188 protein-coding genes, 2 tRNA genes and 36 pseudogenes (2 of these 226 running past the window's edge) are annotated in these 230,686 nt (G+C 61.6%); 116 read left to right on the top strand and 110 right to left on the bottom strand.

The window, feature by feature from the left end; genetic code table 11:
* Window positions 1-810: the 3' portion of an ATP-binding protein gene (locus tag K307_RS03390; RefSeq protein WP_042876303.1), read on the top strand. It extends 327 nt beyond the left edge of the window; only the last 810 of its 1,137 coding nucleotides appear in the window; its start codon lies beyond the left edge, outside the window; it ends in the stop codon at window positions 808-810.
* 903 nt (window positions 811-1,713) lie between these two features.
* Here the strand turns inward: K307_RS03390 and K307_RS44115 are convergent.
* Window positions 1,714-2,241: pseudogene (locus K307_RS44115) on the bottom strand (IS4 family transposase); the annotation flags it as partial.
* Between the two features lie 50 nt (window positions 2,242-2,291).
* Between K307_RS44115 and K307_RS03395 the strand changes: the two are divergent.
* The gene (locus K307_RS03395; protein ID WP_230625434.1) at window positions 2,292-2,996 is read left to right on the top strand and encodes a LysR substrate-binding domain-containing protein; all 705 of its coding nucleotides are present in this window, start codon (window positions 2,292-2,294) and stop codon (window positions 2,994-2,996) included.
* A 620-nt stretch (window positions 2,997-3,616) separates the two neighbouring features.
* On the opposite strand, the gene K307_RS03405 is transcribed toward K307_RS03395, so the two are convergent.
* The 5 genes from K307_RS03405 to K307_RS03425 all read right to left on the bottom strand — a co-directional run bounded on the left by K307_RS03405 (window position 3,617) and on the right by K307_RS03425 (window position 10,275).
* Window positions 3,617-4,954 (bottom strand): FAD-dependent oxidoreductase, encoded by a 1,338-nt coding sequence (locus K307_RS03405; protein ID WP_042876306.1) that lies wholly within the window; start codon window positions 4,952-4,954, stop codon window positions 3,617-3,619.
* Window positions 4,955-5,036: 82 nt separating this feature from the next.
* The gene (locus K307_RS03410; protein WP_042881223.1) at window positions 5,037-6,464 is read right to left on the bottom strand and encodes an NAD-dependent succinate-semialdehyde dehydrogenase; all 1,428 of its coding nucleotides are present in this window, start codon (window positions 6,462-6,464) and stop codon (window positions 5,037-5,039) included.
* 62 nt (window positions 6,465-6,526) lie between these two features.
* Complete coding sequence (locus K307_RS03415) at window positions 6,527-8,203, bottom strand: thiamine pyrophosphate-binding protein (RefSeq protein ID WP_042876308.1); 1,677 nt, start codon at window positions 8,201-8,203, stop codon at window positions 6,527-6,529.
* Window positions 8,204-8,347: 144 nt separating this feature from the next.
* On the bottom strand, window positions 8,348-9,265 hold the full coding sequence (locus K307_RS03420; RefSeq protein WP_230625435.1) for a tripartite tricarboxylate transporter substrate binding protein: 918 nt from the start codon (window positions 9,263-9,265) through the stop codon (window positions 8,348-8,350).
* 104 nt (window positions 9,266-9,369) lie between these two features.
* Window positions 9,370-10,275 carry a TauD/TfdA dioxygenase family protein gene (locus tag K307_RS03425; protein ID WP_042876312.1) on the bottom strand — a complete coding sequence of 302 codons (906 nt, stop codon included), beginning with the start codon at window positions 10,273-10,275 and terminating at the stop codon, window positions 9,370-9,372.
* A gap of 176 nt (window positions 10,276-10,451) precedes the next feature.
* Here K307_RS03425 and K307_RS03430 point away from each other — a divergent pair, with 176 nt between their 5' ends.
* The 3 genes and pseudogenes from K307_RS03430 (at window position 10,452) to K307_RS03440 (ending at window position 12,876) form a co-directional block, all read left to right on the top strand.
* Window positions 10,452-11,171 (top strand): GntR family transcriptional regulator, encoded by a 720-nt coding sequence (locus K307_RS03430; protein WP_042876314.1) that lies wholly within the window; start codon window positions 10,452-10,454, stop codon window positions 11,169-11,171.
* A gap of 799 nt (window positions 11,172-11,970) precedes the next feature.
* Window positions 11,971-12,198 (top strand): annotated as a pseudogene (locus K307_RS48995) (HNH endonuclease); the annotation flags it as partial.
* Window positions 12,199-12,405: 207 nt separating this feature from the next.
* Window positions 12,406-12,876, top strand: coding sequence for a lysozyme (locus K307_RS03440; RefSeq protein ID WP_042881227.1), 471 nt, complete (start codon window positions 12,406-12,408; stop codon window positions 12,874-12,876).
* A 51-nt stretch (window positions 12,877-12,927) separates the two neighbouring features.
* Here K307_RS03440 and K307_RS03445 read toward each other — a convergent pair whose 3' ends face one another.
* The 7 genes and pseudogenes from K307_RS03445 to K307_RS03475 form a co-directional block, all read right to left on the bottom strand.
* Window positions 12,928-14,079, bottom strand: coding sequence for a S1C family serine protease (locus K307_RS03445; protein WP_042876316.1), 1,152 nt, complete (start codon window positions 14,077-14,079; stop codon window positions 12,928-12,930).
* A 20-nt stretch (window positions 14,080-14,099) separates the two neighbouring features.
* Window positions 14,100-15,062 carry a zinc metalloprotease HtpX gene (locus tag K307_RS03450; RefSeq protein ID WP_042876317.1) on the bottom strand — a complete coding sequence of 321 codons (963 nt, stop codon included), beginning with the start codon at window positions 15,060-15,062 and terminating at the stop codon, window positions 14,100-14,102.
* Window positions 15,049-15,543, bottom strand: coding sequence for a phosphate-starvation-inducible PsiE family protein (locus tag K307_RS03455; protein ID WP_042876319.1), 495 nt, complete (start codon window positions 15,541-15,543; stop codon window positions 15,049-15,051). The genes K307_RS03450 and K307_RS03455 overlap by 14 nt, the downstream gene beginning before the upstream one ends.
* Window positions 15,544-15,578: 35 nt before the next feature.
* Window positions 15,579-16,016: a thioredoxin TrxC gene (trxC, locus tag K307_RS03460; protein WP_042876321.1), complete on the bottom strand. Its 438-nt coding sequence runs from the start codon at window positions 16,014-16,016 to the stop codon at window positions 15,579-15,581.
* Window positions 16,013-17,893, bottom strand: a complete 1,881-nt coding sequence (gene ftsH / locus K307_RS03465; RefSeq protein ID WP_042876322.1) for an ATP-dependent zinc metalloprotease FtsH — start codon at window positions 17,891-17,893, stop codon at window positions 16,013-16,015. The genes trxC and ftsH overlap by 4 nt, the downstream gene beginning before the upstream one ends.
* A 177-nt stretch (window positions 17,894-18,070) precedes the next feature.
* Window positions 18,071-20,914: a heat shock survival AAA family ATPase ClpK gene (clpK, locus tag K307_RS03470; protein WP_042876324.1), complete on the bottom strand. Its 2,844-nt coding sequence runs from the start codon at window positions 20,912-20,914 to the stop codon at window positions 18,071-18,073.
* 98 nt (window positions 20,915-21,012) lie between these two features.
* Window positions 21,013-21,365 (bottom strand): annotated as a pseudogene (locus K307_RS03475) (Hsp20/alpha crystallin family protein).
* Between the two features lie 346 nt (window positions 21,366-21,711).
* On the opposite strand from K307_RS03475, the gene K307_RS03480 reads away from it, so the two are divergent.
* The gene (locus K307_RS03480) at window positions 21,712-23,049 is read left to right on the top strand and encodes an IS110 family transposase (protein WP_042876326.1); all 1,338 of its coding nucleotides are present in this window, start codon (window positions 21,712-21,714) and stop codon (window positions 23,047-23,049) included.
* Between the two features lie 193 nt (window positions 23,050-23,242).
* Here K307_RS03480 and istA read toward each other — a convergent pair.
* Window positions 23,243-24,280 (bottom strand): annotated as a pseudogene (gene istA, locus K307_RS48460) (IS21 family transposase); the annotation flags it as partial.
* 399 nt (window positions 24,281-24,679) lie between these two features.
* On the opposite strand from istA, the gene K307_RS03490 reads away from it, so the two are divergent.
* On the top strand, window positions 24,680-25,867 hold the full coding sequence (locus K307_RS03490) for a hypothetical protein (RefSeq protein ID WP_042876328.1): 1,188 nt from the start codon (window positions 24,680-24,682) through the stop codon (window positions 25,865-25,867).
* Window positions 25,868-26,294: 427 nt separating this feature from the next.
* Here the strand turns inward: K307_RS03490 and K307_RS03495 are convergent, their stop codons facing one another.
* A complete protein-coding gene (locus K307_RS03495) occupies window positions 26,295-26,648 on the bottom strand; it encodes a DUF7668 domain-containing protein (protein ID WP_155301051.1) in 354 nt (117 codons plus the stop codon).
* A gap of 643 nt (window positions 26,649-27,291) precedes the next feature.
* Between K307_RS03495 and K307_RS03500 the strand changes: the two are divergent.
* From K307_RS03500 to K307_RS03510, 3 genes and pseudogenes are all read left to right on the top strand, one after another.
* A pseudogene (locus K307_RS03500) lies at window positions 27,292-27,813 on the top strand (Tn3 family transposase); the annotation flags it as partial.
* A gap of 267 nt (window positions 27,814-28,080) precedes the next feature.
* Window positions 28,081-28,344, top strand: a pseudogene (locus K307_RS03505) (chromate resistance protein ChrB domain-containing protein); the annotation flags it as partial.
* A 34-nt stretch (window positions 28,345-28,378) separates the two neighbouring features.
* Window positions 28,379-29,005, top strand: coding sequence for a hypothetical protein (locus K307_RS03510; RefSeq protein ID WP_042876332.1), 627 nt, complete (start codon window positions 28,379-28,381; stop codon window positions 29,003-29,005).
* Between the two features lie 173 nt (window positions 29,006-29,178).
* Here K307_RS03510 and K307_RS50865 read toward each other — a convergent pair.
* Together K307_RS50865 and K307_RS50870 are read right to left on the bottom strand one after the other, a co-directional pair.
* Window positions 29,179-29,671: pseudogene (locus tag K307_RS50865) on the bottom strand (efflux RND transporter permease subunit); the annotation flags it as partial.
* A 1,638-nt stretch (window positions 29,672-31,309) separates the two neighbouring features.
* Window positions 31,310-33,255, bottom strand: a pseudogene (locus K307_RS50870) (Tn3 family transposase); the annotation flags it as partial.
* Between the two features lie 409 nt (window positions 33,256-33,664).
* Here K307_RS50870 and K307_RS03525 point away from each other — a divergent pair.
* The 3 genes from K307_RS03525 to K307_RS47390 all read left to right on the top strand — a co-directional run bounded on the left by K307_RS03525 (window position 33,665) and on the right by K307_RS47390 (window position 37,329).
* Window positions 33,665-33,994, top strand: a complete 330-nt coding sequence (locus K307_RS03525) for a diguanylate cyclase domain-containing protein (RefSeq protein ID WP_230625809.1) — start codon at window positions 33,665-33,667, stop codon at window positions 33,992-33,994.
* Between the two features lie 269 nt (window positions 33,995-34,263).
* Window positions 34,264-36,183 (top strand): kelch repeat-containing protein, encoded by a 1,920-nt coding sequence (locus tag K307_RS44130; RefSeq protein WP_080744867.1) that lies wholly within the window; start codon window positions 34,264-34,266, stop codon window positions 36,181-36,183.
* A gap of 888 nt (window positions 36,184-37,071) precedes the next feature.
* Window positions 37,072-37,329, top strand: a complete 258-nt coding sequence (locus K307_RS47390; RefSeq protein ID WP_155301053.1) for a hypothetical protein — start codon at window positions 37,072-37,074, stop codon at window positions 37,327-37,329.
* 625 nt (window positions 37,330-37,954) lie between these two features.
* Here K307_RS47390 and K307_RS47395 read toward each other — a convergent pair.
* Window positions 37,955-38,116, bottom strand: coding sequence for a hypothetical protein (locus K307_RS47395; RefSeq protein WP_155301054.1), 162 nt, complete (start codon window positions 38,114-38,116; stop codon window positions 37,955-37,957).
* An 88-nt stretch (window positions 38,117-38,204) separates the two neighbouring features.
* Between K307_RS47395 and K307_RS49015 the strand changes: the two are divergent.
* A pseudogene (locus tag K307_RS49015) lies at window positions 38,205-38,415 on the top strand (IS5/IS1182 family transposase); the annotation flags it as partial.
* 401 nt (window positions 38,416-38,816) lie between these two features.
* On the opposite strand, the gene K307_RS03545 reads toward K307_RS49015, so the two are convergent.
* Together K307_RS03545 and K307_RS49020 are read right to left on the bottom strand one after the other, a co-directional pair.
* Window positions 38,817-39,167, bottom strand: coding sequence for a hypothetical protein (locus K307_RS03545; protein ID WP_042876341.1), 351 nt, complete (start codon window positions 39,165-39,167; stop codon window positions 38,817-38,819).
* Between the two features lie 292 nt (window positions 39,168-39,459).
* A complete protein-coding gene (locus K307_RS49020; protein WP_230625439.1) occupies window positions 39,460-39,615 on the bottom strand; it encodes a hypothetical protein in 156 nt (51 codons plus the stop codon).
* A 242-nt stretch (window positions 39,616-39,857) separates the two neighbouring features.
* Between K307_RS49020 and K307_RS03550 the strand changes: the two genes are divergently transcribed.
* The 10 genes from K307_RS03550 (at window position 39,858) to K307_RS03590 (ending at window position 55,426) form a co-directional block, all read left to right on the top strand.
* The gene (locus K307_RS03550) at window positions 39,858-40,103 is read left to right on the top strand and encodes a hypothetical protein (protein WP_042876342.1); all 246 of its coding nucleotides are present in this window, start codon (window positions 39,858-39,860) and stop codon (window positions 40,101-40,103) included.
* 571 nt (window positions 40,104-40,674) lie between these two features.
* Window positions 40,675-42,150 carry a hypothetical protein gene (locus K307_RS50875; protein WP_155301055.1) on the top strand — a complete coding sequence of 492 codons (1,476 nt, stop codon included), beginning with the start codon at window positions 40,675-40,677 and terminating at the stop codon, window positions 42,148-42,150.
* Window positions 42,151-42,281: 131 nt separating this feature from the next.
* The gene (locus K307_RS47405; protein ID WP_155301056.1) at window positions 42,282-42,545 is read left to right on the top strand and encodes a hypothetical protein; all 264 of its coding nucleotides are present in this window, start codon (window positions 42,282-42,284) and stop codon (window positions 42,543-42,545) included.
* A 187-nt stretch (window positions 42,546-42,732) separates the two neighbouring features.
* Entirely contained in the window at window positions 42,733-43,434 is a 702-nt protein-coding gene (locus K307_RS03560) for an AfsR/SARP family transcriptional regulator (protein WP_042876346.1), read from the top strand.
* A gap of 222 nt (window positions 43,435-43,656) precedes the next feature.
* Window positions 43,657-46,080 (top strand): hypothetical protein, encoded by a 2,424-nt coding sequence (locus tag K307_RS03565; protein WP_042876349.1) that lies wholly within the window; start codon window positions 43,657-43,659, stop codon window positions 46,078-46,080.
* Window positions 46,077-47,342, top strand: a complete 1,266-nt coding sequence (locus K307_RS03570) for a hypothetical protein (protein ID WP_042876350.1) — start codon at window positions 46,077-46,079, stop codon at window positions 47,340-47,342. The genes K307_RS03565 and K307_RS03570 overlap by 4 nt, the downstream gene beginning before the upstream one ends.
* A gap of 18 nt (window positions 47,343-47,360) precedes the next feature.
* Window positions 47,361-47,696, top strand: coding sequence for a hypothetical protein (locus K307_RS03575; protein WP_042876352.1), 336 nt, complete (start codon window positions 47,361-47,363; stop codon window positions 47,694-47,696).
* A complete protein-coding gene (locus K307_RS03580; RefSeq protein WP_042876355.1) occupies window positions 47,693-48,838 on the top strand; it encodes a hypothetical protein in 1,146 nt (381 codons plus the stop codon). The genes K307_RS03575 and K307_RS03580 overlap by 4 nt, the downstream gene beginning before the upstream one ends.
* Window positions 48,839-48,864: 26 nt before the next feature.
* A complete protein-coding gene (locus K307_RS03585) occupies window positions 48,865-54,372 on the top strand; it encodes a D-alanyl-D-alanine carboxypeptidase family protein (RefSeq protein ID WP_042876357.1) in 5,508 nt (1,835 codons plus the stop codon).
* A 142-nt stretch (window positions 54,373-54,514) separates the two neighbouring features.
* Window positions 54,515-55,426 carry an NlpC/P60 family protein gene (locus tag K307_RS03590; protein WP_051974623.1) on the top strand — a complete coding sequence of 304 codons (912 nt, stop codon included), beginning with the start codon at window positions 54,515-54,517 and terminating at the stop codon, window positions 55,424-55,426.
* Window positions 55,427-56,054: 628 nt separating this feature from the next.
* On the opposite strand, the gene K307_RS03595 is transcribed toward K307_RS03590, so the two are convergent.
* A complete protein-coding gene (locus K307_RS03595) occupies window positions 56,055-56,930 on the bottom strand; it encodes a hypothetical protein (RefSeq protein ID WP_063771655.1) in 876 nt (291 codons plus the stop codon).
* A 157-nt stretch (window positions 56,931-57,087) separates the two neighbouring features.
* Window positions 57,088-57,756 (bottom strand): PAS domain S-box protein, encoded by a 669-nt coding sequence (locus K307_RS03600; RefSeq protein WP_230625441.1) that lies wholly within the window; start codon window positions 57,754-57,756, stop codon window positions 57,088-57,090.
* A 208-nt stretch (window positions 57,757-57,964) separates the two neighbouring features.
* Here K307_RS03600 and K307_RS03605 point away from each other — a divergent pair.
* From K307_RS03605 to K307_RS50890, 8 genes and pseudogenes are all read left to right on the top strand, one after another.
* Window positions 57,965-58,978: pseudogene (locus K307_RS03605) on the top strand (Tn3 family transposase); the annotation flags it as partial.
* A 503-nt stretch (window positions 58,979-59,481) separates the two neighbouring features.
* On the top strand, window positions 59,482-62,409 hold the full coding sequence (locus tag K307_RS03610; RefSeq protein ID WP_042876361.1) for a hypothetical protein: 2,928 nt from the start codon (window positions 59,482-59,484) through the stop codon (window positions 62,407-62,409).
* Between the two features lie 2 nt (window positions 62,410-62,411).
* Window positions 62,412-62,651 carry a hypothetical protein gene (locus tag K307_RS03615; RefSeq protein ID WP_042876363.1) on the top strand — a complete coding sequence of 80 codons (240 nt, stop codon included), beginning with the start codon at window positions 62,412-62,414 and terminating at the stop codon, window positions 62,649-62,651.
* Window positions 62,652-62,899: 248 nt separating this feature from the next.
* Window positions 62,900-65,956 carry a DNA polymerase III subunit beta gene (gene dnaN / locus K307_RS44135; RefSeq protein ID WP_051974625.1) on the top strand — a complete coding sequence of 1,019 codons (3,057 nt, stop codon included), beginning with the start codon at window positions 62,900-62,902 and terminating at the stop codon, window positions 65,954-65,956.
* 101 nt (window positions 65,957-66,057) lie between these two features.
* Complete coding sequence (locus tag K307_RS03625; protein ID WP_042876365.1) at window positions 66,058-66,567, top strand: zinc ribbon domain-containing protein; 510 nt, start codon at window positions 66,058-66,060, stop codon at window positions 66,565-66,567.
* 79 nt (window positions 66,568-66,646) lie between these two features.
* Window positions 66,647-66,901, top strand: a complete 255-nt coding sequence (locus K307_RS50880) for an ankyrin repeat domain-containing protein (protein ID WP_051974626.1) — start codon at window positions 66,647-66,649, stop codon at window positions 66,899-66,901.
* Window positions 66,901-67,002: a hypothetical protein gene (locus tag K307_RS50885; protein ID WP_419187139.1), complete on the top strand. Its 102-nt coding sequence runs from the start codon at window positions 66,901-66,903 to the stop codon at window positions 67,000-67,002. Before K307_RS50880 ends, K307_RS50885 begins: the two co-directional genes overlap by 1 nt.
* Window positions 67,003-67,089: 87 nt before the next feature.
* Window positions 67,090-67,257, top strand: coding sequence for a zinc-ribbon domain-containing protein (locus tag K307_RS50890; protein ID WP_419187102.1), 168 nt, complete (start codon window positions 67,090-67,092; stop codon window positions 67,255-67,257).
* Between the two features lie 79 nt (window positions 67,258-67,336).
* Here the strand turns inward: K307_RS50890 and K307_RS45425 are convergent.
* Window positions 67,337-67,465: pseudogene (locus tag K307_RS45425) on the bottom strand (IS4 family transposase); the annotation flags it as partial.
* Between the two features lie 73 nt (window positions 67,466-67,538).
* Here K307_RS45425 and K307_RS03635 point away from each other — a divergent pair.
* The 3 genes and pseudogenes from K307_RS03635 to K307_RS44780 all read left to right on the top strand — a co-directional run bounded on the left by K307_RS03635 (window position 67,539) and on the right by K307_RS44780 (window position 71,110).
* Window positions 67,539-68,147, top strand: a complete 609-nt coding sequence (locus K307_RS03635; protein WP_196251517.1) for a plasmid pRiA4b ORF-3 family protein — start codon at window positions 67,539-67,541, stop codon at window positions 68,145-68,147.
* 90 nt (window positions 68,148-68,237) lie between these two features.
* A complete protein-coding gene (locus K307_RS03640; RefSeq protein ID WP_042876367.1) occupies window positions 68,238-69,374 on the top strand; it encodes an IS110 family transposase in 1,137 nt (378 codons plus the stop codon).
* 343 nt (window positions 69,375-69,717) lie between these two features.
* Window positions 69,718-71,110 (top strand): annotated as a pseudogene (locus K307_RS44780) (ISKra4 family transposase).
* An 81-nt stretch (window positions 71,111-71,191) separates the two neighbouring features.
* Here the strand turns inward: K307_RS44780 and K307_RS03650 are convergent.
* From K307_RS03650 to K307_RS49035, 4 genes are all read right to left on the bottom strand, one after another.
* Window positions 71,192-71,632 (bottom strand): cupin domain-containing protein, encoded by a 441-nt coding sequence (locus K307_RS03650; RefSeq protein WP_042876370.1) that lies wholly within the window; start codon window positions 71,630-71,632, stop codon window positions 71,192-71,194.
* Window positions 71,633-71,924: 292 nt separating this feature from the next.
* On the bottom strand, window positions 71,925-72,590 hold the full coding sequence (locus K307_RS47415) for a hypothetical protein (protein ID WP_051974630.1): 666 nt from the start codon (window positions 72,588-72,590) through the stop codon (window positions 71,925-71,927).
* 487 nt (window positions 72,591-73,077) lie between these two features.
* On the bottom strand, window positions 73,078-73,341 hold the full coding sequence (locus tag K307_RS49030; protein WP_051974631.1) for a DNA cytosine methyltransferase: 264 nt from the start codon (window positions 73,339-73,341) through the stop codon (window positions 73,078-73,080).
* Between the two features lie 9 nt (window positions 73,342-73,350).
* Entirely contained in the window at window positions 73,351-73,494 is a 144-nt protein-coding gene (locus K307_RS49035; RefSeq protein ID WP_230625443.1) for a hypothetical protein, read from the bottom strand.
* 375 nt (window positions 73,495-73,869) lie between these two features.
* Here K307_RS49035 and K307_RS03670 point away from each other — a divergent pair, with 375 nt between their 5' ends.
* The 3 genes from K307_RS03670 (at window position 73,870) to K307_RS03675 (ending at window position 75,650) form a co-directional block, all read left to right on the top strand.
* On the top strand, window positions 73,870-74,118 hold the full coding sequence (locus K307_RS03670; protein ID WP_042876374.1) for an H-NS family nucleoid-associated regulatory protein: 249 nt from the start codon (window positions 73,870-73,872) through the stop codon (window positions 74,116-74,118).
* A gap of 376 nt (window positions 74,119-74,494) precedes the next feature.
* Entirely contained in the window at window positions 74,495-74,596 is a 102-nt protein-coding gene (locus K307_RS50895) for a hypothetical protein (RefSeq protein ID WP_230625445.1), read from the top strand.
* A 370-nt stretch (window positions 74,597-74,966) separates the two neighbouring features.
* Complete coding sequence (locus K307_RS03675) at window positions 74,967-75,650, top strand: hypothetical protein (protein ID WP_042876376.1); 684 nt, start codon at window positions 74,967-74,969, stop codon at window positions 75,648-75,650.
* Between the two features lie 104 nt (window positions 75,651-75,754).
* Here the strand turns inward: K307_RS03675 and K307_RS47420 are convergent, their stop codons facing one another.
* Entirely contained in the window at window positions 75,755-76,024 is a 270-nt protein-coding gene (locus K307_RS47420; RefSeq protein ID WP_155301057.1) for a hypothetical protein, read from the bottom strand.
* 451 nt (window positions 76,025-76,475) lie between these two features.
* Between K307_RS47420 and K307_RS49045 the strand changes: the two genes are divergently transcribed.
* The 5 genes and pseudogenes from K307_RS49045 to K307_RS03705 form a co-directional block, all read left to right on the top strand.
* On the top strand, window positions 76,476-77,279 hold the full coding sequence (locus K307_RS49045) for a hypothetical protein (protein ID WP_230625447.1): 804 nt from the start codon (window positions 76,476-76,478) through the stop codon (window positions 77,277-77,279).
* A gap of 389 nt (window positions 77,280-77,668) precedes the next feature.
* Window positions 77,669-77,923: a type II toxin-antitoxin system Phd/YefM family antitoxin gene (locus K307_RS45445; RefSeq protein WP_080744870.1), complete on the top strand. Its 255-nt coding sequence runs from the start codon at window positions 77,669-77,671 to the stop codon at window positions 77,921-77,923.
* A complete protein-coding gene (locus tag K307_RS03695; RefSeq protein WP_230625811.1) occupies window positions 77,920-78,348 on the top strand; it encodes a type II toxin-antitoxin system VapC family toxin in 429 nt (142 codons plus the stop codon). Before K307_RS45445 ends, K307_RS03695 begins: the two co-directional genes overlap by 4 nt.
* A gap of 127 nt (window positions 78,349-78,475) precedes the next feature.
* Window positions 78,476-79,612 carry an H-NS histone family protein gene (locus tag K307_RS45450; RefSeq protein ID WP_230625449.1) on the top strand — a complete coding sequence of 379 codons (1,137 nt, stop codon included), beginning with the start codon at window positions 78,476-78,478 and terminating at the stop codon, window positions 79,610-79,612.
* 15 nt (window positions 79,613-79,627) lie between these two features.
* Window positions 79,628-79,840, top strand: a pseudogene (locus K307_RS03705) (DNA-binding protein); the annotation flags it as partial.
* A gap of 525 nt (window positions 79,841-80,365) precedes the next feature.
* Here the strand turns inward: K307_RS03705 and K307_RS03710 are convergent.
* The 4 genes and pseudogenes from K307_RS03710 to K307_RS03725 form a co-directional block, all read right to left on the bottom strand.
* The gene (locus tag K307_RS03710; protein WP_196251518.1) at window positions 80,366-81,274 is read right to left on the bottom strand and encodes a hypothetical protein; all 909 of its coding nucleotides are present in this window, start codon (window positions 81,272-81,274) and stop codon (window positions 80,366-80,368) included.
* 328 nt (window positions 81,275-81,602) lie between these two features.
* Window positions 81,603-82,441 (bottom strand): annotated as a pseudogene (locus tag K307_RS03715) (ferritin-like domain-containing protein).
* Between the two features lie 104 nt (window positions 82,442-82,545).
* Window positions 82,546-83,457 (bottom strand): NAD-dependent epimerase/dehydratase family protein, encoded by a 912-nt coding sequence (locus K307_RS03720; protein WP_042876388.1) that lies wholly within the window; start codon window positions 83,455-83,457, stop codon window positions 82,546-82,548.
* 184 nt (window positions 83,458-83,641) lie between these two features.
* Window positions 83,642-85,054: a PLP-dependent aminotransferase family protein gene (locus K307_RS03725; protein ID WP_042881247.1), complete on the bottom strand. Its 1,413-nt coding sequence runs from the start codon at window positions 85,052-85,054 to the stop codon at window positions 83,642-83,644.
* A gap of 87 nt (window positions 85,055-85,141) precedes the next feature.
* Here K307_RS03725 and K307_RS03730 point away from each other — a divergent pair, with 87 nt between their 5' ends.
* The 8 genes and pseudogenes from K307_RS03730 to K307_RS49060 form a co-directional block, all read left to right on the top strand.
* The gene (locus K307_RS03730) at window positions 85,142-85,558 is read left to right on the top strand and encodes a cupin domain-containing protein (RefSeq protein WP_042876390.1); all 417 of its coding nucleotides are present in this window, start codon (window positions 85,142-85,144) and stop codon (window positions 85,556-85,558) included.
* Window positions 85,559-85,567: 9 nt separating this feature from the next.
* Window positions 85,568-86,023: a carboxymuconolactone decarboxylase family protein gene (locus tag K307_RS03735; RefSeq protein ID WP_042876392.1), complete on the top strand. Its 456-nt coding sequence runs from the start codon at window positions 85,568-85,570 to the stop codon at window positions 86,021-86,023.
* A 361-nt stretch (window positions 86,024-86,384) separates the two neighbouring features.
* Complete coding sequence (locus tag K307_RS03740; protein WP_042876394.1) at window positions 86,385-86,954, top strand: TetR/AcrR family transcriptional regulator; 570 nt, start codon at window positions 86,385-86,387, stop codon at window positions 86,952-86,954.
* A 53-nt stretch (window positions 86,955-87,007) separates the two neighbouring features.
* On the top strand, window positions 87,008-87,853 hold the full coding sequence (locus K307_RS03745) for an SDR family NAD(P)-dependent oxidoreductase (protein ID WP_042876396.1): 846 nt from the start codon (window positions 87,008-87,010) through the stop codon (window positions 87,851-87,853).
* 108 nt (window positions 87,854-87,961) lie between these two features.
* Window positions 87,962-88,054: pseudogene (locus K307_RS49050) on the top strand (short-chain dehydrogenase/reductase); the annotation flags it as partial.
* A gap of 28 nt (window positions 88,055-88,082) precedes the next feature.
* A pseudogene (locus K307_RS49055) lies at window positions 88,083-88,208 on the top strand (NAD-dependent epimerase/dehydratase family protein); the annotation flags it as partial.
* Window positions 88,209-88,220: 12 nt separating this feature from the next.
* On the top strand, window positions 88,221-88,751 hold the full coding sequence (locus K307_RS03750; RefSeq protein ID WP_230625956.1) for a hypothetical protein: 531 nt from the start codon (window positions 88,221-88,223) through the stop codon (window positions 88,749-88,751).
* 5 nt (window positions 88,752-88,756) lie between these two features.
* Window positions 88,757-88,972: pseudogene (locus K307_RS49060) on the top strand (LysR family transcriptional regulator); the annotation flags it as partial.
* A 377-nt stretch (window positions 88,973-89,349) separates the two neighbouring features.
* Here the strand turns inward: K307_RS49060 and K307_RS03760 are convergent.
* Window positions 89,350-90,471 (bottom strand): J domain-containing protein, encoded by a 1,122-nt coding sequence (locus tag K307_RS03760; protein ID WP_042876400.1) that lies wholly within the window; start codon window positions 90,469-90,471, stop codon window positions 89,350-89,352.
* A 303-nt stretch (window positions 90,472-90,774) separates the two neighbouring features.
* On the opposite strand from K307_RS03760, the gene K307_RS47425 reads away from it, so the two are divergent.
* The 3 genes and pseudogenes from K307_RS47425 to K307_RS03770 all read left to right on the top strand — a co-directional run bounded on the left by K307_RS47425 (window position 90,775) and on the right by K307_RS03770 (window position 94,223).
* Window positions 90,775-91,908: a hypothetical protein gene (locus tag K307_RS47425; RefSeq protein WP_155301058.1), complete on the top strand. Its 1,134-nt coding sequence runs from the start codon at window positions 90,775-90,777 to the stop codon at window positions 91,906-91,908.
* 444 nt (window positions 91,909-92,352) lie between these two features.
* Window positions 92,353-92,708 (top strand): annotated as a pseudogene (locus K307_RS49065) (transposase); the annotation flags it as partial.
* Window positions 92,682-94,223: a sensor domain-containing diguanylate cyclase gene (locus K307_RS03770; protein ID WP_419187140.1), complete on the top strand. Its 1,542-nt coding sequence runs from the start codon at window positions 92,682-92,684 to the stop codon at window positions 94,221-94,223. The pseudogene K307_RS49065 and the gene K307_RS03770, both read left to right, overlap by 27 nt.
* Window positions 94,224-94,694: 471 nt before the next feature.
* On the opposite strand, the gene K307_RS03775 is transcribed toward K307_RS03770, so the two are convergent.
* From K307_RS03775 to K307_RS03785, 3 genes are all read right to left on the bottom strand, one after another.
* A complete protein-coding gene (locus K307_RS03775) occupies window positions 94,695-94,877 on the bottom strand; it encodes a hypothetical protein (protein ID WP_042876405.1) in 183 nt (60 codons plus the stop codon).
* Between the two features lie 711 nt (window positions 94,878-95,588).
* Entirely contained in the window at window positions 95,589-96,098 is a 510-nt protein-coding gene (locus K307_RS03780; protein WP_042876407.1) for a YkgB family protein, read from the bottom strand.
* Between the two features lie 146 nt (window positions 96,099-96,244).
* Entirely contained in the window at window positions 96,245-96,784 is a 540-nt protein-coding gene (locus K307_RS03785) for a carboxymuconolactone decarboxylase family protein (protein WP_042876409.1), read from the bottom strand.
* 139 nt (window positions 96,785-96,923) lie between these two features.
* Here K307_RS03785 and K307_RS03790 point away from each other — a divergent pair, with 139 nt between their 5' ends.
* Complete coding sequence (locus K307_RS03790; RefSeq protein WP_042876411.1) at window positions 96,924-97,871, top strand: AraC family transcriptional regulator; 948 nt, start codon at window positions 96,924-96,926, stop codon at window positions 97,869-97,871.
* A gap of 378 nt (window positions 97,872-98,249) precedes the next feature.
* On the opposite strand, the gene K307_RS03795 is transcribed toward K307_RS03790, so the two are convergent.
* On the bottom strand, window positions 98,250-99,008 hold the full coding sequence (locus K307_RS03795; protein WP_042876414.1) for a sulfite exporter TauE/SafE family protein: 759 nt from the start codon (window positions 99,006-99,008) through the stop codon (window positions 98,250-98,252).
* Between the two features lie 183 nt (window positions 99,009-99,191).
* On the opposite strand from K307_RS03795, the gene K307_RS03800 reads away from it, so the two are divergent.
* Window positions 99,192-99,626 carry a MarR family winged helix-turn-helix transcriptional regulator gene (locus K307_RS03800; RefSeq protein ID WP_042881251.1) on the top strand — a complete coding sequence of 145 codons (435 nt, stop codon included), beginning with the start codon at window positions 99,192-99,194 and terminating at the stop codon, window positions 99,624-99,626.
* A gap of 31 nt (window positions 99,627-99,657) precedes the next feature.
* Here K307_RS03800 and K307_RS03805 read toward each other — a convergent pair whose 3' ends face one another.
* The 5 genes and pseudogenes from K307_RS03805 to K307_RS47430 all read right to left on the bottom strand — a co-directional run bounded on the left by K307_RS03805 (window position 99,658) and on the right by K307_RS47430 (window position 101,618).
* Window positions 99,658-100,434, bottom strand: a complete 777-nt coding sequence (locus K307_RS03805; protein WP_042876415.1) for an enoyl-CoA hydratase — start codon at window positions 100,432-100,434, stop codon at window positions 99,658-99,660.
* Between the two features lie 200 nt (window positions 100,435-100,634).
* Window positions 100,635-100,835 (bottom strand): annotated as a pseudogene (locus K307_RS45455) (GntR family transcriptional regulator); the annotation flags it as partial.
* Entirely contained in the window at window positions 100,789-101,019 is a 231-nt protein-coding gene (locus K307_RS50565; protein ID WP_196251597.1) for a hypothetical protein, read from the bottom strand. The pseudogene K307_RS45455 and the gene K307_RS50565, both read right to left, overlap by 47 nt.
* A 123-nt stretch (window positions 101,020-101,142) precedes the next feature.
* Window positions 101,143-101,373, bottom strand: a complete 231-nt coding sequence (locus K307_RS03810; protein WP_042876418.1) for a hypothetical protein — start codon at window positions 101,371-101,373, stop codon at window positions 101,143-101,145.
* The gene (locus K307_RS47430) at window positions 101,370-101,618 is read right to left on the bottom strand and encodes a hypothetical protein (protein WP_155301059.1); all 249 of its coding nucleotides are present in this window, start codon (window positions 101,616-101,618) and stop codon (window positions 101,370-101,372) included. Before K307_RS47430 ends, K307_RS03810 begins: the two co-directional genes overlap by 4 nt.
* On the opposite strand from K307_RS47430, the pseudogene K307_RS03815 reads away from it, so the two are divergent.
* Window positions 101,609-104,550, top strand: a pseudogene (locus K307_RS03815) (Tn3 family transposase). The gene K307_RS47430 and the pseudogene K307_RS03815 overlap by 10 nt on opposite strands.
* Window positions 104,551-104,818: 268 nt before the next feature.
* Here the strand turns inward: K307_RS03815 and K307_RS45465 are convergent.
* Window positions 104,819-104,971, bottom strand: a pseudogene (locus K307_RS45465) (SDR family NAD(P)-dependent oxidoreductase); the annotation flags it as partial.
* Window positions 104,972-105,209: 238 nt separating this feature from the next.
* Here K307_RS45465 and K307_RS03820 point away from each other — a divergent pair.
* The 5 genes from K307_RS03820 to K307_RS03840 all read left to right on the top strand — a co-directional run bounded on the left by K307_RS03820 (window position 105,210) and on the right by K307_RS03840 (window position 110,211).
* Window positions 105,210-106,055, top strand: a complete 846-nt coding sequence (locus K307_RS03820) for a TauD/TfdA dioxygenase family protein (RefSeq protein ID WP_042876420.1) — start codon at window positions 105,210-105,212, stop codon at window positions 106,053-106,055.
* Between the two features lie 35 nt (window positions 106,056-106,090).
* Complete coding sequence (locus tag K307_RS03825) at window positions 106,091-107,149, top strand: 3-keto-5-aminohexanoate cleavage protein (RefSeq protein WP_042876421.1); 1,059 nt, start codon at window positions 106,091-106,093, stop codon at window positions 107,147-107,149.
* Window positions 107,150-107,251: 102 nt separating this feature from the next.
* Entirely contained in the window at window positions 107,252-108,244 is a 993-nt protein-coding gene (locus K307_RS03830) for a Bug family tripartite tricarboxylate transporter substrate binding protein (protein WP_042876423.1), read from the top strand.
* A 27-nt stretch (window positions 108,245-108,271) separates the two neighbouring features.
* Window positions 108,272-109,207 carry a 3-keto-5-aminohexanoate cleavage protein gene (locus K307_RS03835; protein WP_042876425.1) on the top strand — a complete coding sequence of 312 codons (936 nt, stop codon included), beginning with the start codon at window positions 108,272-108,274 and terminating at the stop codon, window positions 109,205-109,207.
* Between the two features lie 29 nt (window positions 109,208-109,236).
* Window positions 109,237-110,211, top strand: coding sequence for a quinone oxidoreductase family protein (locus K307_RS03840; protein ID WP_042876427.1), 975 nt, complete (start codon window positions 109,237-109,239; stop codon window positions 110,209-110,211).
* Here K307_RS03840 and K307_RS03845 read toward each other — a convergent pair.
* Window positions 110,198-111,277 carry an AraC family transcriptional regulator gene (locus tag K307_RS03845; RefSeq protein ID WP_051974633.1) on the bottom strand — a complete coding sequence of 360 codons (1,080 nt, stop codon included), beginning with the start codon at window positions 111,275-111,277 and terminating at the stop codon, window positions 110,198-110,200. The genes K307_RS03840 and K307_RS03845 overlap by 14 nt on opposite strands.
* Window positions 111,278-111,566: 289 nt before the next feature.
* Between K307_RS03845 and K307_RS03850 the strand changes: the two genes are divergently transcribed.
* Window positions 111,567-111,761 carry an alpha/beta hydrolase gene (locus K307_RS03850; protein ID WP_051974634.1) on the top strand — a complete coding sequence of 65 codons (195 nt, stop codon included), beginning with the start codon at window positions 111,567-111,569 and terminating at the stop codon, window positions 111,759-111,761.
* 385 nt (window positions 111,762-112,146) lie between these two features.
* Here K307_RS03850 and K307_RS03855 read toward each other — a convergent pair whose 3' ends face one another.
* Window positions 112,147-113,370, bottom strand: a complete 1,224-nt coding sequence (locus K307_RS03855; protein WP_042876429.1) for a M20/M25/M40 family metallo-hydrolase — start codon at window positions 113,368-113,370, stop codon at window positions 112,147-112,149.
* 189 nt (window positions 113,371-113,559) lie between these two features.
* The gene (locus K307_RS03860; protein WP_042876431.1) at window positions 113,560-114,471 is read right to left on the bottom strand and encodes a LysR family transcriptional regulator; all 912 of its coding nucleotides are present in this window, start codon (window positions 114,469-114,471) and stop codon (window positions 113,560-113,562) included.
* 109 nt (window positions 114,472-114,580) lie between these two features.
* On the opposite strand from K307_RS03860, the gene K307_RS03865 reads away from it, so the two are divergent.
* The 3 genes from K307_RS03865 to K307_RS03875 all read left to right on the top strand — a co-directional run bounded on the left by K307_RS03865 (window position 114,581) and on the right by K307_RS03875 (window position 117,768).
* Entirely contained in the window at window positions 114,581-115,747 is a 1,167-nt protein-coding gene (locus K307_RS03865; protein WP_042876433.1) for a mandelate racemase/muconate lactonizing enzyme family protein, read from the top strand.
* A gap of 35 nt (window positions 115,748-115,782) precedes the next feature.
* Window positions 115,783-116,775 (top strand): tripartite tricarboxylate transporter substrate-binding protein, encoded by a 993-nt coding sequence (locus K307_RS03870; protein WP_155301060.1) that lies wholly within the window; start codon window positions 115,783-115,785, stop codon window positions 116,773-116,775.
* A gap of 483 nt (window positions 116,776-117,258) precedes the next feature.
* Window positions 117,259-117,768: a hypothetical protein gene (locus tag K307_RS03875; protein WP_042876436.1), complete on the top strand. Its 510-nt coding sequence runs from the start codon at window positions 117,259-117,261 to the stop codon at window positions 117,766-117,768.
* Here the strand turns inward: K307_RS03875 and K307_RS03880 are convergent.
* A pseudogene (locus tag K307_RS03880) lies at window positions 117,735-118,941 on the bottom strand (IS630 family transposase). The gene K307_RS03875 and the pseudogene K307_RS03880 overlap by 34 nt on opposite strands.
* A 48-nt stretch (window positions 118,942-118,989) precedes the next feature.
* On the opposite strand from K307_RS03880, the gene K307_RS03885 reads away from it, so the two are divergent.
* Window positions 118,990-119,304, top strand: coding sequence for a LexA family protein (locus K307_RS03885; protein WP_022540044.1), 315 nt, complete (start codon window positions 118,990-118,992; stop codon window positions 119,302-119,304).
* Window positions 119,305-119,913: 609 nt separating this feature from the next.
* Here K307_RS03885 and K307_RS03895 read toward each other — a convergent pair.
* The 8 genes from K307_RS03895 to K307_RS03930 form a co-directional block, all read right to left on the bottom strand.
* The gene (locus K307_RS03895; RefSeq protein ID WP_042881258.1) at window positions 119,914-120,633 is read right to left on the bottom strand and encodes an SDR family oxidoreductase; all 720 of its coding nucleotides are present in this window, start codon (window positions 120,631-120,633) and stop codon (window positions 119,914-119,916) included.
* Between the two features lie 27 nt (window positions 120,634-120,660).
* On the bottom strand, window positions 120,661-122,217 hold the full coding sequence (locus tag K307_RS03900; protein WP_051974636.1) for an MFS transporter: 1,557 nt from the start codon (window positions 122,215-122,217) through the stop codon (window positions 120,661-120,663).
* Between the two features lie 92 nt (window positions 122,218-122,309).
* Window positions 122,310-123,860: an efflux transporter outer membrane subunit gene (locus K307_RS03905; protein ID WP_051974637.1), complete on the bottom strand. Its 1,551-nt coding sequence runs from the start codon at window positions 123,858-123,860 to the stop codon at window positions 122,310-122,312.
* 19 nt (window positions 123,861-123,879) lie between these two features.
* Window positions 123,880-127,083: an efflux RND transporter permease subunit gene (locus tag K307_RS03910; RefSeq protein ID WP_042876441.1), complete on the bottom strand. Its 3,204-nt coding sequence runs from the start codon at window positions 127,081-127,083 to the stop codon at window positions 123,880-123,882.
* A 26-nt stretch (window positions 127,084-127,109) separates the two neighbouring features.
* Window positions 127,110-128,294 carry an efflux RND transporter periplasmic adaptor subunit gene (locus K307_RS03915; RefSeq protein WP_042876443.1) on the bottom strand — a complete coding sequence of 395 codons (1,185 nt, stop codon included), beginning with the start codon at window positions 128,292-128,294 and terminating at the stop codon, window positions 127,110-127,112.
* Between the two features lie 198 nt (window positions 128,295-128,492).
* Entirely contained in the window at window positions 128,493-129,287 is a 795-nt protein-coding gene (locus tag K307_RS03920) for an alpha/beta hydrolase (RefSeq protein WP_042876445.1), read from the bottom strand.
* 142 nt (window positions 129,288-129,429) lie between these two features.
* Window positions 129,430-130,401 (bottom strand): LysR family transcriptional regulator, encoded by a 972-nt coding sequence (locus tag K307_RS03925; RefSeq protein ID WP_042876447.1) that lies wholly within the window; start codon window positions 130,399-130,401, stop codon window positions 129,430-129,432.
* Window position 130,402: 1 nt separating this feature from the next.
* Window positions 130,403-131,065 carry a gamma-glutamylcyclotransferase gene (locus K307_RS03930; RefSeq protein WP_042876448.1) on the bottom strand — a complete coding sequence of 221 codons (663 nt, stop codon included), beginning with the start codon at window positions 131,063-131,065 and terminating at the stop codon, window positions 130,403-130,405.
* 98 nt (window positions 131,066-131,163) lie between these two features.
* Between K307_RS03930 and K307_RS03935 the strand changes: the two genes are divergently transcribed.
* On the top strand, window positions 131,164-132,075 hold the full coding sequence (locus K307_RS03935) for a LysR family transcriptional regulator (protein WP_051974638.1): 912 nt from the start codon (window positions 131,164-131,166) through the stop codon (window positions 132,073-132,075).
* A gap of 244 nt (window positions 132,076-132,319) precedes the next feature.
* Window positions 132,320-133,594 carry an epoxide hydrolase family protein gene (locus K307_RS03940; RefSeq protein ID WP_419187141.1) on the top strand — a complete coding sequence of 425 codons (1,275 nt, stop codon included), beginning with the start codon at window positions 132,320-132,322 and terminating at the stop codon, window positions 133,592-133,594.
* 167 nt (window positions 133,595-133,761) lie between these two features.
* On the opposite strand, the gene K307_RS47435 is transcribed toward K307_RS03940, so the two are convergent.
* Both K307_RS47435 and K307_RS03950 read right to left on the bottom strand, forming a co-directional pair.
* Window positions 133,762-134,196, bottom strand: a complete 435-nt coding sequence (locus K307_RS47435) for a DUF2721 domain-containing protein (protein ID WP_155301061.1) — start codon at window positions 134,194-134,196, stop codon at window positions 133,762-133,764.
* 58 nt (window positions 134,197-134,254) lie between these two features.
* Entirely contained in the window at window positions 134,255-134,962 is a 708-nt protein-coding gene (locus K307_RS03950; RefSeq protein WP_230625453.1) for a glutathione S-transferase family protein, read from the bottom strand.
* Window positions 134,963-135,682: 720 nt separating this feature from the next.
* Between K307_RS03950 and K307_RS03955 the strand changes: the two genes are divergently transcribed.
* The 4 genes from K307_RS03955 to K307_RS03970 all read left to right on the top strand — a co-directional run bounded on the left by K307_RS03955 (window position 135,683) and on the right by K307_RS03970 (window position 137,559).
* Window positions 135,683-135,767, top strand: a tRNA-Leu gene (locus K307_RS03955).
* A 258-nt stretch (window positions 135,768-136,025) separates the two neighbouring features.
* Entirely contained in the window at window positions 136,026-136,469 is a 444-nt protein-coding gene (locus tag K307_RS03960; protein ID WP_042876456.1) for a hypothetical protein, read from the top strand.
* A gap of 182 nt (window positions 136,470-136,651) precedes the next feature.
* A tRNA-Ile gene (locus tag K307_RS03965) sits at window positions 136,652-136,739 on the top strand.
* Between the two features lie 385 nt (window positions 136,740-137,124).
* Entirely contained in the window at window positions 137,125-137,559 is a 435-nt protein-coding gene (locus tag K307_RS03970; RefSeq protein WP_042876457.1) for a hypothetical protein, read from the top strand.
* Window positions 137,560-138,018: 459 nt separating this feature from the next.
* On the opposite strand, the gene K307_RS49075 is transcribed toward K307_RS03970, so the two are convergent.
* Window positions 138,019-138,897 (bottom strand): hypothetical protein, encoded by an 879-nt coding sequence (locus K307_RS49075; protein ID WP_042876460.1) that lies wholly within the window; start codon window positions 138,895-138,897, stop codon window positions 138,019-138,021.
* A gap of 277 nt (window positions 138,898-139,174) precedes the next feature.
* Entirely contained in the window at window positions 139,175-139,549 is a 375-nt protein-coding gene (locus tag K307_RS03980; protein WP_042876461.1) for a hypothetical protein, read from the bottom strand.
* 628 nt (window positions 139,550-140,177) lie between these two features.
* Here K307_RS03980 and K307_RS03985 point away from each other — a divergent pair.
* From K307_RS03985 to K307_RS03995, 3 genes are all read left to right on the top strand, one after another.
* The gene (locus tag K307_RS03985) at window positions 140,178-140,483 is read left to right on the top strand and encodes an H-NS histone family protein (RefSeq protein WP_042876463.1); all 306 of its coding nucleotides are present in this window, start codon (window positions 140,178-140,180) and stop codon (window positions 140,481-140,483) included.
* 67 nt (window positions 140,484-140,550) lie between these two features.
* Window positions 140,551-140,868, top strand: coding sequence for a hypothetical protein (locus K307_RS03990; protein ID WP_042876465.1), 318 nt, complete (start codon window positions 140,551-140,553; stop codon window positions 140,866-140,868).
* A 304-nt stretch (window positions 140,869-141,172) separates the two neighbouring features.
* Window positions 141,173-141,586, top strand: a complete 414-nt coding sequence (locus K307_RS03995; RefSeq protein ID WP_230625455.1) for a GNAT family N-acetyltransferase — start codon at window positions 141,173-141,175, stop codon at window positions 141,584-141,586.
* Window positions 141,587-142,031: 445 nt separating this feature from the next.
* On the opposite strand, the pseudogene K307_RS04000 reads toward K307_RS03995, so the two are convergent.
* From K307_RS04000 to K307_RS04025, 6 genes and pseudogenes are all read right to left on the bottom strand, one after another.
* A pseudogene (locus K307_RS04000) lies at window positions 142,032-142,925 on the bottom strand (Ku protein).
* Between the two features lie 31 nt (window positions 142,926-142,956).
* A pseudogene (ligD, locus tag K307_RS04005) lies at window positions 142,957-145,492 on the bottom strand (DNA ligase D).
* Between the two features lie 129 nt (window positions 145,493-145,621).
* A complete protein-coding gene (locus K307_RS04010; RefSeq protein WP_042876469.1) occupies window positions 145,622-145,843 on the bottom strand; it encodes a DUF2188 domain-containing protein in 222 nt (73 codons plus the stop codon).
* Between the two features lie 181 nt (window positions 145,844-146,024).
* Window positions 146,025-146,375, bottom strand: a complete 351-nt coding sequence (locus K307_RS04015; RefSeq protein WP_063771656.1) for a hypothetical protein — start codon at window positions 146,373-146,375, stop codon at window positions 146,025-146,027.
* A gap of 20 nt (window positions 146,376-146,395) precedes the next feature.
* Window positions 146,396-146,650 carry a hypothetical protein gene (locus K307_RS04020; RefSeq protein ID WP_051974639.1) on the bottom strand — a complete coding sequence of 85 codons (255 nt, stop codon included), beginning with the start codon at window positions 146,648-146,650 and terminating at the stop codon, window positions 146,396-146,398.
* Between the two features lie 8 nt (window positions 146,651-146,658).
* Complete coding sequence (locus K307_RS04025) at window positions 146,659-146,949, bottom strand: DUF2471 family protein (RefSeq protein WP_042876472.1); 291 nt, start codon at window positions 146,947-146,949, stop codon at window positions 146,659-146,661.
* A gap of 242 nt (window positions 146,950-147,191) precedes the next feature.
* Here K307_RS04025 and K307_RS04030 point away from each other — a divergent pair, with 242 nt between their 5' ends.
* The 3 genes from K307_RS04030 (at window position 147,192) to K307_RS04040 (ending at window position 150,268) form a co-directional block, all read left to right on the top strand.
* Window positions 147,192-147,767 (top strand): hypothetical protein, encoded by a 576-nt coding sequence (locus tag K307_RS04030; protein WP_042876474.1) that lies wholly within the window; start codon window positions 147,192-147,194, stop codon window positions 147,765-147,767.
* A gap of 9 nt (window positions 147,768-147,776) precedes the next feature.
* The gene (locus K307_RS04035) at window positions 147,777-148,361 is read left to right on the top strand and encodes an RES family NAD+ phosphorylase (RefSeq protein WP_042876476.1); all 585 of its coding nucleotides are present in this window, start codon (window positions 147,777-147,779) and stop codon (window positions 148,359-148,361) included.
* A gap of 380 nt (window positions 148,362-148,741) precedes the next feature.
* The gene (locus K307_RS04040; RefSeq protein ID WP_042876478.1) at window positions 148,742-150,268 is read left to right on the top strand and encodes an ISNCY family transposase; all 1,527 of its coding nucleotides are present in this window, start codon (window positions 148,742-148,744) and stop codon (window positions 150,266-150,268) included.
* A gap of 240 nt (window positions 150,269-150,508) precedes the next feature.
* On the opposite strand, the gene K307_RS04045 is transcribed toward K307_RS04040, so the two are convergent.
* Entirely contained in the window at window positions 150,509-151,204 is a 696-nt protein-coding gene (locus K307_RS04045; RefSeq protein ID WP_042876480.1) for a nucleotidyl transferase AbiEii/AbiGii toxin family protein, read from the bottom strand.
* Window positions 151,201-151,704 carry a helix-turn-helix domain-containing protein gene (locus tag K307_RS04050; RefSeq protein ID WP_042876482.1) on the bottom strand — a complete coding sequence of 168 codons (504 nt, stop codon included), beginning with the start codon at window positions 151,702-151,704 and terminating at the stop codon, window positions 151,201-151,203. Before K307_RS04050 ends, K307_RS04045 begins: the two co-directional genes overlap by 4 nt.
* Window positions 151,705-153,668: 1,964 nt before the next feature.
* On the opposite strand from K307_RS04050, the gene K307_RS04055 reads away from it, so the two are divergent.
* On the top strand, window positions 153,669-154,769 hold the full coding sequence (locus tag K307_RS04055) for an IS5 family transposase (protein WP_042876485.1): 1,101 nt from the start codon (window positions 153,669-153,671) through the stop codon (window positions 154,767-154,769).
* Between the two features lie 136 nt (window positions 154,770-154,905).
* Here K307_RS04055 and K307_RS45480 read toward each other — a convergent pair whose 3' ends face one another.
* The 12 genes and pseudogenes from K307_RS45480 to K307_RS04105 form a co-directional block, all read right to left on the bottom strand.
* Window positions 154,906-155,073: a DUF1016 N-terminal domain-containing protein gene (locus tag K307_RS45480; RefSeq protein WP_329955787.1), complete on the bottom strand. Its 168-nt coding sequence runs from the start codon at window positions 155,071-155,073 to the stop codon at window positions 154,906-154,908.
* 133 nt (window positions 155,074-155,206) lie between these two features.
* Entirely contained in the window at window positions 155,207-156,448 is a 1,242-nt protein-coding gene (locus K307_RS44165) for an SAM-dependent methyltransferase (RefSeq protein WP_155301062.1), read from the bottom strand.
* A 20-nt stretch (window positions 156,449-156,468) separates the two neighbouring features.
* Entirely contained in the window at window positions 156,469-156,765 is a 297-nt protein-coding gene (locus tag K307_RS04065; RefSeq protein WP_042876487.1) for a hypothetical protein, read from the bottom strand.
* Between the two features lie 180 nt (window positions 156,766-156,945).
* Entirely contained in the window at window positions 156,946-157,347 is a 402-nt protein-coding gene (locus K307_RS04070) for a hypothetical protein (protein ID WP_042876490.1), read from the bottom strand.
* 68 nt (window positions 157,348-157,415) lie between these two features.
* Window positions 157,416-158,825: a hypothetical protein gene (locus tag K307_RS04075; RefSeq protein WP_196251519.1), complete on the bottom strand. Its 1,410-nt coding sequence runs from the start codon at window positions 158,823-158,825 to the stop codon at window positions 157,416-157,418.
* A gap of 284 nt (window positions 158,826-159,109) precedes the next feature.
* Window positions 159,110-160,261: a hypothetical protein gene (locus K307_RS04080; RefSeq protein ID WP_155301063.1), complete on the bottom strand. Its 1,152-nt coding sequence runs from the start codon at window positions 160,259-160,261 to the stop codon at window positions 159,110-159,112.
* Window positions 160,262-160,363: 102 nt separating this feature from the next.
* On the bottom strand, window positions 160,364-161,314 hold the full coding sequence (locus K307_RS04085) for a hypothetical protein (protein WP_230625457.1): 951 nt from the start codon (window positions 161,312-161,314) through the stop codon (window positions 160,364-160,366).
* Between the two features lie 161 nt (window positions 161,315-161,475).
* Window positions 161,476-161,718, bottom strand: a pseudogene (locus K307_RS49080) (SNF2-related protein); the annotation flags it as partial.
* A gap of 88 nt (window positions 161,719-161,806) precedes the next feature.
* Window positions 161,807-163,207: a class II fumarate hydratase gene (gene fumC, locus K307_RS04090; RefSeq protein WP_042876492.1), complete on the bottom strand. Its 1,401-nt coding sequence runs from the start codon at window positions 163,205-163,207 to the stop codon at window positions 161,807-161,809.
* A gap of 67 nt (window positions 163,208-163,274) precedes the next feature.
* Entirely contained in the window at window positions 163,275-164,519 is a 1,245-nt protein-coding gene (locus K307_RS04095) for a complex I 51 kDa subunit family protein (RefSeq protein WP_042876494.1), read from the bottom strand.
* A gap of 20 nt (window positions 164,520-164,539) precedes the next feature.
* Window positions 164,540-166,189: an FAD-binding protein gene (locus K307_RS04100; RefSeq protein WP_042876495.1), complete on the bottom strand. Its 1,650-nt coding sequence runs from the start codon at window positions 166,187-166,189 to the stop codon at window positions 164,540-164,542.
* 14 nt (window positions 166,190-166,203) lie between these two features.
* Window positions 166,204-166,842, bottom strand: a complete 639-nt coding sequence (locus tag K307_RS04105) for a 2Fe-2S iron-sulfur cluster-binding protein (RefSeq protein ID WP_042881275.1) — start codon at window positions 166,840-166,842, stop codon at window positions 166,204-166,206.
* Between the two features lie 150 nt (window positions 166,843-166,992).
* Here K307_RS04105 and K307_RS04110 point away from each other — a divergent pair, with 150 nt between their 5' ends.
* The 5 genes from K307_RS04110 (at window position 166,993) to K307_RS04125 (ending at window position 172,504) form a co-directional block, all read left to right on the top strand.
* Window positions 166,993-168,372 (top strand): anion permease, encoded by a 1,380-nt coding sequence (locus K307_RS04110; protein ID WP_329955788.1) that lies wholly within the window; start codon window positions 166,993-166,995, stop codon window positions 168,370-168,372.
* 198 nt (window positions 168,373-168,570) lie between these two features.
* Window positions 168,571-169,464 carry a DUF2950 domain-containing protein gene (locus tag K307_RS04115; protein ID WP_042876497.1) on the top strand — a complete coding sequence of 298 codons (894 nt, stop codon included), beginning with the start codon at window positions 168,571-168,573 and terminating at the stop codon, window positions 169,462-169,464.
* A complete protein-coding gene (locus K307_RS04120; protein WP_042876498.1) occupies window positions 169,461-170,609 on the top strand; it encodes a DUF3300 domain-containing protein in 1,149 nt (382 codons plus the stop codon). The genes K307_RS04115 and K307_RS04120 overlap by 4 nt, the downstream gene beginning before the upstream one ends.
* A gap of 226 nt (window positions 170,610-170,835) precedes the next feature.
* Complete coding sequence (locus K307_RS45490; RefSeq protein WP_230625820.1) at window positions 170,836-171,039, top strand: hypothetical protein; 204 nt, start codon at window positions 170,836-170,838, stop codon at window positions 171,037-171,039.
* A complete protein-coding gene (locus K307_RS04125; RefSeq protein ID WP_042881277.1) occupies window positions 170,999-172,504 on the top strand; it encodes a DASS family sodium-coupled anion symporter in 1,506 nt (501 codons plus the stop codon). Before K307_RS45490 ends, K307_RS04125 begins: the two co-directional genes overlap by 41 nt.
* Window positions 172,505-172,677: 173 nt before the next feature.
* Here K307_RS04125 and K307_RS04130 read toward each other — a convergent pair.
* The 3 genes and pseudogenes from K307_RS04130 to K307_RS49085 form a co-directional block, all read right to left on the bottom strand.
* A pseudogene (locus K307_RS04130) lies at window positions 172,678-173,234 on the bottom strand (N-acetyltransferase family protein).
* A gap of 125 nt (window positions 173,235-173,359) precedes the next feature.
* The gene (fabI, locus tag K307_RS04135; protein WP_042876499.1) at window positions 173,360-174,142 is read right to left on the bottom strand and encodes an enoyl-ACP reductase FabI; all 783 of its coding nucleotides are present in this window, start codon (window positions 174,140-174,142) and stop codon (window positions 173,360-173,362) included.
* Between the two features lie 76 nt (window positions 174,143-174,218).
* A pseudogene (locus tag K307_RS49085) lies at window positions 174,219-174,356 on the bottom strand (acetate kinase); the annotation flags it as partial.
* Here K307_RS49085 and K307_RS04140 point away from each other — a divergent pair.
* From K307_RS04140 to K307_RS49090, 3 genes and pseudogenes are all read left to right on the top strand, one after another.
* A pseudogene (locus K307_RS04140) lies at window positions 174,354-174,569 on the top strand (acetate kinase); the annotation flags it as partial. The pseudogenes K307_RS49085 and K307_RS04140 overlap by 3 nt on opposite strands.
* 126 nt (window positions 174,570-174,695) lie before the next feature.
* Window positions 174,696-175,283 (top strand): hypothetical protein, encoded by a 588-nt coding sequence (locus tag K307_RS04145; protein WP_042876501.1) that lies wholly within the window; start codon window positions 174,696-174,698, stop codon window positions 175,281-175,283.
* Between the two features lie 155 nt (window positions 175,284-175,438).
* Window positions 175,439-175,552 (top strand): annotated as a pseudogene (locus K307_RS49090) (phosphate acetyltransferase); the annotation flags it as partial.
* On the opposite strand, the pseudogene K307_RS04150 reads toward K307_RS49090, so the two are convergent.
* The 4 genes and pseudogenes from K307_RS04150 to K307_RS45495 all read right to left on the bottom strand — a co-directional run.
* Window positions 175,545-175,799: pseudogene (locus tag K307_RS04150) on the bottom strand (acetate kinase); the annotation flags it as partial. The pseudogenes K307_RS49090 and K307_RS04150 overlap by 8 nt on opposite strands.
* Window positions 175,783-175,986 carry a hypothetical protein gene (locus K307_RS04155; RefSeq protein WP_042876503.1) on the bottom strand — a complete coding sequence of 68 codons (204 nt, stop codon included), beginning with the start codon at window positions 175,984-175,986 and terminating at the stop codon, window positions 175,783-175,785. The gene K307_RS04155 and the pseudogene K307_RS04150, both read right to left, overlap by 17 nt.
* A gap of 82 nt (window positions 175,987-176,068) precedes the next feature.
* Entirely contained in the window at window positions 176,069-176,986 is a 918-nt protein-coding gene (locus K307_RS04160; protein ID WP_042881280.1) for a DUF2950 domain-containing protein, read from the bottom strand.
* Between the two features lie 16 nt (window positions 176,987-177,002).
* Window positions 177,003-178,385, bottom strand: coding sequence for a DUF3300 domain-containing protein (locus K307_RS45495; RefSeq protein ID WP_080745104.1), 1,383 nt, complete (start codon window positions 178,383-178,385; stop codon window positions 177,003-177,005).
* Window positions 178,386-179,029: 644 nt separating this feature from the next.
* Between K307_RS45495 and K307_RS44170 the strand changes: the two genes are divergently transcribed.
* Window positions 179,030-179,611 (top strand): helix-hairpin-helix domain-containing protein, encoded by a 582-nt coding sequence (locus K307_RS44170; protein ID WP_051974641.1) that lies wholly within the window; start codon window positions 179,030-179,032, stop codon window positions 179,609-179,611.
* 112 nt (window positions 179,612-179,723) lie between these two features.
* On the opposite strand, the gene K307_RS04180 is transcribed toward K307_RS44170, so the two are convergent.
* Window positions 179,724-179,978: an AAA family ATPase gene (locus K307_RS04180; RefSeq protein ID WP_230625459.1), complete on the bottom strand. Its 255-nt coding sequence runs from the start codon at window positions 179,976-179,978 to the stop codon at window positions 179,724-179,726.
* Here K307_RS04180 and K307_RS45500 point away from each other — a divergent pair.
* A complete protein-coding gene (locus tag K307_RS45500) occupies window positions 179,938-180,195 on the top strand; it encodes an ATP-binding domain-containing protein (RefSeq protein WP_042876507.1) in 258 nt (85 codons plus the stop codon). The two genes, K307_RS04180 and K307_RS45500, sit on opposite strands and share 41 nt — an antisense overlap.
* Window positions 180,196-182,177: 1,982 nt before the next feature.
* A complete protein-coding gene (locus K307_RS50280; RefSeq protein ID WP_268989172.1) occupies window positions 182,178-182,306 on the top strand; it encodes a hypothetical protein in 129 nt (42 codons plus the stop codon).
* A 452-nt stretch (window positions 182,307-182,758) separates the two neighbouring features.
* On the opposite strand, the pseudogene K307_RS04200 reads toward K307_RS50280, so the two are convergent.
* Window positions 182,759-183,274 (bottom strand): annotated as a pseudogene (locus tag K307_RS04200) (DNA-binding protein); the annotation flags it as partial.
* A gap of 248 nt (window positions 183,275-183,522) precedes the next feature.
* On the opposite strand from K307_RS04200, the gene K307_RS04205 reads away from it, so the two are divergent.
* Entirely contained in the window at window positions 183,523-184,686 is a 1,164-nt protein-coding gene (locus tag K307_RS04205) for a porin (RefSeq protein WP_042876510.1), read from the top strand.
* Window positions 184,687-185,406: 720 nt separating this feature from the next.
* On the opposite strand, the gene K307_RS04210 is transcribed toward K307_RS04205, so the two are convergent.
* From K307_RS04210 to K307_RS04225, 5 genes and pseudogenes are all read right to left on the bottom strand, one after another.
* A complete protein-coding gene (locus K307_RS04210; RefSeq protein WP_042876511.1) occupies window positions 185,407-186,435 on the bottom strand; it encodes a YeiH family protein in 1,029 nt (342 codons plus the stop codon).
* Window positions 186,436-186,744: 309 nt separating this feature from the next.
* On the bottom strand, window positions 186,745-187,014 hold the full coding sequence (locus tag K307_RS04215) for a hypothetical protein (RefSeq protein WP_042876514.1): 270 nt from the start codon (window positions 187,012-187,014) through the stop codon (window positions 186,745-186,747).
* Window positions 187,015-187,418: 404 nt separating this feature from the next.
* Window positions 187,419-187,564: pseudogene (locus K307_RS50900) on the bottom strand (addiction module antidote protein); the annotation flags it as partial.
* 100 nt (window positions 187,565-187,664) lie between these two features.
* Window positions 187,665-188,063, bottom strand: a complete 399-nt coding sequence (locus tag K307_RS04220) for a type II toxin-antitoxin system VapC family toxin (RefSeq protein ID WP_042876518.1) — start codon at window positions 188,061-188,063, stop codon at window positions 187,665-187,667.
* On the bottom strand, window positions 188,060-188,302 hold the full coding sequence (locus tag K307_RS04225) for an antitoxin (RefSeq protein ID WP_042876520.1): 243 nt from the start codon (window positions 188,300-188,302) through the stop codon (window positions 188,060-188,062). The genes K307_RS04220 and K307_RS04225 overlap by 4 nt, the downstream gene beginning before the upstream one ends.
* 788 nt (window positions 188,303-189,090) lie before the next feature.
* Here K307_RS04225 and K307_RS04230 point away from each other — a divergent pair.
* Window positions 189,091-189,519, top strand: coding sequence for a hypothetical protein (locus tag K307_RS04230; RefSeq protein ID WP_042876522.1), 429 nt, complete (start codon window positions 189,091-189,093; stop codon window positions 189,517-189,519).
* 214 nt (window positions 189,520-189,733) lie between these two features.
* Window positions 189,734-189,856, top strand: a pseudogene (locus K307_RS49100) (integrase); the annotation flags it as partial.
* 421 nt (window positions 189,857-190,277) lie between these two features.
* Here the strand turns inward: K307_RS49100 and K307_RS04240 are convergent.
* The 3 genes from K307_RS04240 to K307_RS04250 all read right to left on the bottom strand — a co-directional run bounded on the left by K307_RS04240 (window position 190,278) and on the right by K307_RS04250 (window position 193,891).
* The gene (locus tag K307_RS04240) at window positions 190,278-191,225 is read right to left on the bottom strand and encodes a VOC family protein (RefSeq protein ID WP_155301064.1); all 948 of its coding nucleotides are present in this window, start codon (window positions 191,223-191,225) and stop codon (window positions 190,278-190,280) included.
* A gap of 205 nt (window positions 191,226-191,430) precedes the next feature.
* Window positions 191,431-192,285, bottom strand: coding sequence for a fumarylacetoacetate hydrolase family protein (locus K307_RS04245; RefSeq protein WP_042876526.1), 855 nt, complete (start codon window positions 192,283-192,285; stop codon window positions 191,431-191,433).
* Between the two features lie 100 nt (window positions 192,286-192,385).
* Window positions 192,386-193,891: a CoA-acylating methylmalonate-semialdehyde dehydrogenase gene (locus tag K307_RS04250; RefSeq protein ID WP_042876528.1), complete on the bottom strand. Its 1,506-nt coding sequence runs from the start codon at window positions 193,889-193,891 to the stop codon at window positions 192,386-192,388.
* 215 nt (window positions 193,892-194,106) lie between these two features.
* Between K307_RS04250 and K307_RS04255 the strand changes: the two genes are divergently transcribed.
* Window positions 194,107-195,033, top strand: a complete 927-nt coding sequence (locus K307_RS04255; protein ID WP_042881289.1) for a LysR family transcriptional regulator — start codon at window positions 194,107-194,109, stop codon at window positions 195,031-195,033.
* Window positions 195,034-195,601: 568 nt separating this feature from the next.
* Here K307_RS04255 and K307_RS45515 read toward each other — a convergent pair.
* The 4 genes and pseudogenes from K307_RS45515 to msrB all read right to left on the bottom strand — a co-directional run.
* A pseudogene (locus K307_RS45515) lies at window positions 195,602-196,034 on the bottom strand (GAF domain-containing protein); the annotation flags it as partial.
* Between the two features lie 137 nt (window positions 196,035-196,171).
* Complete coding sequence (msrA, locus tag K307_RS04260; RefSeq protein WP_042876530.1) at window positions 196,172-196,906, bottom strand: peptide-methionine (S)-S-oxide reductase MsrA; 735 nt, start codon at window positions 196,904-196,906, stop codon at window positions 196,172-196,174.
* A 24-nt stretch (window positions 196,907-196,930) separates the two neighbouring features.
* The gene (locus tag K307_RS04265; RefSeq protein ID WP_042876532.1) at window positions 196,931-198,775 is read right to left on the bottom strand and encodes a cytochrome c biogenesis protein DipZ; all 1,845 of its coding nucleotides are present in this window, start codon (window positions 198,773-198,775) and stop codon (window positions 196,931-196,933) included.
* A 28-nt stretch (window positions 198,776-198,803) separates the two neighbouring features.
* Window positions 198,804-199,322: a peptide-methionine (R)-S-oxide reductase MsrB gene (msrB, locus tag K307_RS04270; protein WP_042876533.1), complete on the bottom strand. Its 519-nt coding sequence runs from the start codon at window positions 199,320-199,322 to the stop codon at window positions 198,804-198,806.
* Window positions 199,323-199,498: 176 nt separating this feature from the next.
* Between msrB and K307_RS04275 the strand changes: the two genes are divergently transcribed.
* Window positions 199,499-200,248, top strand: coding sequence for a response regulator transcription factor (locus tag K307_RS04275; RefSeq protein WP_042876536.1), 750 nt, complete (start codon window positions 199,499-199,501; stop codon window positions 200,246-200,248).
* The gene (locus K307_RS04280; RefSeq protein WP_042876538.1) at window positions 200,248-201,708 is read left to right on the top strand and encodes a sensor histidine kinase; all 1,461 of its coding nucleotides are present in this window, start codon (window positions 200,248-200,250) and stop codon (window positions 201,706-201,708) included. Before K307_RS04275 ends, K307_RS04280 begins: the two co-directional genes overlap by 1 nt.
* Before the next feature lie 90 nt (window positions 201,709-201,798).
* Here K307_RS04280 and K307_RS47455 read toward each other — a convergent pair.
* Window positions 201,799-202,187: pseudogene (locus K307_RS47455) on the bottom strand (IS110 family transposase); the annotation flags it as partial.
* Window positions 202,188-202,717: 530 nt separating this feature from the next.
* Between K307_RS47455 and K307_RS04285 the strand changes: the two are divergent.
* Window positions 202,718-203,759, top strand: a pseudogene (locus K307_RS04285) (IS630 family transposase).
* 42 nt (window positions 203,760-203,801) lie between these two features.
* Here K307_RS04285 and K307_RS04290 read toward each other — a convergent pair.
* The 3 genes from K307_RS04290 to K307_RS04300 all read right to left on the bottom strand — a co-directional run bounded on the left by K307_RS04290 (window position 203,802) and on the right by K307_RS04300 (window position 205,588).
* Complete coding sequence (locus K307_RS04290) at window positions 203,802-204,089, bottom strand: pentapeptide MXKDX repeat protein (RefSeq protein WP_042876540.1); 288 nt, start codon at window positions 204,087-204,089, stop codon at window positions 203,802-203,804.
* 65 nt (window positions 204,090-204,154) lie between these two features.
* A complete protein-coding gene (locus K307_RS04295) occupies window positions 204,155-204,928 on the bottom strand; it encodes a molybdopterin-dependent oxidoreductase (protein ID WP_042876542.1) in 774 nt (257 codons plus the stop codon).
* A 21-nt stretch (window positions 204,929-204,949) separates the two neighbouring features.
* A complete protein-coding gene (locus K307_RS04300) occupies window positions 204,950-205,588 on the bottom strand; it encodes a cytochrome b/b6 domain-containing protein (protein WP_042876544.1) in 639 nt (212 codons plus the stop codon).
* Between the two features lie 441 nt (window positions 205,589-206,029).
* On the opposite strand from K307_RS04300, the gene K307_RS04305 reads away from it, so the two are divergent.
* Entirely contained in the window at window positions 206,030-206,368 is a 339-nt protein-coding gene (locus K307_RS04305; protein WP_230625460.1) for a c-type cytochrome, read from the top strand.
* 480 nt (window positions 206,369-206,848) lie between these two features.
* Here K307_RS04305 and K307_RS49105 read toward each other — a convergent pair whose 3' ends face one another.
* The 3 genes from K307_RS49105 to K307_RS04315 form a co-directional block, all read right to left on the bottom strand.
* Window positions 206,849-207,178, bottom strand: coding sequence for a hypothetical protein (locus K307_RS49105; protein ID WP_230625461.1), 330 nt, complete (start codon window positions 207,176-207,178; stop codon window positions 206,849-206,851).
* A 47-nt stretch (window positions 207,179-207,225) separates the two neighbouring features.
* Complete coding sequence (locus K307_RS49110) at window positions 207,226-207,513, bottom strand: hypothetical protein (RefSeq protein ID WP_230625463.1); 288 nt, start codon at window positions 207,511-207,513, stop codon at window positions 207,226-207,228.
* Between the two features lie 658 nt (window positions 207,514-208,171).
* Window positions 208,172-209,440 carry a Fic family protein gene (locus tag K307_RS04315; protein WP_080744875.1) on the bottom strand — a complete coding sequence of 423 codons (1,269 nt, stop codon included), beginning with the start codon at window positions 209,438-209,440 and terminating at the stop codon, window positions 208,172-208,174.
* A 637-nt stretch (window positions 209,441-210,077) separates the two neighbouring features.
* On the opposite strand from K307_RS04315, the gene K307_RS04320 reads away from it, so the two are divergent.
* From K307_RS04320 to K307_RS04330, 3 genes are all read left to right on the top strand, one after another.
* The gene (locus K307_RS04320) at window positions 210,078-210,536 is read left to right on the top strand and encodes an antitoxin Xre/MbcA/ParS toxin-binding domain-containing protein (protein WP_042876546.1); all 459 of its coding nucleotides are present in this window, start codon (window positions 210,078-210,080) and stop codon (window positions 210,534-210,536) included.
* Entirely contained in the window at window positions 210,536-211,009 is a 474-nt protein-coding gene (locus tag K307_RS04325) for an RES family NAD+ phosphorylase (RefSeq protein WP_042876547.1), read from the top strand. The genes K307_RS04320 and K307_RS04325 overlap by 1 nt, the downstream gene beginning before the upstream one ends.
* 499 nt (window positions 211,010-211,508) lie before the next feature.
* Complete coding sequence (locus K307_RS04330; protein WP_042876550.1) at window positions 211,509-212,018, top strand: hypothetical protein; 510 nt, start codon at window positions 211,509-211,511, stop codon at window positions 212,016-212,018.
* 156 nt (window positions 212,019-212,174) lie between these two features.
* On the opposite strand, the gene K307_RS44175 is transcribed toward K307_RS04330, so the two are convergent.
* The gene (locus K307_RS44175) at window positions 212,175-212,480 is read right to left on the bottom strand and encodes an HNH endonuclease (RefSeq protein ID WP_230625467.1); all 306 of its coding nucleotides are present in this window, start codon (window positions 212,478-212,480) and stop codon (window positions 212,175-212,177) included.
* Window positions 212,481-212,991: 511 nt separating this feature from the next.
* On the opposite strand from K307_RS44175, the gene K307_RS04340 reads away from it, so the two are divergent.
* From K307_RS04340 to K307_RS04365, 10 genes are all read left to right on the top strand, one after another.
* Window positions 212,992-216,666: an ATP-binding protein gene (locus K307_RS04340; protein WP_042876552.1), complete on the top strand. Its 3,675-nt coding sequence runs from the start codon at window positions 212,992-212,994 to the stop codon at window positions 216,664-216,666.
* Complete coding sequence (locus tag K307_RS04345; RefSeq protein ID WP_042876554.1) at window positions 216,663-217,310, top strand: condensin complex protein MksE; 648 nt, start codon at window positions 216,663-216,665, stop codon at window positions 217,308-217,310. Before K307_RS04340 ends, K307_RS04345 begins: the two co-directional genes overlap by 4 nt.
* A complete protein-coding gene (locus K307_RS04350) occupies window positions 217,303-218,523 on the top strand; it encodes a hypothetical protein (protein ID WP_042876556.1) in 1,221 nt (406 codons plus the stop codon). Before K307_RS04345 ends, K307_RS04350 begins: the two co-directional genes overlap by 8 nt.
* Window positions 218,520-219,347 carry a DUF7281 domain-containing protein gene (locus K307_RS04355; protein ID WP_042876558.1) on the top strand — a complete coding sequence of 276 codons (828 nt, stop codon included), beginning with the start codon at window positions 218,520-218,522 and terminating at the stop codon, window positions 219,345-219,347. Before K307_RS04350 ends, K307_RS04355 begins: the two co-directional genes overlap by 4 nt.
* A 69-nt stretch (window positions 219,348-219,416) precedes the next feature.
* A complete protein-coding gene (locus K307_RS47460) occupies window positions 219,417-219,668 on the top strand; it encodes a hypothetical protein (RefSeq protein WP_155301066.1) in 252 nt (83 codons plus the stop codon).
* Between the two features lie 375 nt (window positions 219,669-220,043).
* Window positions 220,044-220,370 (top strand): hypothetical protein, encoded by a 327-nt coding sequence (locus K307_RS47465; protein WP_155301067.1) that lies wholly within the window; start codon window positions 220,044-220,046, stop codon window positions 220,368-220,370.
* The gene (locus tag K307_RS47470) at window positions 220,363-220,713 is read left to right on the top strand and encodes a hypothetical protein (RefSeq protein WP_155301068.1); all 351 of its coding nucleotides are present in this window, start codon (window positions 220,363-220,365) and stop codon (window positions 220,711-220,713) included. The genes K307_RS47465 and K307_RS47470 overlap by 8 nt, the downstream gene beginning before the upstream one ends.
* 51 nt (window positions 220,714-220,764) lie before the next feature.
* On the top strand, window positions 220,765-221,799 hold the full coding sequence (locus K307_RS04360; RefSeq protein ID WP_042876560.1) for an IS630 family transposase: 1,035 nt from the start codon (window positions 220,765-220,767) through the stop codon (window positions 221,797-221,799).
* Between the two features lie 51 nt (window positions 221,800-221,850).
* Window positions 221,851-222,342 (top strand): Kiwa anti-phage protein KwaB-like domain-containing protein, encoded by a 492-nt coding sequence (locus K307_RS45520; RefSeq protein WP_080744876.1) that lies wholly within the window; start codon window positions 221,851-221,853, stop codon window positions 222,340-222,342.
* A gap of 200 nt (window positions 222,343-222,542) precedes the next feature.
* Window positions 222,543-224,519, top strand: coding sequence for a hypothetical protein (locus K307_RS04365; protein ID WP_155301069.1), 1,977 nt, complete (start codon window positions 222,543-222,545; stop codon window positions 224,517-224,519).
* A gap of 362 nt (window positions 224,520-224,881) precedes the next feature.
* On the opposite strand, the gene K307_RS04370 is transcribed toward K307_RS04365, so the two are convergent.
* Both K307_RS04370 and K307_RS04375 read right to left on the bottom strand, forming a co-directional pair.
* Window positions 224,882-225,202: a ferredoxin family protein gene (locus tag K307_RS04370; protein ID WP_042876563.1), complete on the bottom strand. Its 321-nt coding sequence runs from the start codon at window positions 225,200-225,202 to the stop codon at window positions 224,882-224,884.
* A gap of 62 nt (window positions 225,203-225,264) precedes the next feature.
* Window positions 225,265-225,681 (bottom strand): cupin domain-containing protein, encoded by a 417-nt coding sequence (locus tag K307_RS04375; protein WP_013959202.1) that lies wholly within the window; start codon window positions 225,679-225,681, stop codon window positions 225,265-225,267.
* Between the two features lie 259 nt (window positions 225,682-225,940).
* Here K307_RS04375 and K307_RS04380 point away from each other — a divergent pair, with 259 nt between their 5' ends.
* The 4 genes from K307_RS04380 to ltrA all read left to right on the top strand — a co-directional run.
* Window positions 225,941-227,281 carry an MFS transporter gene (locus tag K307_RS04380; RefSeq protein ID WP_042881298.1) on the top strand — a complete coding sequence of 447 codons (1,341 nt, stop codon included), beginning with the start codon at window positions 225,941-225,943 and terminating at the stop codon, window positions 227,279-227,281.
* 145 nt (window positions 227,282-227,426) lie between these two features.
* Complete coding sequence (locus K307_RS04385) at window positions 227,427-228,128, top strand: helix-turn-helix domain-containing protein (RefSeq protein ID WP_148271766.1); 702 nt, start codon at window positions 227,427-227,429, stop codon at window positions 228,126-228,128.
* 76 nt (window positions 228,129-228,204) lie between these two features.
* Window positions 228,205-228,858 (top strand): DJ-1/PfpI family protein, encoded by a 654-nt coding sequence (locus tag K307_RS04390; RefSeq protein WP_013959199.1) that lies wholly within the window; start codon window positions 228,205-228,207, stop codon window positions 228,856-228,858.
* Window positions 228,859-229,790: 932 nt separating this feature from the next.
* Window positions 229,791-230,686, top strand: partial view of a group II intron reverse transcriptase/maturase gene (gene ltrA, locus K307_RS04395; RefSeq protein WP_042876565.1) — the 5' portion only. The gene runs 604 nt beyond the window's last position; 896 of the gene's 1,500 nt are visible here — the first part of the coding sequence; it begins with the start codon at window positions 229,791-229,793; its stop codon lies off the right edge, out of view.

A 230,686-nucleotide genomic window follows, 5' to 3' on the forward strand; every position in this document is an offset into this window, starting at 1 on the left:
AGCGCGAAAATTCCAGGTGGGGTAGAGGGTTCATTGGAAGCCGAGCTAGGAAAGGCTGGCCTAGACAGGACCGCGGCGCTGCATGAAGTACTCAAGCAACTCGACCGCACCAAGAAGCCGCTGCTCCTCGTGATTGACGAAGCCCAAGTCCTGGCCGGCGCGGACCACAGCGATTTCGCTCACGCCCTGCGCGCCGCGCTCGATATCCGCAAGGATCGCATCAAAGTCATCTTTGCCGGCAGTTCCGAGACGACCCTTCGCGCCATGTTCGCGAGGGCGTCGGAGCCGTTCTTCAACTGGGCACCTCTCGAGCCGTTCCCCTTGCTTGGCGATGAGTTCGTTGCCTTCACGGTCAAGCTCCTGAACAGCATGGCGCGTCAGAAGCTAACGCTGGAGCAGGGTATGCGCGCGTTCGACGAACTGCATCGCACCCCGGAGTTCTTCAAACGGTTTATCGAAAGGTACATGCTCTATCAACCGCAGGGAGACGTCGCAGCGCTTGCCTACACAAAGGCTTCAGTCTTCTCAGACGAACACTCGCTCGCTCAGTGGCGCCAGCTTAAGCCCGCTGACCGGGCAATTCTATACCTGCTAGCACGCGGCGAGTCCGATTTGCACTCCAGCGCCACACTCGAAAAGCTGAGTACCATGCTTGGCAAGCCTGCCACCCGGAACACCACGGCCCATGCACTGCGCCGTTTGCTTGCCGATAACGTCGTGACCCGTCTGGCCATGGGCGACTACCGCATCGAAGACGAAGCGTTTGCCGAGTGGATTCGCAAGCGTCGGGAGCCTGCGCCGGAGAACTGATTCCGGTAAGCTTCAACGAAGGGGGCATACCTAACGGGCTGAGGCTTAGCCGCGTACTTTTGCACATAACGCCCGTACTCGGTTTTTGGTTGTTGCTGGGAGTGTTATGTTGGATGCGTAGGGCGTTCAGATGTCTGTCCCTGCTCGGACTTCAGCCGGGCGTCGAGGCACAGGCGTAGGGCAGGGCAGAAAAGTCGAGATGGGTGGCGGCCATACACCGCGTTGCACGCCCAGACTTCTTCCCCCGTCTTTGTAGAAGGTAGCCCACTTCCCGTCGCTAACGCAGTGGGCGCCGGGGAAGACCTCATCGTGGCCGTTGCTATCGTCCAGCGGGAAAGAGTCGTGGGGCACGGCCCAGTAGTGGCCCGTTCGGTAAGGCTTTGGATCGATTTCCGGGACATACTTTTCACCACCGGCGTGCGTTCAGCGCACAAGTCCGCCACCGCGCCAAAACGGTTCGTGTCAATCCTGCAAAGGCGTGACACCGTCGCGAGAAACAGCCTCGTGTACGCTCACAGCTTATCGCCTCTGGTTTATCCAGTGTAATTTCGCCATGGCGCCATACCTCCGCATCGCCGTCCGAGCGCTCGGCGTCGGCGCGATCATTGTGACCATCGCCGTTGTCTCACGGCAAGTCTATCTGCGAGTCGCCGCGGAAGCTGACTTAGTCGGGGCGGATGAGGAACCCGCGGCAATGATGTTGATCCGATGTGAAACGATGCATTTCCGCCTTCAGAATCGGTACAGGTCCGCCGACACGGCGGCTGCAGACGAGCCGCCACGCGCTCGTTGTGAGAGTCTTGAACTCGGCGGACGCTCGATCCAGCCGCTAGTTCACCTCCGACAAGCGGTCCGGCAACGGGAGGGAGTTGAGCAGCTTCGGCCCATCTCGTTTTACAGAAGTCATGCGCCTTCGTTGCGTAGAGCCAGAATTGTGGCTGCAGCATTCATGGTTCTCTGCAAGCCGATCCAGAGCGTCTTTGCGCCGGGTTCGCCGTCGCTCTTGCGGCCCAAGAAGCCACCCAGTGATGCAATCAGGCGAATTATTTGATTGAGCGTGGGTGGCTTTGGAGGGCGCGGCTTCTTCGACAGCAGATAGGCACCCCGTATCTCGTCGGCATCAAAGAACAGCGACGCGTCCAGTTCGGGGCAGGTTCTCCCCAGGCGCATCAGTCGCGCAATACGCCACGAGACCACCATGTAAAACACGAGCGCACGTTCGACTCGGTCCATGTGCGAGAGCTGTAACGCTTCCACCTTGCAAGCGTTTTTCAGCACATGAAAGAACATCTCGATCTCCCATCTGGCCCGATACCAATCGATTAGCTCGATCACCGCATCAAGATCTTGCGCGTCCCGATTAGTCAGTAATCGCCACACCACAGGCTTCACGCCGGCCGGCGCGCCGCGTTCCTCGGCCACCAGGCAGGTGAGCCAGCGCGTCAAGCAAAGGCTGGTGCTGACCGATGCAGGCCATACTTATGTGCGCGACATTCGCGCGGCGCTGGAGCAGATGCAGGCGGCCACGGTCAACCTGCTGGCCCACCAGGCAAGGCGGAATCCTGAACCTGGCGACGCCGCCCGCGTTCTGTGTCAAGTGGCTTATCCCCCGGCTGGAACGCTTCAGCAACGAGCATCCGGAAATCCTGGTCAACCTCGCCACGCGGGCGAGGCCCTTCGATTTCGATACGGATGCCGAGCCACTGGATGCGGCGATTCACTATGGCAACAACGACTGGCCCTCGGTGCTGTCGCACCGCCTGGTAGGGGATGAGGTGGTACCGGTCTGTTCCGCCGCCTACCTCGCCAGCCAGCCCCCGTTGAATGCCCCGAAGGATCTCCGTCGACATGCGCTGTTGCAGCAGACCCGTCGGCCTAACTGGTGGCGCGATTGGCTCGACGCCAAGCTCGTGCAAGACGTCAACGCCTGGGCGGGCCCGCGCTTCGAACACTTCTACATGATCATGCAGGCCGCCGTCGCCGGCCTGGGCGTGGCTCTTCTGCCGCGCCTGCTAGTCAACGACGATGTCCTGCTCGGGCGGCTGCTTATCCCCTTCGACGAGCCGTTCACCACCGCCGACGCCTATTGCCTGGTCTATCCGGCCGCCAAGCGGAACGACCCCAAGCTGGAAATGTTGCGCCGCTGGCTGTTGCGAGAGGCCGACGAAGCCAGGCAAGTCGTTTAGCCTGGCCGGCTGGTTCTATCGTCGAGCAGGGCGAACCTCTCGCGCGTAGCCATATCGCACCGGACAGGCCGCTATCCGGCCGGCATGCCATCCCGCCAAGGCAAGGGCGTGCGGCCTGCCTGATGCAAGCGGCGAGTGGACGCCCAGTACAGGGAACGCAAGGCAGGGTCGCGCGAGATCGCGACCTTGCTTGCGCAACGTTCAAGCAGTAACGGGGCTAGCGGCAGCGCGAATTCAGCCGCGCAAGCCACCAGCACCACTGCTTCCCGAACCGCATCGCGCTCAAGGCATCGCCGCAGGTCCAGGTGTACGGCGGCACGGTAAGCTTCCAGCGGAAAGGCAGAGTCGCGACGGGCCACGTTCCACAAGTGCCGCGACCGCGCTCTGACTTCGAGCAGCAATACGCTGCTGGGGCAAAGGAGGCGCCGCGCGCCATCCCGCTGGCGCGTCTGTTTCATCGTGGAGTTCGCGGCAATGGCATGCACCTCGAAGTGTAATCCGCTCCGGGCGAGCCACGCGTTTGCAACCGCTCGCATGCCTGCCTTGCTGGTAACGAGCCGCTCATGCCTTGTATATCTGGTCGCCTCGCGGGGCCTTGGATTGGCAAAGTGACGCGGTGCCTAGGCGCGCGGCGTCAGGATCGCACCCTCGCTTTCCAGCCGTGCCTGCAAGGGCTTCACCTGCACTGCCCGGGGATTGGCATCATGCGCCAGGCACATGGCAGCTGCCGTCCCGGCCGCCTCGCCCATGGCGAAGCAGGCGCCACCGATTCGCGCGGAAGCCTGCGCCATATGGGAGGCAGACAGGTTCCTGCCAGCCACAACAAGGTTGTCGGACCCCTTCACCAGCAGGCAGCCATAGGGGATGCCGTACCACTCGCCGTCGGGCAGGAAGTCCCAGACGGTGTCGCGGCCGGCACCGTGTTTCTCGAGAGCCCACGAGGAACAGGCAATGCGGTCGTCCGGTTTCACGCACCCGCGCACATCGGCTTCCGTCAGTGTTATGTCTCCACGGATGCGCCGGCTCTCGCGGATGCCGACGCCGGCACCGATATCGATGACCCGGGCCTTGCCGAATCCAGGCACGTACTTGCGGAATACCTCCTCGTACATTGATACCTGGCGTCGACCGGTGCGCTCGGCCTCGGTCAGCTGGGCCGGGTCGAGCAGGTTGAACGGCAGTCCGTCGCCATCGCCCAACTTGGTCACATTGAGATGGAACACGCCGTCGATCGGGTTGATATGCATGCCGATAGTGGTGCGGGGCAGAGGATAGCCTTCGGCGACGGCGCTTTCCAGCAAGTCGCGCATTTGCGGGCGGGTCAGGCGCGCGGCGCGCGCCACGTCCACGTTGACGAAGCGGAACATCGACGATCCGAACTGCCTCTCGTCGCCTTTGCCGACTTCGAAATCCGCGCCGGCATGCGCAGCGACATCGCCGTCGCCGGACGCGTCGATCACCACGCGCGGCACGATGGCGCCGCGGCCCGCCTTGGACTCCACGATCACGGCGGTGACTCGCTGGCCGTCCTTCTGCACGCCGACGGCATAGGTGTGGAGCAGCACGTCTACGCCATGGGCCGCTGCCATGTCATCCGCGACCATCTTGAATGCGACGGGTTCATACGGCGAGCCGACGATTTTTCCGTGGCGCAGCGGATCGAGGAAGCCATCGCGTTGCTTCAACCTATCTTCCAGTTCGAGATAGATGCCGCCTACCACGCGCGCCAGCCGCTGTTCGTCAACGATCATATGCGTACCGCAGATGCCGCCGAGCGTCACCGCGGCGAAAGTCCCGCCAAGAAAGCCGTAGCGTTCGATCAGCATCGTCCGCGCGCCGCCGCGCGATGCAGCGCAGGCGGCGGCAAGGCCGGCGGAGCCTCCCCCAACGACGAGGACGTCGGGTTCGGCGATGACCGGGATTTCCCGGGGAATCTCCTGAATGGTCTTGAGTGCCATGGGTCGTTCTCCTTTACTCTTGTGTAGTTGTTTTGCGGCGCCGGTCAATGAATGCGCAAGGTGCTTGCGCGGCACTTGCCCGCTAGCAATGCGTGATGTATTTGATAACCAGGTAGCCGTCGAAACTCTCCGTACCACCTTCGCTGCCGACACCGCTGTCCTTGACACCGCCGAACGGCGTTTCCGCCAGGGCGCTGCCGAAATGGTTGATGTTGACCATGCCGGCCTCCAGCGCGCCGCTCGCGTACGTCGCCGTCTTCAGTGATTCGGTAAAGACATAGGACGACAGCCCGAAGGGCAGGGCGTTGGCTCGCGCGATAGCCTCCTGTGGATCGCTGAAGCGCAGCAGTGGCGCGATGGGGCCGAACGGCTCGTTGGTCAGGAGACGAGCATCTGCTGGTAGGTCGGTAACGACGGTCGGTGCGAAGAAATGGCCGGTGTGACCTAGCCGGGCGCCGCCGGTGGCAATCTTTCCCCCGCGGGCAAGCGCGTCGTCCACGAAGGCTTCCATTTCCACCACGCGGCGGGCGTGGGCGAGTGGGCCCATCTCCACACCGCTGTCCAGGCCATTGCCAACCTTGATCGATGCCAGTGTTTCCGTAAACCGCGCGGCGAAGCGGTCGTACACTTTGCTCTGCACGAAGAAGCGGGACGGCGATACGCAGACCTGCCCTGCATTGCGGACCTTGAAGCGCGCAAGCATGGTGGCCGCGGTGTCCACATCCGCATCGTCGAAGACTAGCACCGGCGAATGGCCCCCGAGTTCCCATGTGCCCCGCTTCATGTGGGCACCGGCCAGCGAGGCGAGCTGTTTGCCGACACCGACTGAACCCGTGAAGGATACTTTCCGCACGCTCGGCGAGCGAATCAGGTAATCCGAAATTTCAGACGGCACGCCCCACACGATGTTGAGGCAGCCAGGAGGCAGGCCGGCATCGTGGAACAACCTCGCCAGCGCCACGACGGCGCTGGGCGAATCTTCCGGTCCCTTGAGGATCAGCGTGCAACCGCTGCCCAGCGCGGCCACCATCTTTCGCAGGGCCTGGTTGAACGGGAAATTCCATGGGGTGAACGCGGCGCAAACACCCACTGGCTCCCGCACCACGATCTGACGCACATTTGGCTGGCGCGGCGGAATCACGCGGCCGTAAATGCGGCGGCATTCCTCCGCATGCCACTCGGCATGCTCCGCGCAGCTCAGGACTTCGGCGATGGCTTCACTCAGCGGCTTGCCCTGGTCTCGCGTGATGTTCCTGCCAATCTCGGAGGCCCGCTCACGCGCGAGCTCGGCGACCTTGCGCAGGATGCGCGAGCGATCCAGCGGAGAGCTCTTGCTCCAGGATACGAAGGCGCGTTCGGCCGCGGACAGCGCGCGGTCGAGATCCGCACGGCTGGCGTGCGGCAAGTGCGCAAGGACCTCGCCCGTGGCGGGATTGCGCACCTCCTCAGTCCGGCGGCCATCGGATTCGACAAATTCTCCTTCGATATAGAGCGCAAGTGTTTCGTAGATATCGGACAAGTTGAGTCCTTTCATCGGAGACTGGCTGAGTTGGCGGTGCCCGCCACCCGGCCTTACTGAGGGAGGCTCGCCTGAAGGTCGGCGAGAGTGCGGCGCGACGTCACCGCGCGGACATCGGTACGGACTTCGATCAGTGCTGCCTTGCCACTCGATCGTGCGCGTTCGAATGCGGCCGCGAAGTCCTGGGTGGAGGTCACGGTTTCGCCGTGCGCGCCATAGGCGCGCGCCAGTGCGGCGAAGTCCGGATTCACCAGCTGCGTGCCGGATGGCCGCTCGGGGTAGTGCATCTCCTGGTGCATGCGAATGGTCCCGAACACGCCGTTGTTAACAACGATGAAGATCACGGCAGCGTCATGCTGGATAGCCGTGGCCAATTCCTGGCCATTCATCATGAAGCAGCCATCGCCCGCGAAACAGACCACGGTTCTCTTCGGCGCAGCCAGCTTGGCCGCCACTGCTGCCGGCACCCCATAGCCCATCGCTCCGTTGGTGGGCGCCAACTGGGTTCGCCAAGGCTTGTACTGGAAGTAGCGGTGGACCCAGCCGGCATAGTTGCCGGCGCCATTGGTGATGATGGCGTCTTGCGGCAGGGCTTGCGCGAGCCCCTTGACGATCAGGGCGAGGTCGACGTCAAACGGTTGCGCCTGTGGCTCGATGTCGGCCAGATACTCGCGGTTGCTGTCGAGGGTCCATTGCCGCCAGGGGCCGCACGGGATATCTTCCAGTTCGGCCAGCTGGCTGGCGAAGCGTGGCATTGCTGCGTTGATCGGCAGGGCCGGCTGGTAAAGGATACCGAGCTCTTCGGCGGCCGCATGGACATGCACGAGCGTCTGGCGCGCGTCAATGGGATCGACCAGGGTGTAGCCATTGGTGGTGGCCTCGCCCAGCCGGGCACCAACCACCAGTAGCAGGTCTGCCTGTTTCACGCGTTCGGTCAGTTGCCGACTCATGCCTAGCCCGATGTTGCCGGCATAGTTGGGATGGCGGTTGTCGAACAGGTCCTGACGGCGGAATGCGGTAGCAACGGGCAGGCCGGCCGCTTCGGCGAAGCGCTGGATGTCGCGGCAGGCTTCGGCGGTCCAGCCGCTTCCGCCGAGAATCATCAGGGGGCGTTGGGCGTTGCAGAGCAGGCTGCGCAGCGTCCGCAGGTCCTTGCTGCTCGCCGATGGTTGGGCAATCTGGCATGGCGCGGTGTCCCTCACCGTGGCGCTTGCGGTCAGCATGTCTTCCGGCAGCGCCAGAACGACCGGTCCGGGCCGGCCAGACATGGCGATCTGGAAGGCGCGGTTGACGTATTCGGGAATGCGTTGCGCCGAGTCGATACTGGCAACCCATTTCGTCATCTGGCCGAACATACGCCGGTAGTCGATCTCCTGAAATGCTTCGCGGTCGACGAAATCGCTGCCGACCTGGCCAACGAACAGGATCATCGGCGTCGAGTCCTGGTAGGCGGTGTGGACGCCGATGCTGGCATTGGTCGCGCCAGGCCCGCGGGTGACAAAGCAGATGCCCGGCTTGCCAGTCAGCTTGCCGTAGGCTTCGGCCATGAATGCGGCGCCGCCTTCCTGGCGGCAGGTGACCAGGCGGATCGTGTCTTGCGTGTCGTGCAGTGCGTCCAGCACGGCCAGGTAACTTTCGCCCGGCACACAGAAGGCCATATCGGTGCCTTGCACCTTGAGGGCATCAACCAGGATTTGACCGCCGGAGCGGGTACTCGCGTTGTCAGGCATCGCTTCGATAGATAAAGAGTGGCCATCGGGCACCGCGTAGGGGCCCGGCCTGTAGTCAGGATTCGAGGGGAGAACCCGGCCGAGACCGGCACAGGTCGTGGGAGCTGTCCGGCCGCTATTCGGTTCTGTTCAGTACTGTTCAGCTCAGTTGAGGGTGATCTTGGCTTCCCGGATCACGGCGCGCCATTTCCCGATTTCATTGCGCACGAAGGTATCGGTCTTCTGCGGCGTGCTGCGCACGGCCTCAGCGCCCAGTTCGGCAAGCTGCTTCCTGAATGCCGGCTCCTCGGCCGCCGCATTCAAGGCGGTGCTCAAGGTGCCGATCACCTGAGGCGAGGTCTTCGCCGGCGCGAACAGCCCGAACCATCCCAGCACTTCGTAGTCACGCAAGCCTGTCTCGACCACCGTTGGCGCGTCGGGCAACAGCTGCGAGCGTTTGCGGCTGGTCACCGAGAGCGGGCGCAGCGAGCCGCTTTTGATGTGCGGCAGCATCACGGCGATGTTGTCGAACATGATTGGCGTGCGGCCGGCGAGCAGGTCGGGCAGGGCGGCGGAACTGCCTTTGTAGGGCACGTGGAGCATGTCGACATCCGCCGCCTTCTTGAACAGTTCGCCGGCCAGGTGCTGGCCCGTTCCCGGGCTCGACGAAGCATAGGCCAGCTTGCCGGGGTGTTCCTTCAGATAAGACACCAGTTCGGGAACCGAGTGTACCGGCAGCTTGGGATTGACGACGAGCACATAGGGCGTGGTTGCCACCAGGCCGACCGCCGCGAAATCCTTCTCGGTGTCGAAGGGCTGGTTGGCGTAGAGCGTCGCGTTGGTCGCGTGACTGCTCGGCGCGAACAGCAGCGTATCGCCATCAGCGGGGGCCTTGGCAACCATGCTTGCGGCGATCGACCCGCTCGCGCCAGCCCGGTTTTCCACAATCACGGTCCGGCCCAGCCTGGCGCCCAGGTTATTGGCAACCAGGCGCGCGATGACGTCTGTCGTGCCGCCCGGCGGAAATCCCACGACGATCCGCACTGGCGGTTCGGCGCGAACCGGCCTCGCCACGCCAGCCATGGCAGCCATCCCAGCCAGCAAGGAAAATACCACGGCGCGTCTGGCCGCTTTGTCGATGTATCGCTTCATGTCTCCTCCTTATTCGATGGTGCCGGGCTTGCAGTTCAGGACACCGCGACCAGTGCGCTCTTGGCCGAGCCTTCCTCGTGCTCATCGGGCAGGACGTAGCCGGATTTTTCGCCCAGCATGGAGCAACGCATCATGTGGCGCGGCTGGGACTGGTCGAAATCCTTCAGCGCGATATGCAGCGTGCAGCGGTTGTCCCACATCACCACGTCGTTGAGATTCCAGCGGTGCCGATAGACAAACTCCGGCGAGGTCGCATGCATGTTGAGGAAATCGAGAATAGGCTGGCTTTCTTCCTCGGTCATGCCGACGAAGTTGCGGACCCGCTCGCTGACGAACAGCGACTTGCGACCGGTATCGGGATGGACTCGCACCAGGGGATGGACGATGGGTGGGTTCTTGGCCTTCAGGTCAGCGACCTGGGCGGGGTCGCGTCGGTTGAAACCCTTGATCAGCGTGATGTCGTGCACAGCCTCCAGGCCGTCGACGAACTTTTGCATGATTGGGCTGAGCGTCTCGTAAGCCATGTACATATTGGCAAACATCGTATCTCCCCCGACATCCGGCTTTTCTTTGCACATCAGCACGGACCCTTTAGCGGGGCGATCGGTGTAGGAGAGGTCGGCGTGCCAGTTGCGGCCGGTGTTCCGCGTCTGCGACGGCTTGCCGTTGACCTGTTTATTGGTGACCAGCAGCACCTCGGGATACTCCGGGTGTCTGTAATAGGGCACATTTTCATTGCGCTCAATGTCACCCAGCTTGCCCGTGAATTCGATCAGTTGCGGCGGCGTCAGATCCTGGCCAGGAAAGACCAGCACGAGGTGTTGGTGCCATGCGGCGTTCACCTGATCCACCTCGGTGCTTGACAGGGGCTTGCGCAGGTCCAATCCAAGAACCTCTGCGCCGGCTGCGTAGCCAAGCGGACGCACTTCGATATTGCTCATCGTTATCTCCGGGACGATTGTTCGATTCCACCTCGCTGGAGGGGTGCAGTCAGTATAGTTTGTCGACTGTCGTATGTCGACAAAAAACATTGATGAGGAGAGGGGCATTCCGCGGCATTCGGGCGCGGAGGGTCTGGACGGATATACTTGGCCTCACAAATTCTTCAGCTTTCCTTATGTCCGGCCCCAATTCCTTCTTTGAATCCCAGACGGTCCAAGTCGGCCGCCTGGCCAAGTCGCTTCCCGAGCAAGTAGCGGAACAGTTGCTTGCGGCTGTTGCCGAAGGTGCGTTGGAACCAGGCGAGCGCCTGAAGGAGGAGACGTTCGCGGAACGCTTCGCCGTGAGCAGGAGCACCATCCGGGAAGCCATTGCCCTGCTAGAGCGGCGTGGCATCGTCGAGCGCGTCGCCCGCTATGGGGCCCGCATCGTGATGGTTGACGCCGGCGAGATCGAAGAGATCTTCAATATACGGGCGCAGTTGCTCGGCCTGGCTGCCCGCCTTGCCGTCGAGAAAGGATCGGATGAACTGATCACAACGCTGCAGGCGCAGGCCGCGAAACTGCGTACTCTGGCCAATGACCCGACCACGGAGCCAGCCGACTACGCTAGTACCTCGATCGAAACGCAACGCCTGCTCGTGGCTGCCAACGGGCGCAAGCGGCTAGTCTCGATCTATGAGGATCTGAGCAACCATGCGGTGTGGCGGTATGCCATCCGGGAAAAATCGATCAGCTTCCGCACCGCTCAACGCCGCATGGAGTCGGCGGACGACTGGGAGAGGCTGGTGGCTGCTATTGCTGCGCGCGACGCCGATGGCGCTGAGCGCAACGCGAAGGCTTTGCTGCAGGCGTCATACGTAGCTGTGAAAGATCAGTTGGAAGGCAATGACGCTTGAAACGGTGGGTAAGCTTGGCGCCGAGGATGCGAGCCGGCACGTTAGAGGCGCCACCCGGCGGTAAGGAACCACGAACCGGATTGGCTGCTTGCCCGGCCATGCCTGTGCCTGCGCGGCTGCCGGGATTGCTAGCGCGGCTGTCGACGCCAGGCCGATCCTTTGCAGGATTGCCGCCAACGTCCTGTTTTTACCTCCGTGAGTCCTATGCCCAAGGGCAGTGCCAGAGCTTGGCTGCGACGCTCCGCGCAGCAGCTTTGCTTGGGCTCCCCGCACGGGAAAGCCGCTGGTGGTGAACAGGGGCTCAACCAGAGGGGTGACCGGGATTCGCAAATATGTGAGGCTTCGCATATTTGCGAATCGCGGTCAACCCTCTTCACCGACCTGGGCGAGCGGGCCCCTTGGTCTGGCAGCCGCACGGTCAATCCCGTCGATCGCGCTGCCGGCATCAGCGACGGGAGACCGCGCCAAACCGGTGGCTGACTAAGCGGCAAGGCGGTAGCCTTCCGTCAATCCACGATCCGTACCCATTTCTCGTAGCGGTGTTCAAAGCACTGCCTCTGGCAGTGACTGCCGACGACTACGAGGCCTTTGGTTTGAAATTGAGCGATGTAAAGGGCTTCTTGGCGGGATGTATGCGGCTTCGTCGCGGATTTCTAGCCAACGATGAGTTACTCGAAGTCAGGAAACCCTCAGCTGGCTGCATGAATTAGGGCGACATCTATTCTGCCGCGGGGGGGTTGCTCGAGGGCATCCTGAACTACTGGTTCCTGTCGCGCACTTTGGAAAAGGGGCTGCGGTGATGTGGCGGCGAAACGATTCGGCGCGGTCGTGGAGCCGCAAACGCCGCCCGCTCTCCGAGCGTTACTGGGAAAAAGTCGATGTGCGCGGGCCGCAGGAGTGCTGGCCGTGGCTCGCATCGACGAAGCAGGGTGGTTACGGCAAGATCGTTGATGACAGCGGGCACTTGCGTCTGGCGCACCGCGTGGCCTATTGCCTCGCCTTTGGGGAGATTCCGACTGGACTGGTTGTGTGCCACCGTTGCGACAACCCTGGATGCGTGAACCCGCAACATCTCTTCCCGGGACAACCCGCCTCGAGGAAGCAGCCATCCCAAGGCTCAGATCAACGAGGCCTTGGCTGCGTCCATTCGCGCCGATGCCCGCAGCCATCGGCGCATTGCCATGGAATACGGCATTGGCAAGTCGACAGTTGGCATGATCAAGTCGGGGATGACATGGACGCACGTGTAATCCGCGTTCCGCCACAAGCAGTTGAGCTTGCCAAGCGCTTCGAGGGCTTCCACAGGGTGCCAAAGCACGACCCGACCCGGGCTCACCCTTACATCTGCCCTGCGGGGTATCCTACGATCGGCTACGGGCATCTCTGCGATCCGAGGCACCCACCGATCACGGAGGCCGAGGCAGAGCGCTACCTGGCGCACGATCTGCAAACAGCGCTCGCCGCCACGCTGCGCTACTGCCCGGTGCTGGCCACCGAGCCAGAGGGACGGCTCGCGGCCATTGTGGACTTCACGTTCAACCTTGGGGCTGGACGCCTGCAGACGTCGACGCTGAGGCGACGGATCAATCAGCGGGATTGGACCGCTGCAGGACAGGAACTGCGGCGCTGGGTCTATGGTGGCGGGAAGGTGATGCCGGGACTCGTCGCCCGTCGAGAAAGCGAAAGTATTCTTCTCCTGAAGTAACGTGACAATCAGCCAAGACTGGTTACACATAGAGCACTGATCATCCCGAATTCAGATGCCCGGCTGCAACTCAATCCGCACCTCGCGAGCCTTCCCCTCTCGCTCAACAGATAAAACGACAATGTCGCCCACCCGACGATCATCCAGTTGCGCCAAGAGGCCAGCAACACCGTCAATGGACTTCCCGTCAACAGCGGTGATAAGGTCGCCGGGCACCATCCCTTCCTGAGTAGCGCGTATCCCGACCAGCCCGGCTCGCTGCGCTGCCGAGCCGGGCTGTATCAACAGGACAAACACGCCACGGCGGCCGGTGACCATCTGCAAGCGCGCATTGAGTTGCTCGTCCACTTCAATACCCAAAGCCGGGCGTACGTACTTGCCGGTCTTGATCAGCTGCGGCACCACCCGCATGACGGTGTCCACCGGCACAGCGAAGCCAATGCCAGCCGACGCGCCGGACGGACTGTAGATGGCGGTGTTGATGCCAATGAGACGCCCGGCGGAATCGAGCAGCGGCCCGCCGGAGTTGCCGGGGTTGATGGCGGCATCGGTCTGGATCAGATGCTCGATGGCAGGGCCGCCGGCATCACCGGGCAGGGAACGATCGAGTGCTGAAGTGATGCCCGTGGTTAGGGTCCAGTCCAGGCCAAAGGGGTTGCCAATGGCGAAGACCTTTTGCCCCACTTTGAGGTCGGCGCTGGTGCCAACCGGTACGGCCGGCGGACGCTTGAAGCCAACGCCGATCTTGAGCACTGCGATGTCGTGAGCCGGACTTGCGCCGACCAGGGAGGCCTGATAGTCGCGACCATCGGCGAGTTTCACCGTCGCTTGTGAAGCGCCCTGGATGACATGAAAGTTGGTGACAACGTGTCCCGCGTCATCCCAAATGAATCCGGAGCCGGTTCCGCGCGGTACGGAGAAGACGTTACGGGTCCAGACATCCCGAACCAGTTGGGCCGTGGAGATGTACACCACCGAATCGCGTGATTTCTCGAAGAGTTCGATGGTCGAACGTTCATCGGCAGCGAGATCTCCGCGAGGGGTGACCGTTCTCTCGGTGGCCTGTCGGGGGCTGAACCACGCCTCGATCGCGGGCAGGAACTGCCACAACAGCATGAGCGCTGCGATACAGGCGGTGATGACCAGCCAGCGTCGGAGAAAATGGTCTGGTGCGAGGCGGCCGTAAGGGTCGTGGTAAGCCATGGGATGTCTCCTGGTTCGAATCAGCGCCAGAGGCCGCCGGGATACCAGCGCGGTGAGCGCATCGCCTTGACGGATTCCGGAACGGAGTAGATGGAATCAGGCCGCAGCGTCACAGGCTGGGGCACGAGTTCAAGTAGCCGGGCGATGCGCTCCGACGTCGCCGGATGCGTGCGCAACCAGGACGGTTCCGGATTGCCCCACCCCGGCATGAGCCACGCGCGCCAGGAGCGACTCACCCGCTCGATCTTTGCCAGGGCCGATGCCAGACCGTGCGGGTCGCCGGTCAATTGCGCGGCCAATAGATCGGCATCGAATTCACGTACGCGGGACAATCCAAGCTGAGCGAGCAGTGCCAGCTGTGGCGAAGCCGCCAACAAGAACAGACCGAACCAATTCACGTCTGCGACTCCGACGAGCAATGCAGGCAGGCTGAGAACAATCGCAACCTGCCCCAGCATGGCCAGCACGCTGGTGAGGCGGCTGATGTAATCGGCCAAACCCATGACACGCAGATCGTCATTGGCGATATGCGCCATCTCGTGTGCAATGACCCCTTCCAACTCACGCGGTGTGAGGTTGCGTAACAGGCCCTCGGTGAGCGCAATGGCTGAATGGCGCTTCGAACCGCTTGCAAAGGCATTGACGACGGTGCTGGGCACATAGTGTGGAGTCGGGACGGCAGGCAAGCCCGCGCGGTTGGCCAACTCGCGCACCATCGCCCAGATTTCGGGTGCCTCACCCGGCCGGATGACACGCGCGCCATACAACTTCAGCGTCAGCGCCGAAGCTGCCGCCGGTTCGAGTAACAAGGCGAATAGGCTTGCTCCCAGGGCGACCCAAAGACCCGTTTCGCCGAATAATAGGCCACCGGCGAGTGCGGCGATACCGATCAAAGTCAAAACCAGCAGCGCTGTCTGCAGGCGGTTGCTCAAGCGATGCTGTGGCCAGAATTGACGTTCGTCGCGTGGGTCACTCGCTGCCATGCATGGCGTCCTCGGCAATTCGGTCATCGCGCTCACGCAGCAGCCAATAGGTCAGACCCAGGGCCAGGGTGGCACCAGCCAGCGCTGCGACTTTGGCCGGGCTGACATCGGGATCGAGGATCACGAACTTGCGGGACAGCGCGATCAACCCGATCAGGATGACCGTCTTGACCTGAATGATGCTGTCACGGCGCAAGACCACGCGCACGATGGAATGCTTGAATTCCATCGCGATCAGGAGCGTCATGATCATGCCGAACACACTCTGGAAGATCTTGTGGTCGAGCGGATTGAATGCATCGATGATCAGCAGGCTGAAGACAATTTGGATCAGCTGCACCAACGACACCACGACAATCACCGCGATCACCACTGAAAGGATGAGGGCGACGGTCTGCTCGAAGCGTTCGTAAAACGTCATCACCGCCCATTCACGACGGAGTCGTTCGAGTGTCGTCCCGGTCTGATTGCTGTTATTCATGCGCCACTCCTCCAGAAACAGGCCATTCCAACCATTCAACGCAGTTGCGCGGATACCCACCGCACGATATCCTGCGCCCCCATGGCGCCGGCCTGGCGCGTGACTTCACGCCCACCTTGAAAAAAGACCAAGGTCGGAATGCTGCGAATACCGAACTGGGCGGCCAAATGAGGCTCTGCCTCGGTATTCACCTTGGCTAGCCTGATCTTGGGTTCAAGCAAGCGCGCCGCCTGCTGAAACTGCGGGGCCATCATCTTGCAGGGCCCGCACCACGGTGCCCAAAAGTCGATCAGCAAGGGAATGTCGCTGCGCTCCAGGTGGCGCGGGAACGTCGCCGCGGTCAGTTCAATGGGCTCGCCGGTAAAAAGGGCACGCTGGCATCGGCCACAGTTGGGCTGGTCATTGAGCTTTGCTGCTGGCACGCGGTTGATGGATTGGCAGTGCGGGCAGACGATATGGGCGCTGTCGCTCATGACATGGCTCCTTTGGGGTTGAGTTGTTGTGAACCCACCGTCGGGGCCGATATTTCGCTCGTCTCGCACTTCAGCCCTTGGGTCAACTGGCGGGTGTCGATTTCGTCGAGCGTTTCTCGCGAAAGCAGCTCGCGAGCGCATCGCTCAAGCACGTCGCGATTGCTTTCAAGAATTCGGTAGGCGCGTTCGAATACCCCCATTACGATGTCACGAATCGCCTGATCGATGCGCGCCTGGGTCGATTCGGCCACCCGGCAGCCCCCCTGCGCCAGTTCGGGCGCATCGAGAAATCGCGGCCGCTGCGCCTCGTACGCGATGTAGCCCAGGCCTTCGTCCATGCCGAAGCGCGTGATCATGTCGCGGGCGATGTCGGTAGCCCGCGCAAGGTCGTCTGCCGCGCCGGTGGAGAGCTCGCCGAAGACGAGCTTCTCGGCGGCGCGTCCTCCCAGCAGGACGGCGATCTTGTGCTCCAGATCGGCGCGCGTCATCAGGAACCGATCCTCGGTGGGGCGTTGCAGCGTGTAGCCCAGCGCGCCGATGCCGCGAGGGATGATCGAGATCTTGTGGACCGGGTCGGTTCCCGGCAACGCCAGCGCCACCAGTGCGTGCCCCATCTCGTGAAAGGCCACGGTCTCGCGCTCCTTCGGGTTGAGCACGCGATTCCTCTTCTCGAGACCGGCGACGATGCGTTCGATGGCGGCGGTGAAGTCCTGCAGCTCAACGGCCGATGCCTTGCGCCGTGTCGCGGTCAGTGCCGCCTCGTTGACCAGATTCGCGAGATCGGCGCCGGAAAAGCCGGTCGTCAGCGCGGCGACCTGTTCGAGATCGACGTTTGCCGCAAGAGTGATTTTCTTGGCATGGACCTTCAGGATATCGAGCCGGCCTTTCTTGTCGGGTCGGTCCACCAGCACCTGGCGGTCGAAGCGGCCGGCGCGCAGCAGTGCCTGGTCGAGAATCTCCGGGCGATTGGTCGCGGCGAGTATGATCAGCCCCACCGAGCTGTCGAAGCCGTCCATTTCGGTGAGCAGCTGATTGAGCGTCTGCTCGCGTTCATCGTGGCCGCCGATGGGCCCGCCCACACCCCGCGCCCGGCCGAGCGCATCGAGCTCGTCGATGAAGATGATGGCCGGCGCCTGACCGCGCGCCTGCTCGAACAGGTCACGCACGCGCGCCGCCCCCGCGCCGACGAACATCTCGACGAACTCCGAGCCGGAGATGGAGAAGAATGGCACGCCGGCCTCGCCGGCTACCGCCTTGGCCAGCAGCGTTTTGCCCGTGCCGGGTGGCCCGACCAGCAACACGCCCTTGGGAATCCGGGCGCCCAGACGACCGTAGTCTTGCGGGTTTTTCAGGAAATCGACGATCTCGACCAGTTCCGCCTTGGCCTCATCCACGCCCGCAACATCCGCGAACGTCACACCGGTGTTCTTTTCCACGAAAACCTTGGCGCGGCTCTTGCCGATGCTCAGGAATCCGCCCATGCCTTGCTTCTCGGCGAAGCGGCGAAACAGGAAGAACCAGACGCCGAAGAACACCACGGCAGGCAGAATCCACGACAGGATGTCGCGCAGCCAGGTGCTCTCCACCACGCGCGCATAGGGGACGTCGTACTTGGATAGGCGTTCGGCCAGATCGGGCTCGACCCGAGTCGCAACGATCATGGTCTTGCCCCGGCCGTCCGGCGACTTCAGGCGCCCGGTCACCGTGCGATCCGACACCAGCACTTCGGCGACGCGGCCTGCGGCCAGCGCTTTCTCGAATTCGCTGTAGGGCACGGGCTCGACGGTCTTCGCCGCTTGCCAGTAGTTCTGCAGCATCAGCAGCAACATGAAGGCGACGATCCAGTAGCCGATGTTCCATTGATCTTTCTTTTCCATGGCAGGGAATCCTCGAAACCGCTATTTCGACGAAAGGCCGCCAACGTGGCAGCAATTCAATGCGCCACCTGAATCAAGCCACAGGTCACGCCCGTTCATGAGGAGGTGCCCGGCCGCATCAAAGAGAAAGCACGGGCTGCCCGTCTCGAATTTTCAGGATTAGGGCAGCCCCGCGCTTCATGCTTTGTCACTTTCGGACTTCTTCTTGCGCGCCCCCTTGTTCGACTCCTTGGACGAGCCCGGCGGTTGCGCAGATTCGGCGGACGCTTCGTCGCTGGCCAGAGCGGGTTGCTTTCGGTCGAACTCGACCCGCTCCGCCTTGTCGTCCCAACGTGCACAGGCGTGATCACCCTTGCCGATGCCGCCGCCGAGCATCTCGCGCGCCAGTGCCGTTTCCAGCTCGCTGCGGATCAGTCGTTTGAGCTCGCGGGCACCGAATTCGGGCTTGTAGCCTTCTTCCGCGAAGTGATCGACCAGCGTCCCATCGAACGTCAGCGTCACGCCCTGGCTCGCGGCATTGCGGGCCACGCGATCGAGTTGCAGGCCGACGATGTGGCGGATCTCCTCCTTGCCCAGCGCATGGAAGACGATGATCTCGTCGATGCGGTTGAGGAACTCGGGGCGGAAGTGCCCGCGCAGCACGTCCATCACCTCTGTCTTGGTCTTCTCGTACTCCTCGCCGGCCGCTCCGCGCGCCTTCAGCCGGCGCTGAATGATGTCGGATCCCAGGTTGGACGTGGCGATGATGATGGTGTTGGTGAAGTCCACCACGCGACCCTTGCCGTCGGTGAGCCGCCCGTCGTCGAACACCTGCAGCAGGATGTTGTAGACGTCGGGGTGGGCCTTCTCGATCTCGTCGAGCAGCAGCACGCTGTAGGGCTTGCGACGGACCTTCTCCGTGAGCTGGCCGCCTTCGTCATAGCCGACGTAGCCCGGGGGAGCGCCCACCAGCCGTGCCACGGTATGGCGCTCGCCGTACTCCGACATGTCGATGCGCAACAGGGCGCCCTCGTCGCCGTAGATGGATTCGGCCAGCGCCTTGGCGAGCTCGGTCTTGCCGACGCCGGTGGGGCCCAGGAACAGGAACGTGGCCACGGGCTTGCTGCCTTCGCGCAGACCCGCGCGCGACAGCCGCACCGCATCCGCCACAGCGCGTACCGCCTCGTCCTGCCCCACCAGGCGCTCGTGCAGCCGCTGCTCCAGGTGCAGCAGCTTCTCGCGCTCCTCCACCGTCAGCTCATTGACGGGGATGCCGGTCAGGCGCGAGACGATCTGCGCCACGTGTTCCGCCTTGACTTCGGCGCTGCCCGAGCCGCGCTCGCGTTCCCAGTCCTCGACCAGCTTCTTGAGTTCGGCCTCCTTGGCTTCGATGCGCTTGCCGATCTCCGCCGCCTTGTCGTATTGCTTGCGGGAAGCCACGTAGTCCTGCTCCCGGCGCAACTGGTGCAGTTCGGACTCCAACTCCTGCACCGCAACGGGGCGGGCCGTCGCCGATAGCTTCACGCGGGCGGCAGCCTGATCGAGCAGATCGATGGCCTTGTCCGGCAGGAAGCGCGCGGTGACGTAGCGGTCGGAAAGCTCGGCGGCCGCGATGATCGCGTCCTCGGTGATGCTGACCTTGTGGTGCGCTTCGAAGGTATCGCGCAGGCCGCGCAGGATCATGATGGTCTGCGCCACCGTTGGCTCGGGCACCATGACCGGCTGGAAGCGCCGCTCCAGCGCGGCGTCCTTCTCGATGTACTTCTGGTACTCGTTGAGCGTCGTCGCGCCGATCAGGTTCAGCTCACCGCGCGCCATCATCGGCTTGAAGACGTTGGCCACGTCCAACCCGCCTTCGCCACCGCCCTGGCCGGCACCAACAATGGTGTGCACCTCGTCGATGAAGAGGATCAGCTCGCCCTGGTGCTCGGAGATCTCCTTCAGCACCTTCTGCACGCGTTCCTCGAACTCGCCACGGTACTTCGCGCCGGCCACCATGGAATTGATGCTCAGCTCTACCAGGCGCTTGTCGCGCAGCGTCTCGGGCACCTCGCCGGCCACCATGCGCTGTGCCAACCCCTCGACGATGGCGGTCTTGCCCACGCCAGGCTCGCCGATCAATACGGGGTTGTTCTTCTTGCGCCGCGCCAGCACCTCGATGGTGGTTTCGATTTCCTGCGCGCGTCCGATGACCGGGTCCAGCTTGCCCTCACGCGCCATCTTGGTGAGATCGCGCGAATACTTGTCGAGCTCCGGCGTATTGGTCGGCGTCTCGGCGCGGCCATCCTCCGCACCTTTGCCGACCACCTTGTTTACTTGCTGGCGCAGGGCCTGCGGCGTGAGGCCATAGCGGCGCAGCAAGTTGGCGGCCAGCCCTTCGCCCTCTTCGGCCAGACCGATCAGGAAGTGCTCGGGCCCGACGTAAGAGTGTCCTAATTCATTGGAGGCGACGAAGGCGCGACTAAGCGCATCCTTCACGCGTGGCGACACGCCGATCTCGCCTTCAAACGGCTTGTCGCCGCGCTTGGCTTCGGCTTCAATCTGGCGTTTGAGGTCATCGACCTTGATCTTAAACTGGCTCAGGATGGTCTTGACCACGTCGCTGTCGGCCAGCGCCAGCAGCAGGTGTTCCGTATCGACTTCGGAGCGACCGAACTCCGCGGCACGCCTGGCAGCTTCCTGCAACAGGGCCTCGGAGTGTTCGCTGATGCGGCTGGCCAGCCCGCTGCCGCGACGGCGCGGCGTGCCAGCCCCTGCGGAGGCTGGTTCGCCAAACGACGCATCGACCACTTCATCGGCATCGGCCGCAACTGGTGCCGAGTCTTCTCCGATGCGGAAGAAATCGCTGCCCAGAAAATCTTCGAACAAGCCGCTGCGCGAGCCGAAAAGGGCTTCCAGCGGGGAAATGGTGCGCTTTTGCTGCCGCACCAATTGGCGGTAGTGATCGTCACACAACAGCATGGTGCTGTGGCGACCATTGAGATTGGCTTCCACCCGCGCCGTGGCGGGTTGGCCGCAGACTTGGCATTGTTTTCTGGCCATGCTGGCGCTCCTTGGGTCATTGAGATGACGAGGTGCAGCATGCCGCGGCACCTGATCTCTTGGTTGGTCTTCGTGGCGACCGCAACGGAATTTCCGAGTTAGCTTTCAAGCGGAATCGAACGGCCGTGCTTCGGTGCACTCGCTTCGCGCTTGTCCATGGTGATCGTGAGCACCCCATTCTTGAATGAGGCCTTGATCGCATCCTGGTTGGCATCGTCAGGCAGGTTCAGTGCACGCTGGAAACTGCCGTAGGAGCGTTCGACACGATGGAAGCCGCCTTCCTTCTTCTCCTGCTCCTGGCGCTTTTCACCTCGCACCATCAGCACGTCGTTGTCGAGCGTGAAGCCGGCAAGCCACTGCGCTGTACCGGCAGCGAAGATGCTGTCTGCTGCTCTTCTTGCTCCTTCTTGAACCAGTTCCAGGGAGCCCACTTTTTGAGATCAAGATCCATGTGTAACCGTCCGCTGAAGGCCGTGTGGGTAAGGTGAATGTATCCAGAGTAGTCACCATCAGAATTTGGTGGGGACTACTTTGGAGCATTTCAAGGCCCTTCCGGCCCCGGCGTGGGCGGAGAAACCGAGATGAGCTATACCGGTGAACGGCAGCGCCGCGATGACCGACAGGCCAATGGTGCGCGCTCGCGGCATGCACGCCGTGGAGTGAGCCCGCTTTGGAGCATGGTCCGGGATTCGTCGGCGACAGTGGTGAGCGGCGCGAGCCGCATCCCGTTCAGGAGATCGAGTCGAATTCGACGCATCCCATGGCGCTGCCGTTCATCAACGATGGTGGAGCAAGCCATGGCTATGCGCAAGCAAGAAGAAGACGTGGTATTCCCCAACGCGGCGGGGATCGACGTGGGCGCGTCGAGCCACTGGGTGGCGGTGCCGCGGGATCTGGCCGAGCAAGCCGGCTGCGAGCCGGTGCGCGAAGTCGGCGCGATGACCGACGACCTGCATGCGCTGGCCGACTGGCTACTGACGTGCGGCGTGGACACGGTGGCGCTGGAATCCACCGGGGTCTACTGGATCCCCGTCTATGAAGTGCTGGAGCAACGCGGCTTGACGGTCTGGCTGGTCGATGCGCGGCAGATGAAATACGTGCCCGGGCGCAAGAGCGACGTGCTCGACTGCCAGTGGCTGCAGAAGCTGATGAGCCTGGGGCTGCTGCGCGCGGCCTGGCGCCCCGGCGATGAAGTCTGTGTGGTGCGCGCGGTGGTGCGTCAGCGCGAGGTGCTACTGGCCGCGCAGGCCGAATGGGTGCAGCGTATGCAGAAGGCGCTGGTGCAGATGAACCTTCAGCTCGGCGAAGTGCTCAGCGACGTGATGGGCATGACCGGACAGGCCATCGTGCGGGCCATTGTGGCGGGCGAGCGTGACCCCAACGTGCTGGCGCGCCATCGCCATGCACGCGTCAAGGCCAGCGAGCGCGACATCGCGCGGGCGCTGACGGGTAACTGGCGTGAGGAGCACCTCTTCGTGCTCGGGCAGGCCCTGGCGATGTTCGACAGCCTGGCCCAGCGCATCCTCGAGTGCGACGCCAAGATCGAGGCGTTGCTTGCGCCGCTGGGCCGTCATGAGGTCGAACTCGGCGGGCCGGGCAAGCGGCGTGGCAAGAATACTCCGGAGTTTGATGCGCGCACCGCGTTGGCGCGCTGGTCTGGCGTGGACCTGACGCGCATCAATGGCCTGGCCGTTACCTCGGTGCTGACGATCCTCTCGGAGATCGGCCCGGACCTGCGCCGCTTTGGCAGCGTCAAGCACTTCTGCTCGTGGCTCGGGCTGTGTCCCGGCACCAAGGTCAGCGGCGGCAAGGTCCTGTCGGCGCGCACCCGGCGCTCCACCAACCGGGTGCGCCAGGCGCTCAAGCTCGCGGCCATGAGCCTGTCGCATAACGACTCCGCGCTCGGCGCGTTCTACCGACGGCTGTGTGCCCGCATGGACAAGCCGCGCGCGAATACCGCCGTCGCCCACAAGCTGGCGCGCATGGTGTACTTCATGCTCACGCGCGGCGAGACCTTCGTCGACCAGGGCCAGCAGCGCTACGAAGAACAACAGCGCGAGCGCAGCATCGCCGCGCTCAAACGCCGCGCCGCTGCACTCGGCTATCAGATCTATCCCGTGGCGGTGGCGCCCTGACCCCAGCCGCCCTCAGTTTGGTTTCTCAGGAGGGTCACATCATGCAACCGACCCGCATCGATCATTTTATGCCGGCTGGCGAATTTTTGGCTGTAGCACTGGAGCTATCGAGCGGATCCTGGAAGATCGGCTTGCATGACGGCAAACGCGAGAAACCTGCAATCCACACGGTATCGGCTAATTCTGCGGCATGTCGCTTGCAGCAGGCGGTGCAGCAGATCGAGAAGTCGCTGTATTGCTGTGCGAACCGCAACAGGCCTTGGACAGCACGCAGCTTGATCAGAACTCGATCGCCGAACAGCACGAGCACCAGGGCGGAACAGGACGGACCGACGCGCTTGGCCTCGCGCAAGCACCACTGGACATCGTGCAATTGCCAAGCCTGTGCCTCGGGTGGCAGATGGTCGGTGACGGTACTGCGGGCGCCGGGCGCACCCTGTCGCAAGTGTGTGGCAACCAGGATGTGTTCCTCATACAGATGCACCATCGTCGCCGTAGCCTTGAGCCACAGCGACTTGCCGGCCAGCCGGAACGGCGCCGAGTAATAGGCCCGCTCGAACTGAACGTGGCACCGGTGCACCTTCACTCGGCCCCAGGTCGCCAACTCGGGCGCCACTGCCGGTAACGGTAGCAAAGGCCTTGTTCAGTGCCGGTGAAGCTGACCAGAGGCTGCTGGCGCGTAGTGCCGTGGATACGAATGCCGGCCTCAGCCATGACCCAGGCGCGCACCTGACGGTTGGCATCGGCAAGTTCGCGGAAGTCGCGTAGGGGCCCGAAGCTGTTCTTTACGTACTTGACTCCCGATTCCACGATGCCCTTCTTCTGTGGGTCCCGTGGCGGACAGAGATCAATGCGGAAGCCATAGCCCTCGGCACATTGGGCGTAGGCCCGCTGGACGTTCGGCTCATACAGGCAGGCCCTGATGATGGCGCACTTGGGGTTGTCGATAATGAGCCGCGCCGGCACCCCATGGAACCATTCGAAGGCATGTCGGTGACACTGCAGCCAGGTGGCAATGGTCTGGTCGCGCACGAGCTCGACGTACTGATGCCGGGACCAGCACAGCGTCATGACGAAGTACCAGGTCTTGTGGATCTCGCCGGTGTACACATCGGTGAGCGTCGGACCGGCACCGAAGTCGGATCTGGGCGGCCTCGCCGGGCCTGAACTCCAGCCGCATGGGCACGTCCGGGACCTCCGCCGCCTTGGGTCTTAGGAGGCATCGCGTGACGCACGGTTCGATGCAGCCTCGCGCGCGTCACGCGCGGCTTTTTCCCCTTGGACTAGACTTAAAGCATCGTCGGCGCATGCTCAGGCAGGAGGAACGTATGCGCCATTCAGTCACGATCCGGACGTGCGACCGAAGGGAGGCAGACCGATGCCGAAGACCGTTCGAACCGCTGAGCAGATTCGCTCCTCTCGGCCCTCTATGCGCGCGAAATTCAAGCGCACCTGCGAAGGCATTGACGGCGACCTGCCGGGATGTTGTGCACCTCAGAATGCGCCTACTCGATCTCGTCGAGCAGCAAACCGCTTGGCCGCGCTCGCCGCATCCTGTTCCTGGCGCGTGCGGCGGCCCTACACCGGAGGGGACTAACTATGATGCCCTGACTAACTATACGAGGCGACTATGGACGCGATCACAGATCCTGTGCAATTAAGCGACCCCCAACTACTTGACTGGGTCTGCCAACCGCGTAGGAACGGCGATACTTTTAGCTTGGCACCGGATCCATCACAGCTGTCAGCGCGTGGACTCACTACAGGCTCACAGCATCCTCTGCCGGGATCACTCGGCGAGGTCCAAATAGTCTCGGCGATTCGCCGGCAATACCGTATTGAGCGCTTTAGGCAGCCTCTCTCTGATTGCTTCGTCCTGATTCCAATGCGGACCACCTTGGCTGCCCACGCAAACACGGTCCTCGGACTGCAGGGCTCGCTTAATGTCGGCGTGCGCCAGACCATTGCTGATACCTTTCAAGCCTACTCCCCTGCTCATTACGGCGCGGCGCTGGCCTATATGGCGGCACGGCTTAGCGAATTCAACCGTGATCATCCGCCGGGACTGAACGGCGAGGAGTTCGGTCTCTTTCTGGATACCACTTTCACTTGGCGCGGCGTACAGAAAAAGTTGGACGAGGTTGAATGGCTTCATGCCGTCTATGAAGGCAATGCCCACTCACGGATCCCTGAGCTGTGTCCGGAACGGGAACGAAATCTTGGCCATGATGGCTACCGACTCGTTTATATCGGCGAGGAATACTTACAAGCGATTCCCCCATTAAGAGAGTCGAGAAATGTTGTGATTTTTCGGCAAGGCGAGCCCGAGGATCGGGCCGTGGTTGAACGAGCGAAGGAGCTAGCTCGCGCGCAAAATAGAGATTGCCAATTCTTGGAGACTCACAAAATCCGTATCACATCAATTAAGCTTCTTGATGAAACAAAATTGGTGCTTGAATGGGTGTATTTAAGAGATAAAAGCTGTGGCTTCCATATGTTAATGCCGGTGCTACACACGCGGTCAGCTCATAACGTTCTCTATGCGACTGTCATGTGGTCGCACCCGCATGATGTCATGAAGAGAATCTTTACGGAGAGCGCTCACGAGGCGGCCATCCTAGCTGCGCCCGTTGCGTTGAACAATTTTGAGGAGGGGCTTGCAATCTTCAAAGCCGAGTTTTGGAGACTCATCAAGGAACGGGCTCTCCAGAGCTTCGAATGCTTGATTCCAGAACTAATTATGATCAAGGAAGTAGGCGGATGGCGGCCTGCGGGTTGGCCGGAACCCAAAGAGCCCGAAGAGGTTGAACGCCACTGAGAGGCATACCATGGACATCACCGTACGACAGTGTGAGCGCCGCTGGCTTCGGCGTCGTGTCGCATCTGATCGAGGAGAACCGTTTTCCCAACTCCCCGAAGACCAACCATCAATACGCTCTTCGCATGCCTGCCGCGCCGGAGCCGTTCTATGCAAATACGGACCGACAGAGGGGCGGCTGGCAGAGGTCCCTTCCCGGCCAGTTTCGGTCCTTGGCAAAATTCGGCGCGGGCATCTGGTGTTCACGCCGAAGCAGCCGTCTGGCTGACCGCCAGCCGCCACACGATCACTCCCACCGACTGACTTAAGATTCTGGAAGGTACCGGATTGGGGCCAAGGAGTGGTTACTCAATCGAGCGGCTCAGACATCATTGCAGTAAACGGCCGTGGCGTACGCGAACTACACTCGTTGACCAGATCCGAAAAGCTAGAGTACATGAATGCCGTCGATCTCAATTTCAAACACTTCCCCTCCCTTGTCGATGACGGTGCATTCGAGCGTCAAATCAGAGCGCCCTTCTTCGATTGTCCAAAGATCCAAGCGGATAGACAAGGTGGGCATGTCAGCGTTGGCTACGCGAATAGCGTCGAGGTTGCTAAATACCGAGTCCGGGGGAACAATCAGCGATCGACCATATTCCTCTATGGTCTGGCGCATCATATCTGCTGATAAACGGATACTTCTTGACCGAACTTCAATTGCGAAATAATCCCCCTTGACGAGCCAGGTAACGACCTGCTTGAGTAGTGGGACAATTCGATTCTCTAGTGAGCGCATCATCTATTTGCAGGATACTTGAGCTGAGTCTGGTGAGACGTCGAGCCTTGGCGGACAAATGACCGCCCTGCGTGGGCGACTGCGGCGGTGAATCCGGCCCTGCTCTACCGTATATGGGACCGACCCCATCGCGGCATACTGGAGGAAGAGCCGTAGCCGTGTTGGACTGACGGTGTTCTTACCGCTCATACACCTATTTTGGATACGCGTCATTCTCCGCGTAGAACAATAGCAAGGCGCGGCGCTCGCCTATGGTTGCTTCGTATGTTCCGAACACTTCCAGCGCCTCATTTGCAACACTAGCTTCCAAAAAGTAGGCAAATCCTCGTGCAGTCACCGAGAGGGTACACGTAGGTCAGCATCTAATGCTCCGATTTCTGCATCGGATTCGAGTGTCCAGGGCTTCCGGGCAAATATCACATCGTCGTTACCCATTTGCTCAACCCTGTCAAGGGCCTCTTGGAGTTTCATTGCAATGCTCCCCGAGAATCGTCGGTCAAACTCTTACACAGTTCCTCGTTTTTGGAAACTATGCTACGTCAGTCGCGGTGCATGTCGCGAGTGGCAGAGAGGGGTCGCGGATTCACCTGCGGCGGCTGGGCTATCACGACTTCCTGGCGTTCGCGGAATTCGTCTCCGAAGGCAACGGGTGCTGGCATCGATCCGTATCGGCCGCATTAGCGCTGAGCTCGCCATGCAAAGGTTGGGCAGCGCCGCCAGGACCAACAAAGCGCACAAAGCTGCCGAGCATCTCGGCCGGCTGTTGCGTAGCATCTTCCTGTGCGACTACGTGACCATTGAAGACTTCCGCCGCGAAATCCATACGTTGCTCAGCCGAGGGGAGTCGGTGCACCAGTTGCAGCGCGCGATCCATGCTGGCCGGGTACCACACGAACGCGGCCGGCGAGGCGATGAGCTGACGGCGATCTCGGGGGCGCACGCGCTTCTGACCAACATCGTTCTGGCGTGGAATACGAACCGCATGAACGATGTCGTCGAGCGACTTCGCAAGGGGGGCACGAACATCGAGGACGCTTGGCTGCGCCGCATGGGGCCGGGGCATTCCGGGCACATCAACTTCCGGGGGATTCTCAGCTTCGGTGTCGAGCGCTACATTGACGCGCTGATCCAAGGCCGTGGCGCAACAATCCGACAGGCTATGGCATAACTGCAACATCAAACGCCGCAGAGCAAAATCTGCCACAGATTGGCACCGCAGTGGCTCGAGGCCGAAATACGGCAGTACCTTCGCAGCGGCAGCTACGACAGCAGCTTCGCAGGCTGGCCAGGCATACTTTGCCAGACAGCGCCTGCTAATCGCGTACCAATCCGCAAAGAAAGGACGGTGCAGCGCGAAACGAAGAACTACTAAGTCATTGTTCTCGAACGTCTTTTTAAGCCTGACCGTATCAATCTGCTGCAAAACGATTACCCCAGCTTCGATGCGTTCCTGGACAAATACCATCTGGCCGATCCGGCCCTGCAACAACTTGCCGGTATCGTGCGTGGCGCCGACACGTCGAAGCTGGACCTGACGCCTCAGTCTGGCGGCCTCTACGCCATCTCGCTGGGTTCGCAGGTCTTTACGGACGATCACGAGATGCTCAGGCACGGCATGGTGATCTACGACGCGCTGTATGCATGGTGCCAGTACTGCCAGGCGGAAACGCACCGGTGGCCACCCAAGATATCGGCATGAAAAGGCGAACGGAGTCGTCACCGCGGAGGTGCACATGAATCGAATCATGCTCATTTCATGGTTGCTGCTGATGGCGATGCCGGCCATCGGGGAAACGCTAATGTTCAACCAGGACAAACAAGGTGCATTGCCTGCCGGATGGGTGGCAGGTGTCACTGGCCACGGCACGCCGAAATGGACCGTCGAGGCGGACCCGACTGCGCCGAGCAGCACCAACGTGCTTAAGCAATCGGGTTCCGGGGATTTTCCCTGGTGCGTGAGGCAAGCCGTTTCCATCACCGATGGCTTCGTGGAGGTGAAGTTCAAGCCTATCGCCGGCCGGGAAGACCAGGCCGCCGGTGTCGTCTGGCGCTGGAAGGACGGCGACAACTACTATGTCGCACGGGCCAATGCGATGGAGAACAATGTCTCGCTGTATTACACGACGAGCGGCCGCAGGCACACGATCCAGTATCGGAATGCCCCTGTCGCCGCTCGCGTCTGGCATACGCTGCGCGTGGACTTCGGGGGGAACCGCGTCCAGGTGGCGCTGGACGGCAAGCGTTACATCGATGTGGCAGACGACCACATCAGCGGGGCTGGCGCCGTCGGCGTTTGGACCAAGGCGGACAGCGTGACCTTGTTCGACGCCTTCTCATTCGGAAGCTCCAGCGCGAAATAACGCAGCAACACAGCAGAGAAGCAAAAGAGAATGATCACATCAAAGCAAACCTGGGACGGAGCCAGTAATCCGGAGTGGCGGGCGATTGCACGCGTGCCGCCTCCCGCAGCGGCAGCGGCAGCGGCAGGATCCGGTAACCGTCGGAAGCGGATCTCGCGCGCCAACATCTGGAACGGCTTCATGATGACGAAGTTATCGGCCACGCTGGGCGGTACCGGGTCCGTCGCGATCTCGGCGGTCCCGATCTTGGCAATGACGCGATCCACCTCCGGAAACGCCTTGATGCGCTTCTCCAGCGCCTCCTGCATCTGAATGGCCTGCGACAGGCTGGTGCCGGGAATCCGCAGGGCATGCAAGGCAATGTCCCCTTCGTTGAGACTGGGAATGAACTTCGAACCCATCGTTGCAGCAAGCACCGCACTTCCGGCAAGGACGGCGCCAGCGATCCCGAGGGTAAGAACTGGCCTACCCAAGCGCGATCGAGCTGTCGCGCATAGAAACGCTTGATCGCGGCGTAGGCTCTGCCCTGATGCTCCCGGTCAGGAACATGGCGATGGCGGCGGGCAAAAAGACCACCGACAGAATGATGGCGCCGACGCGCGCCAGCACCGCCGTGAGCGCCATCGGATGGAACATCTTGCCTTCGACGCCGGTCAAGGCAAAGATGAGGGTCGGCCGGGATTCGTGAATATCTTAAGCTTCAGATATTTTCGAATCCCGGCCGACCCTCATATTCGGCGCAACGAGCTTCTCATAGTTCGATGGCCTCGGATGTCAGGCTGCACAGGGTGATGGCGCTACGCGGAAGCCATCAAGCTGGCGCATGTCGATGCGGAATAGAGCAGGACCGGTCGAAAGTTCTCGCCAGCCGAGCTCACATCCACGAACTTTGAGCAGGAGGTCGAGTAGGGGACTATGGGCACCCGCCGACCGCACTCAGTCATCCGCCGGCTTGCCGACTATTCAGCCTTACTGAGGCCACTCCACACTACAGGTGCATTTGACGAGTTGCGTCACCACAACGGGCATTGCGCGTGCTGAGCGCATCCGCGCTCTTACAAACGACGATCATCCCGCAAGCTGGTACCGGGGGACTTACTTTCCAGATACGTGAGGTCGTGTATTTGTCTATGAGGTCTGCACGCGTTCAGCGTGGACGGCACAATTTGTCGCCCTCCCGCTTTGCGAACATTCGAATCCTAGTCATTTGGCACTTCCCATTGCCGGGTTGGCAGCCCTTGCGCCACCCGGCTCAACTCTTCTCTCCAAAGCCGGCGAATATTTTCGGCTATCAATTAGGTTCCGCGATGGACGACTACTTCTTTCTACATTCCCGGCTCGAGATCGGAGCACCGTAATCTACGCCAGTGATCGGCACCAGCACCTGCCCATATCACGCCCGTTTGGCACCCAGTTCACATCCCTTCAAAAGACAGGCGTAAGACAGCGGCATCTCGGTCCATCGATTGGGGGGCCATCCGACGCCGAACGGATCGTGCCCAAAGAAGTACAGCCACACTGCTTGTCCATCCCAAAATGCCACGCCCATCAGCCTTGGTTTTTGATGAGCCCCCGACGGTGCCGCACGCCGCGCGCGCATCATTGGCCACTATGCAGACTCGCCGGCAATACAGCCACGATTACCGCTGAACGACATACGGTGCTCGGGTGCCCAGCTTGCCGTCCATGCACAATGCCAGGCAGGTTCCCTGCCGGACTAGCGCGCGTCCGCACACTGACGAAATTAAAGCCATGCATCGCGTTGCTATCGACCTAACACGTGGAGAAGAGCAATACTTGTTATCGCCATTTTCTCGCTGCTCTGATGGTCTCGCGGGCGTCGTTGCGGTCACGGTCCCATCGAGCGATTCGGCCCGGGGCAGTAGTCCGTGATCCGAAGGTTAGCGCGGAATAGCGCAGCACATGCCCCAACCAGTGCCGCGGTGCGGCCCTGTTCCATGGTCGACAGGACTTGAACTGTCCCATCCCGAAGCGAGATTTGGTTCTACGGGCGCCCTGCTACGACTCCCGTAGCTTAGCGGCTCGAGACTCCTTGGACACAAGCGAACAATGCTTTGGGCACGGGGCCGTCCAATGGGAATCGACTGTGCCGGTAGATACTCATAACCCTTGACATAAAACAAGCAGGAAAGCGTAGTGCGGGAAAACCGCATGCTGCGTTTGACGTGGCGGGAGCTGGAAACGTGACTACGGTAGCCGGATTGCGGGCCATCGCGAAAGCGGGGGAATTCCCACCGGAACCTAAGGTGCGCGCGCCAGTTCTCGACCCTACCTGTGGGCGGCTGGTGGTGAAATTCCACCGGCCGACCCGGCGTCCTGCCAATGAAGGGCGATCAGGTCCCAGTCCACCGCGCCCGAAAAGAGGCGATCAATGTGACGATACCTGGAGCTGGGGTCGGCTCGGTAAAGTTTCAGGTCCTGCCAATTGCGAATCCGCGGCATCAGGTTGATGCTAAGCAGGTAGGTAAAGGCAAAAACGGCGGCCGACTGCCCCTGGGTGTCCGCATGCACCGTGTCGGCTTCCACGCTCAAACCTGCCTTGAGCAGACCCTCGATGACGTAGACAGCCTCCCAGACGCCGGGCGGGATGAAGTGCCGGAATACGGCGATGTAGTTGTCGGCAACATGCCGGTAAGCCACCGTTCCCATCTTGCGGTAGCGGAAGTGGTAGCCCGCGAGCAGATTGTTGTCGTAGAAGTCGTATTGCGTGCCGTCGGCCGCCACGGTCTTGCCGTCGCCCCAATGCTTGGGCAGATCGAGCCGGAGATACAAGTCGGCAAATGCGTCTGAGCCGACGACGCACAGGTCACCGGAGCGCAGCTCGCCGACCATATGCGAGAGCACGCAGAGCTCCAGATAGCGTCGGTTGGTGGGCGGCCCCAGATTGTCTGGGCGACGCACGAGCTTGCGCCAGCGCTCCGAGGCGAAGTTCAGATCGACGTCGGCGGCGATCCACTCGCGGTGCAGGGCTTCGTTCTTCAACACCACTGCCAAGGCGGCAAGAAGTGTGCACGACTGGCTGGTCGACTCCCATTTCAGCCCTTCGGCCAGACGAAGCATGACCGAGCGGTGTGCGCGGGAATGCCGCCACAGCAGCGGCAAGTAGTTGTTGCCACTGAAGGCACGGACCTCCGCGCAGCTCTCGCGTAGGGGCTCCAAATTGCCCGAGGGAGCAAGAAAGCGCCGCACTTGTCTACCGATCTGCGCATCGTCCTCGCCCTCGGCGACGATATCGACCACACCGTCGAGCAGCGTGACAAGCTTTTCCATCTGCGCGCGCCAGCGGGACTGGATTTGCTCCAACTCTTCCCGTGCCCGCTTGTGGATAGCACTCATGCGTCGGATGAACATTTCGGCGAAGTCGTCCCGCACCCGCACGCGCGTGGTTGAGCAGCGCTACCATCAGGGTATAGCGTTTCTCCGGCAAGATCTCCTTGAGATTGGCCGCGTCCAGACTCATCGCCTGGCTCGCCAAGGACCGCAGCTTCGAAGCGGGCACACCAACCAGCGTCTTGGAAAAATCGCCAATGGTGTCCAGCCAGGTCAGATGTTCGATCAGCAAGGTCAGGTGCTTGCGCGAGGGCCGCTGCGCGTGGTGTTTGATGTTGTGATACGCGGTCTGGCGGCTTGCGAAGTCTCGGGTCAGCAGCCGGTCAAGCCGGTGCTGCTCCTCCTGGGACAGGCGTCGTGCGATGCGGCGAAATAGGGCGGTTTGCGTGCGAGCATGGACCTGTTCGGCGATGGTATCCAGCGTGGAGAAGGCTGGCAGTTCGATCTGACGCAGGACCAGCGCATCGATGGTCGCATTGATGATGTCAACCGGCTGGTCCATCGTTTCGGCGGCGTCGCGTGCCGCGCGGACAGTTATCTCATTGGCATCGGTACCGATGTAGGTCTGGATGCCGAGGAACTCTCGCACGGCCGTGTAGTGCCGGAACAAGGTCGGCGACACCTTACGGTCGTAGCCGACCCTGGTACCTGGGCTGAGCCCGGCGCTGATGCGCACCAGTTCAGTCACGCTTGCGGGAATCGTGTCGAGGGTTTGGGAAGTGGTGTAGCTGCTGGAAGACCTTGAGGAGAACCAGCAGACCAAGCCGTGATTCCTGCCCGCGTGTGGATCGGGTAGCCCAGTCCAGTTCTTCCGTGCTTGGTGAGTAGCAAGCCCGCGATTCCTTGATGGAGAAGACCTTCGGGAAACGCGGGTAGGCGGTACGCTCGATGGTGCCCATACAGGATCTCGGCAATCGCTGAAGGGCCAGCCAGTCTAGCGGCGGTTCGGTGACAATCCCGTGTTATATCCTGAGGTAATGATTATTAATTTCTTTATAACCTGAGGGCTTATGATAGCGTTTTGGGCGTATCTTGGTCGTAGGCTTGTACGCGCGTTGCACCGCCAGGATGAGCATTTCTTCAAGCGTGTTGTGAGCCAGGCTGCGACCATCCCGTTTCATGAGCGCTCCCTTCAATGACTTTCGCTCAAGCATAGACTATTTGTCCGCTAAGTTACTGACTTATGAGTAAGATATTTGCGAATCCCGGCCGACCCTCTATCCAGGCACCGCGGTGACTCAGATAGTCGGGGAATGCCGTCCTCATGATTTCTATATGAGGAGCAGAGGAGCCGGTCAATTGTTGGTGATGTTTGCGCAGCGGCTTTCGGCTTGCGTCCGCCATGGCGATGCCGTCGCCCGGATCGGTGGCGACGAGTTCGCAATTGTGCTGAATGGCGCAAACGAACCCACGATTCTCGAGTGGGTTGCGAGGGCCATCGTCGATGCAGCCAGCAAGCCTTACGCCATCGGAGATCGCCTCGTTGTCGCCGGCGCAAGCGTTGGCACAGCAATGCGCTGCGTCGAAGATGAGCAGACCGCTGGAGGGTTGTTTGCGCAGGCGGATATGGCGCTCTACGAAGCGAAGCGGGCTGGAAAGGGTCAGTACACGCCGCCCGCGTTGGGATTTTCCGCGTAACCCCGCTTGTTTGGATAGGCGCAATTGGCAAGTGCGAAGTCCGCAGCCTTGCATGAAACGCCTAGCCAACTATGCTTCGAGAACAGAATGCCACTCCGGAAAAGCGCCAGTAGGATGTGAATGGAAAGGGGATAGAGGGCGCATTCCGGCTAATGAGCAGCATTCGTATTCGCCCCGGGCTGCATGAGCCTACAGACGGTGACAGTCGGCAATAGTGACGGGCAAAGCCTGAGGGTCGCCGCCGAATTGACGGCGAGAAGCGATTGACAATGTTGAGAATCAAGGCCTTATTGCTCCCTGCGTCTTTGTTTTTCATCCTCACACTGGGCGGCTGCAGCGACGGCGCATCGAACACGATCGCGCCGCCCGCCGGGCTCACATACCGGGACGCGGCGGTGCTCTATGTCGTGAATGAGCCCATCGTGCCCGACACGCCCAGTAGCAGCGGAGGTGCCATCACGCTGGAGAGTGTGCAGCCGCCATTGCCTGCGGGACTGCATCTCGACCCAGTGACCGGCGTGATCAGCGGCACGCCAACCTCCGTGACCGATGCCGGTATTTATGAGATCACCGGAAGCAATAGCGCGGGCAGTACGACTACACGCGTGGAGATCGAGATTAGTGAGGAGCCGGTCCCGCCGGAAGATCTCAGCTACCACGAAGAATCCGTCGTCTATATGACTGGCGCGGCAATCACACCAAACATGCCCATTGCGCACGGCGGCGAGATCCGGGAATTCAGTGTGTCGCCCGCCCTGCCGGCGGGGCTCGTGCTGGACTCCCAGACCGGCGTCATCAGCGGCGCGCCCGAGGCCGCCGCGGCCGCCGCGCTCTACACCGTTACCGGCAGCAATGCTGCGGGCAGTGATACGGCGGAACTAAGCATCGAAGTGCAATTGCAGGAGATGCCGCCGACTGGCCTGCAATACACGACGCCGAATCCGGTCTATGTTGTCGGCACGCCTATCGCCGTCGACATCCCGCAAAGCGCCGGCGGCCTGATTACCTCCTACACGATCGCACCTGCCTTGCCTCCTGGCCTGAGCCTGAATACGGGGTCAGGCGCGATTACCGGCACGCCCCGCACCCCCCAGGGGCAGGTCGCCTATACCGTCACGGGCGGCAACGGCGCCGGCTTCGTCTCCACGCAGGTCTTGATTTCGATCGCGGCTGCCAGTTTCTGGCGACCGGCGGACAATTTGGCGATCGCGCGAAGCGACCACACGGCGACGCTGCTGCCGAATGGCAAGTTGCTGGTCGCGGGCGGGGCCAATAACTCCGGCCGCCCCAATGCCACCGGCAAGCCCTTGGCCACGGCCAAACTCTATGACCCGGCCACTGGCCGATGGGCAGCCACGGGCAGCATGGCCACGCCACGCGAGTTCTGCCCGGCCACCCTTCTGGCAAACGGCAAGGTGCTGGTCGCCGGGGGCTACGATGGCCTGCTCGGCACCGCGACGGCCGAACTGTACGACCCGGCCAGCGGTACCTGGTCAGGCACCGGCAGCATGGGCACCGTGCGGCAAAACCACACGGCCACGCTTCTGCCGGACGGCAAGGTGCTGGTTGCGGGTGGCAACCCCGGCGGAGCCACGGCCGAACTGTACGATCCGACCACCGGCACCTGGTCACCCACAGGCAACATGGCGCGGGTACATGCGGCCGGTGCCGCCGCCTTGCTCCCCGATGGGCGGGTATTGGTGGTGGCGGGTACCGGCGCCGCCGTGGCGGAGTTGTACGACCCGGCCACCGGTACTTGGTCGGACGCGGGGACGATGACGACGCCAAGGTTCTTCCTGACGGCGACCCTGCTGGCCAACGGCAAGGTGCTCGCAGTCGGCGGCAGCGATGCTCGCAACCGCGAGCAAGCCACTGCCGAGTTGTTTGACCCGGGCAGCCGCACCTGGCAGGCGACGGGCAGCATGGAAACGGCGCGTGCCTTCCACACTGCCACCTTGCTAGCGACTGGCGACATATTGGTGGCAGGAGGATTTGTCAGCACTGCCACCGCGGAACGGTACAACTCGGCCAACGGTACCTGGACAAGTGTTGACAGCATGACGGGGCCACGCCTGAGTCACACGGCGACGCTGCTGACTAGTGGCGTGGTACTCGTTGTGGGCGGCAGGGATATCCATGGCAGAAATGGCCGCAACAGTTACTTGGCGTCCGCAGAACTGTTTCAGTAACGCCATGAGTCGTAGGAGACAAACGGTACGGCCAGCCTGAAACTCACAAGGCTACCTTTGCCGTAGCCGGTGTGCTGGCAGATTCGTACGAGCAGTAGCCCGCTCAACGCAGCATGCGGCAGCGGTCCCGGGCACCGCTATGTGCCCGAAAATGCAGGGAGCGCTGAAGATAGGGGCGAGCTCTCAATTCTTGATTCGCCGATCTGCGGGTCGAGAGCGGCTCTCTAGACGCGCCTTCTCGTCTTCAGCTGCCCTCCGTGACCGACCGAAGTTCAACCAATTCGAACTTCCCACCGATGTGAGCGTCGGGGTCTGACACCCGCAACCTGCGCGGCGCTGTCGAGATCGACGAGGACCGCGTGCCGATGGCGTACCACAGCCGCGAGGCGGAGCCGAACGACAGGCGCGTCGCCAGTCGCCGAAAGTTCGGCATCGTGAGGTTCATTGTGCCGCTAGTTGCGAGTCGCTACCGCGCGCTAGCGCTGCGCACCGGCGTGGCCTCCTTTGATGCCACCTGGGCCGACGGCTGTCGAACCCTTACCAAGCGATGCGAGCGCCCACCACACGGTCGCGGCACAGGTTGATGTCGCTGTCCCGGCGACCGTATCCACGGCAGCCAGTTGCCCATTTCCTGGGCAAGCCAGTTCGCCGCTCGTACGGGAAGACATACGGGGCCCCTGCGAGCGGCATGCCTCGCAGAGTCGCGCCAGCGCGCGCACGCCTTGACACTGGATGATGCACGGGCAAGTTCGGCCCATGATCGGTTGCCCGTTGGCGTCCAGGATCACGGCCATTTCACTCCTCAAACTGAGTTTGCGAACCTTTGAGGAGGATCGCGTCGCAACTATCCTCGAATCTCACGGCAGCCCAGGCCAATGGAGGTTCGCCATGAACACCGGCAAAACAGTGAGGCATCCGCCACCGGATACCAGTGCGCTTTACCCGGCCACCGCGCTCTATGCGCGCGTCGATTCGGTGGAGCTGACGGGTAAGGTCGCGTACGGCAATTGGTCTCCCGATGCCGCAATCGCCACCCGACTCGAATGTCCGATTCTGGCGCTCAACCCCTTGGACTATCACTTCTTTGTCATGCCGTCAGAGGCCACCATCCACGGCCAGAGCCTCGTGCGCGCCGTACCAAAATAGACATGCCGACCCTAGACATCATGTTGGCCATCACGGCCATCGGGATCGGGCTACCACTTGTAGGGCGGCTATGGCGCTATCGCCGGCATCGCTACCACCATTACCCTCGCCTCAGACAAATCCGACCAGTTGAGCGGCTGCGGCTGTCACCGCCGCAGGCCGCTGGCGCCGTTGTTCTAATGGCGGTAATGCGATCTGCGTTTCACTGCAAGGATGGACTGCACCAGGTCCGCCGAGTTGGCCTGTTATACAGGGAGATCCACTGCGGCATCGAAAGAGGGTGGGGCCGCGGCCCATTCGATACCTCGAGCGCTTCGCCGTGCGCGCAGTCCAAGGCCTGGATAATGTCGCTGAGCAACGGCGCTGCAGGCCAGCGCGCGGCAATCGCCGCAGATCGCTGAGCGTATTAAACCCAAGTCCTTCCAGCCATTCGCCGGAATGGCCGCGCCGCCGGCAGCATAGCAACCGGCACGTCAGCGAGCTGGCGTCACAACGAGGGCATGCGCAGTCACCGCCCGCACGGTCCAGTCCCGGTCGACACCGAGACTGCGGCTGGCGTCTTCATCGGCAACCAGGGCCCGACGCACGGCGGGATTGCGCAGGCTGGCCTGGACGTTGTCGCGTGTCACACCCAGTGCAGCCCGGTCTTCACCATCGCCTCCACAAGACAGAAGATGCTGGCCAGGAATACCAACGTCTTCCAGTCCACATCGCGCAGCACGCTGTCCGTCGGCTCGACGATGTGGAAGCCGCTCCCTTTGAGCGTCCCGAGAATTGTGCCGACCAACGGCCCTTCAGGTCGAAATTTTCACCCTATTCGTGAAATCGCGGTAGCCGGTTCAGGTTCGGCTTGCCGTAATCGTGATCTGTAAGCAGACGCAATGATGCTGAGACGGCGAACGGTCGAGCATGTGTTTGGCACGCTCAACCATTGGATGGCTCGACGCACTTTCTCACACGTAGACTAGACTAGGTAACGTCTCTACCGAAATGAGCTTGCAGGTGCTCGCCTACAATCTGAGGCGAGTTATCAGGATACTGGGATTCGCGAGGGCGATGCGCGCAATGAGGTTGGCCAGCGCCTGATAAGGTGCGCCGATTCCAAACTCCTTCCTACGGTCACGATCCGGTTCCCGGCTCGGCTCCATGGATGATTGTCACTTGAAGGCCGATTCAACTGATTCAACGCGGCATTCTTGTCAACATCCCACCCCCAAATGGCCTAAGCTGTGTGTGACACGGCCTCGGCCGAGAGCTGCCGATAGCCGTCCGGCGCGGTTAAACGTTGGCACGACCGGGCGCTATGTCTGACTGGCTCCCGTCGGGCAGTGGTGCTGGACCGACCCGGCAGCGGCACGAGCTAGAAGCCCCAGATTTGGGGACGGGACCCTGAGCTGCCTTGATTTCATTGCTTCCCTGTTTGAATTCGGGTGAGCGTCTAAGCTGACCTACTGGGTTGAGAAGAATTTCCTGACTCAAAATTTGTTTTAACTATTTGGGCATGTCGCAGGCATCTTGAGCGTCAGAGTCAGCTTGCTTCCCTTAGTTACGGAAATGGTCTGTCCGTAGCTGACAGTCGGCATGAACTGAATGTCGGGTGCCACAGCCACCGGCGGGTTCTTTGCGCCATCGATGGTCAGGTCGAGCTCCACAGTGACCGAGTCAAAGGACCCCTGCTTTCTTGTCTCGGCGTCCTTCTTGAATGCGCACAGTCCGGCGGAGACTTGCTGCAAGGCGGTGGGGATATCAACCGGCTTGCCTGGTGGGATCGGTGCTGTGTTACACCCGGCAACCATTAGCGCAGCGAAAGCTGGAAGGAAGGAGAGGGGGGTGCGCATTAGAATTCCCCAAGGGCCCAGTAGGCAGATCAGTCTACGTCAGCCTCACCGTCGCTTCCGTTCGCTTCCGAACTGACTTCCGTCGATGTGCGCAGACTCCCGTTGCGGCACGCTTTTGAGTGTAGGTTTCTGCAAAAACCAAGAACAATATTATGCAAACCAACGTCTGAGCACGTGCGGGTCCGCAAAAATCTTCTGATTTGACATAACGCCAGTAGAGCGAAATTTTGCGGGTTGCTGGGGGTATGTTGAACGGGGCAGGGCGGACGATCTGTCGGCGACCGGCGGTAACTCAGTCGGCCGTCGACTCGCTGGCGCTCGGTACGGCGGCAAAGTCGAAATGGGCGGCGGCACAGATGCCATTACATGCCCGGACTTCTTCGCCGTCTTTGTAAAAAGTGACCCATTTGCCGTCGCTGATGCAATGGGCGCCAGAAGACTTCATCATGGCCGTTCGGACCGTCCAGCGGAAACGGCGCATGCGGCGTGGCCCAGTAGTGGCCGCGCGGAAGAGGGACGATCGTCTTTGCCATGCTCGTCAAGCCCGTACCGTGTCCCAGAAAGGCGAGCTCCAGGCCCCGCTACGGTGAAGCGGAGGCGGTGTCAATCCTTCAACGGCATAGCACCGCTTTGTGGCATCTTCGTGCAATCTCGCCAGCAAATCACCTCCTGATTTCCGGTGCGACTTTCATGGCACGATACCTTCAGATTGTGGCCCGGGCCTTCGGCGTCGGCGCCGTCATCGTGATCGCCGCCATCGTCTCCCGGCAAGTATATCTGCGCAGCGCCGCGGAGGCTGCCCACGCAGGCGCAGACGAGGAGCCTGCGACAATGATGTTGATCCGCTGCGAGATGGTGCACGAACGTCTGCACAGCCGGCACAGGTTAGCTGCGGAGGCTGACGAGCGGTCACGCGCTCGTTGTCGGGAGTCGTGATTTTCGAAGACTCTTGCAGATCGCTCCGCAGAGGACAGGGGATCGAGGCAGCGGAACTGGCAGACGACCGCAGCGAAAGCGCAATTTCGATCAATACTTTCACGATCACGAAATTATCGGGTTGTGACGAGGGACCCCGCGGACGGTCATGATCGTCGTCTCTATCCGACCCGTTGGCGCCTGCCGTGCCGTCACAGTCTAAACGACAGGTATCCGACCGAAGCAGCCGTCTGAAAGGCCAGCCATCATTTCGGATATACGTCGATTTATGGTGTGCCCAGTTCAAGTGTGAGAATCCCGAACGAATGAAAGGAATGGCTTACATTTTTGGGTAGGTAAAACGGCCATATGGAAGCCTACTGTTTCCATACTGAAACAGACATCGTTACTGCCACGTGCGATCGACTGACTGTCTCGAATGTCGGCGGCGTTCTGGATCGTGCCCTCGCAGTACAGGGGCGGCGCTTTTGATGAGAAAGTCGACCTATAGTAGTCCAGAATTCGGCGTGTTTCATATTTGTTATTGAATCCCGCTACCACCTGAATTGCAAAAAGCTTTCGACGGATTCACTTGATTCCCAAATGGGCATCTCCTAGCCTTGCCTTCGAAGCCGGGCACATCTTCTTTCCCATTCGGATGGCGAAAAACTGGACGGCGGCGCATTTCAGTCACGACGTTGAACGCCACCAGAACATCAGGCTAAGGGGGCCCACACATTTCAGGAGAGAAGGAGTCGTCGCTGTCCGCCGCAACGCCACCGCGCAGGGCGACTATGGTGCGATGACCGCGCAAGCCCGCAGCAGGCAGCGCCGCCAGGCAAGGCGTCCGGCACTCAAGCTCGCTGCCGACAGCGTGCTGTGTGGCGTGGTTCGCGTCGCGGAGCATTGTGGAAGAGGACTCGCCATGAGGTCGATGCACGCTTCGCTGGTCCTGCTGGTTGGAGCGTTCGCGGCTACCAGCCTCAACGCGTGGGCCCAGGCCTCGGCGCCTGCCGTGTCCGCCGTGGTCGCAGGCCCGGCGGTGGAGTTGGTGAAGGCGCTCGCATGGCCCGTCGTCGCGCTGGTCATGGCCTTCACGTTCCGCCGGCCGATTGCCGCGTTCGTGAGTGCGCTCGGCAGTCGAATCACCAAGCTGTCGATGTTTAAGGTCGAACTGGAGCTGGTGCCGGCCTCTCCTGCCACCGTGACACCGCTGCTCGACGACATCCGCACGGCCACCAACCCGGCTACGATCAACGATTCGACGCACAGGATGCTCGTCGACGTGCAGGCGGGGGCGCCGGCCGACTACGCACTCGTGTCGCTGGGCGATGGCGGCGAGTGGCTCACTTCGCGCCTGTACGTTGCCACCGTCATGCTGGAGCGCATGCGTGGTGTGAAGGTCGTGGTGTTCGTCGAGCAGACGCCCGCCAGCCCGCAGCGCTTCGTGGCCGTGGTGCCGGTGGGCCAGCTTCGCTGGGCCATGGCGCAGCGCTATCCCTGGCTCGAGGCGGCATGGACGCGCGCACTGGTGTCGCTGTATCCGCAGGTGTGGCCGCCAAGGCCTGAGGGCTTGACTCCCACGCAGACGTGGCCGCCTGCCCTGCCGCCCGGCGCACAGTGGCCGACCGATCCGAAGACGCTCGCCACCCCGACCAGAGTCATCGTCTCGGACAGCGGCGGCTTCGAACCGAACACGGCGCGGCAGCTCGTGAGCGGCTTCATCGAGTCGCTGCAGCGGCTCAAGCCCGCACTGCCGGCCGGCGGCGGCTTTGCGGCCGACAGCGCCGAATGGGTGGAGATCCGCGCCGACACACAGGAGCGGGCGACCTGGGTGACTCGTCGCCTGCTGGAATCGCTTCTGCCGCCGAACGTGTTCGAAGCCTGGGCCGACGCGCTGCGCAACTCGCCGCGTGCGCGGCGCACTCGTGCGGTGCTGCGTCGAGTCGCACCTTTTGTTGCCCTTGTCGAAGGCGAGCGTGAATTCGTGCGCCTGGTGAATCGCCAGTCGCTTCTCGAGGACATTGCCGCACCCCTGGGCGAGGAGCCTGAAGGCAGCGCGCCGTGACCTGCTCCACTGCGCATCGGAGGTCATCATCCCGACAAAACGCTGCCATCGTGGGTGGGTTTCGACTGGAATATCTGAGATGGGCGTAGGTAGTTCTGGCTTGGATTTGCATCAAGAGGGGGGAAGAGTCAATGACCGACTTTCTGTCACTGCGTCCGCAGCACCTAGGAATCTTCGTCTCCCATCCTGTTAGCGGTGCGCCTACTGCGCGCCTGCCGATCTATGGCGTCATGCATAAGCGAGTTTTCGCGGCGCTACTCTTGGTAAGCGGTGGTCTCACCGGTGTTTCAGCTCAGTCGGACGGCAGGGAGCCAGCAACAAATCAGGGCGCACCTAAGTTCACCATTGCTCCAACCGACAGTCATGTGGCGTTCTTCAGGGAGTTGGAGGGCTAATGACGAAGTATCCCGCTTCGGCCACGCGATTCGCCGTAGCGGACCGACAGGTTCGCGCGCCGAGGCTCAGCAAGTTGGCGCAGCGAGCCCACCAATGTCCGAAAGGACAGGGCTGCGCGTCGCCGGGCACTTTCGAGTGTTGTGAGCGCAACTTCCGCCCGAAGTAACGCTCCGTCGAGTCGAAGGGATGGAACAACCCCATGACAACGTCAAACGCCGAATCGCGATCGTCGGACGCCTCGGCGTGTACCCGATGATGCGGCTTTCCTTGCCCGGCCGCCGCCTCCTGGCATATCTGGCGCTTCACAGGCAACCCGCTGTACGCGGGTTGGCTTCGGCCCAACTTTGGCCAAGTGTGCCGGACGACGTAGGACGCGCGAACCTTCGCCGTGCGTTATGGCACGTGCCACGCGGCTGGGTGACGACGATAGGCGACGAGCTGATGCTCAATGCGGAATGCGACCTGGAAGAGGCGCACCGCAGCGCGGCGCGCGCGCTGGCCGGTGAGCCCCTGTCGCTCGATGAGATCGAACTCCTGTCCAATGACATTCTTCCCGGATGGTACGAGGAATGGGTACTGCCTGAGCAAGACGCGTTCCACATGCTGCGTACGCATGCGCTGGAGGCGGCCTGCCGCACGATGGCGTTATCGGGCCTGTACGGCCTGGCCGTACAGGCGGGCACTGCCGCCGTCGCCGCCGAACCGCTGCGCGAATCCGCGGCGGAAGCGCTGATCGACGCGCATCTCGCGCAGCGCAACCGCTATCAGGCGATGCAGTGCTACCAGATGCTTTCGCAGCGACTCGCTCACGCGTTGGGTGTCGAGCCGGATCCCGCGCTGGCTGCGCGTGTCGTCGGAATCAACCACACCAAACGGCGTTCGAGCTAACCACAGTCACCATTTTCACCGCGCCCGCGCCCGCGCCGGCTGGGCGTCGGCTCACGCGTGGACGCAATACGGACGCATGCGCGACGCTGGGCGGTCAGACCCGCGTCGCCCCGGCAACGAAGCCGCTACCCGGCAGGCATGCTGGCGCGACGCTACGGGCGACGTCCGCGGACGGCCCACATGCTTTGCTTCCACCACGAACCACCGACGCGGAGTCGTGACATGACGATCGTCCAGGAAGCGTACGAACGCGAATGGAGCGTTCGGTCCGACCAGAACCCCTTTGCCGAGGCGATGTCCGAAACCGAAGCCTCTCCGGCCACGGCCAATCGCGTCGCCTTCTTCAGCGAGAGTTCCACCCCATTCGCTGAAGCCGCAGGCGGCATGCTCTCCGAAACCGAATCCGATCGCCTGCTCGCACAAGCATTCGCCGAGCTGCGCGACGAAGCGTTCGACGAAGCGATCGCCTTCCTCACGGAAGAGACCGAACTGGCTGTCGCTGACCGCTTCACCGACGAATCGCCATCCTCGAGCGCCGAACGGGAGCGCTACGCGGAAGCCCAGCTGTCATCCGTAAGGTTCGAAGCACATCAATACCTGGAATCGCTCGAAGCCGGCCTCAGCGGCAAAGACATCGAGTCGCTGACCGATGAGCAGCTTGACGAGGTGCTCGATCGCCTTGACCCACAATCGGGTGAACTGACACCGGCCGGCGAGGAGTTTATAGGCTCGCTCGTGCGCAAGGCGAAGAAGGTGGTCAAGTTCGTCGCCAAGACCGCAAAGAACGTCGGCAAGGCCGTGGGCAAGGTCGCCGGTGCCGTGCTCGGGCCGATCCTCAAGAAACTGCGTGGCTTGATCAATCCATTGCTCAAGCGTGTGCTGTCGTTCGCGATCGGCAGGCTCCCGACGCCCTTGCAGCCGGCTGCAAGGGCGCTGGCGGCACGCATCACATCGGAAGCGTCTGAAGAAGAGGGCTATCTCTACGAAGGCATGCTGTACGAAGGTGCTGTTTCGCCGACCAATCTGACCGATGTCGAAGCATTGGCCGAATCATTCGACGCCGCTCTCGCCGAAGCGATGACCAGCGATACCGAGGGCGAATTTGTCGGCGAGTCATACGAGGAGCGCGACAGCGAGTCAGGCGCGGGCGGTCGTGAACTCGAGCGCCTGGCCGAGGCACGCGGCGTGCTGATCGATCGCTTTCGGACCGCGAGCGATGAAGAAGACCTTGCCCCCGCAATCGAGCAATTCGTACCGGCCCTGCTCGGCGCGCTACGCATTGGCATCAATCTGGTCGGGCGTCCCAAGGTCGTCCGCTTTCTCGCCGGCTACCTCGGTCAGCTGATCAAGCGCTGGGTCGGACCCAACCTGTCGGGCCCCTTGTCGAACGCGATCGTCGACACTGGCTTGCGCCTGATCGCGCTTGAAGCTGAAGGAGATGCCGCGGAGGCGCGCAACGACGAGGCTGCGCCGATCGCGCTGGCAAGCGTCGTCGAAGACACCGTGCGACGCCTGGCCGAGAACGAGAACTACATACTGGAGAACGAGGACCTGATGCAGCTCGCCGCGGCGAATGCGTTCGGCGAGGCGGTGGCGAGCCATTTCCCACAGCGCTTCGTACGTCCTGCCCTTCGCCAGGCCCCCTCGATCGGTGGGACCTTCATCGCGCGTCGCCCGCGCAGCGTACGCACGTACCGCAAATATAGCCGAGCGCCCGAAGTGGAACTCACCGCGCAGATCGCCGACGCGCTGCCGACGTTCGGCGGGAGCACCGTAGGTGCAGTGCTTCGCGCCGCCGGCGCGACCTTCCCGATCCGCGCGCGCATGCACATCTATCAAGCCGCTGTCGGCACTACGCTGCCACGCATGATCCGGGTGGATCGCGCCAATGGCGGTGGACGCGTTCGTGCAGCTTCGTCGCAGGTGCATCCGTTGACGCCACAAGCCGCCGGCCTGCTGCTGCGCGAGCCGAAACTGGGCGTCGCGATCGCGCCGGCATACCTGCGTTCGCGCAACCGCATCGCGGTGGGTCAGCGCTTCTACCTGCTCGAACCGCTCGGCGCGGCGGGCGCGCTGGCGCTGTCCGGCGCCGCTAATGCGGCGGCTGCACGACTGACACCGAGCCGTGCCTGGACGGTGGTCAACTTGCGACGCTCCAAGATAACAGTTGGGTTGTACCTGTCCGAGGCCGATGCGCAGGCCGCTGCCGAAGGCATACGCCAGGGCCGCGGAAGTGCCGCGCTGCTGCAGGCGCTGACGAGCGTGTACAAGACCGCCTCGCAACCGACCGCCGCGGCACCCAACGGCCACCTGCGCATCGTGCGCGAAGATAGCGAGGACCACGAAGAGCTCGCTCCCGCCAGTCCTGCGCTACCACCCGCCACAACCGCAGTGCTGCGCCGGCGGCTCGATGCCTGGGTGCTGCCTGCTCTCGCTGTCTGGGCGCGCGACAACGGCGAAGCGTTCGCGCGTGCCGCCGCGCATCCGGATCCGGGCGTTACCGTGCGCATCCGGCTGACATCGGTGCCCGGACTGGACGCAATCGCAGCAAGCCCGGGCGGCGCGAGCGCGGCGGCCGCGAAGAACGCATTGCGCGGCACGCCAACGATTTCGATCAGCGTCACGTCGGGCGGGCCCCGGAAATGAACCAGGTCGCGTCCCTCGACCATGCCCTCGTCGTCGCCGACCTCGAGCGACAGGTCGCGCATTGGTTGGCCGCCTCGCGCACATTCCGCGATGCGGAGGAGTTCGCTTCGCTGGCGGCGTGGAAGTCGGTCGAACGCGAGACTGGCGCACCGTTGCGCAAGCAGTTGCACGTCGCCGTCGAGGAATTGATTGCGCTTGGTGATGCCACCGCGGCGCTGATCGTGAAGGCGCGCCAGGATCCCACGCTGGTTGAGCAGGCCGCGACCGCCGTGCAGCGCTTCCGTCGTCGCTACGGGCAGGTCGACACGACCCTGGACTTCCTGGGCGACGCGGTCAATTCGCGTACCAGCCCGCTGCTGTGCGCAGCGCTGACGACACTGGACCAGCTGGCCGTGGCGAGCATGGCACCGGTCCTGCAGCGCGCGAGGAAGCCGGTGCCGCGCGTGCTGGTGTACCAAGACAAAGGCACGGGCGCATCGATCCTGCGCGCAGGTGTGCGCCTGTGGGCACCCGGCACGATCATGCCTGTCGCGGCAATCAAGATTGTGCGCCACAATCTGTACAGACCGACCTCCCTCTTCCACGAGACAGGACACCAGGTTGCGCACCTCACCGGGTGGGTTCCCTCGGTGCGCGCCGCTCTCGGGCGTGCCCTGGCCGACGACAGGCAACTGCAGGGGATGTGGATGCCGTGGGCCTCGGAGATCGCGGCCGACGTCTATGCCTTCCTCCTCACCGGCTATGCCTCGGTCGCCGCGCTCTACGACGTGGTAGGCGATGCGCAGACCATCCTGCGCTGGCCGATCGGCGACCCGCATCCGATCGGCTGGCTGCGAACGGCACTGGGTTGCGCGTTCTCGACGCAATGCTTCGGTCTCACGGGGCCGTGGGTGCAACTGCAGCGCGCGATGGAAGCACGCCATCCGTTGTCGGCCGCCGACGAGAGCATGCAACCGCTGCTCGTGCGCTCGCTGGCCGCGATGCCGCGCATAGCCGCCGCGTGCCTGTCAGCGCCCGTGCCCGCACTGCAGAGCCGGCCGATGACCGACGTCCTCGATCCGCAACGCGTGTCGCCGAAGGCGCTTGCCGTACTGGAAACCAGTGCCGCCGCGGCACTGTGGACCTCGCCGCACTGGCGCCTGACCGAGGGCATCCGGATCGTCGCGCTGGCGGGCCTTCGCGAAGCCGAACATCCCGAAACCGCGTCGCTCTGGATCGATCGGGCGAGAACGTGGTTGACTACCGAAGTCAAAGCAGCCTGATAGAAGAGGGCAATCACCATGGCAACCGATACACAGTCAGGCCCGAGCAGCGCAGCGCTCGAAGCGCGCATCGCGGTACTGGAGGAGCTGTTCGTTCGCCTTGCACAGGCCGGTGCGACGGAAAGCATCCTCGACAACGGATTCAAGACCATCGCCGAACGCCTGGAAACCATCGCCCAGCAGATGATGCCCTTGCGCGCACTCGGCCCCGAAGAGCCAATACTGACGGAGGATCAGGACCTCCGTGTGCGGAATCTCACGGCTGCGTTGGTATCGCCGGACTGGAAGGCAAAGCCGACTCCGCGTGAACAAGACGGTGCCGCCAGCTTTCAGCAAATGAGGAGTGAGTCATGATCCGCCAACTCGTCAAGGGCATCTTCACCCTGGGGCTTCCTGCTGCACCGTCGTACCCGGCCGTTCTGCCAGGCGATCTGGATAAAGCAACAGAAGCCATCCTGATCGCCGATCCGCTCGATTTGACGCTCTACATCGAGCAGTTCTGGGACTCCTACAGCCTTTCTGCCGGGCCGGCACGCCGAAATCTGTGGACGTCGGGTCGATTCTCCACGATCAACCCGCCTGCGCCCATCGCCCTGCCCAATCCCCCGGGTGACCCGGGTGTTCCGAGTTGGGACCACCTGGCCTACAGCTATGTGCTCGAGAACACGCGGGCAAGCCAGATCCTGCGTCGTGTGGTCCGCGAGTATCGTTCAGGCGAAGGCCTGGGCGTTCCTTCGCCCCAGACACGTCGATGGCTGGAAGCTACAGAGGCGTTGCTGCATGGTGCGGGCAACCTGATCGCGCCCTGGCTCTCCACCAGCGCCGCCCGTCAGGACGCGGAGGGCGTCCGCCGCAACGCCTACTGGCGTCTGCTCGGCATGGATCTGGCCTTTGGCACAGAGGACAATCGCCCAGCCGAATACGTCAAGGCGAGCGCAGCCAATACGGACTTCGTGAGGTTGTTCGAAGAACTTCTGTACGAGTTGTGGCGTGCGATCTCCAACATCAAGAACCTCGTCGCTGGCAACGAAACCGACCAGGACCGCATCTTCCGCATTGCTCAGGAACTCCAGTTCGTACTGAGATCCCGACGCCTTGGCGAAATGCTCGATCGCGAAGAACTGGCGGCCGCCACCGTTCTGGGCTGGATCGAGCTCACCCTGAGCAATGACAACTTCGTCGTCACCGACCTCAAGGCGCAATCCACTTCATCGGCCAATCGCTTGAGACTGATCGGCAATCGGGTCGGACTGCAAGCGCACAGCAAATCCGCCGCGTTGCTGTCCATGAGCGAACACATCTCGATCCTGCTCAGGACAATCGAATCCGCGGTGATCACCGAGACTACCGTCGCGAAGCTGTATCAACCCGGTACGCCCATCGGCGAGGCCACGCGTCGTGTCATCACCGAGTGGTCTGCTGCGACCGGCAGGGACCTGAAAGCGCGCGCCAAACCCGTCGAAATGAGCCGACCGCGGCTCGTCAGCGTGCAATGACACTGCGCCTCTTCTGAGGAAAGACCATGTCCGCCGTAGCCCCGACCGTTCCGTACGACCCGCTTGGACTGGATGCTCCGTTCGCGCAAGGCAATGACGAGACGGACCGTTATGAAGCCGTGCCGGCATGGCACGAGCTGGGCGAGTCGCCGTACGCGGAAGCAACAGAGACCGCCGGTGCATACGAAGATCTGCCGCGCACCCGCGTCAGCGAAGAGGACCTGGCCTGGCTCGACGTGGAGGCGAAGAGCGACGGCTCGGAGACGTCCGCCGAAGACATCGCGGTGGACGGTGAGGAACTGGATGAACGCGAATACGAGCACGCTCGCGAATGGCAGCGCGACGCAACGGCAAGCGAAGCGGAATACTTCGACGACGAGGAGCGGGACGCATCCGAATCAAGCAATGGGTACACACAGAAGGATTCATTCGAGCCTGAAGGCGAGTCGTTGGCCGCTAGCCCAAGCGCGCGGCCTGCGCTGAAGCGCGCCACCGTCGGCGGGTTTGGCCGCTACCGCAGCGATGTTGCGTCGCTTGCGCCTTCCGAGCGTGCAAAGATCGTCGCGCTCGCGAAGTACGTGCTTTGGAGTTTCGGGCCAGGCCGAACGGCGGTACGATCGATCGAACTGGTGGGACATGCGGACAGAGACGTCGCGCGCGGGTCCGAGTTCGAGAAAAAAATGAGCCGGAACCGTGCTCTGCAGATGCGTGCGGTTCTCGCAGACACGATCGACCGGCAGAGCGCGGCGCACCAGCCTGCCGAGCCACCGTGGCCGCCGTTCTCCGCCCGCCTGGCCTGGAGCATCGTCCCACAAGGCGCCCGGCAGTTGTTGGTGGCGAACCCGCGCACGGAGCGGGAGCGAGCACGGAATCGTCGCGTGGACATCGCGCTGCGTGCGATCGATGTGGCGCCGGTGCGCAGCCTTGCCTTCGAGGCAGAAGACTCGGGTGCGTCCATCGAATGGACGTTTCCCATAATGCTCCGCTTCAGCAAGATTGTGCCGGCGGGCATCAACGCGACGAACTGTTGCAGGGCGGTCCAGACCGCGAGCCGGCTGCTTGAAGCGGCGAACCCACCGAAGTCGCGATGTGGGTCCTTCAACTTCTACGGTTCGCAGCTGATCACCGCGCGGGACTACCAGGCGCCGTTTTCGGCCACCCGCAAATGCTGTCAATGGACCGACTCATATTGGCGGAATTGCCGATCCGAACCGCACCAGACAGGCTGTGCGCACTGCGGCGACGTCCCGGGACCGCACCTGGTCCTGAAGTACGCGAAGCAGGATCTGCAAAATGCGGTGGATCGCATCAAGCGGGCGCTCGACCAGGGCTGCACGGTCGCGGCCGGCGTTCTGAGCGGAATCTGCGACGACAAGCCCGAAGTGGGATGCGCCCGCGTCGCGAAGGCGGACGTGTGGCGTCAGTGTCCCGAGCATTGGGTGCTGATCATTGCCTACCACCAGGACACGTTCCTGTTCTGGGATTCGTCGCAAGCCAGCGCTATGCAGACGCGCGAGCGACACCACTTCGGGCTGCTCGAATACGACCGGGATACGCCGCGGTTGTCCACGGCGCGATCCGTGGCAGGCGCCGACAAAATGGTGGTGGACGCAAGCGGTTTCCACACCCGGGGCTACCCAAGTGCGCATTCCCAGAAGCGCTTCCAGGTGCTGGACTTGCGAAATTTGGCGCCATGCCCCGCCTGGGAAGCGAACAAGCGGTGCGGCGAATTCACCGAGGACGGACGCTTCGCACCAGGCTCGTGCTCCTCGCTCGACACGTTTCACGAGAACTACGACGCGCAGGAAGCAGAATTCTTCGACGACGAGGAGCGCGATGCCAGCGAATCCTCCAGCCAGAACGCGCAGCAGGAGTGGTTCGAGCCCGAAGACGATGCGGGCGGCGCTGCACGACCGACGGCGCAGCTGCCTGCGCAACAGCGGGAGTGGGTCCTCGCGCTCCACCGCTCCGCACTCGAGCGGCTGCCGGATCCGGCACAACGGACGCGCTTCCTGCAACAGGACTGGTCCGACATCGAGTTCCCCGGCAACGTGCCCCGGGGGCAGTCCGCCACCGTCGAGATCAAGCGCAATTGGGCCCTCGCCCGCGAGCTGTTCGGCGCCATGGCCGGCGTCGTGCCCGAGCGCCGGGTGCCGAAGACGATCCGCTTCCGCGATCGCCCCGTCCGGCCCGTTCCCGGCCAACCTAGGCAGCAGCTCTTCGGCGAAGCGCGCGACGCGTTCGTGCGGATGTGCGAGGCCGCGCGGCAGGACGGCGTTGAGCTCTCCATCCTGTCGTCGTGGCGCAGCCGTGCGCGGCAGGCGGCGGCGAGCGCGAATCAACCCAACCCCAACGCTGTCGCGCGCAAGGCATCGGCGCACATGTATGGGCTCGCGATCGACCTACGCATGGGCGTCGCGGGCCTACCGGTCAAAGAGATCAACACGCGGGTCGATCGCGCCACTGCCGCGAAGGCGGGCACTGCCGCAAAGATGGGCAACCTGGTGCGCATGTATCGCTCGCCGGTCTACAAGTGGATGTCGCTGCGCGCGCGCGAGTTCGGCTGGTACCCCTATCGCAACGAACCCTGGCATTGGGAGTACAACCCACCCGGCCTGAAAGCGCGCTTCGAAGGCGACGCGAGCCACGAGTTCGAACAGGCCGCGGGCACCGACGAGTCGCGGGACACCGAGGCCGCATCGGAGGAATACGTCTACGAAGACGCGCTCCATGCCGAAGCGCGATGCCATTGCCAGCACGAAGAAGCGGCCTCGCCGTCGCTGCTGCGCACATTCACGGCGAAGGCGCTCGGCGTGAAAATCGCCATCCTGGTGACGCAGGCTGCGCAGACGTTGCGCCAGGTCGAGATGCTGGTGTTCGCGCACGGGCTGGATCTTTGCCGCCCGGTACGCAAGAATCGCCCGGCGACGTTCATTACCGACCCCCCATTCCACCTCGGCAACCTGGTCGAAGCGTCGGGCCGTCCCATCGTGCTGCTGGTTCCGTTCCTGGACTGGGAGCATATGGATGCGAATGGCATGGCGTTCGGCCGAAAGTGGCACCGGCTGGCCCAGCCTGCCGTCTTCAACCAAGTCGCAGCCGAAGCGTTGGAACAGGTTCGCACGCTAACGGGGAGCGCCTCTGCGCCGGCATTGCAGCGCTTAATCCTGTCGGGACACTCGCGTGCCTACGGCTTCTTCGACGCTCTGGCGCACGCGAGCGCTTCGCCGCAGATGCATTCGGGCGCACTGGGTCGCCCGTTACACGTCTGGGCGCTGGACACGACCTACTCCGCACCGATCGCCGACTGGAACGCATGGCTGCAGTCGCGCGACGATCTGCAGGCCACCGTGGTTTATCGACACGGCACGTACAAGCCCAGAGGCTCGACCGTCCCGCGCGAACTGACGACCGGAATCCGTGGCAAGCAGTTCGGCAGGCTGGCCGCCACCAGCCAGGGACGGCTGAGTGTGCTGCCAGTGGCCGCCAACAAGGTTTCGCATTGCTCCATACCGAACGCTTACCTGCCCCGCCTGCTCGCCGCGCTGCCGGCGTTGCCCACTACGGGCGAACTCGAGGCCGAAGCGGATGAGTTCGGATACGAAGACGGCGAGGATCTCGCCGGCCTCGCGACTGAAAGGGAGGCATTGTCGTACGGCAGCGAGGCGATCGAGGGCGAATGGAGCGAGGGGATCGCCAACGAGGAGGAAGACGTAGCGACGCGCTTCGATGCGCGCTACGAGTCGGGCGAGGATCTCGCCGGCTTCGCGGCCGAAGCGGAGGCGTTGGGGTCTGGCGACGAGGCGGTCAGCGGCGAATGGGGCGAAGGCGTCGCCGGCGAAGAGGAAGGCGCGCCCGCGCGCTTCGATGCGTTCGGCGATGAGCGCGATTCGGAGTGGTCATCCGAGTCCAGCGAAGAACTCCAATCGCGCGACAACGTTGACGAAGAAGCCGAGCAGCCACTATCGTTCGAGTACGAGGAGCAGGAAACCAGCTTGGCCGGCAGCGGCCTGACGCCGGCCGAACAGAAGGCCGTGGAGATCACCAGCTTGTTCGAAACCGGCAAGCGCGGGGGCTTTTACGGACTAAGCGGAAACTTCGATGGACAGGGCCTGTCGTTCGGTCTGGTCAACTGGACGATCGGCACCGGTAGCCTGCAACCGCTGCTACGCGACTTCGCGAGGGAGCATCCCGCGCACTGGGCGTGGGTCTTCGGCGCCGACGCCTCGAGCTTCCTGCAGTTGATCGCACGCAAGGGCGAGGACGCGCGCAAAGAGCAGCACCGCTTCGCCGTCGAACAGATGAATACCGTCTCGACCGGATCGCACGGCAAGCGCATCTGGACCGTGCGCCAGCCGTGGGTCGGCTATTTCAGGCGCCTGTCGGAGGATCCCGCCTTCCAGCAGATCCAGGTGCGCTATGTGCGCGACCTGCTGGCGTCCGCAGCGAACTACTGCCGCCGCTTCCACTTCAGCAGCGAACAGGCGTTCTGCTTCATGTTCGACGCGGTGGCGAGCCACGGGAAGTGGTGGCTGCATAAGCAGTTCGACGGCGTGAAGAGGCGTCGTGCGCTGCTCGAGCAGGCCCTGTCGGCACTGGCGGCACGGCATGGCGCTGGCCGGGTGCCGGAGAGCGAGGCACTGCTCGCGATCGCGGACGTACTCGCCACCACCTCCGCGCAGCGCTGGGCCGACAAGGTGCGCCGGCGCAAGCGCTGGTTCGTCACCGGGCAGCATCCACGCGGACGTGAGCTTGACGGGTTGAGGCCGCGCGCGGATGTTCCCTATTCCACGTCAACCTCGACAACGCGCGTGCACGAGTCCGGTGAGGCCGACATCGCCAGCGACTCGGAACTGGCGGACGACGCCCAGGCGATCCTCGGCAAGTGGACGGTCCGGGTAAAAGACTGGGTCTGGGAGTATGAGTTCTCACCCGAAGGAAAGGTCGTGTGGCGCGATACACGCAGTAACGAGAAAGGTGTGGGCCGTTGGTCGCTCGCGCCCAAGGTCATCAACATCAGCTGGTTGAATTCGGCCACTAAGGAAACCTGGCTCCGCTCCTCCCTGACGTCTGCGCAGCAGACGGGCTGGTACGAGTCGAGTTACTACACCGGAGCCTATGAAGCCAAGAAGGTCATTGGCACGGCCGATGCGGGCGTGGGCAGGTCCATCCCGCCCGGTGGCCTCACGCTCCCCATAGACACCCAGGCGGTTGAAGTCGACCTGGGTTGGATCCGCATGACCAAACGCCATCTCTTCGTCCACGGCAATCTCCACCTGGAACCAACGACGTCGGACGTCGAGACGCCTTCGGGCGTTACCCTCACGCCGCTGAACAGACTTGGCTTCCCGGTGCAATCCGAGCAAAGAGGAGGGTTTCCAAACGTGAATATGCGCTGGTGGAATCTCGGGCCGTCTATGCACAGATGGAGATTCTTGCGCCTGCCCCCTTCGTACCGGCCGCCAAACCCGGTTCGCCCGAGCGTGGTGGGCACCCTGACATTCACCGAGAGCGACACCTGGCCCGGCGACTAGTTGCCGCTTAAAGCAGGAGGGCGCATCAGCCGGAGGGGCAATGTGGCCGGATGCACTCATCTCCGGAGCCTCGTGCCATTTGCATCGAACCCCAGCTTTGAGTCCCTGCCCGACTTCATGCCAACCAAGGACACATCGAGCGATGCTGAATTCGGCTTACAAAATCAGAACCGGATCCCATGACGGCGAGATCCAACAGGTGGCGATGTTCAACCCCTGCACCGCCCGGTGGCTCGCGTCATTCACCGTCGGCGCGCATACCGTGATACTTCGCGGCCCGTTCCGGACATTCAGGGAGGGGCAGCATGTCGTCAGGCATGCGACCTGGGTGCGCACCTACCCGCAATCGTTCCGCGACGAATCCTTCGACCCGGACTGGCTTGCATCGGCACTCGAGGCAAACGCGCGTAATGAGCCCGACATCCTCGCGGTTGCCATGCAGTACATCGCCGGCAGCGCCCCCATCCACGCCGACGATGATCCCCAACTCCAGATCGCGGGCGATGCCAGTTACGGGCCGGAAATCGGAGACACGCGAGCAGAGGGCTCGGACTTCAACGACTACCTTGGGATCGCATGGCCTTACGTGGATGAAGGCACGGATCATCCGGAAAGCCGGCAATACCGCTGCCTGGACTGCTCCGGCTACGTACGCATGGTCTTCGGCTATCGCCGCAACCTGTCGGGGCGCGATCCCGGAAACATCGCGTTATGTCGGCACCCTCGCGAGGACAGAGCGGCGATTCCGCGACGCGCCCATGAAATGGCAAGCCACGCCCCCGGCGTGCTCATCCTGCGCATGGCCACGCATCAGGCGACGGATTTTCTCTACCTCGCTGCGGGCGACCTCGTGTTCTTCGATGCCGATCCGGACGACGGTCCGCAGATCGACCACGTCGGCATCTATCTCGGACGCGACACCAGAGGACATCACCGTTTCATTTCCAGTCGGAAGCGGAGGGACGGTCCGACCATGAGCGACATCGGAGGGCGTTCGACCCTGGACGGCGACGGTCTGTATGCCCAGGCGTTTTGCGCTGCGCGACGTCTATAGGAATGCGTTCGGTGAAGAACCCCATCCGGAGGCGGGTCAGGTCCAGGTGATTGATGCCGCATTTAACGCACTACAACATGGTGGCGCTGGCTCATAGAAATCATAGCAAGCGTCGGCGCGTTCCTCGCACCGACCTATGCCCACTCGGAGGTGACCAGCTACAGCTACAACGCCTTCGGTGCGACCACGACGGGGGCAAACGACAGCAGCCAGCAATTCACGGAGCGAGTGGACGACTGAACAGGGCTGTAGTTCTATCGGGCGAGCTACTACATTCTGCTAAAACCATGGCTAGCCGCACGGGTCGCGAAGCGACGGTCGCCCTCAGAGATCCGTTGACCGTTGATCGGCCTGAGGCGACGTTCGAAAGTCCGCGTTTGCCGCGAGGCAGCGTCCGGAGATGGCAACTGTCGTTGCGCCTCCTTCAACCTCGCCAGCAGGCGTAGGCTGGAGCGCGCGGAGGCCGGGAAGAACGTGACGGGCCTCCGTCGATAAGGCACGATAACGAGCCCTTGTCGATCTATATGGAACAAGCCGCTGGGTCTCGTCATGACTCCGACTCCTCTACCTCTTTGGCCATGCTTGCCGCGCAGTCTGCCGCCCTTGGCAGGCGGCCACGCATCAGCTGTTAGGCGGCGATCGCTGCTTCGGTCAGTGCGAGCTCACAGGTTGCTGGCAAAGCCATGCTGGCCGGCTCCGCATCGCACGACTGTTCGGCGACGCTCAGGCGCGGCGGAAAGTCTGTCGGGCGAAGCCACTGCGCCAAAAAGGCGCCCAGCGCGTCGAGTTGCACGTCGGAACTCAGCCCATGCGCCCCAGCAAACGGTGGACTAAGTACCAGCGTCGTCTGATCGTGCTCGAAAACCTGCAAGCGCCGCGCCAAATCGGCCGGCTTCAAGAACAAATCGTTTCGCTCCACGTCCTCGAAACCGAATGCACGCTGATAATCGTGCGCGTGACGTTCGCCCAAGCACAATACCACGCGGGGGCAATACTGGCGGCGCAGCGACGAGATGAAGCGGAAACGCCCGCCGAGGCGGCACAGACGAAGATATTCCGACTTGAGGCGCAATACTGGCTGCTCACGGAAAACCTTGCGCCAAGGCAAGGCTTGATCTGGTCGTTCAGGCAGCGGGAAAAGACTTAGCTTGAAGTCCCAGCCGCGCGGCGCATAGAGATAGCCGTCAAAGTACTCCTGTGCAGTGATCGGCGTGCGCCCTGGCGGCAAGGCGGCTCCCCGCGCGGCAGCCAACACCCGTGCAATGCGGTAATGCGTTTGCCACCGCGGCAGCAGATGCGCATGGCGCCAACGGAACGCCTTATCCCATGTCCCGGGTATCGGCTGCCGCTGCAACGCAACTGACAGCGGTACGTAGCCATTCAGGGGGGCCGCATCGCACACCCAGATCGCGGCGGCCGGGTTGCCGCCATCCATACCCGCAAACGACGAAAATGCAATGTCCAACTCCGCCTGACTCAGTGCAGGAAGCTGGATCTGCTGCATCCGATTCAATCTCTGATGGTCCGCGAGCAAGATCAGAGGACGAATGTTCGTCCGGCTTGATGGTCAAGCCTGAAATAATAAGAGTGCCGTCCCCGACGTTGTCTGAGCAAATCTGAGCAGACCGGCCCGACGAGGCGGCACTGGGGAGCTCCCTGCCCTAGCCGTCGATCTCGATCCGCTGATAGACCCGGAAACCTTTGCCTCGCACCGTCGACACCGGCAACTCCAGGCCGCACGCCTGCTCAACTTTGCGGCGCAGGCGGCGCATCTGGGTATCCAGCCGGCGCTGGTCATAATGGAGGAAATCCTCTCCAAGCGCCCGCACAATGGCCTTGCGTGTCACGCATTCGTCGCCGCTGGCAAGTGCATGCAGGACCGTGTAATCCTGCGCCGACAGCGGAATGGGCGCGAACCCAGGCGGAATCAGGGTAGGGGGTGCATCCGATAATCGCCAGGGTGCCTCTGCCGACGAGCTATCCGACAGCAGCCGCTCCTCCGGCAGCACCTGTGCACGGTCCGAAATATCGCGGGCGACGGCCACCCGCTGGTTCTTGCATTCTGACAAGCGCGCCGACCACATGATGTGCACGATACTGCCGTCCTTGCGCACATAGCGATTCTCGAACTGACGCTGCAGATAACCAGCCTCGATCCGTTCGACAGCCTTCAGGGTTCTCTCCCGATCCTCATGAAAGACGAAGTCAATCATGGGCTTGCCCAGCATTTCCTCCGTTCTGTAGCCAAAGATGCTTTCGCAAGCCCCTGTGATGGACAGGAAACGGCCTTCGCGGTCGACGACGCAGATCGCGTCGAGCAGCAGGTCCATGACGTGCATGAGTGGCAGTGTTGCCATATTTGTTATTAATGTTGGGGGCGCCCCGCCCTGGACGCCAGAGGTGCTTGCGATTTTACCTCGTGGATATCTGTGGGCAGACGAGCTTGCACCATCCGGTTGAGCAGATGACTGCACTGCAAGTACACGCGGTGGATACACGGTGGGTGAACTTGTCGAGCGTGCGGACTTCCAGATAGCTGTCTGCTTTCTACGGATGAGTTTGCTGGAACTCACCGATACCGCGATGCACCAGACCAGCCGACGCAGCCAGGATCTGTTCCGACGCGCGGCCAGCACGGCGCAGTCGACGCACATCCGCTCCGCCGTGGAAGACAGGCAGCAGGCGCTCAAGGCCAAGGCCGTCCTGCAAGACAAGAGCAAGTCGACCGAGCAGCGAGTGGATGAAGCCCTGGAGCACCTGGCCGTCGTCACCGACGCGGCGCATTCGAGCTTTGCGTCACACGTGCGCGCGGCGCTGACCGGTGACCATCAGCGGATTCACGCTCTGCTGTCGGGCCTGGAAGGCCTGGAATTCGGCGGCAGGGAGGACGATCCCGGCTTTGCGAACCTCAAGGCGTGGCGCGACCTGCAAACAAGGAAGCTCAATGCTCTGCCAGAAGACTTTACGGAGACCGGCGTTGGCACGGCGTGGCATGACCTCGTCCATGATCCTGACCCCAAGCGCGGCTATCAGGCCTTCTCTGCCTGCACGATGATGTCGCTACGAAATAGCCTGCGTCGGGGCAGCGTATGGATTGACCACTCGATGCGCTTTCGTGATGGCGACCAAATGCTCATCCCTGCCAAGGAGTGGGAGCGCGACCGTGTCAAGTATCTCGGGCTATTGGGCCCGCCAGTCGCGGCTGATACCTTCATCGAACAGCTACGGGATACGCTTCGTGCTGGCGTGGCTGCTGTGGCCGAGGCCTCCGCTCAAGGCAAGATCGAAATAGGAGACGATGGCATGCTTCACCTGCCGGCGATTGTGCCGCTGGAGCAGGACGATGAGCCGCGCCGCACACGCGACTTGATCTACAAGACAATCGGCGATGTGCAGTTGCCGGACCTATTGCTGGAGGTCGACGCCTCGACCAATTTCAGCGAGGTGCTGCTCGGGCACCGGGCGAAGTCCGTGGCCGAACTGCTGTCGACCTACGCGGCCTTGCTCGCCCATGGCACCGAGATCGATGCCAAGGGCATTGCTGCGATGATCGAGCACGGGGCGCCTACCGGCTCGAACCCGGAAGATGGCAGCGACAGCAGCGACGGCAACGACAACCAAAACGATGACAGCAAAGACTGAGCGGGCGGCGGCGATCCGCTGGATCCAAGACGAGGGCTGGCCGGGATTCGCAAATATGTGAAGCTTCAGATATTCACGAATCCCGGCCGGCCCTCGTATGGTCTATCTTTGCTTTATGGCTTCTTTTCTCACGGAGGTATTGCTGTCGCCCAGTGCGCGTGGACTGAGCCAAAGCTTGCTGCCTGATCCTTTGTACTTCGAACCTCCCACGCAACGTGGGCTTGCCTTCATGAAACAAATTGCAGCCGTCCTTTTTCTCAGCCGGGTCCTGTACAGCCTCGAAGCACTTCGCGATTCACTGGGTACGGATTGTCCGCCGACAAAGGAAATGGTCGTCATGCGGCATTGTGTCTCGTCGCTGACAGTCGGACGAGACGACACGGCCACCGCGACCACCTGATCGGAGAAGACGCATGGGCATGACAGGCAAGCAGCCTGCGCACCTTGCCCAGGCCCCGGAGAGTCTGGGTGCTTTCGTTCGCCTAGTCACCGAGTGGCTGCGCCGGAATTCCAAGACGGCATTCCTCTCCGCCGTGGTTGGCGCCGCATTCGGTTACGCAGCGAACGCGCTGCTGCTCCTCTTCGTCTACGGTAGCCACCAGGTGGACCCCGGCGTTCTGGCGTTCGGGCAGGGCAATGCCTGGTGGGGCTCGCTTAGCTTCGCGCTGGGCGGCATGGTGATCGGCGGACTCGCTGGCTATTGGCGCTCGGTCGGTACCCAGCGCTTCTGTCAGGAGTTGGGGGAATTCCCTGCCGCACTCGGCCTCATTTTCAAACGAGACGGCGAGGCCGCTCGCGTTCATCTGCTGTGGGGAGCGGCCGTCAGTCTGGTTGCCGCCAACCTGGTCTCCCCATGGGTCGGCCTCTTCCTCGCCGCGGGCTTGATGTCGTCGCTGCCCTCGATGCTGGGGCGGCTAGTTTCGGCGCTGCTGCTCCACCTGTGGTCGGAGCTCGTCCAGCACGTTGCCCCCTCCCGAGAACGGCGCCCGGTGGGCGTGTCGGGAATGACGGTCGGGGTGCTTGGAGGCGCACTCGCCCTGTGCGTCGGCTTCGTCCTTCCCGGTGTCTTACCTAAGCTCGCTTTTGCCGGGGCCTGCGTGATCGCGGCGCTGATATTGTCCCGCCGGATTCCGCCCAGCGCCGCCGCGCTGTTGGCGTTCGTGGAACTCGCATGGCTTGCGCTCGGCGACTCCCGGCTCGGCCTGATTGACCATGCGTTCGCCCAACGGTGCGTGCCGGGCGAATGCGTGCCGGGCGAGATGGGGGGCTGGACCGGCGAGGCGCATCATCACGGCGCAGCTGCCGACGTCCCGGCGGTGCTCGGGCAGTCGGTCGGCGGCGGTCTCGCGGCCGGCTTAGGCGCCGGGCTCGGTGCCGGAGTCGGTGGCGTGCTCGGTGCGCCGATTGCGGGCGCCGGCGGCGGCAGCGGTCCGGAGCCCAAAGTCCTCCCTCCGCGAGGCGAGGCCAGGTCTGCGCCGCCGGACGGGTTGGCGACCCCGCCGACAGTCTCCGAGCATGACAACACGATGCCTCCGCCCGACCTGCCGTGGACAGCCGACGCGCCGTTCACCACCTCCGCCGTAATCGATGGCGTGGGTGACTTGCCCGATCCCAACCTGCCTTGGTGCATGCCCGGCACGACGGTTACCGATGGTGATGTCACGATGCCTCCGCCCGATCTTCCGTGGACGGGCGACGCGCCGCTCACCACCTCCGCCGTGCTCGACGGTTCCGGCGATCTGCCCGACCCCAACCTGCCGGGGGCGTCCGGACTGCCGCCGGCACCGCCCGGGGCACAGGCCGCAGATTCATTCCCGCAGCCGACCACGGCCATTGAAGACGCCTATAAAGTGCAAGCCGCGGCGGCGCAGCAAACGCTCGACGCGCTTAGCGACATGCCACGGGTAATGCTCGACACGGCTGGCGGCGTGTTGACAGACGTTTTCTGGAATATCCCGAAGGGGCTGGGCCAGCGGGCGATCGCCGGGGCACAGGCGGGGGGCGAGTTTTTGACCTCTCCCGGTCAACAGGTTCGCGCCGTCATCGCGCTTGCAAGAGGCGGCATCGCATTGGGACGCTCGGCCTACTCGGCCGCTCGCACAATAGAGGCTGCGATTGATGACGCCCTAACACCCAGCACCTGGACGAATCTCAAAGACGACCTCTCGCGTAGCCCCGGAGAGACCGTAGGCATTATTGGCAGCACGATAGGCGGCACGGTAACAGATACCGCCGCCATGGTGTGGCAAGGCCTGCGCGGCGCCGTCGAGACGTCGTGGGACCACCTGAAAGCCGCCGGCGACCGGACTCATGGGCGGGACGTCATCAACGGTCTCTGGGATGGGCTCGTCGGCGCGACGATCGGCGTTACCACGGTCGCGGGCGTCGTCGAAGGTGGCGCCGCGATCAAGGCCGGAGTAACCAAGCTCGCCGGCGCGGCCAAGGGTACCGCCGGGATTGCCGAGGCAGTGGTTCCGGCTCCAGCTTCCGGCGTGCTGGGGGAAGGTGTGGCGGCGGCCTCCGCTGCCGACGATACCGCGCGGGCCGCGGCGCAGGGTTCCGGCCGTGGCGCCCAATTTACGCAAGGTGCCGACGACGTCAGCGCCTCCACAGCAGCCAGCGCGTTCGACGATACGGTGCCCCAGAGGCTGCCGGACAGCCCAGCCCCCTCCACCCCCCAGGCGGAAGCGCCAAAGGTCCCCGAGATCAAGCATCTCACCGACCAACAACAGATCGACCTGTTGGACAAAGCTAACGCCTTGCTGGCGAAAGCAGAGGCCGCGGAACCGGCCATGACCAAGAGCATCCAAACCACCACGGACGCGATGGGGGGCCAGATGGAGGGCTTGAAGGACCGCTTGAAGAGGCCGGGGTCCTTGGTGGAAAAGGTTGCCAAGGATGTCACCCGAAAAGGCCTCAGTGTTGAAGCCGCGGGGGACAACATCGCTGACACGGTCCGTTATACCTCAACCTTCCCACCGGAAAAGCTCGCCGACGGCACGGTGGCAGTCTTGAAGAAATTTGCAGACGAGGGATACCAGATTGTCGAATTGAAGAATACCTGGCCGGACGCAATGAAATCCTACAAGGGGATCAATGTCCAACTGCGTAGCCCAACCGGGCAGTTAATGGAAGTGCAATTCCATACGCCGGAAAGTTTGTGGGCCAAGGGCCCGGGTACTCACCACCTATTCGAAGAGATGCGAAAGCTTACTCCTGCTGATCGCTCTAATCCCGCTTGGGCGCTACTTGATGATGAGCAAATGAGGATCGCTAAATCGCTGCGCGTCCCGGACAACATTGACAAAATCCCGTCGATCCCGAAGAAGCAGGGGCCCTGACCATGTGGACATACTACAAGCAAGACTACCCCCGGGGTGAGTGGGTGATCTTCCGGGAAGATAACGGCGTCAACCCGCAGGTCTACCATCGCCAAAAAGGCTGGACGCCTGACAGCGAACTGCTCATCGATCTTCGCATGGGCGGAATCGACGAGAGCAACATCATCAGCAAGGAGGAGGCTTTTGTGCTGATCGGGTCACTCATCAGCAGCCGGGGCCCGAGCGGCGATGAGAGTCTCTAGGGCGCGGCCGATGGAGAAGGGTTAACTGATCGGAAACGCTGAATGCCCCCGCCCCAAATGGTCACGGCCTCGAGATGGTCTATTGTCCAAATTGCGGCGCGGCGGGTCCCGCGGGCAAAAAATGCTGCGCGGAGCCAAAGCCATCGGCTGCACGAGAGTATGGCAAAAGCCGCAGCAGCGCGCGCGACGACCGCCTTTGCGGTAATTGGCCGGTGAGTGCAACTCCCTGATCGAGGATTAACCGTCTCATGATCACCAAAAAGCAAGCGCGACGGTTGGTTGAAGCCGAGGTGTGCAATGACGAGATTGTCATTGTCGATGAGGCAACCATTGAAAGGCCCTGGGGGTGGGTATTCTCATATGCCTCCAAAACGTGGCTGGAAACAAAAGATCCCCGATACGCGATTGCGGGCAACGCACCCATTATCGTCGAGCGGCAAAGTGGGAAGCTCATTGACACAGGCACCGCAATGCCCATCGAGCACTACATCGCGAACTATGAGCGTTGCGGCGAGCCATACGGCCTGGACGCGCCCGAAGAGTGGAACGGTGAGTTCAGCAAGGATGAGCTTTGCGATGGTCTATTGAACGGCGCCGGGTCTTGGAACGCGCTGTCTCCCTTCGCCGAGGACCTGGATGCGTTGGTACGCTCAGGCGGCATGCCGGGCGGTCGGCCGGTCTCATTGCTACCGGCGCGCATCGCCGCGATCCTCGCGAGCCCTGACCTGTGCATCACGCATCGGTTTGCCGGTGCATCTGTGCCCCAAGCCGCATTCTTCGCCTGCGTGAGCCATGCCGAGGGGCAGACCTTTGTCGTCGTCGCTCCCGAGCGGAACGACCGATACGCCGCCCATGCCTTCGGTTCGGCGGAGGCGTATCTGGGCTGGTGGCTGTTCCGACTCTCGAGTGCATCGGATCGCGCTATTCCCAGCGACCTGCCGCCGACGCTGCCATTGCCGGCGCTCATCTATGCGCTACATGCCGTCGACGGGTACCGGCGGGCGAAATACCAGAGTGCGCTGAGCTACGGCGCTACGGATTCGCTTCGCATCGGGCAGCCGGAGTTCATCGCCACCATGCGCGAAGCGATTACGCGCCGCGATCTGCGCTGGTTACTTCCCGCCTTTATTCAGCTCGCACCTGGCGTCGCCACGCTGCTCAAGGAGCCGCCAATCGAACAGCTGACCGTCCTGCAAGACGCCAAATTCCTGCTTGCACAGCATGATCAGGATGCCGGTCAGGATTTTTTCTGCTTCGGTGACGCGGCCCAGAGGATGGGGAACGAGTTCATCGACGGCATCGGTGTCGCAGTCGGCTTCAGGTTCGAGGTGCTGACCGAGCTCGGGGCTTTGCCGCTGATCGAGGCGTTCCTGGCACCGACGAGACTCTCCAATCATCTGATTGAGCTCGAACCGGACGGCAGCGGTCTCGGCATTGCCATGCATCGGACGCTGACGCAGCGAGAACTCTACATCGCCCTCGCCGAGATGATCGCCGCGGCGCTGCTCCCTGCCGCGCCCAAGGTCGCGCTGAAGCGCGCAATACTCACGACGGCCTCGACGCAAGAACAGCGCGACGAGGTCCTCGGCATTTCAAACGAACAGCGGGTGGTGGCGCCGGACGCTCAGCAGACATCGTCGCAGATCGTTTGTAGCCACTGCGGCCAAGTGAACCCGGCGACGATGAAGTTCTGCGGCCAGTGTGGAAACCGGCTTCTTGTGGAGCCGAGCGTGTCCTCGCTCTCCCCGCAGCAGGGTGCGTCGCCAGTCGAGCAAAGCGGGAAGTCGTGGGCAATCGATAATGCAGATCCCGCGCGAGTGGTCCGGTCGGCGGCCCGCGAGTCGTCACCGGCCCCTGCCTCTCCCGCCCCAGCGGTCATGCCGCAAGGTCCGACGGTCACGGTGAGACGGTGGTTTCGCATGCTGTCCGTCGCACCCCACGTGCATTTCCGCTTCCAGCACGATCCCGCCGATGCCCGGCGCCTGCTCGTCGTAGAACACCCAGGAAAGCTTCCCAGGGAAGTTCCAATTGACGGCGGGCAGGTACAGCTTCTGGCCCAGGAGCTCCGTCAAATCCGGGACGGGAAGTTCATTTCCGACGAAGAATTCAAAGCGCTGCACGCGGCACTGCGGGTGAGGGGGGCGGATGGTGCGCTCTGGACCGTGGGGCTGGCATCGCTGCGTTGGAATCGGCTGGAGCAGGGGCGTTGGGTCCCCGCCGAAGCGCCCGAGATGGTGTGGCTCGACATGGACTTGCTGCAAGAGGCTGTTCGTAGGATGCCGCCAAACGCCGCAGGCCGAGTGAAGCACGTTGGAACGGGGACACCCCATGCCGCGACGCCTCAGGCACAATCCTGCCGGGCCTGCGGGAAGCCGTTGGGGACAGGCACGAAATTCTGTACCGCCTGTGGGGCAAAGGTGATCCCTGCCGACTCGACGGCGGTGCCAGGCGGTGGGTTGGTCTTCTTCCAGGGCCGGGAGCAACCCTGCTGCGCTGCCTGCGGGAAGCCGTTGCGAGGGGGTGCGAATTTCTGCACCGCCTGTGGGGCGAAGGTCGGTCCAGCCGCCTCATCGGCGGCTGAAGGTGAAGCGATGGTCGAGCTGCCGGCACGGGCGCTGAGAAGGGTGCTCGCGATGGTGCAGTACGCGATGGGGCACGGCGATAACGCAATCAATGGACTGTTGATGGCCGTCGATTCGAGCGAACTGCGGGTCGTTGCGACCGACGGTCATCGCCTGGCGTTAGCAGAGCATCCGGTAAACGCCCAAGAAGCGCTCGGTCGGAAGGTCATTCTGGCGCGCAACACGGTCGTCGAACTGACGGAGTGGCTCGCGCAGCGCGACGCCCCCGTCGCCATCGACATCTCGCCGAGCCGGGTCCGCTTCCGGGTCGATGGCCAGTGGTTGGCGGCGGAAATCGTCGACCGCGAGTTTCCCGACTACCGTAGTATCATCCCGAGCGCTCGTGCGCATGTGATGCGTATCGATAGGCAGTCCCTCGCGAGGGCGCTGCAGCGCGTGAGCCGCGACGAATCCTGCGGTGTACAGTGGGAGCTCAACGAGCGCAGCCTGGTCATCCGTCGAACGGACGCGAGCGATCAGGTGGCGCAAGAGGAGCTGTCCATCAGATACCACGGGGTCCCCCTGCGCATCGCCTTCAATGCGCGGTATCTGCTCGACGCGCTGAACAGCCTGGATTGCGACGAGGTCGAGGTCACGCTGGACGGCGCCATGTCGAGCGTCCTGCTTACTATTCCCGGTCGCCAGGACTTCAAGTATGTGGTGATGCCGATGCGCATCGACTAGGCGGCAGCCCTAGGCAACCGCTCCAACGACGGTGTCGGTCAGCACATGCGTCGAGGGAGTCCTAACGAAAACGCGCTACTTCGCTTAGGAGGTTTCGTCGTATGAGATGCGAGAAATGCCAGTCGGAGCTCAGCCCGGACGATCGCTTTTGCAGCGTCTGCGGTCACCCCGTGGCAGCGGTCGCCCCGCTCCCGTTGTCTCCCGATTCGGTGGTCTGCCCAGCCTGCGGCGCCAGACGGCCGTCCGACGAGCGTTTTTGTGGCGAGTGCGGGCAGTCCCTGCAAGGCGCTTCGCCGCAGGCTCAGAAGACTCAGATACCACCTTCAACGCCAACCTCGGTTGCGGGGGCGAAGCGTCGCCGCTGGCCGTACGCGCTGGCCGCCAGCGTCGGCATCGCCGTGCTCGGCGGGCTGGGTTTCATGGGGTATAGGCTTATTCTTCAAAGTTATGGGTATTACATCGCGCTGGCAGCCACTGCAGGCATTGCCGTGCTCGGCGGGCTGAATTTCATCGTCTATAGGCATTTCCGAAGGTATCGGTATTTCTTTGCGCTGGCAGCCATTGCAGGCATCGCCGTGCTCGGCGGCCTACGTTTCATCGGAGTATTTTGAGAGGCAGCAAGATGAGCCGTTTTCCTATTACCAGCCGGAAGAGAACACGCCGGAGAAACGCTTTCTCGCCGCGGCACGGATGGGTAAAACGGCTGCAATAAAATCATTCCTGACCGACGGGATGGACCCTAATCTACGAAGCGGGCCCGACGGAATGACCGCCTTAATGGTCGCAGCGGCATTCGGCGAGGCCGAGGCCGTGCGGGCCTTGATCGCCGGCGGGGCCGATGTGTATGCGCAGATGGGCGCCGATTGGACCGCCTTGAAGTGGGCGGCTTACGGGGGGGCACGTCGAGACGGTGAAGGTCTTGATTGCCTCAGGGGCCGATGTTAATGCGAAAGGGGGATCGTGGCCACACCGCCTTGATCGCCGCCAGACTGAACGGACACACGGAAGTCGTGCGTATTCTCCAAGAGGCCGGCGCCAAGGAATGAGCGTATGAACAGCCGGCAGACAGTTGTCGCTGCGCTTACGGTCTTCATCGCACGGCGCTACCGTTCATAACGGTAGAAGTGCTTTCCATGCAATGTACCCATTGCCAGTCCGAGCTTAGACCGGGCCACCATTTTTGTGGCGAGTGCGGGCGTCCCGTAGCAGTGGACGCCACATCAATCCATCGTCAGCCCGCACGCCTGAATGATACCCAGGAGAACTCCTCCGCTTCGAGGGGTATCAAGATGAGGTGGTAAAGGCGGTCTTCTCGGCAGACGGACGTCAAGCCGTTTCGGCAAGCAAGGACGGGGTGATTCTCCGCTGGGATGTAGAAAGTCATTTCTTTATACAAAAAAATGCCCGCTGAGCGGCGATCGCGACTTGCTGCAAGCCAGTCCAGATGGTTTTTACACCCGGCTCGCCATCGCCCTTGCGGCCTAGGAAACCGCCAAGTTGTGCAATCAAGGAGACCGCGCCAAAGCGGGGGCAGACGACCGGACCGCTGCTGAGATGCCAATATGGCACCTACAATGCGCGCATGGCTTCCGATCCTGGGCCGGCGACCTCCGTCCTTCAACTTCGAATTGCTCTGCGCGGCCTGAGCCCGCCAGTTTGGCGACGCGTCCTCGTTCCCGAGCACTTGACGCTCGGACAATTGCACAACGTCATTCAGGTAGTCATGGGCTGGGCGGACGAACATCTGCACCAGTTCAGCATTCGTGGCAGGCGTTACGGCGAAGCTCATGAGGGCGTCTTGCAGTTCTCCACAGTGGCAAACGAACTGCCGCTGACCGCGTTTCATCTCCGCGAACACGAAGGCTTCGTCTATGTGTACGACTTCAACGCGTGGTGGCGCCACGAGATACGGGTGGAGCGGCGTATGCTGCGGCAACATCCTGGCCGGCTGCCACATTGCGTGGCGGGTTGCGGGCCTTGCCCGCCAGAGGACATTGGCGGGATCGAGAGGTATCTGGAGGCCAGGGACGAACGCTGTGAGTACGAGTTCCTCGATTGGCTCGAGTCGCTGCGCGAGGGTCCAGTCGTGCTGGAAGACTTACGCGATGAGGTCGACCGATGGCTGACTTGGCTGGATCGTCGCTTTGACCGTCAGATCGTCAATGATCGGTTGCGACACTTCGAGGGGTAGACTGGTCGCCTCAGCTTCCAAGATCCTATGAGACAGGACAAACCGATGCTTAAAATCAGCGTGTCGTGCTTGGCTCACAGGGGAGACATCATGCGTACAGATATCGAGGAGCGGGTGTTGGCGGTATCGCTCGAACTGGCGGCCGCGAAGTGGAAGGTCGCGTTACACGACGGTCACCGCGAGCAGCCTGCGGTGCATACGGTCGCGCAGCCGCAAGCCTCAGCGCGTCTGCAGGAGGTGCTGGACCTGATCGAACAGCACAAAAAGAAGTGGTCCCTACCAGCCGGGCTGCGCGTCGTCGTAAGCTACGAGGCCGGCCAGGACGGGTTCTGGATCTGTCGCGCGCTTCAGGCGCACGGCATCAAGTGCTACGTCATCGATCCGGCCAGCATTCCGGTTGAACGCCACAAGCGGCGCGCGAAGACCGACCGGCTCGATGTCATCAAGCTGGTGATCAACCTGCGCGCATGGCTACGCGGCGAGCGCGACCGCATGCACGTGGTTCACGCGCCATCGCCGCAGGACGAAGCGTCGCGGCACCTGATGCGCGATCGCGGGCAACTGCAGAAGGAAGTGCTGCAGCACCGCGACCGCATGCGCAAACTGCTGGCCACGTTCGGCTGCTGGGATGAGGTGGATCACAAGCACTTCGCCGGCCGGCTCGCCCGTGACGAGGTGAAGTGTCACGACGGCGCGCCGTTGCCGCCCGAAATGCGCGAGCGGCTGCTGCGCGAGTGCGAACGGCTGGCGCTGGCACAACAGCAACTCACGGCGCTGGAGAAGACGCGGCAGGCAAGCCTGCCCGCACCCGCGCGCAAGCGACGCGATGACCTGGCCCGCCTGAAAGGGATTGGCGAAGTGGGCGCGTCGCGCCTCGCGCTCGAACTGTTCTGGAGGGACTTCAGCAACCGGCGCCAAGTTGGTGCCTGTACCGGTCTGGTGCCCCAGCCCTACGACAGCGGCGAGAGCCAGGTCGACCAGGGCATCAGCAAACAGGGCAACCGACGAGTGCGCGCGTTACTGGTCGAGATGGCATGGTGCTGGCTGCGCCACCAACCCGACAGTGCACTCACGCGCTGGTTCAACGCGCGCACCCAGAGCACGGGACCAAACCGGCGGGCCCGGCGCATCGCGATCGTTGCAGTCGCACGGCGACTCGCCATTGCGCTGTGGCGCTATCTGAAAGACGGTGAGATTCCCGAAGGCGCACGGCTGAAGTCAGCGTAGGCTCCCAAAAAAAGTTTTGCAGGAAGGAGGTAACGGTCGGTCAGGGCAACTACGCAAGCACAAACGGTCTGAGGTGAACATGCCCGTTCTCCTCCCGGGTTGCTGATGCAACCGATTTACCAAGATGGGGCATGTCTCCTGGTTGATGATTCCGGCGTAATGCGCATGCAGGACGAGGCCGGCCAAGCGCCGGCGGATAGAAGGTGGTCAGACGTCACGTCTGACGCGCGCACAAACGGCTTCAGACTATGCCGCACGTAGGAAGTTTGATCGTCGGTCGACTAGCCCCAACCTCCCAAAGGGACTTGACAAACCACTGCTCATAGAAGGGAGGAGGGTGGCCATGCGTATTAGCTTGCAACTCGTAGTGCAGGACGAGGGAGGCGTGCCAGCTACCGTCACCGAAATTGCCCAGTTCGAGAGAGACGGCCTTGATGTGGGCTCGCTGGGCCTGCATCTGGAGGAGGCGAAACTATTGCTGGGTCGGCTGCAGCGCACGATGGTCGCGGCACAGGTTCCCGGATCAGCGTTTGTCCCACGTGCGGGGCGCAGTTGGCTTGCAAGGGCCACCATCACTTGGTCTTCCGGAGCGCGTTCGGGCGACTGTCGATTGACAGTCCCAGGCTGTACCCCTGCCGGCAGTGCCAGGGCGACGCACGTAGCTTCAGCCCGGTCGCCCGCTGTCTGCCTGAGCGGGTCAGCCCAGAACTGCAGTATCTCGAGGTCAAGTTCGCAGCGCTGATGTCGTATGGTCTGACCGTCAACGTCCTGCAAGAGGTGTTGCCGCTCGATCATGTGCTGGCAGCCAGCTCGATCCGGCGCCAGGTCACCGGGCTCGGTCGCCGGCTGGAAGCGGAACAGGCCACCGACGCCCGGCAGCACGCGGAGGTGGCCGCGAGCGTCGGTTCGCCCGACATCCCGGAGCCCAGTCCGGTCCGCGCCGTCGGCATTGACGGCGGCTACCTTCGGCTGGCCGGCCACCGGCGCCGGCAGGACGGCTGGTTTGAAGTGATCGTCGGGAAGTCAATGCGCGATCAGGATGCCGGCCATAGTTTTGCCTACGTGCACAAGCTGGAGCACCGGCCGGCCGATCGTATGTTGAATTTCCTGCTACGTGAAGGTGTGCAACCTAGTCAACCGGTCAACCGGTGACCTTTCTGTAGGATGGAGGCGATACCGTACGGTTTGCGCAGCTCGGCTTTGGTGACCGCGGTGAGTACGTTCTCGATTGGTTCCACGTCGCCATGCGGGTACAGAACCTCGAACAGATGATCAAGGGCCGCCCGGCACACAGCGACGGCCCGAGCAACGCGACATTGATCAAGGCGCTGCATGGCGCCAAGTGGCACCAGTGGCACGGCTGCCCCTATCCAGCGTTGTGCCGATTGGAAAGCCTGGGCTGGGATCTGGAAGCTGAGGCCAGCCCCGAAGAGGTCAAACTCCTCGGCAAACTCGAGGAGTTCATCGTCTACCTGGACAACAACCGGCACTTCATCGTGAACTACGGTGACCGCTATCGGCATGGGGAGCCCATTGCATCAGGTTTTGTCGAGTCAGCCGTCAACCAGGTAATCAGCAAGCGGTTCGTCAAACGGCAGCAGATGGCCTGGCGGCCGCGGCACGCCCACGCACTGCTACAAGTCCGGACGGCCGTGCTCAATGACCAGCTCCGATCGCACGCTGAACGATGGTATCCCTCCATCGCCTGCGGAGAAGACCGCCGCCTCGCCGTTTAGTCAGCCCCCGCTTTGGCGCGCTCTCCACAGTGCGCAACACCATCATGGGGAGCACGCAGTGATCAGCGTGGGCGGCACGCCCTATGGCGCCGGACGGTCCGTTGGCCAGGGCGTGACCGCAGGCACCGCGCAAGGCCCTTCCACATCGGTGGTCTTGAAGTCGGCCGGCCCCACGATCTCCAGGTACTCCATGTCCGGCGAGTAATCGAACAGGTAGTGGACGATGCCTGGCCGCTGGTGCACGCAATCCCCGGCAGCCACCTTGGTCTCCTTGTCCTCGTACATGAAGCGGGCCCAGCCCTTGAGCATCAGCACGATATGGAAGTCGGCCTCGTGACGATGCCAGCCGGTGCCATGCTCGGGCGGCTGGTTGGCCTTGACCAACTGCGCCAGCACCCGGCCGCCGGTGGCCTCGGCAATGCCGAGATCGCGGTAGAGGAAGAAATCTCGCAAACCCTGGTCGACAAAGGCGGTGTCCTGGGGACGGACGTGGGAAAACCGCGTTGGCTTGAACTCGGCCATGACAGGCTCCTTTCGCTTGGGTGAAGCCATGCGGGCGATGCAACATCCGCGCCTTCGGCGCGCCGGGCCTCGTCTGGCCCTCCGTGTGGCGCGTGCAGCGCAGCTTCGCCAAGGCATTGCACCGTCAGCGTTTCCGCACGGGCGTCCAGGGCAACGTTGTACCTGATTGTGGTGCGGCGCACTGCGGAACGACCCGCCTGCTCATTATCTGCCGACGCAATGCGAACCACCACCAATTCCCTCAGCCATGCCCGCCCTGCCGCCCATCGAGCGCCTCCAGGCCTCCCTGGACTTACCGCTCCTGAGAGGCCAATGAGCTACCTAGTCGATCCTCAGCCGGACGAACGTCGTCGTTGCCCCCGATTTTCCTAGTGTGCCCAGTCACCATCCGCGCTGGGACGGCGCTCGATGCCCTCGGCGATAGCATCCGCTTCACCGCAGTCGTTAGGCCGCTCGACGCGCACGCTGGTGATCTCCAGCACCAGGCGGCAGGCCCAGCGAGGCATGTGAATCGACGGGCAAGCCTTGGCGGTGGTGACAGCAGCGCGGCCTCTCGCGAGCAGCCGGACACGTTGTAGCTGGCGCCCGTGTCGCGGGTGCGTTCCACCCAGTAGTAGCCGGTCTCGGGCGTCGCTGGCACGTCATGCCGGAATATCCTTGGTTTGTCGTGGGTGCCGGCTAGCTTGCTGATGACGCCGCTTTCGCGCACCCACAGGCGGTCGCCTGGTTGGCCGTGCCGGCAGGTCAGGGTAGCGCCGGTGCGTGTGTGCCAGATCGCCGCCATTTCCGGCGCCGGTGTGCCGTCGGCGAAAGTCGATGTGCCGCCCCCTATTGTGGTTGGCTCCCAGGTGCCGAGCGTTTCCGGCAGCTTGATGATCCGCCGCGTCTGCGTCTTCCGGCCGTCCAGGATGGCGCGCACCATGGCGCCGCTGAAGAGGATAGGGCGTTCTTTGGTCATGCTAGGATTCCAGAAAATTGGAGCGTCAGATGGGTACGACATACAGGCGGCACACCATCAATTGCGATCCGCAGCTGCTGGCTGATGGGGGGTACAGCTCCCGTCTGGTAGTAACCGAGCACCAAAGTGATGTGGCAATTGACCATATCATTGATCTCGGTGCACACATTTACAAGACTGCGCAAGAGGCATCGCAGGTAGCTGCATCTGCTGGGATGCGCTGGGTCGATGCGAAGATTGGTCCGATCTATCGACACGGAGATTTCGGGTATGAGGCCTCCGCTACGTCCGACGGACCAGGTCAGTGGACTAGCGACGTGCGAATCTACGGCTCTAGTTCCCCGACGAACATCTTCGATCGGAGGACGATTCTTCTCGCTGCTCCTGGCGTTTTCAGTTCCGATGGCGACGCCATGGCTGCCGCGCGAGCCTATGCAACCCAACTGATTGACTCGGGCGCCGCGTTTACGTGGGTAGACGAGTAAGCTCACGCCGCCTCCATGATTGCGTTGATGATGTCGCGCGCGACCGGCGGGCATACCGCATTGCCCAGCATGTGCACAGCCGTCTTGTGCTGTGACCGCAGTTTGTACTCCCGCGGGAAGCCCATCGCCGCGCGGCACTCGTCGGCGCTCAGCATGCGTATGCGGTCGCCGTCCACCACGGCCCAGCGGTCCAAGGTAGTGATCGTGCCGATGGGGCGATCCAGGCTGCGTCCGGTGGTGCCAGAGCCGCTGCCGTAGTAGGGCATCACGAACCGCTACCCGTACCGGGCGCGGCCGGCTTCCACCCTGGCCAGCGTCTTGTCGCTCCGGCCGGGCTTGTTCACCGGGGACCACTTTGCTGCCGAGAAGTCGATGATCGACTCCGCGGCAACGTGCCGGCGCTGGGAAAGCTGTCGCATCAGAGGACGCTCGCTCCGGCTCGCCACAAGGAATAATCGCTGATGAATACCGTCGCACCCAAGACCCGTGGAGCGCGGTCAATACCAGCAGCCACTATCGAAAATGTGATCAAACGGGTGGTGCGCTCGAACTGCTCGACAGCGTAAAATGCGCACGAAGTTCAAGCCGGGGCCAGCCTGAGGGGGGCGTCTGAGGGCGAGGATTTGTCCAGTGCGCGATCTGTGGGTTTGATTAAAATTTAAGCAGAGAGGCCACCTTGTCCTCCCGCCGCGCGGATCTTCGTAGCAGCAATCCCCGGAACAAGCTTGACGTCTAATTCCGAACGACAGCGCGACGCTGGATCCTGCGCCTCCTCAAATCTATTCACCTGCATCATGTCGATCGAAATCGAGCGCGCGGAAGCGATCACCTGGATCCGCATCCAGATGGCCCAGCATGGGCTGAGCCTGTCCGACCTGCAGGCCGCCGGCTGCTTTGCCGAGCCGCCGCCGGCGCCATCGCTTGGGGCGGTGCGCTACCGCAACGCGCAGGGGCAGGGCTGGGACGGTCGGGGCGCCATGCCGGACTGGCTGCAGCGGGCGATCAACGCCGGGCAGAACGTGGAACATTTCCAGGTTGGGTAGTATTCTCGCGGCGATACCATCCCATGGGACGGCCTGGACCTTGCATTGCTCGCCAGCTGACCGACCCGGATAATGAGGGGGGAGACCGGCGCCGCCGGCCCGCAATCCGAAACGGAACCAACTGAATGCCGGACGCAACGCTCCCTTCCCCCGATTACACCGCTTGGCTCGCTGGGTTGAAAACTCGGGTCACGCCAGCGTGCGGTCCTCTCGGTCACCGGGAACTCGTGACGCTCTATTGGCAGATCGGACGTAACATCCTCGAGCGGCAGCACAGCAGGGATGGGCAGGCAGCCTGGGCGATAGACCGGCTCGCACGCGATCTGCGGGCGACGTTTCCGGACATGAGGGATTTTCGCCGCGCAACCTCAAGTACATGCGCGCGCTTGCCGAGGCTTGGCCGAGCGGGGAATTTGTGCAGCAGGCTGCTGCACAATTGCCCTGGTTCCACTTTTGCACACTGCTGGACAAACTGTAGTCCAACGAACTGCGCGAATGATATGCCAGGGAGGCCGCCGAGCATGGCTGGTCGCGCAGCCACCGGAAAAATGCTGCACGTGCACAAAATCGACGGTCGGCAGTTTGCGCCACGAGCAGGATGGGCAGATTTGTCCTGGCTGCTTCGATTCGAGGAAGCGGAATGGATTTAGGTCGGGCAGCACACAAAAGGTTCGGGCCCGGCCAAAGCAACATAGACCTTCTCCCGGGCATAAACTGGAAGGAGGCGGCGGCCGCAGTGTGTCCTGGCGCCCAGAATTTCTGTTAGCCGCCGGGCAGACCCCCGAGCGTTCCGGGTGCCGGCTGCGCGGCGATAGCCACGCCACGCGGAAGCTGCCGTCTCAAATGCCATGAGTTACATTCGCGCACCGTTCACCGACGATCAGGTCCAGAAGCTCAACGAGAACCAGGTTGGCCTCGGCGGCCCGGTTCTGCGCGCCTTCACTTGCAGGAACAGCGCCGATCATCGCCACGGAGTCGAAGGTGGCGCCCTTGGCATCCTGATTGCCACCAAATACGGCTGGGTTTGCCCACACTGCAACTACAAAAGGGACTGGGCATTCGCAATCATGGCGACCCGGTTGACTCGCCCGCCGACCGCCATCCAATCCTTTGTCTATACGACGCCCTCAATCGAGAAGGCCAACATCCTCCTCGGTCAATATGAACGGCTTGCGGCAACCGAGCGCCCCGGCGCCGCCGTGATGGTCGCCTGCATCAAGAATCGCATCGAGGAAATGTCGCTCCCCGGATTCGGCGCTATCGAGCTCAGCGAGATCCCCACTGACGCGCTGGTGAGACGATCAGAAGGACGTAATTACCGGATCGTCTCGGGACAATCACATCTCCAAGCCGCCCTGCGCCTGACCGGCCGCGCGCTGGTGACGGATGCTGTCACCCATGAGCAGTTACACGTCCATGACATCGACGGCAAACTGTTTGCCATTTCGTCCGACGCCCAGGCAGTGCTGGACTCAGAAACACTTACGGCGATCGAACACGCCAAAGCCGACCCGCGCGCGAGACGCGCGTGACCTCGTTTCGCTGTACGCCACACTGCTCTCACATGGCACGGATCTCGATGCGAAGAGCGTTGCTGCGATGATTCGGGAATTGGATTCGGCGCATATCTAGAGGATCAAGCTCTTGCGCGACCTGGCTCGCCCATGCGACCCAAGGCCTCCCGAATTTGGACAGCGAGTTCCGCCATCGACCTGGTTTCAGGATAGAAGAGACAACTGCCGTCGGCATTGCGCTGAACCAGATGCATCCCGGCTTCCAAATGGGAGACGCTGACATGCAATCTGTCGTTGATGACCAGGATGCCATCGCGCGCCTCATCTTCGATGCGATCGGGGCAATGAATTCCAAGGGCTTCGAGCTGGCGCCGAACGGTGGTGACGCGCATGGGGCAGTCCTCCTGCGTACAAGCTTCTGCCTGATTGTGCTCGCCGTCCACGATGGACGGAAGAGAGGACTCCTCACCTCGAGATCGGGGCAGCGCGCCGCCCGAGGGCGGCGTTTTGCCATAGTTGCCTTTGCCGATAACTGGCGTTTATCGGCATGACGTGTCGTCGTAAGGTCCCTTGGATAAGGCGAGGACTGGCCCAGCTCGGCCGAGCGCGTACAATGTCAAAATATGACGCATATTCGAACATAACGCCCGTACCCCGAAATTCTGCTGTAGCGGGAGGTTATTGTTGAAGGGGGCAGGGCGGACGTTAGTCGACGGCGCCCTGCACCTTCGTCGGCCGTCGACGCACTGGTGTTCAGCCCCGGATCCCAAATGAATAGTTTCATGATTACGAAATTACTGGGTTGTGACGATGGGGATCACCACGCGTCGATGAGGGGTGGCCATGGATAATCCCCATAAACCATCACCACCCGAGGAGAAAGCTGTAAAACGTTGGATGCCGTTGGCTCTCACGCTGTGTGCGGGCGCCGTCTTCGCGCAAACGCAGAAGCCGGCCACGCCGGCCGAGGACATGAATGCGTTCGCCGCCGTGCAAACTGCCCACTCGTGCGAGGAGGCCGACAAAATCAAGTTCAGCAAGGATGCCTACCTCGCGCTCGACCCGACCGAGCGCGTGTTCTTGGACGCGACGTGGCAGAGCTGCCAGACGCCCAAGGACAGCGAAGAGCAGCCGACCATCATCGTCAATCCCACGCCGACCGGTGACAACGACCGGGTGTTCTACGGCTTGGTGAAACGCAAACAGCTGCGCGAGGCGCAGAAGACCTGTGCGACGGCCGGCCTATGGCGGCGCCACCATGCCGTGGTTGGCACCGTTACCGGTGTGCCGGGCACTAGCGAGATTGGTACGGCCATGTTCCAGTACGCCGATGTCTCGTGCAGTTCCCTTGCCGCAGAAATCGAGAAAGGCAACGTGCTGGCCGCGCTCGGGCCCAGTATGCTGGTGCAGCATGCCGTATTGAATAAGATGAGCAAGGACCTTGTGCGCAACATTCCTCTGGTGTCCGGCGCGGACAAGGCCAAGATTTTCGGTCTGATCGACAAAGCCACTGCCATGCCCATGGTGACTATTGGCAGGAAGAATGTCGAAGTGGAGTTGGTGGGCGTGAAAGCCAGTGTCAAGAAGCCAAAAGTCATCATCAAGAAGCCCAAAATCGTGATCAAAAAGCCCAAGATCACGCTCTGACGTTTGTAGCCGCATGGTCTGGCGCCACCCATCGGGCGGCACAGGCATGGCAAGCGCCCTCGGCGACCGGCATGCGAGTCGGTCAGCACGGCTTCCTGTGGCCGGCTACGGGCGAGTTGCCCGCCACCGTCCAGATCGTCGGCACACTGTGATGATCCCGCAGAGCGCGCCAAAACGGGGGCTGACGGCCGGACCGCTACTGAGAGGCCAATGAGGCACCTACAATGCGCGCATGGCTTCCGATCCTGGGCCGGCGATCTCCGTCCTTCAACTTCGAATTGCTCTGCGCGGCCTGAGCCCGTCGGTTTGGCGCGGTCTCCTATGGGCCCTTGCAAGCTATAGGTTCGTGTAGTAACGTAACTACATCGTCGGTCTGCAGGGGGCTAAAAGTGCACATCACAACTCTATCCAGTCGAGAGCTGAACCAGGATGTAACTCGCGCCAAGAAGGCCACGAAGGACGGCCCCGTTTTCATTACTGATCGAGGCCGACCTTCTCACGTCCTGTTGAGCATCGAGGAATATCAGCGACTCACTGGTAGTCAGCAAAAGATTGCTGACCTGCTGGCCATGCCGGGAGCCGAGAATATTGATCTCGATATCCCCCATCATGCTGAACTTGCTCGACCGGCGGACCTCGACTGATGTTCATCCTAGACACTAACGTCGTCTCCGAACTGCGCAAGGCTCGACATGGAAAAGCTGATTCCCACGTCGTTCAATGGGCCGACAGCGTCGCCGCTGCCGATTTGTTCGTGTCGGCTATCACGATCCACGAACTGGAAATAGGCGTTCTGCTGGCCGAGCGTCGTGATCCGCCGAAGGGAGCGGTTCTACGAGCCTGGCTCGATAACCACGTCCTACCAGCGTTTGCGGGACGCATCTTGCCAATTGATACGGCAGTTGCGCAGAGGAGTGCGAGGTTGCATGTCCCGGACCCGCAGCCGCTGCGGGATGGCCTGATTGCTGCCACCGCGCTGGTGCACGGAATGACAGTCGCAACACGAAACGTTTCAGATTTCGTCGCTTCACGGGTCGCGCTGCTCAATCCCTGGACGTGGGAACCATAGCGCTAAGCCTCGTGGCGCGCGCTATGCGCTCCGGGCCTTCCGTCATTGGTTGTGGGATGGTCGACCGTAGGTCTGACGACGCCGTTGACGAGAGCCGCTAGAATGCTTCAGCGCATCCGCACCTGCAGTGACTTCGACGAAGGAGAACAAATTGGCCCCAGTGCAAGCGGTTGAACCACTTGTCGCGCAGGATGCGACGGACGTTCCCGGTCAGATGGAGGTTCCCAGCGCTGACGTGGCGTCCGACGCGAACCCCGTCATTGGTCAGGCCAGTAGCGAAGGCGGCGGTGTTGGAAGCATTGATACTCAGGCCCGACGCCTGGACTTCTGGACGACCAGCCGGAATAGCAGCGCCAAGGCGACGGTGTCATATCGGCGCCGACGGACTTACGCAAGCCCGGAAGCCCCGACTGAAGCGCCGACCCAGGAAGAACCGATTGAAGCTGCCGCCCCGCAAGCGCTGGTCGAGTATGGCGCTGCTGAGGCACCGATTGCAGCGATGCGGTCGGTAGCGCCGACTGAAGCGTTGACCGCCGAAGCTCCGGTTGAGGCCGCGGCCGCGGTAGAGTCGATTGAATCTGACGTCCAGGGCGAGTTACCTGAAGCTCCCGCCTCGATAGAGCCGCTTGAAGCCCTGGCCCCGGAAGCATCCACTGAAGAGAAACGACCACGGAAGCGCCGACAGACGTCGAAAGCGCTGACAGAACCTGCCGCCCCGGCAGCAACGACTGAAGAGCGGAGACCACGGAAGCGCCAACAGAAGCCGAAAGCGTCGACTGAAGTTGCCGCTCCGGACGCTCCGACTGAAGGGACGCGAACCCGCAAGCGCGGACAGAAGCTGAAAACGCTGGCTGAAGCCGTCGCTTCGGAAGCAACGACTGAAGTGACGCAAACCCGGAAGCGCCCACAGAAGCGGGAAGCGCCTGCCGAATCGCAAAGCACACCTAAACCCGTAACCTCTCGTGAACTGCTCGCGCAACTGGCATCCGTCGATGCGCAAATTGAGCAGTTGTGGGCTGCGGAGGTGCCAAAGGTGGTGGAGGAGATTCAGCAGTTGATGCAGGAGTACGACCTGAGCATTGACGACATTGCAGGCAAGCCAAGCGTTGGGCGCGCTGCTGGTGCGGTTCCAACTAAGAAAATGGCTGCACCCCTTCCGAAGTACCGCAATCCCAAAACGGGGCAGACCTGGTCGGGTCGTGGTAGGGCTCCGGCATGGATTGGCACGAAGCCCCAGCGTTTTCTGATTGATCTCCACGACTGAAGGTCGCGTTGTCGGGTGCGGCCGGCCCTCGACCTGGATCTAACCGACGCCGCGCTACAAACCGACCTGGCCGAGCTGCGCAGCCGCTTTCCCGAGACCCGTGCGCTGTATCGCGAGGTCTGCGGTCTGCTGTTCTTCCGCTACGGCGTCACGCCCACCGCCAACAAGCTCTACAGCCTGGTGCGCAAGGGCAGCATGGGCACGCCGGCCGAGGTGCTGCAGGCGTTCATATAGATTACCCCTCGATCTAGCCGCCAGTTAACCGCTGCCTGTAGCGCTGCTGGGCTGTCCGTTCCCGGAGCATTTTGGGCTTGCTTCGTCGGCGCTGTGATGACCTGAACTCGAGTGCCGCGTAGGAGAGTACCGAGCGCTTTGCTGCCACCTCGGGAAAAGGTCTCTAGTAGGCTCTGCGAGCGCCATGAAAACAGAGCGGCGGAACTGTGCCAAACCGAAAGTTTCATGATAATGAAATTATGAAAGTGGCGGCTACCGAACGGTGCAAAGAATTGGGCCGCAAAGAGGTTGGCCAACATCCGAGACGTAAGCCCAGGGGCGATGACTTGCCATTTTGCTGAGGGCACGAATTATTTGACAGGCCACAGTCGTACTGCGGCCCAGGGTATTGCACCTTTGAATCTCTTCCGGAATAGTGCCCGTCAAGATGGAATGGAAGCGACCGAAGGCGCGTACCGGCAAGCGTACCGGGGGCGTGGTGGAAGCTGAGCGTCGCGCTCAACACAGGCTCCGTTGGTCTCAGTCCACCGCTGCAATTTCGATGTCTCTATTGAAGCGGGGCGGGCGTACTTCGGTCCCGGCCCGACCGTCTGTACCCGACCGTTGCAGCCGTTCACTCTGCCACGCGGAGCGGCGGTCAGCAAGCCGATAGGCGACGCCGGGGCGCCGCGCCCATAAACCGACTATTGAGCCGGTCCGCCTCGTAAGCTCGCATCCGTAGGTGCTGCCGGCTCGTCCCGCTATATAGATAGTCTTTTTCCTTGGTTTTATCTGTAAGGCAGTCGAGCTGGCCGGTGGTGGCACGGCATCCACAGGGTAGGGCAATGGTGCCACTTCATCGATGGCGCGCCGCATATCTTCGGCATTCAGTTGCCGTTGCGGCTTGGTGCCCGGCACACGCAACTCCGGGTGCCGTGGTGGTTGGCCAATGAGGGTGCGTGACGGCAGGTCAAGGTTTCGCCGATTGTCGCGCAGGACCTGCACGCGTTGGGCGATCTCCAGCACGTGTCCCAACCGCTTGTTCTCAACGATCGCGCCCTGATCGATCTCCGACAGGCAGTCATAAAGGACATAGGGCCGGGAGATGCCGTCGGCCCAGAGTTCGATATGGCCGTCCGGATACTCAGCCACCTCGATGTAGCGATGGACCAGCGACCGATGTTCTGGCTGGTCCTTGATGAGGTACAGCTTACGATCGTACTGCAGGGTCATTCGATTTGAGACCTTGCGCCATTCCCGCCAGGTAAATATGCGTTCGAGATCCTCTTCGGGCCGTACCGGGCGATGCGCGTTAAAGTCGCTGCGGGGAATCTTGGCAAAGCGCAGGTTGAAGTCGGCCATGAAGACCGTCGCAAAGGCATTGGCGGCCTCCAGCGTGCTGATATTGTGCGCGCAAATCCTTGACCAGCCGGTCCTGTAGCGTGCCATTCATCCGCTCGACGCGTCCCTCTTGGGGAGTGGGTCGCACCGGGTCGCTTTCGTTTCGCCCCAACCACTCGCTCGGTAGACGTGCTGGCCTGGCAGATTCGCCAACGGCTCAGCGCCAGACCATGACTCCGTCTAGTTCTGCCGCTTCGGTTGCTGTGCTGAGCACAGGGAAGCGCCTCGGCCGCAGTTCGTTCGTCTCTTGCCGACCCATCTGAGCCATCGACTATAGGGAGGCCGGACGGCAGTAGCTGCCGCAAAAGCAGCCGGTCCGCCCTTGAATGACTGAGTCCGACAAGCCGTCCAGTCGAATAGGCCGACTGCCACTTTGCTAGCCAGCCTGACTGCTTACTCTTAGCTCCTTGCGGTAGCGGTTCAGGTCCTGCACGCTGTCGAACCTGCGCTCGAACAGCAGCGACATGTTGTGCAGGATCCGCTCGATCACCTTCTTCTCCCAGCCTCATCAAAGCGGATCTGCTCGTCGAGCCAGTGCTCGAGCCAGTCCGGATCCGGCAGGCGGGACTGCACCGTGTCGTGGGGGAACAACGCCTTGTTCACGTGCAGGTTGGTCGGGTGCAGCGGCTTTTCCGTGCGGCGGGCCGATGCCATCAGCACGCCGATCTTGGCAAACGCGGCGCGTGCCGGATCGCCAAACTGGGCCAGGTACTTCTTCATGTAGCGCAGGTACGCGCCACCGTGGCGGGCTTCGTCCTGGGACAGCGTGCGGTAGATGTGCTTGAGCACCGGTTCCGAGTGCCATTCGGCGGCGCGGCGATACCAGTGGTTCAGGCGGATCTCGCCGCAGAAATGCAGCATCAGCGTTTCCAGCGGCGGGGCCGGGTCGAACTCGAAGCGCACGGCGTGCAGCTCTTCTTCGGTCGGCACCAGATCGGGGCGGAAGCGGCGCAGGTACTCCATCAGCACCAGCGAGTGCTTCTGTTCCTCGAAGAACCAGATGCTCATGAACGCCGAAAAGTCGGAGTCGTGGCGGTTGTCGCGCAGGAACATCTCCGTGGCCGGCAGGGCGGACCATTCGGTGATGGCATTCATGCGGATGGTTTTCGCCTGGTCATCGGTCAGCAGGCTGGCGTCGAACGAATCCCATGGGATGTCCTTGTCCATGTGCCAGCGGACGGCTTCGAGGGACTTGAATAGATCGTTGAAAAGCATAGGTAAAGCGACCACTCGGGGTTGCGGATCTGGGATGGGACTCGCAAGAGTCCCAATTTTTTCAGGTCACTCGCCTGAGGACATCCCAAGAGGGCAAGTCACGCTCAAGCATCTTTCCATAGCAACGGCCGCGGGGCGAACCCCAGCTTCGCCTTCGCCGCACTGTTCGAGGCGCCCGTCAGGCAGGTATGGTAGTAGACCGCTTCGTCACCTGCGGCCTTCCGGGCTTCCACGACGCTAACGCGGGCAGGCTCTGGCGCATCGACCCAGCGCGCGAATGCTGGCATCCATTTGGCGACGGGGAGCGGGTCATCATCGACCACGTTGTACACGCCGGGTTCGGCCATCAACGAAGCAACGGTCGCCGCGACCGCATCATCGATATGGACAAACGACCAGACGGCATTGCCGTCCCCAATGATCGACGTTTCGCCTCTCCGTGCCTGCTCCGCAATGGCTCCGTCAGGCCTGTACCACGTGCCAGGACCATAGAAGAATCCATAGCGCAGGACCACGCCTTCCACCGAGGCCGAGCCCGTGACGGAGTCCTCATACGCGCCGATGACCCGCGCGCTTTCGCCGATTTCGCCAGGGGCGTCACAGCGAAGCCCGGCCGTTTCGTCGGCAAGCTCCCCGGGCGGGGCATTCAGGTAAAAGCCACGCGATTGCACGATATAGCGTTTCACGCCCAGCGCCTCGGCCGCGGCCAGCAAATTGCTGCCCCCCTCCCGATGCAGGCGGGTATCGTTGGGCATCGATTTGATGATGTCGGCCGGATTCGCGGGAAGCCACGTAAGTTGGTCGATAACCACGTCGGGCGAAGCTGCTTCGATGGCGTTCCGAACAGACTGCGGGTCAAAGGCATCCGCAAAGGACACTGTGGCGCCGATCTCGCGCAGTCTGTCGGCGCCTGCGCCTGCGCGAGTCATTCCTGTGACTTCATGGTTCAGCGCGCGAAGTACGCGCACAAGCGGCAGTCCGATAGCGCCAGTGGCGCCTGCAACGAAAATCTTCATGAGCTTTCTCCTCGGAGCTGCGCAGCCTGGCAGCGCAGCGGTAAGTCAACGACACAGCGGAGCGGAGTGACGCCCCGTTCTGATTCGGTGAAAGCATTGTGTCCGTTTGTTGGGCCCTTAAAAAGCACCAAAAACCTGAAGAAGTCGTGTACCACCCTTCCCATGTGTTGCCAGTGCCTTTGCACTAGGAGAACTTCCTGATCAGGTGTTGCAAGCGATCACAGGCAGTCGGCACCTGCTGTTCAATTGCTGTCGCAACACCGAGGAGTAATCCCGATCGCTGAGTAGACGCCGAGCAATACCACCCCGACAATGGGGCGGGCGCAAGTCCATAGGCATAGGCTTCTCGAGCGATCGTCTTGTCGTCGGCGCCATCGGGAAGCCTCATCACCATGGCAAGTCCGGCCGGATAGGCCTGGAATCCCTTGGATCTCAGCGCAGCCAGCAGTGCATTGCTTCGGCCTGCATAAATGCGCTTCATACGGCGCAAGTGTCGAATATAGTGACCATCCCGCATGAATTCAGCAGTCGCCATTTGCACTGCCGGTCCGGGCGCTGACGCAAGGCAGGCCACGGCTTCATCGAATCGGGCTACTAAGGTGGGCGGCACCACGACAAATCCAAGCCGCAGCGTCGGACTGATCGTCTTGCTGAAAGACCCAATATGAATCACCCGCCCCGCACGATCGAGTGACGCCAGTGCGGGAGCCGCGCGGCGTGTCAGTTGGAGTTCGCCCAGGTAATCGTCTTCGATGATCCAGGCATTCACGCGTGTCGCCCATTCGAGGATTCGCACTCGACGCGCGAGCGACAATGTCGGACCCAGTGGCGCTTGTTGCCCGGCGGTGACCAAAGCCAACGCGGCATCTGGTGCGTGCATTTCGCCGTAGCTGACATCAATGCCTTCTTCGTCTACCGGGATGGGAACCGTTGCGAGCTGGGAAATTTCCAATGCCCTGCGGCTGGGAAAAAATCCCGGATTCTCGACCCATGCCTTTCGGCCTTCGGCCTGAATCACTCGCAGCACCACACCGAGCGCCCCTGAACATCCCGCCGTAATGAAAATCTGCGAGGGCTGGCATTCAATGCCGCGTGCCAAGGCCAGATGCGCTGCGATCTCTCGTCGGAGTTCATGTTCGCCTCTCGGGTCTGGATACGCTGCAGGCGCTTCGACTTCGTCGCGTGCCGCACGGGCTCGCAGCCGCGAGAACAATGCTGCCGGAAAGCAGTCCGATGCCGGCACGCCCATTTGAAAGACCGCAGGCCCGGGCAGGAAATGCTGGTACAGCGCTGATTGCAGATCGGCCTCGATGGAACGCGCACGTTCCGTGATTGGGCTCGCGACGGCAGCATGCTCCGAGACTCTGGTCCCGCCAGCGCGTGATGAAACGACCAATTGTGCGTCGGTCAGCCGCTCATATGCAGTCTTGACGGTGCCTCGAGCAACACCAAGCTGTGCGGCAAGATCAACCCAGGATGGCAGTCTGGCACCGGGAACGAGTACCCCATTCTCAATTGCACCGGTAATGCCGAGCCGAATCTGCTCCGCCAGCGAAGTCTTGGACGCACGGTCAAGTTTCAGATCCAGGATTTGCATAGCGTCTGGTGCATCAAGAAACTGCATTCTTGGTTCTTTTTCATGAACCTCCGGGAGAGCATGATTCTAGCCTTTCAGGAGATAAACATGAAACTTCAACGCTTTCTTCTCTCTCTCGTGGCGGCTACGAGTATGGCCTTCACCGGGGCTGCCGCCGCTCACACCGTCGGCGATACGGTCAAGCCGAACTTCACCCGGGCGATTCCCAACATCCCGGGCAAGTCGCTCATCGCAGTGGAGGTCCTTTATCCGCCCGGAGGCGCTTCGCATCCTCATACCCATGCCAAGTCGTCATTCATCTACGCATACGTCGTCTCGGGCAGCGTCGCCAGCAAGGTGAACGACGAGCCGGAACGCGTGTACAGGGCGGGTGAGAGCTTCTTCGAGGAGCCAGGCTCACGCCATCCGGTGAGCCGCAATGCGAGCAAGACCAGGCCGGCAAAACTGCTCGCGGTGTTTGTCGTCGATTCGGACGACAAGGAACTGACGACCAACGACAAGTAGGAGTTTGAGATGAGACTGGATTACACCAAGGCCGCGCCTGGCGGTGTGAAGGCATTTGGCGGCGTGTATGGCTATGTCATGCAGTCGGGCCTCGAAGACGTCCTCGTCGAGCTGGTCTATCTGCGCGTGAGCCAGATTAATGGGTGCGCCTATTGCCTGGACATGCACACCCGTGACCTGATCAAGAAAGGCGTGACGCCCGAGAAGCTTGCGCTCGTGCAAGCCTGGCATGAAGCGGGGCCGTTGTTCAGTGACCGCGAGAAGGCTGCGCTGGCATGGGCTGAGTCCGTGACACGCGTGGCGGACACCCACGTGCCAGACAATGATTTCAAGGTCGCTGCTGCGGCGTTCAGCGAGAAAGAGCTCGCTGACCTCACCATGGCGATCAGCCTGATGAACGCCTATAACCGGCTCGCCATCAGCTTCCGCCGCGCACCCGACTCCGCACTGGCTGGGAAAAACTGATGCGAGTTCCCCCCCGGGTGCCAGGTGAAGTCAATTGAGAAGCGCGCCTTTAGGCGCGTTTTTCATAACCCCTTAGCTGCAGTTCGCAGCTTCCACTCAGAGGTCCGCTTCCTCTCCGAACGGGTCATCCGTCGTTCATGCACCGACTGACCGGTTGAATCCGCAGCCGGTCTCGGACGGATGCCCGCCGCGAAACTGCGGCGGTCCCAGATCGACCCATGTCTGTCATTCGACATTAGTCTTTGCGATGACCGTTGAGAGGAACAGAGGCGCCATTTGCAGAATTCCTACTGCCACGGTTGCTTTTTCGCAAGGGAATCATATAATTGAGTGCGTAATCAGTCTTTATTTGGTCGCCCGCATGGCACGTCCTCTCAGTCCGGAAAAGCGCAACGCCTTGTTGCAATCAGCAACCCGCGCCATTGCCGAACATGGCGTACAAGCCACTACGGCGAGCATTGCGCGGGCCGCCGGTGTTGCAGAGGGCACTTTGTTCACGTACTTCGAGAACAAGGAAGCGCTCTTCCAGGAACTTTACCTGAACCTGAAGCAAAGCTTGGCGGAAGCCATCATGCCGGACTATCCGCATGAGGCTGGCTACCGGCAGCGAATGGCCCACATTTTCCAATGCTACGTAGGCTGGGGGCTGGATAACGCGGAGCAGCATGCTTCGCTCGGGCGCCTTTCGGCCTCGGGGTTGGTGTTGGACGAGACACGGATAAAGGGGATGGCCGAATTTCTTCCGATATCCCGGATGATGGAGATGGCGGTGCGCGAGAATGTGGTGGTGGGGGCCCCGATCGAGCTTCTTACCTCCGTAATTGAAAGTCTCGCCGACACGACCATCGACTACGTGAACAAGTACCCCGAAGGCGCTGACCGCCACCGGGAGCTTGGTTTTCATCTACTCTGGAAGGCTTTGAGCGTGTAAAAAATTTCAGAAATAGATGAGTGAGGACGCAATCATTTATTAAAGGAGTAAGCATGTCCGTTCAGAAATGGTTCATCACCGGTGCATCCGGCGGTCTGGGGCTTGCCCTTACCGAGAAGGTGCTGGCCCAGGGGCATCCTGTGGTTGCGGCCGTGCGTCGCATCGAGGCGATGCAAGCGCTGCAGCAGGCCTACCCGGGGCTGCTTGAAGTGGAGGCGGTCGACGTGACGGACCCCGATCAGGTTCAGGCCGTGGCAGCACGCCATCCCGACATGGACGTGGTCGTCAACAACGCTGGTGGCGCTGTCATTGGGGCGATGGAAGAGGCGAGCGAGGCCGAGGTCCAGCAGCAGATTGCATTGAATCTGCTCGGGCCCATCCACGTCACGCGCGCCTTCGTGGGTGCCTTGCGGGCCAGGAGGCATGGAACGTTCATCCATGTCAGCAGCGTTGGGGGGCGTGCCGGCTTCCCTAGCGGCGCCCTGTACCAAGCTGCAAAGTTTGGTCTCGAAGGCTTCGCCGAAGCCGTGAGTCAGGAGATCGCCGAGTTCGGCATCAAGACGATCATCATCGAACCGGGCTCCATCAAGACGGGCTTCGTGGCCAATATCCGCTGGACGCAGGAGCTTGAAGCCTACAAGGACGGTGCGGTCGGCAAACTGCGTCGCTGGATCGCGCAAGAAGGCGATGCCAATGCCTCCGGGGATCCCGTGAAGATGGCTGACGCAATCTACGCGATTAGCCAGATGCCGGAGCCGCCGTTGCGCACGGTGCTTGGTGCGGATGCCTATGCAGTGCTGGAGGCGGGCTACTCCCGGAGTCTGGAAGCGCTGAAAGCACAAAAGGAACTGGCCGAATCCGTGATGTTCGAGGGCAAGAGCGGGTTCATGCCCGAGTGAGCGTCGACGACGCAACGTCGAGACAGGCGGGCGACTCACATGGCTGAGAATCCCCCGCAATCCAATCGCCTAGATGGCGAAGTCGTAAAGATGAAGGGGTAAAGCATCATGACCAAAGTCTGGCTGATTACAGGTGCGGCGCGCGGTTTGGGGCGCACCATTCTCGAGACCGCACTGCGCGATGGCGCCAAGGTACTGGCAACGAGGCACAACAAACACGGGGCATGACATGACTTTTCGCGTTTTGGTCGCCGGGGGCACAGGGCAGGTCGGATCGGCGCTGGTGCGGGCGTTGCTCGCCATGCCTTCATGCCTGGAGATCATCCTGGTCAATCGTCGGCCCGCTTCGATTGCGAGCGATGCGCGATTGCGCGAGGTGGTCATGGATACCGGTGGCGCGGATTTCGCCGGCGAGGTCGAGAAACTTGCGCGGTCCAGCGGGAGGCCGGGCGAAACGCTGGTTGCGGCGTCATGCATCGGCATCGGCAAGGGAAGCCAGCAATGGAGCGACGAGGCCATCAGGGCGCTGGAGATCGGCGTCGTCGGTGCCTTTGCGCGCGGCTGCCTGGCGGGAGGCATCGAGACGTTCGGGCTGCTGTCGGCGGCAGGAAGCAGCCCGACAAGCCGCATCCGCTATGCGCGCATCATGGGCGAGAAGGAGGACGCGGTACGGCAGGTCGGATTCAAGCGGCTGGCCATTTTTCGCCCCGGCATCATTGCCGGCAATGTGCATACGCCGGGGTATCTCGCATGGCTGGGGCGTCTCGTCCCGGGATCGTTCGGAACGATCGACCAGGACGATATCGGCCGCGCCTTTGCCGCCGAGCTGCTTCACGGGAAGGACGGCATCACGATTCTTGAGAACGCGACGATCAGGCAGCGCGCACGGGCCCGATGAAGGCAAGGGCGGCGGTGACGGCGAGCGTCGGCATCGGCGAGCTTCCGGTACATCTAGCTGAACACGACGGACTGGTGCAGATATGGCCGGAACCTGTTCGTGGGGCGGTCTACGAAATCTGGCTCGTCACGCATCAAGACCTTCGGCATACCGCCCGCATCACAGCGATGATTCAGCACATCGTCGCTGCATTCGAGGATCACGCAACCCACACAAGGTAAGCATGCATGGCGTAGCTCCGATCGAGCGGCCGATTTATGCAGCGTGCCAGCCGTTCAGCGCGACGTTCTGACCGTCGCCTTGTGGCCGGCAAGCGCCCCCCTCCAGCCGACGCTGGCAGCGAGGCTGCAAGTGTTGTGCGCATCACGACATTTCCACACGTCAATGTGCAGTATCGCCCTCGAGCAGCGGCTCGACCGCTGCCTATGCTCCAATCGAGGGTTGACCGCTATTCGTGAAAAATCCGCCACATCTCCGGCAACCCACTGATTTGTATAGGAAATAAAGCTTTCGCTGCGCAGGAACGGACGCTGAGGGTGCCGAGGCAGGCTACTGCGCAGCAGGTGTTGGCCCCAACAGCGAGGTGGTAAAGGCGCCGCTAGAAAGGCATGAGATCGAAGTCCGGCACTCGCGGTTCGAGCTTGAAGGATTTCAGCCCGAGCTTCAGCTTCTTGATGTCTTTGAACGCAATCAGATCGTCCTGAAGGGCGCGGATGTTGTGCCGGAGATTGGTCATCTCTGCGGCAAGATTGCGCAGGACCGTGTTGGGGGATAGCGACTCGAACGGATCGAATCCATAGCTGTGCCGGAACGCGGTCTCGACATGCTGGATCTCCTGATCCAGTTCGCGAACTTGCTCCTTGAGGATCTTGTTGTAGTGCTTCAGCCGATCCTCACTGAGGCTATTGATCGAATGCTGGTCGATGTGTTCCAGCTCCAGTTGTAGCTCCAACAACTGCAGCAGGTTGTTCTTGTTGTAGGCCTCGTTGACGCGCTGCATCAGTTTGGTCTTCCGCTCGCGCTCCTGCGGGTCGGTTTCGCGGTCCGGATGCAGGGCGCTGGCCAGCTTGCGATAGACCTCGCGGATGGAGAGGCTGATCTGAGCCTGCTCTTCCTGCGCGCGTGCCTCTGCCGCAAGCTGCTTGGGGGATTTTTTCCGCTTGGCGCGACGCGCTTCGCGTGCAGCGGCTTCAGTGGTCGCTTCCGCTTGCTGTTGCTCCATGTGTGCCTGGGCGCGTTGGAGCAAGTCTTCTGGCGAACTCATGTCCACGTCGTCGCCCAGTTCGACACCAAGCACGGCCTCCAGCATGAATTTCATGCTGTCGATTTCGGCAGCGGTTTCGCTGTCATAGTCGGTCGTACTGTACTTGTTGTAGATGGCTTTCAAGCCGTCGTCTTCATCCGCCAGCGGGCCTGCCAGATTCGTAATCACGGCGGCGAGCTTGCGGCGTTCTGCATTGGTCAGTCCCTTTTGCTCGTAGGCGCGGTCAAGGCAATGCACCATCTGGATCTGCAGATCGGTCGAGTTCTGCTCAAGCGGCAGGAAGTCGTTGGTGTACCGCTGTTGGAAGGTTGGGGTGACGGATTCCCAGGCACGCAGCCGCAGGCGGCGCTTTTCAATCTGCTGGATCAGCGAGTTGAACGTCTTTTGCCCTTTCGATAGGGTGGATCGGTTGTGATCGGGCGCGATGCTGACAGACTGGTTGTTAATCCTGGTCATGAGATGGATTTGCGCGCAAAGGCAGTGGAAAGCGAAGGCTGTGGCGAATTTTAGCCGATGCGCGGCGGATGGAAGCACCGGGATCTGTGCGGGGGGTGCTCAGTAATGGGCATTCCTACCGCGATCTATTGGGTATCAAGGAGTTGCAATATCGCTGGTGATACGAAAGCCGGGCAGGGCATAGCCTTGCTGCAGGCGGTTTTGCGGTTGATGGCCGCCACTTTTTGCACGATAGTTATGATCACCCCATATGGCGCTCGCTTTTCGCTCAGGGTGCGCTGCTTGACCTTGTAGGAGCTTCCGATGGCCTATTTGCGTTTTCGACTTGGCAAGCGGATCGAAAGTGCGGTGCGGCTCGGTAGCGTATTACTCTTCGCGGGGTGCACACATCTGAGCGTCGACGATTGCGTTGAGCCCGGAGGCAAAGTTTTAGGCGAGGATGTGCCACGTATCCGCTCGTCACAGGTGAGAATGAAGCTGGAGGACGGTCGTGCGGGCGCAGCCAGGTTCGCGCCCTATGCAGCGATGGCTGCACTCGCGTACGAAGAAGCCGCGTCTTGTTCCTTCAAGAAAAAGAAGCTTTCGCCCGAGGAACTGGAAAAGCTAAGAAGCGTAATTGAAGCGAGTAGTCGCAGTGGCGCGCGCTGGCAAATCGTTGAAGCGATCTCGCCGCCTGGCTTCTGTCAGGACGACATCGGCTTCTCCTACCATGTCTGGTCGCGAAAGGCGGGTGGAAAGCTTGACGTCGTCATTGCCTTCAGAGGCACGGACAATGACAACACTGACGATTGGGTCTACGGAAACCTATATTGGGTAACCCATTGGTTTACGAAGGAAAATCAGTACAGACGAGCCGAAGAAAAAGCGCGAAGAGTTATTGAATACTTCAGAACTGGACCAGGTCGTCCGACTGACGGGACCGAGGTAAGGTTCAACTCTGCGGGCCATTCGTTGGGCGGAGGATTGGCTCAACATATCCTTTACGCACTGCCCGAGGACATCAATCAAGCATACGCGTTCGACTCAAGCCCGGTCACCGCCCATACTGACACCGACGTTCGCGACCGCATCGTATCTGCTTGCTCCTGCCTACCGGAGCTCGGCGCTGAAGCCAGAATCTATCGATTCTACGAGTCTTATGAAGTCCTGACGCACCTGCGCTTTATTCATAAGCTCTTCTTCGCTCCGAACCGCCATATACAGGAAGTCCGATTTGGTTACGAAGCTTCGCCCAATGCCATAGCGAGACATTCGATGCTGGACCTAGCCTTGAACCTTGGTGCTGACGCGGAAGCGGAGCCAACACGTCCCTATGTAGCGCCTTGGTATTCGGGCCATGGTTCCAAGAATGGAAAATCATGTACCGCGGTCTTCGAAGACGCCCAACGACAAAGTTGTGCCGTGCCTGCCGACAGCGAGCATCCCTGCCCGAAGTAAGCATTGAGTCCGCATGTGTTCACTGTGCCCAAAGCGGGGTGATCGGACGATTACCCCAGCAACGGCGACGGCACCATCAACCGCCGCGCGCTGACGGGGGGCCATCGTACCTTTTGTGCGAAATCTGGCGGTAGCCGCTCCCCGTTCGGGTTGCAGTAAGGCTTTTCGGCCATGAGGGTTCCTTTGAGCCAGTGGCTATGCAGCTACTTGACCAGCGGAAGAATCTGGAGGTCGCCGTGACCTTGCCTTGCTCTGCCTGCACGAGATCCGAAGTTCGGGGTCATCGCACTTTTGGTGCGAAATCTGGCGCTAGCAAGCCGGGATGCCGCTTGCGGCAAGGCGTTCCAGGTTACTTGGCGCCGCGTACCCGCCGATCTTACAGGTAACTGATTCCAAAGGGTTTTCAGGGCCGAACCGCCAGATTTCGCATCAAAAGTACGATGACCCCATGACGGCCACACGCTGCACGCCCAATTGGAGCAGACCACCATCCTGCTGCAAGACCTGCCCGGATCGCCCAGACCCCGCACTGCCATCGTTGACCTCGGTTACCGCGGGGTCGATGCCGAAGTGGCGCCAGTGAAAATGATTCATCGCGGCAGGATCAAGACCATGAATCGTCGTCAGCGCAGAATGCACAAACGTCGCCAGGCGGTCGAGCCTGTCATCGGTCATGTCAAAGCGGATCACGGCATGCGCCGGAACTGTTGAAAGGCGAAGTCGGTGACGCCATCCATCCGATCCTCTGTGCCGCAGGCTTCAATCTCCGTTGGTTGCTGCGGGCCATTGCCCGCCTGCGGAAAGCTCCACCGCCCTCTACTCCGCGCCTCAAATTCCCCGCCTGTACACCAGTTTCGACTTTAGCTCCCGCCGTGACCCTGGCGTGCATTACTGCCATAGCGCTTTACCAAATGCGGTTGGACGCGTTCGCGCGAGCCCGCGACGCGGCGGACAATCTCTCTCTGATTCTGCAGCGTGATATCGAACGCAACATCGAGGTTTACGAACTGTCGATACAGGCTGTCATTGATGGCGTCAACGACCCGGCCACATTGCGACTGCCGTCACCGATTCGGCAGCGTGTCCTCTTCGACAGGTCAACCAATGCCCAGGATATGGGCTCACTCCTGGTCACGAACACGGCGGGCGAGGTCGTCATTGATTCTCGCTCGGTTCCGCCGAGAAAGCTCAAGCTCAGTGACCGCGATTACTTCACGGTTCAACAGCAGTCGGCTGGTGCCTGGCTCTTTATCAGCAAACCATTCTCTCCACTTCTAACAAATACGGACACGTCAATTGGGCTGAGCCAAAGGCTGACAGATAGCCAAGGCCAATTTGCCGGCATCGTTGTCGGGACACTTCGGCTGAACTACTTCCACCGCCTGTTTGACGAGATGACGCTTGGTGACAACGGCTCAATCACCTTGCTGCGGCCCGACGGAACGGTTCTAATGCGACGCCCCTACAACCAGCGGGAAATCGGTCAGAGCATTGCGGGCGCCCCATCATTCAAGCCACTCGTTCAAGCTGACAGTGGCTGTTACATTGGAACTGCGGCGCTGGATGGTGCCCAGCGCCTGTACCGTTTCAAGCATATCGGAAAATACCCGCTGATAGTCGTCGTGGGACTCGCGACTGAGGACATCTATGCAGAGTGGAAACGGCGCGCTTGGGCCATCGGCATCGTTGTGGCTGTGCTCGATTTTCTCATCGTTCTTATATCGGTTTTGTTCGCGAAGCAATTTCGCAAGCGGCTCGAGATGGAACAGCAACTCCATCTACTTGCCAATACCGATAGCCTAACGGGTGTGGGAACGCGTCGTCTTCTGGATTCAACCCTCGATGCCGAGTGGCGACGTGCCAGCAGGAACAAGCAGAGCCTCTCGGTAGTGATGGTAGATGCCGATAACTTCAAGAGCTTCAACGACCATTATGGGCACGCTACCGGAGACAGTGCGCTAAGCACCATCGCTCGCTGTATTGTTGAGAACATCCGTCGCCCAGGCGACTTCGTCGGCCGTTATGGTGGCGAAGAGTTTTGCGTGCTGCTCCCGAATACAGACCTACGGGGCGCGGTGCAAGTAGCAGAGAAGCTTCGTGCTGCTGTCATTGCAACTGACCAGACAAACTTCGCCAGCCCAAGCGGAAGACTAAGCGTAAGCATTGGCGTCGCCGCCTTTGACGGCAATGCCATGCCCGGTGCTACACCCGACCAGCTCGTGCACCTTGCCGACAAGCGGCTTTATGAAGCAAAGGCTGCTGGCCGCAATACCGTAATGCCTCAGCAACAACACCTACAATTGGCGGTGGCCTGAGGATTGATTTCGGCGCTTTCCGGGCATGCTGGGTGCCAGCCCGGCTTCCGTTTCCAACCCGCTTTGCAGCAGCACGGGAATTGTCCCGTTGCCGACGGAGGTTTGGTAAGCGCAGCAGGTAACCGGGCAGGGAAGGACCAGGGGAAGGGCTAAGTCGCGTCAAGGTTTGCCCGGAATTGCTTTCGAATCAGCCGGTTGGCGCACAGATGACACCGCAGTGTCATGGAATTTCGCTTCAATGCGGACTCGATTTTCATGATGACTTGCCGGGGGGGCTGGCCCGGTAGGTGCCAGGGCTGCAGTTGGCGGCCATATAAGAAGGGCTCGTTCGTCAGCGTGCTAGACGAAACGGGACTGTGCAATGTTGGAGGGACTGATATGTATCAAACTCTCGCGGTTTCCGCGACGCCGAACCAATTGTCGCTGCGAAGCGACTCGGTTGGGAATCCGGTTCAATGGTGCATCGAGGCTTTACGCAACGAAGCGGCGGCGCTGCGAGCGGAACTGCAGTTGCGTCGCACGGGCGCCGACGCAGACCTGTTGCAGGTGGATGCGGCTCACCTGCTTCAGAAAGCCGCCATGCTTGAGAGGGGTGCTGATGTGCTGGCGCAAACCAGTGCGGAACTCCGCTAACCGCTCCAGCGCGAATGCCATCGGGCTCTCTACCGATGAGAAGCTCTTGGGCTATTTGTCGGGACGTGCTGTCGCACATTGCGCTATGAGCGAGCGCTCGAAGGCACGGTGAAGTCCGGTGATACATGCGGAGGCAGACGCTAAAGTCCGACCTTCATGACTGCCGCAATGCTGGTACTGGTATCGGAGAATTCACAAAAAGCCGGGTCGCATGACGCGGCCTCATACTGTTACCCGCAAATTCAATGAGTGATGACGAGCGCCGCGTCCCGACTGTTGCCCACAAGCCTGGCGCTGGCGAACTCTAGTCATCGTAGCCGTCATGCCAGCGCCGCCATTCCCGCCGACGCTCCCGCCATTCATGCTCCCTCCATCGCTGCTCGCGCCGCCATTGGCGCTCTCTCCAGGCGCGACCCTGCCAGTCGTCGTAATAGGAGGGCCGGCGCGGCCACCACTTTCCGTTTCAGTTGCGTGTGCATAACACTTTCCTGGGATTTGGTGAATGTCCGACCAGGCAGGCATCGAAGAACCCTTAACAGGAGCGGCCGCCTGGCGCCGCGTTGGCCACAGTTCCTTCCCCCCGACGACTCAGCACTCGAGCCTCGCACACGATTCCCCCCTGGCAGTCAGCCTTGCCTGCCTCGCAGTCGCTTGGCAAATGGGGCTCGGTGCTGCACGGCGGCGCCACCGAGGATCGTGCCATTGCGCGCGATCTCCGTCAGGCGCTCGCCGTCAGACAGCGCTCTGAGATTGGTCACGCGCGGCTTTCCAGTGCGCCAGCGACATTCCCAGTAGCACGATGGACGCAGCCAACAGAACCAGGTCCTTCAGCAAGAATTGACCAATCGACGCTGAAATTGCCGGAAATCCACCCGCAGTCGGTTCCGCCACTCCGGGGGTGGTGAAAAAGAACGTCAGCGTGATGGCGTACGTCGCGCAGGACATTGCCGCACCGAGCACGGACACCCCACGGTGGAAGGCACCGGTGGCCAGTGCGGCGGCTGTCGCGAGCTCCAGCATGCCAATGACGCCGCTGGCGCCACGCACGCCGAAAGCGAGGTGAAGCCAACTCATGATGGGGCTATGTTCGATAAACGGTGCAATGCCTTGCGCTTCGTAGAGGGTGAACTTCATCCCGCCGAACCAGAGGAAAACCACGACCAGAGACCAGCGTAACAAGGCCGTCTGGTCATGGATAGCCGCTTTAGGCTGCGCCGTGGCGAGGGAAACGATTGGTTTCATGTTTAGCTCCTGAACAGATAGGATGTGTGCGTCATAGCGGCGCGTGTACGGATCACCGCGGCGCCGATGGCGGGTTCGATGAGTCGCGCCTCGGTCGAACCCCGTGGGGGAAACGCGAAGGGGGCGCCCGCCCCCCGTGCCACGCCTTACGCGACGGCTGGGAAGTCCAGTGTCGTGTCGTTGACGCGATTCACCATGTTCGTGAAGAGGATCGCGCTTACCGCCTGGATCGCCTCGACGATCTGCACGTCGCTGTAGCCGGCCACGCGCACCGCCTCCAGGCTGGCCGCCGGCAACGTGCCGCGGGTGCTGACCACTTCCACCACAAAGCGCGTCAGCGCGTCGATCTTCGCATCGTCCGGATAGCTGCCCCGGCGCAGCTGGCGCGTCTGCGCTTCCGTATAGCCAGCCATCTTGCCCGTCAACGAGTGCGCGGCCACACAGTAGTCACAGCCGCTGTGCTCGCTCACCGAGAGATTGATCGCTTCCAGTTCGAGGGCGGACAGCGCACCGCCCTTCAGCACCTGGTCGGCTTGCAGGGCTAGCGCCAGCGCGGCGGGGGCATTGCTGCCGATGGTGGCATAGGTATTGGGCACCTTGCCAACGGCCTTGCGGATGGCGCCGAACAGTTCGGCGGCCTGGCCGGTGGCTTGCGCGACGGGGGTGGTATGCAGGCGGGTGGTCATGATCGATCTCCAGTTCATTCAAGGGTTTATGGGAATCACCTGGGTTGATGTACGGCGCTTCCTTGGACTTCATGGTAGGTGTGCTCGCGATCAGGAAGGATTAGAATTTGCGCATCTTTTTGCTCGATCGTCTCAGACCATGGACAGCCTTAGTGAACTGGTCCGCCTGCTGGCGCCCTCCGGCACGGTCGACGTGCATTGCCGCGTGGCCGGCGCCTGGTCCGACCACAATGCGCAGGCCGCGCCGGGCCACGTGCCATACCATGTGATCCTCGACGGCCGCGCGGAGATCCTGGTGGGCAAGGAGGTCTTGCGGGTCTCGGCGGGCGATGTCCTGCTGTTCCCGCATGGGGCCGCGCACACCATCATCGGCGTCAAGGGCAGTGCCCGGCGCGCAGCGGAGTCACGCCATTTCAACGGCATGATCACGGAGATCACGGTAGCCGGCGCGGCCACGCCGCTGGATATCCTGTGCGGGACATTTGTGCTTGGCAATTCGGCAGACATCCTGCTGCGCACCCTGCCCGAGGTGCTGTGCGTCACGACCGCCGCGCACGACGCGGACACCGTCAGCCACGATACCGACTGGCTGCGCGGACTCATCGGCATGATGCATGTGGAGACAGACCGGCCCCAGCCGGGCGGCGCCGCCATCATTGCGGACCTGTCCACCGCACTCTTCACCATCCTGCTGCGCACGCTGATCGCGCGCGGATCGGTGGCACAGGGACTGCTCGCGCTGATGGCGGATGCCCGTATGGTGAAAGCCGTGGATGCCGTGGTGCACGCCCCGGAGAAGCCATGGAGCTTGGATCGCCTGGCCGCCATTTGCAACGTCTCGCGCGCGACGCTGGCGCGGCGCTTCGCACAGCTGGGAGGCATCACGCCACTGGAACTGGTCACTACGCTGCGCATGGAGCGCGCCGCGCGGCTGTTGCGGCAGGACGAACTGTCAGCCGCCATGGTGGGCGAGCGATGCGGCTACGCCTCGCAGGCTGCGTTTGGCCGCGTGTTCACGCAGCATTTCGGTGTGGGGCCGGGCGCATACCGGCGCCAGCATCGCGAACAGCGCAGCGAGACCCCCTGATACCGCCCTCGTCACGGCGGGTTAGGTGGATTGCTCGTTTGAACATAACGCCCGATCTAGCTCCCTTGCTGGCCACCGGTAGGTTATGCTCACTGGGGGAGGGCGGACGTTTGTGCGAAGGCAGCTAGCAGTTCAGTCGGCCGTCGAAGCACAGGCGCTCAGTTCCGCATCCCCAATCAATAATTTCACGATAGTGAATTATTGGGTTGCGACGATAGGTCCCGCGAACAGTCAACGGTCGTCTCTAGCCGACCCACTTGCGACCTTCAAGGTTGGCTCCTTGAGTGGCCCAATGGGCTTGATATGAGTCCGTAAAGCTGGCTTAGTTTCCCGGCGCCGATTTCTTTCACGTGCCGCGTATGGTCCTTGTCAGCATGTTTAGCGAAAGTATCCTGAGGTACCGTCCCACAGCAACTTCAAAGCGGTGAAAACCAGCAAGCCGTAGCACGCCCGGTACATCTGGCGCTGATCGAGCCTCCCATGTAGCCGCCAGCCCAGCCAGACGCCGGCTGGCACGGCAAGAAGGCAGATCGCCATCAACGTCCAGACGGCGCCAACGGGCCTGGCCAGCGCCAGCCATGGCGCTGCCTTGAGGACGTTGCCCACCGTAAAGAACATGCTGGTCGTTCCTGCATAGACCTGTTTGCTGAGGCCTAGGGGAAGCAGGTACATCGCCAGCGGCGGCCCGCCGGAGTGGGCGACCATCGTCGTGATCCCCGATGTCAGGCCCGCCGCCACAGCCTTGGGTGAAGCACGGGGCCGCACCGCGACGTCTCCGCCCCGCAAGAGCCACAGCCCGACAAAGCTCAGCGTGACCACGGCCATGACGATGGAGATAGCGCGGTGGTCCAGCACCCGAAACAGGAAGTAGCCGACACCGATGCCGACCACCAGTCCGGGCACCAGTAAGAGCAGGTCGGGCCGGGACCACGTCGATGGCTTCCAGTAGCGCAGGCTGAACAGGTCCATGGCGATGAACAGCGGCGCCAGCAGGCCACCCGCCGATACGGGATCCATCACAAGCGACAACAGCGGAATGCCGACGATGGCAAAGCCCCCTCCAAAGGCGCCCTTCATGAAGCAGATCAGGAAGACTCCGGCAAAGGTGACGAGGATGGTGGTGACATTCAGTTCCATGGTGGCTTCGACAAAGACTGGAGGCTAAAGGCTGGGAACCATCGTAGGCTGGAAAATCAATACAATCAAATTATTGTCATGGATACAAGTTCCATGACGCGATGGAGAAGCTGCCAGCCGCCATTTATGGCGCGTGATATGATTCGCACGCGAATTAAACCGATCAACGCTGCCGGCCCGAACATGAAACATCGCCTCGTCTATCTCCTGAACGTTGGGCACCGTCGGCTGCAACGCTGGTCGCAGGCGCGAGCTGCCCGTGGTGGCGTAACGGCGGCGCAGTCGGGGCTGCTGTTTTTTCTGGGTACGCACAACGGCGCGCTGATGAGCGAGGCCGCGGCCGCGCTGGACTTGGGCGCGCCAGGGATGAGTGGCCTGGCTGACCGGACGGAAAGAGCAGGCCTGATCGAGCGTCGTGCCGACGAGAACGACGGGCGCGCATCGCGCCTGTGGCTCACCGACGCTGGGCGCTCCGCGCGCCAGCGCTCCAAGGCCGGCATGGCGGATCTCAACACTAGGCTGACCGAAGGCTTTACCGAAGCCGAGATCGACGTGGTGGCGAGGTGGCTGACCAGCCTGCAGACCAAGTTTCCGGTCGCCGACGAAGGTGACGATTAGCATGATCCGCGGCTGGACGGCAGGAAGGGGCCTAGTGCTGGGTGACTTTCGAGAAGTCCGGCTTGCGCTTTTCGGCAAAGGCTGCGAACGCTTCCCGGGCTTCGGCACTCGTCAGCCGCTCCTGGAACTTCGCGCTCTCTCTATCCATCTGCGTCACCAGCATCTCGGCCTGGCGCATCAGCGCCTTCATGGCGCTCAGCGAGCCCGCAGGCTTGGCGGCAATGCGCTCCGCCATCTGGCGTGCCTCGGTGCGGAGCTGGTCATTGGCGCAGACCTTGTTGGCAATGCCCCAGGCCAGCGCGGTCTGCGCATCGAGCGGATTCCCCATGGCAAACATCTCGAATGCCCGGGCGTGACCGATGCGAAGCGGCAGCAGGTAGCTTGAGGCCGCTTCGGGCACCAGCGCCAGGTTCACGAATGGCGTGATCAATTGCGCATCCTGGGCCAGCAGCACGTAGTCGCAATGCAGCAGCATCGTGGTGCCGACTCCCACCGCCTTGCCGTGGACCGCTGCAACGACGGGCACTGTCGACTTTGCCAGCGCATGCAGAAAGCGGTGGACATGACGTTCGCTGGGGCCCTTTCCCGACGCGATCGCCGCGAACTCGCTCACATCATTCCCAGCAGTGAACATGTCGCCTTCCCCCTGTACCAGCACGACGCGGACATTGCCGTCGTGCTCGGCGTTCGCGATGGTGTCGGCCAGGGCTCCGTACATCTCGTTGGTCAATGCGTTCTTCTTCTCCGGCCGGGCAAGCGTAATGGTCAGGACGCCATTGGTCAGGTCGACGTGAATTTCCGAGGTCATGCTGGTCTCCATAAGTTTAAGTTCGCATGCGAAGTATATGCATAATTCGCGCGCGAAGTAAACTGCCAGGAGCCGACATTCGCGACGCTGCCGGATGGTTTTGTGCGATGAGTGGAACCAGGTCAATAATCAGTACATTCCCACAATTGTCGTGCATCCGTTCGCCATGCCCCGACACCGCTACAAGCAACTGGTCGCACTTCCTTCACGAACGTCCCCCGGCCGGTCTCGCCGCTTACCAGCCCCATGGCGTGCAGTTCCGCGTAAACGCGCGTCGCCGTGACCAGCGCCAGGCCTTCGCGGGCGGCGAGTTCACGGTGGGTAGGCAAGCGGGTACCAGGACGCAAGCGGCCCTCATGGATGTCTGCGGCGAACTGATCGCTTCCGCGCGGACACGGTATCGACCTCCAGCCGTGGAGCGACGACACGGTCGACCTGAGCTTCAACAATCCATCGATGCCCGGCCAGGGCGACCTGCTCAGGACGGCCCTGCGCGAACTGGCCGATGCCGGCAACCTTGAAGCGTTGCTCAAATACCATCCCCATGGTGGCCGAACGCGTGACCGGGAGACGATGGCCCGCCATCTAGTCTTCACACTTAAATAGCAGCACTCGATCGGCTGCACTAATGACTGCATGAATTCGTCGCCCGTTTCTTGAATTACCTCCGCAGCGACGCTGGAGCCGGCGTACGGTTCACATTGGTTTCTATGCGGCAGTAGGGAGGGGAACTAGCTCCTGGCCGAGTTGTTTGGCCAGGCGCCTGAGTGCCCGCCGTTTGGTTTCGAGGACGCGGGCCTCGTAGTGTGCCAAGCCACTTTCGACGTACTGCATTCCCTTTACCATGACGCGCCAGAAGAGGATGGCCAGCTTGCGTGCCAACGCAATGTTGGCAATCAGTGCGCCGCGTCGTGCTGCCATGTGGGCGGCGACAATCATTTTGTCCGGCCAAGATGTTTGTCGGTGAACCGGACATCCTGCTTGACGCTATCCAGCCATGCGTCGGTAGAAGCCACCCAGGGGTAATCGTCCTTTTCCTGCAGATTGATACGGTTATTAATCAGCCCCGAGTTCCTTGTTGGCGTGGCGTTGCAGCCCACTCGCTTGACCTTATTGCGGCCATCCGAGCACTTGTCGTACAGTTTTGTCCCGAACGACACCCCGAAAAGTGTAGATGTCGGCATTTGCGTATCGCTACGTTGGCAGGGAAGAGTTGCCTGCCCGCTTGACAGAATTTGACCTGCGGCAGTTTTTTCACCTCACCAGTGCTGACATCGCTGCAATTCGGGAGCGGTTTCGGGCCGACAGATTCGCCGCAGTTGGCCTGCAGCTCGTTTGCCTCCGGGCCTTCGGGCGGCCGTTGGACCGGTTTGCTGCCGTTCCGCGCAATCTCCTTCAGTACGTGTGCGAAGCTTTCTCCGCGCCGCTGCTGTCGATTGCCAGCCTGAAGACGCTGTACCAACGACGCCCGACGTTGTACGAGCATCAGCAATGGGTCAAGGAGCACCTTGGCATCAAGCCGTTCGATGTCACCAGCCAGGCCGCTTTGCTGGAAATGCTCCGCGTGCAAGCTGCCGCAGCGGCAGACGTGGATGAACTTGTCACCACCGCCCAGCGATGGCTCTACGATCGCTGCCGCCTCATTCCCGGCCAGCGCCAGATCACCGACATGGCACGGCATGCATTTTCCGCCTACGAGGCGCAAATGCTCGCGGCGGTCAACCGCGCAGTGCCGGCGGCCACGCTGCAGCACTGCATGGAATCCGTCCGCAGTCCGCGGGCTGACGGCTCTGCAACACACCTCGAGTGGATCAAGGCGCCTTCCGGGCGCAATGGCCCCAAGAACCTCGCTGAAACGCTGGACAAGATCCGCTACCTGAAGTCCCTCGCTGTGCACGAGTGGAATCTGGATGACATCGCTTTGCCCAAACTGCGTGCCTATGCGCAGAAGGTGCAAGCAAGGCGTCCGGCCAAGACCAAAACACTGAAGGAGAGCACCCAGGCGCTTGAACTGGTGTGCTTTCTACAGATGAGTTTGCTGGAACTCACCGATATCGCGATGCACCAGACCAGCCGACGCAGCCAGGATCTGTTCCGACGCGCGGCCAGCACGGCGCAGTCGACGCACACCCGCTCCGCCGTGGAAGACAGGCAGCAGGCGCTCAAGGCCAAGGCCGTCCTGCAAGACAAGAGCAAGTCGACCGAGCAGCGAGTGGATGAAGCCCTGAAGCACCTGGCCGTCGTCACCGACGCGGCGCATTCGAGCTTTGCGTCACACGTGCGCGCGGCGCTGACCGGTGACCATCAGCGGATTCACGCTCTGCTGTCGGGCCTGGAAGGCCTGGAATTCGGCGGCAGGGAGGACGATCCCGGCTTTGCGAACCTCAAGGCGTGGCGCGACCTGCAGACAAGGAAGCTCAATGCTCTGCCAGAAGACTTTACGGAGACCGGCGTTGGCACGGCGTGGTATGCCCTCGTCCATGATCCTGACCCCAAGCGCGGCTATCAGGCCTTCTCTGCCTGCACGATGATGTCGCTACGAAATAGCCTGCGTCGGGGCAGCGTATGGATTGACCACTCGATGCGCTTTCGTGATGGCGACCAAATGCTCATCCCTGCCAAGGAGTGGGAGCGCGACCGTGTCAAGTATCTCGGGCTATTGGGCCTGCCAGTCGCGGCTGATACCTTCATCGAACAGCTACTGGATACGCTTCGTGCTGGGGCGTGGCTGCTGTGGCCGAGGCCTCCGCTAAAGGCAAGATCGAAATAGGAGACGATGGCATGCTTCACCTGCCGGCGATTGTGCCGCTGGAGCAGGACGATGAGCCGCGCCGCACACGCGACTTGATCTACAAGACAATCGGCGATGTGCAGTTGCCGGACCTATTGCTGGAGGTCGACGCCTCGACCAATTTCAGCGAGGTGCTGCTCGGGCACCGGGCGAAGTCCTTGGCCGAACTGCTGTCGACCTACGCGGCCTTGCTCGCCCTTGGCACCGAGATCGATGCCAAGGGCATTGCTGCGATGATTCCGGGCATCGACACCGCCCAGGTGTCACTTGCCATGCGAGGGCTGGAGACCCATGGCCGTTTGCGCCGGGCCAACGAGGTGGTGGCTGAATTTCAAGGAAAGATCCCATTAGCCACGCACTGGGGCACCGGGCAGAAGGCATCGGCCGACATGATGTCACTGGACGTTTCACGACATCTGTGGATCGCTCGTGTCGATCCACGTCGACGCACCTACGCGACCGGCATCTACACCCACGTGCTCGACAAGTGGGGCATCGTCTATGACCAACCGATTGTCTTGAACGAGCGTCAGGCTGGGGTGGCCATCGAGGGCGTAGAGCAGCACAACCGCAGCGAGGACCGTGTCCGCCTGTCGTTACTGGCAGTGGACACGCACGGCTACACGAACGCCGCGATGGCCTTGGCCAAGGGCTTGAGTTTCGATCTATGTCCGCGGCTGCGCGATCTGGCGGAGCGCAAGCTGTACCTGCCCGCAGAGTTCAAAGTGCCGGAAGGTATCGAGCGTGTCACCTCGAAGCGATTGTCCTTGAGAGCCATACGCCTGGGTTGGGACGATTTCCTACGGGTGCTGGCATCGATCCGTATCGGCCGCATTAGCGCTGAGCTCGCCATGCAACGGTTGGGCAGCGCCGCCCGGACCAACAAGGCGCACAAAGCTGCCGAGCATCTCGGCCGGCTGTTGCGTAGCATCTTCCTGTGCGACTACGTGACCATTGAAGACTTCCGCCGCGAAATCCATACGTTGCTCAGCCGAGGGGAGTCGGTGCACCAGTTGCAGCGCGCGATCCATGCTGGCCGGGTACCACACGAACGCGGCCGGCGAGGCGATGAGCTGACGGCGATCTCGGGGGCGCACGCGCTTCTGACCAACATCGTTCTGGCGTGGAATACGAACCGCATGAACGATGTCGTCGAGCGACTTCGCAAGGGGGGCACGAACATCGAGGACGCTTGGCTGCGCCGCATGGGGCCGGGGCATTCCGGGCACATCAACTTCCGGGGGATTCTCAGCTTCGGTGTCGAGCGCTACATTGACGCGCTGATCCAAGGCCGTGGCGCAACAATCCGACAGGCTATGGCATAACTGCAACATCAAACGCCGCAGAGCAAAATCTGCCACAGATTGGCACACCGCAGTGGCTCGAGGCCGAAATACGGCGGTACCTTCGCGGCGGCAGCTACGACAGCAGCTTCGCAGGCTGGCCAGGCATACTTTGCCAGACAGCGCCTGCTAACCGCGTACCAATCCGCAAAGAAAGGACGGTGCAGCGCGAAACGAAGAACCACTACGTCATTGTTCTAGAACGTCTTTTTAAGCCTGACCGTATCAATCTGCTGCAAAAGGACGACTACCCCATCTCTCGCAACTCTGCGACGAGCTTGGCTCCGGCTGCGTCGTTTCTTCCCGAACAAATCACTCGCGCACCTTCGCGACCGAATGCGAGCGCGGTTGCCCGGCCGATTCCGGCCGTGGCTCCTGTAACCAGTACGACGGGATGGGAAATGACAGTTTCCATGGGGTGACTCCAGTAAAGGAAATGGTCACGACGGATGCCGCGCTGCGCGATTGCGGAATCTTACTGAGCTTTCCCGTCTGCTCGTCACGTTGCGTCGCATATGTCCCAAATTAGCAAATTAACGTCCCAGAAAGGCAAGCGGGAGGGGCGGAAACGCCCGATACTCATCTCCAGAGTCAGGCACCGACCTGATCCATGGAGCCACCAGGTCGCTGGAGATGTGAAAATGAAAATCAGGAAAATCACCCCCGCCATCGGGGCCGAGATCTCGGAAGTCAACCTTGGCGAGGCGGCGCGCCACCCGGCGCTCTTCGCCGAGATCCGGGTGGCGCTGCTCAAGCACAGGGTGCTCTTCTTTCGCAAGCAGGAAATCACGCGCGCCGATCACGTGGCCTTCGCGAGCGGCTTCGGCGCGCTGGAAGACCACCCCGTCGTTGGCAGTGTTCCCGACCATCCGGGCCTCGTGAAGGTCTACCGGAGCGACAACCCGCACAGCTACGAGAACAACTACCACTGCGACGGCCTGTGGCGTCCCAATCCCGCCATGGGGGCGGTGCTGCGCTGCATCGAATGTCCCGAGATCGGTGGCGACACGATCTGGGTGAACATGGTGAAGGCCTATGAGGAACTGCCGGAAGACATCAAGAAGAAGGTCGATGGCTTGCGCGCCCGGGCCAGCATCGAGCACAGCTTCGGCGCGGTCATGACGCCGGAAGCCCGCGCGAAGCTGGTGCAGGACCATCCTCCGGTGGAGCATCCCGTGGTGCGCACCCACCCGGAGACCGGCGAAAAGATCCTGTTCGTGGGCGCCGGGTTCTCGACGCACTTCACCAACTACAGCACGCCGGAAAATGTGCGTCATGGCATCGACAAGGCCCCAGGCGCCTCGCTGCTGCTCAACTACCTGATCAGCCGCGCCACCATCCCCGAGTACCAAGTGCGGTGGTCATGGCAGGAGGGCGACGTTGCTGTCTGGGACAACCGCAGCACGCAGCACTACGCGCTCAACGACTACTTCCCCGCCCCGCGCAAGATGGAGCGCGCCGGCATCGTGGGCGATATCCCCTACTGATTCGCACGCGACCACAAAACTTCCGGAGACTCTCAATGAATTTTCTCGACGGTCACCTCTTCCCCGAAAACCAGCAGCCGCTGATCATCACGGCTGCACCCTATGCCCCGGGCTGGCTGCCTTCCGACTTTCCCGAGGACATCCCTGTCACGATGGCCGAGCAGATCCAGAAGGCGGTGGACTGCTACAACGCCGGTGCCACGGTGCTGCACCTGCACGTGCGCGAACTCGACGGCAAGGGCAGCAAGCGTCTGTCGATGTTCAATGAATTGATTGCCGGCGTGCGCAAGGCGGTGCCGGAAATGATCATCCAGGTCGGCGGTTCCATTTCCTTCGCGCCCGAGAACGAGGGGCAGGCCGCCAAGTGGCTGTCCGACGATACCCGCCACATGCTAGCCGAACTGGAACCCACGCCGGACCAGGTCACGGTGACGGTGAACACCTCGCAGATGAACGTCACCGATCACGCGGAAGACGCCGACTTCAAGGGCACCTCGCGCGAGAATCCCGAGCTTTTCAATGCCTACAAGGAAATGACGGTGCCAGCGCAGCCGGGCTGGGTGGAGGAGCACGTTCGCCGCCTGACGGCCAAGGGTATCCAGAGCGCATTCCAGTGCTACAACACCAACAGCTTTGAGTCTGTCGAGCGGCTGATGCGCCGCGGCTTCTACAAGGGACCGCTGGTCATGAACTGGGTGGCGATCGGCGGCGGCATGGATACGCCCAACGTCTACAGCCTCGGCAACTTCATGCGCGGCGTGCCGGACGGCGCGGTCGTGACGGTGGAAAGCAATGTGCGCAACGTGCTGCCGGTCAACATGATGGGCATCGCCATGGGCCTGCACGTGCGGTGCGGCATCGAGGACGGGCTCTGGAACCAGAAGCGCACGGCGAAGCAGAGCACCGTGAAGCAGATCGAGCAACTCGTGCGCATCTCGCATGAATTCGGCCGCGAGATCGCCACCGCGAAGGAAGCCCGGGAGATCAGCAGGATCGGCGTGTTCTACGACACGGTGGAAGAGTCGCTGGCAGCCAACGGCTTCGCCCCCAACCGTAACGGCGGCACCCAAGGCTACCTGCGCAAGACGCAGTAAGAGTTTTGCTTTCCTCTCCCGCCTGCGGGAGAGGAAAGCAAATAGAAAACAGAACAGAAGACAGAAGAACAAGAAAAGTGGGAAGACAGTAAGGAGACAGTAATGAAACGCCTCAGCCTGATCATGCGCCATACCCTGGCGCTTACCCTTGCCGTTAGCGCGGCGATGCCGGCCATGAACGCGGCGCGTGCCGCCGAATGGCCGTCCAAGCCGGTACGGATTCTCGTCGGCGGGCCGCCGGGCGGCACCGCGGATGTCGTGGCACGCCTCTTTGCCTACGAGTTGCAGGGCCCGCTCGGCCAGACCGTCATCGTCGACTACAAGACCGGCGCGGGCGGCACCATTGCCGTCCAGAGCCTGATTTCCGCACCGCGGGATGGCTACACCTTTCTCCTGATCCAGAAGGGGATCGCTTCCGAAGTGCCCCACGCCGTCAAGGTGTCGTACGACCCGTTCAAGGACATCGTCCCGATCGCCCAGCTCACCCGGCAGGGCCTGATCTTTGTCGGGAACCCGGGCCTGCCCGCGAAGAATCTCCCGGAGCTGGTCAAGTACATCAAGGCGAATCCCGGAAAGCTCGACTACGCGAATTTCGGGATCGGCATGCGCGGCCAGACGATCGGCGTGCAGTTCAACCGGCTTGCCGGACTCGACACCGGTACCGTGAGCTACAAGGGCTCGCCGCCCGCGCTGCAGGACGTCATGGGCGGGCAGGTGCCCCTGATGTTCGACGCCCCGGCCACTTCGTTGCCGTTCATCAAGGCCGGGAAGCTCAGGGCCTTTGCCGTGGCCTTCCCCAAGCGGATGACAGCGCTTCCCAATGTCCCCACCTTTGCCGAGCTGGGATATCCCGATCTCAATGAAGTGGGCTGGATGGGGCTCTGGTCGACGCCGGGCGTGCCGCCGGCGGTGATCGCGAAGATGCGCGAAGCCACCCTCAAGGCCATGCAATCGCCCTCGCTCCGGAAAAAGCTTGAGGAGCAGGGGATGGAAGTCGGCTCGTCGGCCACGCCCGAGGAGCTTGCCAGGGACGTCCGCGAATCCTCCGAGCGCCAGGGCAAGCTGCTGCGCTCCATCAATTTCACGCCGGATTGACGCCGGATATCGAACGGAGGAACTGCCATGTCAGCACCGCAAAGCAAAGTCATTGTGACCTGTGCCGTTACTGGAGCGATTCACACGCCCACCATGTCGCCATACCTGCCGATCACGGCCAATGAGATTGCCCGTGAGGCGATCGCTGCCGCGGAAGCCGGTGCGTCGATCGTTCACCTTCATGCGCGCAATCCCGAGAACGGCCAACCGTCCCAGGATCCCGAGCTGTTCCGCGCCTTTCTTCCGGCCATCGCCGAGCGTTGCGATGTGGTGATCAATCTCACCACGGGCGGGGCGCCGAACATGCTTGTGGAAGAACGGTTGCAGCCGGCACTACAGCTCAAGCCGGAGGTTGCGTCGCTGAACATGGGTTCGATGAACTTCGGACTCTACCCGATGCTTGACCGGTACAAGGAATTCAAGCACGACTGGGAGCGTCCGTACCTCGAAGGCTCCGAAGACCGTGTGTTCCGCAATACGTTCAAGGACATCCGTTACATTCTCGAATCCTGCGCGGACAACGGCACCCGTTTCGAGATCGAATGCTACGACACCAGCCATCTCTACACGGCTGCGCACTTCATCGATCGCGGGATTCTCAAAGCACCCTTCTTCATTCAGTCCGTGTTTGGTCTTCTGGGTGGAATTGGCACCCACCCTGATGACGTCATGCATATGCGCAGGACGGCGGATCGGCTGTTCGGCAAGGATTATTACTGGTCAGTGCTGGGCGCGGGGCGCAGCCAGATCCCGATCGCCTCCATGGCCGCTTCGATGGGCGGCAATGTCCGAGTGGGGCTCGAAGACTCGTTGTGGGATGGGCCAGGGCGGCTTGCCATGAGCAATGTCGAGCAAGTCCGGCGTATCGTCTCGGTGCTGAAGTCACTGAATCTCGAGGTGGCCACTCCAGATGAAACGCGCGACATGCTGCAACTGAAGGGCAAGCAGGCCGTGGCGTTCTGAAGCTGGCGGCGATATCAACAGGAGACAGAATGAAAGCAGTACGAGTACTACCCGGGGCTGATGGTGGCCGGCTCGAGGTGCAGGATATTCCGGTTCCAAAGCCGGGCCCAAATGAGGTGCTGGTCCGGGTGCGGGCGTCCGGCATCAACTATGGCGAGATCAAGTACATGCGGGAGCATCGGACGGGTGCCCCGATGACCGCCGGCGTCGAGTTCGCAGGCGAAGTGGCGAGCGTCGGCGAACAGGTCACCGAGTGGCGCGAAGGCGACCGCGTCATGGGCCATGGCCGTGGCTGCCACGCGCAGTATGTCGTGGCCGCTCCGCTGGCGCTGATGACGGTGCCCGACGATGTGTCGTGGATCGATGCCGCGGCGTTTCCCAATGTGTTCATCACCGCGCATGATGCGCTGATCACCAATGGCGAGCTGAAAGCCGGCGAGTCGGTGTTCATCAACGGTGCGTCGGGCGGCGTTGGCATGGCGGCGATCATGATCGCGTCGGCGATCGGCGCGAAGCCGGTCATCGCGTCATCGCGTTCGACGGAAAAGCTCGAGCGCCTGGCCCCATTTGGGGTGGATGTGGGCATCAACGCCTCCCACGACGCGCAGGTCGAATCCATCAAGGCAGCGACCGACGGGCGCGGCGTCGACGTCATCATCGACATGATCGGCGGCACGGCTTTCCCGGATCATATGAGGAGCCTTGCGGTGAAGGGACGCCTCGTCAATCTGGCGAGGCTGGCCGGGGCCAGTACTGCGGAGGTCGATATCAATCTGCTGTGGCTGAACCGCCTGAAGCTGATCGGGGTCACGTTCCGCACACGCAGCGAGCAGGAACGCATCGACTGTATTCAGGCCTGCGCGCGCGACCTGCTGCCGTTCTTCCGGGAAGGCAAGCTCCGGCTTCCGATCGATCATACGTTCCCGATGGATGCGATCGCCGACGCCTACGCCTACATCGAGCGCAGCCAACATATGGGCAAGATCGTACTTATTGCCGACTGACGACAGGAGCGGGGGGGCGGCGCCGTCTCGGGCCAGCAGCAGGCGCCTCTGCCGACTGATTGGCCGCCTGCCTGCGCCATTGCGTGACGCTGCAACCAAAGGCGGCGCGGAACCAATGGCTGAAACTACTCTGGTTCGAAAATCCCAACAGGCCTGCGATCTCGCCGACCGGCAGGTCGCTCTCCTGCAGGTGGCGCTTCACCAAATCGGCGCGTACCTCGTCGAGCAGAAGCGAGAAGCTCATCCCTTCGCCCGTGAGATGGCGATGCAGTGTGCGACGATCGATGCGCAGGTGCCGCGCGACCTCCTGGGCTGTACAGCGACCGCCAGGAAGCAGCGCCATGATCAGTTCGCGGCACGTCTCCCGAATTCCCCCGCTGCGCCGTATCAGAGCAGCTTCAAGGTAGTCCCGCGCCAACTGCGTTGCCCCTGATTTGTCGGGTGTGCGCGGCTTGTGGAGATCGGCCGCCGCGCAGACGATGCCATTGAACGGCTGCCCAAACGCCAGGTTGCGGCCGAAGAACGTGCGGTGAGCTGACATATCGGCTGGTGGACGGTGCGTGAAGCATACCTGCTGCGCCCGCCACTGCGGGCCTATCAATTCGCTCAGAATGCGAAACATCATGGCGATGGCCAGTTCCATCGCCTGTCGAGTCGGCCGGCCCGGGCTGGGAAGCAGGTCTTCACGAATGACCACGGTCTGGCCGATTTCTTCGATCTGCATGATCAGGGAAGGACTGATCAGCTTCAGGTAACGGCACAGGGCATCGAGGGCCAGTCGCGGCGAGTCCTCTTCCTTCAGCACCACGCTGATCGGCCCCAGGCTGGAGAGCGTCCGGCGCGCCGCCAGCCGCAGTGCGAGGTCTTCCACGCCCGTGGCATTTGCGGTGACCTCCAGCAACTCCCGCATGGCGTGGCTGGGGATCAGCACCGCGGGATCCTTGAGCAGCCGCGCGGACAGCCCAACCTTCCGAAGAAAAGTGCCGGCATTAAGTCCGAGCGACTCCATCAGTTCGATGTAACCGGCCAGGCTGGCACTGCGAACAAGGCGTCCGACGCTATGCATGGTAGTGACTCCACAGGTACCTACACGATCCCGGAACTTTGGATGGGGCCGGAACTTGGGGAGGGGCCAGGGGAACGCAGGCGTGGGATCGCGTGCACGTTGTCTTGGCGAAGATCGTGCGGTCTTGCAATGTTACCGGTCCTTCCTGCCGACATGCCACGGCCGATCTGCTAATGCCTCAATTAGGCAAATGGAAGTCCCATAAAAGCAAGCGGAAAAAGTCGCGCATGGCAGATCTCACCCGCGAGAAGTAGAATAAGAAGGATGAACCACGAAGGAAGGGAGACAAATGGGCGCTCAGCTCGCCGCGCCCGCGGGTCTCGACACCCCGTTGCCCGCCGGCTACTCCGATCCACAGACGCCGACGACGAATGGCTGGACGCCGTTGCCGCGAGCGCGCTTGCCGTTTCCCAGCATCGTGGTTGGCAGCCGCAACGACCCTATCGGAGGATTCGGGGAGGTACACCAGTTTGCGAGGGCGTGAGGCAGCCGCTTCGTCGGCGGCGGCGAGGTCGGTCATCTCTCGCCGGCTGACGGATATGGCAACTGGCCGAAAGCCGATGAATTGCTCCAGGAGTTGTGAAGTTCATCCGAACCGGAGTGTCTCCATCTCGGATGCCGAACTCCAGTCTTGATGACAGATCCCACGTCAATTTCGTCGCGCGTCAAGCGTCCGCTGTTTGGCCATACCTGACGTTTGAGCGTCCGCGCGGTCTTCTGCGGGGATGTCACTTGATGGCCGGATTCGGCCATGCAAGGTGAGTACGCCGGCCGGCGCATCCCGGCCCCTCTCTCGGCCATTTGCCATCCCTGGATCGAATCTGTTTCGCCGAATCCGCTGCTCCATGTGCAGCACCCCTACGAAGCATTTACTTGGTTCCGCCCAGCTCCATGATCATCCGCGACAGCAGATAGAGCCGAGGCACCACGCTGTCGACCTCAGCGTATTCCTCGGGCGTATGAATGCCGCCACCGACGATGCCGAAACCGTCGAGCGTCGGTGTGCCGACGCCAGCGGACAGGCTCGAATCGGCGGCGCCTCCGCTACCCTCGAGCGTGAGCTTGCGTCCAATTTCGCTGTAGATGGCTTGCGCCTTGGCCGCTAGCTGGTCCGAAGCTGCGTTGCGCGGCATCGGGGGGAAGCCGCGTACCAGCGAGGTCTTCACTTCCGTATCGGGGATCAGCTTGTTGGCCGACACGCGCGACAGGTCGCGCTCCACGCGGTCGAATTCCTCGGGCACCGCCACGCGCAAGTCTGCGTAGGCGGTGGCATGATCTGGGATGACGTTGGTGGCATCACCTGCCTTGAGCACGGTGATGTTGAAGGTCGTCTGCTTGGCGCTGTCCCCCAGTTTGCCGAGCTGCAGCACCTGGTGCGCCAGTTCGGTGGCGGCGTTGCGGCCCGACTCGGGAGCGACGCCCGCATGTGCCGCCTTGCCCTTCACGTCGATCTCCGCCGTGCCACTGCCCTTGCGCCACACGACAAGCCCGTCGGCGGGGCGACCCGGCTCCAGATTGAGGGTGACGTCATGCTGCCTGGCCTCGCGTTCGATCAAGGCACGCGTGCCCTTGGAGCCGGTTTCCTCATTGGTGTTGAGCAGCAGCGTAACCTGCCCGTACTGTCTGAAGTCGAGCTGCTGCAGAATCTTCATCGCGTACAACCCCGCGACGATACCGCCCTTGTCGTCCATCACGCCGGGGCCGTAGGCGCGCTTGTCCTTGATGTAGAGCGGCTTGGCGCGGGCGGTGCCGTCCTTGAAGACGGTGTCCATGTGGGCCATCAGCAGGATGCGCGCCTTCCCGGTGCCCTTCCACGTGGCGAGGATGTTGTTTCCCACAGCCGGTGTTGCGGAAGCCGTTTCCACCTTGGCTCCGGCCTTGCGCAGTTCGTCGGCGACGATGGTGCCGATCTGGCTGAGCCCGGCCTCATTGCCGGTGCCCGAGTCGATGTTGACCAGGCGCTCAAGCAGATGCAGCGCCTCGCCACGATAGCTCTCGGCAGCGGAAAGGACCTTGGGGTTCGCGTCAGCGGCGCAGGACAAACGTGCGGTACACAACAACAGCGCTGCAAAGGCAAGGCGGGATGATTTCATGTGGGACCTTGGTAGTGGAGCGGCACAGCAGCCGTTATACACGAGATCAGCATAGGCCTCTCCCGGTCCACCCGGCAACGGAGTTCGTCCCTGACCGACCCGTTGCAGCCGCTCCATGAGCATTGCTTGAGTGGCCGGAGTAAGCCCCTAGCGGTCGTTAAACTCGAAAGGGCCGTTCTCTGGCGCCCGCTATCCCTTCTCTTCAAGCGACTTCTGAAATTTGCTTACCAGGAAGTCGATGAAGGCGCGCGCGCGCGCTGTCTGATTACGGCGCTGTGAGTAGTAGACAAAGAGGTCAGCCGATGGCAGCTTGAACTGTGGTAAGACGACTCGCAAGCGGCCGCTCTCCAGATACTTTGCCAAGTCCCACTCGGAACGTATCAGGATGCCGTGCCCATCAAGAGCCCAGCCGAGCACAATATCTCCGTCGTTGCTGGACAGGACGCCGCCGACCTTTACGCTTTCGTGGTGACCGTCATGCTCGAAGCGCCAGATGACATGGGCTTCGTCGTTCTGCCTGTGAATGATGCAGCGATGGTTGTGAAGCTCGGATAGTGATTTGGGTAATCCGAACTTATCCAGGTAGACCGGAGAAGCGCAGAGGAAGCGACGGTTCGACATGATCCGCCGGGCGCTCAACCGTTTATCTGGCAGCGTCCCGAACCGGATCGCTAGGTCGACGCCACTGTCCACGAGGTCGACCGGTCTGTCCGTGACCTCGAGCTGCACCTCCACCTGCGGATAGCGCTTTGCAAACTCGGAAACCAGAGGCGCAATGGTGGTCCGCCCGAAGCCGAGCGTTGCATTGACGCGAAGCAACCCGCGCGGCTCGGCACCGCTGCTCGCCACGACGCTTTCCATCTCCCGCAAATCCGCCAGGATCCTCTGGGCATATCCCAGGTACGTCTCGCCTTCGTTAGTCAGGCTGATACGCCGCGTGGTGCGATTTACCAGACGTACGCCAAGTCGGCTTTCCATGAGGGCCAGCCTCTTTGTCGCTGCGGGTGGCGTCAGATCCAGTTCGCGCGCCGCGGCCGCCAGAGTGCCGTGCCGGGCAATCAGGACGAAGAATTCCAGTTCGGACGCGATCTCAGTCTTCACCTTGGGAGAATAATGAAATGAAAGTAGTTCAATTGTAGTACGCCAATCCGCGCCTAAGCTACGTACTCCGACGCCCAGCGTTCCTCTCATGTGAGCCAGGAGACACATTATGAAAATCGTAGAAATCCGCGAAAAGACCTTCCCGATCAGCTCGCCCATCCGCAACGCCTACATCGACTTCAGCAAGATGACGCTGAGCTTGGTCGCTGTGGTCACCGACGTGATCCGCGACGGCAAGCCCGTAGTCGGCTACGGCTTCAATTCCAACGGCCGGTATGGCCAGGGAACGCTGATGCGCGAGCGCTTCATCCCGCGCATCCTGGAAGCCGATCCGGAGTTGCTGGTCGACGCCACCGGAAACAACCTGGATCCGCACAAGATCTGGAACACCATGTTCAAGAACGAGAAGCCGGGCGGCCATGGCGAGCGTTCGGTCGCCATCGGCACCATCGACATGGCAATCTGGGACGCCGTCGCCAAGATCGAAGGCAAGCCGCTGTTCCAGTTGCTAGCCGACCGTTACGGCAATGGGCAGCCCGATCGCAAGGTGTTTGTCTACGCCGCCGGCGGCTACTACTACCCCGGTCAGGACCACAGCAAGCTCAAGGACGAGATGCGCAGCTACATCGACCGTGGCTACACCGTGGTCAAGAAGAAGATCGGCGGTGCATCGCTGGATGAAGACCTGCGCCGCATCGATTCGATCCTGAGCGTGCTGCAAGACGGACAGAAGCTCGCAGTCGACGCCAACGGCCGCTTCGATCTCGATACCGCCATCCAGTACGCCAAGGCGCTCTCGCAATACGACTTGTTCTGGTACGAGGAGCCGGGCGATCCCCTGGACTTCGAACTGCAGGCGACGCTGCGCAACTACTACGACAAGCCGATGGCGACCGGCGAGGACCTGTTCTCGATGCAAGACGCCCGCAACCTGATTCGCTACGGCGGAATGCGTCCGGATCGCGACTACCTGCAGTTCGACTGCGCCCTCAGCTATGGCCTCGTGGAATACCTCCGCACGCTCGAAATGCTGAAGCAACATGGTTGGTCCGCAAGCCGCTGCATCCCCCACGGTGGTCACCAGATGTCCCTGAACATTGCCGCAGGCCTGGGTCTGGGCGGCAATGAAAGCTACCCCGACCTGTTCCAGCCGTTCGGTGGCTTCCCTGACGGTGTCAAGGTCGAGAAGGGCCACCTCACGATGCCCGATCTGCCTGGTATCGGATTCGAGGGCAAGTCTGACCTCTACAGCGTGATGCAGCAACTGTCTGCTTGAGCCGCGGCAATCAAAAAAACACAACGGAGACAACCATGTGGAACAAGCAAGCGGCAACCCGCGCCGCAACCTTCTGTATTGTCAGCGGTCTCTTCGTCACCTCGGGCTACGCCCGTGCTGAGTATCCGGAGAAGCCCATTACCTTGGTTGTCCCGTTCGTGGCCGGAGGGCCGAGCGACAAGATTGCGCGAGACGTCGCCGAAGCGCTGCGCAAGACGCTCGGCACGACAGTAGTTGTCGAAAATACCGCCGGCGCTGGCGGCACCATCGGCACCGCACGTGTTGTGCGGGCGAATCCGGATGGCTACACGCTGCTGGTTCACCATATCGGCCTCGCGACTGCTCCCGCGCTCTACAAGAAGCTGGGCTACAAGACTTCCGACCTTGAGTTCCTGGGGCTTATCAACGAGGCGCCATCCACACTCATCGGCAAGCTTGACCTGCCGCCTAACAACGTCCCTGAACTGCGAAAGTTCATTGCCGCGAATGGCGGAAAGCTGAACCTGGCCAACGCGGGAATGGGCTCCGCATCGCACCTCTGCAGCCTGTTGCTGCAAAGTACGCTGAAGAGCGACATGACATTTGTGCCGTACAAGGGAACGGCGCCCGCAATGTCTGACATCATGGGCGGACAGGTCGATCTGATGTGCGAGCAGGCCACGAACAGTACGCCGCAGATCGAAGCCAAGAAGGTGAAAGCCTACGGCGTGACGAGCGCCCAGCGTTCCAAGGTACCGGCGCTTTCGGGGATCCCGACCCTTAATGAGGGCGGCCTAGCCGGATTCAACTTTACCGTCTGGCACGGGATGTACGCCCCGCGCGGTACGCCGCCCGCGGTACTTGAGAAAATCAACAAGGCCTTGCGTGCCGCGCTCAAAGACCCCGCGTTGATCAAGCGGGAGGAGGCACTGGGTATCACCGTTGTTGCCGATGATCGCCTTTCTCCAGCAGGGCACAAGAAGTTCTTCGACGAAGAAGTAATCCGGTGGACGAAGGTCATAAAGGACGCCGGCATCCAGCCCGAGTGATTGCATAGCGATCCAGCTTGGAGCGCCATCGGGTCTGGTGGCGTTCCACTTCCATACAGTAGCGATCGTCGGGAGGCTGTGCTACAGCCTCCATAGGCCACGTGCGTCCCGAAGCCTGGCGATTGCACAATGAATCGCACATGCAGGAGACAAACCATGCGGCTTTCAATTCTGAAAAAGCGTCCGATCGCTCGATTTTGGCCATATGAGTGTTTGCACGCAAAAGACCAAGTGTTCCGCTTGTCAAAATAAGGGCCACCATCCGAGCAGGTCAGTCCGGAACTGCGTATCTCGATGCGACCAGTGGAGCAAGGTTGTCAGCTTGCTTAAAATTCGGACCATCCTGGGCGGTTCACCCGGCTGAAATCAGCTTGTCATTCTACAGGGCTAGCTTGCTGCTCAGCCGGCCGCGCCATTAGCCAACTACCAGGAAGACAACCATGGGAAGGAATTCTCAGCGCCTTCGCGTACGCCAATAATGAAGTGGCCTACGTCGCCTGGGGTGTGGACGACCTGATCGAGGGCTGCCTCGGCTTTGAAGTCACGCGCGTTTACCTGAATGCCGATGGAAGCGTCACCCTGCGGGAGGATGGCAGCGAAGACCGCGTGCGCTGCGCCAGCTGGGTTGGCTTCTCCGGCCAGCGCAATCCCCACTGGTTGCCGCAACACACGGGGATCTGGCCCGTGCAGAAGCTTTCGTGGAGAGATCTCACGTTGCGCAAGAGACGCGATGAGCTGGATCGCAGGCCCTCGGAGGTGTTGGTACGTTACGAGATCCGTCCGGTCGGTGACCTGGAGGATGGCATGGAGCCTGCGCCCGATCCCGCGCCAAAGACGGTGCGGGTGATCCAGCGCGATGCGCACGGGCGCCCCGTGAAGGATGCTGAGGGCAAGCTAGTCAAGATCTCCGTCAAGTCCTACGAGGGCAAGCCTCGCCCACTAGTACCACTGCACAGAGGTTATGACGGTTTGTCAGAGGTCGGTACTGGGTAGGCTTTGGCCAATTTCTCCCGTGCCGTTTCGGTAGAGAACATCCAGTTGATGCGAGCGCCGCCGGCGTTTCGCAGTTGCTCCCAAGCCGCGACCTCGGTGATCAGCCGATCGCGGCAGTCGATGCGGCGATCCAGGCACTGGCTTCGCAGCACGCCGATTTCGATCTCGACCATGTAGATCGTGTACTGCCGGGATGGGAATCGCAAGAGCGACTATCCCTGCACGAGGCCCGCGACGCCGCGGTGGCCAACGCAGAAGCCCGGGCCCGGCTCTGGGGGTGTAGTGGAATTCGATCCGCTGCAGGATGCGGCGTGCCTCTGCTGGTGGCAGGGCTTGGTAGAGGGCAGCCGGCGTGTGGGTCGACAGATTGTCCAGCACGACCCGGATGCGCGGTGCCTGGGGGTAGTGGATATCGACCAGGTCGCGCATGCACTGGGCGAAGTCATCTGCCGTTCTCCGTTCGGTGACTTTCACCTTGCGCCAGCTACGGTGCGCATCGAGGAAGACGAACAGATTAGCGGTGCCGTTGCGCTTGTATTCGCAGTCGTAGCGCAAAGGCTTACCCGGCTCGGCCGGAATCGGTTGGCGTACCTCGCCGATGAGCTGGGTCGGGCTTTCATCGAAGCACACCACCGGGTGTTGCGGGTCCGGGGTTTCGGCATACAGGTCGAGCACGTCTTCCATGCGTGCAACGTACTCCGCGTCGATCTTGGGAATGCACCACATGTTCTTGCGCCAGGGCTTCAGATCGTTCTCGGCCAGGCGCCGGCGTACCGTCTCGCGCGATAGCTCTTCGTGCTCGGTCAGTTTGACGAGCGTGTCGGCGAGCAATTCCAGCGTCCAGCGCGCACGTCCCGGTGGCGGGTTGGTGCAGGCGGTGGCAATCAGCAGGGCCTCTTCCTTGCCGCTGAGCTTGCGCTGCGCCCCGGGTCGAGCCTGTTCGTTCAGCGCCGCTTCCAGACCCGTCTCCACGAAGCGGCGCTTGGTGCGGTACACCGTGGATTCGCCAACCGCCACGGTGGCTGCGATGCTCGCGTCATCCTGGCCAGCGTGCGCTGCAAGCAGGATTTGCGCTCGCTTGAGCTTGCGTGCCGCATGCTTGCCGCCGCTTAGCATGGCAGCGAGCGCCTCACGCTCGGATTGGTCGAGCTCGACTCGATAGCGTAGATTCATTCGGATGGCCTCCTTCTGGGGGGCCTCCTTCGACTGCGGGGGTTCCGAATGAATCAGAAATCGCTTCCATTGTCTGGCGAGCGCTCAGCCTGCCCGAGCTTCACCGACAAGCAAGGTCAGTATCTCGCCTTCATATGGGCCTACAGCTTGATAAACGGCCGCTCTCCGGCCGAGCGCGACATGCAGCGCTTCTTCGCCGTCACGGCTCCTTCCGTCCATCAGATGGTGCTCAACCTCGAACGCAATGGGTTGATCCGCCGCCAAGCAGGCATCGCTCGCACCATCGAACTGCTCGTTGACCACAACTGCTTGCCTGTCCTACAACCCAGCCAAACTGTCATAACCTCTGTGCAGCGGTACTAGTCGATCAGGAGCACAGGCAAAAGAATGCCCGCTGCTCGGGCGGGCATGAATCCCTTTCGGAGAAAGAGAGGAGACGAGGGCAAGTATAAACCCTTGAGAAGACTCTCGCAGAGCGCTTCACAGAGGCCCGGAGATCCAGGCTGCAGGCCTGGCAGGCGACAGTTCGAAGAAGTGCCCAATCAATAATTTCATGATCACGAAAATATTGGACTGTGACGAGGGACCCCGCGGACGGTCATGATCGTCGTCTCTAGCCGACCCTTCTCAGCCATAGGTGAGAAGCCTCACAGTGACTTCTATTCCGCCGAAAGCGGCCGCCCAGTGCCTGCTCTCGTGCAAGACGAGCAGCAGTCGGCCACAGGCTGCGATCGCATTCTCGAGTTGGCGATGGCGCAAAAAAAAAGCGCAGCGTTCGCTGCGTTTAACCTGTTGTGCTAGCACATGACAGACAACGCAATGTGCAGCCTTTAGGGAGGAGAAAAGGAGCGCCTCGGCGCTCGCTCAGGATACCGGGAGAGAAGCGATATCCCGGATCAAATGTCGCCTGCTCTCGCTGCCCCTGGAAGCGCAGCTTTTTTGCATCTGTTTTCAGATTCGGTCAACAAATCGTCAGGCGTTGGCACCGCCATCGATCTGGAGGACCGTGCCCGTGGCGAAGCCATTCGCAATCAGGAAAAGCCCGGCATTGGCCAGTTCAGTGGTCGTCCCGACTCGGCCAACGGGCAACGCATCACCAATGCTTCCCAAGGCGCCAGATCGGGTATCTGCGGGCAGGAAATCCCAGGTCGGCGAGTCGACAACACCGGGAGACACAACGTTGACGCGAATCGGTGCGAGCTCGATGGCTAGGGTCCTGGTCAGGCCATCGAGCGCGCCGTTCACCGCCGCCACGATACTTGCGCCAGCGTTCGCCTTGTAGGCTGCCAGGCCGCTGTAGAACGTGATGGAGCCACTGTGGGGCATGCGCGGAGCCAGATGCTTGACCAGATTGATGGGGCCGATCAGCTTCGAACCCAACATGCTGTCGATGTCTGCGCGCGAGGTTTCCAGGAATGGCTTGAAGACAAGCGCGGCGGCGGTCGTGACCAAGTGATCGACAACCGGGATAGTGCGCGCAATTTCTTCCACCTCACACTCAATGCCGATGTCCGCACAGTGCGTGGTAATGCTTGACCCCAGGCTTGCCTGCACAAGCGCAAGCTTTTCGGTCGAACGGCCCACCACGTGAACGTGCGCTCCCAGTGATACCGCTTGCTTGACCAGTGCGATGCCGATGCCGCTGCTGCCGCCCGCGACGAGGATGACTTTGTTTTCGAGATTCAGTGACATGAAGTTCTCCATCTACCATTTAAGGCGTCAGACGCCAGTTTGCTCAACGGCACCGATCGCGGTGTCGTCGTTATTGCCCGTTTTGCTGAGGAAGCCGAAGACAGCGCCAGCCGACAGAACGGTGATCACGGTCATGATGTGAAGCAGGCTTTCGAACGCCTGTCCGTACCCCGCGAGCAGCAACTCAGGCTGGATTTCGGGAAGGGTGGCTATGGCGTGCGTCAGGTCACCTGTAGCCAGGCGCTGTGCACCTTCGGCCAGTCGTGCAGCGCTGATGCCCGCCGCGTCGCCAGCTACGCTGGCGAGGCCACTGGAGGCCAGCGCGGCAAGAATGGCGCTGACAATGGCGAGTGCAATGCCCTCACCAGCAACGCGGGTGGTGTTGAAGATGCCCGCTGCCATGCCGGCGCGCTCTTGCGGCACGACGCTGACGGAAAGACCATCCATGAGGCCCCACGGCATGCCGGCGCCCACGCCAATCAGCAGCATCGGCAGCGCAACCGTCATGCCCGTGGCGCGAACGTCGATGGCGCTGAGCCAGTGCAGGCCAATGGCCGCAATCAGAAAACCAAGGCCGGACAGCACGCCGGGCGAGATCCAGCGGGTCAGCGTGGCGACGGCCGCCGGCACCACCAGCATTGGCAGCGACAGCGCGATCATAAGGATACCGGCATCGATTTCGCTCAGGCCGACAATGCCGATGAATCGCAGCGGCAGCATGATGATCAGGACGATGTAGCAGTAGCAGGTACCGACTGGCAGCATCTGCACGCCGATGAAGCGCGCATACCGGAACAGGGACAGGTCCAGCATCGGACGCTTGACGCGTGTTTCCACCACCACGAAGACGAGAAGCATCAGGGCGGATGCGGCCAGCAGAGTGATCACCAGCGGATCGCTCCAGCCCGACTCCGGCGCCGCGATGACGCCATACGTGAACAGCACCAGCGTGGCCGTGAACGTGATCGTGCCGGGCCAGTCCACACCTTGTGCGCTCGGGTCTCTTGTCTCGCGCATGCGGGGCGCGCCGAAGATCAGCGCGATCAGGCCGATGATGGCCGTCGACAGGAACACCGCGCGCCAGCCAAATGTGCTGATGAGCGAGCCAGCCAGCAGCGGGCCAAATGCCAGGCCGATCCCGAAGCTGGTGCCAAGCATGCTGAATGCCCGCATGCGGGCGTGGCCCTCAAATTCCTGTGCGAGCGCGGCAGAGCCGCCCGAGAGGGCGGCAGCGGCGGCAATGCCCTGCAGTGCGCGCAGCACATCGATCCAGAACACGGAAGGCGCGGCGGACAGCGCCAGCGAGAACAGCGCGAACAGCCCAATGCCGGTGGTGAACATGCGCTTGCGTCCGAATACATCGGCCAGGGCGCCGGCGGCCATCAGCAGGCTGCCGAAGCTCAGCATGAAAGCGTTGGTGATCCACGTCAGCGACGTGGCGCTGCCACCGAGTTCACGCCCGATGGCGGGTGTGGAAATGGCCCCACCCGAGAAGGATAGCGGCAGGACGATCGCCGCAAGGCAAACGGAAGCCAGGATGAGTGGCTTGCCACGCCCTTCGGCATGGCGATTGGTGTATGTCATGAAATGTACTGAATGACGTTGGAAAGAGACGCCACGCGCCGACCCCAGGCATCGACCGTGACGCCCGGGGATGAACGCGAGACGGGTGCAAGTCAGCGTTGTGCGACGGCAGGGGCGGCAGCGACAGGCGTGGCCTTGTCCGCGCCGTCCCAGCCCCCGCCGAGGGCGCGAATCAGATTGACCGTGGCCGCTGCCTGTACGCCCTGGAGTTGCACCGCCGCGCGGCGCGTCTGCAGGGACGTACGCTCGGCATCGATGACGTCGAGGTAGTTCACCGCGCCCTCCGTGTATTGCGTCCGCGAGATGGCCGCGGCGCGTGCGGCTGCAGCCACAGCATCGGACTGCGTACGAGTCTGGCCCTCCAGGATGCGGAGATCGGACAGGCTATCCTCCACTTCGCGGAACGCGGTCAGGACTTGCTGGCGGTACTTCGCTACCTCTTCCTCGTGACGGTCGCGGGCGTTTTCAAGATTTGCGCTGCGGCGGCCACCATCGAAGATCGGGATGTTCAATGCCGTTCCCGCGAGCGGCCCCAGCAGGAATGCACGACTGCTCCACTTGAACAGGTCCCCAAGAGTGGCCGATTCGAATCCGCCAACGCCTGTGAGCGTCAGTGATGGAAAGAAGGCGGCCTTGGCAAGGCCAATACGGGCGTTGGCGGCTGCCATTGCTCGCTCCGCAGCGGCCACATCGGGGCGACGTTCCAGCAGCGACGAGGGCAAGCCCGCTGGCACCCGAACGTTGACAGCCTGAAGCGGCATGGCCGGCATCGAGAACTCCGCAGGCGCCTTGCCCAGCAGAACCGCAAGACTGTGCTCGGACGTGGCACGCAGCCGCTGGACAGTCATGGCATCGGACCGGGCCGTGGCCAGTTCGGCCCGCGCTCGGGAGACATCCAGTTCGCTGATGTCGCCTTCCGCAAAGCGGCGGTCCACCAGTTGCAGTGCTTCCTCACGGAGCTTCACCGTGGTCGTGAAGACTTCCGCTTCAGCATCAAGCCCCCGCAGCGCAAAGTAGTTCTGCGCAACATCGGCTTGCAACGCAAGCTGGACCGACCGGAAGAGGGCGTCACTTTGCTGGGCGTCGGCCTTCGAGGCATCCACAGTCGAGGCTACCCGGCCAAACAGGTCGACTTCGTACGAGGCGCTGGCCTGCGCGCGCCACAGCGTCTGCTGCGGAACGTTCGTGCCATCCGGCTGCATTTGCGAGGCGGCCGATTGCTGCATGCGGGTTGGGCCGAAGCCCGCGTCGAGCGTCGGGAACCATCCGGCCTTGGCGGCCTGCACCATCGCGCGGGCTTCCTTCAGGCGCGCGGCTGCGGCCTTCAGGTTCTGGTTGGCTTCCAGCGCCTGCTGCTCCAGTTCATTGAGCCTGTCGTCGCCGAAGATCGTCCACCATTCGCCGCGCGACAGGGCCTCGGAGGGGTTGGCCGTTTGCCATGTGCCGGACTCTTCCTTCCTGAACTCGGCGCGCGACCATCCCTGGGGGCCTTCCTTGAACGCCGTCGCCGATTGGCCGGGGGCTTCCGGTACCTCGTAAGTGGGCGCGAGCGAGCAGCCAGCCAGGACGAGGAGGGATGCCAGCAGCATCGAACCCTTTGCCAGCCACCGAGTGCCGGGCTTGAAAGTGAGCTTGTTCACCATGTTCTCCTTGCGTCCGGGCTTACTCGGCTGACAGCGCCGTCGGCGCGGGGCCATGCAGCGGTTGCGTATGTGTGTGGTGCTTGTCCAGGATCGGCTTGCCGCCAGTCAGCTTGCGCAGGGCCACGTAGAACACAGGCGTCAGCAGCAGGCCGAACAACGTCACGCCAAGCATCCCGAAGAACACCGCAATCCCCATGGCGCGGCGCATTTCGGCACCGGCACCGGTGGACATCACCAGCGGCACCACACCCATGATGAAAGCGATGGACGTCATCAGAATCGGGCGCAGACGCAAGCGGCTGGCCTCGATGGCGGCCTGTACGATGCTGCGGCCTTGCATTTCCAGTTCCCGTGCGAATTCCACGATCAGGATCGCGTTCTTCGCGGATAGCCCTACAAGTACCATCAGGCCGATCTGCGTGAAGATGTTGTTGTCGCCGCGCGTGACCCACACACCAAGCAGCGCTGACAGAATCGACATCGGCACGATCAGCAGGATGGCCAGCGGCAGCGTCAGGCTTTCGTACTGCGCGGCCAGCACCAGGAACACGAGCAGCACGCTGATTGGGAACACCCAGAATGCGGCGTTGCCGGCCAGCACTTCCTGATACGTCAGGTCCGTCCATTCCATCTTGATGCCGCGCGGCAGCGTCTCGGCGGCAATGCGTTCGATCGCGGCCTTGGCCTGGCCCGACGAATAGCCAGGTGCGGGGCCACCGTTGATATCGGCGGCGGTGAAGCCGTTGTAGCGCACCACCATTTCCGGACCATAGGTCGGTGAGACCGTCACCAGCGACGACAGTGGCACCATCTCGCCCGCGGCATTGCGCGTCTTGAGTTGGAGAATGTCGGCTGCCGTGGCGCGGAACTGCGAATCGGCCTGGGCACGCACCTGATAGACGCGACCGAACTGATTGAAGTCGTTCACGTACAGCGAGCCGAGGTAGATCTGCATCGTGTCGAATACGTCGGTGACGTTTACGCCAAGCTGCTTGGCCTTCGTGCGGTCGAGGTCGACATCGAGCTGTGGCACGTTGATCTGGAAGCTCGTGAACATCGGGCCCAGTTCAGGTGCCTTGGCGGCGGCCTTCATGAACGCCTGCGTGGCATCGTTGAGCGCTTCGTAGCCAAGTGATCCACGATCTTCCAATTGCAGCTTGAAGCCGCCCAGCGTGCCCAGGCCCTGTACCGGTGGAGGCGGGAACGTACCGGTGACGGCGTCCTTGATCACTTCCGCGTACTTGGCGTTAAGCGCCGCCGCGATTTCCTCGGCCGATTCACCGGGGCCGCGTTCCTTCGACGGCTTGAGCACCGGAAACACCAGGCCACTGCTCGACGAGTTGCTGAAGCCGTTCACCGACAAACCGGGGAAGGCAGGCACGCCGACCACGCCCGGCTGCTTCAACGCGATGTCGGTCATCTTGCGTACCACTTCTTCCGTGCGTTCCAGCGACGATCCCGGCGGAAGCTGCGCGATGCTCACCAGGTAGTCCTTGTCCTGACCCGGCACGAATCCGCCCGGCACGACCTTGCCCATCAGAATGGCGCCGGCCAGCAGGATGCCGTAGATGACGAACATGACGGCCTTGCGCTGGATGACGCCGCCCACGCCCTTGCCGTAGGAATCCGAACCGCGGTTGAACACCTTGTTGAAGCGCACGAAGAACGGCCCGAGGACCTTGTCCATCGCACGCGTCAGGGCATCCTTCGGCGCGTGGTGATCCTTCAGCAGCAGGGCAGCCAGCGCCGGAGACAGCGTCAGCGAGTTGAATGCGGAGATCACCGTCGAGATGGCGATCGTCATCGCGAACTGCTGATAGAACTGACCCGTCAGGCCCTTCATGAAGGCCAGTGGCACGAACACGGCCACCAGCGTCAGCGCGATGGCCACAATCGGTCCGCTGACTTCCTGCATGGCCTTGTACGTGGCTTCGCGCGGCGTCAGGCCCTCGGAGATATTGCGCTCGACGTTCTCCACCACCACGATCGCATCATCCACCACGATCCCGATGGCGAGCACCAGGCCGAAGAGCGACAGCGCATTGATCGTGAAGCCGAAACCAAGCAACAGTGCGAACGTACCGACGATGGACACCGGCACGGCCAGCAGCGGGATCAGCGAAGCACGCCATGTCTGCAGGAACACGATCACCACCAGCACCACCAGCGCGATGGCCTCGAACAGCGTGTGGACCACGGCGTCGATGCTCTCCTTCACGAAGCGCGTCGGGTCGTACACGATGTCGGCGCGTACATCCTCTGGCATTTCCTTCTGCAGTTCGGCCATGATGGCGCGCACATCGTCGGAAATCTGCAGCGAATTGGCATTCGGCTGCTGGAAGATGATGATCTGGACGGCCTCCTTGTTGCTGAGCATCGCGCGCAGCGCAAATTCGGCGGACGACAGTTCGATGCGCGCGACATCCGAGAGATGCACAACACCGCCATCCAGATTCGTCTTGAGGATGATGTTCCGGAACTGCTCCTCGGTCTTCAGGCGGCCTTGCGCATTAATCGAGAGCTGCATCGGCACATTGGTCGCCATCGGCGCACCGCCCACGATACCGGCCGCCACCTGGACGTTCTGCTCGCGGATGGATTTGACGACGTCGCTGGCGGTCATGTTCTGACGTGCCACCTTCTGCGGATCGAGCCAGACGCGCATCGAATAGTCGCCCGCGCCCCACAGCACCACTTCACCGACACCCGGCACACGTGCCAGACGATCCTTGACGTTGATGAGTGCGTAGTTGCGCAGGTAGGTCAGGTCGTACTTGCCGTTTGGCGACACAAGGTTGACCCCCATCGTCAGCGTGGGCGACGACTTCACGGTCGTCACGCCAATACGCTGCACGTCTTCCGGCAGGCGCGGCAGCGCCTGGTTGACGCGGTTCTGCACGAGCTGTGCGGCCTTGTCCGGATCGGTGCCGAGCTTGAATGTCACCGTCGTGGTCATATTGCCGTCGCTGTTGGCTTGCGACTGCATGTACAGCATGTCCTCGACGCCGTTGATCTTCTCTTCCAGCGGCGAGGCGACGGTTTCCGCAATGACTTTCGGATTCGCCCCCGGATACTGGGCGCGGACCATGACGGAAGGCGGAACCACTTCCGGATATTCGGCGGTAGGCAACTGCACCAGCGCGATCAGGCCGGCCAGCAACACCACCACCGATAGCACGCCCCCAAAGATCGGGCGGTCGATGAAGAACTTGGAGATGTTCATGATGAACTCCGTGGGGCGTAACCTGATCAGGCCGCCGGCTTCGTGATGCGAGCAACGTCAACCATGTTCACGGCGCGGGGCTTCACGGCGTCGTTCGGGCGCACGCGCTGCATGCCGCTGACCACGATCTGGTCGCCGGACTGCAAGCCCTTCTCGACGATGCGCAGGCCGTCGTGGATGTTGCCGATCTTGATTTCGCGGTACTCGATGCGGTTGTCCTTGCCCACCACGAGCACGTACTTCTTGGCCTGGTCGGTGCCGACGGCTGCGTCGTAGATCATCACGGCGTCGCGCGGCTGGCCGCCGCCAACCTTCACGCGAGCGTAGAGTCCCGGTACCAGCGCGCCATCGGCGTTGTCAAAACGCGCCCGCACGCGGATCGTGCCGGACGAGACGTCGAGGCGGTTGTCGACCGAGACGATCGCGCCGGTACGGGAGTAGCCGCTTTCATCGGCGAGACCCAGTTCAACGGGCACGTCTTTCTTGCCAGCATCGCGTAAGTACCGCAGATAGGTTTGTTCGTCGACTTCGAACGATGCGTACATCGGTGAGACGGATACCACCGTAGTCAACAGCGGGGCGCTGGCACCGGTAGAGACGATGTTGCCGACGGTCAGCTCGGCGCGCGAGACGCGGCCGGCAACGGGCGCCACCACGTCGGTGTACGACAGATTCACGCGCGCTGCGCCGAGTGCGGCGCGTGCGGCCTTGACGCTGGCAGATGCTTCGCGCGCGGCGTTTTGCTTCTCGTCATAGTCACGCTTGGCAATCGCATTGCTGCCGATCAGACGATCTGCTCGTGCGGCGTCGCTCGATGCATAGGCGGCGCGCGCCTCGGCGGCGGCAAGCTGCGCGGCAGCACGGTCGACCTCGGCTTGATAGGGGCGGGGATCAATCGTGAAGAGCGATGCGCCCTTCTTCACGAGCTGGCCATCCTTGAAGTGGACGGCAACGATCTTGCCGGGGACCAGCGGGCGGATATCGACCTTGTCGATAGCTTCGAGCCGACCCGAATAGCTCTGCCATTCGGTAATCTGCCGGGCCACGACCGTGGCCACGTCAACATCGGCGGCCGCAGGCGTGTTGGCACCTGCCTGGGCGCTAGTGACCGGGTTGGCATCAATGCCGAAATGGTGGGTGGCGGCACCGATGGCACCCAGGACGAACAGCGTGCCCAGTGCGACGGAAAGCCGTTTGCGGTTGGCGTTCATGTCAAAAGCTCCAATCAGGGGTTCACAGAGTCAGTGGCGGAAAATGCGTAGTGGCTCGCCTTTGCAAGCAGTATGGTTGTCATTAAATTGCGGATAAAGGACGGCTTTGTTGATTCACTGTGTCCACTGTGGAGACAATAGACGATGTCGCCGGCTTGCCGCCCGGAGCGGTCGTGATGTCGCTTTTGCCGGGGAGGATCAGAAAAGTCGGCGCAAGAAGGCGGCTACTTCGTCGAGGGCTTGCGGGTGCGTGATGAGATCCCGATGGCACAGGCCCTGGTAGCGAGAGGCTTCGGTGCGAACCCCGGCGGCGATCAATTTCGCGGCGTAGCTTTCACCCTCGAACCGGAAAGGGTCATGCTCGGCGCCAACGATCAAGGTAGTGGGCATTCCACCAAGGCGGCGCGATTCCAGTGGCGCGGCGTAGGGATGCACCAGCAGCGCCGATCGCGGCAGCCATTGTCGATATCGACGCGCTGCGGCGAGCGCCTCCAGATGGATCGAGCAGGAATTGATGGTCGAGGCAATCCGGGTCAGGCTGGGGTCGAGCAACGGCGCAATGAGCGCGAGCGCGCTTACGGTGGCATCCTTGCTGCCACCGCTTCGGTCGCGATGCATGGCGGCAAGCCCGTTTGCGATGTTGCCACCGGCTTCATGGCCCGCCAGTGCAATTCGCGTGGCGTCGGCACGGCAGTGCCGGGCATTTTCGACCGCCCACATCAGGGCAAGATGTGCGTCCTCTGTCGCGGCGGGAAACGGGTAATGCGGCGCGAGCGAATAGCCAACGGATACGACCCAGGCCGGTATCGATTCGGCCAGGTGCGATGCCTGCTTGTGTGCTTCATCCAGGTCGCCCTCCGTGAATCCGCCGCCATGAAAGTACAGGACGATAGGAAGCAGGCTCTTGTCAAACGTTGGCCGATAGTGGCGCAGGACAATGTGTTGAGCGTGTCCTGAGATCGGTACGTCCTGGATTTCCAGCTTTGGGTTCATGGTGGCGCCTTGCCTGTCATCAAGGCGGGTGAATTGAAGATGCGAACGCAGTCACTGTACAACGCGGCGAGTTCAAGATCAGCCTCTTTTGGCGACGAAGAGAATTCATGCAAATGGAAAAATCCCGGGCATCCGAGCGCCTTTATGCAGCGATGGATGCCAAAGCCTTGATGCGCTTGCCCGGTGAACGTGGAATGTCTTGGACACCTGCCTGAACCGACGGGTTACGCGCGAACAGCTCTGCGCTCCAGTCTACGAATGCCCTGACTTGCGGCGACAGGTGTCTGTTCTGGGGGTAGACGGCCGAGATCGGCAATGGCGCGGGGCGGAACGCGGGCAACACCTCGACGAGCGCGCCGCTTTCCAGATACGGCTGCGCGATAACACGTGGAACCTGAATCAGGCCAAGCCCCATCACGCCACATTGCAGATGGGCATCGCCATCATTTGCCGAGAGCCGCGAGCGGGCGCGCACGTTCACCGCATTGCCGTTCACGCTGAAGTTCAGGTTCACCATCCGCCCGGTTCGCGTCGAGAAGTAGTTGACGGTCAGATGGTCTTGCAATGCATCGAGGGTTGTCGGCTCGCCATGCTGTGCAATGTAGGTGCGGCTTGCTGCCGTGACGAGCTGGAAGACGCCAAGCCGTCGCGCGATCATGGACGAGTCTTCCAGTTCGCCGATCCGGATAACGCAGTCGATGCCCTCCTGAACCAGATCGACGAGCCGGTCACCAAATCCAAGCGTGAGGTCGATGTCTGGATAGCGGGCATGAAAATCGTTGAGCGCAGGCACGATGATCAGCTTGCCCAGCGACCCGGACATGTCGACGCGAAGCTTGCCGCGCGGTGCGCGTGTAATGTCGGCGAACTCGGCTTCGGCGGCGTCGACCTCCGCCAGAATGCGGGCGCATTTCTCGTAGTACGCGGCGCCTTCCGACGTCACGCTCAAGCTTCTGGTCGTGCGATTCAGCAACCTGACACGCAGGAATGCTTCAAGCTCCTGAATGACGCGTGTCACAGAGCCGCGTGGCACGCCGAGCGAGTCTGCCGCTCGTGAAAAGCTGTTTGTATCCACAACACGGATGAACACGTGCATGCCGTGGAGTTTGTCCATTTCAGGCTTCTCCGCGCAAATGCCGCAACGCGGCAGCCAGGGTATCAACGTAGGTGTCGCGCAACTCGCGCGCATGCAGCGCGGATTCCAGCTTGAAGACGTACTCGGCGTTGGTGCCGAAGGATCCGGCCGCGCGCGAGATGATGGGCGCGATCGTCGCAACTGAGGCATCGCGCTCGAACAACGACCGGCTCGCATCGGCCACGAACGCGATGGCATACGTTTCCGTCCCGTCGTCCAGCGTGACGGGGGCCCAGGTTGGCCGGTAGGCGCCACCCACCATTTCGCGTCGCCACACCACGCGCAGTTCTTCGTCACGCCGTGACGCGGTCAGGCGAAGCGCGACGCCTTGCGTGGTTCCACTCGCCTCAAGGCCGAGCATGCGGCCTGGGCGTTCCGAACTGCCGCGCCCGGCGATGCTGCGCAGGCAGAAGCTGCGGTGCCATCCATGCATCGTCGCCACGGAATGCCGATCGAAGTCGAGCAGCGGATTCCAGATGAGCGAGCCATAGGCAAAGATCCAGATGTCCTCGCCGATATCGGGCCGCGCGGCAAGCGTCGCGGTCAGAGAGGCGTCGATCAGGTCCTGGGTCCAGCGAAACTCCGCGGGGAGTTCCAGGTTGTCGAGGTAAAGGCCGGACTGGAGGGATTCTCTTGTCAGCATGCGAGTGTCGGAGGCGAAGAGCTTGCAAGCATTGTGGTTGCTGCAACTCGGCTGATAAACTGCGCAAATTGATTTTCTTTGTCGCCCGGGGAGAGACAATGGTCGAGCGCGTGGAAGCCCAGGTTCAGGACATCGAGTCTTTCCTGGCGGTGGCTCAAACGGGAAGCTTTACGCGCGCAGCGGAAGGCCTGGGCACAAGCAAATCGAACGTGGGCAAGGCCGTGCAACGACTCGAGATGCGACTCGGCACCCGGCTGTTCCAGCGAACCACCCGCGCGGTACGCCTGACCGAAGACGGTGAGACCTACATGCTGGCTGCACAGGCTGCCCTGGAAGGCCTGCGTGAAGCCGAGCAAGCACTGGCAGCACGGCGAGCGGAACCCATCGGGCGCGTTCGACTGGACGTGCCGGCGGGTTTCGGCAGATTGCTGCTGCCGTTTCTTGCCGCATTGCGGCGCCGTTATCCGAAAGTGACGCTGGACATGGCATTGACCGATCGCATGTCGGACCCCGTCGCCGAAGGATGGGACATTGTCGTGCGCATTGGAGAACTTCCGGCCGAAGGCGACATGACGGTTCGCAAGCTTTGCGATCTGCGACTCGGTTTGTACGCCTCGCCGGAGTACCTGAAACGCAAGGGCGCCATCCACACGGTGGCCGATTTAAGCAACCACGATGCCGTGATCTTTCGCGGTCCGACGGGGCGAAACCGGCCCTGGTCAGTATTTGACAATGGGCATGTGCGCGACATCGTGATGGAGCCCGTTCTGGTGCTTGCGGATGGGCAAGCGCTTGTCGACGCCGCGATAAGCGGCTTTGGCATCGCGCAGATTTTCGATCGCGTTGCACAGCCTCACGTGGCGGCAGGCCGATTGACGCATATCCTGCCAGCGGCCGATGTCGAGGGCCCACCGGTACACGCCATCATCCCCGTTGGCCGAAGAATGGCGGCCAAGACGCGGGCCGTTCTCAATCAACTGGCGGACAGCTTGCGCGAAGACGGCACGTGAGGCCGACGCGCTATCGTTGCGCCCATCTCAAAAAACAGGTCGATCCCGACAACGCCAAAGCAGTGCGCGAGATCCGTCGATTGTTATTTGTGGCGCGCAACTGATTTGCCGGCGCGAGGATTTATCGGTGCATGGCGAATCGCTACATTGCCTTTCGCGGGACGGAGGTCATTGCGGCTCACCTCTGCAGAATCCTCGAAAGGTAAATCGCGTGTCTGACTCCAAAGACGCCGGTAGCACCGGTATCGAACCGGCCGAGCACGTGGATGAAACGCGCCGTCGTCTCATCCAGGCCACGGCTGCCTTCACGGCCGGTGTCTTGCCTTCGACACCGAGCTTCGCCACGGCAGATGATGCGGCCCCGGCCACGGCAAGCAGCGAGAATATTGTCCCGTTCAGGATCGCTGTTCCACAGACCGTTCTGGATGATCTCCAGCGGCGATTGGATGCCACGCGTTTCCCGGAGCGCGAGACGGTACATGATCAGTCCCAGGGCGCCAAGCTGGACAAGGTCCGCGGTCTCGTCGAGTATTGGCGTACCAACTATGACTGGCGTCGCGTGGAGGATCGGCTGAACCGGTATCCGCAGTTCAAGACGCATGTCGACGGGCTTGGCATTCATTTTCTCCACATCAAGTCCAGGCATGCCGATGCGATGCCGCTGATCATGACGCATGGCTGGCCAGGCTCCATCATCGAATTCCTCGACGTCATTGAGCCGCTTCTCGACCCGACAGCGCATGGCGGTCAGGCCACGGATGCATTCCACGTGGTTCTGCCGTCGATTCCAGGCTATGGCTTCAGCGACAAGCCCACGGAAAAAGGCTGGGGCCGCCAGCGCATTGCCAAGGCCTGGGGAACGCTCATGCATCGCCTTGGCTACAAGCGGTATCTGGCGCAGGGCGGTGACTGGGGCAGCGTGATCACCACCGAAATGGCGCGACAAAAACTGCCAGGTTTGATGGCTGTGCATGTGAACCTGCCGTTTGTCGTACCCCATACCTTGCCGACCCATCCCACTGCGGAAGAGAAAGTGGCCATCGACCAGGTCATGCGCTTTGCGACCAACGGCTCCTATTATCATCATCTGCAGGTCACCCGGCCGCAAACCATTGGCTATGCTTTGGCGGACTCGCCGGCCGGCCACGCGGCGTGGATCTACGAGAAGCTCTCCGCGTGGTCAGATAGCGGTGAAAATCCCGAGTCGGTCCTGACGTACGATCGGATGCTCGACAACGTCATGTTCTACTGGGTCACAAACAGTGGCGCCTCGTCCGCGCGTATGTATGCGGAGAATGCTGACCTCACGTTTGGCTCGGTGCCATTGGAAATTCCGGTAGCCGTTACGGTATTTCCTGGCGAGATCTACACGCCGCCGAAGCACTGGTGCGAACAGACTTACAGCCAGATGTTCTATTGGAACCGTGCGCAACACGGCGGTCATTTCGCCGCGTTCGAGCAACCGAAGATCTTTGTATCGGAAATTCGGGCGGCGTTCGCCAGCAGGCAACGTGCCTGAAGTCGGTTGACATGCATCCGGGCCGCTCGCATGGGCGGCCTTTTGTCTTGTGCGGCGCGCTGGGGCCTGGGTGTGAATCCGAGATCCGGGTGGCCGGGAAAAGGTTTCAAAGGTACGGCCCTGCAAAGCTGCCGGGCCGGTCGGGGAAGGAACCGGCAATGCCTCAATCAAGGCAATGTCGATCCGAGCAGCCAACTCTCGACAAAGAGCGTCAGGACGCCGAGTATCAGCGCGATACCCCCAATCGTTGCGGAGAGCAGCAGTGCGGGATTGGTGATGATGTCAGCCCACATCGGAAGCGTCTGCTCAACGCTGAGTGCCAACATGGCGGTGAGTGTGCCGAATCCGAAACTGCCTACCGCAACCTGCAGGAGCAACATCGCCTTTCGCAAGAGATCTTGCCGGCGTAGCGTGATGTGCGCTGTCGCACGGGGGGCGGGTGAGCTTGCTCCGGACGGTCTCTTGCGCCTGACGAGCCGGCGTTGGTCTTCATGCACCATGCTCAACCGGTTGGTGGCACCAAGCAGAAGTACGGTCGAAGCGTTTGTCAGCAGCGCCGGACCGGTGATGAGCGACAAAGTGGAAGCAAGGCTTGCTGGCATATGCGTGGTGAAACAGTGGATGGAGCGGCCATTGGCCGCCCCGATGCCGTCCGACGGATCAGGCGGCGGCTTTCATGGCTTCGTGCTTGGCTACTGCTGCTGCCTCATCCTTGAGTGCCTTCTTGACCGAATCACGCGCCTCGATGCGGGCGATATAGTCGAACAGATTCTTGAGATGGGTAATCGGTGCGCCCGAGCGCTCGTGCCACAGCGTCGCCCACACATAGGCATCGGCAACCGTGAATTTGTCGCCCGTCAGGTACGCTCGACCGTCAGCCAGTTGAGCGTCGAGCTTCGAGTAGGCGGCGACGAGCTTGTCGCGCGTCCATTGCGTACCGAACTCGGTTTGCAGCTTGCGCATCAACGGGATGTGCTTCTGCGCAATTTCCGTGGCGAGGAAGGTCAGCAACTGATCGAACTTGACGCGTTCCAGCGTGCCGTGCGGCGGAATCAGTCCGGCGGCCAGGTGCTGGTCGGCGAGGTATGACGTGATGATCGTCGTTTCCGTCAGCAGCGTCTGCTCCGCGTCATCGAGAACGAGCACCGGCACGTAGGCCATCGGATTGATCTTGCTGAAGTCGTCATTCGCGGATGTGCTCTTGCCGAACACGTCATAGTGGATGAGTTCGGGTTCCAGCCCCAGTTCGTTGGCGATGACCTGAACGGCGAGCGAGCACGTGGCGTGAGCGATGTAGAGTTTCATGGCGACAATCCCTTGGTTAGTTTGGTGGTGCGCCGGTCTGCTTGATGGCATGGGCGGCGTCACGGAAGTCACTGTACTAACCACCTACGAGGCGATAAAGATTCGGTATGGCGTCAAAGTGTCGCCCATTGGGAGACAATCGAGCGGATCCATGCTTCGGGCAATGCGCCTTCCGGGCGCGTACCGTCCCTGGCAGCAGTTGATGTGTGCCAATTGCGATACTTACGGCCGCGCTGGGCGCATGGAGAACTTATAGGGCCAGTTCACGGTGAGCCGACAGTTGCTGCGGCAGTGGCTGATTGCAGCCACTTTTCAGCCAACCATGAGGTAGCGGTTGTATGGCTGCATATGGCCGACAAGCGACGTCCGCAAGCGCTCAGTCCGGTGCGCGACGGCAGGAAAAGAGCAGGGTGGTCAGCCCGCCGGCCAGCTGGTCGGCGCGAAGGCGGGTTTTCCAGGGGACAAACATAAGGTCCATAACCGTTGTGCTTTCGCGAGTTACTGGGGCCACATCGGGCGTCTTCGGCGTTGGAATGGCGGTCGGAGTTTTAAAAGGCAGGTAGGAGGTAAAAAAGGTAAAAGCTGCGTACCCAATTCTCGACTCAGCAGAAACGCCACATCTCGGTACTACGTCTTAGGTCTGGGTCGTAAACAGCAAGAAATTTAAGATAGAATGCTAGACTTGAAACGACGCCCACCGATGGGGCTTATGCGAAAGGCTACTGCGCCAGCAAAAGTCCTGAAGGACCTGAAATCCGGTACCGGGCAATGTGTTTCTCCTCAGCCGACGTGGTGAAATTGGTAGACACGCTATCTTGAGGGGGTAGTGGCGAAAGCTGTGCGAGTTCGAGTCTCGCCGTCGGCACCAAGCAACTTTCTTGGCAATGCCCCCAGGTGGCAATTGTCCACTGTAACGCTCGATCGGGAAGTCGGAGTCTTCCAAATTGAGGCCCTCCAGCCGCGTTGGCGCGATGCGTTAAAAGCTTCTGCTGGCACAAGCTGCGGCCGGTTCAGCTGTTGATCGAACCTCCACTGCATCCGAGCGGTATTCCGGCCGAGATAGACCTCTTTTGGGCGGGCACACGTACGGTTATACTCCGCGCTTCACAGCTAGGGGTAATCGACAATGGTCGCTGCAACGAAAACAACGAAGGTCAGGGCAGTCTCGAAGAACAAGCCTGCCGCAAAGAAAGTGGCCGTGCCAACGAAAAAGGCCAGCGTGCTCGCACGTGAGGCTCAGGCAGCGAAAAAGCGCTTGCTGAAATTGCGCGCCGACACGAAGAAGGCCATTGAGGCGGCCAAGCGCGAAGTCGCTCAGGCAACGGAAGCCGCAAGGTTCGCGCTTCGCTTCGAGAAACAAGCCGCAAAGGATAAGCTGGCGAAGAAGGCCAAGGCTGCGGGCGCCAAGAAGGCCGCAGGCAAAGCTGCCGCCACGAAAGCGGCCCCGAAAAAGCCTGTGACTGGTAGCAAAGCCTCCGCGAAAGCTGCGCCGAAGAAGGCCGCCGTGAAAGCCGTGACCAAGAAGCGGGGCTCCGGCAAAGAAAGTGGTTCCGACCGTAGCGACACCTGAAGTTTCGGCTTGATCCTTGTCTCGGCCGGCACGGTACTTCGTTGACCGGTCGATACGGAAGCTGGGCACATGCGCCCAGCCGAATACTCGCCTGAACCTACAATCGCCCGTTCGCTACTGACGCGAGAGGCGGTCATGGCAAATTCTGCGAACTTCAGGGTAGAATTTCGCGCGTCGCTACAGGGCCGGACGCCGTGTTGGTTGCAGGCAGCGGACTCATAATCCGCCGGAGACATCCCACCGTGGGTTCGAATCCCACCCGGCCCACCAGGCGCGATGTACTCATAGCTCTTCGCTAGGATCGGCAATATCCAGCCTGAACTGCGGTCCTTCGCAGGCGCCTCAATATGCGCCGAAAGTCCTCGACCTTCTCGCCATCGACAACGACAAGCGGTAAGTGCCCATCCTGGGCGCCTCGTCCAGCTCGAAAAAATTCGTCGCGCGCTCGCCGTCAGGCACACGCGTAGCGATCTGAAAATTCCGTACGCAAGCTTCCGGTCTATCGACCAGTGAAGTGCAAGGCCGGTGGTGACGACCGCTTACCGCGGATCGCGTCAGCGCCCGCGCCCGCGCTACAATCAGGGCTTCGGTCGTCGCCTGCGGGCGCTGGCTGATGCAGTGCCATGAGCAACCGCCCGACAGGAAACCGAGCCTCATGAACACGAACGAACCACAAACGCCGAGCTGGCAGCCGATCACGGCGCTGCCGATCATTTTTGATCTCGCAGGCGCGCAGCTTGAGGACGTACAGTCTGTCTTTGACGCCCTGGTCAAGTGCCGGTCGCGACCTCACCTGCTCGACGGTGCCACCCTGGCCCGGACGCGCCAGGTCTACGGCGAGCAACGCAAATTCTTGCCGATACAGCGCGAGCAGATCGCACGGTGGCAATCCGTGGCACTAACACCGCCGGAGCGTGAAGAACTTGCCCATCTGAGCGCGCGGATCGACCTGCTGGCGGCGCTTCTGGACGATCTTCTCACTTTGGCAGAAGAACTGTCGCACGGCACAATCGACCGGGTCATGGGCATGAGCGATGCGGACCTTGCCGCTGCGCTGTTATCGGGCACACTCAAATTGCCGCAACGCTGACTTCTGAACACAATCGCGAACGGGTTCTCACCCTGGGGGAAACGGGGCTGGCTCTTGTCGACCTCGAAGGTGAGTGAGGTAGCGGCCTCGAAATGAGGCCCCGGCCACAGGGCGTAGCCCGAGTGCCTTCGTCAAGCCGGCACCAATCCGTAGTTTCACGTTCTCGAAACTATGAAAGGTGCGAGGCGGCCACCGGATGGTGCAACAAATTGGGCCGCAAGAGCGGTCTGCATCGGGCTAGCAGATCATCGGGTTGCTGGATGCCCAAGAATCCCGGACGGTCTTCTTGGGTCATGAGCCACTTCACCGGCATCAAAGTCCGTTGCGGCCCAAATCTTTGCACCTTGAAGCGGTCGGACACCAGCGATTCGAAGTGTCTGCAAATCACGCCCCCCGTCGGGACAAAGAAGAGGCCAGATGCGCCGAAGAAAAGGCGCATGAACAACAGAATTGACGCCGTTATCGCGTACGAATGTAGGCGTCGAAGAGGCCTGGATGCAGGCCGCGCAAGACCTTTCGTCGTTCCACCAAATCATGCTGTCGGCCTTCGCGTTCAAGCGTCAATAATTCCAGCATGATCCGCATCCCCTGTTCCGGTAACGTGCGTGTCGAGGGCTCGCACGCGCGCAAGTGCGTGGCAATCCCGGGCTTCTCCGCGATCAGCCAAGCCGTGAACCAGGAAAGATCTTCGATGGTGCCCTCACCGTCGAAGTTCGCATCGAACGCCCGGCGTAGCGCTAGCAGCGACGAGTCCCCGAACACTTGCATCAGCGCGCCAAGCTTCTTCGGCGACAACCAGCCAAGCTCAGCCAGGAGCGGCCATGTGGATTCGAGCCCGTCGAGCCGGTAGACCGTTTCCGCCATCCAGGCGAGCGTGACTGGAATACGTCGCCACGATTCGATCCGATGGATACTCTCGTGTGCCGCAGCCCAGTCCGCCGCGCGCATCCATAGCGGCGCCGCATGCCATTCGGGCATCTCGCGGTGAAACGGCAACTGCGAGGCAGCTTCTGCGATGGCACGCCACAGCGGCCTGCACCAGGCGATTCCCGCTGCATCGCCGAATGCACGGCGTGCCGCAGGCTCGCTCGGCGAACACCATGCCTCGCACATGTCACGTAGTACTGTGTGGCAGGTGATGGGCCCATGGATTGGACGCTCAAGAACGCGCACCAGAATCTCGAGGGGCGGCACCAGTCCGTCGTTCGGATATTCCGCGGCCAGCCGACTCAGCGCTTCGCGCCCGTCGACGGCATTGCGCTGCTCAAGCGCTACGAGCACGTCATTACGAAGCATGACATCGCGGCTATCTTCGAAAAGGTCGAGCTGATTCGGCATGGTGTTTGCGCCTGTGTCCGGTTGCCCCGTTGCTGGTTTGGCCCGGCATCACCGGGCACAAAGAGCCTATGGCGATGGTACGTCGTGCGTCCACCACGGACAATTAGTGATCAGCCGGAGTTCCCTGCCGCCTCTGAAAGTCCGTATTTCTCTCACTGAGGTTGCTCTAGCATGGCTTTGGCGCCATGCCATTTTCCCGCCGGCCGAGAAGAGCAGACCGCCATTCAAACTGCGGACTCGTGGCGCAGTTTCGGCTACCAGGCTGACTGGCGAGGCGCTAGTCGCTCCATTCCGCGTCGACGTCCCTCGCAAGATGCCCCGCGAGGATGTAATCCCCAAGTTGCGTCGCTTTTGCCTCCAGGCGCTCCAGCTCACTGGCTGGCAGATCGCTTAATGCAAATTGGCAGTAGAGATTGCGCTGACGGAACGTCTCCTTCAGCCGGCTTAGTCCAGCAGCAAGCGCCGCCGGCGAGCTGACCGCGATGCTTTCATGGCCGCGATACTGGACGCGTACTCCACGCTTATCTCCCAGACGGCCAAGCTCAACCGCATCTTGCCAACCCGTCTCGTAATCCAAATCCACGACGGTTACTCCCACCGTCTCCAAGAGCCTCAGCGCCTGCTCTTTGGTGCCCGCTCGAGCGATTCCCATTTTCTCCTCCACCACAAGGGCTTGTGCCGATTTGCGCACGCCCCAACTCGCCTCATGTTGCACTGCAAAAGTGTAATCGGAAATCCGTCGACGTAGGTCCTCGCGACGGATCGAAGCGAGGCGGGTGGGTGGACATAGCGCGGGGGTTGGCAATGCGTCAAACCGGGGAGTTGTTACAAATCCAATTTTCCCAGGCCAGGGAGTGCGTTGCCAAACGGCTCGTAGCGATGGTTCCTCACGGTCAACAGCCGGGACAACCCTGATCTTATGCCGCGCGTCGAACGATGAAATTAAAAGAAGGGCACGTCCTTGTCTTTCAACAAAGCAAGAGCCATTGCCGGTTTATCGTGGCTTATCGGGCCGAAGCTCATGCTTGGTTAGGTATCCATTTTGATCTATGGCGCTCCCAGCTTACGCTGTGCCCAATGTTCATCTTATGGCGCCTCACACCGTCGCGGCGATAACTAGTCGTCTTCGAGCATTGTCTCTGAATTTTTTGTGATGATTCATCGCCTTCAAGACATTTGAACTGCTCATAGTCAAAAGATGAAAGTTATCGTGTGCTGAAGGGCGAATTGGCTATAAACTACCCCCATCTCCATCCTCGACCGGAAAAGGAAAACAGCAAATGGCAACTTACAAAGAACTGATGGCACAGAAGGCCGCTCTGGAAGCTCATCTGGAAGAGGCACGTGCCAATGAGGTTTCATCGGTCATCGAACAGATTCAGAACCTGATGGCGGAATACGGGCTGACTGTCGACGATATTACCAAGCGCCGTCGTGGCCGTCCTGCCGGAAGTGGCATGGGCAAGGCGACGCTGCCTCCGAAGTATCGGGACCCGAAGACTGGCAAGACCTGGTCGGGGCGCGGCCGTACACCGTCCTGGCTTGGCAAGAACCCCAACAGGTACCTGATTCAGGAAGAGGCGTAAGTTAGCTCGTCACGACAGAGTAGGTCCCAGCCCCTGCACGCAGGGGTTTCTTTTCTGAGCAAGCGCCATGTCATTGGAAGCGATTCACGCCGACATCATGCTCGCCCGACCATACCTGGTTCCCCGTGAACGTACCGAGCAGGGGATACGGAATGGGTATTCTTATTGGCTGCGGCTACCGCCCAGCAAGGAGCGGAGAGTCATCCGTCTTTCGCAGGAGTCGGGGAACCGTTATGAGCTCGTTCGTTCGGCCAGCGAGCGCAGAATGCGTCAGAAAATGCGTCAGCACTTTTCTGGATCCCTGACCGAGCTTCTGACCATCATTGATGAAGAGGTCGACATCATCCGGAAAGCTGAGCGTTTGGTGTCAACTCTTGGTGGATAAACTGCAGCGGACCGCATCGTACGGATGGCTATTTGAAACGCCAGAAACAGAACCGTGCTGGCGTGGTCCGCGACGGCGCACCCCCAGAGAAGGTTTAAAGCGGCATGAGTCCGCCGTAGTGAGTGCGGTCCATATGGCGAAAACGGCATACCTCGGGGTCGGCAGGCCGTCGACTCAGCTGGGTGATGACAGCAATGTTTGCGGTCCGTCATAGTTGCTGGTTTTCGGGCGTCCCGGCTACGATCTGTAGAGGGCGCCATACGCTGCAATCACAATGATTAGGAACGTTCGCCTCCGCGCCGCTTTGGACAACGACCTGGACGCCATCACCGGTGTGCTGTCAGCCTGCGGATTCACGCTAGCTGCCCAGGCAGACCGGGGTAGGCTTTTCCACGTCGCCGAGCTTGAGGGTCAAATCATTGGCTGCGCCTACGGGGAGCAGTATGGCACTACGTTCGCGATTCACACGGTGGCCGTGCTGCCGGACTATCGCGGACACCGCCTAGCCACCTACCTGGTCAGCACACTGCTGATGAGAGCACGCGTCAATGGTTGCCGACATGCGACAGTACTGACAAACGAGCATCCGGGCTTTTTCGCTCGGCATGGCTTCACCCTGACACCGGCCGACAGCCTTGTCCGTGAGTCGCAACTGACCGTGAACGTGCTGCGTAGCTTCGGCGCCCGTAGCCACTACATGGCGCGCCCACTGAATTAGCCTGGGCGACGCGAGAGACAAATTCCGATGCGCACACATGCCGTCTGCCAAGCGCGGCACTCTCAAATCGACGAGACAAGGCGTGCTAACCAAACACAAAAAGGCTCTCAACCCGGTAAGAAGAGAGCCCGCAGAAACGTCCAAGAAGAAATCGGGTAACCATGAGTTGCCCATCAACAGTATCCGCCAAGCGGGCTCCGCACGCAATCACCCGCCTTGACTGGGGTTATCAGGGACCAAAAAAGGACCCGCGGGCCTGGGGGGGCACGCGGGCGGTAGCGTTGGACTACCCGACTACAGTACCGCGAGATAAGCATTTTTTAGATCAGAATTAGGCGCCATTTCACCCTCCAATTTTCAAAGCGCTGCCGCTGGGCGTGTTTGGAGCCGCTTCGCTCTTGTATTGAAGTGGAGAAAAACGCACGTGCGACATTGCGCCCGCGGTTTATGCGGACTTCTTGGTGGTGCGTCGTATCGGCGCTGGCTGGGCCGGCGCCGCGGCGCGCTTGCTGGGCCGCCGCGCTGGTGCAGTCTCCGCGGCGGTCTTGCATTTTGTGGCCGTCGCCTTCTTGCCCAAGCTCGCGCGCAGCGCCTCCATGAGGTCGATGACCTCGGCGCCGGTGGCCGTTTCCACCGGTTCTGGTGCCACGATCTGTTTGCCGGCAATCTTGGCCTCGATGGCGGCGAGAATCCTCGATTTTTCTTCGTCCCGGTACTGCGTCGGGTCGTACTGATCCTCCGAGGCCTGCTCGATCAGCTGGATCGCGAGCTTGAGCTCGGCCTCCGAGACAGCAACCTCGTCGATATGCAACTCTCGGATGTTGCGGACTTCGTCGGCGAACAGGAGTTGCTGGAATACCAGGCCGCTCTCGACCGCGCGGATCTGCACGATATGGGATTTGCCCTTGGCGGCCCACTTGGCAATGGCACAGCGACCGGTCCGCGCCATCGCCTCGCGTAGCAGACTGTAGGGGCTTGCCGCCGCGCTTGTCGGGCGCAATGAAATAGGCCTTGTCGTAGTACAGTGGATCAACGCTCTGCTCGGGAATGAAGGCAACGATGTCGACCATATGGCTGGCACTTTCCTCCAGCGCCTTGAGTTCGTCGGGCGCAAAGATGACGAAGCGGTCCTTCTCGAATTCATAGCCCTTGACCATGTCGGCGCGCTCGACCACCTTCTGGGTCTGCACTGAAATGTACTGCTGCTTCAGCCGCGAGCCTTCCTTGCTCAGCAGATTGAAGCGCACCGCGGCGCTGGCCTCGGTTGCGTGTAGAGCTTGACCGAGATCGACACCAGACCGAACGACAGGGACAAGGAGGCGAGGGATCGGGCAGCCATGGGATACTTCACAATGCGTTTGCGCCACGGGTCAGCGTAACCGTGCGATGGCGTCAGTTAAGGTCTGGGGGGTTTCCCAATACGAAGCCCATGGGTCCGCGACCTGAAAGCTGAGGTATTCGCGGGCGTCGCGGATGGTCCATTGGTCGCCACTCTTGAGCTTCGGCAGCTGTTCCCACGACACCGGCATCGAGACCCCCAGCCCGGGCCGGGCACGCGCCGAGAACGCCGCGGCCGTGGTTTGCGAGAAGCCATTGCGCAGGTAGTCGACGAAGATTTTTCCCTTGCGATTGGCGGCGCCGGAACGCGCGGTGAAGCGCTGGGGCAGGGTAGCGGCCAGATGCTGAACTGCAGCCCGCGAGAAGGCTTTCACCTCATCGTAGGCGCGCCGGGGTGCCAGCGGTACCACGACGTGATCCCTTGCCGCCGCTCGTCTTCAGCCACGACTGGAGGCCCAGTTCGTCCAGCAGTGCGCGCACCAGCATGGCAGCCTCGAGCATCGTCTCCCAGGCGACGCCTGCGCCAGGATCCAGGTCGAAGATGACCCGGTCCGGATGGTCGATGTCGCGGGTAGTTGAGTTCCAAGTGTGGAATTCCACCACATTCATCTGCGCGGCCGCGACAATCGCTTCGGGTGAGTCGGCTGTCAATAGCGCGGCGTGCCCCGGCCAGAGCGACGCCGGCTGCTCGGTCAGGCCCGGCATCGCGGTCTCGGCATGCTTCTGGAAAAACATCTGGGCATCGATGCCGTCAGGGGCGCGCACCAGCGACAGCGGACGGTCTTTCAGGTGCGGCAGCATCCGGCTGGCGATGCTCTCGTAATAGCGCACCAGTTCCACCTTCGTGATGCCTTGGGACTTGTCGATGACACGTTCCGGGTTGGTGACCTTGATGGCGGCCATGCCGTGGGGTGTCACGGCGGTCTGGATCGCCTCGAGCCGAATCGACTTCGCGGCATGGTCGGTGCGCAAGCCCTTGAACGAGGCGTGGCGAACCTGGCCTTCGGGCGTCCACTCGGAGAATTCCACTTCGGCGACCAGCGTCGGCTTGACCCATTGCACCGCCACATCACGGCGGCCTCCCCAGCGACGGCTGGCCCGCGCTTCCGTCGAGAACGGGCTCTTGTCCACTTGCAGTTTGGCGAGCCGCTTGCGCAGGTCGGTCGCCGCCGCGCTGTCCCAGCCCGTGCCGACGCCGCCCGTGTAGCGCAGCTCGCCGTCGGCGTAGACGCCAAGATAGAGTCTGCCGATCTCAGTGTGGGAGCCTTCGCGGTCGGAGAAGCCGCCGATGACGAACTCCTGCCGCAGCTTGCACTTCGCCTTCAGCCAGCTTTGGGTGCGCGCTGACACATAGCTCGCATCCGCCCGCTTGAACATCAAGCCCTCCAGACCGAGCTGGCAGGCGGCCTGGAACATCTGTGCGGGCGGCGCCTCAAAGGCCTCGCTGAAGCGCACGCGCTCCGTGCGGTCCGCGACCAGCGTGGCCAGCTTTGCCCTGCGCTGCATCAGCGGCAAGTTGCGCAGGTCGCGTCCTTCCCAGTAGGGCAGGTCGAACGCAAAGTAGACGATGGCCTCATTGCGGTGGCCGTCAATCGCGTTCTGCAGGGCGTTGAAGTCCGGCATGCCGTCGCGCAGCACGACGATCTCGCCGTCCAACCAGCCTTCCGTGATGTCGAGCTTCTCGATCTCCGCAGCCAGCGAACGCAGCTTCCGGGTCCAGTCATGCCCATTGCGGGTAAAGAGGGTCACCCGGGCGTCGGAGATCCTGGCCAGGATGCGGTAGCCGTCGAACTTGGTTTCGATGATCCAGCCGCTGCCAGTGGGGAGCGTCGGCGACAGTGTGGCCAGCTGGGGTTTGAGCTTGGCCGGGAGCGGGGCACGTGGCGCGCGCTTGACTGCGGTGGCGGGGTCTTCATCAAGGACCGCGACCGGTTCATTGGCCCCATCGTCAGTGTTCAGCGCTCCCAACGGTTTGGCCATGACACTGTCCGGCAGCGCCGTCAGCACATCGAATTCCGACAGCGGGCGCGCCCACGCGTCGCGCTTCTTGAATAGGATCCACTGCTCGGATTTGTCGCCCGGCTTGGCGATGCGCACCAGTTCCCAGCGGCCGGCGAGCTTTTCGCCGTGGAGATCGAAGAGAAGTTTGCCGGCGGCCATGCCCTCGCGTGGATCGCCAACGGGCACCCAGGTGCCGCGGTCCCAAACGATCACCGATCCGGCGCCGTACTGCTTGGGCGGGATGTCGCCCTCGAAGCTGGCATAGTCGAGCGGGTGGTCCTCGACATGGACGGCAATGCGCTTTTCGGAGGGATCGTAGCTGGGACCCTTTGGCACCGCCCAGCTGAGCAGCACGCCATCGAGCTCCAGCCGGAAGTCGTAGTGCAGGCGTCGGGCCCAATGCTTCTGGATGACGAAGCTCAAGCATGCTGGCTTCTTGCGACGCTGTCGTCCTGCGGCCGGTTCCGGGGTGATGCTGAAGTCGCGCTTCTGTTCATAGCGCTCGAGCGCCGGCGACGGGGCGAACTCTCGGCGCTTGGCCCTCGGCCTCGCGTGAGTCGTTGCCATACGAATGACTCTTCCCGGCTCTTCTACACCATACACGGGAGCAACACGGTTGCCGTCCTGTCGGAAATCGCTGGCGCGGCGGACAGCACGGAGCGGGCCGTACCGGTTGCGACTCCATTGTCGACCAGGCTATCCCTTGATGTCGCGCGGATCGTTGCCAAAGGAGTTTCGCTCCCGGATCTGGCCGTCGCGACCGTGAATGAACAGCTCGACCTTCTTCTGCTTGGCTCTCTCCGTGCCAGCGGCGATCGCTTCGGCCTGGGTATCGAATGTTTCGCGGGCGTGGCCACCTTCCGTCTCAACGGCCCAGCGATTGTCGGCTGGAACCACATGGATGTCTTGTCCAGTCATGACTGTCTCCTGAAGTTATGGTGCCAGTCTGTGCCGGGCAAAAGGGCGCCGGTATCAGGCGCCGTCCGACAATATTTCCCTGCGCCGAGTGGAGCAAACGATATGCGCAATTCGGCCTAGGGTTACGGGCACAAAAAAACGCCCGCACATCGGCGGGCGACGGGTTAGACATCGCAAGAGGTCAACTCACGACGCGGGCGATTCTCGCTGAAATGTATAGACATTCATATCCATCAATTTGGGGAGGGTCTAAAGCTTCTGCTCGGTATGCCGACCAGAAGTAGTGCGTGTACCTACCATGCTGCGCGCACTTCTTTTCGATGAACAGCCGGACGGTACCGGCGTGTCCGGCCTCGACTATCACCTGGTGGTGGTCTGCCGACTCGCGCGTGGCGCGCCCTAGAGTGCCCAGCGCGGCGGCGATGTACTGCCCATGAATGCTGCCGAGGATGCCGTTCTCCGAGTGCGCCAGGCTCTCCCCATTGGTTTCTGCCGGAAGGTGGCACCGGGCCGCCAGTTTGCTGTTGCCCATGGTTCAGATTTCCGTGCGGTTCAGCGCAAGGTGAAGCGGACCGTGGTCGCATCCACTGCAGCCCATGGGCCTACGGCCAGGCGAATCAACTGGCCGTCCTCCCAGTAGGACAGGAAGTCAGGCCGCCACTTCAATGCGCGCAACTGTCTTGCTTCCAAGCCGGTCACGACGAGGCCGCCAGCCGTGGCCGCGATCGCCTCGCACGGCAACCGCAGCGCCTCGCTGTCCTCGCCGAAATAGTGGGCTTCGAGAAAGATGGTCGTGCTCGCGGCCATGTGGACGTTCAGTTGACGCGTTTCCAGGCGTCCTGGATCGCGCTGAAGGTGATCGGCACCACTTCGCTGCCCGAGAAGTCGGCAGGCGTGTCGTCCTTCGGGTAGCTCAGAAACGGCGAGGCCTTCAGCATGCGAAGCAGGTTCGGCGCGTGCTTTCCCGATTGGCCCACCTCGTGCATGACCTCAGTCTCGATTTGATGAATGAGCTTCCAGGTCAGGATGCCAGCGGCTCGGTGCTTGGCAACAATGGCTGGCGTGGCCTGGACGATGGCAGATTCGGCGGCTTGGATTGAGTCCATGGTTTGGTGAGCACTGTATGAATATACAGTATAACGAGACTTCCGACCTCAGCGCCAGCGGAAATCAGCGCACCCGTTTGCGGCACATGCTGGCGTGAACAGCATCGGAGTGGCCCGTCATCTTGGGGCTTAGGTTGATTTGGTTGACATGGTTGCAAAACCGGCCTACATTCAAACCATAGTTAGCCAATCAGGGGCTTCCCGTGGCGAAAGCAACACATACCCATTCAAGAGAGTCGGACGTGGTCTTCCTGGATCCGGAGAGCGAAATCGCACTCCGAAGCGCCGTGGGCGCGGCCTCGATGTTCAGTCAGAAGGCAACTCGGCAGCTGTTGGATCTGCCCGATGCCGCGCTCGGCCGGCTTTTGAAAAACGGACTCGCGCAGGTGTCTGACCTTGGGGTTCAAGTCCATATTGGACGCACCCGTCCTACGGTGGACATCAAGGCGTTCGAGGCTAGTGCGGCGCATTCCCGCGAAGCGTTGATCGAATCGGGAGAGATCGTCTCGTCCGACCAATTGATCAACGCCTTGGGGCTGACGCGCCAAGCTCTCAGCAAGGCGGTGCTCGCCAAGCGTATGTTCACGGTGAATGTGGGTACGAAAGTCTTTTACCCAGCGTTCTATGCCAGGTCAGATATCGACCGCAAGAAGGTAGAAGAAATCACCAAACTGTTGGGGGACTTGCCGGGTTGGACAAAGTGGCAATTTTTCACGACCGCAAAGGGCTCGCTCGACAAAGCCACGCCCCTGGAGGCACTCGAACAAGGCAAGTTCGAAGCGGTCAAGAAAGCCGCCGCGGCTTTTGCCGAGCGCTGAGGAGCCATTTTGACGATTAGTGCCCCGGGCGGTAATTTTGATTTGTTTGGACTCCACATTGAAAAAGTCTCACCGACAGAGCTGATTCGTATCTCGCGCCATAATTCTAATGAGCCATACTTCGGAAAGTCCGGCGGCAACCGATTTGACGATCCGCAAAGGCGCTATGGCACTAGCTATTTCGGCTTCACGTTACCCTGCGCTTTCGCCGAGACGGTTCTTCACGATGAAGTCGCCGGCCCAACTGGTTTTCAGCTGACAGCGGCCCAACTCGATCGGTATGTGCTGACCTTCCAAGGCGAGTTGTTGAATCTGGCTGCGCTGTATGGGCCGCATTTGAAGAACCTTGGGGGTAACGCGGCAGTCTCCCGCATGACGCCCTACGACATCCCGCAACAATGGTCGCGTGCGCTGCATGACCATCCGGCGCACGTGGACCGCTTCTTGTATATGTCCAACCACCTGAACGACCAGAAGGCGCTGGTTGTCTTTGAACGCGCCAAAGAAAAGCTGGCAGTTAGCAACGCGATTCAATTTGATTGCCACCCTCAAGCGCCTAAGGTGTTCGAGATCTTTCGCTTGTTTCCCATTTGAACGTGACTCGCTCGGAAGCGGCGTCGGTTTGCATCAATTTGTTTCCACTAGTCGTGCGCCGGCAAGCCAGCCAGATCAAAGAGTCACGATGACAGTTTTGCCTCAAGACTATGGAGGGGGATTTGGCTGCGCAAGGCCGATCACGTTCGCGATCATGTCTGGCGGATGAACTAGCCGAATCACAACGGAGGCTACGCGCTTGGCGCCAGCAGGGAACATTTCTTTGTTATGCACCATAACAATTTAACATAATGTTAATTATGCGAACTGTTGATGTTGGCCGTTTTTTCTAATGTCGTACTTGGGTTAAGTTCAAATGTCGTACCCCGTCCCGGAGCGTGCCAAGCTGGCGGCCTCGCAAGCGAGCCAGGAGCGCGACCATGGGCCGACCCGAGACGATCACCATGAGCATGCGCGAACTGGACCGCTGCAAGGTCATCCAGGCCGTTGTGCAGGACGGGCTGATGGTCTGGCGCGCCGCCGAGAAGCTCGGCATTTCCAAGCGCCAGGTCGAGCGGGCTGGTGCAGCGGTACCGGCAGGATGGCCCCAAGGCCTGGTCTCCCGTAAATGGGGACAGCCGGGCCACAACCAGTTGCTGCCAGGTCTGGAATCCCGCGTGCGCGGCCTGATCCGCGACAGCTATGCCGACTTCGGCCCGACCCTGGCTTGCGAGAAGCTGCGCGAGCGCCATGGCATCGAGATCTCGCCGGCGTGCGTGCGCCGGATCATGATCGATGCCGGTTTCTGGGTCCCGAGGAGGCAACGCCCGCCCAAGGTACACCAGCCGCGCAATCGCCGGGCCTGCCTGGGCGAACTGGTGCAGATCGACGGCAGCGACCATGCGTGGTTCGAGGACCGGGCGCCGGCCTGCACGCTGCTGGTGTTTGTCGACGATGCCACCGGGCGGCTGATGCAGTTGCTGTTCGTCCCCTCGGAATCCACACAAGCGTACTTCACCGCCACGCGCGCCTACATCGAGCGCCACGGCAAGCCGATGGCGTTCTATTCGGACAAGGCCGGCATCTTCCGCGTCAATGCCAGGGACGTCGCCGAAGGCCGCGGCTACACGCAGTTCGGACGCGCGCTGTTCGAGCTCAACATCGATAGCCTGTGCGCCAACAGCAGCCCGGCCAAGGGCCGCGTCGAGCGGATGAACGGCACGTTGCAGGACCGGCTGGTCAAGGAGCTGCGGCTGCGCGGGATCAGCGCGATGGCAGCCGCCAACGCCTTTGCCCCGCGCTTTATGGTCGACTTCAATGCGCGCTTTGCCAAGGTGCCGCGCAGCGACTTCGATGCCCACCGGCCGCTGCGCGGCGACGAGGATCTGGCGCGCATCTTCAGCTGGCGCGAGTGGCGCAAGGTATCGCAGAGCCTCACGCTGCAGTACGACAAGGTGATGTATCTGCTCGAGGACCGCCCCGAGCATCGGCGCCTGATCCATCGGTATATCGAGGTGGCCGAGTACCCGGACGGCCGGATCGAGTTGTGGGCCGATGGCGCTTCCCTGCCCTACACCACCTATGACCGGCTTGGCGAGATCGACCAGGGCGCGATTGTCGAGCACAAGCGGCTCGGGCACGTGCTTGACCTCGCGGCCAAAGTACAGGCGCTGCGCGACAGCCGGCAAACCGTAGGGCCGTCGCGCACGCTGGCCGGCGAGCCGCCGCGCCCGCACCGGCCGGCGCCGAACACCAAACGGCAGCGGCTGATCAACCGGCTCGATCTGGAGCGTGCGATGGCGGCGGCCCCGCTCCATCAGAATGCGGACATTTTAACTTTGCCCACCGCGCTGTCACCGCCCCACCCTGAGCCAGACTCGGTCGTCTCAGGCCAGCGCCACCGCCCCACAGCAACCCCTCAAAAGACCCCAACCCCGCACAAAAAGCACGTTCGCACCGACATTTGAATGTGGCTGGCACCCCGACACTTCAAAACCGGCTAGACACGACACGCACGCACATGCACATGCACATGCACATGCACCATACGTCTCATTCTGAGGCGGCGGACAATGGAGTGATCACAGTGCAGGCCACCCGCCCGCTGCGCTGTCTCAAGACGGGCTTCATCCATCCGATGCGCAGGCCTCCTGGAGCCAACCGACCACGGGCCCACTTGGCGAGCCCATCTGATATGAATTTGCTTCCTAAGGGCGCAGTCGTTCCCGCGCTGTCTGCGTAGCGTCGTCGACTTCTCGCAGCGAATCTAGAAAATCCCCCGCCAGCGCGACACAGTCATCAAAGCTCCGGTTGAAGTTGATGCGCTGGATCCTGCTGAACTGCTCGCGCATGATCGGCGGTCCGGCCTCGACCTGGCCCAGGAAGGCGGCCGCATGCCGAAGCAGAAACGGCGCGGCAAGCGCGAGCGCTGTTGGTTCCTGCTCGACCACGACGGCCAAGTCGAAGAGATCCCGTGCCGTGGCCCGGTTGCCACGATGGTAAAGCTTCTTGGCAACAATCTCGGCTGCGGTCTCCACCTTAACTGGCTGCCCCATGATCTCCCAGATTTCGAATGGCTCGTCGGTCAGGTTGGGCGAGGCCACGACGTCGACTTCGCCGGCGTCGAGGACCAGCTTCACGAAATTCCCTTGCTCGACATAGTCGCTCGTGATGCTTTCCGCGGCCTCGCTCAAACGCGGTGTCACGAACCCCAAGTATTGCGGATCCGGAACAAAGAGGTCGATATCACGTGAAAAGCGATGGCGGTACCGGAGCATCAGGACCGTCCCTCCCCCGAAGGTCCAGAACGGCTCGATGCCCCCCATCTTTCTGACCTCCTCCATCAGCGTGAAGGCATGCGGGAACAGGCTTTCCCAGATGTCGCCCTGGAGCTCAACCTTCATGCCCACAGGCCTCCGCGTGTGGCCATCAATGACTGCGCGAGCCGTCTGAGGTTCTTCCAGATGTCGGCCGGATTCCGTTGCTGCTTCGCTGCCACCTCGGCCACTATCTTGGTGACGAGCTGCAGCGGCGCCTCATCCAGAACGTGTGCAATTTGCGGGCGATACTCCGACGGCACCTCGCCGGTGGCCAGGGCGCGCTCGAGTTCCCCTGCTGTGAGTTCGCCCGTGTAGCTCACGTTGGCACCTTTCGCAGCCATCCACAGCGCGCGGGTCGGCGCACCTTTGGCCTGACGACTGGCTTCAGGATCCTGTATGTCGAGCGCCAGGCCGAGCACGTCCATCAGCCGCCCGAGCGACTTGAGCGTCGCATTGATGGTGCCATGCTCAATGCCGTTGAGCGACTGACGCGACAGGTCGGCCATATCGGCCAGTTGCTGCTGGGTCAGGCCAAGGGCGATCCGCTTGCGTTGAATTGCGCTGCCCAGGAGTGCGGCGTTCATGGCGATAATCTCCGATTTTGTGTCAAGTATAGACGACACAAAGAAGGCCATGTTCCGGCTGTTTGCCACGTCGCATATTCGGCACACGGCTTGGTCGAAGCCGGTTGCCCACCTAGGCGAACCCGGACGGGACGATTTTCAGACAACCTTTTATCGTCAGCGGCACACCCGCTGGCGAGAGCATAGAAATGCACTGGAGCGACCAATCAGTGCCATCCTGCGTCGATAAACGGACGCGATACGGCGGAATTGTAGGCATTGCGCGATATCGGCATGCGGATTGACGACAGTGCGTCACGCTGCAAGAGTTCGCGTAAGGGTTTATGCTTACGTCCGTCTCCTCCCTTTCTCCTAAGGGGTTCATGCCCGCTCTCTCAGCGGGCTTTCTTTTGCCTACGGTCCGAACGCTCGCCCGGCGCCATGCGGCGATCCTGCTAGCAACTGGCGCGCAAGCGCCGCCTCGGCCTTGATTTGCTCGGGCGCTTGACGCTGCGTCGGCGCCTGCTCAGGCTGCACCAGCTTGAGTCGCGCGTTGCGCCCAGGTAGCTAAAGGAAGAAGCCATCCTTCATGGGCTGGCGGCAGCCAGCGATGATCGTGAGTTCAGGGCATCGTTCGTCGCAAGCAGTAGCGCTGCAAAAAGCCGCCTATGCGCTGTGATGCGACGGCAGCGCCACTTGGCTTCATCTCGCGGCCGGCGCGAACCGGAACCGACAACATGGACGCCAAGGCGGCCAGCTGTGCGAAAATATCGGCACGCGTCGCGGCGCGAAGGAGCAACAATGCAGCAAGCCACTACCGCCACCCAGGCTGATGTTTTCCGAGCCTCGTCGGATTTCGAGCGAGCGATCGCCACGCAAGGCGACGCTGCAGCCCAACGCCACTTGGCGGCCGGCCGGTCTATTACCGCGACCCCAAGTGTCCTGGCGTGCTGATTCGCCGCAACCCCGACGGGAGCGAGCAGCTCGTGCGAATCGACGAGCAAGGCGCCGTCCGCCAGCTCTAAGCCGTCCCGCAATTCTGCGGTGATTGCCGGGCCCAACGGCGCCGGCAAGACCACCATTGCCGATCGCTGGTTCGCCAGCCGCATCCCCGTCGTCTCTCCTGATTCCATCGCCGCCGCGCAAGGCGTCTCCGCCGTTGAGGCGGGCAAGCTTGCCGTTTCCGAGCAAGAGCGCCTGCTCGCTGCCAACGCGTCATTCGCGATCGACACTACGCTCTCGGGGCAACGTGAGTTGCGGCTCATGCAGGGGGCGAAAGTCGCCGGCTTCAAGGTCAACCTCGTCTTCGTGGGGGCACCCGACCCGGATTTGTGCATTGCCCGGTCGCACAGCGGGTGGCGGATGGCGGCCACTGGGTGCCGCCCGAGGACGTGCGCCGACGCCACGCCCGAAGCTTGGCGAACTTCGCCCCCGCTTTCGCCTTGGCCGATCGCACGTTCGCCTTGGACAACTCCGAACTGCGACCACGTCTGCTGCTCTCTTGGGAGAATGGGCGGCTGCGCCAACTCTCCTCGCGTCTGCCGGACTGGGCCAAGTCTACTTTCCCGCAGCCCGTGCTCGCGCGCGCTGCCGGCCCGACTTCTTGAGGCCAGGAGAGCACGCCAAAACGGGAGATAATTATTTTAAGCGGTGAGGTGGTAGTCTTCTGCGCCGCAGATGGAGGAATATCATCGCTCAACGTGGGATCGGAGCTGGTAATTGGGTCATCGAGCACGGCAGTCACGTGATTGACGACGGATTCGACGAAATCCGATGCAAGGGGCTCCCTGTGGTGCCGAAGCGGTCACCGCAGTTCATGGTCTAACCCAGCCACATGCCGGCCAGATGCGCGCCTGGAGCTCAATGACGCCAGGGATTGGCGCGAGGGACGGCCCGCTAGCAGGCCGCTGAAATACCTCCGGCAGACGTCAGCGCGGCGACTGGCTGAAGCGTTGATCTGAGGACTCCATCCAACCCAACATTTCATGCGCGGCGCTGACACCTTCACCGAGAGTTTGTTCACCATGCGGCGGCTGGATGAATTCGTGCCGAAGGCCCATCCGCTGCGCTCGATCCGCACCATGGCCAATCAGGCGCTGGCAAAGATGGACCGGTTGTTCGCGCAGATGTATGAGGCCGATATCAACGGCGGTCGGCCCAGCATCGCGCCGGAGAAGTTGCTGCGGGCCATGCTGCTGCAGGTGCTTCACAGCATTCGTTCGGAGCGTCAGCTCATGGAGCAGACGCAGTACAACCTGCTGTTTCGCTGGTTCATTGGCTTGGCCATGGATGATGTGGTCTGGGTGCCCACCGTGTTCAGCAAGAACCGCGAACGGCTTATCAAGCACGATGCGGTGATCGAGTTCTTCAACGAGGTGCTGGCCATCGCGCAGAAGAAGAACTGGCTGTCGGGCGAGCACTTCAGCGTCGACGGCACGCTGATTCAGGCGTGGGCAGGCCACAAGAGCTTCGTGCGCAAGGACGGCGACGACGAGGACGACAGCGGCGGCGCCAACTTCAAGGGCCGCAAGCGCAGCAACGAGACGCATGCGTCCAAGACCGATCCCGATGCCAAGCTGTACCGCAAGGGCAAAACCGCCAGTGAGCTGCGCTACATGGGCCATACCCTGAGCGACAACCGACACGGACTGGTGGTGAGCGCCATGGTGACTAATGCGGACGGACACGCCGAGCGCGAAGCCGCGAAGGTCATGCTCAACGATGCCAGGCAGGTAACTGAAGACCTAAATGTGGAAGTCACCGTTGGTGCGGACAAAGGCTACGATGCGCAGGAATTCATTCAAGCCTGCCTGGAAATGAAGGTAACGCCCCACGTGGCACAGAACACCTCGGGGCGGCGCTCGGCCGTTCCTGATGCCATTGCTTGCAGCGCCGGTTATGCCGTCTCGCAGCAGAAGCGCAAGCTGATCGAACAAGGCTTTGGCTGGGCCAAGACTGTGGGGCGCATGCGCCAGGTAATGGTGCGCGGACTAAAGAAGGTTGACCAGATGTTTGTGCTGAGCATGGCCGCCTATAACCTCGTGCGCATGCGCTCGCTGGGACAAATCCGTCCGCAGTGGCAGTAATCGCATTAATGAGGCCGGCAATGGGCGCCAAATCGCCGAAAACGTCGATGCAGTGACGCCCAGCTCCCGGATTGTGAAAAAAGCGAACCCATCAGCGCCTCTTTGGGGAAGCTCTGGCTCTTGCGCGATGAGTACTTCAGCAGCCTGCTAGGGGGCGCAGGTGGGTCCAGCTCAATTGTCGACTCAGTGCGTAGACAATGTCCTCACTCGGAAACGACTCAGCGAAACGCATCATGTGACGCAGGTTCTTGGCACTGGAGCCTCGGCCATGCTCGGCCTCCAGAAGCCGTGCCACGGAAGTCACGATCTGCTCGTCGTACTCGGCGCGCTCGCCGCGCAGCCGACGAACCGCTTGCTTTTATTATCTGGTTGACGGCCGACTCGACGAACTTCGATGCATTGGGTAGCCGGTATGCCGGCGCAACCCGGCGCAGACCTCAAACGGCCGCCCGGCCTGCCCCCTCCCACGGCAAGCGCGCCGATTCCGCCCACTCATGCCGGGCCGTGGCCGCAGCTGGCCGTAATGGCGCGCGGAAAAGGAAGTAGGCCTTGTACAGGCCCAGGCGCGGCAGGTAGTCCTGCACCACGCGGTCGGGCTCCACGCCGAGAATCTCGAAGTCGTGCGAGACGACGCGCGCGCCCGGGCGCAGCCGTTGCAGTTGCGGGATCAACCGCCCGTTGAGCTGCGGCAGCAGGTAAAGCACGACGATGTCGGCCGTGCCGAGGTCGATGCCAAACAAGTCCCGTTGCTCGACCTGCACCCGGCTGCCCAGGCCCGCCGCCTCTATGCGCTCGCGGGCCTCCCGTATCCGCTGCGGGTCGACATCGTAGCCCAACGCGAGACAGCCGTAGCGCTGCGCGGCCGCCACGAGGATGCGGCCATCGCCGCAGCCCAGGTCGACGAGCGTTTCGCCTGGGCGCGGCGCTGCCAGCGCGAGTATGGCATCGACAGACTCCGGTGGCGTCGGGATGAAAACCACGTCGGGCCGCACCTCCTTGATGTCCGCCTCGAGCGCGGTCGCCTTGACTGTGCCCGTGGCAGGGTCAGCATTCACCGGCTCGCCGTCCTTCTTCTTTGCGACCGGCGCCTCTTCCTTCTTCTTGGCCGCGGGAGCTTCCTTCTTCGCCGCCTCCTTGCGCGCTTTCTCCGCATCCTCGACGGTGCCCCTGTCTCCAGGCTTGCTGGGCACAAGCGGCGCCGGTGCGGGCGGCAGCGCCTTGGCGATGGACTCGTCGCGCTTTGCCTCGGCCTCGCGGCTTGCCTTGTCGCGCGTCGCGCGCGCATCGCTGACCGCCTTCGCCTCGGCCTCCGGATTGAGCGTGTTGACCTTGATCCGTTCGATCTGCGCCCCGCCGGCCAGCCGCTCCAGCGGCAGGTAGTCGGTCTTGAACACCAGTTCGACGGATGAATCGAGGTTCAGGTCGGTGTTGATCTCCTCGGTATTCTGCGAGCGCTGCGTTGACACGTAGCTGATCGTGTTCTCCACCTCCGCGCTGGCGCCCCACGGACCCACGCCGAAGCTGCCTCCCGCCTTGACGCGGTTCTGCATGCCGAACTGGCTGCCGCGGTCTTCGCTGGCGGCGCTGCGTGTGTCGATATGGAATCGCATCGAGTCATTGATGCGTCCGCTGTCGATCACGATGCGCTGCATGCCCAGCATCACCATCGTGGCGAGCATCTGCTGCCGCTGCCGCGCGATCAGGTGCCGAAGGGCGGGGCGTCCTGCGCACGTGCCAGCGGCTGCCGGTAGCGTGTCGCGGAGGCCGCCGGGGCCTCCAGCGCCGCCGCGCGCGGCGCCGGCAGCGACGCCTCGGCATCGCACTCCTCCGCAATCAGCGCGGCGGCGATCTTGCTTACCTTCACCATCGCCTGCGCCAGCGAGCGGCGCTGGTCCGCCGGCATCTGGTGGTAGCCGGGCGACCGCACCAGCACGCCGCGCACGGCGAGCCGCAGCCAGTCCGGCGGCGCGGCGGCGGGCGTGGTGAGGTCGGGCATGGAAGGAAACACAGCCCCGCGTCAAGCGGCCGCCGGCAGGCCAACGGCCGCGGCCAGCGGGTTCCACGCGCTGGCCATGCCGGCCTGGGAACTGCCGGAACGCTGCCCCGGACACGCTCCCAGGTCATCCGCCAGGCATACGCGGCAGCCATGAGCTGCCGCCCCTGCGCGCTGGCCGGGTCAAAGGCATAGCCGGCCGGTACCGCGCCGGCCAGCCACGCCAGCACCGTCGTTCCCTGCCGGCCCAGCTCCACGTGCTGGCGGATGGCGGCAGTCCCCTGCCCTTGCGTGCTTCCCACGGTCTCGAGCAGGCCCCAGAGGTCGTGCACGCCGAATGCCGTCAGCAACAGCCGGTCCCCGCAGGAAGTGCGTGGCCTGCGACAACGCCTGCACGATGTCCTGCGCCGCGAAGGCTGCCATGCCCACGGCACGCGGCGCGAGCCAGCCGCCGAGCGCGTCGGCAGCCTCGTGCAACACGACCTGCGCGTGTATGTCGCTCGCGCGCGGCGGGTTGTCGAGCTGGTCCGACAGCGCGCCGCACAGCGCCTGCATCAGCGGATAGAAGGCCTGCGGCTCGAACACCTAGGCGAAGAGCTGCTGACGCTCGGCCTCGGCAAGGCGCTCGCGCCGGCCCCGCCAGAAGTCGGCGATCAGTTGCGCGGATGGCCCCAGCGGCTGCGTGATCGCCCCGCTGGCGAACAGGCCCGCGACCAGCTCCCCGGTCCGCAGCAGTCCCGCCTGTTCCAGTTCGTGCGCCAGGTACAGCGGCGCGATGACTTCCAGGTGCTGCGCATCTTCGGTGGTTGGCGCGGTATCGGGCAGGTCGATATCGCCCAGCTCCGCCAGCGCACCGGCGCGGGCGGCACGGCGCGCGGATAGCTGCCGCACCGCGTCCATCGCCTGCGCCAGCGTGCGCAGCAGCGTCGGATCGATGCGGTGCACCGCGCGGGTGGTCGGCGGGAAGATGCGGGGAGCGGGCATGGTGTCATCCGGAGACGGGGCGTCGCGGCGCGCCGCCCCTTATCGCACGGCAGGGGTGCGCCGGCCGCGGCGCCGCGCGCCGACGGCGTAACATTGGGATCCACCGGCAGCGAGTTGCCCTGGATCGCTGCGATCATGCCAGGCGTGGCGAGCTTCTCCATCGGGAAGTAATCCGACTTGAAGTTCACGCGCACCTCGCCGCTCAGCTTGGCCTTCACCTCGGCCTTCGATTCGGAGGTCTCGTCCACCGCGGAGCCTACCGTGGTCACGTGGCGCTGCTCGTTGCCATTGGCGGTAGCCGCGCCCCAGCCGAGGAAGCCGCCGCCGGCCACCGTGGTATTCCGGTTCGCGCTCAACTGGCTGTCGTAGAGCGAGGCCCGCGCACGGCGCTGGGCCTGGTCGCTGGCCTTCAGATCGAATACCACCTTGGCGTTGATGGCGCCGTCGGTCACCACGATGCGGTTGATGCCCAGCACCACCATCGAGGCGAGCAACTGCTGCCGGCTGCGCGCCATCTGCAGGCGCGCGGCCGTGACCAGGCGGCTCTCCTGCTCGGGGTCCGAGAGGTCGGTGACGGGCTGGGCCATGCCCATCTCGGTATTGATGCCCGCTAGCGCGGCATCGCCGTCTTCCGCCTTCATTGTCAGGCGCGGCTGGCCGCCCTCCTCTCCGGCGCCTTCCTCATCAAGCCCGATCTGGTCGGGATACTTGTCGATCAGCCAGTCGCGCGCATTGTTCATGCTGATGTTGTCCTGCGCGAACTGGTCCACCGTCTGCGCCACCGATTTCAGCAACTGGCCGTACGCGTTCATCTGCTGGATCGAGGCGTTGACGATGGCCTGGAATACGTTCTGGATCAGCCCGCCGACGAAGTTCGGAAAGTCGACCGTGCCGACGAGATTCCTGAACTGCTCCACGCCCTGGCGCACCGCGCCGGCCTGGAAGTCGGCGCCGGCGAAGGTGCCCACCTTGTCCGAAGCCTTGCCCTTGGCCGCATCGACGCCGCTGTCCTGCGCCCGCGCCAGCACCGCCCGTCCCGGCGTGAGCTCCTGCTTGGCAAGTCCATCCGGGTTCGCCATGTACGACGCCACGCGCACCATCGTGCGTGCCAGGTCGCGCTGCTGGTTGGGCGACGGAACCCCGGCGAGCGCTGCAGCAGCTCGCGCACCTGCGGGCGCACGACGGCAAGCGTGTCGTCATCGAGCCAGGCGGGCTCGTGCGGCGTGGAGGCGGCTGCGGCAGCCATGGCGTCGCTCCGCTCAACGGGCCGGCGTGGCCGCGGCCGGCGCGGGAGCCTGGGCCGCAGGCGCCGGTGCCGGCGTTGGCGCGGCCGCGCCGGACTGCGGCCGTGCGGCCAGGTTCTTCACCATCCGGGCTGCGCGTTCATCTGGATCGCCGCAATGTTCTCCGGCGTCGCGAGTTTCTCCATCGGCAGGTAATCGCTCTTGAAGTTGATCTCCACCGCGCCGGCAAGCTGGGCCTTCGTCTGCAGCGCGGAATCGTCCATGAGCTGCTTCGTGCTGGTGAGCTTGACGACCGGCTGCTCGGAGTACTTGTAGTCGCCCTTCGCATAGTAGCTGGCGTCGCGTGTGCCGCCGTCGTACTGGGAGCCGTCCTTGCTGTAGGAGTAGGAGCCGCCGCGCGCATGATCCTCGCCTTTCCGCTCGATCGTCCCCTCGCGCGTGGACGTGGTGAAAAGGCTGCCGTCGGGATTCTTCTCGTGGTCGAACTTGGTCGCACTGAAGCGGTACCTGCGGTTGTCCTTGGCCTGGAAGTCGAACATGACCTTGGCGGAGATCTTGCCGTCGGTCACCACGATGCGGTTGATGCCCATCATCACCATCGTCGCCAGCAGCTGCTGGCGGCCAGTCGCCACACTTGTGCGCGCGGCCGGCACCAGCGCAGCCTCCACGACATCGTCATCGAGGCTCGTCAGCGGCCGCTCCAGTGGCAGCGAGCGGTTTAGTCGCTCCAGCGCGGACTTATCGTCGACGCCCTCGCGCAACACGACGCGCGGTTGCGGCGGAGCATTCGAATCGCCGCCGAAGTCCGAGAACGGATCGTCGCCGGTGCTCAGCTGGAACAGGTCCGGGAACTGTTCGACCAGGTGGTCCCGGCCCTGGTTGTCGGTGGTGTTGTCGTCGCGGAACTGGTTCAGGCTCTTGCTGACGTCCGCCACCAGCTTGGCATACGCCTCCATCTGCTGGATAGAGCTGTCGACGATGGAATGGAACACCCCCTGGACCAGCCCGGAGACGAAACCGGGAAAATTCACTCCCTGGACGAGGCTTACCATGTTTTCCACGCCCGCCTTGACCGCCTGGCCGAACTCCTGCGGCTGCTCGGCGGCCATGTCATCGGCCAGCGGGCGCACGGGCGGACTCTGCCGCTTCAGGCGCATGCCGTCGGGCTCGGCGAGATAGCTGCCGATCTGCACCAGGTCGTGGGCGAGCTGGCGACGCTTGTCCTCGGGCAGCGCGTTGAACGCCTGGCTGCGTTGCAGCAGGCTGCGCACCGCGTGCCGCGCGGCTCCACTGTTTCGCGGCTCGCCGGCAACCGGGCGGCGGGCGGTCGCGCGACGCCGGACGGGAAGATCGATGCGGGCATGGCGGGCTCCTTACTGCAAATCGCGCGATTCCTCGAGCGTGTCGCGAATCTCGAACTCGATCGGCCGCACGTACAGGCTAATGCGCGCCTGCGAATGCGGCGTCACGCGCACCGATAGCACCGGGAAATGGCCCTGCTCGCTGGCATCGTCGACGCCGAACGCCGACAGCCACCGCTCGAGAGCGGCCACCTGGCGCGGCCGTTCGGCGAGGCCCAGGCGCAGCAGGTCGACGAAATGCGCCGGCAGGTCGGGCAGCGCGGCCAGCAGCACCTCGAGCTTCATCTCCACGCCGTTCGGCGTATCGCGCAGGCCGATCAGCACGCCGCCGTTAGGCAGCTCGAAACGCCCGCCCAGCGCCACGCCCACGATGCGCATCAGGCTCGGCAACTGGTGCCCGATGCCCAGCCGGTTCATCAGCGGCCCGAGCGCCGCCAGCGCGAGTGGCCCGCGATGCATGAAGGTCACGCGCTGGCTGCCTGCGTCGCGCTTGCAGCCGATCGACGTGAAGATCGGCATCAGCCCCGGCATCTCCGCCATCACCAGCCGCGTGAGCCGCGCGAGGCCGGGCGCGAGCGCGTCGATCTGCGTGGGTGCGAGCTCGTAGTAGATCTTCGCGGCGTACAGGCCGTCCTCGTCGAAGGCGCTGCCGAACCCGGCGCCGTAGGACATCCAGCCCAGCCCGCTCATGCCGCGCCACTCCTCGCTGCGCGCATCGAACCAGTGCAGCGCATCACGGCCGAACAACGGGGCGATCAGCCGGCGCATCTCGCGCGTGGCCTCGTCGCGCCGGTCAACCGGCGAGGCGCCGGGGCCGAGCGGCTCGATCGTGAAGCGCAGCGTGTCGGGCTCGGCCTCCGAGAACGAGGGTTCGAACGGTACGGCGCCTGGCGTCAGTCGGTTGTCGGCGTACGAGAAGTCGTCGTCGGGCCGGGAGAACGTGCGATCGATCAGCGAACCCATGATGGGCAGCGGATCGAGAAGCTGACATCGTAGTCCTTGCCGCCGCGCATCTCGCGTACACGTTACATTACGCGGTCGACCCGATCTGGGAAATGCGCCTGCAGCCATTCTTCAAAAAGCCCCAGGAAGTTCGGCCAGCATGTCGAGCACCGTCAAGCTTATTCCTGCATGGCGGCGCGCACCGTTTCGTAAAGGTCACGTTGTGCGCCTTCGAGCTCGACCGTGCCCACAATCATCGTCTTCGGGGCAGCTCGGTGGCCACCTCATCCTTGCGCCGTCGCAGCATGAACGGGCGGATACGCCGCGTGAGCAGGTCGCGTCGCAGGGCATCGCCGCCTTTTTCGATGTGCGTACGCCAGCTTCGGGTGAAGTCCTGGCTGGGTACCGAGGAACCCGGGCATCAGACGCGATCGCTAGTCAGGTCAGTAAAGCACGAGCATTTTTTTGCGTTGCGTAATCCGTCCGCGGCTTTTATCAATTTGCACTCGCCTCTCAACATTTCAGGTTGCCGACCATGTCCGCCGGACGCACCCATTCCTCGAACTGTTGTTCGGTCACATAGCCAAGAGCGAGCGCTGCGGCTTTCAGCGTCGTGCCTTCCTTGTGCGCCTTCTTGGCGATCTGCGCCGCCTTGTCGTAGCCGATATGCGGGTTGAGTGCCGTCACCAGCATCAACGACTCGTTGAGCAGCAATTCGATGCGCGCGCGGTTCGGCTCAATACCGGCCGCACAATGATCGTTGAAACTCTGCGCGCCATCCGCGAGCAAACGGACTGATTGCAGCACATTGTGCGCGATCATCGGCCGGAATACGTTCAGTTCGAAGTTGCCGCTGGCGCCGCCGAAGTTCACCGCAACGTCATTGCCGAATACCTGGCAGCACAGCATCGTCAATGCTTCGGACTGAGTCGGGTTCACCTTGCCGGGCATGATCGAGCTGCCTGGCTCGTTCTCCGGAATCGACAGTTCCCCCAGCCCGCAGCGCGGCCCGCTTGCGAGCCAGCGGATATCGTTCGCTATCTTCATCAGGCTCGCGGCGACGGTCTTCAGCGCGCCGTGTGCAAACACGAGCGCGTCGGCGGCCGCCATCACCTCGAACTTGTTGGGCGCCGACACGAATGGCAAGCCGGTCAGCCTGCCCATCGCCGCGGCGAACTTGTCCGCGAACTGTGGATGCGCGTTCAGCCCGGTGCCGACCGCGGTGCCGCCCTGCGCGAGTTGATAGAGGTGCGGCAACACCGATTCGAGGTGCACGATCCCCTGGTCGAGCTGCGCGACATAGCCGGAGAACTCCTGGCCAAGCGTCAGCGGGGTGGCGTCCTGCAGGTGCGTCCGGCCGATCTTCACGATGTCGGCGAACGCCTTCGACTTGCCGTCCAGCGTTGCGCGCAGCGTCGTCAGCGCGGGCAGCAGGTGCCGGACAATCCCGTGCGCCGCGGCGACGTGCATCGCGGTCGGAAACACGTCGTTGGATGACTGGCCGCGATTGACGTCGTCGTTAGGATGAATTTTGCGCGCCTCGCCGCGCTCGCCGCCGATCAGTTCGCTTGCCCGGTTCGCGATCACCTCGTTAAGATTCATGTTTGTCTGCGTGCCGGAACCGGTCTGCCAGACCGCGAGGGGAAACTCATCCGGATGTTGTCCGGCGACGATTTCGTCTGCGGCAGCCATGATGGCCCGCGCCTTCTGCTCGTCGAGCACGCCGAGTTCGAGGTTGACCTCGGCCGCCGCGCGCTTAATCCATGCAAGCGCCTTGATCAGCTCGGGCGCCTGCTTTTCTGTAGAGATGCGGAAATTTTGGAGCGAGCGCTGCGTCTGCGCGCCCCACAGCTGGCTGGCCGGCACGGCGATTTCGCCGAATGTGTCGCGCTCCATTCTCACGTGTTCGGTCATCGCTCACCCCTTTAGATTGAACATTGATGGCTCGGCCCCCTCGCAAACCGGACATACGATGGTGGACCTATGCCATCAGGAGCGCCTCGTATTCTTCCCGGAACTGGTTGAGGGAACTGTCTACCACCGTCACGGCGCCGTCGATCAGGCCGCAGCGCCCGCTGCCGGGAAGGATGCGGCACAGGTTTTCCAACGATTCCAGGTCCGCGCGCACGCCGCGGCCCGTATCGATCCGGTTGAGCAGTCGCATCAGCTGGAAGGTCCCGCCCTTGCACGGCGGGCACTGGCCACACGAGCCCTGGGCGAAGAAGCCGACGTACTCGGCGACTTTGCGGACGATGCTAGTCCCTTCCGACACCACGATCATCGCGCCAGTGCCCAGCCGCGAACGCCGTTGCCGCACGGAGTCGAAGTCCAACGCCACATCGAGATCGCGCTTGGTCAGCAGGGTATTGGAGGGCCCGCCGGTAAAGACGGCCTTGAACTCCTTGCCCTGGAGCATCCCGCCACCATGCCGGAACACCAGCGTCTCCAGGCTCGTGCCCATCGGCAGCTCATACAGGCCAGGCCGCAAGACATCGCCCGAGAGCGAATACAGCTTGGTTCCCGCGGCATGGCCGATGCCGAGGCCGCGATACCACTGGGCACCGTTGCGCAAGATGCCCGGTACGTGGGCCAGCGTCTCGGTATTGTTGACGACGGTCGGTGCGCCATGCACGCCGTGTTCGGCGGGAAAAGGCGGCTTGCGGCGCGGAAACGGGAACCCGCCCTCGACGCTCGCGATGACCGCGGTTTCCTCGCCGCCGATATACAAGCCTGAGCTGGGTAGGACGCGAAGCGATACCGGACCGCCGACCAGCCCGGCCAGCTCGGCGAATTGCGGGTGTGCCTGCCATTGCTGCACCGCCTCGCGCGTCCTCGCCAGCGACAGCGGCTGATGGGGATTGACGTACAGCACCACATGGTTGGCGCGGGTGGCAGCCGCGGCGATCAGCGCGCCCTCGATCACTTGGTGCGGCGTGTGCTCAAGCAGGAAGCGGTCCTTGAACGTCCCCGGCTCGTCTTCGTTGCCATTACAGATGATGTACTTGTCGCCAGCCGCCGCGGCAGCCACCGGTGCCCATTTGCGATGCGTCGCGAAGCCGGCGCCACCCATCCCGCGCAGGTCGGCCTGCTCGATCTCGGCAATGACCGCGTCCGGCTCGCGCAGCGCCCGGGCCAGCCCCTCTCCGCCGCCGCGTGCCAGCCAGGCATCCAGGTCGGCGCCGACCCGGACGTCCTCGTTGAGCAGAACCTGATTGAGCTGTTCCATCGTGCGCTCCGTGCCCCGCACTACCGGGTGCCGCCGACCGCCCGGCCCCACGCGCCGGTGCGCAACCCTGCGTCGACGCGCAGATCGAAATTCGCGTAGCCAGGGAAGAGCTGCGGTGCCTTGACATGCAGGGGCAGCCCGGCCAGCGTCAATTCCCGCTGCCAGGCGTGCACGTGGCCGATTCCGGCGCGCGCGGCCACGGCGCTGCGCCCGGCTTGCGCCGCGCTGGCACCGGCGCGCCGGCCCATGCTCAGGATATCGAGCAACGCGTTGCCCATCAGCCGGTTGCGCCCATGAATGCCGCCCGTGACCTCGCCAACGCAGTACAGCCCTGCCACGCTGGTCGCACCCTCCTTGTCGATGGCCACGCCGCCGTTCTGGTAGTGCAGGGTCGGGTAGACAAGGAAAGGCTCCTGGGACGGATCCTGGCCGCACTTGTCGGCGAGATGGCGCAGCGTCACGAGCCGCTTGGCCAGGATGCCGGGGTTCTCCATTTCCAGCGTCGGCGTGTCGAGGAAGACACCGACCTGGCCGCCCCGCTCGATGCCGCGCCCCTGCGCGCATTCGCGCAGGATCGCCGAGGCCACGATGTCCCGGGGCTTGAGTTCGTCGACGAAACGCTCGCCCTCGCCGTTGATCAACTTCGCGCCGGCCGAGCGGGCGGCTTCCGAGATCAGGCCACCCGCCAGGTGCGGCGGGTAGGCGATGCCGGTGGGATGGTACTGAAACGAGTCCAGCTCGCGCAGGCGCGCCCCGATTCGATAGGCCAGCACCAGGCCGTCTGCGGTGGCCCCGTAGTGGTTGGACGTCGGGAAGGCATTCAGGTGCAGGCGCCCCGCTCCGCCTGTGGCGAGAATCACGGCGCGCGCGCGCACCAGCACGAAGGTTCGCCATTCGAGGTTGTAGATCACCGCCCCGGCGCATTGGCCACGCTCGTCGGAAAGGAGTTCGACCGCGGGGCACCGGTTCCACACCGCGATGCCCGCTTCCAAGTCCACCGCCTCGCGCAACACGCGCATCATTTCCAGGCCAGTGTAGTCCCGATAGGAGAGAATGCGCGCGGCCGATGCCCCGCCTGGCTTCTTGCGCAGGAGATTGCCGCCGAGGGGCCTGTCCTCCTCCTGGTCGAACATCATGCCCAGCCGGATCAGCCAGCGGATGACGTCGGGTCCGTCCATCACCATCTGCGCGACCAGCTCGGGCTCGCCGCAGAAGTGTCCGGCACGCAAAGTGTCCTCAAAGTGCAATTGGGGACTGTCATCCTCGCCAATGGCCGCCTGGATCCCGCCTTCGGCCATCACGGTGTTGCTGTCACCGAGGCGCAGCTTGGTGGCGAGAATCACCTGCGCGCCTTGCCTGGCCGCGGTCAGCGCCGCCGCACAGCCACCACCGCCCCCGCCGATGATCAGCACATCGGTGGAGACGAGTTGCGCCCCGGCAATGTCGACGTCGTCGATCAGCGCGTTGGCTTGCAGATAGCGGGCGAGATCCGGCTGACAAGGCTCGCCGCGGTTGACGCCGACGGTCAGCGCCACGCGCGCATTGGGCCCGTGGTCGGGGTGATAGGCCTTGAGTAGTTCTTCGACGGAGATGTCATCGCCGCGCACCGCCGGCGCCACACCGGGACGGTAGCGCTTGCGCGCCTCTTCATAGGGGATACCAGCCGGCATGATCGTTCGTCCAGTCAGCGCGGCGGCTGCGCGCCGGGTGCGTCGAAGTCGATCTTCATCGCGCCGCTCTCGATCTGCTGCAGGCGCAGCATGAGATTGGCCGGCCGCAGCGTCTGCGCCGCGATCATCCGCCGCACGAACAGGCCGAGATGGTTGGGCCGGATATGCTCGGGGCAGGCCAGCGTGCAGAGGTTGCACATGACGCATTCGTCGAATACCTGGCCTGAGGCGGTCAGCTTGCCCTCCACCGCGAACTTTACCCCTTCCTGGACATCGAGCCCCTTCGGGCAGGCGCGATCGCATCCGCTGCAGTGACGGCAATGGGCCGCCTCGGGGAACACTTCAGAGATTGTTTGCAAGGCGTCCCAGCTGTCGCCGACCTCCTCGATGCGATAGACGTGCCGCTCCGACGCCGTGAAGTAATCCAGGAACGCCACCTGCATGCCTTCTTCGACCAGCGTCTCGCAGGCGAGCGCCGTGCGCACATCCTGCTCGCCGCTGCGCCGCACCATGACACGGCACGAACCGCATACCCCCTGGCCCATGCAGCCGACGCCTTCGACAAGCGTTTCCCCGGCATGCAGGAAGGCCTGCAGGATGGAGCAGTTTGCCGGTGCTTCGACCGTGCGTCCTTCGATGCTCAAGCGTACCAGTCCCATCGCGTCGCCTCTATCGCCCGGCGTCGTCAGCGCCACACTGGCGTTTCCACAGAAAAGGTCATATAAACCTTAGCACAAGGGAGGTCATTGCAAAGGGGGCGTCGCATGCAGGCTTACTGGAAACCTCTCGCGCCGCTGCTTGCGGTGATCGCGATCGCCCTCATTCCCGCCCCCGAGGGCCTGGCACAGAACACTTGGTATTACTTCGCGATCTTTGCCGGCGTGATTGTCGGGCTAATGCTTGAGCCCATTCCGGGCGCGGCGATCGGCCTGATCGCCGTGACGCTGGTGACCGTGTTCTGCGAATGGGTGTTCTACAGCCCCGAGCAGCTCGCGAAACCGGGCTTCAACCCGGCGAACGCTGCCCTCGCCTGGGCGCTTTCCGGGTTCGCCAACAGCACGGTGTGGCTGATTTTCGGCGCCTTCATGTTCGCCCTCGGATACGAGAAAACGGGCCTGGGCAGGCGCATCGCACTGTTGCTCGTCCGTGCGATGGGCCGCAGGACGCTCACGCTGGGCTATGCGGTGATGATGGCCGATGCATTGCTGGCGCCGTTCACCCCCTCCAATACGGCGCGCAGCGGCGGCACGATCTTTCCCGTCATCCGCAATCTGCCGCCGCTCTATGACTCGAAGCCGAATGATCCGTCAGCGCGGCGGATCGGCTCGTACATCATGTGGACCGCGATCGCCAGCACCTGCGTGACGAGTTCGATGTTCCTGACCGCACTGGCACCCAATCTCCTCGCAGCCGAGATCATCAGGAAGACCGTCCAGGTCGACTTGAGCTGGATGCAGTGGTTCATGGCCTTCGCGCCGGTAGGGATCCTGCTGTTGCTGGCCGTACCGCTCCTCGCTTACTTGCCGTATCCCCCTGAAGTGAAGCAAGGCAGCGAAGTGCCGGCCTGGGCGGCGCAGGAGCTCCAGAAGATGGGCCCGCCAAGCCGGCGCGAACTGCTGCTCGCGCTGCTGGTGCTGATCGCCCTCGCGCTGTGGATATTCGGGGACAAGCACGTCAATGCGACCACCGCGGCTTTGATGGTGATTGCCCTCATGCTGGTGACCGGTGTCGTGACCTGGGACGACATGCTCGCCAACAAGCAGGCTTGGAACACGCTAGCGTGGTTTGCGACGCTGATCGCACTGGCGGACGGCCTGAGCCGGACCGGCTTCGTCAAGTGGTTCGCCGACACCATGGCAAGCCACATGAGCGGCTTTCCGCCACTGACAGCGGCAGTGATCCTGGTGCTGGTCTTCTACTTCACGCATTACATGTTCGCCAGCGTCACCGCCCATACGACGGCGATGCTTCCGGTCATGCTCAGCGTAGGATCCACCATTCCCGGCATGCCGATGGAAGCGTTTGCGCTGATGCTGGCCCTCACGCTGGGCCTGATGGGCATCCTCACACCCTACGGTACCGGGCCAAGTCCGGTCTATTTCGGCAGCGGCTATCTGCCTGCCGGTGACTACTGGCGGCTTGGCACATCTTTGGTGTCATCTACATCGCCGTATTCCTGTTGATCGGCGCGCCGCTCTTGCTTTGAAACGGAGCCCCAACCCATGCTGCACCACACTTTCCACCGCCATGATCAGGCCGCATGCGTCGATCCGCCTGCGTGCCCGAACGCGACCCGAAGCCCGGGACTAACCATTGACGCCAGATGGCGCCTTCCCATGCGACCAGCGCGCTGGCAAATCATGACGCTCAGGGACTGGGCCATGACAATACTGCCGAGATTTTCTTGCGGGCTCCTCGCCGCGCTAAGCTGCATCTGCCTGTTTGGTGCGACGCATGCCTTCGCGCGCCAGGCTTTCGACTCGCCAGATGCAGCCATGGCGGCCTTTGGCCAAGCGGTCCTCAATGACGACGAGAAGGCCATGCGAGCCATGCTGGGCGCCAACTTCCGCGACATCATCCCCCCGGTCGGCGCCGAAGTGCGGAACAGGTTCAACACGGCCTGGGCACAATCGCATCGCGTGCAACAAAGGGGCAAGCACGCGTCCATCGTCGCGGGCGACGACGGATGGACCCTGCCCGTGCCGCTGGTCAAGTCAGCCAAGGGATGGCAGTTCGACACGCTGGCAGGCACCCGGGAAATGCGCCTTCGTCGTATCGGCCGGAACGAGCTCGCGGTGATCCAGACCATGCAGGCCATCTGCGATGCGCAGACCGAATATGCCCAGACGACCCACGATGGCGAGAAACGGATCGTCTATGCCGGCAGGCTGTCCAGTTCCCCGGGCAAGCACGACGGGCTCTACTGGCCGAGCGGACCGAACGAGCCACCGAGCCCGCTCGGGCCGGCTTTCCTTGACGCCGGCACGCGCAATGCAAGCAAGGAGGGCTACCATGGCTATCATTACAAGCTCCTCACCTCGCAAGGATCGCACGGCGATGGCGGCACATTGAACTATGTCGTCGACGGCAAGCTGTTTGGCGGCTTCGCGGTCATGGCCTGGCCGGTACGCCACGGTGACACCGGCGTGATGAGCTTCATCGTCAGCCACAAGGGCCAGGTCTATGAGCGCGACCTCGGGACCAACAGCGCCGCCAAGGCAGCGGCAACGACATCCTTTGATCCGGCTCCCGGCTGGCGTAAGGTGTCGCCATGAAACCGCGCGCCCTGACCACCGCTTGCTGTGCCCTGCTTGTGCTGGGCGGGTGTGAAAGCGCCGGTCCGCCCGCAGCGGGTCCAGCCACGCCGGCGATGTCCCCGGAGGGCACGGTGCAGGCCCAGAAGGAACCCGCGCCGTACAAGGCGGAAGAAATCGAGGCGCTGGTCGCGCCGATCGCGCTTTATCCCGATCCGCTGCTGTCACAGGTCTTGATGGCTTCCACCTACCCGCTGGAAGTCGCCCTCGCCGCGCGCTGGAGCAAGGCGCATCCGAACCTCAAGGGCGACGACGCAGTCAAGGCGGTGCAGAACGAGTCCTGGGACGTCAGCGTGAAATCGCTGGTGGCGTTTCCGCAGATCCTTGAGCCAATGGGCGACAAGCTGGACTGGACCCAGAAGCTGGGGGATGCATTCCTGGCCCAGCAGAAGGAGGTGTTCAATGCCGTGCAGCGCCTGCGTGTGCGCGCCCAGCAAGCCGGCCACCTCAAGTCGGGGCCGCAGCAGACCGTGACCGTGGAAAACGCAACCGCCGGCGAAGCCACGCAGCAGACCATCGTGCGCATCGAGCCGGCGGATCCCAAGGTGATCTATGTGCCGGTGTACGACCCGGCGATCGTCTACGGCGGCTGGGGCTATGCAGGGTACCCCTACTACTACTGGCCACCCTACGCGCCCTACTACCCGGGTGACGCCTTCCTGGGAGGCATCGCATGGGGCATCGGCCTGGCCGGGGCCATCGCCATCTTCGGCAATTGCGATTGGAACAATGGCGGGGTACATGTGGAGCACCACAAGGCCCGGAACATCGACCGCAATTTCGACGCCAGCAAGTTCGAGGGAGGCCGCTGGCAGCACGACGCCCGGCACCGCCAGGGTGTCGCCTATCGCGACAATGCCACCCGAGAGAAATTTGGCAGGAGCATGGCCGATGCGGCGGGCCGCAACAACTTTCGCGGGCGCGATGCTACGGGGGGCCGGGACAATGGCTTCCAGGGCGTGGGCAGTGGCGGCAGCGCCGTGCAGCGTGACGTCAATCGCGGAAGCGCGAGCCTGCATTCAGGCTCCGGCCGCGCCGGCGGTTTCGGGGGTGGCGCGCGCGGCGGTGGCTTTGGCGGCGGACGAGGTGGCGGTGGACGACGTTAGGGAACCAATGCCCGTTTGGAGTGGTGTAGGTCGCGTTCCTCTGGTCCGCGGGTGGGCGGCCCTGTTTGCATTCTGGGGACACGCTTCTATGCCGGTGATTACGAGAACGCGCAGGACGCGGACTTCATCGTGATCACCGCCGGCGTCGGTGTGAAGCCGGGGCAGACTCTGCAATGGTGCCATCCACTGTGGCATCGCCAGTGCAATCGCGCGAATTTGCCAGGCCATCGTTCACAACACCGACCTCATTCTCACAGTCGGCATCGTGCATGCCGAAGTCGAAGGCGTGGCAGAGATATGTTTGTCGCTGCCGATGGTGGTCAATGGCGGCGGAGCGCAGCTACTGGCTTATCCAGAACTCCACCAACTCTTCTGGGAAGGATCGCAAGATGCTCACAAGACTGAAAGCGGCGTTCCGCTACTTCAATAGCGTGGTCCCGTTCCGACTGGGCCCCGCCCTGATCACGACGGTCGTGCTGATCACCCTGCTGCTGCTGCCTGTGCCAGAGGGGCTCACGCCCAAGGCTTGGGGCCTGGTTGCCATCTTTCTGACAACAATCGTTGCGATCATCCTGAAGGTCATGCCGATCGGGGTTATGGCGATGATGGCCATCGTGGTCCTCTCGCTGTCGCAGGTGACCTCGACCTCGTCCAAGGGGGCGATCGCCGATGCGCTGACCGCCTTCGACAGTCCTCTAATCTGGTTGATCGTGGTGGCCATCCTGATCTCCCGCGGCGTGAAGAAGACCGGCTTGGGCACCCGTATCGGCCTGCTGTTCATCTCCCTGATGGGGAAACGAACGATAGGCATCGGCTATGGTCTGGCCGCCTGTGAACTGGTGCTGGCGCCCTTCACACCGAGCAATACCGCGCGCGGTGGCGGCATCGTGCATCCGATCATGAAGTCGATCGCCAACGCATTCGACTCGGATCCGGCAAAGGGCACTGAGGGCAAGGTCGGCACCTACCTGGCGTTGGTCAACTATCACGCCAACCCGATCACCTCGGCGATGTTCGTGACCGCCACCGCCCCGAACCCACTGGTGGTGGACTACATCGCCAAGGCGACCAATCAGAATCTGCATCTGAGCTGGACGAGTTGGGCGCTGTGCATGTTGCTGCCCGGCCTGCTATGCATGCTGGTGATGCCGCTGGTGATCTATGTGTTGTCGCCGCCGCAGCTCAAGGCCACACCCAATGCGGTGGAGTATGCGCACGCCGAAATGGCGAAGATGGGTCCAGTGTCGCCGAAGGAAATGGTCATGATATGGACCTTCGCCCTGCTGCTGGTGCTGTGGGCCAACGTTCCGGCGATGATGTTCGGTCCGTTGCTCACGCTGGACCCGACGGTGGTTGCCTTCGTCGGCCTGTTCGTGCTGATCATCACCGGCACCATCGACTGGGACGACGTGCTGTCTGAGAAGAGCGCCTGGGACACGTTGATATGGTTTGGTGCGCTTATCATGCTGGCCGAGCAACTGAACAAGCAAGGCGTGATCACGTGGTTCTCGAAGGGCATGAGCGACGCGATTGCGGCCAGCGGCATCGGCTGGGCCAGCACGGCCGCGATCCTGGTGGCGGTCTTCGTTTTCTCGCACTACCTGTTCGCCAGCACGACGGCGCACATCAGTGCGATGATGCTCGCCTTCCTGACGGTGGGAGTCCATCTGATACCGCCAGCGTATGTGGTGCCGTTCATGCTGCTTATGGCGGCCGGCTCGGCGATCATGATGACGCTGACCCACTATGCGACGGGCACCTCGCCGATCATCTTCGGCAGTGGCTTTGTCACGATGGGAACCTGGTGGCGCGTCGGTTTTGTGATGTGCGTGGTGGACCTGCTGATCTTCGCCGTGGTCGGGAGTGTCTGGTGGAAGGTACTTGGCTTCTGGTGAACATGCAGCCGAACGACGCCCGATGAACCGCTCGTGATCATGCCAATTCGACGCTCTGGCCCGGCCATGCTTGGCGCCCGCTATGTCACCGACCCGGATAAGCCGCCGGACGCGTGGCATAGATTCTTGCTGGATCAGCTCAAATGGAGGACCTTGCAGCAAGACGCCTGCACCTAGCGTTTACGCTTACTGTCTTGCAGCGCAAGGATCACCACGCGTAGCGTGGCATCGTCTGGACATGCTAAGTCGGCAAATCCAAAACGTTTGGCCAGTCGCCGCATGCCGGTATTCGACGATAAGACATATCCTTCCATGCATCGAAAGCCGCGGCTCCGAGCGATGTCGATCAGAGTGTCCAGCAGTCGGCTGGCCAAGCCAAGCCTATGCCAGTCATCGGCTACCGTTACCGCAAATTCGCAGTATCGCTGCCCGGTGCGGCGGCGTAGCGCGCACCACCCACAATAGACGACACCTTGTTTTCCGTGGCAATCGCCACCAGTGCAAACTCTCGCTCAACCGAGGGATGCGTCGCTTGTTCGAGCATCGCCTCCGGCAGTTGCTGCATGGCAGCCATGAATCTGGCGTAACGCGCATCGGCCGAAAGCTTGTTGAATGCCGCCAACAGACCGGCCTTGCCATGTCCGGTAATCTCTCGCACTAGCACTTCCCGTTCATTGCACAGGGACACGCTGAACGGCACGAAGTTTGTCGCTTCAGACTTGTCTTGCATGGCAACGTTGTTGTAAGGAAAGAAAGCGAGTTCGTTGAATCGATGGCGGCCGCCTAAGGCAGGCGTCACAAGCTCCGAGCGCCGCCTTTTTTCCTCCCGCCATGTCAACGGAGTACTTGCTGGCGTCATGCCATGATATTGACGCCGCCATCCACATACAGCGTTTCGCCCGACAGCCGCCGGGCGTAGGTCGTAGCCAGGAAGGCGCAGGTGTACCCTACATCCATGATGTCGACCAACTCGCCAAGTGGAGCGCGTTCCACGGCGTCAGCGAGCATCAGATCGAAGCCCTTTAGTCCGGATGCAGCGCGCGTCAGCAGCGGCCCTGGCGAGATCGCATGCACGCGGATGCCACGTGGGCCCAACTCGTACGCGAGGTAGCGTGACACGGCTTCCAGGGCGGCCTTCACCGGACCCATGACGTTGTAGTTCGGCACCACCTTGTTGGCGCCGTGGTAGCTCATGGTGAACATGGTGCCACCATCGCTCATCAGGGGCGCCGCCAGCCGGGCCATGCGTACGAAGGAGTGGCAGGACACATCCATGGCCTTGGCAAAGCCTTCGGCCGAACAATTGAGCAGGCCACCCTGCAAAGCATCTTTCGGCGCCCAGGCGACCGAATGCACCAGAATATCGAGCCTTCCCCACTGCTCACTGATTCGCGCAAACAACTCGTCCATTTCCGCTGGGTTCGTGACATCCAGGGGCAGAAAGATGGAAGCGTCAAGCTCCTGCGCCACCGGCTCGACGAACTGGCGCGCCTTTTCGCTGGCATAGGTAATCGCGACCTCTGCTCCCAGTTCGCGGAAGGCTTTGGCGCACCCATAAGCAATGGAGTGTTCGTTCGCGATCCCGCAGACGAGTGCGCGGGCGTTGTCGAGGATCGGTTGTTGCGGCGCTGCAGTCATGGCACTCTCTCCCGGATTCATTATTGCCAGTGAGCCGTCAAGACCAAGCCGCTGCCTTGATCGGCTATGACGGCGGTCATCGTGTAGGCATTGCGAGGGCGTCCCTAGTATGTCTGGCAATCATCAGTTCCTCGTTGGTCGGAATGACCCAAACAGGGATATGGCCCGAGGCCAAGCTGATGCGCGGTCCATGGCTGGCATTCGTCGCGGGATCCTTGCCGAACGGCGCCCTGAGTTGGCGCAAGTGGCCTGCTTCGATACCGCCTTCCACCGGGCGCAGCCGGAAGTGGCACAGGCATTCGCATTGCCCGCGGAGATCACAGCGCGAGGCGTCAGGCGCTACGGCTTCCACGGACTGTCCTACGAGTACATTGCGAGCGTCCTGCCGAGCGTCGATGCCGGCGCAGCGGCGGGCCGCACGATCGTATTCACGATATGTTTTGGAAAAGTCACAAGATCACGGCCCTCGTAATGAGAGAGCGCTTCAGCTGAAGCGAGGGACGCATAGGACACTCTGAATGAGTGCAACGCAAGTCTGATCAGGGGATACACCATGAAACGCATGTCATTGCTGGCCGCTGCGGTGTTGGTAGCGGCTAGCGCTTCTGCGTGGGCGCAAACCGAAACCCGCGTGGATATCACGCAGTCACCCGGACAGGCGACAGCGACCGGCACGGCAAAGCTCACCGCCAAGATCGTCAAGATTGATGCGCCGACGCGAACGGTTTCGCTCAAATCCGCCGACGGCAAGACCACGGACCTAGTCGTGGGGCCGGAGGCGAGGAATTTCGAACAGATCAAGGTCGGCGACACCGTCACGACAGAGTACAAAGAAGCCCTGACCATGAGCCTCAAGAAGGATAAGGGGCCGCTCGCAATGCACGAGCGCGAGACCTCGGACCGTGCTGCGCCGGGAGCAAAGCCAGGTGGCACAGTCGGCCGGGAAGTGACCGTCACGGCGGACGTTGTCGCCGTCAATACCAGCGCCAAGACCGTGATCCTGAAGGGGCCGAAAGGGCGCACCGTGGATCTCGTGGTGGAGGATCCAGACCGTCTTAAGGGCATCAAGACGGGCGATCGGGTCGAAGCAGTCTATACCGAGGCCGTTGCGGTGTCGGTGCAGCCGGCCGCAGGCAAGTAGCAGCACCGGATCCAGGACAAGCCAAGCCCGTCGACCATGCGGGCTCCCATCCTGGCGTTCGCAGTCGGGGGCGCGGCCAATTCGGTATTTCGCCACGGCGAACCGTCCCCGGCCCCTCTTGGCTCTTCTGTCACAGAATTTCCAGCGGAGACCGAGCTGCCGCGCTGTGCAAGATGGTCGACCGCCACCAGATCACCGGTGCGATAATCGACGGGCCACTTGCCCTGGACAACGCCATCAACCTGGATGCCGCGCGGATCAAGAAGATCGCAGCGCGCGCATATCGCTCGACACGCCAGAGACGCCGAGCAGGCCCGACTTGCGGTAGATCAGATCCTCGATGGCCCGAGCGTCCATGACGAGTTCGCTCATCAAGTACAGAATCACGCCCGGATCGAGACTGCCGCAGCCCGTTCCCATCGGCAGGCCATCCACCGCGGTAAAGCCCATGGTGCTGGCCACGCTGCGCCCCGCCACCAGCGCGCAGATGCTGCTGCCGTTACCGAGGTGTGCCACGCCCCCGTAGCTTGTCCAGGGTGTCATCGTCGAGCGTATCGAAGGTCAGCCGCACGGCAGGGCCTGGTGCCGTCGCCTTCCAGTGTTCGATGCCGGTGTATTCCGGGAATCCGTACTTCACCAGGAAGGCGCCGATTTCCTCATCAGTGGTTTTGGCATCGAGGTTTCCAAGCAAGAGAATAGACATGGCTCACCTTCGGTTTAGGCCAAAAAATCGGAAATGCCGTCGACAGCATCGTTCGATGGCAGGCAAGCAAACAGCGTGCGTGTCACGGCGTCACCTCGGTCCAGCCCGGCCCCGGGTCGAATGACCGGATCGCCACGGCCTTGGCTGTGCTATCCGGTCCGAGATCACGCTCAAAGACTCGCCCGTCGTGACTGACCATGAAGCTCTTGATGCCGGTGTCGCCGTAGCGAACCGGCCACGCGATCACCGCAAATCCACCGAAGAGCTTGCCATTCACGAGATAGTCATACTGGCCACCCGGAGCATGGCTTCCCTGCGAGGTAAGCAGCTTGTAGCGATAACCGTAGTAGCCTCCCTGGCCCCTGCTACGCATGCCGGCCTCAAGGAAAGCTGGTCCCAGCGGGCTTTGCACCTCGCCGGGCTTGGTTGGCCAGTACAGGCCATCGTGCTTGCCGGGCGAGCTGACGAGCTTCGCCGCGTACACCGACATACCCTGCGTCTTTTGGGCCATCTGCGCGTACTCATTCTGCGCATCGCAAACGGCCAGCAAGGTCTGCATCACCGCCAACTCGTTGCTGCCGATGCGGCGAAAATGCATTTCCTCAACGCCGGCGCGGGTATCGAAATGCCATCCCTTGGCCGTTTTCACCAGTGGAATCGGCAAGGTCCAGCCGTCATTGCCGGCCGTAATCCGGGCGCGGTTGCCCCCTTCGGGGCGAATGGCATGCGATTGGCTCCAGGCCTCAAGGAAGCGGTAGCGAATCTCTGCGCCGACCGGTGGGATCAGGTCGTGATAGTTGGCACCAAGCAGGGACTTCATCGCATCGTCGTCGCTGGTGGCAACCGCCTCACCAAACGCGTTCATCGCAGCCTCGGGCGAGCTGAAATTTTTCTGCGCATGAGCTGAGGCGATCCCCAGGGTCAATAGCGCCAGCACCATGGCGATGGCACTGCCCCAGGCGCAAGACCGGGACCGAGGAAGTCGTTGTGTCGAGCCCATGATCGCGTCCCCCAGATTAGCGTCTACCGCCGCCACGCCCACCACCACCACCACCGCCTCCGCCACGGCCACCGCCTCCGCCTGCGAATCCGCCGCCGCCGTGACCACCGCCGCCCCCTCTGGCCGCACCGCTTTGGCGGTGTCCAGAAGACTGCATGCTGGATCGGCCCCGGTCAAAGTCACGTTGGGCCGCGGCGCCACCCCCGCCTACGCCCTGGAACGCGTTCTCCCGACCGCCGCCCGCGCCGCCGCCACGCCCGCTCCCAGCACGATCCGACACGCCGGCGCGGTCTCCGGCACCACTGCGGTCGCCGCGCCCTCCGCGATCGGCCACAGACGCCCGATCCGACCCCCCACGCCCTCCGCGATCGGCCGCAGACCTCCGATCCGACCCCCCACGCCCTCCGCGATCGGCCGCAGACGCCCGGTCCGAGCTGCCCCGACCGCCATCGCGACCACGGTAATCGTTGCGCCTGTCAGAACCGGCCGAACTCCTGCCACCAAACTTCTCACGCGAAGCGTTATCCCGATACGCCACGCCTTTCCGATGCGAGGCATCGTGCTGCCATCGTCCACCGCTCTGCACCTTGGTGCGGTCGAAGTTACGGTCGATATTGGCCGCCTTGTTGACGTTGATGTTCACGTCGCCGCCACCCCAGTTGCAGTTACCGAAAATGGCTCCGGCAGCGGCCAGGCCGACGCCCCATGCAAAGCCGGTGGCCAATGCTGCGCCCGGATAGTAGGCAGGATATGGTGGCCAGTAGTAAGGCGGATAGGCGGGTGAGCTCCAGGCGCCGTAGACCACGGTTGGATTGTAGGCAGGCACGTAAATGACCTGCGGATCCGCCGGCTCAATCCGCACAACAGTCTGGCTGGGCTGCCCCTGGGCTGGGGCCGGAGGCGACTCCACGATCACGTTCTGCTGCTCGTTCGACTTGAGGTTCCCCGATTGTTGCGCTCGCGCCCGCAGCCGCTGCACCGCTGCCAGCACATCCTTCTCTTGGGCCAGAAAGGCGTCACCCAGCTTTTGCGTCCAGTCGAGCTTGTCGTTCATTGGCTCAAGGGCCTGCGGAAATACAACCAGGGATTTCACGCTGACATCCCATGGCTGGTTCTCGACCGCCTTGAGTGCGGCATCGCCTTTCAGTTTCGGGTTGGCCTTGACCCAGCGTGCAGCCTGCACGATCTCGAGCGGATATGTAGACGCCATCAGGACCTGGGACAGCACAGAATCGGGGTAGAGCGCGATGGGCGCGACTAGTGCTTCGAGTTCTTCTGGCTTGAAGGGGGCCGGCTGGTCCGACGCAGCTTGCCCATACGCGTTAAAGGCGATCAGCGTCAGACTGGCGAACAGCCAAGCTCCGACATGACGGAACAAATGTATCAGCCAACGGTTCATCCCAATCCTCCCAGCGGCCGTTTGCCGGTCACCCCCCGCAGACTGCGGGTCCCCTTGGCACAATCGTTCGAGAACACGGCAATTTCCGGCTAACGTACTGGTGAACGCTGGCGCTAATGTTGCCAAGGCGGATCCCGTTACCAGGGCTCGACAAATTCCTGTTTCCTCCGAATCTCGGCTACTGGTCCAGAGGGAAGCCGGGCCGCAAACGTTGTGTTCCGTACGCATCTTGTGCCCAATCTAGCCGCAACCGTCACGCAACCTGACATGAAATTTTTCGGAAGGGGAAATAAGAAAAATCTAGCGTCCGAGCACCTGCCAGAAAATCGACCAGGAATGGGCAATCTCATGCAGGCGTGTAGGCGACGCCATAGGATTCTACGAACCTGCAAAAGCAAACCGCTGCGCGAACGACAAGGCAAGGCAAAGCAAGGCCGCACTGATCGGCGCCTGACGCGCCGAAATCATCCGGGAGCTGACGTCGACGGCGTATCCGACCCACCTGTCGCAGCATTATGGTCGCCTTTCCGGCCAACTCGATCTCATACCCAAGCCAGCATCAGCTCAGCTACCACTTATAGCCATAGGTCGAGCGGGTCAAAGCCTCGAGTGGCTTGCCGCCAATACGGATGGCTGGATCTGGCATGGCCCTGATGCGCGACGGTTTAGCGAGCACGCCGCGCGCTGGCGGACTGCGACCGCTGGCCACGGCTTCAAACCTTTCGGCTACGGAATCTTTTTCGAGCGAGATCATGGTCTTCCTGCATGGGAATGGCGTTTCGACGTCCCGCGCCGTGCGGATTTTCAAGACCTATGGCCAGGACGCCATCTCTATCGTCACGGAAAATCCTTACCGGTTGGCCCGGGACATTCGCGGCATCGGGTTCCTGTCGGCCGATACCATTGCCCAGAAGATCGGTATCGCACATGATTCCCCGCTGCGTGCACGGGCTGGCGTCTCCTACGCGTTGTCAGAAGCAGTCGGAGAAGGCCACTGTGGCTTGCCCCGGAGCCAACTCGTGTCGCTTGCCGTGAAGCTGCTCGAAATCCCGCAACCCATCATCGAGGATGCGATCGACCAGGAACTGGCAGAGGAAGTCGTAATCGCTCCGATACCGTTGACGGCGTTCCAGCGTTTTCCTCGCGCCGTTGTACAACGCCGAGCTTTCGATCGTCTCGCAAATGAAGCGCCTGAAGTCTGGATCGCCGCCATGGACCGCATTTGACGCAGACAAGGCAATTCACTGGGTTGAGAAAAAGCTCGCGATCCGGCTTGCCGATAGCCAGAAGCAAACTGGATGAGCTGGTGCTGTGTTACGCGACGACCATCCACAAATCTCAGGGATCGGAGAAGATCACCGCGGTGGCGCTCGCCACCGCCTTCAGTAACTGGTTCGCCAGCGGCACGTCGACCATCGAGCACTCGTCAGCCACCAGCAGATCACATTCGAGCGGCGACTCCTCGTTGCGCTTGAATTGCCCATTGGCCGGATTGACTTCAAGCAGCCGGTGGATCGTCTTCGCCTGAAGCCCGGTCGATTCCGACAATCGCTTGGCCGCCCGTCCGGTTGGTGCGCACAACAACGCCTTCACCTGTTTTGCACGCAGGATCGTCAGTATCGAATTGACATATCCGGTTGTGGTGATCCCCGTCTCGACGCAGCACTACATGATGCTCAAGCGGAACCCGATCTACACCGGCATCACGCGCGGCAAGCGCCTCGTTGTACTGGTCGGTCAAAAGCGTGCACTGGCGATTGCGGTCAAGGGCAAGCAAACGGAACGTCGCTGGTCGAAGCTCGCAGAATAGTTATCTTCCTGATCCGCGCGTGTTAATGCAAACGCTGCCTCCTGGCCGTCTTCGGCCAACTGTGGCGGCACACCCGCTTCCTCCTCCAGGCGACGGGTGATTCGCGCCGCCTGCACTGTCACGCCATTCGCAGATCCATTTAGAACGGCCTTTCATCTCCGTTCTGCGACGCCCCGAAGCCATCGACGTTTGACGGTATCCATCGCACAGCACAAGACGAAATCAACCGCGAAATACGAATAAACGTCCGCTGTCCGGCCGAATTGACGACCGAATGTCCATTCGGTCGGTCCGATCAACGGAAGTGGTGCCCTACGCCAAAACAGACGTTCAAAACGGATTGCCCGAGCGGGGAGCACGACGTCCGCTTAGGCCGAGCACCCTTGCGCCAAATTGACCGAGTGAATGGCAGTTGCACCTTGAAAGCAGCCGTCGAGGCTGCGTTGGGTCAAAGGCGGCAGAGGGTCGCGAAATGACTTTCGGGGGCGGCCGAGAATCCTTGTGTCCGCAACGGCCCTGTTCTCCTCCCGCCTCCCTGGAATATGCTGGCGGCAGCTGGGAGTCGGTTCCGGCTTGCAGCGACAGATGGCACATGGTTTTCCAAAACTTGCGTTGGGCCTCATTCCTACCGCTACTCCATGCGCTGCCTCGTTCCGCCATTTCCGCCCCTCGAATCGCGCGTGGCTGTGGCCTTTCACGGCCTACTGGTTGGGGAATCTTTGCTGAGAAAGAACTTCAAGGTGCAATAGATTGGCCCGCAATGCGGAAATCTGGGGCCGCCAAGTAGTTCGTGACTTCAGCCAAGCGGCATCGAACGACCTTATGGCTTGCATCTGGGATGCAGACCGGCCTTTGCGGCCCAATTCATTGCACCATACAGCAGCCGCCGCCGGCCGCCGCCGTTGCCTTGCCGCCCATAATTTCGCCATCGTGAAATTACAGATGGGGCGCCGCTCATTTGCCGCTGCCGCATCCCGGGCGGCCATATGCGGCGAGCAAGCCCGCAAGGTCCTACCCCTTTGGTAGCGGCCTCTTTGGTGACGCGTACTCAACGCGAACGCTGGTGGGCGGCGAAAAACGGCCGGCAGGCTGCCTAGACCCTGCCACCTGCGGGGCAATCTGCAAGAATTTTCATAAGGGTTTATACTTACGCCTGTCTCCTCCCTTTCCCAAAAGGGATTCGTGCCCGCCGTTGTAGCGGGCTTTCTTTTGCCTGCGTTCCAAGTCGCTCGTTGAGCTAAGGCGCCTAGCGCTGCCTGGCCGCCCGCGCAGGGGGCATTGGGCTCCCATTGCTGGCAGGGCTTCTTCCGAACGTGACAGCAAAGCCGTAGGTAGCCTTCCCTATGCAACTGCGCGAGTTCGGGTCATCAGACGGGAAACGAAGCAAGCCCAAAATCCTCCGGGCCTACGGGAACGGACAGCCCACCAGCGCTACACAGGCAGAGGTGAACTGGCGGCTGGATCCAGCGTTCGCCGAGTTCAGGACTCCCGACATCGAGCGCGTGGCCGCTCGTCAGCATCCGCAGCCGAACTGTGCCGATTCTGCAGACGGTCGTGCATTGTCTCGCAGAGGATCAACATCATTGTCGCGGGTTCGTCATCAGCGCCGGCCATGCCGGTTTCCTCGGCGCTGCGCAGATATACTTGCCGGGAGACGATTACGATGATAGCGCCGACGCAGAAGGCCCGGGCCACAAATTGAAGGTATCGTGCCATGGAAATCGCACCGGATAGCAGGGGTGATTGGTGGCGAGACTACACGAGGATGTCGCGGCGCGATGCTACGCCGTTGCACGATTGACACGCCTCCGTTTCGCTGTAGCGAGGCCGGAGCGCGCCTCCTGTGACACCGCACGGCGCCTGATGAGCATGCCAAAGACGATCGCGCCCTACCGAGCGGCCACTACTGGGCCACGCCGCACGCGCCCTTTCAGCTGGACGGTCCGAACGGCCACGATGAGGTCTTCCCCGGCGCCCACTGCGTGAGCGACGGCAAGTGGGTCACCTTCTACAAGGACGGGGAAGAAATCTGGGCGTGCAACGCTGTTTATGCCGCCGCGCATTTCGACTTTTCTGCCGTGTCCAACGCCTGCGCGTCGACGGCCGACTGAGGTGCTGCAGCGCCGACAGACTTCCGGCCCCCTCGCCGCATCAACCATGACGCCCAGCGCCACCACAGCAAGCAATTTTCGGTGAACGGGCGTTATGTCAATGCCATTGTCACGATCCTGTGGCGCGACCCTGGTCAAATTTCCAGGTAGCCTGCGGGCGGTCGTGGCTTGGTGTTGCAGCACTCACCACGGCGCCACGACTTCCGCCCCCCGGCTGTCCTCAGAAAAGCAAAAGCCCGAGCGGGCTTTGGGGCAAAATTCGGCGGTATGTCGAATTGACGCTGACATTGCCCACGTACTGCCTAGTCGCGTGCTGGCACTCTGCCGGGCAGAGCACTCCGGCTACCTTCTCGCCCTAGCCTCAAAGAGCCCCGGATGGGTTGGCGGAAACGCACGTCCGGCAATCCGTCTATCCGATTCGCTTTACTGAACGCGCCTTGGAGCCCTTCCCATCGCGCGGCGCGCTCCTGGTCCAGCTCACGCAACGCGCGCCGCTCGCTGGCCTCGGCGCGCTCCTGCGCGATGGTCACCTGCTCGCGGGCGCGCTCGAGTTCCGGCGAGAATTGGGTGCGCAGCTCCGCCAGCTGACGGCCCGCAGCCTCCAGTTCCGCCCGCCCCGCTTCCAGTCGCGCCTGCGTTGCGGCGCGCGCTTGGCGCTCAATGGCCAAGTCCGCCTGCACCGCTTCACGCTCCCGTCCTGTGGCGGCTTCGTTGGCCGCCTGCCGGATGGTCCTCACCGCCTCGGCCGCGATCTGCTTCAGGGAATCCGTCAGGTCCGGATGGTCGATGGCGACGCGCGTGCGCCCGCGCAATTCCTGCCAGAACGCCTGCAGCACCTCGGCGGGCGTGCCGATGCTGCCCTTGCGCACCAGACTGTACAGCTTGTTGGCAGTGGGCGTGACGCCATAGCGGAAAAACAGCAGGCCGCAGACCTCGCGGTACAGCGCGCGGATTTCGGAAAAGCGCGCGCAATTCGGCCCAGGTCGGCCTACATATCTGGGCGATCACGATCAGAGCCCGCTTGGCCGGCGACTGTCGTAATTGGCCGACACTGCTGTGCGTTTCCCCGGTTTCCGGTCATCGGGTGCTGGCGGGGAACGGACTGCGCTCCTAAGCTCGAACAGGCTGCCCGGCAGCATGCTGCAAGGCAGACAGGCAAAGAATGAAATTGTGGCTGGACCACCCAAGGCAAAAAAGAGAAAGAGAGGAGAACAACATGTCACTGAAAAGGATGGCCCTGGCGTCCCTGCTGGGATGGCCGCTGGCAACCCTTGCGCAGTCAAGCGTCACGCTGTACGGCGTGATCGACGCCAACGTGGAATACGTCAACCACGCGGGCGTCGTGCCGACGGCCGCCAATGGATTCAACCCGGGACCGGGCAACGATGCCTACCGGCTGACTTCCGGCGGGCTGTCCGGCTCGCGCTGGGGCTTGCGTGGCAACGAGGACCTGGGCGGCGGGATCAAGGCGATCTTCGTGCTGGAAAGCGGCTTCGGCCTCGATACCGGCCTGTCGCAGCAAAGCGGCCGCCTGTTCGGCCGCCAGGCGTTCGTGGGCGTCCAGAGCGACCGCTTCGGCCAAGTCAGCCTGGGCCGGCAGTACACCTCGATGTTTGAGGCCCTGGCCAACTTCTCTCCAACCGCCTATGCCACGCAGTATGAGCCGGTCGTCATGCAGTCCGGCCCCAACTACCGCGAGGACAATACCATCAAGTACACCGGGAAGTTCGGGGGGCTGACGGCCCTCGCGCACTGGTCCTTCGGCGCCGGGGTGGCCCTGCCCGCCTCGGTAGGGTTCCCCATCCCGATCGGCGGCAATGGCGAAGTCCCGGGGCAGTTCCGACGCGACACCGCCTATGGCGGGGCACTGGCTTACACGTTCGGCCCGTTTGCCGCGACGGCCGGCTATGACCAGTGGAATCCCACCATCGGCACCGGCACCGGCACCATCAAGAAGGCCGTGGTAGGCGCCAGCTATGCGTTCGGCCCCGCCAAGATCATGGGAGGCTACCGCTGGGGCCAGAACAAGAACGCGGCCGATGTCCTGATCCAACGCGACGACTTCTACTGGATCGGGGCCAACTACCAGGTCACGCCGGCGCTGGCGCTCACGCTCGAGTACAACTACGACGACCTCAAGAACCTTTACGGCAACACGAGCGTGGCCAACCCGTGGCAGATCTCCTTCGTGGCTGACTACTCGCTGTCCAAGCGCACCGATGTGTACCTGACCACGGCCTATGCCAAGAACGCAGGGTTGATGCTCGATTCGCTGGCGACCGTCTTTGCCAACAGCCTGTCGCTAGGTAACAGCTACGTCCTCGGCAACGGGCAGAGCAACATGTTCGGCGTCGCCTTAGGCGTCCGGCACAAGTTCTGAGTGCGCCGGGAGACCGGTAAGGAGTAGTTGGTGCAAGTCCACTACGACGAAGGAATAGCGAATCACATCGGCCCCGAGCCGTGGGCGGGCCAGCGCGAGGTGGTCGGCGCGTCGGTAGGGGAACGTACGGGCCAGCCCTTGAGCCGCGATAATTGTGCAATTCCGGGTGCCGACGCGGTTCAGAACGCGGAAGGCGACATGGTGGCGTGCGCAAGCGCAAGCGCGAGCGCCTCGACGACCCGGCGTGGTCGAAGAACTGGCACGTACGGACGCTCTTTGCGCGGGAATCGGGAGATCTCTCGTCTGACCAGTCGCAGCATGGGCTAGCCCGCATCGGGAAGTCATCAAAAGAATCTCAATTGGCGTCTTTCGCCAACGCGGATGAGGGTGGCAGTTGCCGAGCCAGGTGTGAATGCGCTTGTATGTTGGTGAGCGCAACACTACGCGCCCACCAACATACGCCAGCATATCGCCTGCTTCGCAGGGTCAAGGGTGCGCTACGCCAGGCTTCGCCTGCCCTTGACTCCCGCTGAGCGTTGCGGCAAGGAGATAATTATCGACTCACGAATCAGTATGAGAAATACCTTGACAGCTCCCTGCTCATAGAAGGGGGCGGTGCGCAGAAATGCGCCGCTGCTATCCGACAGATTACCCCTGAACGCCCCGGGCCTGCGGCTCGGGGGAATCCCGTCCGCCTGTTTGCCCCTGTTGCTCGGCGAACTAGAATCGCATCACCATCAGCATGCCGTAGAACAGCACAGCCAGGAACAGCGTCTCCAGCACCATCAGCGCCACCGGCTTCCAGCCCACGGACAGGATATCTTTGAGGTGAGTCTTCATGCCGATCGCCACCATGGCCATGACCAGACACCACTGCGAGGCGAACTGACCCGCCTTTACCAGGCCCGCAGGCAACCAGCCGGTGCTGTTGATCGCCACCAGCACCGCAAATGCCACGGCAAACCACGGCAGCAGCGGCGGGCGCGGACCCTTTCCGGCTTCCCCTTGTGCCCGCTGATGTCGTTGCGACAGCCACGCAGCCAGCGCGATCACCGGAAGCAGCATGGCCACCCGCATCAGCTTGACCAGCGTAGCAGCGTCACCGGCTTCGTGCGAGATGCTGTAACCGGCCCCCACTACTTGCGCCACGTCATGGATGGTTCCGCCGATAAAGGCTCCCGCCTGTAATGAGGGCAGAGCCAGCAGTTGCGCGAGCATCGGGTAAAGAACCATCGCCACCGTGGATAGCGTACTGACGGAGATCACCGTGAACAGCGTCGCGCGCTCCTTCAACGGATGCTGGGGCATGGCCGCTGCCAGGGCCAGCGCCGCGGAAGCACCGCAGATGGCCACAGCCCCGCCAGTAAGCAAGCCGAAGAACGTCTGGAACCCCATCAGTCGAGCCAGCACGATGCCGCACAGGATGGTCAGCGCCACCGCCAGCACGACCATGGCAACGGAGTGCCAACCCAGTGCCGCCACCTGCGAGGCAGTAATGCGCAATCCCAGCAGGGCCACGCCCAGCCGAAGTACCTGCTTGGCGCTGAAGTCGATACCGGAAGCGCTGGAGGATTCCCTGGACAGGAAGTTAAGCGCCATGCCCAACAGCAAGGCGAACAGCATCACCGGCGCGTGGTAATGCTCGGCGAGCGACATGGCTGCAACTGTCACCACCGCGCTGACGCCCATGCCGGGCAGATAGCCCCGGATGGTACTTAACAAGGTCGGGTTCAGAAATCTTACGGACATGGCCGTCTCTCCAATGCATCGATGTTTTACCAGCCTGTCCGCCCAGGAGGGTTCTGGCCGATCTTGCAGACGCCGGTCCTCCGGCCCTGCGAGACCAAGGCGTTGACTTCCAGACCAGTGCCCTTACTGGGCCGACGGCTGGCGTCGTTCCGCCGCAGCATGCGTGAGCGCGCAGGCCCGACTCCGTTCGCCTGGGGATACCCGCCAAAGCAGGGCACTACCTGGCATGCCAGGATCTACGAACCGCTGGCGCCCTCAGGCTTCGCGAGTCTCGACCGATCGCCAGGCAATGCTCTGTCGCGTGGCTCGTCACAGGCAGTCGAGCGCATCCTTGTCGAGCGCCAGCAGCTTCACCGTCGTGGCGGACTGTCGCATCTCCACATGCGCACCTGTGAATGTGTCGGTGACCTCCACGAGGTCTCCATTCGGACTTCTGACAATCAAGCCATTCGCGCGAGGAAAGCGCTGCACGGGATCATTCGGCGACAGGATGTCCGACCAGCGATCGATCACGCAGGTGCCGTAGCTCTGCACAGTCTTGTGCGTGTCGGCAATGAAGGTGGGCGGGCGTGCCTGCACCTCCGCAATCGGATCCGACAGGTCCGGATGGCGGCCTCGGCAAACTCCCGATCGCTTTGCGGTGCGCCAGTCTCAGCGAGCGATGCCTTTGGACCCCTTCTTGTCGCGTCGCCACCTGCCTTGCGGAGAAATCGGTGTGGAGATGGACACGCCATCTTGACGGCCAGCGCGGGCTAGGGATTTGCGCATGCTTAACTCTTCGCTTGCCTGGCGCACTGGCGACTTGTCCGATCGCGTCGAATTGCCAGGCAACGTTGGTTGCTATCCCGACAATGTAGGCAGCAATCCGGGGTGAGGCTTTGCATTGCAGGCCACTCACTTGACTTTTCATGCCAGCGGTCTCCAAAAATAGCCGCCGCATGGCCTGCCCTCAGTTGAGGCATCTGCCAAGGCGCAACTGAACTTTATGAATGAGCCGGCTCCTCATGCGCAGCACGGAGCGCCAAGCGCATTTGCCATCGCTCTGATGGATAGCCGAGAGATTGCTAAGTACGGGATTCCCGGTCGGAGACAGCGTGCGATAGAGTTGGGGCGGATTCAAGTGAGCCTTGCTGAGCAAGACCGCTCGCGAATTGTGGCACAGCGTACCGAGCTTGCCCAGACCGACAGCCGATGCAAAGGTAACGCGAGCAGCGGCGATTTAGGTACAGTCAGTGACCCGTATGCCAATCCTCGACCGTCAGTTGCGCGACGCGGGCGAATTCCCGGATATTGTGCGTCACGAGAATCAGGTTACGCGCCCTCGCCTGCCCTGCAATCAAGACGTCATAAGGGCCGATCAGCGTACCGACGGCCGCCAGCTGCGCGCGAATCTCTCCGGCATGCTGAGCGTCCTCGGCATCAAACGGTACCACCTCGAACTGCAAAGCTTCGATGCGTGCCAGGTTCGCAGCCGCCCGCTGACTCTTGTAGGCACCATAGAACAGCTCATGGGCAACGATTGACGGCAGCCCGAAATCGGACGGCAGGTGCGCACGCAGTCGCTCAAGCACGGTTGGCTCTCCCTTGAGCATCGCTATCACTGCGTTGGCATCGAGCAGATATTTCATCTGAACACATCCAGTCCAGGACGCTCCTGTCCAGCAGGTTGGGTGACCGCTGCCGACTCGAAATCGGCATCAACCGGTCCGATCAGCGGGGTCAGCCATGCCCAGTCTTGCGGGACAGGTTCCAGGATCACCGCAGCCCCGTGCCGACGGATACGGACTTCCGTACTGTCAAACCGGAAATCCTTGGGCAGCCGCACGGCCTGGGAGCCACCATGGCGGAAGATTTTGGCGAATTCCATTTCACCCTCTATGTGTATCTACAAAACATAGATATATTATACGACCGCAGTCGCCGATTCAACCGCTCTGGCCGTATGCGGCGTTCGAGTCCCTTTGGAACATTAAGTATTCGTGTGCCGCAGAAGCCCTTTCCATGCGGCCTTTCTCGCGTTCGGGCAAACGATGCGCCATGGCGGTGACGCCCTCGGGTTTTGTCGAGCCCATCAGTATGAAAAGCCCGCCCTAAAGGCCTGTCCGGAGTGGTGCGCGGCGATGCTCTCGGGGTCGCTCGCTGGTCAAGGCAGAGGATTTACGGGACAGGCGGGAATAAGCGCCCGTTATCGAACCTTGATGCCCGTCCGCAGTTGCCGTCGGTCAGGGCGGCAGTCCGCATGGCCCGGCCGCGCTTCCGCCCGCCTCGCCCCGGTGGCCGCGGTGATGACCTGGGCGCCTGCCTGACTGGCTTGGGGGTCACGCCCAACGGCAGTGGCCGGCCGGTACAAGCCGTAGGCCAGTAAGCCGACTTGGCCGCTCGAACGTCTCCTCCACTTCGAACCGAGAGGCGGGCGACATGAGTCGGCGCATAAGATAGCCCAAAGCGAACTAGCGGACGCGGTGACCATGGGTCGCGCAGAGCTGTGAAGCGCGCTGTACTATGAAGCGTTGACCCTGGGTAAAGACTAAGGGCCAAATGTTCGCAGCTGGATTGCGTCACATTGAGTCATCTGTCCTTGAAACGTTTTTCCGCGGTCGCCGAATATCTCCGAGCCCGTCCAGCTCGCACGCGACAACCTATGGGAGTAGAGCCATGGTCGCAGTCAAACACGAGGATCTTTCTATGGCCTTCGACTTCGTTAGCTACGCGGCGCCGATGGAGCACAACGCGTATGTCTCGCTCGATACGGGCAAAGTCTATTGGGCCTCTGATTCCAATGACGCGTTCGACGAGGATATTCCTGACGACCTTGAAACTTCGGACCGATACCTTGCGATACCACATAAGAACGATCTCGATCTTGGAAGAACTCTCGTCTTGCGCTTTGTCGCACAAGAGCTGCCTGCGTCTTACGACCAGGTCGAAGGATTTTTCCAACGGCAAGGGGCTTACTCGCGCTTCAAGGATTTGCTGCGGCGCAAGGGCGTTCTCGAGGTCTGGTATACGTTTGAAGCCGACTCTGTCGAAAGAGCGCTGAGACAATGGTGTGCCGAGAACGGGCTTGAGATTCTTGAAGCGTGACGGGCCGGTTAGTCAGGCCAAAATGTTTGGCCGCACAGGTTATCCTTCGGGAATTCGGGCGACGCCGTGACAAAGCAATCACCTACCTAGCGCCGAGTCCGATCGGAACACGCCAATCGCCAATCGTTGATTATCGGCCAGTTTAAGTCATTCGCCCTCGGTGGAACCAATGACTGAAACGGCCCCGAACTCGAAGGCTACCGCTGCGGCTTAAGATGTCTGGGCAATCCGAATACGTCTACAGCTCGCAGTGAACATTCGTGAACTGGCGATCTTCAATCTTGCCCTGGACAGCAAACTGCGCGGTTGCGACCTTGTCAACCTGGTTCTGGCCGATCAACTTGCCCTTGTCGGTTCGCGGGCATAGAACGATATCGCAACCGTCGTATGCGAGCGCTATCACGAGGCCTTGGCTATAGGTGTTGGCGGTCCTAAGTTTCTCGAGCATTCACGCTCTCTCGGCGCCCGAGTATCTTCAGGTGACAAGCACAGCCTCGCAAGAGGCTTAGCAACTGCCGCCCCCCTGTGGAGAGAGGTCCGATACTTGGGGACCGCCATGTAGGGACGACGCCCCTAAGCTGGCACGGGTGAGTGCGCACGCAGCCCGCGCGGCCGGCTCCTCCATTGACCTGGGCTGGCACTCCCAATTGCATCCGCATTACCTCGTCGACCCACAGCGAAAATGCATCTCGCTACGCGGCCTGCGCCGTGACTGACCGCTGACCAAGAAGTGCCGGCCTTGGTGACGCGGCTGCGGCCTAGGCCTCCCGGGTCTGCTGGAAGAACGCGAGAGGCACTTCCGGGCCCCATATCCACAACTGATCATCCGTTCCCTCGACTGTCGTTGCCGGAACTGTGTTGTCGTAGAGGTCGCCATCGGCGTAATGCTCGACGCGGAACCCATCCGGATCCCACCAGTAATCGAATACCTGGCTGCCAAGGACATGGCGGCCGACGCCCCAGTGGGCCTTGTAGCTCTTCGCCTTCAACCACTCATGACCCATATGAACCGCGTCGAAATCCTGAACCTCGAAGGAAACATGATGGACGTTCGTAGCTTCGGCCTTTGCGATCAGAAGCGTGTGGTGATCGGTAGGCGTCGCTCCCTGATCACAACGCATGAAGAATCCGAGGTATTCGTCTGCGGAGCCAGCTTGCAGCATCGAGTCTGAAACAATCATGCCCAAGTTGCGAACAGCCCAGTCCCTTGCAGCCACGGGATCAGGTACGCCCAAGGCGATATGCCCTAAGCGAAGCACCTGGCACGGTCCGCGACGGGGCCGTTGTGGTACGTTGAACCGTGCCTTCCGGATGCCCTCATTAAGCACGGACGGCGGATGCACCGGCAACTCCGCGACGTCCTCGATGCCGTGAACCAATTCGAGCCTTACACCGCCTGGCAACTCGACGTCAACACACAGGCCACCGCCGGGACGGTCAAGTTCACGAATTCGTGACGCCCCCTCGAAACGCATCGCATGCGTCAGATCTTCCACACTGTCCACTTCGAGGCCGATCGCCTTGAGTGACGGTTCGGCGGACTGTTCCGCCACATAAAGATAGGGACTGGATAGAGCCCCCCTGAAATAGGAAGCGCGCCCGGACCAATCTACGGGAACAAGGCCAAAGTCAGCCATGAAACTCCCGGTCTTGGCGAGGTCGCTAACCCCATAGACCACATATTTTCCACCACGAATCTTAATCACAACGGTCTCCTTACGAATATTTTTCTTTGGCCACGGCGGGATGGGAATCAGGACAATCTCGTTCGAGCATTCTCGGGCTTTCCCCCGTCAATCAACAAGCCAGGGAACAGCTATATGCAGATGGCAGATGCCTCTGGCAAGCTCGGCAAGTTCGCCGCGGTGATGTTGTCCCCTGATGCCAGCCTGCTGGCTTGGCCTATGGTCTCTAGTTCCTTGCAACGATGGGCGTTGTCACCGCTACGATGCCCTGCACAGCCACCTCGACGACCGATCCGGGCTTGGCGTAGATGCGCGGATTCCGGCCAAAGCCGACACCCGCTGGTGTACCGGTAGCGATCAGATCTCCGGGCTGCAAGCTGATCGTCCGTGTGATGAATTCAATGATCCGTCCCACGGAAAACACCATGTCGGCCGTGGTGCCGTCCTGCATGACTTCGCCGTCCACTCTGGTCGTCAACCGCGTGTTCGCGAGATCCACCGAGTCTGCGGTAGCGATGATCGATCCGACAGGGCCGCTGCTGTCGAGATTCTTGCCAAGGCCCCACTGGCCCGTGCTGAGCGTCATGCTCTGAAGCTGGGAAGCTCGTCCACTCAGATCATTGAAAACCGTGTAACCCAGTACCCCGTCCAGCGCTTCGTCCTCATCCGCTTCAAGCAGCGGCTTCCCAATGATCGCCGCCAGCTCTACCTCCCAATCGACGCCATCCGGCTCCGTCGATGGCACTGGTACAGCGGTGCCCGACGTCACCAGCGTCGAAGCCCAGCGCGCAAACAGATTGGGGAAATGCGGCGTCGGCAGCCCGCCCTCCTTGCCATGCTCAACATAGTTGATTGCTACACAGATGATCTTCGCACTGGGTGGAACGGGTACCGCCAAGGTAACGTCGGCCAGCGGCAGAGAGCCCTTGCGCAGTGTCCGTGCCTGCGTCAGCCAGCCATCCGTATCCTTGTAGAAGCTGCCCAAGGACGTCAAGGGGGTGATGAGGCCATCGGCCAGGGCACCGATGTCGGCCTCGAGTTCGACGGCGGCGTTGGAGGGACGATAGGCAATCAGGTGCATGCGAATTCTCCATGGATATTGGAATTGCCCTACTGCAATTCAGCAGGGGGTCACCGCAGGAGCGCGGCATCCGCCAATGGATGGCGGGATAAAATGAACCTCAGGCGCTGCCACTGAAGGCAAGTGATATGGGCAACGCCTTCTGGTCTGGTTCGGGCCATCGCTGCGATACAGTCTTGAGCTTGGTGTAGAAACGTGCGGCGTCTGGCCCGTAGAGATGGGATTCACCGAACTTCGAGCGGCGCAGGCCGCCGAAGTTGAAGTAGCCCACGGGAAGCGGCACCGGAACGTTAACCCCGACCATGCCAGACTCGATCTCGTTCGTGAAGCGATGCGCCGCCTTTCCGTCGCGGGTGAAGATGACCGCGCCGTTCCCGTAGGCGTGCCGGTTGGTGATGGCGATGGCTTCGTCGAGTGTCGCCGCGCGCATGATGCCGCGCGCCGGTCCAAAGACCTCTTCCTTGTAGAACTCCATGTCCCACGTTACGTGGTCGATCAGGGTAGGGCCGAGGTAGTAGCCACGTGCATGGCCCGGTACGCTCAGTTCGCGCCCGTCGATGACGAGCTCTCCTCCCGCGTCCACGCAATCGCCAATGGCCCGCTCCACCGCCAGCTTGGACTGCGCTGAGATTACGGCCCCAAAATCGGCGGCGGGATCGTCATAGGCGCCCACCTTGAGCGCCTGGATCTTTGGCACGACGAGTTCGCGCAGACGCTCCGCTGTTCCTGTGCCGACGGGTAGCAGCAATGACACAGCCATGCAGCGCTGGCTCGCCGAGCCATAGCCGGCGGAGACGAACGCATTGGCTGCGGCCTCAAGATCAGCGTCGGGCATCACCACCATGTGATTCTTGCCGCCGGCAAAGGCGGCCACGCGCTTGTTATGCGAGGTACCCTTCTGATAGATGTACTCGCCAACGGTCGTAGAACCCACAAAGCTGACGCCTGCGATCCCGGGATGTTCGAGCATCCCATCGACCACCTCCTTGTCGCCCTGTACCACATTGAAAACGCCATCGGGCAACCCCGCTTCTTGCCACAGGCGCGCAAACTCTAGCGCAGCGCTAGGCACCTTCTCCGACGGTTTCCAGACCACGCCATTGCCAACCGCCACGGCCATCGCGGTCATCACGGCAGGCACCATGATGGGGAAGTTGAATGGCGTAATGCAACCGACCACGCCGATTGGCACGCGCATCGAGAACACGTCGATGTCGCCGCCGACATTGGTGGCGTACTCTCCTTTTGTCACGTGTGGCGCATTGGTCGCGAACTCGATGGCCTCGATCGCGCGGCCGATCTCTCCCTTTGCGTCGGCAGTGGTCTTGCCGTGCTCGCGACCGATGATCTCAGCGAGCAGGTCGATATTGGCGATCATCAACTCGCGAAGCTTGAAGATGACGGACTGGCGCGTTGCATGCGAGGCCCGGCCCCAGCGCTTGCCTGCCTCGGTGGCGGCCGCGACCGCACGATCGAGCGTGGCTCGGTCCGCATAGGCGCAGCGCGCGATTTCCTCCCCCGTCGAAGGGTTGAAGACCGGGCCAGTACGAGCGCCACTGCCGGCCTCGTGCTTTCCCGAAATAAAGTGTCCGATGTGTTCTGCCATGATTTGTGTGCCTCCGTGAGCAATGAGCCCGTACTTGATTGGTTTGTCTCGTTCACTGCACATGCAGACGCTTGCACCTCTGCGAATGCGCCCCCGTTGCCGCGCGATAGCGGCTTTGCAGTGACACCGTAGGGCCGATGCTACATCGCTATTTATGCATTTTGTGTGGCAAAATATGCAAGCAAGCTATGCGTTTTTGCATATTTGGAGGCGCCTTGAATCAGTTCAATTGGGACAACTTGCGGGTATTTCTCGGCGTGGCGCGGGCGCAATCCGCGTTGGAGGCGGCACATGAGCTCGACATGAATCAGTCCACCATTTCACGTCGGCTGGCGCGACTCGAAGAGGACATTGGATCGAAACTGTTTGACCGGAGCTCGCAAGGCCATCGCCTCACGAGCGCGGGTCACCGCCTGCTGGAGCATGTCGAGAAGCTGGAGAGCACGCTCGCGACCGTCGAATCCGAAGTCTTTGGCGATACCCTGGCGCTGACCGGCGAGATACGGTTGGGCGCCACGGAGGGGTTCGGCAGCTACTTTCTCGCGCCGCATCTGGCGCACTTCTGCACACGCCATCCTGGGATCACTGTCGACTTGCTGCCGATGCCGAGGAACGTCAATTTGTCCAAGCGCGAAGCCGATGCTTCCGTTACCGTCGATCGGCCTACCACTGACACCTTTGTCACCAGCAAGCTTGCACAGTACCGCCTGCTTCCGTATGCGACTCAGGACTATTTACGCCGCCACCCGCCGATTGGTGGTCTGGCAGACCTTCCCGGTCACCGATGGATCGACTACGTGGACGATCTGGTCTTCGCAAAACAGCAGTTCAGTCTGCACAAGTGGCTGCCCGCGGCAAAGCCGTTCATGCGTAGCACTAGCGTTATCGCTCAACTCCAGGCCGTCCGCTCCGGGCTCGGCATGGCAGTCTTGCCGTGTTTCCTAGGGTCCGTTACCGAAGGTCTCGTTCCCATCCTACCCGCCGAAATTGACATCACTAGAACCTTTTGGCTCGTCGCACCGCAGGAACGAAGAGAGCTCGCCAGAATCAAGGCACTATGGGACTACCTCCGACGAGTTGCCGACGCAAACGCCGATTTCCTCATGGGCAAGTCTGCAAGCATTGAATGGCTGCCCCGTTAAGCGCTCAGGCCCGGCTTTTGAAATGGGTTCTAAAGTGGATATCCGGATCTCCAGCATGTGAGCGAATCGCGTCCGATGATTCCACAAGCATTGAGCTTTAGGGCACATCCTATGATCTTAAATGCTCAAGGTGGAAACGTACCCGCCCTTGTCTCGCCCGTCCTGCTCATCGACGCCTTCCCTGTTTTGCTTTGGCCCGGGCTCCCGGCGGCCTTCCTATCGGCGGTGAAATGGACTCGGAAACTGCGCTCCAGACCACAAATTCGGTATTGGCCGACGAACCGGCATCCAGGCTCTGCCTTGCGGAGGTCCGGTGGGCGCCCATAATCGGTCACCCAAGGCGGGGATGGCGATCCATCGGCCGTGTCGGCCCTTCGGCGCTGCGCAGTCGAATGGCTCAAGGTTCGGAAGAGACCGCGCTCCCTGTCGACTGGAGATGGCGTACGTCATGCATGGGCTCTACAGCATCCTCTTCAGGAGTCCCACATGAAACCGAACAAAGCGTGCCCTGTGGTGCTGAGAAAAGCGTAGAACCGCCTTGAGATCCCGCGGAGCTTGTATAGGGCAGTCAACCCAGCTCAGTTCCACTCAGTTCCATAAACACCCGGCAAAGCGGCTCCATGCCCCGGCATCCTCCTCGTCAAACCGGCCAGCCACGGGGCTGTCCACGTCCCATACGCCGATCAGCGAACCATTGGCGGCAATCAGCGGTACGACGATTTCAGAGCGCGACGCCGCGTCGCAGGCTATATGGCCGGAAAGGCATGGACATCGGGGACGACCTGCGTCTGACGCGTGTGCGCCGCTGTCCCGCACACGCCCTTTCCCATCGGAATCCGCACGCAGGCCGGCCTGCCTTGGAACGGTCCGACCACCAGTTCGGCGCCGTCGTAGAAGTAGAACCCTGCCCAGTTCAGGTCGGGCAGCGAGTGGTAAATCAGCGCCGAGAAGTTGGCGGCGTTGGCAAAGCGGTCATGCTCATCCGCCAGCAGCGCACGGGCCTATGTGACGAGTTCGGCGTAGTGCGGAGTGACGAATCGTCGGAAAGCTGGAACATGATCAGGTTCGTGAAGGGAGTGGCGTGCCCATGCCGGGCGCCGCGGGATTTTCGCACGAGGCGGAATCCCGCACTGCGGCGTCAGGTACCGGATTTAGTCAGCAACACGGGATCGTTGCGATAGAGATCGGGAAAGATCTGCTTCAGGTTGCCGATCTTGGGCAGGTCGTAGATCACGATGTACGGATAGTCCGGATTCTTCATCAGGAAGTCCTGGTGATAGGCTTCCGCCGGATAGAACCCCTTGTAGTCTTCCACGCGCGTCACGATGGGTGTCCGGAATACCTTGGCTGCGCCAAGCTGGGCAATATAGGCTTCGGCAATCGTGCGCTGTGCCGGCGTGACCGGGAAGATCGCGGACCGGTACTGCGTGCCGTGATCGGGCCCCTGGTAATTGAGCTGGGTCGGGTTGTGCGCCACCGAGAAAAAGACTTGCAGCAACTTGCCGTAGCTGACTTGCGCCGGATCGTAGCGGATCTCGACGGATTCCGCGTGGCCGGTCGTGCCTGTGCCTACCTTTTCGTACTGCGCCGTGCTGGCCGCGCCACCGGCGTAGCCCGATGTGACGCGCGTCACGCCACGCACGTGCTGGAATACGCCCTGGACGCCCCAGAAACAGCCGCCGGCAAACACGGCCGTCGCGGTATGGGCATCGCCGGACTTCTCGTCCTGCGTGGGGGCGGGGATGCGTACTGCTTCCTCGGCGGACAGTGCGGGCCGCTCCCAGACGGCGGCAACGGCCACCAGCATGGCCAGGCCCATGAGCTTGAGCGTGGCGGGGCGCGTCCAGCGCTGCAGTGCTGCAGTCGCGTTCATGATGAGGTTCCTTGGGTTCGAAGGTTAGCCAAATGTGAAGGCATAGGCCTCCACGCCGGGATCGAGGAATTCGATGGCAAACGTGCGGTCCCTGACCTCGCCGTCCTGCCGCACCAGTTGGTAGAGGCGCTGGGCCGATACCTCGCCGGATCCATCCGGCGAGGTATCGGTGCCGTGCGACGCGCCCGGTGCGGTGCCGTCAATCGTCACGCGAAACCTGACCGGTTTGCCGTCCTGAGCCGGACCGAGCACGAGGTGCAGGTCGCGTGCGTGGAAGCGGTAGACGATGCGGCCGTTCGCGCGGTCAAGCGTGGCGTGCTCCGCGCCGATGCGCCAGTTGCCGGCAAGGCCCCATTCGTTCAGATCTAGCTTCGCGGGTGCCGTGTAGTCCTTCGGCCGGTCATGCACCGCGCCGCCAGGCGAGCTGAAGTTCTCCCCGCGTTCGTAGCCAACGTAGGTTTCCGGCGATAGCATTGCACTGTTGTCCGCCGCCATCTGCACTCCATTCCCGGCCTTGTCGTTTAACGTGGACGGAGTGGCCGTCGCAATCCTCGCCACATCGGCGTGGCCGGCTTCTGCCAGCAGTTGGCGGATCACGGCTTCGGAGCGTTCGTATTCACCCTCGCCGAAATGATGAAAGCGGATACGGCCCTGCGCGTCAATGAAGTAGTGCGCGGGCCAGTACTGGTTGCCGAAGGCGCGCCAGATGGCGAAGTTGTTGTCGATCGCCACCGGGTAGGTCACGCCGAGATCGCGGGAGGCTTTCTTCACGTTGTCGATATTGCGTTCAAATGCGAATTCCGGTGCGTGGACGCCGATGACGATGAGCCCCTGCTCCTTGTATTTGTCGGCCCACGCCTTCACGTAGGGCAGCGTGCGCAGGCAGTTGATGCAGGAATAGGTCCAGAAGTCGATTAGCACGACCTTGCCGCGCAGGCCCTCGGCGGTCAGGGGCGGCGAGTTCAGCCATTCGACGGCACCGTTGAGTCCCGGGAATTGGCCTTCGACCGGCAACGCCGCGACCTGGCCCTCGCCGGCACGCATCATCATCGCGCCCGCACTCGCGGCAGGCGTTGCGCCCGGTATCGTGCTTTCCGGATTCGCGCTCATCGTCATCGCGCCGCCCTGCTTCCCGGCAGCCTTGTTGCCGGCCAGCTTGTCGACGAGGTGCTGCTCCAGTCCGCCCGTGGCAATCGTCGACACACGCGCCAGCACGCCGGTATCGAGACCCAGGCCGATTGCCACCACCCCGGCCAGCATGGCGGCACCGATCCCGCGGCGAATCCATTCGCCGGCATTGAGCGAACGCTTCATGGCCGCGAAAACGCGTCCGCCGATCAGCAGGGCCACCGCCAGCGACGTCGCCGCACCGGCCGCATACGCCACCAGCAGTAGCGTGGTGCCGAGATTGGCGCCTTGCAGTGCCGCGCCCGTCAGCACGAGGCCCAGGATCGGTCCGGCGCAGGGCGCCCAGAGCAGCCCGGTGGCGATGCCAAGCAGGAACGACGATCCGGGACTGGCCGCGCGGCCATCAGATTGCGCGAAATTGGACAGGCGGCTGCCGGCGTTGACCAGCGGGCGCATCAGCCGCTCGGAAAACTGCGGCAGCAGCAGCGTCAGGCCAAACACGGCCAGCAGCGCGATGGCGAGCCAGCGTCCATATTGGTTGGCCTGCGCCACCCAGCCGCCGCCCACGGCCGCCAGGGTGGCCACGAGCGCGAAAGTGATGCCCATGCCAGCCAGCAGCGGCAGGCCGCTGCGCGCAAAGGGCTGGTCGGCGCGGGCGAACACGAACGGCAGTACGGGCAGGATGCATGGGCTCAGGATGGTGAGCGCACCGCCGAGATAGGCCAGGATCAGGAGCAGCATGATTTTGTGTGTGCCGTCAGGGAGGGCTTCAGGCGGCGGGCCGGAATGTCATGGCGACGCCGTTCATGCAATAGCGCAGGCCGGTCGGCTTCGGGCCGTCGTCGAAGACGTGCCCCAGGTGACCGCCGCAGCGCCGGCAATGGACCTCGGTGCGCAGCATGCCGAAGGCACGGTCCTCGGTGGTGGCCACGGCATGCTCCAGCGGTGCCCAGAAGCTGGGCCAGCCGGTACCGCTGTCGAACTTGGTCCTCGAAGAGAACAAGTCGAGCTGGCAACCGGCACAGGCAAAGATGCCGTTGCGGTGCTCGTCGTTGAGCGGGCTGCTGAAGGGACGCTCAGTGGCCTCGTTGCGCAGCACGGCATACTGGGCCGGGGACAGCTTCTGGCGCCACGCGTCGTCGCTCAGGGTGACCTCGAAGCGTTCCGCGGCCTTGCGGGTGTCGCCAGCACTGGGCGTGCCGCCGGCCAGCGCGCGCCAGCCGCCCACGGCGGCGAGCGTGGCGGCCATGGTGCCGCCGGACAACAAAAAGCGCCTGCTGATGCGCATGACGGACTCCCATGCAGGTTGAACCGATCGTGATGGCATCCTAGGCGCGAGGCCGTATCGGAGTCCTCGCCAAACCTTAAACAATCCGTGATAACTCGGTGGGCCGGATTTCTGCACAATAGTGCCATTACCGGCGACCATTTCTGGCCTGTCGACGATCGACCGGCGAACCGCTCATGGAACACCTCAAACGCATTCTGCTCGTCGAGGACGACGTTGGCATCGCCAACGTGCTGGCCATGCATCTGCGCGATGAGCGCTACGAGGTCGTCCACAGCGCCGACGGTGCCGAAGGCCTGCGGCTCCTGGAACAAGGCGGCTGGGACGCGCTGGTGCTGGATCTGATGCTACCCGGCGTGGATGGCCTGGAGATCTGCCGGCGCGCTCGCGCCATGACGCGCTACACGCCGATCATCATCACCAGCGCGCGTTCAAGCGAAGTGCATCGCATCCTCGGCCTGGAGCTGGGTGCAGACGACTATCTGGCCAAGCCATTCTCCGTGCTGGAACTGGTGGTGCGCGTCAAGGCGCTGCTGCGGCGCGTCGAGGCGATGGCCAGGGACGTGCGCGCAGACGCCGGCAGCCTCGAACTTGGCGGCCTGACGATCGATCCGCTGGCGCGCGAGGCCACGGTCGACGGGAAGCGGCTCGACCTGACGCCTCGCGAGTTCGACCTGCTGTACTTCTTCGCGCGCCATCCCGGCAAGGTCTTTTCGCGAATGGATCTGCTCAACGCGGTGTGGGGCTACCAGCACGAAGGCTACGAGCATACGGTGAATACGCATATCAACCGGCTGCGCAGCAAGATCGAAGCGGACCCGGCGCAGCCGCAGCGCATCCTGACGGTGTGGCGGCGCGGCTATCGGTTCGCGGCCGAGCCTGGCGCTGTCGGCCCGGTCGGTAGCGCCGGCGCAGGAGAGCCATGATGAATCTTTCGCTGACCCAGCGGCTGTCCGCAGTCTTCGCCGCCCTCCTGCTGGCCTGTTGCGGCGCGTCAGCGTGGCTGCAGGTTCGCTCCAATGCCATGCACGAGAAAGAAGTGGTCCAGGGCTTGTCGCGCGGGCTGGCTGCATACATCGGCCGCAATGCGCTGCTGGCGGACCAAAGTGCGCTTGACCCCGGGGCGCTGCGCCAGTTGTTCGGGCAACTGATGGTCTTGAATCCGAGCGTAGAAGTCTACCTCCTCGACGATACCGGCCGCATTCGCGGCCACGATGCTCCGAGTGGCCATCTGATCCGGGACCGCGTGGATCTGGCACCGGTCAAGGCCCTGATCGATGGCGGCGCGCCGCCTATCCTCGGCGACGATCCGCGCAGCGCGACGGCCCGCAAGGTCTTCAGCGCGGCACCGCTGCGGCAAGGCGGGTACATCTACGTGGTGCTGATGGGCGAGACCCACGACAAGCTGGCGGCGCAGGCGACGGAGAATTCCGTGATGCGGACCACGCTGTGGTCGATGGCGCTCGTGGCGGCACTCGGTCTGGTCGCGGGCCTGGTCGCCTTTGCGCTGATCACCAGGCCGCTCCGGCGGCTGACGCAAGCGATGCGGCAGTTCAATTCCGGCGGCGTCCCGCAACCTGCGATGTTGCCGGTGGCGGCGCCGGAGCAGCGCGACGAGATCGCCGCGCTTGAGACCGCATTCCGCCAAATGGCGGATCGCATCGAAGCGCAGTGGCGTACATTGACGCAGCAGGATCAGGAGCGCCGCGAGATGGTCGCCAATATCTCGCACGACCTGCGCACGCCGCTGGCGTCGCTGCACGGCTATCTGGAAACGCTGTCTCTCAAGGCCGACAAGCTCGGCCCCGAGGAGCGTCAGCGCTACCTGGCGATCGCGCTGGCGCAAAGCGTCAAGGTTGGCGGCCTCGCGCAGTCGCTGTTCGAACTGGCGCGGCTGGAACACGGAATGGTGCAGCCGACTCCGGAGGATTTCTCGATCGTGGATCTGACCCAGGATGTGCTCGAGAAATTTGCGCTGCCGGCGCAGGCCAAGCATCTGCAACTGCGCGCGGGTCTGCCACCGGCCTTGCCGGCCGTGACGGCGGACCTCGGCATGATCGAGCGCGTGCTGACGAATCTGCTGGACAACGCCATCCGGCACACGCCTGCGGAAGGCGTGGTCGAGGTCGACCTGGCTTATCGAGACGGCAAAGTGGCGGTTACCGTCAGCGACAACGGGCCCGGAATTCCGCCGGCGTTACGCGAGTCGATCTTCCAGCGCCCGTTCCCATCGGGCGGCGCGCACCGGGGCGGCGGGCTCGGGCTGCTAATCGTGCAGCGCATGCTGCAGCTCAACCATAGCCAGGTAAGGCTGGTCGAAGGCGCCAGCGGAACAACCTTGTGTTTCGAATTGCGCGTGGCCGGCGTGCCGAAATCGATCGGTTGAGAAACGTCGTATGGCTGGCTATTAGACGGCGTATGCCCGCAATACGATGCGAACCATTCGACTGGCGGACTTTCCATGCCCCGTGTCTGCCAGCTTCGCGTCGCACTTGACCAGATGCCTGGCAATGTCGTCGTACATGGCCGCGCCTGGCCCAGCACGAACAGGTGCTCCTCGCGCCAATTGCCCGTCAGCGCCTTGGTAAGCGCCTCGGCGCTGGCCTTGATGCGGCTGTGGCGGTGCCGGGCCAGTACCTTGGGATCGCGCTCGCCGGCCACGATGGCGCGGATGATTGCCTGGCCGGTCTGCCCCATGACGTCGTTGAGCACCTCGGTGAGCTGGAGGTTCATCTGCACCAGTGCCTTTTGCATGCGCTGCACCCAACTGGCCTGCTCGGTGAGCAACACCTCGCGCTGACGGGCCATTGCCCGCACCACACAGACTTCGCCATCAGGACGCCAGGCCGCGCGCAGCAGCCCCAAAACTCATCAGCTTCAGCATGTGCCCGGGCGCAAGAGCGACGTGCAGGACTGCCAGTGCCTGATCAACGGTGGGCACTAATCCCTTAGGAGCGCTTAGCCCTTGCCGATGCATTCGACCTCCGGTGCATGCAGCACGTACAGCTTGTTCTTGTCTTTGGGCCGCTGGCGGTCCAGGCGCCAGGGCGCGCTCGATCCACACATGCAATCCCTGTCGGCATAGTGACCCTCGCGCGCCGTTTGGCGATCGCCCTGTGGCGCCATCTGAAATTTGGAGAGAGGGCTGAGTGTTGCCCCGAGCGGAACCTTTCCCGGGCCTACCGAAGGCTTACTGCAACAGAGCCGCGCAAGGGCGCCGACCAGCGGCTTCCTCGCAAGAGGCGGCCATAGCGGAACGGTTCACGCTCGCCGCCTGATCCCCGCGCATTGGCTGGATGGAAAGCATTTCCCTTGCCGCCCCCAAGTGCCGCTGCGCCGAAACCGCTAGTCCACCGCGTCTTTGAAATAGCACCCCATTCGTCTAAATCTAAAAAATGAACTTGAACGGGCTCGAACGAGAGCAATTGTTGGCAGCCACGCGCAGCCAAACGGTGCGTGTGGCGGATTCGTCGGGCCAGGTTGATCCTGATGCTCAAGGACGGGGAATCGCGTGACGCGATCATGCAGCGGCTCGGTTGCGATTCGCGCTTTATCGCGCGTTGGTCGCGCCGGTTTCTGGCCGAGCGGCTGGCGGGCCTGTACGCACCCCATCCCGGCAGAGCCCCCGCGCGCGCGCCGGAGAAGCTTGAGGCGCGTGTGTTGAACACCACGCTCAAGCGCAAGCCAGCCGACGGCTCCACGCATTGGAGTAGTTACAAGCTGGCCGCAGAGTTGGGCAACGTGTCGGCCTCGACCGTGCAACGTATTTGGCGCAAACATGGTCTGCGCCCCCATCGACTGGCGCAGCACATGATCTCCAACGATCCGGACTTCGAGACCAAGGCTGCCGACGTCATTGGCTTTGTACCTGAACCCGCCGGCGCATGCGGTGGTGTTCTGCGTCGATGAGAAGACCGCGATCCAGGCATTGGACCGCAAAGACCGCATGTTGCCGCTGTCGCCCGGGCGTGCCGAAAGCCATGGATTCGAGTACAAGCGCAACGGCACCTTGAGCCTGTTTGCCGCGTTGAACACGGCCACCGGGGAAGTGCTAGGCAAGACCGCGGCGCGCCACACCAGCGAGCAGTTCGTGGCGTTTCTGACCGATATCGTGGCCCATCGGCCCGATGGTCAGGAAATCCACGTGATCTGTGACAACGTGAGCAGCCACAAGACGTGGCGCGTCCAGGAATTCCTGCGGGCCCATCGGCACGTGCACATGCACTTCACGCCCACATATTCGTCGTGGCTGAACCAGGTGGAGAATTGGTTCTCCCGTATCCAGCGTGACGTAATTAGTCGCGGCGTCTTTACTTCCGTGAAGGACCTGGACCGAAGCTGATGCGCTATATCCGTCAGCACAACGAGAATCCGGCACCCATCAAGTGGAAGTACAACGACCCATCTCGGCGAATTCGCCCGGTGCCATTTAATTGACGCAGTGTACTAGTCCACGCGCAGCGACGTGCACACGACCTCCTATTGCTTCGTGGCGTCCTTGCCCATTGACTCCTTGCTCATCGATTCCTTTCCCATCGCCTCTTTGCTCATGCCTTCCTTCTTCTCGTGGGGCTTCTTGGCGTGACTCTTGCTCATTTTTTCCTTCTTCATGTCCATGTCGTCCTTCCCCATGGTCTCTTTCGCCATGCCGCCGCTGGCACCCATGGCGCCCTTGCCCATCTCGTCCTTCTTCATCGCATCCTGCGCAAATGCATTGCCGGCAAGCAATGCCGCAGCGGAAAGCAGTAAAACAAGGCGCTTGTTCATGATGTTCTCCTTAAGTAGATAAGTAGGGGAAACCGGCAGACCTGCCGGGCAGGCTCGGGCGGCCATCAGGAGCCCCCAAACCAGTTATATCCCTTGTCCTCCCAATAACCGCCGGGATACTTGTTTGTGACGAAAATCGCGACAATATGCTTCGGATTCTTGTACCCAAGCTTGGTGGGCATGCGCAGCTTCATCGGAAACCCATACTTCGGCGGCAAGCGTTCGCCGTCATAGGTGAATGTGAGCAGGGTCTGTGGATGCAACGCAGTGGGCATGTCGATACTTGTGTAGTAGTCGTCGGCGCAGACAAAGCCCACATATTTTGCAGTGGTATCGGCCCCAATGCGCTTAAGGAAATCAGAGAAGCGCGTACCGCCCCACTTGCCGATGGCACTCCACCCTTCCACACAAATATGGCGAGTCACCTGCGACGTCTGCGGCAGCGCGTAGAGCTCTTCGAGGGTCCATGGCGTTTTGCGCGAGACCATGCCGCCGACTTCCAGTTGAAATCCCTCGGCATCTACCTCTGGCACTTCGTCAAGGCCGTAGTAGGCATTGAAAGGGAACGGCCGTGTCAGCCTTGACTCGGGGTAGGTCGGCGCCAGCTGGTTAGGGTCAAACAACCAGCCCTGCACGCGGTCGTTGAAGCGCGAAACTGCCATCAGGAACGATTCGACCGAAGGCTCATTGGTAATGCTGCAACCGGTCAGCAGTAGTAACCCTCCGAGCGTGACGGCCTGCTTCCCGAACAATCGGCGCGAGGGCATGCTCAGTTCGCGGGTCGCATCGCGCAATATCAATTTGCGGTCAAGCTTGACGATTCGCTCAGCTTTACTCATGACCATTCTCCGCATCGAGACCTAGCGTCCGCGCAGCATGATGATGAATGTGCGTGGCACCAGCAGCACCATGACCACGTGGATGACAAGGAAGAGCGTAATCGCGCTCATGCCGATGAAGTGCACCCAACGCGCAGCGTCATAGCCTCCCATCAATACACGTAGGAGGGGAAATTGAACCGACTTCCAGATTGCAAGGCCAGACAGCACTGTCAGCACAATCAGCACCACCACGCCCAGGTAGAAAAGCTTCTGGGCTGCGTTGTAATCGGCCAGATTGGGGTGTGTGAGTTGGCCTCGCATGGCTGCTGCCATGTCACGCAGCGCCGCTGGGACGGAAAGTGGGAGGAAGCGCCGCCGGAAGCGGCCCGTGAGTAAATTCATCACCAAATAGAACAAGCCATTGGCGACAAGGAGCCACATTGCCGCAAAATGCCACTGCAGGGCCCCGGCCAGCCAACCGCCGAGCGTGATGGCATTGGGAAATCGGAAGTCAAATAGCGGCGAGGCGTTGTAGATGCGCCAGCCACTGAGCATCATGATGACCACCGCGATGGCATTCAGCCAGTGAGTGATTCGAACCCAGGCGGGCTGGACGGTAGCAGACGGGCGGCCGCGCGGCTCCAACTTTCGGGGCGACACCTGATGGGCAGTATTCACATTCTTTCTCCGATGTCAGGTGATACACGCGACCAGCGTCTCCACCACGTTCGTCGTCCTAGGCGAAATGAGCTTGCACAACGCCAAAGCTTTTTCCTGCGCGTGCTTACGAAGCCACTTTGCTGGGTCCGAGAAAGGGTCAGTGAGTTCGTCTGGACTTTGAGGATGCGGTGATACGCGCATTGACCATAGAACCAAATCTTGGGGGAGGCAAAGTAGAGCCTCATCTGCTGTCTGGCTGCGGCTCGAATTTATCGACAAACGCCGTCCTTACCTGACAGCGCGGCAGACGCCCGGCACCGCAGGTGTGCGCTCCCCAGGGCGCATCATCTCTTCACGCTTACCCGCGTCAATTGCCGTCGTGCCATGAAGAAATGTCCTTCAGCCGCTTCAGGAGGGACAGTGGGGGAGACTAACCGGGCGCCAGAAACGGTTACCCGCGTGACCTCAAGCGTCTATCCGCCCTCATTGTCGGCCCCGCAGCACCCCCTGCTGGCCGGCAGGCTTTCTCGTGTATGTCTACTCATCCTGCTGACGGGCACTGCGCTAGCCGATGAGGCGAGCATCAGGATCAAGGACGGTGCCGGCAAGGACAAGGTCCTGGCCAACTGCATCAGCTGCCACAGCATCGACTACATCCCGATGAACTCGGTCTTCCTGGATCGCAGCGGCTGGACCGCCACGGTGAACAAGATGGTCAAGGCGTTCGGCGCTCCGATCAAGGACGAAGACATCCCTCAGATCGTGGACTACCTCAGCCGGTACTATGGCAAGGGATGAGGCGGGCGAAGGCGGCCAGGAGGCAAAATGCGCTGCACCAATTTCGGTTTTTGCAAACCCTTGCAGGGGTCGATGAACCTGGCGGGGTTATCCTCGGAGAGGAAATCATCGAGGCATTCTGGAAGCAGGCTTGCGGTCTTCCCCCTCTACGAATCGCTTCATCCGGTCCCGCAATCTGAATGCGTTGATCCAGTCTGGGTGATCGAGACGTTTTTACACAGCCTCGGTCGGGAAGAGACGACCGGGTGGGAGCAGGCCGAGGCCCCTTACCAGCTGCGGCACCGCGCTTCTCAGCCTCGCTCCGGTCGGTGAAGCATGTCGCCGGCGTCAGCAGTACGCGGCGACGGCCGTCAGGTGGTGCGACATTACCGGCAATTATGTCTAAACTCTGGCGTTGCGTGAGCCACGACCCGAAAACCGCGAGGACCCAGTCAGACCGCCGCCCGGCTCCAGTGTCGCGCTGTACGTCGCCTGACCGCGCTAGGCGTTCGACGTCCAATCGTCGTCGGTTGGCGCTAGGCCAATTTGATTGGCCGTCAGATAGGGGCCCAATTCGGGAAAGTCGAACAGCGGAGTTGGCATACCTGCTGGCACCAGTTGGGCACGGTCATCGAAGATCGCGACGCTGGGCTCACTCGCCAGGCGCGACTGAAAATACAAGCCGTCGATCCGAGGAAATGCCGCATGCAATGCCGAACTCCACAGGTTCGGGCCAAGGTAGTCGGTGACCGAGAACACTCGAGCGTCCATGCCAATGGCAGTCAGCGCACCGGTAAGATCAGCGAGCACGAGAGGCCGGCGATCGGCCACGGCGAGCCTGCAAACCCATCGGCTGCAAAGTTCATGCTCATCGAGCATTAGCGGCAGACGTTGTCCCTGGAAGCGCTCCCGAATGACCGCTTCGGCCCCATGCACGCGGCAAAGCTGGGAGCTGCATAGAGAGCGCCGAACTCGCCGCCTGCCGCATCGAACCGGTAATGGGTCACGCCCGGCGCGCGGCGGTTGTAGTAAATAGGCTCCAGGTGCGCGCGATGGATCCGCCAGAGCGCTACCCTCTCGAGATCGAGCATCTTTGTGGCAAGCCGAAGGTCGGCCAGGTCGGCCGGCGGCAGCGGACAACCCAATTCTTCTGCACTAAGGGTCATGCGGCGCCCTGCTCGTCGCGGTACCGCGCGTCGACGAGCCGCACAATGGCGTCTATCGGGGCCGCTGCGTCGGCGATCCAATCCGCCGGCGTGCGTCCCTCCAGCTCTTCTTGCGGGCGATGCAGAAAATTATGGATAACCCAACTACTCGCTCCCGCAGCCACGAATGGTGCAAGCACAGTTGCCGGCCGCTCGGAATCGACGTGGAACTGCCACGACGGATAGCGAAACCCTCGCTCGCGCCCCGGCAGCACGAGGGCATAGAGGCAACCCGCCTGGCGGTCCTGGTTGATGGCGCGGACGAACGTCCCGCATAAAGCGCGGCGTCCTTAAGAGACAGGTTTTCCGACTGTTCCCACTCCCGTGCGGCTGCCAGCCGACCACGTTCGCGCGCCTCCTGCAGCGGATCGGAATGTGCAGCCCCGCCGGCATGTGCCACGGGCTCCCCGGCAGCCACAGAACGACGCTCGCGGAACGGACGATTCGGCTTCGCAAAGATGCGAACGATCCTGCCAAGGGCAGCGTCCAGTTCGTGCTGGACCTCGACGGACAACGCGACCTCACGGGACGCGTCGTTGACGAGCGTCACAGCGGTCTCAACGAGCTCACGGGGCGTGGCGAGTTGCTGCTTGGATGCCATGCGCGCATTCTAGGTGGCTCATTGGCCTCTCAGCGGTGGTCCGGTCGTTTGCCCCTGTTTTGGCGCGGTCTCCTTATTGTTCGCAAGATCGTCCAGATCCACCGGGCGACACTGCCGAACGCTTTCGGTTTCCAAGCTTCCGCCCCTTCCGTGCCCGTCCGCGCCTGATGGCACATCGTTCAGCTCATAGCTGGTGCTTCGCCCACCCCCGATCGCCTTACGGAGGACGCCGCGCACCACCAGGTCGTTGATGTCCCGCAGTGCCGTATCACTGGAGCACTTGGCAATGGCCGCCCACTTGCTACTCGTGAGCTTGCCTTCGAAACCGTCCAGCAGCCGGTTCAGAACCTTTACCTGCCGTGCATTGAGTGCCTGCATTCCCCAGTGGTGCCAGAAGCGCGCTTTGGCCAGTACTTCGTCGAGCGTGACCTGCGCCTGGTCTACCGCGCGGTGCAGCGTTTGGAAGAACCACGACAACCACGGCGTGACGTCCATCGAATCCTTCTGCGTGCGTTCGAGGATGTCGTAGTACGCGTTGCGCTCGCGCTGGATCTGCGCTGACAGGCTGTAGAAGCGTTGTGGACTGCCATCCGCCCGCGCAAGCATCAGGTCGCCGATGGCGCGCGCGATACGGCCATTGCCGTCGTCAAACGGGTGCAGCGTAACGAACCACAGGTGTGCAAGCCCTGCGCGAATCAGCGGCGGCTCGGTGGCCGCCGCGTTGACCCAATCGATGAATCGCCCCGTCTCTGCCGCCAGACGATCGGCGGGGGGCGCCTCAAAATGGACGCGTTGCCGGCTGATCGGGCCGGAAACGACCTGCATGGGTCCGGCTGAATCGTCTCGCCATTGGGCGATGTTGATTTTTGACAGGCCGGAGTAACCTGTGGGGAACAGCGCCGCGTGCCAGCCGAAAAGGCGCTCCTTCAAGACTGGCGCTTGGCTGTTTGCAGTCGCGTCGAGCACCATGTCGACCACCCCTTCAACGTGACGATCCAAGGGCGCAAGCGCGCCGATGTCGACACCCAGCCTCCGCGCGATAGACGAGCGTACCGAATACACGTTGAGCTGCTCACCCTCGATCTCACTTGTCTTGACCACGTCGTTGGTCAGCGCCGCAAGGCAGGCCTGATCCCGCAGCCCCATACCGAGGTCCGCCAACCGCCCCATCAGCATGCCTTGGGCCCGGCTGACCTCAGCCATGGGCGAAGCCAGGGCACTCAGGTCGTACCGCCAAACGGGCCAGTCGGGAGCCTGCCAAATAAAGGTGTATTCGCTGCGATTCATGCGGGGATTATGGTCTGCATTTGCCGCAAGGACAAGTCAATCACCGCATTATATGCGGCGAATGTCGCCGCCATACACTGCAAGCGCCCCACCAGCCGGGAAAAATGCCTAACACGCGGCTTTCGAGCGCCGGCTCAACCCTCGATTTGCTCGAGCTCTGGATCGGCAACAGTCAGACCGAAGCATCGAGCGATGGCCGACTTCGCCGACGCTCCGGTCACCGTGTAGGGGTTGTCCGCTCTCGCGCTGCTCGCGAGCGGGCATGTGCGAGCGGCGCATGTCTGTAGAAGAATTCGTAGGCACGGCGGACGGGAAGGTCTGGGTGGGGACTGGATTCTAGGCCTAGCGGGATAGGCTTCCTCCAGCGGCCGCTGTGCTGTGTCTCGACCACGTCAGCGCTCTGTGGCAAGAGACAGGAAAGGGGCCTCGAGACGCCGCGCGGTATTTGTGTCGAAGAGATGGCAAACGCCGAGACGGTGATTTTCTTTGATGCGATCCGGGATTTGTGCCGCAAGGGGCAAGGTGTGGTCCCGAACACAAACAATCGTGTGAAAGCAAGCAAGATTGTAGATCTGCAAGTGGCAGCCTTTTGGCAGAATGCCTATAATGGGGCGGCATTCTGCCAGGGAGCTAGACTATGCACACAATCGCCTTCCAGCCCACGGGCGCGAGCCAGCTATCTCGCAATCGCTATTTGGAGAGTTTAAGTGCTGTTTTGAGCACAAAGATCCACTCTGAGGCCGATTTGGTTGCTCTGGCGGTCGAGCGCCTTCCGACGGAGACCATGCAGAGCCTTCTCAATGTGGGTCTTGCCTGGGACGAGATTAGCTTCATCATTCCACGCCGCACGCTGACTCACCGCCGCGAAAGAGCCGAGTCACTCACGGTGGACGAATCGGACAAGGCGATTCGACTTGCTCGGATCCTTGCCCAAGCGATCAGCACCTTTGGCGAGGCTGATCGCGCGTTACGGTGGCTGCGAGCGAGCCAACAACGGTTTGCCTCCAAGTCGCCGCTTGAACTGGCCAGCACCGAACAAGGCGCGCGCTTAGTTGAGGAAGCAATTATCCAGATTGACGAAGGATACTTCGCCTGATGATTCTCTGGCGTATTAGCAATTATGCGGACCTCAAGGGAATCGGCGGGCTGCGTGCCGGCGGACGCTGGCACTTCGCTGGACAGCCGGTAGTCTACCTCGCTGAGCACCCTGCCTTGGCCTTTCTCGAGGTTCTCGTACATCAAGATATCAGAAAGATGGAGGATCTTCCCACGCACTACCAACTTCTCCAGATCGAGGTACAAGACACCATCGCCGTCGCGGAAATTTCGGACATGCCAAAGGACTGGAAAAGCAACAATCACTGGTCCAGAAGCGCCGGCACGGAATGGCTGGCGTCGCGCACGAGCTTGCTGCTTAAAGTGCCCAGCGTGCTGGTGCCATATGCATCCAACTACGTGTTCAATCCGGGGCATCCAGATGCCGAAACGGTACGTATCGTGGAAGCTCGGCGCGTAGACCACGATCCGCGCATCTTGTCACTGCTCAGCGAACAAAAGCCGCGCACTTAAAAAGTCGTGTCCCCTTTTCGTGCCGGCTTGGTGGATTGACCCAGCTCGCGATAAGGCACCGTTATCGTGCCTTATCCCCGGGTCCCGGCAACGCCAGCGTTACACCACCGCCGGGGCACTCCCACTTACAGCTGGCTTGCGAGTTTGGGGAAGCGCAATGGCAGTAGCCGGCGCCAAGTTCCTGTCGTTCGGAGAGCGGTGGATGACCGCGACGGGTCGACAATGGAAGTCCGGACCCGCGCGTCTGCGCTGCACTTTACTTTGCCCTGTGTCATTGCATTTCCTGATTGGTGGAACCAACGGGACCTGGCCGCCTGCCCGTCCCATGTGAGACAGCGTACATAGTGGATACGCCGGAGAAGAAACAATGGGTGACAAGACAGGGAGACAACATGCTCACAGATGAAACCGCTATTGTTACGTCCGCCTTCGTCGAAACCTGGGAGCCTAGATACGACGAGAGCGAGGATGATGAACCGGAATATCAAAGGATTATTCCGTGGTCAGGAGCGAAATCTCCCACACCGGCACGATTAGCGCATCGACCCTCACCCGAATCCTGAATTGGAAGTCGCCCAGAACAAAAGGCAAGGTCGACTGGTGGCGCTACGACGATTACGCCGCCACGTTCGCAACAGCGACCTGCCATCCGGACGTTGACGAACGACTCGACATTATCTGTACGGTGCGTGGGATGGGAGCGTGTGTGGGATCGACGATCCTGCATTTCATCTTTCCTGACGGCTACCCCATCTACGATGTCCGCACGGTCGAGACGCTATCGTACCTCGGCGCAAAGATGCCGGAAACTCGAAGCGTGGCTAATTACCACGCCTTTCGGGACCAGATCGTGGGCTCCAGGTTGGATATGCCCCAAATGGAGCTTGAGCAGATTGATCGTGCCTTGTTTGCGTTCCACAAATTTAACCCGCAAATCTTCGGTGCGATCCTGAGCAACGGCCCTTCGACGCACCGGCGGGAGGCAAGGCGGATGGCATGCCACCGTTAAGGAAGCCGCGCATAGCCGCGCGTTCAGCAATACCACCGCAAACACTGGCAGATCGCGCACCCGCCGTTCATCACGAATGACTACGAACTCGATTTCCACTGTTTGTTGGAAGATTAAAGTTGAGCCAAGGAGTGTTGACGCACTCCTTGGTGCCCCTCAATGTCTGATACGGGGGGCGGTGGCGGCGAGCACCGGTCCGCCCGAACGCAACAGTTTTTCAAACACCCAGGCGGCGTGCCAACGCCTCTGACTCATGAGTCGCTCAATATGTTGCTTGTGATGGACCGCGTCCCGCGCGGCCTTGCGCTGGTGTCGCTTGGTGTTGCAGTACCGACAGGCGGCCACGATGTTGCTTTGGAAGTCGCCGCCGCCGTCAACCCGGGCCTGCAGATGTTCGGCAGTGCATTGAAGGTTTCGAGCCTGGCGACTGGAGAGATCGAAGGCCGCAGCGAACGCCTCCATGGATCGCTGCCACATTGGACAGTGGCAATAGAAGCAAAGGCCGGATTGGCGACGGAAAGCGTGAGCGCGCAGACGCGCGAGAGTCAAGGGCATGAGCGGTCCTGTTCAGGAAGATTTCGGAAACATCGAAACCCGCTCGCCCTTAGGGGGCATATACGGGGACCAGCCAAGTAGCTCGTGCTGGCACCACATCAGCTCCCATAAGGAGACTGACGGGATAGAGTTTAGTCGCAAATTTTCCCAAGACACAAGGGGAAGACGCGCCCGTCTTGCAAGATTGCAACACAGCTCCTCAGCTGACAGCTCAGGTCTGCGCCGCTACGCCTTGGGATCTCGCTTGCAGTCGCGGCTCTGGCACATTAAACATTCGCGCTTGCCAGGGTTGTTTAGCCCTGAAAATGTTAGTAGCGATAAGGGCCAAAGCTAGCCGTGTTGGGCGGCCGGCTAGCTAAATCGCGCGCACCGCGCTAACTAGAACAAGGACGATCCTCTCGTGTATCGCGTCAGACGGATGTACCTGGTGAATGCCGGGACCAACAAGAATAAGACCTCGCGTCGAATCGCGGACGTCGATCCCCGGGATGGCGCTGCTGTTGTCGGGCCGAACGGCGTAGGCAAGACCACGACACTGCGTCTGAATCCGTTGTTTTACGGCCACCTTCCCAGTCAGATCATTCAAGCCGGCCATGGCCAGAAATCCATGCCGCGCTTCGTCTTCCCGACTCCTGAAAGTACGGTCGTCTTCGAGTATCAGCGCGGTCCGTCGGAGTCCACCGACCTGCGTCTGGCTGTACTTCGTGCCAGGCGGGACAACCCGGATGCACTTGAATACCGCCTATATGAAAGCGCGTTCAACCGTGACCTCTTTGTGGATGGCGCTGGCAACTTCATGGATGACGCCGGCTCCATCGCCGCGGCCGCAAACCTCGGTGTCAATTTCACGCCGAAGCTGACGACCTCCGAGTACCGCTCGATCATTTTGAACCTGCGTGGCAATACCAAGGATTCACAAAAGCTCCGCCTGCTCGCTCGCGAATATTCCTTCACTCCAAAAGCGATGCCGAACCTTGATCGGCTCGTGGCCGCTGTGGTGAAGGAACACGTCAGCTTCAGTGATCTGATTCAGGTCGCGGTGGGCATGGTAAACGAAGAGATCGGTAGCGCCAGCGCGACCGATCGCAACAAACTGCTGCTGAAACAGACGAAGTCTGACATCACTGACTGGATCAAGAACCGCCGGGCTTGCGAGGAATCGCACAAGCTCACGCCGTCTGTCGAGGAACTCGAGCGTTGCATCGATCGGTACTACGGCGAAGAGAACAACATCCGCCTGCTCTCCTGTGAAGTGAGCGCCTTACACAATCACAAGTGCGACATCCTGCGAGACGCGACTGCCCGCCGGCACGAGGCAGACGAGCAGCGCCGGCGGACAGAGGCAGAAGAGCAGTTTGCGCACGAACGTCTTTCCTTGTCCCTCGAAACCACCCAGACCAGTCGCCGCAAAGCCGAGCAGGACTTCCGCGATCAGGAGGCCATGAAGAAGCGTTTCGATGACGGCAAGGTCGAGCAGTGGTCCAAACAGCAGGAGCATGCCCCCCTGCTGAAAGCAGAGCGCGCCAACATCATGCACCAGCGGAACATCTATGCCGCTGAGACTGCCTCGATCGACGCCGAGATCAACGCGGCCAAGGAACAAGTGACGATCGCGCGCGACGCCTCCCTTGAGACTATCGACACCGAGTGGAAGGAAGCGGTCGAGCGTCGCAACATCCAGATTGACAGCCTGAACACGCAAATGAAGGAGGCGATTGGGTCGGCGCGCGAACGCCATACGGAACAGGCGTCTAAGGCTGAGGCGGCCATCCGGGCCAGCGAGGTCGCTTTGACTCGCGCTCGGACCCTTTCGGAGCGCATAAAAGGGCCGGCCGACCTGTGTGAGGTCGTTTCTACCCTGCGGGACGAAGTTGACGCCCTAAACGACGAAGTCAGCCAGGCGCGCAGGACGGAGGTCGAGCGCAGCCGCGAACACGCAGCCGCTTGCCGCGCCTTCGACGATCTCGATCGTGAGGTTGATGCCGCCCAGGGCCAAGTCGCCGGAATCAAGGACCAGATCGCAAGCCTTGAGCGAAGCCTGGAACCCGAGGAAGGCACGGTCCACGCGGCATTGCGCCAGCATCCCCGTGAAGATTGGGAAAACCTCGCCAAGCTCATCTCGCCCACACATCTGACGCGGACAGACCTCAGTCCGAACTTCGACGCCACCAAAGACGCCCTCACCGCGTTTGGTTGGTCTGTCGACCTCGACAAGATCGCCGTCCCCTCGTGGGCAAATGAGGAGGACACCCGTGCCGAGATCCTGGCTACCCAACAGCGCCTGGAAGCCGCCCAGCGACACTTCGACGAACTAAAAGGCAAACGCGATACTACCTCCGCCCGGGTAACGAGTGCACACAACCAACTCCTTCTCGCCCAAAGTCAGGTTTCCCTCGTTGAAAAAAACCGGATCACGAAGTCGCAGAGCCTTGACCGTGCAAAGCTTGCGCTGGAGCAGGCCAAGAAGGAGGAGCGCGAACGCTTCGCCGCAGACGTCAAGCGGCTTTCCAAAGAACTCTCGGACTTGGAAGCGGGTCGCGCCGCCCAGTCCAAGGCTGCCAAGGAAGAACTGAGCAAGATTGAGACGCGCTTCGGCAAGCAGCTTTGGGATGCCGATATCGCCGCCAAGAAGGAAATCACTGACTTCGAGGAAAAGCGACTTGCCATCAAGGAACAAGCTCAGGTCCATCTGCGCGACCTCGACGCCCATCGCAGGCAACGCCTGCGCGAAAAGGACCTCGATCCCGCAAAGATCGATGCGTGGGACACCCGTCGACGGAAGATTGACAGCGAACTTCGACAAATCGAGGACAACGCCACGCTCGTCGATCAATGGCGCGACTGGCTCAAAGCGAACGGCCCCGCCGAGCTCATCAGGCTTGAAGGCGAGTTGCAAGCCGCCGAGTCTGCACTTTCAGCGGCCTCCGGCGCTCTCATGGAGCATGAAGCCCAGGCCATGCGTGCGGCAGAAACCCACCGGGTCCAGCAAGCAACCCTTGAGAAGCAGATTACCGACCTCGCCGAGCAATGCCGCAAGCTTCAGGCGCTTGCCGATGAGTTGCCTGCGCCGATGCGCAGGGACGTTTCGTTCGACGCGAACATGCCTTCGTCGCAGTTGATCAACAATGTCGATAGCGCACGCAGCAAACTCGCCGCCACCAATCGTCGAATTGGTGAGCTGCATCAAACGGTCTACAACCGCCTGACCGCTGGCGAGAATAACGTGAAGGAATTCGTCGAAAAGTCGGTTTCGGAAGCGACCGAACGCATCGACAAGGCGCATGCGCTTGTGAAGTGTCACAGGAACATCCCTGGCGAGATCGTTAGCAACCTGAACAACACCCTGCGGGTCATTCTCGACACGATCGAACGCTTCCACGGGGCAATCCAAAGCTTCGAGACCGAGATCAAGCGGTTTAACCGCGAACTCGGCAAGGGCCTGCGGTCGGTACAGCCCTTTGAGCGCATCAAGGACCTCGAAATTGAGATGGTCACTGACTTCAGCGATCTGGGCTTCATGGAACGGCTCAAGAAGGTCAGCCAGTTCGCCAAGGAGACGCACTTCACGCTCGGCCGCGCAGGGCAGCGCCGCGAGGTCCCTGATGTTGGGGCGGAAATCGTGCTGCAAGAGTTTGCCAACACGATCGCCACCGGTGGCCGCCTTGAGGTCGATCTTGCCTCCCACATCCGCATCCGCGGAAGGGTCATGGAGAACGGCGTGGAAAAGTCGTTTCAACGTGAATCGGAGCTCGAAAATGTATCGTCGAACGGCCTCACGTCGATCATCCTTATCACCCTGCTGATTGGCATGCTCAACATGATTCGCGGAAGCGACCAGGTCTACGTCACCTGGGTGACCGATGAGGTGGGCAAATTTGACGGCCCGAACTTCATTGCGCTGATGGACATGCTGCGCGACAACCGCATTGACGTCATCACCGCCTCCCCTGACCTGAACCCACGGCACTACCGCAAGTTCGCCCAGCGGTACCGCCTCGAGGACATGGGGGTCATCCGTATGTTCGCTCCGCCCAAGCTCCCGGCGGCCATTGAAGAGAGTGTCCCCGCCAACACGTCTGGAGAGGTGCTGTGATCGATGTCGTCCTGAAGACCATTCTCGCGGGCGAGTTCGTCTGCTCCGTCGCGCACGAGTCCGAGTACAACTACCTCTCTGATCCCGACATCCGAGCGCGCGTCGAGGCAAACCTCAACGATCTGGGGTTCCGCCTGGCGCGCACCAACCCTGACGATGGCGCCTACTACATGGCTCCGCGCGACGTCACCACGCTCGCCGTCACCAAGATCAAGGAGGAGCTGCGGCGCTTCCGGGATGTCTATGGCCCGGCGGTGCTGTTGCTGGATGTCATCCGTCAAACCAACTCCACCGAGATCGCCCTGAGCCCGGGCGATGTGATTCGCCTCGCCACGATGGAGGAATTGATTATCGAGAGCGCGTCGCTCGAGAGTCAACTCAACAATCTCAGCGGCGTCATCAAGGGCTTCAACCCCCGCCAATCCATCCGTGAGAACTTCCGACGCGTTCTCGAGCAACTGCGCGAGGACGGCTATGTGACGCTCTTCAACCCCCAGGCGGACATCTACAAGATCACGGGGAAGATCGAATACCTCTACCAAGTCATCGAATTCATCTCGGAGAACGAGGCGATTCAGGCCGAACGTATCGATGACGAGATCGGCGACGAGCAGCAGACCATCGACGGGGTCAGCAATGCGTGAGTCCAACGACCAGATCGCCAAGCTCCTCCGGGCGCTCCACCAGAACGATGACCTAGTGGCTGAGGCGTTTGAGGCCGCTGTCGAGCTCGGCGATCGTCAGCGCAATAATCGGATCGACAACCTGGCCAACCTGAAGGCACTGAAGCCTCAGGAAGAAGGCGTCTACCGATTGAATCCGCGTCTGCGGGAATTCATCGCTGACTATCTCGTCAGTTACCGGGCCTATCAGACGCTTACGCGACTTTCCGGCAGCATCCATCAAGCGCGGACGATCTGGCGCGAGACGCGTATGCGGGAGGATGGTGGTGACGCCGACGACCGGAACTCCCTGTTGGAGCAGTTCATCGACACGGTCATCGACATTTCCTACTCGATAGAGCGCAACCTGTCGCTGCTCCACGCGCTCGTTTCGACGCAGTATGGCGATGTCACCAGCTTCCAAGCGAAGCTGCGCCAGAACAAGTATTACATCAACGAAATCAGTGAGTCGTTGAATGAGATGGCGCAGGTGAGCAACCTGTTCACTGAGATCGAAACCGAAGCTCTCAACGCAGGCATGATGGAGGTCAGAAGCGTCGTTCGTAAGCGCCTGACAAGCCGTCTCCTGATGTGGACTTCCCAGATCAAGGACGTTCAGGCCACCATCAATCGTTCGCTGTTCCGAGCCAGGGTTCTGGAGCAACGTGTCCGTAAGCTCAGCCGCGTATCGCATTGGCTTCGCCAGAACAAAAACTCGTCTGGCTTCGAGATATCGCTCGACGGCGCGCCACCCGAGCTGTTCCGGTCTGAGCCCATTGCCGTGAAGGCGCACATTGACGTTCGCGACGCAAGCGAAGCTGGACGCGCCGCCCTGCTGCACGCTCTGCGCCGGTTGCCACCGCGTCCAGTTCCACTTCCGGTCGAAGAGCGCCCCGCCCCGCTTGCCATCATCGAAGAAGATGTCACTCCAGAGCCTCCTTCACTTGAACCGCATGACGTCATGCTGGAAGCGCTGGTTGGCGAACTTCGAAGCACGTCGGGAGCGATCTCGTTGCGCCGCTGGACGGAGCAACAGCTTGAGGCCGTCGGCCTACCCGTCGAGGACTGGCTGTTGTACGCGTCCATTCAATTGGAGGAGGAAGGCGTTCCACTTACCTTCGTCTCAGACGCGGGCGGCACTGACCGATTTTCAAACGAGATCTCCAACGATGTCATCGCCCAAGGTGTCGCATGATTTTTGATGCCATGCAGGTCACCTTTCTCCAGCGTCTCGTCGCCGATCGCCCCGCCTCCCGTCGCTCCGAGATGGCCGCCTACTTTGCCAGAGAATACAGCGTTGGGCGCCTCGCCGGTCGTTCCATCGCCTATGGCGAGAATGATTGGTTGTTAGCTGCGAAGCTATTGGAGAACCGCGGCCTTCCTATCGAACGGGGGGACGGCGAGCTGCGGCGCGCAGACACTGCACAATACGTCGGCCTGTCCGAGAAGTCGTTTGGCGCAAGGCCGCATGCGGCGTCTGTCGCGGTGCGAACGGCTTTCGGAAGATGTCCACTCAATGGTATCCCAACCGAGGTGCCCGATGGCGCTTACCTGGTCCTGCGTCCCGAGGACGCTTTACGGGTGGAATGCGAACAGATCCTCGTGGTGGAAAACCTCGAGACTTTCCGATACCTCAGTCGTTACCGGTGGATTGATTACCGGTGGAAAGCCACTCTGGCGATCTACCGGGGCGACACGACATTCAATTCGGCGGATGCTGCCCAAATCATCGCAAAGCGGAAGGAGCCCGTGATGGCATTCACGGATTTCGATCCTGCGGGGCTGGCCATCGCTGACCGTCTGCCCCGCCTTTCGCGCCTGGTTTTGCCCGCCGAGAACTGGTTGCGGGATGAGACGATCAAGGCGAAGCGGGGCGACCTCTTCCTGAACCAGATCGATCAGTATGCCGGCAGGCTTTCCGCTTCCTCCCACCCCGATTTACAGCGGGCGTACCGGTTGCTTGTCGAGCTAAAAAGAGGCTTCAACCAAGAGTGGATGGAAGCGGCGCCTTCGATGTAGCCGACCAATCTTCCGCAAGCGCACGGCAGGCGCTGACTTACTGGTACCTCGGCAAGAGACGACCGTTGAATGTCCGCGGGATCCATCGTCACAACCCAATATTTTCACCATCGTGAAAATATTGATTGGGAATCCGGGACTGAGAACCAGCGCGCCGACGGCCGACTTGAGTTGGTGGCGGCGCGGACAGACATCCGCCCTGCCGAACCGAAAGACCTGACCCGCGAGACGCTTTCCAAGAATCAAGCCAATTATCGCATTGATCCCCCTCCCCAAGTGGGGTGCACGTCGATGCAAAAACAGACGGCATTTGCAGGATAATCGCTGATTCCCGGAATAGGGTAACGTTAAAGTTTAAGACGTTGAACGCGCTTCCGCTGTAAGCACACCTCGGGCTACCTCCACTTGCAATATTAGGTCGCTTTACTCCGGGATGCACATAGTTGATCGCATCGCTTTCTCGTCTTCAAGATGGCTTACGGCGTAAAAATTATAATTGCAATCATGCGAAATTGGCTTCGAACATTTTTGTTCATCACGGCATTTTCTCCCGCCCTAATAACCATGGCCTATGTTAGGTACGATATTTACGGGTGGAGAACCGACGTTTTACAATTAGGAATAATTGGCATAATTGGCTCATTAGTTCCCCTCTGCGTCATCGCCCTTGTCAAAACTCAGGGCGAATCATTTCACATGAGCGCAAAGAAAATTGAGTCCAACGATTTCATGTTGCTTGCTTTTATTGGCAGCTATTTGTTACCACTAATATCAAAAGCGACAGATCTTTCCGTAAATGGGGTTACGTTTATTCTGGCCATTTTGGGCATCGTGATGTGGCTCACTGCATCAATCCCTGTGCATCCTTTATTGCGCGCATTTCGCTTCAGATTCTACAAGATCGAATCCTCCTCGGGGATGGTTTACACCCTTATTACGCGACGTGAAATAAGGGATCCGCGCGAAATTCGTGCTGTAAAAAAATTATCGGAAACTATGATTATGGAGGATGAAAATGCTTAATCTATTTGCTTTAACTGATAATCCTGCGCATCGACGACTTCGCTTCTCTCTCTCGCAAGACGTTCAGAATGAACTGACGGCATTGTTGACCCAACAGGAGGCCTCTTTTAGAAGCGGCGGACAAGAGGAGATTCCTTTCGATGGAAAATATAAGCCAGATCTGGGGGAAATCCTAGTTATTAATGGCTTCGATGACCTAGATGGACTGGCCGACGCTGTCTCAACACCGCTTTCCATCCAGGAAGTACAGCCGACGCCAGAAATATTCGACACAATTAGGGCGCTTTTCTCTGGGTACGTTAACGCGGAAGGAACAAAAACCGTATTACTCACCAGTCCGTAAATAAAGCGACAAAAATTGGAACCTCGTGACGACCGTTTAGTCTCATTCAACATGAAACGAGATGGCCGTACACTCGATCGCGCGACGCAAGAGGAATTCCGCCGGCTTGCCTTGCGCCGGGTTCGCGAAGGCGAGAAACCATCGGTGGTGGTGAAGTCGCTGGGCATGAACCGAACGTCAATCTACCGTTGGCTCAAGGCGGCCTCGGGCTCGGGCAAAGGCGCGCGGGCGCTGGCATCGCGTCCAGCGACAGGCCGGCCACGCAAGCTCACGCGAGCGCAACAGGCGCAGGTCTTTCGGTGGATCAACGGGCGGGATCCTCGGCAGTACGGTCTGGACTTCGGGCTGTGGACACGACAGATTGTGGCCACGCTCATCGATGAGAAATTTGGTGTGAAGATGGGTGTCACAGCGGTGGGCAGGCTGCTGGCGGGACTGGGCTTGAGCCCGCAAAAGCCATTGCAGCGGGCGTACCAACGAGATCCGCAGGCCGTCGAGCGCTGGCAGCGTGAATCATTTCCGGGTATTGCGGCTGCGGCCAAGCAAAGCGGTGCGGACATCTACTTCTGGGACGAATCAGGATTTCGAGCCGACGCGGTGCATGGCAAGACCTGGGCGGTCAAAGGCGAGACACCGGTGATTGAGCGCCCCGGGCAGCGCCAATCGATTTCCGCCGCGTCCGCGGTGAACGCCAAAGGTGCCTTCTGGTTTGCGACCTACAAAGGGGCCTTGACCGCGGAGCTATTCATCGAATTGCTCAAGAAGATGATGAAGGGCCGCAACCGCCCAGTGCATCTGATCGTTGACGGACTGCCAGCACACAAGAAGGCCAATGTGCGCGAGTACATCGAATCGACCAAGGGAAAGCTCACGATGCATGTGCTGCCGGGTTACGCGCCCGACCTGAATCCCGACGAGTTCGTGTGGAGTCATCTCAAGCGAACTGGTGTGGCGCGCAATCCGTTGCGAGCGGGCGAGAAACTGGAAATCCGCGTTGAGCAGCACCTGCACGAGGTGAAGAAGAACCGCCGGCTTGTGCGCTCATTCTTCGACGCCCCATCTGTCGCCTATATTTCGGACTGCTGAGTAATCCAGCACTTCGATCGAAAGAGGGTAATTTCAACCAACGGTTTATCGATTTTTCATTCGGCAAACGTCTATAAAAAAATAGAAGGCATCGGACTTACCGTTGACAACAAAATGACTGCCACTCTTCAAGATGGGGCGCTGAAATTTCATAGCTTCCATTTGTTAAGGCAAATATTTGATTTGTCAGCGTATTATAACGAGGCGACGGACGTTGATATTCAAGAATTTGCAAACTCGGAGATCGTCGCAGTACAGGATGCCGATGCTTTAGTGTCCATATCTGACACTTGGGTCCGAATGAAACTATGGCTTATTTCTCAAAGTCAAATACTTCAAAAAATTCCGGTATCTGATATAAAGGCTGTTGCGGCTGAATTTAATATTAACTTGAGTACTACCAATGATGGCGGCGAGGAAAAAATCGTAATTCCTGACACAAAAAAAGACCTAAAGACTTTACTTAGATTTCTGGATGAGGATTACTACAAATCCCCTCTCCTCCAGAATCACTACATGACAAATTCAAAACGCCCACTGTAACTTATTGGGGGCGACTCGCACATTGTTTTTCTAACAGCGTAGTTCATCGGGGAGTGGCACTGACGAGTTCGTGACATACGCCGCCCCCCTTTAAGGGGGGACTCGCGCAGTCGAAGATCGCTGGCCTTGCGCAGCGTGCCACCAGGGCCCATTGTGTTCTTTCGCCTTGCAGCAGCCCCAGTCACATCGTTCGACCGATCATGCTAAGCAATCACAAAGCTAATTCGACCCGGCACTTAGAATTTCCGAACGACAATAGCGGCAAAGCGTTTGAGGACATGTGCCTCATTATCTACGGTGTCTTCTATCAAACGGACGATGCGGTTTTCCACGGCCGCAAGGGACAGCGTCAAAATGGCATTGACATCCGGCTTACCGACAAACGCGGCAACGATCCCTCCCGGCATAGGAAAGTCGTCATCCAGTGTAAAGACTATCCAAATGGAAAGTTGACTCTTGCCGATGTCCGAGACGATATCAAGGCAGCGACGCTTCCGGCTGGCCGGCCCAGCGTTAGCGAACTCATTATCGCGACAACCTCGCTAGCCGATGTAAATCTCGATATGCGCATCCAGGAATTTGTTGAGACCCTGGATACTCCCGTCACGGTATCAGTGCATTCCCGGAGCAAGCTGGAGAGCATCGTCGCCCAGCATGAGGTACTTTGCGAGCATTTCTGCGACCCATTACACCCCATCGGAGAGGTAAGTGAAACCCTGCGCAAACTGGGGGACGACATAGAAAGGCTCACATCGGCGGGTATGTTCCTCAGTGCCGGCAAGTTGCTGCCGCAGCATAATCAGGATCAGCACCATCGAGGGCGACCAGCTATCACACCCGCCAGGATGCCGGTCGAGCTCCGTTCAAGTCTACTGCGCCTTTACATGGCCACCGGCGACTTTGAACACGCACACGACATCCTCGACGTCGAACTCCCGCGAAAGGCATACAGCGCTGACCTGCGGCTCAAATTTATGCGCGCGTTGAGAGTTTTAAGGCGGGTGGAGCGCCAATCGGCGCCAATCAGATACGTCGGAGAGGTACGTAACACGTTTTCGCAAGAGATAGACCACGACGCTCGCTACCTGCTTTCCGCCAACGGCGCTCTTGATGACCAGTTGGCCCTCGCGTATCTGGTCGTCTTCCACTCGGAAACTGACCACTTGATCGACGATGGGCTGAGACGCGCCCTCGGACTGATTTGCCAGGCGTGGCCCCCAATGGCGTTTCCCCGTCCAGACGGACAGGGGTGGTACAAAGCGTGGAATTCCAACTTCATTGGCCCAACAAATCAACCTCCGCCGGCTCGGTTTGATCTGCTCGACACTCGCTCAGAAAGGGAGAGACAAGATAAAGCGGACGCCGACAAACGTGCAATGAGTCTGGCGATGGCTTATTCACGGATTCGCGCAACGTACCTCCAGCGCCGAGGTGCGGCTGCCATCCTGCAAATCGAGGACGAGCTTGGGGGATGGGCCAGAACCATCGTCGACATTGACCCCGGATGCGTCCACAACCCACTCTTCCATAACCAACTGCGGCGGTCCGCCGAGGCAGACTTGCCAACCTGCTGGGCCGAATTCATACGCGGCCAGTGGGATCATGACGAGACGATGGAAGGCCACTGCATCTCGACTCTGCATACATACGATAAACGTCGCACCTGCTCGTCCGAGGCCCTATTCACGGACTGCTTGATCAACGACGGCAAGCTGTGGCGCTCGAGACATAAGCTGGTGACGACCAACCATTCCATGGAGCGACTGTTGTGCCTAGCCCGAACGGTCGAGTTAAGCGTTGGGTGCGGCTGGCGCGCTGGTGAACTGGCCGGCTACCCCCCACTCTTAGAGCGAATCAGGGACCTGATTGGAGAATGCCGTTTGGCGAGTAACTCCCGCAGGCCCGAACCCCCGCCCCTTGTTACCGTTGTGCCCGCCTACTGCGACCACCTTACGCCGCCCACTCAACCAGGCGGAGGCGACGATACGACCCACGCGATTCAGCTAGCCGCCACGATTGGCGCCCCCTTCCTCGCCCCTCTCCTCCGAGAATATGAGCGCGTCCAGATTTACAACCGGGTTGCCAAGAACGCGTCAGAATCTAGCGCTGGATTGGCCGCAGTCGTGGAGGTGGACTGTGCGTGGCCGCGACCAGATGGCGTGCAATGTCGCTTTTGACGCGTACCCCTCCCTTCTTCCAATGGCGGGATTCGATCTAGGGGGAAGCGAGCGGCGAGGCTCCGCTCGTGGCGGTCGCGGGTTATTCGATCCTGCACCGGACTACGCTTAGGCGCGCAATCACTCGCCGCGTACACTCCTCCGCCCGCGCCTTGTGGCGAAACGCTTGAATAGCGGTCATCGTGCTTTGCGTGCGAAATCTGGCGGTGGCCGCTCCGGTTTCGGCTTGCAGTAATGCTTTTCGGCCATGAAGGGTCCTTTGAAGCAGTAGCTTTCCAACTACTTGATTCAAAACAGATTTGGCGGCCAGACCGCAAGATTTCACACGCGAAGTATGAATACCCCTATTCGGCAACGGAGGGTCATTCTAAGAACTCGACCTTATTGCGGCGGGATGACCATGCGTCGGCCTCGGGCAGGGGGCCATCACCGACATTTACAGCTGGCCATGTGTTGGCCAAACGGCGGTTGATTTCGGTGAACTGCTGCTCAGTATCTTTAAGGTCGTACTCGCTCTTGATCGCCGCAACCGGGCAGATCATTTCGCATATTGAGCAGTTTATGCAAACTTCAGGATCGATTGCCATGAAGTTTGGCCCTTGATGGAACGCCTCTACGGGACAGACCTCTACGCACTCTCCGTAGCGACAATTGATACAGGGCTCGGTTACTACGTACGCCATGATCTGCTCCTTTACAGAGAACTGCGGTAAGCCCGCAGTTCTCCTACCGGTCGGCCGTGGTCTTACGAAGACTTGCGGAAGCCTGCGGTACCAAAAAAGACGTTTGGCTTACGGTAGACAGCGAGAAGCAAGCAGCCCTCGTCAGAGTGGGTCTCATGCAACGAGCCAGGTTGACGCCAAACAAACTGCCCGGCACGGCAGATGCCGTCGTGATCGTAGAACGAGCCTTCCAGTACGTAGCTCTGCTCAATTTCGGGGTGCTTGTGGAAGGGAAGCACTGCACCCGGCTCCCATTTCAGGAGAACCGTCATCTCTCCGGCCTCGTCGTTGCGGTACAGCACTTTCATGGAAATCTTTTCGAACTGGGAGGGCTCCCATTCGAAGGTGTTCGGATCCACATATACAGACCCTCCGGGAGTGGGATCCAGCTTGCCTTTCAGGCGCTCAGCAAAGTGCTTGCTTTCAGCGATGTCGGTCATGAGTCGTCTCCTATGTGACCTAGTGGATATGCTTGGTGCAGGTGCAAATGCGCTGCCGCACGCTCCACAATGTAGTGCCTAGTTTCCCTACAGTCAACCAATTTTTGACGCGATCCGAGATATAGCGCCTTATGAGGCGCATGTGTTTCCTTGTTTACCCTTGCATGCTTGCTAAAGTTTCCTGGCGGTGTACTATGCAGGCGCTGTTCTATGAAACAACATGTCCGCCGAAAGGACGAATAGGAAACAGGAGACATTCATGGATGCGTTTTCCGACTCAGGTCGCGTGGTGGGGGTCTCTCCCTCCTCACATCAAACCAGTGCCAGCAACAGCATGGGCAAGGTGGTAATGGCAAGCGTCATCGGCACTATGGTGGAGTGGTATGACTTCTTGCTTTATGGGACCGCCGCTGCGCTTGTGTTCAACAAGCTTTTCTTTCCCTCGCTGGATCCGCTAATGGGCACGCTTGCAGCGCTTGGGTCATTTGCTGTGGGATTCATTGCTCGTCCACTGGGAGGTGCTGTCTTCGGACACTTTGGCGACAAGATCGGTCGCAAAACTATGCTCATGACCACAATGTTCATGATGGGCGGGGGAACGTTTGCAATCGGCTTACTACCTACGTACGCGCAAATTGGGGCCTGGGCGCCAGCGCTGCTGATCCTGTTGCGAGTGATTCAAGGGATCGGCATCGGCGGTGAATGGGGTGGTGCGGCTCTCATGGTTATCGAGCACGCGCCACGCAACCAGCGCGGATTTTTTGGCAGCCTGGTGCAGATTGGTTTTCCACTTGGGATGCTTGCCTCGACTGGAATATTCGCCTATTTGAGCCGTATGCCTGATGCAGAGTTTCTTTCTTTGGGCTGGCGCATCCCTTTCTTGCTCAGCTCCGTACTAGTGCTCCTTGGCTTCTACATTCGTCTCAAGGTCACAGAATCACCTGTTTTTGAGGCTGCAGCAGCAAGCAGCGAACAGCCGCCCAAGATCCCTCTTCTGGAAGTGTTGACGAAGCATAAGCGCAACCTCTTGATCAGTATTGGTCTCAAGGTTTGTGAGGTTGCTTGGGTCTATATCCTCACGGTATTTGTGGTGGTCTATGGCACTACGGTGTTGCACATTCCAAAAGCCATCATTCTGGATGGTGTGTTGCTCGGTGCTGCGCTGGAGCTAATTACCATCCCCCTGTTTGGGTGGCTATCGGATCGCTGGGGTCGCCGGACACTGTACTTCGTGGGCTCTGTCTTTACCATCGCAGCCGCATACCCCATGTTTCTCAGCATCCAGACGGGCAGTTCGGTCGTGATCGCACTTACAATTGCCGTCTGCATGAACCTAGGTCATGGCTCCATGTATGGACCGCAGGCCGCCTTGCTGCCTGAGCTTTTCGGAACAAGGGTTCGATACAGTGGGGCGTCGCTTGGATGCCAGGTGGCAGCAGGAATAGGTGGCGGCCTCGCACCAATGCTTGCTACTGCATTGCTGGCTCGCCAAGGCCATTTCATTGGCGTAGCCGTCATGATTGCTGTTCTGGGCGCCGTAACCTTCATTGCTACTGTTTTCAGTCCGGAAACTTATCGCGACAGCCTGTTTGAGTCCTAAACGGTTTTTTGCCGAAGTCCGACGCCAAATAAGAGGCCTACAATGCACATTTTAGGGTGATTCGCCGATCGAATCCGCTTACAATCTTCATGGGAAACAGATGAAGTTTCCCATCCCTACTTCTAGGCGAATGGAAATTGCAAGCATGACGGCCAAAACTCTAGAGCGAAATCGAAGTTTCTTGCAGTCCGAGCGAGCACCCCGGCAGGATCCCGGTTCAACCCTCTCCCCCTCAGAGGATGAGGAGGCTGTCTGCCAACGGCTGCGGCAAGCCAGAATTGAACAGGGCCTTACGCTGGAAGCGCTCGCTGATCGGTCCGGCTTCACGAAGGGGTACCTCTCCAAGATTGAAAATGGAAAGAAGGCGCCTCCTATCGCATCGCTAGCGCGTATCGCGCGGGCGATGGGATTGGAGCTGAGCTACTTCTTTCTGGATCCAGACCAGAGTGGGACGACGGCCTCAGACGATAGTGTCGACTCACCAGTTTCAATCGTCCATCACTGGGAGAGAAAACCCGTAGTTCGGGGAGGGAGTGCCTACGGATACGACTATGTGAGTCTTGCGCATAAGAAGCACGCCAAACACATGGATCCGTTTATGTTCACCTTCCCCTCTGAAATCAACCTCGATTACTTTTTCGAGCACCCTGGCGAAGAATTCGTCTTTTTGCTATCGGGAAAAGTAGAGTTCGAGTTCAAGATCGGGGGAAAGCTTCAGCGCTACGTGCTCGAAGCAGGCGACAGCTTGTATTTCGAGTCGAGCACACCCCATCGCGGGCGAGCCCTTGAAGGCGATGCCCAGGCGATCGTTGTAGTAACAGAACCGACCAGTATTGAAAGCGTGTGATTACGTTGACTCGCGCTTTCTCAAACCAACGGGCACCGCCGGTTAGTGTTCGTGGACAATCTAAATTAGAGGCATAATGATGCGCGTGGCAATCGTTTTGTACAATCACATCGAACCAATTGAACTCGCCGTCATCGGCACGCTCTCGATGGCAAAGCGGGTAACAGATGAACTTTCGTATTTCACAGTCTCCGAAAAAGGCGGCCTGGTCGAACTGCAGAACGGGTTGAGGGTTGAAACCGACTATTCCTTCGCAAATGCACCGGCGGCTGACGTGGTAATCATTACAGGTGGCCCGGGATGGCGAGTACAAGTTAAGAACGAATTGATTTTGGACTTTATTCGACGGCGTTTTAACAATAGTGAGACGATCGCAAGTGTTTGCACGGGGGCATTGATTCTTGGGGCGGCTGGCCTGCTCGCCGGCAAAGTCGCCACTACGAAAGTCCCTGTGACAGGCCCCGAAGAGTGTCCGTTGAATACGCTTGCCAGGGACTGCCCTGACACAGAAGTGGTGGAGGCTGTTGTCGTAGATGAAGGGGAGATTGTTACGGGCGGTGGCGTAACACTCGGAATCGACCTCACGCTATATCTTTTGGAAAAATTCTTGGGCGAGGAAGTCTGCTATGAGACAGCCCGAATCATGGAGTACGATGCCGCTATGGACGTCAATCAGAGTCGGCGGCCGATTCTGCGATTCGACACGAGTTCTACCTCGTTGACGACGTAATAGCACGATATGCGAATCGCCATTGTGAGTGCCTGTTGCTTGAGCGGTACCTAATCGATTCAACAACATTAACGACGTCTGTATGGCCGGTCCACGGGACGGTTGGGCTGCCTGTTTGAGACCAACCGTACCAACCAATTGGCCGAAGCTCACCGGCGCGATGCCACGGCGCAGAGGCCCGACCAATGTCAGCAATGGGATGGGACACCCCAACCCGACGACGGCGTGCCAGAGTGGAAGTGTCATCAACCACTCAAACTGGAAGGGGCGTCCACCATGGAGATTACGACAATTGGGGATCGACCTGGCCAAGAACGTGTTTGTGCGACCTGCAAGTCGCCTGAATTTCTGTTTCACAGGAGAACGTATGGCCTGACGAAACCGGTTGTTCCATCAACCGTTCCCTACCCAGACATGCGGAGCCGGTAACAGCTCGGTGTGAAGCTCTGGGGACAACGTAGCCGCCGGATAACCGGTACGCCCAGCCGCGAGGCGAAGCGGAATCTGCCAGCACGAAGGCGGAGAGGAGCAAGGGATGAGTGGGTACGACCAACATATGTGAACTTCTGATAAACGTCGTGATCTTTGACAAGCCAAACGTGCTGACAGGCTTGAACCAAAACGGTATGCGGTGAGGAGTGGTCTTCGAAGACTGGACCACCATGGACAACCAGCCGCCGGCGAAGAGGAAGGGTCCGCCCCGCTCGGAGATTCATGCGGAACAGGGTAAGCCCATCATGCTGCCGGTGACGGCAGGCGAACCGTAAGGAACGCTGTTGGCACGGTGGGTAAAGGAATGCGGAGAAAGCGAACGCCCGGCTGTAATGGCCGGGATACGGGCTGCAACATTGCCCGACACGAAAGTGGGCAGACTTCCGCAGGGTCATTCATGGCGAGAGAACTTTGACCAACCGTTATACGAGGGAAAGCAGATGACGGCGTACGATGCGAAAGTGTCGGGAGCTGGTGCGTCCTCGCACGCTGCACAGATGTGGGATCAGGCGAACTGGCCGCACATTGAGGCAGAGGTGAAACGGCTTCAGGTGCGTATCGCCAAGGTGGTCCGGGAAGGCCGATGGAGCAAGGTGAAAGCCTTGCAACGTCTGCTGACCCGCTCGCATAGCGGCAAGATGTTGGCCGTGAAGCGTGTGACGGAAAATCGCGGTAAGAGGACGCCGGGGGTGGATGGCAGGATATGGTCGTCCCCGGCGGCCAGATGGAACGGAATGGTGTCGCTACGTCATCGCGGCTATCGGGCGATGCCGCTGCGGCGGGTTTACATTCCCAAGAGTAACGGCAAGAAGCGTCCGTTAGGAATTCCTTGTATGCGGTGCCGGGCGATGCAGGCTTTATGGAAGCTCGCTCTGGAACCCGTCGCGGAGACTCTGGCGGATGCCAATTCCTACGGCTTTCGGTCCGGACGCTCGACCGCCGATGCCATCGAGCAGTGCTTCAACGTTCTGGCTAAGCGTGCCTCGCCAGAATGGGTTCTGGAGGGTGACATTCGAGGCTGTTTCGACAACTTCAGTCATTCCTGGTTCCTGGAGAACGTACCGATGGATAAGGGGGTTCTGCGAAAGTGGCTTCAGGCCGGATATATCGATGAGGGAACTCTGTTCGAGTCGCGGGCGGGTACACCCCAAGGGGGAGTTATCTCGCCCGTAATCGCGAATATGGCGCTGGATGGGCTTGAAGCGGCAGTCCATGCAAGTGTGGGAACATCCAAACTTGCTCGCAGCAAGGCTCAGCTCAACGTCGTCCGTTATGCCGATGACTTTGTGGTGACTGGCGTGTCGAGAGATGTGCTGGAATCCCGGGTGCTTCCCGC

The organism is Cupriavidus necator A5-1 (assembly GCF_000744095.1).
In the GTDB taxonomy this organism is placed as follows: Bacteria; Pseudomonadota; Gammaproteobacteria; order Burkholderiales; family Burkholderiaceae; genus Cupriavidus; species Cupriavidus necator_A.

Bases quoted from the DNA above. Each gene is read 5' to 3' on its own strand.
- K307_RS04380 (WP_042881298.1), top strand. From the start codon at position 225,941: ATGGATGCGTTTTCCGACTCAGGTCGCGTGGTGGGGGTCTCTCCCTCC.
- K307_RS03565 (WP_042876349.1), top strand. From the start codon at position 43,657: ATGACGATCGTCCAGGAAGCGTACGAACGCGAATGGAGCGTTCGGTCC.
- K307_RS03650 (WP_042876370.1), bottom strand. From the start codon at position 71,632: ATGGCCGAGTTCAAGCCAACGCGGTTTTCCCACGTCCGTCCCCAGGAC.
- K307_RS04265 (WP_042876532.1), bottom strand. From the start codon at position 198,775: ATGCTGCTCCTGATCCTGGCCTATCTCGGCGGTGCGCTCACCATCCTG.
- K307_RS49035 (WP_230625443.1), bottom strand. From the start codon at position 73,494: ATGCGACAGCTTTCCCAGCGCCGGCACGTTGCCGCGGAGTCGATCATC.
- K307_RS04010 (WP_042876469.1), bottom strand. From the start codon at position 145,843: ATGACTGGACAAGACATCCATGTGGTTCCAGCCGACAATCGCTGGGCC.
- K307_RS47390 (WP_155301053.1), top strand. From the start codon at position 37,072: ATGAACACCGGCAAAACAGTGAGGCATCCGCCACCGGATACCAGTGCG.
- K307_RS03490 (WP_042876328.1), top strand. From the start codon at position 24,680: ATGGACGCGATCACAGATCCTGTGCAATTAAGCGACCCCCAACTACTT.
- fabI (WP_042876499.1), bottom strand. From the start codon at position 174,142: ATGACTGCAGCGCCGCAACAACCGATCCTCGACAACGCCCGCGCACTC.
- K307_RS03420 (WP_230625435.1), bottom strand. From the start codon at position 9,265: ATGGCTGGCGTGGCGAGGCCGGTTCGCGCCGAACCGCCAGTGCGGATC.
- K307_RS03615 (WP_042876363.1), top strand. From the start codon at position 62,412: ATGTGGACATACTACAAGCAAGACTACCCCCGGGGTGAGTGGGTGATC.
- K307_RS03840 (WP_042876427.1), top strand. From the start codon at position 109,237: ATGAAAGCAGTACGAGTACTACCCGGGGCTGATGGTGGCCGGCTCGAG.
- K307_RS47425 (WP_155301058.1), top strand. From the start codon at position 90,775: ATGGCCTATTTGCGTTTTCGACTTGGCAAGCGGATCGAAAGTGCGGTG.
- K307_RS03845 (WP_051974633.1), bottom strand. From the start codon at position 111,277: ATGCATAGCGTCGGACGCCTTGTTCGCAGTGCCAGCCTGGCCGGTTAC.
- K307_RS04100 (WP_042876495.1), bottom strand. From the start codon at position 166,189: ATGCCGGCTGGTATCCCCTATGAAGAGGCGCGCAAGCGCTACCGTCCC.
- K307_RS03760 (WP_042876400.1), bottom strand. From the start codon at position 90,471: ATGACCAGGATTAACAACCAGTCTGTCAGCATCGCGCCCGATCACAAC.
- K307_RS04160 (WP_042881280.1), bottom strand. From the start codon at position 176,986: ATGGGCTCGACACAACGACTTCCTCGGTCCCGGTCTTGCGCCTGGGGC.
- K307_RS04065 (WP_042876487.1), bottom strand. From the start codon at position 156,765: ATGCCCGACCTCACCACGCCCGCCGCCGCGCCGCCGGACTGGCTGCGG.
- K307_RS50885 (WP_419187139.1), top strand. From the start codon at position 66,901: ATGCGAAAGGGGGATCGTGGCCACACCGCCTTGATCGCCGCCAGACTG.
- K307_RS04230 (WP_042876522.1), top strand. From the start codon at position 189,091: ATGGTCGCAGTCAAACACGAGGATCTTTCTATGGCCTTCGACTTCGTT.
- K307_RS03785 (WP_042876409.1), bottom strand. From the start codon at position 96,784: ATGACCACCCGCCTGCATACCACCCCCGTCGCGCAAGCCACCGGCCAG.
- K307_RS03480 (WP_042876326.1), top strand. From the start codon at position 21,712: ATGGCTATGCGCAAGCAAGAAGAAGACGTGGTATTCCCCAACGCGGCG.
- K307_RS03710 (WP_196251518.1), bottom strand. From the start codon at position 81,274: ATGGCACGCTACAGGACCGGCTGGTCAAGGATTTGCGCGCACAATATC.
- K307_RS47465 (WP_155301067.1), top strand. From the start codon at position 220,044: ATGAGCGCAAAGAAAATTGAGTCCAACGATTTCATGTTGCTTGCTTTT.
- K307_RS04045 (WP_042876480.1), bottom strand. From the start codon at position 151,204: ATGAAGGTTGAGCTCCAGGGCGACATCTGGGAAAGCCTGTTCCCGCAT.
- K307_RS47435 (WP_155301061.1), bottom strand. From the start codon at position 134,196: ATGCCAGCAAGCCTTGCTTCCACTTTGTCGCTCATCACCGGTCCGGCG.
- K307_RS04120 (WP_042876498.1), top strand. From the start codon at position 169,461: ATGAAACCGCGCGCCCTGACCACCGCTTGCTGTGCCCTGCTTGTGCTG.
- K307_RS04385 (WP_148271766.1), top strand. From the start codon at position 227,427: ATGACGGCCAAAACTCTAGAGCGAAATCGAAGTTTCTTGCAGTCCGAG.
- K307_RS03600 (WP_230625441.1), bottom strand. From the start codon at position 57,756: ATGGACCTGCTGCTCGACGCGATCTGCGTCGTCGACCGCGAAGGCCGT.
- K307_RS03575 (WP_042876352.1), top strand. From the start codon at position 47,361: ATGGCAACCGATACACAGTCAGGCCCGAGCAGCGCAGCGCTCGAAGCG.
- K307_RS03905 (WP_051974637.1), bottom strand. From the start codon at position 123,860: ATGGTGAACAAGCTCACTTTCAAGCCCGGCACTCGGTGGCTGGCAAAG.
- K307_RS04050 (WP_042876482.1), bottom strand. From the start codon at position 151,704: ATGAACGCCGCACTCCTGGGCAGCGCAATTCAACGCAAGCGGATCGCC.
- K307_RS03825 (WP_042876421.1), top strand. From the start codon at position 106,091: ATGAATTTTCTCGACGGTCACCTCTTCCCCGAAAACCAGCAGCCGCTG.
- K307_RS03570 (WP_042876350.1), top strand. From the start codon at position 46,077: ATGAACCAGGTCGCGTCCCTCGACCATGCCCTCGTCGTCGCCGACCTC.
- K307_RS44130 (WP_080744867.1), top strand. From the start codon at position 34,264: ATGTTGAGAATCAAGGCCTTATTGCTCCCTGCGTCTTTGTTTTTCATC.
- K307_RS04275 (WP_042876536.1), top strand. From the start codon at position 199,499: ATGGAACACCTCAAACGCATTCTGCTCGTCGAGGACGACGTTGGCATC.
- K307_RS03425 (WP_042876312.1), bottom strand. From the start codon at position 10,275: ATGAGCAATATCGAAGTGCGTCCGCTTGGCTACGCAGCCGGCGCAGAG.
- K307_RS44175 (WP_230625467.1), bottom strand. From the start codon at position 212,480: ATGGAGGCGTTCGCTGCGGCCTTCGATCTCTCCAGTCGCCAGGCTCGA.
- K307_RS03790 (WP_042876411.1), top strand. From the start codon at position 96,924: ATGGACAGCCTTAGTGAACTGGTCCGCCTGCTGGCGCCCTCCGGCACG.
- K307_RS03595 (WP_063771655.1), bottom strand. From the start codon at position 56,930: ATGCAGCAGATCCAGCTTCCTGCACTGAGTCAGGCGGAGTTGGACATT.
- K307_RS04055 (WP_042876485.1), top strand. From the start codon at position 153,669: ATGCGCGGCGCTGACACCTTCACCGAGAGTTTGTTCACCATGCGGCGG.
- K307_RS04220 (WP_042876518.1), bottom strand. From the start codon at position 188,063: ATGAAATATCTGCTCGATGCCAACGCAGTGATAGCGATGCTCAAGGGA.
- K307_RS03725 (WP_042881247.1), bottom strand. From the start codon at position 85,054: ATGCAAATCCTGGATCTGAAACTTGACCGTGCGTCCAAGACTTCGCTG.
- K307_RS03805 (WP_042876415.1), bottom strand. From the start codon at position 100,434: ATGACCTCGGAAATTCACGTCGACCTGACCAATGGCGTCCTGACCATT.
- K307_RS03415 (WP_042876308.1), bottom strand. From the start codon at position 8,203: ATGCCTGACAACGCGAGTACCCGCTCCGGCGGTCAAATCCTGGTTGAT.
- K307_RS47430 (WP_155301059.1), bottom strand. From the start codon at position 101,618: ATGCCGACATCTACACTTTTCGGGGTGTCGTTCGGGACAAAACTGTAC.
- K307_RS04095 (WP_042876494.1), bottom strand. From the start codon at position 164,519: ATGGAACAGCTCAATCAGGTTCTGCTCAACGAGGACGTCCGGGTCGGC.
- ftsH (WP_042876322.1), bottom strand. From the start codon at position 17,893: ATGGAAAAGAAAGATCAATGGAACATCGGCTACTGGATCGTCGCCTTC.
- K307_RS45495 (WP_080745104.1), bottom strand. From the start codon at position 178,385: ATGAACCGTTGGCTGATACATTTGTTCCGTCATGTCGGAGCTTGGCTG.
- K307_RS03590 (WP_051974623.1), top strand. From the start codon at position 54,515: ATGCTGAATTCGGCTTACAAAATCAGAACCGGATCCCATGACGGCGAG.
- K307_RS04360 (WP_042876560.1), top strand. From the start codon at position 220,765: ATGAAACGAGATGGCCGTACACTCGATCGCGCGACGCAAGAGGAATTC.
- K307_RS04075 (WP_196251519.1), bottom strand. From the start codon at position 158,825: ATGGCGAACCCGGATGGACTTGCCAAGCAGGAGCTCACGCCGGGACGG.
- K307_RS04025 (WP_042876472.1), bottom strand. From the start codon at position 146,949: ATGGACTCAATCCAAGCCGCCGAATCTGCCATCGTCCAGGCCACGCCA.
- K307_RS47405 (WP_155301056.1), top strand. From the start codon at position 42,282: ATGACCGACTTTCTGTCACTGCGTCCGCAGCACCTAGGAATCTTCGTC.
- K307_RS03920 (WP_042876445.1), bottom strand. From the start codon at position 129,287: ATGAACCCAAAGCTGGAAATCCAGGACGTACCGATCTCAGGACACGCT.
- K307_RS04125 (WP_042881277.1), top strand. From the start codon at position 170,999: ATGCTCACAAGACTGAAAGCGGCGTTCCGCTACTTCAATAGCGTGGTC.
- K307_RS04280 (WP_042876538.1), top strand. From the start codon at position 200,248: ATGAATCTTTCGCTGACCCAGCGGCTGTCCGCAGTCTTCGCCGCCCTC.
- K307_RS03580 (WP_042876355.1), top strand. From the start codon at position 47,693: ATGATCCGCCAACTCGTCAAGGGCATCTTCACCCTGGGGCTTCCTGCT.
- K307_RS49075 (WP_042876460.1), bottom strand. From the start codon at position 138,897: ATGCCGAATCAGCTCGACCTTTTCGAAGATAGCCGCGATGTCATGCTT.
- K307_RS04250 (WP_042876528.1), bottom strand. From the start codon at position 193,891: ATGGCAGAACACATCGGACACTTTATTTCGGGAAAGCACGAGGCCGGC.
- K307_RS03895 (WP_042881258.1), bottom strand. From the start codon at position 120,633: ATGTCACTGAATCTCGAAAACAAAGTCATCCTCGTCGCGGGCGGCAGC.
- K307_RS04325 (WP_042876547.1), top strand. From the start codon at position 210,536: ATGATTCTCTGGCGTATTAGCAATTATGCGGACCTCAAGGGAATCGGC.
- K307_RS03560 (WP_042876346.1), top strand. From the start codon at position 42,733: ATGGAACAACCCCATGACAACGTCAAACGCCGAATCGCGATCGTCGGA.
- msrA (WP_042876530.1), bottom strand. From the start codon at position 196,906: ATGAACGCGACTGCAGCACTGCAGCGCTGGACGCGCCCCGCCACGCTC.
- K307_RS04245 (WP_042876526.1), bottom strand. From the start codon at position 192,285: ATGCACCTGATTGCCTATCGTCCCTCCAACGCCGCCGTCGAACTCGAG.
- K307_RS04315 (WP_080744875.1), bottom strand. From the start codon at position 209,440: ATGAATCGCAGCGAATACACCTTTATTTGGCAGGCTCCCGACTGGCCC.
- K307_RS03720 (WP_042876388.1), bottom strand. From the start codon at position 83,457: ATGAAGATTTTCGTTGCAGGCGCCACTGGCGCTATCGGACTGCCGCTT.
- K307_RS03990 (WP_042876465.1), top strand. From the start codon at position 140,551: ATGTCATTGGAAGCGATTCACGCCGACATCATGCTCGCCCGACCATAC.
- K307_RS03865 (WP_042876433.1), top strand. From the start codon at position 114,581: ATGAAAATCGTAGAAATCCGCGAAAAGACCTTCCCGATCAGCTCGCCC.
- K307_RS03855 (WP_042876429.1), bottom strand. From the start codon at position 113,370: ATGAAATCATCCCGCCTTGCCTTTGCAGCGCTGTTGTTGTGTACCGCA.
- K307_RS03610 (WP_042876361.1), top strand. From the start codon at position 59,482: ATGGGCATGACAGGCAAGCAGCCTGCGCACCTTGCCCAGGCCCCGGAG.
- K307_RS03675 (WP_042876376.1), top strand. From the start codon at position 74,967: ATGAGTTACATTCGCGCACCGTTCACCGACGATCAGGTCCAGAAGCTC.
- K307_RS03440 (WP_042881227.1), top strand. From the start codon at position 12,406: ATGGACGCACGTGTAATCCGCGTTCCGCCACAAGCAGTTGAGCTTGCC.
- K307_RS04085 (WP_230625457.1), bottom strand. From the start codon at position 161,314: ATGGGTTCGCTGATCGATCGCACGTTCTCCCGGCCCGACGACGACTTC.
- msrB (WP_042876533.1), bottom strand. From the start codon at position 199,322: ATGCGCATCAGCAGGCGCTTTTTGTTGTCCGGCGGCACCATGGCCGCC.
- K307_RS03800 (WP_042881251.1), top strand. From the start codon at position 99,192: ATGAAACATCGCCTCGTCTATCTCCTGAACGTTGGGCACCGTCGGCTG.
- K307_RS03510 (WP_042876332.1), top strand. From the start codon at position 28,379: ATGAATCGAATCATGCTCATTTCATGGTTGCTGCTGATGGCGATGCCG.
- K307_RS03780 (WP_042876407.1), bottom strand. From the start codon at position 96,098: ATGAAACCAATCGTTTCCCTCGCCACGGCGCAGCCTAAAGCGGCTATC.
- K307_RS04365 (WP_155301069.1), top strand. From the start codon at position 222,543: ATGCTAAGCAATCACAAAGCTAATTCGACCCGGCACTTAGAATTTCCG.
- K307_RS03925 (WP_042876447.1), bottom strand. From the start codon at position 130,401: ATGGACAAACTCCACGGCATGCACGTGTTCATCCGTGTTGTGGATACA.
- K307_RS04350 (WP_042876556.1), top strand. From the start codon at position 217,303: ATGCGTGAGTCCAACGACCAGATCGCCAAGCTCCTCCGGGCGCTCCAC.
- K307_RS03545 (WP_042876341.1), bottom strand. From the start codon at position 39,167: ATGCGCACCCCCCTCTCCTTCCTTCCAGCTTTCGCTGCGCTAATGGTT.
- K307_RS47415 (WP_051974630.1), bottom strand. From the start codon at position 72,590: ATGACCAAAGAACGCCCTATCCTCTTCAGCGGCGCCATGGTGCGCGCC.
- K307_RS04155 (WP_042876503.1), bottom strand. From the start codon at position 175,986: ATGTCTATTCTCTTGCTTGGAAACCTCGATGCCAAAACCACTGATGAG.
- K307_RS49020 (WP_230625439.1), bottom strand. From the start codon at position 39,615: ATGATGAAGTCTTCTGGCGCCCATTGCATCAGCGACGGCAAATGGGTC.
- K307_RS50890 (WP_419187102.1), top strand. From the start codon at position 67,090: ATGCAATGTACCCATTGCCAGTCCGAGCTTAGACCGGGCCACCATTTT.
- K307_RS03550 (WP_042876342.1), top strand. From the start codon at position 39,858: ATGGCACGATACCTTCAGATTGTGGCCCGGGCCTTCGGCGTCGGCGCC.
- trxC (WP_042876321.1), bottom strand. From the start codon at position 16,016: ATGAGCGACAGCGCCCATATCGTCTGCCCGCACTGCCAATCCATCAAC.
- K307_RS04370 (WP_042876563.1), bottom strand. From the start codon at position 225,202: ATGGCGTACGTAGTAACCGAGCCCTGTATCAATTGTCGCTACGGAGAG.
- K307_RS03670 (WP_042876374.1), top strand. From the start codon at position 73,870: ATGTCGATCGAAATCGAGCGCGCGGAAGCGATCACCTGGATCCGCATC.
- K307_RS44165 (WP_155301062.1), bottom strand. From the start codon at position 156,448: ATGCTCGCCACGATGGTGATGCTGGGCATGCAGCGCATCGTGATCGAC.
- K307_RS04225 (WP_042876520.1), bottom strand. From the start codon at position 188,302: ATGGAATTCGCCAAAATCTTCCGCCATGGTGGCTCCCAGGCCGTGCGG.
- K307_RS03450 (WP_042876317.1), bottom strand. From the start codon at position 15,062: ATGGCAGCGAGTGACCCACGCGACGAACGTCAATTCTGGCCACAGCAT.
- K307_RS04320 (WP_042876546.1), top strand. From the start codon at position 210,078: ATGCACACAATCGCCTTCCAGCCCACGGGCGCGAGCCAGCTATCTCGC.
- K307_RS03960 (WP_042876456.1), top strand. From the start codon at position 136,026: ATGGTCGCTGCAACGAAAACAACGAAGGTCAGGGCAGTCTCGAAGAAC.
- K307_RS03430 (WP_042876314.1), top strand. From the start codon at position 10,452: ATGTCCGGCCCCAATTCCTTCTTTGAATCCCAGACGGTCCAAGTCGGC.
- K307_RS03625 (WP_042876365.1), top strand. From the start codon at position 66,058: ATGAGATGCGAGAAATGCCAGTCGGAGCTCAGCCCGGACGATCGCTTT.
- K307_RS04115 (WP_042876497.1), top strand. From the start codon at position 168,571: ATGACAATACTGCCGAGATTTTCTTGCGGGCTCCTCGCCGCGCTAAGC.
- dnaN (WP_051974625.1), top strand. From the start codon at position 62,900: ATGATCACCAAAAAGCAAGCGCGACGGTTGGTTGAAGCCGAGGTGTGC.
- K307_RS03870 (WP_155301060.1), top strand. From the start codon at position 115,783: ATGTGGAACAAGCAAGCGGCAACCCGCGCCGCAACCTTCTGTATTGTC.
- K307_RS03795 (WP_042876414.1), bottom strand. From the start codon at position 99,008: ATGGAACTGAATGTCACCACCATCCTCGTCACCTTTGCCGGAGTCTTC.
- K307_RS04145 (WP_042876501.1), top strand. From the start codon at position 174,696: ATGAAACGCATGTCATTGCTGGCCGCTGCGGTGTTGGTAGCGGCTAGC.
- K307_RS03900 (WP_051974636.1), bottom strand. From the start codon at position 122,217: ATGACATACACCAATCGCCATGCCGAAGGGCGTGGCAAGCCACTCATC.
- K307_RS03850 (WP_051974634.1), top strand. From the start codon at position 111,567: ATGGGCGCTCAGCTCGCCGCGCCCGCGGGTCTCGACACCCCGTTGCCC.
- K307_RS03775 (WP_042876405.1), bottom strand. From the start codon at position 94,877: ATGGCATTCGCGCTGGAGCGGTTAGCGGAGTTCCGCACTGGTTTGCGC.
- K307_RS03885 (WP_022540044.1), top strand. From the start codon at position 118,990: ATGAATCAGAAATCGCTTCCATTGTCTGGCGAGCGCTCAGCCTGCCCG.
- K307_RS03640 (WP_042876367.1), top strand. From the start codon at position 68,238: ATGCGTACAGATATCGAGGAGCGGGTGTTGGCGGTATCGCTCGAACTG.
- K307_RS03495 (WP_155301051.1), bottom strand. From the start codon at position 26,648: ATGATGCGCTCACTAGAGAATCGAATTGTCCCACTACTCAAGCAGGTC.
- K307_RS47420 (WP_155301057.1), bottom strand. From the start codon at position 76,024: ATGCGCGTCACCACCGTTCGGCGCCAGCTCGAAGCCCTTGGAATTCAT.
- K307_RS47460 (WP_155301066.1), top strand. From the start codon at position 219,417: ATGTCCGCGGGATCCATCGTCACAACCCAATATTTTCACCATCGTGAA.
- K307_RS49030 (WP_051974631.1), bottom strand. From the start codon at position 73,341: ATGCCCTACTACGGCAGCGGCTCTGGCACCACCGGACGCAGCCTGGAT.
- K307_RS03820 (WP_042876420.1), top strand. From the start codon at position 105,210: ATGAAAATCAGGAAAATCACCCCCGCCATCGGGGCCGAGATCTCGGAA.
- K307_RS03455 (WP_042876319.1), bottom strand. From the start codon at position 15,543: ATGAATAACAGCAATCAGACCGGGACGACACTCGAACGACTCCGTCGT.
- K307_RS50880 (WP_051974626.1), top strand. From the start codon at position 66,647: ATGGGTAAAACGGCTGCAATAAAATCATTCCTGACCGACGGGATGGAC.
- K307_RS03585 (WP_042876357.1), top strand. From the start codon at position 48,865: ATGTCCGCCGTAGCCCCGACCGTTCCGTACGACCCGCTTGGACTGGAT.
- K307_RS03405 (WP_042876306.1), bottom strand. From the start codon at position 4,954: ATGGCACTCAAGACCATTCAGGAGATTCCCCGGGAAATCCCGGTCATC.
- fumC (WP_042876492.1), bottom strand. From the start codon at position 163,207: ATGACCGAACACGTGAGAATGGAGCGCGACACATTCGGCGAAATCGCC.
- K307_RS03830 (WP_042876423.1), top strand. From the start codon at position 107,252: ATGAAACGCCTCAGCCTGATCATGCGCCATACCCTGGCGCTTACCCTT.
- K307_RS03970 (WP_042876457.1), top strand. From the start codon at position 137,125: ATGAACACGAACGAACCACAAACGCCGAGCTGGCAGCCGATCACGGCG.
- K307_RS03835 (WP_042876425.1), top strand. From the start codon at position 108,272: ATGTCAGCACCGCAAAGCAAAGTCATTGTGACCTGTGCCGTTACTGGA.
- K307_RS04290 (WP_042876540.1), bottom strand. From the start codon at position 204,089: ATGAACAAGCGCCTTGTTTTACTGCTTTCCGCTGCGGCATTGCTTGCC.
- K307_RS03980 (WP_042876461.1), bottom strand. From the start codon at position 139,549: ATGGGAATCGCTCGAGCGGGCACCAAAGAGCAGGCGCTGAGGCTCTTG.
- K307_RS04205 (WP_042876510.1), top strand. From the start codon at position 183,523: ATGTCACTGAAAAGGATGGCCCTGGCGTCCCTGCTGGGATGGCCGCTG.
- K307_RS04375 (WP_013959202.1), bottom strand. From the start codon at position 225,681: ATGACCGACATCGCTGAAAGCAAGCACTTTGCTGAGCGCCTGAAAGGC.
- K307_RS03445 (WP_042876316.1), bottom strand. From the start codon at position 14,079: ATGGCTTACCACGACCCTTACGGCCGCCTCGCACCAGACCATTTTCTC.
- K307_RS49110 (WP_230625463.1), bottom strand. From the start codon at position 207,513: ATGACCCTTAGTGCAGAAGAATTGGGTTGTCCGCTGCCGCCGGCCGAC.
- K307_RS04210 (WP_042876511.1), bottom strand. From the start codon at position 186,435: ATGTCCGTAAGATTTCTGAACCCGACCTTGTTAAGTACCATCCGGGGC.
- K307_RS50895 (WP_230625445.1), top strand. From the start codon at position 74,495: ATGCGCGCGCTTGCCGAGGCTTGGCCGAGCGGGGAATTTGTGCAGCAG.
- K307_RS04295 (WP_042876542.1), bottom strand. From the start codon at position 204,928: ATGAGTAAAGCTGAGCGAATCGTCAAGCTTGACCGCAAATTGATATTG.
- K307_RS03910 (WP_042876441.1), bottom strand. From the start codon at position 127,083: ATGAACATCTCCAAGTTCTTCATCGACCGCCCGATCTTTGGGGGCGTG.
- K307_RS50565 (WP_196251597.1), bottom strand. From the start codon at position 101,019: ATGGCGGGCCATCGTCTCCCGGTCACGCGTTCGGCCACCATGGGGATG.
- K307_RS03735 (WP_042876392.1), top strand. From the start codon at position 85,568: ATGAGACTGGATTACACCAAGGCCGCGCCTGGCGGTGTGAAGGCATTT.
- K307_RS03935 (WP_051974638.1), top strand. From the start codon at position 131,164: ATGGTCGAGCGCGTGGAAGCCCAGGTTCAGGACATCGAGTCTTTCCTG.
- K307_RS04020 (WP_051974639.1), bottom strand. From the start codon at position 146,650: ATGGCCGCGAGCACGACCATCTTTCTCGAAGCCCACTATTTCGGCGAG.
- K307_RS04390 (WP_013959199.1), top strand. From the start codon at position 228,205: ATGATGCGCGTGGCAATCGTTTTGTACAATCACATCGAACCAATTGAA.
- K307_RS49045 (WP_230625447.1), top strand. From the start codon at position 76,476: ATGGATAATCCCCATAAACCATCACCACCCGAGGAGAAAGCTGTAAAA.
- K307_RS03810 (WP_042876418.1), bottom strand. From the start codon at position 101,373: ATGATTGTCGCCGCCCACATGGCAGCACGACGCGGCGCACTGATTGCC.
- K307_RS03745 (WP_042876396.1), top strand. From the start codon at position 87,008: ATGTCCGTTCAGAAATGGTTCATCACCGGTGCATCCGGCGGTCTGGGG.
- K307_RS03730 (WP_042876390.1), top strand. From the start codon at position 85,142: ATGAAACTTCAACGCTTTCTTCTCTCTCTCGTGGCGGCTACGAGTATG.
- K307_RS03915 (WP_042876443.1), bottom strand. From the start codon at position 128,294: ATGAACGCCAACCGCAAACGGCTTTCCGTCGCACTGGGCACGCTGTTC.
- K307_RS04040 (WP_042876478.1), top strand. From the start codon at position 148,742: ATGGGCCGACCCGAGACGATCACCATGAGCATGCGCGAACTGGACCGC.
- K307_RS03635 (WP_196251517.1), top strand. From the start codon at position 67,539: ATGGCTTCCGATCCTGGGCCGGCGACCTCCGTCCTTCAACTTCGAATT.
- K307_RS03930 (WP_042876448.1), bottom strand. From the start codon at position 131,065: ATGCTGACAAGAGAATCCCTCCAGTCCGGCCTTTACCTCGACAACCTG.
- K307_RS03985 (WP_042876463.1), top strand. From the start codon at position 140,178: ATGGCAACTTACAAAGAACTGATGGCACAGAAGGCCGCTCTGGAAGCT.
- clpK (WP_042876324.1), bottom strand. From the start codon at position 20,914: ATGGCCAGAAAACAATGCCAAGTCTGCGGCCAACCCGCCACGGCGCGG.
- K307_RS03395 (WP_230625434.1), top strand. From the start codon at position 2,292: ATGTGCGCGACATTCGCGCGGCGCTGGAGCAGATGCAGGCGGCCACGG.
- K307_RS03525 (WP_230625809.1), top strand. From the start codon at position 33,665: ATGTTTGCGCAGCGGCTTTCGGCTTGCGTCCGCCATGGCGATGCCGTC.
- K307_RS47470 (WP_155301068.1), top strand. From the start codon at position 220,363: ATGCTTAATCTATTTGCTTTAACTGATAATCCTGCGCATCGACGACTT.
- K307_RS44170 (WP_051974641.1), top strand. From the start codon at position 179,030: ATGGCCCTGATGCGCGACGGTTTAGCGAGCACGCCGCGCGCTGGCGGA.
- K307_RS04340 (WP_042876552.1), top strand. From the start codon at position 212,992: ATGTACCTGGTGAATGCCGGGACCAACAAGAATAAGACCTCGCGTCGA.
- K307_RS04355 (WP_042876558.1), top strand. From the start codon at position 218,520: ATGATTTTTGATGCCATGCAGGTCACCTTTCTCCAGCGTCTCGTCGCC.
- K307_RS03740 (WP_042876394.1), top strand. From the start codon at position 86,385: ATGGCACGTCCTCTCAGTCCGGAAAAGCGCAACGCCTTGTTGCAATCA.
- K307_RS04015 (WP_063771656.1), bottom strand. From the start codon at position 146,375: ATGGGCAACAGCAAACTGGCGGCCCGGTGCCACCTTCCGGCAGAAACC.